The 224000-nt window shown below is 64.3% G+C and carries 207 protein-coding genes, 5 tRNA genes, 3 rRNA genes, 2 pseudogenes and 1 riboswitch (2 of these 218 only partly in view); of the genes and pseudogenes, 111 read left to right on the top strand and 106 right to left on the bottom strand.

From position 1 onward, the window contains the following. The 4 genes in view from nirB to cobA are tightly spaced (at most 10 nt apart) and all read left to right on the top strand, a layout consistent with a single transcriptional unit that may run on beyond the window. On the top strand, nt 1-688 hold the end of the coding sequence (gene nirB / locus ACXAD2_RS11865) for a nitrite reductase large subunit NirB (RefSeq protein WP_475170119.1). It extends 1748 nt beyond the left edge of the window; 688 of the gene's 2436 nt are visible here — the last part of the coding sequence; its start codon lies beyond the left edge, outside the window; the stop codon is at nt 686-688. Then, entirely contained in the window at nt 685-1017 is a 333-nt protein-coding gene (gene nirD / locus ACXAD2_RS11860) for a nitrite reductase small subunit NirD (RefSeq protein WP_066103660.1), read from the top strand. The genes nirB and nirD overlap by 4 nt, the downstream gene beginning before the upstream one ends. Further along, nucleotides 1017-3668, top strand: coding sequence for a molybdopterin-dependent oxidoreductase (locus ACXAD2_RS11855; RefSeq protein ID WP_475174851.1), 2652 nt, complete (start codon nt 1017-1019; stop codon nt 3666-3668). The genes nirD and ACXAD2_RS11855 overlap by 1 nt, the downstream gene beginning before the upstream one ends. A 10-nt stretch (nt 3669-3678) precedes the next feature. Then, nucleotides 3679-4482 (top strand): uroporphyrinogen-III C-methyltransferase, encoded by an 804-nt coding sequence (cobA, locus tag ACXAD2_RS11850; protein WP_475170116.1) that lies wholly within the window; start codon nt 3679-3681, stop codon nt 4480-4482. A gap of 33 nt (nt 4483-4515) precedes the next feature. Here cobA and ACXAD2_RS11845 read toward each other — a convergent pair whose 3' ends face one another. From ACXAD2_RS11845 to ACXAD2_RS11825, 5 genes are all read right to left on the bottom strand, one after another. After that, on the bottom strand, nt 4516-5154 hold the full coding sequence (locus ACXAD2_RS11845) for an aspartate/glutamate racemase family protein (protein WP_475170113.1): 639 nt from the start codon (nt 5152-5154) through the stop codon (nt 4516-4518). Beyond that, nucleotides 5154-5993, bottom strand: coding sequence for an ABC transporter permease (locus ACXAD2_RS11840; protein WP_066103652.1), 840 nt, complete (start codon nt 5991-5993; stop codon nt 5154-5156). The genes ACXAD2_RS11845 and ACXAD2_RS11840 overlap by 1 nt, the downstream gene beginning before the upstream one ends. A 3-nt stretch (nt 5994-5996) precedes the next feature. Then, entirely contained in the window at nt 5997-6860 is an 864-nt protein-coding gene (locus ACXAD2_RS11835) for an ABC transporter permease (protein ID WP_224905900.1), read from the bottom strand. A gap of 116 nt (nt 6861-6976) precedes the next feature. Then, complete coding sequence (locus ACXAD2_RS11830; RefSeq protein WP_475170111.1) at nt 6977-8242, bottom strand: ABC transporter substrate-binding protein; 1266 nt, start codon at nt 8240-8242, stop codon at nt 6977-6979. Nucleotides 8243-8308: 66 nt separating this feature from the next. After that, on the bottom strand, nt 8309-9292 hold the full coding sequence (locus ACXAD2_RS11825; RefSeq protein ID WP_066103646.1) for an ABC transporter ATP-binding protein: 984 nt from the start codon (nt 9290-9292) through the stop codon (nt 8309-8311). 263 nt (nt 9293-9555) lie between these two features. Between ACXAD2_RS11825 and ACXAD2_RS11820 the strand changes: the two genes are divergently transcribed. From ACXAD2_RS11820 to ACXAD2_RS11805, 4 genes are read left to right on the top strand one after another with little or no spacing between them, the layout of a single operon-like run. Next, nucleotides 9556-10269, top strand: a complete 714-nt coding sequence (locus ACXAD2_RS11820; RefSeq protein ID WP_475170109.1) for a GntR family transcriptional regulator — start codon at nt 9556-9558, stop codon at nt 10267-10269. Continuing rightward, nucleotides 10266-11093, top strand: a complete 828-nt coding sequence (locus ACXAD2_RS11815) for a GNAT family N-acetyltransferase (RefSeq protein ID WP_475170107.1) — start codon at nt 10266-10268, stop codon at nt 11091-11093. The genes ACXAD2_RS11820 and ACXAD2_RS11815 overlap by 4 nt, the downstream gene beginning before the upstream one ends. A 40-nt stretch (nt 11094-11133) precedes the next feature. Continuing rightward, nucleotides 11134-11811, top strand: a complete 678-nt coding sequence (locus tag ACXAD2_RS11810; protein ID WP_475170105.1) for an SDR family NAD(P)-dependent oxidoreductase — start codon at nt 11134-11136, stop codon at nt 11809-11811. Next, on the top strand, nt 11808-13334 hold the full coding sequence (locus tag ACXAD2_RS11805; protein WP_475170103.1) for a cryptochrome/photolyase family protein: 1527 nt from the start codon (nt 11808-11810) through the stop codon (nt 13332-13334). The genes ACXAD2_RS11810 and ACXAD2_RS11805 overlap by 4 nt, the downstream gene beginning before the upstream one ends. A gap of 127 nt (nt 13335-13461) precedes the next feature. Here the strand turns inward: ACXAD2_RS11805 and ACXAD2_RS11800 are convergent, their stop codons facing one another. Beyond that, nucleotides 13462-13677: a hypervirulence associated TUDOR domain-containing protein gene (locus ACXAD2_RS11800; RefSeq protein ID WP_164179956.1), complete on the bottom strand. Its 216-nt coding sequence runs from the start codon at nt 13675-13677 to the stop codon at nt 13462-13464. Between the two features lie 59 nt (nt 13678-13736). Beyond that, on the bottom strand, nt 13737-15263 hold the full coding sequence (locus ACXAD2_RS11795) for an MORN repeat-containing protein (protein ID WP_475170101.1): 1527 nt from the start codon (nt 15261-15263) through the stop codon (nt 13737-13739). A 180-nt stretch (nt 15264-15443) separates the two neighbouring features. On the opposite strand from ACXAD2_RS11795, the gene ACXAD2_RS11790 reads away from it, so the two are divergent. Beyond that, nucleotides 15444-17102 (top strand): NAD+ synthase, encoded by a 1659-nt coding sequence (locus tag ACXAD2_RS11790; protein WP_475170098.1) that lies wholly within the window; start codon nt 15444-15446, stop codon nt 17100-17102. A gap of 28 nt (nt 17103-17130) precedes the next feature. Here ACXAD2_RS11790 and ACXAD2_RS11785 read toward each other — a convergent pair whose 3' ends face one another. Beyond that, entirely contained in the window at nt 17131-17532 is a 402-nt protein-coding gene (locus ACXAD2_RS11785; protein WP_475170096.1) for a metallopeptidase family protein, read from the bottom strand. Nucleotides 17533-17728: 196 nt separating this feature from the next. On the opposite strand from ACXAD2_RS11785, the gene ACXAD2_RS11780 reads away from it, so the two are divergent. Then, complete coding sequence (locus tag ACXAD2_RS11780) at nt 17729-18280, top strand: 2OG-Fe(II) oxygenase (RefSeq protein WP_224905914.1); 552 nt, start codon at nt 17729-17731, stop codon at nt 18278-18280. Nucleotides 18281-18307: 27 nt separating this feature from the next. Here the strand turns inward: ACXAD2_RS11780 and ACXAD2_RS11775 are convergent, their stop codons facing one another. Then, complete coding sequence (locus ACXAD2_RS11775) at nt 18308-19243, bottom strand: MBL fold metallo-hydrolase (RefSeq protein ID WP_475170094.1); 936 nt, start codon at nt 19241-19243, stop codon at nt 18308-18310. A gap of 190 nt (nt 19244-19433) precedes the next feature. Here ACXAD2_RS11775 and ACXAD2_RS11770 point away from each other — a divergent pair, with 190 nt between their 5' ends. Then, nucleotides 19434-19643, top strand: a complete 210-nt coding sequence (locus tag ACXAD2_RS11770; protein ID WP_066106880.1) for a hypothetical protein — start codon at nt 19434-19436, stop codon at nt 19641-19643. A gap of 11 nt (nt 19644-19654) precedes the next feature. After that, entirely contained in the window at nt 19655-20650 is a 996-nt protein-coding gene (locus ACXAD2_RS11765) for a DUF6976 family protein (RefSeq protein ID WP_475170091.1), read from the top strand. A gap of 78 nt (nt 20651-20728) precedes the next feature. On the opposite strand, the gene ACXAD2_RS11760 is transcribed toward ACXAD2_RS11765, so the two are convergent. Then, complete coding sequence (locus tag ACXAD2_RS11760; RefSeq protein WP_475170089.1) at nt 20729-21676, bottom strand: 1-phosphofructokinase family hexose kinase; 948 nt, start codon at nt 21674-21676, stop codon at nt 20729-20731. A 100-nt stretch (nt 21677-21776) separates the two neighbouring features. Between ACXAD2_RS11760 and gltX the strand changes: the two genes are divergently transcribed. Further along, nucleotides 21777-23111 carry a glutamate--tRNA ligase gene (gene gltX, locus ACXAD2_RS11755; RefSeq protein WP_475170086.1) on the top strand — a complete coding sequence of 445 codons (1335 nt, stop codon included), beginning with the start codon at nt 21777-21779 and terminating at the stop codon, nt 23109-23111. Between the two features lie 296 nt (nt 23112-23407). Here gltX and ACXAD2_RS11750 read toward each other — a convergent pair whose 3' ends face one another. Both ACXAD2_RS11750 and ACXAD2_RS11745 read right to left on the bottom strand, forming a co-directional pair. Continuing rightward, nucleotides 23408-24637: a DUF2254 domain-containing protein gene (locus tag ACXAD2_RS11750; RefSeq protein WP_475170083.1), complete on the bottom strand. Its 1230-nt coding sequence runs from the start codon at nt 24635-24637 to the stop codon at nt 23408-23410. After that, nucleotides 24634-25200, bottom strand: coding sequence for a gamma-glutamylcyclotransferase family protein (locus tag ACXAD2_RS11745; protein WP_475170081.1), 567 nt, complete (start codon nt 25198-25200; stop codon nt 24634-24636). Before ACXAD2_RS11745 ends, ACXAD2_RS11750 begins: the two co-directional genes overlap by 4 nt. 98 nt (nt 25201-25298) lie before the next feature. Between ACXAD2_RS11745 and ACXAD2_RS11740 the strand changes: the two genes are divergently transcribed. From ACXAD2_RS11740 to gcvP, 4 genes are all read left to right on the top strand, one after another. Continuing rightward, the gene (locus tag ACXAD2_RS11740) at nt 25299-25781 is read left to right on the top strand and encodes an RrF2 family transcriptional regulator (protein ID WP_475170079.1); all 483 of its coding nucleotides are present in this window, start codon (nt 25299-25301) and stop codon (nt 25779-25781) included. 15 nt (nt 25782-25796) lie between these two features. Further along, nucleotides 25797-25883, top strand: a riboswitch (glycine riboswitch). Between the two features lie 148 nt (nt 25884-26031). Beyond that, nucleotides 26032-27159 (top strand): glycine cleavage system aminomethyltransferase GcvT, encoded by a 1128-nt coding sequence (gcvT, locus tag ACXAD2_RS11735; protein ID WP_475170076.1) that lies wholly within the window; start codon nt 26032-26034, stop codon nt 27157-27159. A 19-nt stretch (nt 27160-27178) separates the two neighbouring features. Further along, nucleotides 27179-27538, top strand: coding sequence for a glycine cleavage system protein GcvH (gene gcvH / locus ACXAD2_RS11730; RefSeq protein ID WP_066103621.1), 360 nt, complete (start codon nt 27179-27181; stop codon nt 27536-27538). A gap of 126 nt (nt 27539-27664) precedes the next feature. Then, a complete protein-coding gene (gcvP, locus tag ACXAD2_RS11725) occupies nt 27665-30514 on the top strand; it encodes an aminomethyl-transferring glycine dehydrogenase (protein WP_475170073.1) in 2850 nt (949 codons plus the stop codon). A gap of 196 nt (nt 30515-30710) precedes the next feature. On the opposite strand, the gene ACXAD2_RS11720 is transcribed toward gcvP, so the two are convergent. The 3 genes from ACXAD2_RS11720 to ACXAD2_RS11710 all read right to left on the bottom strand — a co-directional run bounded on the left by ACXAD2_RS11720 (nt 30711) and on the right by ACXAD2_RS11710 (nt 34920). Beyond that, a complete protein-coding gene (locus ACXAD2_RS11720; RefSeq protein WP_475170071.1) occupies nt 30711-31592 on the bottom strand; it encodes an inositol monophosphatase family protein in 882 nt (293 codons plus the stop codon). A gap of 98 nt (nt 31593-31690) precedes the next feature. Next, nucleotides 31691-34219 (bottom strand): ABC transporter permease, encoded by a 2529-nt coding sequence (locus tag ACXAD2_RS11715; RefSeq protein WP_475170069.1) that lies wholly within the window; start codon nt 34217-34219, stop codon nt 31691-31693. Further along, on the bottom strand, nt 34216-34920 hold the full coding sequence (locus ACXAD2_RS11710; RefSeq protein ID WP_066103614.1) for an ABC transporter ATP-binding protein: 705 nt from the start codon (nt 34918-34920) through the stop codon (nt 34216-34218). Before ACXAD2_RS11710 ends, ACXAD2_RS11715 begins: the two co-directional genes overlap by 4 nt. 20 nt (nt 34921-34940) lie before the next feature. Here ACXAD2_RS11710 and ACXAD2_RS11705 point away from each other — a divergent pair, with 20 nt between their 5' ends. Continuing rightward, nucleotides 34941-35612 (top strand): arylesterase, encoded by a 672-nt coding sequence (locus tag ACXAD2_RS11705; RefSeq protein WP_475170066.1) that lies wholly within the window; start codon nt 34941-34943, stop codon nt 35610-35612. Between the two features lie 143 nt (nt 35613-35755). On the opposite strand, the gene ACXAD2_RS11700 is transcribed toward ACXAD2_RS11705, so the two are convergent. Both ACXAD2_RS11700 and ACXAD2_RS11695 read right to left on the bottom strand, forming a co-directional pair. Continuing rightward, on the bottom strand, nt 35756-35959 hold the full coding sequence (locus tag ACXAD2_RS11700) for a hypothetical protein (protein ID WP_475170064.1): 204 nt from the start codon (nt 35957-35959) through the stop codon (nt 35756-35758). Nucleotides 35960-36211: 252 nt separating this feature from the next. After that, complete coding sequence (locus tag ACXAD2_RS11695) at nt 36212-36772, bottom strand: L,D-transpeptidase (protein WP_475170062.1); 561 nt, start codon at nt 36770-36772, stop codon at nt 36212-36214. 140 nt (nt 36773-36912) lie between these two features. Between ACXAD2_RS11695 and trxC the strand changes: the two genes are divergently transcribed. After that, nucleotides 36913-37350 (top strand): thioredoxin TrxC, encoded by a 438-nt coding sequence (gene trxC / locus ACXAD2_RS11690; RefSeq protein ID WP_475170060.1) that lies wholly within the window; start codon nt 36913-36915, stop codon nt 37348-37350. Between the two features lie 143 nt (nt 37351-37493). Here the strand turns inward: trxC and ACXAD2_RS11685 are convergent, their stop codons facing one another. Genes ACXAD2_RS11685 through ACXAD2_RS11675 form a run of 3 tightly spaced genes read right to left on the bottom strand, consistent with a single transcriptional unit; the run spans nt 37494 to nt 39108 of the window. Continuing rightward, on the bottom strand, nt 37494-38168 hold the full coding sequence (locus tag ACXAD2_RS11685) for a MotE family protein (protein WP_475170058.1): 675 nt from the start codon (nt 38166-38168) through the stop codon (nt 37494-37496). After that, nucleotides 38168-38539, bottom strand: a complete 372-nt coding sequence (locus tag ACXAD2_RS11680) for a hypothetical protein (protein WP_475170057.1) — start codon at nt 38537-38539, stop codon at nt 38168-38170. Before ACXAD2_RS11680 ends, ACXAD2_RS11685 begins: the two co-directional genes overlap by 1 nt. Nucleotides 38540-38550: 11 nt before the next feature. Continuing rightward, nucleotides 38551-39108: a flagellar basal body-associated FliL family protein gene (locus ACXAD2_RS11675; RefSeq protein WP_475170055.1), complete on the bottom strand. Its 558-nt coding sequence runs from the start codon at nt 39106-39108 to the stop codon at nt 38551-38553. A 151-nt stretch (nt 39109-39259) separates the two neighbouring features. Here ACXAD2_RS11675 and fliF point away from each other — a divergent pair, with 151 nt between their 5' ends. Genes fliF through fliP form a run of 4 tightly spaced genes read left to right on the top strand, consistent with a single transcriptional unit; the run spans nt 39260 to nt 42553 of the window. After that, the gene (gene fliF / locus ACXAD2_RS11670; RefSeq protein WP_475170053.1) at nt 39260-40876 is read left to right on the top strand and encodes a flagellar basal-body MS-ring/collar protein FliF; all 1617 of its coding nucleotides are present in this window, start codon (nt 39260-39262) and stop codon (nt 40874-40876) included. After that, the gene (locus ACXAD2_RS11665; protein WP_475170050.1) at nt 40873-41475 is read left to right on the top strand and encodes a FliH/SctL family protein; all 603 of its coding nucleotides are present in this window, start codon (nt 40873-40875) and stop codon (nt 41473-41475) included. The genes fliF and ACXAD2_RS11665 overlap by 4 nt, the downstream gene beginning before the upstream one ends. Continuing rightward, on the top strand, nt 41468-41785 hold the full coding sequence (locus ACXAD2_RS11660) for a FliM/FliN family flagellar motor switch protein (protein ID WP_475170047.1): 318 nt from the start codon (nt 41468-41470) through the stop codon (nt 41783-41785). The genes ACXAD2_RS11665 and ACXAD2_RS11660 overlap by 8 nt, the downstream gene beginning before the upstream one ends. A 30-nt stretch (nt 41786-41815) precedes the next feature. Next, the gene (gene fliP / locus ACXAD2_RS11655) at nt 41816-42553 is read left to right on the top strand and encodes a flagellar type III secretion system pore protein FliP (protein ID WP_475174847.1); all 738 of its coding nucleotides are present in this window, start codon (nt 41816-41818) and stop codon (nt 42551-42553) included. A gap of 104 nt (nt 42554-42657) precedes the next feature. Here fliP and trhO read toward each other — a convergent pair whose 3' ends face one another. Further along, nucleotides 42658-43581 (bottom strand): oxygen-dependent tRNA uridine(34) hydroxylase TrhO, encoded by a 924-nt coding sequence (gene trhO / locus ACXAD2_RS11650; protein WP_475170045.1) that lies wholly within the window; start codon nt 43579-43581, stop codon nt 42658-42660. A 123-nt stretch (nt 43582-43704) separates the two neighbouring features. Between trhO and pncA the strand changes: the two genes are divergently transcribed. The 6 genes from pncA to ACXAD2_RS11620 all read left to right on the top strand — a co-directional run bounded on the left by pncA (nt 43705) and on the right by ACXAD2_RS11620 (nt 49427). After that, complete coding sequence (gene pncA / locus ACXAD2_RS11645; protein ID WP_475170043.1) at nt 43705-44307, top strand: bifunctional nicotinamidase/pyrazinamidase; 603 nt, start codon at nt 43705-43707, stop codon at nt 44305-44307. A gap of 131 nt (nt 44308-44438) precedes the next feature. Next, nucleotides 44439-45728 (top strand): nicotinate phosphoribosyltransferase, encoded by a 1290-nt coding sequence (gene pncB, locus ACXAD2_RS11640; RefSeq protein ID WP_224905951.1) that lies wholly within the window; start codon nt 44439-44441, stop codon nt 45726-45728. A gap of 85 nt (nt 45729-45813) precedes the next feature. Beyond that, nucleotides 45814-46899, top strand: coding sequence for a histidinol-phosphate transaminase (gene hisC / locus ACXAD2_RS11635; protein ID WP_475170041.1), 1086 nt, complete (start codon nt 45814-45816; stop codon nt 46897-46899). After that, nucleotides 46896-47819 (top strand): prephenate/arogenate dehydrogenase family protein, encoded by a 924-nt coding sequence (locus tag ACXAD2_RS11630; protein WP_475170039.1) that lies wholly within the window; start codon nt 46896-46898, stop codon nt 47817-47819. The genes hisC and ACXAD2_RS11630 overlap by 4 nt, the downstream gene beginning before the upstream one ends. An 11-nt stretch (nt 47820-47830) precedes the next feature. Then, nucleotides 47831-48664, top strand: a complete 834-nt coding sequence (locus tag ACXAD2_RS11625; RefSeq protein ID WP_475170037.1) for an extensin-like domain-containing protein — start codon at nt 47831-47833, stop codon at nt 48662-48664. Between the two features lie 220 nt (nt 48665-48884). Beyond that, nucleotides 48885-49427 carry a hypothetical protein gene (locus tag ACXAD2_RS11620; protein ID WP_164179899.1) on the top strand — a complete coding sequence of 181 codons (543 nt, stop codon included), beginning with the start codon at nt 48885-48887 and terminating at the stop codon, nt 49425-49427. A gap of 229 nt (nt 49428-49656) precedes the next feature. Here ACXAD2_RS11620 and ACXAD2_RS11615 read toward each other — a convergent pair whose 3' ends face one another. Next, nucleotides 49657-50217 (bottom strand): TlpA family protein disulfide reductase, encoded by a 561-nt coding sequence (locus ACXAD2_RS11615; RefSeq protein ID WP_475170032.1) that lies wholly within the window; start codon nt 50215-50217, stop codon nt 49657-49659. Nucleotides 50218-50239: 22 nt separating this feature from the next. On the opposite strand from ACXAD2_RS11615, the gene argH reads away from it, so the two are divergent. The 6 genes from argH to ACXAD2_RS11585 all read left to right on the top strand — a co-directional run bounded on the left by argH (nt 50240) and on the right by ACXAD2_RS11585 (nt 56493). Continuing rightward, the gene (argH, locus tag ACXAD2_RS11610; protein ID WP_475170029.1) at nt 50240-51631 is read left to right on the top strand and encodes an argininosuccinate lyase; all 1392 of its coding nucleotides are present in this window, start codon (nt 50240-50242) and stop codon (nt 51629-51631) included. Then, nucleotides 51628-51807 (top strand): hypothetical protein, encoded by a 180-nt coding sequence (locus ACXAD2_RS11605; RefSeq protein WP_066103575.1) that lies wholly within the window; start codon nt 51628-51630, stop codon nt 51805-51807. Before argH ends, ACXAD2_RS11605 begins: the two co-directional genes overlap by 4 nt. A gap of 110 nt (nt 51808-51917) precedes the next feature. Beyond that, the gene (locus tag ACXAD2_RS11600; RefSeq protein ID WP_224905961.1) at nt 51918-52088 is read left to right on the top strand and encodes an argininosuccinate lyase; all 171 of its coding nucleotides are present in this window, start codon (nt 51918-51920) and stop codon (nt 52086-52088) included. Continuing rightward, nucleotides 52085-52396 carry a DUF2834 domain-containing protein gene (locus tag ACXAD2_RS11595; protein WP_475170025.1) on the top strand — a complete coding sequence of 104 codons (312 nt, stop codon included), beginning with the start codon at nt 52085-52087 and terminating at the stop codon, nt 52394-52396. Before ACXAD2_RS11600 ends, ACXAD2_RS11595 begins: the two co-directional genes overlap by 4 nt. A gap of 121 nt (nt 52397-52517) precedes the next feature. Further along, nucleotides 52518-53783 (top strand): diaminopimelate decarboxylase, encoded by a 1266-nt coding sequence (gene lysA / locus ACXAD2_RS11590; protein WP_475170022.1) that lies wholly within the window; start codon nt 52518-52520, stop codon nt 53781-53783. 73 nt (nt 53784-53856) lie between these two features. Continuing rightward, nucleotides 53857-56493, top strand: coding sequence for a TIGR02302 family protein (locus ACXAD2_RS11585; RefSeq protein WP_475170019.1), 2637 nt, complete (start codon nt 53857-53859; stop codon nt 56491-56493). A gap of 240 nt (nt 56494-56733) precedes the next feature. On the opposite strand, the gene ACXAD2_RS11580 is transcribed toward ACXAD2_RS11585, so the two are convergent. Then, nucleotides 56734-57027: a YggT family protein gene (locus tag ACXAD2_RS11580; RefSeq protein ID WP_164179893.1), complete on the bottom strand. Its 294-nt coding sequence runs from the start codon at nt 57025-57027 to the stop codon at nt 56734-56736. Between the two features lie 133 nt (nt 57028-57160). Here ACXAD2_RS11580 and ACXAD2_RS11575 point away from each other — a divergent pair, with 133 nt between their 5' ends. From ACXAD2_RS11575 to yaaA, 8 genes are all read left to right on the top strand, one after another. Further along, a complete protein-coding gene (locus tag ACXAD2_RS11575) occupies nt 57161-57739 on the top strand; it encodes an acyl-CoA thioesterase (protein WP_475170017.1) in 579 nt (192 codons plus the stop codon). A 160-nt stretch (nt 57740-57899) separates the two neighbouring features. After that, nucleotides 57900-59240 carry an MFS transporter gene (locus ACXAD2_RS11570; RefSeq protein WP_475170015.1) on the top strand — a complete coding sequence of 447 codons (1341 nt, stop codon included), beginning with the start codon at nt 57900-57902 and terminating at the stop codon, nt 59238-59240. Beyond that, nucleotides 59237-60163 (top strand): penicillin-insensitive murein endopeptidase, encoded by a 927-nt coding sequence (gene mepA, locus ACXAD2_RS11565; protein ID WP_475170012.1) that lies wholly within the window; start codon nt 59237-59239, stop codon nt 60161-60163. Before ACXAD2_RS11570 ends, mepA begins: the two co-directional genes overlap by 4 nt. Then, a complete protein-coding gene (locus tag ACXAD2_RS11560) occupies nt 60136-61149 on the top strand; it encodes an esterase-like activity of phytase family protein (protein WP_475170010.1) in 1014 nt (337 codons plus the stop codon). Before mepA ends, ACXAD2_RS11560 begins: the two co-directional genes overlap by 28 nt. Before the next feature lie 65 nt (nt 61150-61214). Then, nucleotides 61215-61856 carry a queuosine precursor transporter gene (locus tag ACXAD2_RS11555; RefSeq protein ID WP_475170007.1) on the top strand — a complete coding sequence of 214 codons (642 nt, stop codon included), beginning with the start codon at nt 61215-61217 and terminating at the stop codon, nt 61854-61856. A gap of 415 nt (nt 61857-62271) precedes the next feature. Further along, nucleotides 62272-62691: an alternative ribosome rescue aminoacyl-tRNA hydrolase ArfB gene (gene arfB / locus ACXAD2_RS11550; RefSeq protein ID WP_066103555.1), complete on the top strand. Its 420-nt coding sequence runs from the start codon at nt 62272-62274 to the stop codon at nt 62689-62691. Between the two features lie 228 nt (nt 62692-62919). Continuing rightward, the gene (gene recQ / locus ACXAD2_RS11545) at nt 62920-64977 is read left to right on the top strand and encodes a DNA helicase RecQ (RefSeq protein ID WP_475170005.1); all 2058 of its coding nucleotides are present in this window, start codon (nt 62920-62922) and stop codon (nt 64975-64977) included. 42 nt (nt 64978-65019) lie between these two features. After that, entirely contained in the window at nt 65020-65793 is a 774-nt protein-coding gene (gene yaaA / locus ACXAD2_RS11540) for a peroxide stress protein YaaA (protein ID WP_475170002.1), read from the top strand. On the opposite strand, the gene ACXAD2_RS11535 is transcribed toward yaaA, so the two are convergent. Beyond that, the gene (locus tag ACXAD2_RS11535; protein ID WP_475170000.1) at nt 65778-68291 is read right to left on the bottom strand and encodes a hybrid sensor histidine kinase/response regulator; all 2514 of its coding nucleotides are present in this window, start codon (nt 68289-68291) and stop codon (nt 65778-65780) included. The genes yaaA and ACXAD2_RS11535 overlap by 16 nt on opposite strands. Nucleotides 68292-68593: 302 nt before the next feature. Here ACXAD2_RS11535 and ACXAD2_RS11530 point away from each other — a divergent pair, with 302 nt between their 5' ends. Continuing rightward, nucleotides 68594-69148 (top strand): putative glycolipid-binding domain-containing protein, encoded by a 555-nt coding sequence (locus ACXAD2_RS11530; protein ID WP_475169997.1) that lies wholly within the window; start codon nt 68594-68596, stop codon nt 69146-69148. Nucleotides 69149-69321: 173 nt separating this feature from the next. On the opposite strand, the gene ACXAD2_RS11525 is transcribed toward ACXAD2_RS11530, so the two are convergent. Both ACXAD2_RS11525 and ACXAD2_RS11520 read right to left on the bottom strand, forming a co-directional pair. Next, nucleotides 69322-70512: an acetyl-CoA C-acyltransferase family protein gene (locus tag ACXAD2_RS11525; RefSeq protein WP_475169994.1), complete on the bottom strand. Its 1191-nt coding sequence runs from the start codon at nt 70510-70512 to the stop codon at nt 69322-69324. Nucleotides 70513-70569: 57 nt separating this feature from the next. Further along, a complete protein-coding gene (locus tag ACXAD2_RS11520; protein WP_475169991.1) occupies nt 70570-71958 on the bottom strand; it encodes a mechanosensitive ion channel family protein in 1389 nt (462 codons plus the stop codon). A 500-nt stretch (nt 71959-72458) separates the two neighbouring features. On the opposite strand from ACXAD2_RS11520, the gene leuC reads away from it, so the two are divergent. Together leuC and leuD are read left to right on the top strand one after the other, a co-directional pair. Then, complete coding sequence (gene leuC, locus ACXAD2_RS11515) at nt 72459-73880, top strand: 3-isopropylmalate dehydratase large subunit (protein ID WP_224905984.1); 1422 nt, start codon at nt 72459-72461, stop codon at nt 73878-73880. A 137-nt stretch (nt 73881-74017) separates the two neighbouring features. Next, nucleotides 74018-74623: a 3-isopropylmalate dehydratase small subunit gene (leuD, locus tag ACXAD2_RS11510; RefSeq protein WP_475169986.1), complete on the top strand. Its 606-nt coding sequence runs from the start codon at nt 74018-74020 to the stop codon at nt 74621-74623. 331 nt (nt 74624-74954) lie between these two features. Here leuD and ACXAD2_RS11505 read toward each other — a convergent pair whose 3' ends face one another. Beyond that, entirely contained in the window at nt 74955-75620 is a 666-nt protein-coding gene (locus ACXAD2_RS11505; protein ID WP_475174844.1) for a 3-oxoacid CoA-transferase subunit B, read from the bottom strand. Between the two features lie 17 nt (nt 75621-75637). Beyond that, on the bottom strand, nt 75638-76288 hold the full coding sequence (locus tag ACXAD2_RS11500; RefSeq protein WP_475169982.1) for a CoA transferase subunit A: 651 nt from the start codon (nt 76286-76288) through the stop codon (nt 75638-75640). A gap of 460 nt (nt 76289-76748) precedes the next feature. Here ACXAD2_RS11500 and ACXAD2_RS11495 point away from each other — a divergent pair, with 460 nt between their 5' ends. From ACXAD2_RS11495 to ACXAD2_RS11470, 6 genes are all read left to right on the top strand, one after another. Continuing rightward, complete coding sequence (locus tag ACXAD2_RS11495; RefSeq protein WP_224905986.1) at nt 76749-77585, top strand: hypothetical protein; 837 nt, start codon at nt 76749-76751, stop codon at nt 77583-77585. Nucleotides 77586-77602: 17 nt separating this feature from the next. Next, entirely contained in the window at nt 77603-78565 is a 963-nt protein-coding gene (locus tag ACXAD2_RS11490) for an endonuclease/exonuclease/phosphatase family protein (RefSeq protein ID WP_475169976.1), read from the top strand. An 84-nt stretch (nt 78566-78649) separates the two neighbouring features. Further along, a complete protein-coding gene (gene leuB / locus ACXAD2_RS11485; RefSeq protein ID WP_475169973.1) occupies nt 78650-79753 on the top strand; it encodes a 3-isopropylmalate dehydrogenase in 1104 nt (367 codons plus the stop codon). 135 nt (nt 79754-79888) lie between these two features. Continuing rightward, the gene (locus ACXAD2_RS11480) at nt 79889-80878 is read left to right on the top strand and encodes a DMT family transporter (protein WP_475169969.1); all 990 of its coding nucleotides are present in this window, start codon (nt 79889-79891) and stop codon (nt 80876-80878) included. 20 nt (nt 80879-80898) lie between these two features. Next, nucleotides 80899-80975 (top strand) — tRNA-Pro (locus tag ACXAD2_RS11475). A 426-nt stretch (nt 80976-81401) separates the two neighbouring features. Next, a complete protein-coding gene (locus ACXAD2_RS11470; protein WP_475169967.1) occupies nt 81402-81875 on the top strand; it encodes a hypothetical protein in 474 nt (157 codons plus the stop codon). A 636-nt stretch (nt 81876-82511) separates the two neighbouring features. Here the strand turns inward: ACXAD2_RS11470 and ACXAD2_RS11465 are convergent. The 25 genes and pseudogenes from ACXAD2_RS11465 to ACXAD2_RS11345 all read right to left on the bottom strand — a co-directional run bounded on the left by ACXAD2_RS11465 (nt 82512) and on the right by ACXAD2_RS11345 (nt 107523). After that, on the bottom strand, nt 82512-82832 hold the full coding sequence (locus ACXAD2_RS11465; protein WP_475169964.1) for an HK97 gp10 family phage protein: 321 nt from the start codon (nt 82830-82832) through the stop codon (nt 82512-82514). 95 nt (nt 82833-82927) lie between these two features. Continuing rightward, a pseudogene (locus ACXAD2_RS11460) lies at nt 82928-83119 on the bottom strand (head-tail connector protein); the annotation flags it as partial. A gap of 279 nt (nt 83120-83398) precedes the next feature. Beyond that, nucleotides 83399-84355, bottom strand: a complete 957-nt coding sequence (locus ACXAD2_RS11455; protein WP_475169963.1) for a hypothetical protein — start codon at nt 84353-84355, stop codon at nt 83399-83401. A gap of 1027 nt (nt 84356-85382) precedes the next feature. After that, nucleotides 85383-85837, bottom strand: a pseudogene (locus ACXAD2_RS11450) (phage major capsid protein). Nucleotides 85838-86498: 661 nt separating this feature from the next. Then, nucleotides 86499-86846 carry a hypothetical protein gene (locus ACXAD2_RS11445; protein ID WP_475169962.1) on the bottom strand — a complete coding sequence of 116 codons (348 nt, stop codon included), beginning with the start codon at nt 86844-86846 and terminating at the stop codon, nt 86499-86501. A 213-nt stretch (nt 86847-87059) separates the two neighbouring features. Continuing rightward, nucleotides 87060-87476, bottom strand: a complete 417-nt coding sequence (locus tag ACXAD2_RS11440; protein ID WP_475169960.1) for a helix-turn-helix domain-containing protein — start codon at nt 87474-87476, stop codon at nt 87060-87062. 576 nt (nt 87477-88052) lie between these two features. Beyond that, entirely contained in the window at nt 88053-88772 is a 720-nt protein-coding gene (locus ACXAD2_RS11435) for a hypothetical protein (protein ID WP_475169958.1), read from the bottom strand. Then, nucleotides 88702-89313, bottom strand: a complete 612-nt coding sequence (locus tag ACXAD2_RS11430; protein WP_475169956.1) for a hypothetical protein — start codon at nt 89311-89313, stop codon at nt 88702-88704. Before ACXAD2_RS11430 ends, ACXAD2_RS11435 begins: the two co-directional genes overlap by 71 nt. Next, a complete protein-coding gene (locus ACXAD2_RS11425) occupies nt 89313-90119 on the bottom strand; it encodes a TIGR04255 family protein (protein WP_475169953.1) in 807 nt (268 codons plus the stop codon). The genes ACXAD2_RS11430 and ACXAD2_RS11425 overlap by 1 nt, the downstream gene beginning before the upstream one ends. 386 nt (nt 90120-90505) lie before the next feature. Further along, a complete protein-coding gene (locus ACXAD2_RS11420; RefSeq protein WP_475169951.1) occupies nt 90506-91267 on the bottom strand; it encodes a tyrosine-type recombinase/integrase in 762 nt (253 codons plus the stop codon). Between the two features lie 95 nt (nt 91268-91362). Next, nucleotides 91363-91989 carry a DUF927 domain-containing protein gene (locus tag ACXAD2_RS11415; RefSeq protein WP_475169949.1) on the bottom strand — a complete coding sequence of 209 codons (627 nt, stop codon included), beginning with the start codon at nt 91987-91989 and terminating at the stop codon, nt 91363-91365. A gap of 136 nt (nt 91990-92125) precedes the next feature. Next, the gene (locus tag ACXAD2_RS11410) at nt 92126-92650 is read right to left on the bottom strand and encodes a hypothetical protein (RefSeq protein WP_475169947.1); all 525 of its coding nucleotides are present in this window, start codon (nt 92648-92650) and stop codon (nt 92126-92128) included. Nucleotides 92651-93027: 377 nt separating this feature from the next. Then, nucleotides 93028-94020 carry an acrylyl-CoA reductase (NADPH) gene (gene acuI / locus ACXAD2_RS11405; protein ID WP_475169945.1) on the bottom strand — a complete coding sequence of 331 codons (993 nt, stop codon included), beginning with the start codon at nt 94018-94020 and terminating at the stop codon, nt 93028-93030. A 12-nt stretch (nt 94021-94032) separates the two neighbouring features. Beyond that, complete coding sequence (acuR, locus tag ACXAD2_RS11400) at nt 94033-94680, bottom strand: acrylate utilization transcriptional regulator AcuR (RefSeq protein ID WP_475169943.1); 648 nt, start codon at nt 94678-94680, stop codon at nt 94033-94035. A gap of 196 nt (nt 94681-94876) precedes the next feature. Further along, nucleotides 94877-96682, bottom strand: a complete 1806-nt coding sequence (locus ACXAD2_RS11395; protein ID WP_475169940.1) for an ABC transporter ATP-binding protein — start codon at nt 96680-96682, stop codon at nt 94877-94879. Between the two features lies 1 nt (nt 96683). Beyond that, entirely contained in the window at nt 96684-97613 is a 930-nt protein-coding gene (locus ACXAD2_RS11390; RefSeq protein ID WP_066103522.1) for an ABC transporter permease subunit, read from the bottom strand. 13 nt (nt 97614-97626) lie between these two features. Further along, nucleotides 97627-98550, bottom strand: a complete 924-nt coding sequence (gene oppB, locus ACXAD2_RS11385; protein WP_066103521.1) for an oligopeptide ABC transporter permease OppB — start codon at nt 98548-98550, stop codon at nt 97627-97629. Between the two features lie 67 nt (nt 98551-98617). After that, nucleotides 98618-100204: a peptide ABC transporter substrate-binding protein gene (locus ACXAD2_RS11380; RefSeq protein ID WP_475174841.1), complete on the bottom strand. Its 1587-nt coding sequence runs from the start codon at nt 100202-100204 to the stop codon at nt 98618-98620. A gap of 672 nt (nt 100205-100876) precedes the next feature. Beyond that, nucleotides 100877-100953, bottom strand: a tRNA-Met gene (locus ACXAD2_RS11375). Between the two features lie 63 nt (nt 100954-101016). After that, nucleotides 101017-101131: ribosomal RNA gene (gene rrf / locus ACXAD2_RS11370) — 5S ribosomal RNA — on the bottom strand. A 171-nt stretch (nt 101132-101302) separates the two neighbouring features. Then, nucleotides 101303-104172 (bottom strand): 23S ribosomal RNA (locus tag ACXAD2_RS11365). Between the two features lie 443 nt (nt 104173-104615). After that, a tRNA-Ala gene (locus tag ACXAD2_RS11360) sits at nt 104616-104691 on the bottom strand. Between the two features lie 30 nt (nt 104692-104721). Next, nucleotides 104722-104798, bottom strand: a tRNA-Ile gene (locus ACXAD2_RS11355). Between the two features lie 254 nt (nt 104799-105052). Continuing rightward, nucleotides 105053-106516, bottom strand: a 16S ribosomal RNA gene (locus ACXAD2_RS11350). Together the 16S, 23S and 5S rRNA genes with 3 tRNA genes alongside form the textbook arrangement of a ribosomal RNA operon. A gap of 920 nt (nt 106517-107436) precedes the next feature. After that, nucleotides 107437-107523: transfer RNA gene (locus ACXAD2_RS11345), tRNA-Leu, on the bottom strand. 147 nt (nt 107524-107670) lie between these two features. Here ACXAD2_RS11345 and ACXAD2_RS11340 point away from each other — a divergent pair. Further along, complete coding sequence (locus tag ACXAD2_RS11340; protein WP_475169937.1) at nt 107671-108654, top strand: complex I NDUFA9 subunit family protein; 984 nt, start codon at nt 107671-107673, stop codon at nt 108652-108654. A gap of 79 nt (nt 108655-108733) precedes the next feature. Then, nucleotides 108734-109186, top strand: coding sequence for a GFA family protein (locus ACXAD2_RS11335; protein ID WP_475169935.1), 453 nt, complete (start codon nt 108734-108736; stop codon nt 109184-109186). A 105-nt stretch (nt 109187-109291) separates the two neighbouring features. Here the strand turns inward: ACXAD2_RS11335 and gyrB are convergent, their stop codons facing one another. The 5 genes from gyrB to rpsT all read right to left on the bottom strand — a co-directional run bounded on the left by gyrB (nt 109292) and on the right by rpsT (nt 116576). After that, nucleotides 109292-111709 carry a DNA topoisomerase (ATP-hydrolyzing) subunit B gene (gene gyrB, locus ACXAD2_RS11330; protein ID WP_066103516.1) on the bottom strand — a complete coding sequence of 806 codons (2418 nt, stop codon included), beginning with the start codon at nt 111707-111709 and terminating at the stop codon, nt 109292-109294. Nucleotides 111710-111788: 79 nt separating this feature from the next. After that, on the bottom strand, nt 111789-112895 hold the full coding sequence (gene recF, locus ACXAD2_RS11325; RefSeq protein WP_475169933.1) for a DNA replication/repair protein RecF: 1107 nt from the start codon (nt 112893-112895) through the stop codon (nt 111789-111791). A gap of 135 nt (nt 112896-113030) precedes the next feature. Further along, a complete protein-coding gene (gene dnaN, locus ACXAD2_RS11320; protein ID WP_066103513.1) occupies nt 113031-114149 on the bottom strand; it encodes a DNA polymerase III subunit beta in 1119 nt (372 codons plus the stop codon). Between the two features lie 179 nt (nt 114150-114328). Next, on the bottom strand, nt 114329-115771 hold the full coding sequence (gene dnaA / locus ACXAD2_RS11315; RefSeq protein ID WP_066103511.1) for a chromosomal replication initiator protein DnaA: 1443 nt from the start codon (nt 115769-115771) through the stop codon (nt 114329-114331). A gap of 541 nt (nt 115772-116312) precedes the next feature. Next, a complete protein-coding gene (gene rpsT, locus ACXAD2_RS11310) occupies nt 116313-116576 on the bottom strand; it encodes a 30S ribosomal protein S20 (protein ID WP_164178428.1) in 264 nt (87 codons plus the stop codon). A gap of 275 nt (nt 116577-116851) precedes the next feature. On the opposite strand from rpsT, the gene ACXAD2_RS11305 reads away from it, so the two are divergent. After that, a complete protein-coding gene (locus ACXAD2_RS11305; protein ID WP_066103507.1) occupies nt 116852-117034 on the top strand; it encodes a hypothetical protein in 183 nt (60 codons plus the stop codon). 56 nt (nt 117035-117090) lie between these two features. Here the strand turns inward: ACXAD2_RS11305 and ACXAD2_RS11300 are convergent, their stop codons facing one another. Beyond that, nucleotides 117091-117867 (bottom strand): enoyl-CoA hydratase, encoded by a 777-nt coding sequence (locus ACXAD2_RS11300; protein ID WP_066103506.1) that lies wholly within the window; start codon nt 117865-117867, stop codon nt 117091-117093. A gap of 64 nt (nt 117868-117931) precedes the next feature. Then, complete coding sequence (mutM, locus tag ACXAD2_RS11295; protein WP_475169922.1) at nt 117932-118783, bottom strand: bifunctional DNA-formamidopyrimidine glycosylase/DNA-(apurinic or apyrimidinic site) lyase; 852 nt, start codon at nt 118781-118783, stop codon at nt 117932-117934. An 81-nt stretch (nt 118784-118864) separates the two neighbouring features. On the opposite strand from mutM, the gene ubiE reads away from it, so the two are divergent. Together ubiE and ubiB are read left to right on the top strand one after the other, a co-directional pair. Next, complete coding sequence (gene ubiE, locus ACXAD2_RS11290; RefSeq protein ID WP_066103502.1) at nt 118865-119617, top strand: bifunctional demethylmenaquinone methyltransferase/2-methoxy-6-polyprenyl-1,4-benzoquinol methylase UbiE; 753 nt, start codon at nt 118865-118867, stop codon at nt 119615-119617. Between the two features lies 1 nt (nt 119618). Continuing rightward, nucleotides 119619-121151, top strand: a complete 1533-nt coding sequence (gene ubiB / locus ACXAD2_RS11285; RefSeq protein ID WP_475169918.1) for a 2-polyprenylphenol 6-hydroxylase — start codon at nt 119619-119621, stop codon at nt 121149-121151. Between the two features lie 134 nt (nt 121152-121285). Here ubiB and ACXAD2_RS11280 read toward each other — a convergent pair whose 3' ends face one another. Then, nucleotides 121286-121954, bottom strand: a complete 669-nt coding sequence (locus ACXAD2_RS11280) for a flagellar hook capping FlgD N-terminal domain-containing protein (protein WP_475169916.1) — start codon at nt 121952-121954, stop codon at nt 121286-121288. Between the two features lie 28 nt (nt 121955-121982). Then, nucleotides 121983-124958: a flagellar hook-length control protein FliK gene (locus ACXAD2_RS11275; protein WP_475169914.1), complete on the bottom strand. Its 2976-nt coding sequence runs from the start codon at nt 124956-124958 to the stop codon at nt 121983-121985. A 113-nt stretch (nt 124959-125071) separates the two neighbouring features. Between ACXAD2_RS11275 and ACXAD2_RS11270 the strand changes: the two genes are divergently transcribed. Next, a complete protein-coding gene (locus ACXAD2_RS11270; protein ID WP_475169912.1) occupies nt 125072-125290 on the top strand; it encodes a hypothetical protein in 219 nt (72 codons plus the stop codon). Beyond that, nucleotides 125287-125667, top strand: a complete 381-nt coding sequence (locus ACXAD2_RS11265; protein ID WP_475169908.1) for a hypothetical protein — start codon at nt 125287-125289, stop codon at nt 125665-125667. The genes ACXAD2_RS11270 and ACXAD2_RS11265 overlap by 4 nt, the downstream gene beginning before the upstream one ends. Nucleotides 125668-125823: 156 nt before the next feature. Here the strand turns inward: ACXAD2_RS11265 and ACXAD2_RS11260 are convergent, their stop codons facing one another. Continuing rightward, nucleotides 125824-126996, bottom strand: a complete 1173-nt coding sequence (locus tag ACXAD2_RS11260) for an IS5 family transposase (RefSeq protein ID WP_475166089.1) — start codon at nt 126994-126996, stop codon at nt 125824-125826. Nucleotides 126997-127239: 243 nt separating this feature from the next. Between ACXAD2_RS11260 and ACXAD2_RS11255 the strand changes: the two genes are divergently transcribed. The 4 genes from ACXAD2_RS11255 (at nt 127240) to ACXAD2_RS11240 (ending at nt 130284) form a co-directional block, all read left to right on the top strand. After that, nucleotides 127240-128550: a flagellin N-terminal helical domain-containing protein gene (locus ACXAD2_RS11255; protein ID WP_475169906.1), complete on the top strand. Its 1311-nt coding sequence runs from the start codon at nt 127240-127242 to the stop codon at nt 128548-128550. 83 nt (nt 128551-128633) lie between these two features. Continuing rightward, nucleotides 128634-129077, top strand: a complete 444-nt coding sequence (flaF, locus tag ACXAD2_RS11250; RefSeq protein ID WP_475169904.1) for a flagellar biosynthesis regulator FlaF — start codon at nt 128634-128636, stop codon at nt 129075-129077. After that, nucleotides 129074-129478 (top strand): flagellar biosynthesis repressor FlbT, encoded by a 405-nt coding sequence (gene flbT, locus ACXAD2_RS11245; protein WP_475169903.1) that lies wholly within the window; start codon nt 129074-129076, stop codon nt 129476-129478. Before flaF ends, flbT begins: the two co-directional genes overlap by 4 nt. Further along, the gene (locus ACXAD2_RS11240) at nt 129475-130284 is read left to right on the top strand and encodes a DUF1217 domain-containing protein (protein ID WP_475169900.1); all 810 of its coding nucleotides are present in this window, start codon (nt 129475-129477) and stop codon (nt 130282-130284) included. The genes flbT and ACXAD2_RS11240 overlap by 4 nt, the downstream gene beginning before the upstream one ends. Nucleotides 130285-130335: 51 nt before the next feature. Here the strand turns inward: ACXAD2_RS11240 and ACXAD2_RS11235 are convergent, their stop codons facing one another. Then, complete coding sequence (locus tag ACXAD2_RS11235; protein ID WP_475169898.1) at nt 130336-131751, bottom strand: FliI/YscN family ATPase; 1416 nt, start codon at nt 131749-131751, stop codon at nt 130336-130338. Nucleotides 131752-131836: 85 nt separating this feature from the next. Here ACXAD2_RS11235 and ACXAD2_RS11230 point away from each other — a divergent pair, with 85 nt between their 5' ends. The 9 genes from ACXAD2_RS11230 to ACXAD2_RS11190 all read left to right on the top strand — a co-directional run bounded on the left by ACXAD2_RS11230 (nt 131837) and on the right by ACXAD2_RS11190 (nt 136638). Further along, nucleotides 131837-132253 (top strand): FlgB family protein, encoded by a 417-nt coding sequence (locus ACXAD2_RS11230; protein ID WP_475169896.1) that lies wholly within the window; start codon nt 131837-131839, stop codon nt 132251-132253. Between the two features lie 77 nt (nt 132254-132330). Continuing rightward, nucleotides 132331-132723: a flagellar basal body rod protein FlgC gene (gene flgC, locus ACXAD2_RS11225; protein ID WP_475169894.1), complete on the top strand. Its 393-nt coding sequence runs from the start codon at nt 132331-132333 to the stop codon at nt 132721-132723. 82 nt (nt 132724-132805) lie between these two features. Further along, nucleotides 132806-133096: a flagellar hook-basal body complex protein FliE gene (gene fliE, locus ACXAD2_RS11220; protein ID WP_475169892.1), complete on the top strand. Its 291-nt coding sequence runs from the start codon at nt 132806-132808 to the stop codon at nt 133094-133096. Nucleotides 133097-133099: 3 nt separating this feature from the next. Continuing rightward, nucleotides 133100-133369 carry a flagellar biosynthetic protein FliQ gene (locus ACXAD2_RS11215; protein WP_224902254.1) on the top strand — a complete coding sequence of 90 codons (270 nt, stop codon included), beginning with the start codon at nt 133100-133102 and terminating at the stop codon, nt 133367-133369. A 1-nt stretch (nt 133370) separates the two neighbouring features. After that, nucleotides 133371-134081 (top strand): flagellar hook-basal body complex protein, encoded by a 711-nt coding sequence (locus tag ACXAD2_RS11210; RefSeq protein WP_475169888.1) that lies wholly within the window; start codon nt 133371-133373, stop codon nt 134079-134081. 13 nt (nt 134082-134094) lie between these two features. After that, complete coding sequence (gene flgG / locus ACXAD2_RS11205; RefSeq protein WP_475169886.1) at nt 134095-134880, top strand: flagellar basal-body rod protein FlgG; 786 nt, start codon at nt 134095-134097, stop codon at nt 134878-134880. Between the two features lie 2 nt (nt 134881-134882). Then, nucleotides 134883-135323 carry a flagellar basal body P-ring formation chaperone FlgA gene (flgA, locus tag ACXAD2_RS11200; RefSeq protein WP_475169884.1) on the top strand — a complete coding sequence of 147 codons (441 nt, stop codon included), beginning with the start codon at nt 134883-134885 and terminating at the stop codon, nt 135321-135323. A 3-nt stretch (nt 135324-135326) separates the two neighbouring features. Further along, complete coding sequence (gene flgH, locus ACXAD2_RS11195; protein WP_475169882.1) at nt 135327-136061, top strand: flagellar basal body L-ring protein FlgH; 735 nt, start codon at nt 135327-135329, stop codon at nt 136059-136061. A gap of 10 nt (nt 136062-136071) precedes the next feature. Then, nucleotides 136072-136638 (top strand): flagellar basal body-associated FliL family protein, encoded by a 567-nt coding sequence (locus ACXAD2_RS11190; RefSeq protein ID WP_475169880.1) that lies wholly within the window; start codon nt 136072-136074, stop codon nt 136636-136638. A gap of 13 nt (nt 136639-136651) precedes the next feature. On the opposite strand, the gene ACXAD2_RS11185 is transcribed toward ACXAD2_RS11190, so the two are convergent. The 12 genes from ACXAD2_RS11185 to ACXAD2_RS11130 form a co-directional block, all read right to left on the bottom strand. Continuing rightward, a complete protein-coding gene (locus ACXAD2_RS11185; RefSeq protein ID WP_475169878.1) occupies nt 136652-137074 on the bottom strand; it encodes a hypothetical protein in 423 nt (140 codons plus the stop codon). Continuing rightward, a complete protein-coding gene (locus ACXAD2_RS11180) occupies nt 137071-138165 on the bottom strand; it encodes an EscU/YscU/HrcU family type III secretion system export apparatus switch protein (protein WP_475169876.1) in 1095 nt (364 codons plus the stop codon). The genes ACXAD2_RS11185 and ACXAD2_RS11180 overlap by 4 nt, the downstream gene beginning before the upstream one ends. Nucleotides 138166-138171: 6 nt before the next feature. Continuing rightward, a complete protein-coding gene (locus ACXAD2_RS11175) occupies nt 138172-138939 on the bottom strand; it encodes a flagellar biosynthetic protein FliR (protein WP_475169874.1) in 768 nt (255 codons plus the stop codon). Beyond that, complete coding sequence (gene flhA, locus ACXAD2_RS11170) at nt 138936-141050, bottom strand: flagellar biosynthesis protein FlhA (protein WP_475169873.1); 2115 nt, start codon at nt 141048-141050, stop codon at nt 138936-138938. The genes ACXAD2_RS11175 and flhA overlap by 4 nt, the downstream gene beginning before the upstream one ends. A gap of 2 nt (nt 141051-141052) precedes the next feature. Then, nucleotides 141053-141643, bottom strand: coding sequence for a transglycosylase SLT domain-containing protein (locus ACXAD2_RS11165; protein WP_475169871.1), 591 nt, complete (start codon nt 141641-141643; stop codon nt 141053-141055). Nucleotides 141644-141920: 277 nt separating this feature from the next. Continuing rightward, nucleotides 141921-144065, bottom strand: coding sequence for a hypothetical protein (locus tag ACXAD2_RS11160; protein ID WP_475169869.1), 2145 nt, complete (start codon nt 144063-144065; stop codon nt 141921-141923). 248 nt (nt 144066-144313) lie between these two features. Next, nucleotides 144314-145183: a flagellar motor stator protein MotA gene (motA, locus tag ACXAD2_RS11155; protein ID WP_475169867.1), complete on the bottom strand. Its 870-nt coding sequence runs from the start codon at nt 145181-145183 to the stop codon at nt 144314-144316. Between the two features lie 60 nt (nt 145184-145243). Then, nucleotides 145244-146311 (bottom strand): flagellar basal body P-ring protein FlgI, encoded by a 1068-nt coding sequence (locus ACXAD2_RS11150; protein ID WP_475169866.1) that lies wholly within the window; start codon nt 146309-146311, stop codon nt 145244-145246. Between the two features lie 65 nt (nt 146312-146376). Continuing rightward, on the bottom strand, nt 146377-147378 hold the full coding sequence (locus ACXAD2_RS11145; RefSeq protein ID WP_475169864.1) for a flagellin: 1002 nt from the start codon (nt 147376-147378) through the stop codon (nt 146377-146379). A gap of 11 nt (nt 147379-147389) precedes the next feature. Then, entirely contained in the window at nt 147390-148850 is a 1461-nt protein-coding gene (gene flgK / locus ACXAD2_RS11140; RefSeq protein ID WP_475169861.1) for a flagellar hook-associated protein FlgK, read from the bottom strand. A gap of 79 nt (nt 148851-148929) precedes the next feature. Then, complete coding sequence (locus tag ACXAD2_RS11135) at nt 148930-150228, bottom strand: flagellar hook protein FlgE (protein ID WP_475169859.1); 1299 nt, start codon at nt 150226-150228, stop codon at nt 148930-148932. A 140-nt stretch (nt 150229-150368) separates the two neighbouring features. Next, nucleotides 150369-151205 carry a flagellar motor protein MotB gene (locus tag ACXAD2_RS11130; RefSeq protein WP_475169857.1) on the bottom strand — a complete coding sequence of 279 codons (837 nt, stop codon included), beginning with the start codon at nt 151203-151205 and terminating at the stop codon, nt 150369-150371. A gap of 248 nt (nt 151206-151453) precedes the next feature. Here ACXAD2_RS11130 and ACXAD2_RS11125 point away from each other — a divergent pair, with 248 nt between their 5' ends. Further along, the gene (locus ACXAD2_RS11125; protein ID WP_475169855.1) at nt 151454-153595 is read left to right on the top strand and encodes a YjbH domain-containing protein; all 2142 of its coding nucleotides are present in this window, start codon (nt 151454-151456) and stop codon (nt 153593-153595) included. Then, nucleotides 153592-154269 (top strand): YjbF family lipoprotein, encoded by a 678-nt coding sequence (locus tag ACXAD2_RS11120; protein ID WP_475169854.1) that lies wholly within the window; start codon nt 153592-153594, stop codon nt 154267-154269. Before ACXAD2_RS11125 ends, ACXAD2_RS11120 begins: the two co-directional genes overlap by 4 nt. Before the next feature lie 3 nt (nt 154270-154272). Here the strand turns inward: ACXAD2_RS11120 and ACXAD2_RS11115 are convergent, their stop codons facing one another. Next, complete coding sequence (locus tag ACXAD2_RS11115) at nt 154273-154884, bottom strand: sugar transferase (protein WP_475169852.1); 612 nt, start codon at nt 154882-154884, stop codon at nt 154273-154275. Nucleotides 154885-155038: 154 nt separating this feature from the next. Here ACXAD2_RS11115 and ACXAD2_RS11110 point away from each other — a divergent pair, with 154 nt between their 5' ends. Further along, nucleotides 155039-156166, top strand: a complete 1128-nt coding sequence (locus tag ACXAD2_RS11110) for a polysaccharide biosynthesis/export family protein (RefSeq protein ID WP_475169850.1) — start codon at nt 155039-155041, stop codon at nt 156164-156166. Nucleotides 156167-156267: 101 nt separating this feature from the next. Here ACXAD2_RS11110 and ACXAD2_RS11105 read toward each other — a convergent pair whose 3' ends face one another. After that, nucleotides 156268-156684 carry a c-type cytochrome gene (locus tag ACXAD2_RS11105; RefSeq protein WP_475169848.1) on the bottom strand — a complete coding sequence of 139 codons (417 nt, stop codon included), beginning with the start codon at nt 156682-156684 and terminating at the stop codon, nt 156268-156270. Nucleotides 156685-156834: 150 nt separating this feature from the next. Here ACXAD2_RS11105 and idi point away from each other — a divergent pair, with 150 nt between their 5' ends. Then, nucleotides 156835-157350, top strand: a complete 516-nt coding sequence (gene idi / locus ACXAD2_RS11100; RefSeq protein ID WP_475169845.1) for an isopentenyl-diphosphate Delta-isomerase — start codon at nt 156835-156837, stop codon at nt 157348-157350. A 17-nt stretch (nt 157351-157367) separates the two neighbouring features. On the opposite strand, the gene ACXAD2_RS11095 is transcribed toward idi, so the two are convergent. From ACXAD2_RS11095 to ACXAD2_RS11085, 3 genes are read right to left on the bottom strand one after another with little or no spacing between them, the layout of a single operon-like run. Next, nucleotides 157368-157976 carry a Smr/MutS family protein gene (locus tag ACXAD2_RS11095; RefSeq protein WP_066103475.1) on the bottom strand — a complete coding sequence of 203 codons (609 nt, stop codon included), beginning with the start codon at nt 157974-157976 and terminating at the stop codon, nt 157368-157370. Further along, entirely contained in the window at nt 157973-159043 is a 1071-nt protein-coding gene (gene mltA, locus ACXAD2_RS11090) for a murein transglycosylase A (protein ID WP_066103473.1), read from the bottom strand. Before mltA ends, ACXAD2_RS11095 begins: the two co-directional genes overlap by 4 nt. Further along, complete coding sequence (locus ACXAD2_RS11085; RefSeq protein WP_475174838.1) at nt 159040-159699, bottom strand: Tim44/TimA family putative adaptor protein; 660 nt, start codon at nt 159697-159699, stop codon at nt 159040-159042. Before ACXAD2_RS11085 ends, mltA begins: the two co-directional genes overlap by 4 nt. A gap of 105 nt (nt 159700-159804) precedes the next feature. On the opposite strand from ACXAD2_RS11085, the gene ACXAD2_RS11080 reads away from it, so the two are divergent. Both ACXAD2_RS11080 and secB read left to right on the top strand, forming a co-directional pair. Continuing rightward, nucleotides 159805-160335 carry an FxsA family protein gene (locus ACXAD2_RS11080; protein WP_475169839.1) on the top strand — a complete coding sequence of 177 codons (531 nt, stop codon included), beginning with the start codon at nt 159805-159807 and terminating at the stop codon, nt 160333-160335. A gap of 53 nt (nt 160336-160388) precedes the next feature. After that, nucleotides 160389-160910: a protein-export chaperone SecB gene (gene secB / locus ACXAD2_RS11075; protein WP_066103470.1), complete on the top strand. Its 522-nt coding sequence runs from the start codon at nt 160389-160391 to the stop codon at nt 160908-160910. Nucleotides 160911-160926: 16 nt separating this feature from the next. Here secB and dnaQ read toward each other — a convergent pair whose 3' ends face one another. Genes dnaQ through ACXAD2_RS11055 form a run of 4 tightly spaced genes read right to left on the bottom strand, consistent with a single transcriptional unit; the run spans nt 160927 to nt 163628 of the window. Beyond that, complete coding sequence (gene dnaQ / locus ACXAD2_RS11070) at nt 160927-161619, bottom strand: DNA polymerase III subunit epsilon (RefSeq protein ID WP_475169835.1); 693 nt, start codon at nt 161617-161619, stop codon at nt 160927-160929. Continuing rightward, on the bottom strand, nt 161612-162202 hold the full coding sequence (coaE, locus tag ACXAD2_RS11065) for a dephospho-CoA kinase (RefSeq protein WP_475169833.1): 591 nt from the start codon (nt 162200-162202) through the stop codon (nt 161612-161614). Before coaE ends, dnaQ begins: the two co-directional genes overlap by 8 nt. Beyond that, entirely contained in the window at nt 162202-163032 is an 831-nt protein-coding gene (locus ACXAD2_RS11060) for a shikimate dehydrogenase (RefSeq protein WP_066103465.1), read from the bottom strand. The genes coaE and ACXAD2_RS11060 overlap by 1 nt, the downstream gene beginning before the upstream one ends. Further along, nucleotides 163029-163628: a Maf family protein gene (locus tag ACXAD2_RS11055; RefSeq protein WP_475169829.1), complete on the bottom strand. Its 600-nt coding sequence runs from the start codon at nt 163626-163628 to the stop codon at nt 163029-163031. Before ACXAD2_RS11055 ends, ACXAD2_RS11060 begins: the two co-directional genes overlap by 4 nt. Before the next feature lie 527 nt (nt 163629-164155). Between ACXAD2_RS11055 and rho the strand changes: the two genes are divergently transcribed. The 6 genes from rho to ACXAD2_RS11025 are packed head-to-tail and all read left to right on the top strand — an operon-like array spanning nt 164156 to nt 170981. Next, nucleotides 164156-165439, top strand: coding sequence for a transcription termination factor Rho (gene rho / locus ACXAD2_RS11050; RefSeq protein WP_066103459.1), 1284 nt, complete (start codon nt 164156-164158; stop codon nt 165437-165439). A gap of 24 nt (nt 165440-165463) precedes the next feature. Then, nucleotides 165464-166747, top strand: coding sequence for a tRNA uridine-5-carboxymethylaminomethyl(34) synthesis GTPase MnmE (mnmE, locus tag ACXAD2_RS11045; protein ID WP_475169824.1), 1284 nt, complete (start codon nt 165464-165466; stop codon nt 166745-166747). A 3-nt stretch (nt 166748-166750) separates the two neighbouring features. Then, nucleotides 166751-168628 (top strand): tRNA uridine-5-carboxymethylaminomethyl(34) synthesis enzyme MnmG, encoded by a 1878-nt coding sequence (mnmG, locus tag ACXAD2_RS11040; protein WP_475169822.1) that lies wholly within the window; start codon nt 166751-166753, stop codon nt 168626-168628. Next, nucleotides 168625-169245, top strand: coding sequence for a 16S rRNA (guanine(527)-N(7))-methyltransferase RsmG (gene rsmG, locus ACXAD2_RS11035; RefSeq protein ID WP_475169819.1), 621 nt, complete (start codon nt 168625-168627; stop codon nt 169243-169245). Before mnmG ends, rsmG begins: the two co-directional genes overlap by 4 nt. Further along, a complete protein-coding gene (locus ACXAD2_RS11030; protein ID WP_475169817.1) occupies nt 169238-170047 on the top strand; it encodes a ParA family protein in 810 nt (269 codons plus the stop codon). The genes rsmG and ACXAD2_RS11030 overlap by 8 nt, the downstream gene beginning before the upstream one ends. Before the next feature lie 28 nt (nt 170048-170075). Continuing rightward, nucleotides 170076-170981, top strand: a complete 906-nt coding sequence (locus tag ACXAD2_RS11025; RefSeq protein WP_475169815.1) for a ParB/RepB/Spo0J family partition protein — start codon at nt 170076-170078, stop codon at nt 170979-170981. Between the two features lie 252 nt (nt 170982-171233). Here the strand turns inward: ACXAD2_RS11025 and hemW are convergent, their stop codons facing one another. Genes hemW through rph form a run of 3 tightly spaced genes read right to left on the bottom strand, consistent with a single transcriptional unit; the run spans nt 171234 to nt 173726 of the window. After that, on the bottom strand, nt 171234-172403 hold the full coding sequence (gene hemW / locus ACXAD2_RS11020) for a radical SAM family heme chaperone HemW (RefSeq protein WP_475174835.1): 1170 nt from the start codon (nt 172401-172403) through the stop codon (nt 171234-171236). Next, nucleotides 172396-173019 carry an RdgB/HAM1 family non-canonical purine NTP pyrophosphatase gene (rdgB, locus tag ACXAD2_RS11015; RefSeq protein WP_164178479.1) on the bottom strand — a complete coding sequence of 208 codons (624 nt, stop codon included), beginning with the start codon at nt 173017-173019 and terminating at the stop codon, nt 172396-172398. The genes hemW and rdgB overlap by 8 nt, the downstream gene beginning before the upstream one ends. Then, nucleotides 173016-173726 carry a ribonuclease PH gene (gene rph / locus ACXAD2_RS11010; protein WP_066103437.1) on the bottom strand — a complete coding sequence of 237 codons (711 nt, stop codon included), beginning with the start codon at nt 173724-173726 and terminating at the stop codon, nt 173016-173018. The genes rdgB and rph overlap by 4 nt, the downstream gene beginning before the upstream one ends. Before the next feature lie 114 nt (nt 173727-173840). Here rph and hrcA point away from each other — a divergent pair, with 114 nt between their 5' ends. Beyond that, on the top strand, nt 173841-174905 hold the full coding sequence (hrcA, locus tag ACXAD2_RS11005) for a heat-inducible transcriptional repressor HrcA (RefSeq protein WP_066103434.1): 1065 nt from the start codon (nt 173841-173843) through the stop codon (nt 174903-174905). 9 nt (nt 174906-174914) lie between these two features. Then, nucleotides 174915-175469 carry a nucleotide exchange factor GrpE gene (locus tag ACXAD2_RS11000; protein WP_224902149.1) on the top strand — a complete coding sequence of 185 codons (555 nt, stop codon included), beginning with the start codon at nt 174915-174917 and terminating at the stop codon, nt 175467-175469. 303 nt (nt 175470-175772) lie between these two features. On the opposite strand, the gene mutS is transcribed toward ACXAD2_RS11000, so the two are convergent. Next, nucleotides 175773-178412: a DNA mismatch repair protein MutS gene (gene mutS / locus ACXAD2_RS10995; RefSeq protein ID WP_475169811.1), complete on the bottom strand. Its 2640-nt coding sequence runs from the start codon at nt 178410-178412 to the stop codon at nt 175773-175775. 133 nt (nt 178413-178545) lie between these two features. Here mutS and ACXAD2_RS10990 point away from each other — a divergent pair, with 133 nt between their 5' ends. Next, nucleotides 178546-180801 (top strand): NADP-dependent malic enzyme, encoded by a 2256-nt coding sequence (locus tag ACXAD2_RS10990; RefSeq protein ID WP_475169809.1) that lies wholly within the window; start codon nt 178546-178548, stop codon nt 180799-180801. 73 nt (nt 180802-180874) lie between these two features. After that, complete coding sequence (locus ACXAD2_RS10985; RefSeq protein ID WP_475169807.1) at nt 180875-181747, top strand: ribokinase; 873 nt, start codon at nt 180875-180877, stop codon at nt 181745-181747. A 67-nt stretch (nt 181748-181814) separates the two neighbouring features. Here the strand turns inward: ACXAD2_RS10985 and msrA are convergent, their stop codons facing one another. Beyond that, a complete protein-coding gene (msrA, locus tag ACXAD2_RS10980) occupies nt 181815-182462 on the bottom strand; it encodes a peptide-methionine (S)-S-oxide reductase MsrA (protein WP_475169805.1) in 648 nt (215 codons plus the stop codon). Nucleotides 182463-182639: 177 nt separating this feature from the next. Between msrA and ACXAD2_RS10975 the strand changes: the two genes are divergently transcribed. Continuing rightward, nucleotides 182640-183536: a D-amino acid aminotransferase gene (locus ACXAD2_RS10975; RefSeq protein WP_475169803.1), complete on the top strand. Its 897-nt coding sequence runs from the start codon at nt 182640-182642 to the stop codon at nt 183534-183536. Nucleotides 183537-183546: 10 nt separating this feature from the next. Then, complete coding sequence (locus tag ACXAD2_RS10970) at nt 183547-184260, top strand: sulfotransferase-like domain-containing protein (RefSeq protein WP_475169802.1); 714 nt, start codon at nt 183547-183549, stop codon at nt 184258-184260. Nucleotides 184261-184756: 496 nt separating this feature from the next. On the opposite strand, the gene ACXAD2_RS10965 is transcribed toward ACXAD2_RS10970, so the two are convergent. Both ACXAD2_RS10965 and ACXAD2_RS10960 read right to left on the bottom strand, forming a co-directional pair. Then, nucleotides 184757-185173 carry a DUF1810 domain-containing protein gene (locus ACXAD2_RS10965; RefSeq protein ID WP_475169800.1) on the bottom strand — a complete coding sequence of 139 codons (417 nt, stop codon included), beginning with the start codon at nt 185171-185173 and terminating at the stop codon, nt 184757-184759. Nucleotides 185174-185401: 228 nt separating this feature from the next. After that, complete coding sequence (locus ACXAD2_RS10960) at nt 185402-186622, bottom strand: argininosuccinate synthase (RefSeq protein WP_066103408.1); 1221 nt, start codon at nt 186620-186622, stop codon at nt 185402-185404. Between the two features lie 132 nt (nt 186623-186754). Between ACXAD2_RS10960 and ACXAD2_RS10955 the strand changes: the two genes are divergently transcribed. Further along, a complete protein-coding gene (locus ACXAD2_RS10955; RefSeq protein ID WP_475169797.1) occupies nt 186755-187492 on the top strand; it encodes a hypothetical protein in 738 nt (245 codons plus the stop codon). Between the two features lie 62 nt (nt 187493-187554). Further along, nucleotides 187555-188781: a threonine ammonia-lyase IlvA gene (gene ilvA / locus ACXAD2_RS10950; RefSeq protein ID WP_475174831.1), complete on the top strand. Its 1227-nt coding sequence runs from the start codon at nt 187555-187557 to the stop codon at nt 188779-188781. 52 nt (nt 188782-188833) lie between these two features. Here ilvA and ACXAD2_RS10945 read toward each other — a convergent pair whose 3' ends face one another. Continuing rightward, nucleotides 188834-189217, bottom strand: coding sequence for an Hpt domain-containing protein (locus ACXAD2_RS10945; protein WP_475169796.1), 384 nt, complete (start codon nt 189215-189217; stop codon nt 188834-188836). Between the two features lie 135 nt (nt 189218-189352). On the opposite strand from ACXAD2_RS10945, the gene ACXAD2_RS10940 reads away from it, so the two are divergent. After that, on the top strand, nt 189353-190594 hold the full coding sequence (locus ACXAD2_RS10940; protein WP_475169794.1) for a PP2C family protein-serine/threonine phosphatase: 1242 nt from the start codon (nt 189353-189355) through the stop codon (nt 190592-190594). Nucleotides 190595-190639: 45 nt separating this feature from the next. Here the strand turns inward: ACXAD2_RS10940 and ACXAD2_RS10935 are convergent, their stop codons facing one another. Beyond that, a complete protein-coding gene (locus tag ACXAD2_RS10935) occupies nt 190640-191077 on the bottom strand; it encodes an NUDIX hydrolase (RefSeq protein WP_475169792.1) in 438 nt (145 codons plus the stop codon). A gap of 76 nt (nt 191078-191153) precedes the next feature. On the opposite strand from ACXAD2_RS10935, the gene hslO reads away from it, so the two are divergent. Genes hslO through ACXAD2_RS10895 form a run of 8 tightly spaced genes read left to right on the top strand, consistent with a single transcriptional unit; the run spans nt 191154 to nt 200138 of the window. Then, nucleotides 191154-192149 (top strand): Hsp33 family molecular chaperone HslO, encoded by a 996-nt coding sequence (gene hslO / locus ACXAD2_RS10930; protein WP_066103395.1) that lies wholly within the window; start codon nt 191154-191156, stop codon nt 192147-192149. Then, nucleotides 192146-192748, top strand: coding sequence for a CoA pyrophosphatase (locus ACXAD2_RS10925; RefSeq protein WP_164178492.1), 603 nt, complete (start codon nt 192146-192148; stop codon nt 192746-192748). Before hslO ends, ACXAD2_RS10925 begins: the two co-directional genes overlap by 4 nt. After that, nucleotides 192745-193908, top strand: coding sequence for a CCA tRNA nucleotidyltransferase (locus ACXAD2_RS10920; protein ID WP_475169790.1), 1164 nt, complete (start codon nt 192745-192747; stop codon nt 193906-193908). The genes ACXAD2_RS10925 and ACXAD2_RS10920 overlap by 4 nt, the downstream gene beginning before the upstream one ends. 9 nt (nt 193909-193917) lie before the next feature. Further along, nucleotides 193918-194499, top strand: a complete 582-nt coding sequence (locus tag ACXAD2_RS10915; RefSeq protein ID WP_066103389.1) for a LysE family translocator — start codon at nt 193918-193920, stop codon at nt 194497-194499. Between the two features lie 41 nt (nt 194500-194540). Then, entirely contained in the window at nt 194541-196385 is a 1845-nt protein-coding gene (locus ACXAD2_RS10910; RefSeq protein ID WP_475169788.1) for an ABC transporter ATP-binding protein, read from the top strand. Nucleotides 196386-196419: 34 nt separating this feature from the next. Beyond that, on the top strand, nt 196420-198252 hold the full coding sequence (locus tag ACXAD2_RS10905; RefSeq protein ID WP_475169786.1) for an ABC transporter ATP-binding protein: 1833 nt from the start codon (nt 196420-196422) through the stop codon (nt 198250-198252). A gap of 41 nt (nt 198253-198293) precedes the next feature. Beyond that, on the top strand, nt 198294-199511 hold the full coding sequence (locus ACXAD2_RS10900; protein ID WP_475169785.1) for a class I SAM-dependent RNA methyltransferase: 1218 nt from the start codon (nt 198294-198296) through the stop codon (nt 199509-199511). A 57-nt stretch (nt 199512-199568) separates the two neighbouring features. Beyond that, nucleotides 199569-200138 carry a L,D-transpeptidase family protein gene (locus ACXAD2_RS10895; protein WP_475169782.1) on the top strand — a complete coding sequence of 190 codons (570 nt, stop codon included), beginning with the start codon at nt 199569-199571 and terminating at the stop codon, nt 200136-200138. Nucleotides 200139-200303: 165 nt separating this feature from the next. Here the strand turns inward: ACXAD2_RS10895 and dalA are convergent, their stop codons facing one another. Continuing rightward, a complete protein-coding gene (dalA, locus tag ACXAD2_RS10890; protein WP_475169780.1) occupies nt 200304-200861 on the bottom strand; it encodes a divisome-associated lipoprotein DalA in 558 nt (185 codons plus the stop codon). Nucleotides 200862-201091: 230 nt separating this feature from the next. Here dalA and ACXAD2_RS10885 point away from each other — a divergent pair, with 230 nt between their 5' ends. Together ACXAD2_RS10885 and ACXAD2_RS10880 are read left to right on the top strand one after the other, a co-directional pair. Beyond that, the gene (locus ACXAD2_RS10885; protein WP_164178504.1) at nt 201092-201691 is read left to right on the top strand and encodes a L,D-transpeptidase; all 600 of its coding nucleotides are present in this window, start codon (nt 201092-201094) and stop codon (nt 201689-201691) included. Between the two features lie 150 nt (nt 201692-201841). Then, nucleotides 201842-202036 carry a ferrochelatase gene (locus ACXAD2_RS10880; protein ID WP_066106836.1) on the top strand — a complete coding sequence of 65 codons (195 nt, stop codon included), beginning with the start codon at nt 201842-201844 and terminating at the stop codon, nt 202034-202036. A 117-nt stretch (nt 202037-202153) separates the two neighbouring features. Here the strand turns inward: ACXAD2_RS10880 and hemH are convergent, their stop codons facing one another. Together hemH and ACXAD2_RS10870 are read right to left on the bottom strand one after the other, a co-directional pair. After that, entirely contained in the window at nt 202154-203218 is a 1065-nt protein-coding gene (gene hemH, locus ACXAD2_RS10875) for a ferrochelatase (RefSeq protein ID WP_475169775.1), read from the bottom strand. A 51-nt stretch (nt 203219-203269) separates the two neighbouring features. Continuing rightward, complete coding sequence (locus ACXAD2_RS10870) at nt 203270-204130, bottom strand: methyltransferase domain-containing protein (protein WP_475169772.1); 861 nt, start codon at nt 204128-204130, stop codon at nt 203270-203272. Nucleotides 204131-204171: 41 nt separating this feature from the next. Between ACXAD2_RS10870 and ACXAD2_RS10865 the strand changes: the two genes are divergently transcribed. From ACXAD2_RS10865 to ACXAD2_RS10850, 4 genes are all read left to right on the top strand, one after another. Then, on the top strand, nt 204172-204885 hold the full coding sequence (locus ACXAD2_RS10865; RefSeq protein WP_475174825.1) for a ComF family protein: 714 nt from the start codon (nt 204172-204174) through the stop codon (nt 204883-204885). 45 nt (nt 204886-204930) lie between these two features. After that, nucleotides 204931-205188, top strand: a complete 258-nt coding sequence (grxC, locus tag ACXAD2_RS10860; RefSeq protein ID WP_164178510.1) for a glutaredoxin 3 — start codon at nt 204931-204933, stop codon at nt 205186-205188. Nucleotides 205189-205301: 113 nt separating this feature from the next. Continuing rightward, nucleotides 205302-205742, top strand: coding sequence for a MarR family winged helix-turn-helix transcriptional regulator (locus ACXAD2_RS10855; RefSeq protein ID WP_066103357.1), 441 nt, complete (start codon nt 205302-205304; stop codon nt 205740-205742). 169 nt (nt 205743-205911) lie between these two features. After that, on the top strand, nt 205912-207255 hold the full coding sequence (locus ACXAD2_RS10850) for a dicarboxylate/amino acid:cation symporter (protein WP_475169768.1): 1344 nt from the start codon (nt 205912-205914) through the stop codon (nt 207253-207255). Nucleotides 207256-207353: 98 nt separating this feature from the next. Here ACXAD2_RS10850 and ubiG read toward each other — a convergent pair whose 3' ends face one another. Continuing rightward, complete coding sequence (gene ubiG, locus ACXAD2_RS10845; protein WP_066103351.1) at nt 207354-208094, bottom strand: bifunctional 2-polyprenyl-6-hydroxyphenol methylase/3-demethylubiquinol 3-O-methyltransferase UbiG; 741 nt, start codon at nt 208092-208094, stop codon at nt 207354-207356. 51 nt (nt 208095-208145) lie between these two features. On the opposite strand from ubiG, the gene pip reads away from it, so the two are divergent. After that, nucleotides 208146-209144 carry a prolyl aminopeptidase gene (pip, locus tag ACXAD2_RS10840; RefSeq protein ID WP_475169766.1) on the top strand — a complete coding sequence of 333 codons (999 nt, stop codon included), beginning with the start codon at nt 208146-208148 and terminating at the stop codon, nt 209142-209144. A gap of 158 nt (nt 209145-209302) precedes the next feature. Next, nucleotides 209303-210841: an ABC transporter substrate-binding protein gene (locus tag ACXAD2_RS10835; RefSeq protein ID WP_475169763.1), complete on the top strand. Its 1539-nt coding sequence runs from the start codon at nt 209303-209305 to the stop codon at nt 210839-210841. Nucleotides 210842-210874: 33 nt separating this feature from the next. Here ACXAD2_RS10835 and ACXAD2_RS10830 read toward each other — a convergent pair whose 3' ends face one another. From ACXAD2_RS10830 to hslV, 3 genes are all read right to left on the bottom strand, one after another. After that, nucleotides 210875-211552: a D-lyxose/D-mannose family sugar isomerase gene (locus ACXAD2_RS10830; protein WP_475169760.1), complete on the bottom strand. Its 678-nt coding sequence runs from the start codon at nt 211550-211552 to the stop codon at nt 210875-210877. A 242-nt stretch (nt 211553-211794) separates the two neighbouring features. Then, nucleotides 211795-213102, bottom strand: coding sequence for an ATP-dependent protease ATPase subunit HslU (hslU, locus tag ACXAD2_RS10825; protein WP_224902055.1), 1308 nt, complete (start codon nt 213100-213102; stop codon nt 211795-211797). 46 nt (nt 213103-213148) lie between these two features. Further along, the gene (gene hslV / locus ACXAD2_RS10820) at nt 213149-213706 is read right to left on the bottom strand and encodes an ATP-dependent protease subunit HslV (protein WP_066103337.1); all 558 of its coding nucleotides are present in this window, start codon (nt 213704-213706) and stop codon (nt 213149-213151) included. A gap of 94 nt (nt 213707-213800) precedes the next feature. On the opposite strand from hslV, the gene ACXAD2_RS10815 reads away from it, so the two are divergent. Both ACXAD2_RS10815 and ACXAD2_RS10810 read left to right on the top strand, forming a co-directional pair. Beyond that, nucleotides 213801-214781 (top strand): aminoglycoside phosphotransferase family protein, encoded by a 981-nt coding sequence (locus tag ACXAD2_RS10815; RefSeq protein WP_475169758.1) that lies wholly within the window; start codon nt 213801-213803, stop codon nt 214779-214781. 227 nt (nt 214782-215008) lie between these two features. After that, entirely contained in the window at nt 215009-215950 is a 942-nt protein-coding gene (locus ACXAD2_RS10810) for a COG2958 family protein (RefSeq protein ID WP_475169755.1), read from the top strand. 84 nt (nt 215951-216034) lie between these two features. Here the strand turns inward: ACXAD2_RS10810 and trxA are convergent, their stop codons facing one another. The 5 genes from trxA to ACXAD2_RS10785 form a co-directional block, all read right to left on the bottom strand. After that, nucleotides 216035-216355: a thioredoxin gene (gene trxA, locus ACXAD2_RS10805; protein ID WP_475169752.1), complete on the bottom strand. Its 321-nt coding sequence runs from the start codon at nt 216353-216355 to the stop codon at nt 216035-216037. Nucleotides 216356-216424: 69 nt separating this feature from the next. Then, the gene (addA, locus tag ACXAD2_RS10800; RefSeq protein ID WP_475169750.1) at nt 216425-219796 is read right to left on the bottom strand and encodes a double-strand break repair helicase AddA; all 3372 of its coding nucleotides are present in this window, start codon (nt 219794-219796) and stop codon (nt 216425-216427) included. Then, nucleotides 219793-222738: a double-strand break repair protein AddB gene (gene addB / locus ACXAD2_RS10795; RefSeq protein ID WP_475169747.1), complete on the bottom strand. Its 2946-nt coding sequence runs from the start codon at nt 222736-222738 to the stop codon at nt 219793-219795. The genes addA and addB overlap by 4 nt, the downstream gene beginning before the upstream one ends. Further along, entirely contained in the window at nt 222731-223405 is a 675-nt protein-coding gene (locus ACXAD2_RS10790; RefSeq protein ID WP_475169745.1) for a nucleotidyltransferase family protein, read from the bottom strand. Before ACXAD2_RS10790 ends, addB begins: the two co-directional genes overlap by 8 nt. Further along, nucleotides 223405-224000: the 3' portion of an aminoglycoside phosphotransferase family protein gene (locus tag ACXAD2_RS10785; RefSeq protein WP_475169743.1), read on the bottom strand. The gene runs 361 nt beyond the window's last position; the window shows 596 of its 957 coding nt (coding positions 362-957); its start codon lies beyond the right edge, outside the window; it ends in the stop codon at nt 223405-223407. The genes ACXAD2_RS10790 and ACXAD2_RS10785 overlap by 1 nt, the downstream gene beginning before the upstream one ends.

The raw sequence follows: 224000 nt of genomic DNA, 5'->3' as shown, positions 1-224000 counted from the left end.
GGCCGAGAAATACGGCGCCACCGTGAAAGTCACCGGCGGTCAGCGCATCGACCTTCTGGGCGTGAAAAAGGAAGATCTGCCCGCCATCTGGCACGATCTGAACGAAGCTGGCATGGTCTCGGGCCACGCCTACACCAAGGGTCTGCGCACGGTGAAAACCTGCGTCGGTTCCGAATGGTGCCGCTTCGGCACGCAGGACAGCACCGGGCTCGGCATCGCGCTCGAGCGGCGGCTCTGGGGCTCTTGGACGCCGCATAAGGTCAAGCTTGGCGTCTCTGGCTGCCCGCGCAACTGCGCCGAAGCCACCTGCAAGGATGTGGGCATCGTCTGCGTCGACAGCGGCTTCCAGATCGGCGTTGCCGGGGCCGCGGGCATGGACGTGAAAGAGACCGAGCGTCTGGTCGACGTGCCCACCGAGGAAGAGGCGATCGAATGGACCGTCGCCTTCGTGCAGCTTTACCGCGAGCACGCCAAATATCTCGACCGGCCCTACAAATGGGTCGCCAAGGTCGGGCTCGACTGGGTGAAGGAGACCCTCGCCGACGCCGCCGAACGGCAGGCGCTGGTGGAGCGTTTCGACCTCTCCCAGTCCGTCTACCAAAAAGACCCATGGGCCGAGCGGGCCAAGCCGGAGGTGGCACGCCGCTTCCACCCGCTCGCCGATCTCACGCTGGAGGCTGCGGAATGAGCTGGATCGACATCGGACATATCGACGACGTTCCCCTGCGCGGGGCGCGGCTGGTGAAAACCCCGGTGGGCTGCGTGGCGATCTTCCGCACCGCCGAGGCCGAAGTCTTTGCCGCCTCCAACAGTTGCCCGCATAAGGCCGGGCCGCTGTCCGAGGGCATCGTGCACGGCCAGAAGGTCACCTGCCCGCTGCACAACTGGGTGTTCGATCTGAACACCGGCGAGGCGCAGGGCGCCGACGAGGGCCGCATCGCCACCTATCCGGTGCGCCTCGAAGGCGAGCGCATCCTGCTCGATGGCGTCGCCGTCGGAAAGAGGAGTGCCGCGTGATGGACGGAACGGGCCTGCCTGAGATTCGCTCGACCTGCGCCTACTGCGGCGTTGGCTGCGGCGTGTTGCTGCGCCCTGACGGGGCGGGCGGGCTCGATGTGCGCGGCGACCCCGCGCACCCTGCAAACAAGGGGCGCCTCTGCTCCAAGGGCTCGCAGCTGGGCGAGACGCTGGGCCTCGAGGGGAGATTGCTCTCGCCTCGTGTCAACGGGATCGAGACGGGTTGGGACGCCGCGCTCGATCTCGTTGCCCTGCGTTTTCGCGAAACCATCGCCGAGCACGGGCCGGACAGCGTGGCCTTCTACGTCTCGGGGCAGCTGCTGACCGAGGATTACTACGTCGCCAACAAGCTGATGAAAGGCTACATCGGCTCGGCCAATATCGACACCAATTCGCGGCTCTGCATGGCCTCGACCGTGGCGGGGCACAAGCGCGCCTTCGGCACCGACACCGTGCCCGGCACCTATGAGGATCTCGAAGAGGCCGATCTGGTGGTTCTGGTGGGCAGCAACCTCGCATGGTGCCACCCGGTCCTGTATCAGCGCGTCGTTGCCGCCAAAAAGGCCCGCCCGACCCTGAAGGTCGTGGTTGTCGATCCGCGCCGAACCGCCACCTGCGACATCGCCGATCTGCACCTGCCGCTGAAGGCCGGCACCGATGTGGCGCTGTTCAACGGGTTGCTGACCGAGATCGCGGCGCAAGGTGCGGCGGATGCGGCCTTCATGGCGCATGTCGAGGGCTTCGATGCCACGCTCGAGAGCGCCTCGGACGATGATCCCGCGCGCACCGGCCTCGACGCCGCGACGCTGCGCAAGTTCTACGATCTGTTTGTGCGGACCGAGAAGGTCGTCACCGTCTTTAGCCAAGGTGTGAACCAATCCTCCTCGGGCACCGATAAGGTGAACTCCATCCTCAACTGCCACCTCGCCACCGGGCGCATCGGGCAGCCGGGCATGGGGCCGCTTTCTGTCACCGGCCAGCCCAATGCCATGGGCGGGCGCGAGGTGGGCGGTCTGGCCAATATGCTGGCCTGCCATCTCGATATCGAGAATGTTTCCCATCGCTCGGCGGTGCGTGAGTTCTGGTCCTCGCCGACGATCCCCGAGACGCCCGGCCTCAAAGCTGTCGACCTGTTCCAAGCCGTGGGCGAGGGCAAGATCAAGGCGCTGTGGGTGATCCATACCAACCCCGCCGTGACCATGCCCGATGCCGACCGCGTGCGCGATGCCATCAAGGACTGCCCCTTCGTGGTGGTCAGCGACATCACCGCCGCAACCGACACCGCGCGGCTTGCGCATGTGCTGTTGCCCGCCGCCGCATGGGGCGAGAAAGAAGGCACCGTCACCAATTCCGACCGCACCATCTCGCGCCAGCGCGCCGCCCTGCCCGCGCCCGGTGAGGCGAAGCCTGACTGGGAAATCCTCTCGGAAGTGGGAAAGCGCATGGGCTGGCTGCAGGGGTTCGACTATGCCTCCCCCGCCGAGATCTTTCGCGAATACGCCGCGCTTTCGGGGATCGCGGGCGGCTTTGGCAAGGATTTCGACATCTCCGGCCACGCCGGTCTCACCGATGGCGAGTATCATGCGCTGGCGCCATTCCGCTGGCCCTTTGCCGGGGCGCGCAAGGGTGGGCGCTTCTTCGGAAGCGGCGCTTTTTACACCGAAAGTGGCCGCGCCCGCATGGTGCCGGTGAAGTGGAAGGACTTCGCCAATAAGACCGCGCCGCGCTTCCCCTTCCGCTTCAACACCGGGCGCATCCGCGACCAGTGGCACACGATGACCCGCACCGGCCGCTCGCCGCGCCTGTCTGCGCATCTGGCCGAGCCCTTCGTGGAAATCCACCCGTCCGACGCCGCCGCATTGGCCATCACCCCCGCAAGCCTCGTGCGCGTCACCTCGCCCAAGGGCACCGCCTTGCTGCGCGCCTTGGTCACCGACAAAGTGCACAAGGGCGAGGTCTTCGCCCCCATGCATTGGACCGGCGAGACCGCGCCCGCCGCACGGGTGGATGCGCTTGTGCCCCCCGTCACCGACCCGATCTCGGGCCAGCCCGAGAGCAAGGGCGCTGTGGTCGCGCTCGCGCCCTTCGAGGCGCGCTGGTACGGCTTTGCCGTCTCCTGCACCGAGATGGCGCCCAATAGCGACTACTGGGCGCTCGCACGCACCCACAGCGGCTGGCAGGTGGAAATGGCAGGCAGCACCGTCCCCGCCGATTGGGAAGCCGAGGCGCGCCGCCTGTTCGATCTGCCCCGCGCCGAGGCGCAGGTGGTTCACGATCCGCGCCGCGGCAGCGTCCGCATCGCCTTCCATTCCGAGGGCCGGCTTCTGGCCGCACTCTTCGTCTCGCCCGAGCCGGTAGTGGTGATGCGCAGCCATGTGGCGTCGCTGCCCGGAGAAGAGGCGCCGCATGTGCTCACCGGCCGCGCGCCCGCGGATCAGCCCGATCCGGGCCCGGTGGTCTGCGCCTGTTTCAACGTCGGGGTGAACACCATCCTCAGCGCCATCGAAACGCAGGGCCTGATGAACGTCGACGCCATTGGCGCGGCGCTGCAGGCCGGCACCAACTGTGGCTCCTGCCGCCCCGAATTGGCCGCGCTTCTGGCCCGCGCCAAATCCCCCGCGCCCGAAGTCTCTCCCGAAGCCGCAGAATGAGGATCCCGAGATGAGCGTTCTTCCCAGCTTTCCGATCGCCGCGCCGCACGAAATGCCGGCCAAGGGCTCCATCGCGCTGGTCGGTGCCGGGCCGGGTGCGGCGGACCTGCTGACCCTGCGCGCCGCCGCGCGGCTGCGCACGGCGGATGTGATCTTTTACGACCGGCTGGTCGATCCCGAGGTGCTGGCCATGGCGGGACCGACGACGGAACTGGTCTTTGTCGGCAAAGAGGTCGGCGCGCATTCCTGGCCGCAGGAGCAGATCAACGCGGTGATCGTTGCCGCCGCCCTGCGCGGGCAAAAGGTGGTGCGGCTGAAGTCCGGCGATCCGGGCATCTTTGGGCGCGCCGCTGAGGAGCTGGAAGCGGCGAGGATGCACGGCATCGAGGTCGAGATCGTGCCCGGCGTCACCGCCGCCATGGCCGCCGCCGCGCATGCGGGCATGCCGCTGACGACGCGCGGCGAGACCGACGCGCTGGTGCTGGCCACCGGCCATGCGCGCGAGGGCGACCCCATGCCCGACTGCGCACGTCACGCCAAGCCCGGTGTCACGCTGGCGCTCTACATGGCGGTCGGCCAGTCGGCGCGGATCACCACCTCGCTGCTCGAGACCGGGATGCCCGAGGATGCGCCGCTGACCATCGCGGTCGAAGTGTCCAAACCCGGCGAGCGGATGATCACTGGGCGGCTCGTGGACCTTCCGGCGCTGCTCGTGCAGCACAAGGTGAAGGGCTGCGCGGCGATCATCGCAAGCTGGCCGAAGATGGCGAAACCCGGGGTGGCGCTGGACGCGACGGCGAAAGCCCTGGCTTGAGCCACCCGTCTACCGCTGCACTCACGATCCCGCTCAGAGCGCCGTGATCAGCCGCGCTGCGCTTTCCACCCCGTCGAGGATCGGCTTGTCGAAGCGGCTCCGCAGATGCGCCGTCAGCTTGGCCATGCCCGCGCAACCAAGGATCACGCAATCCACGCCGTCGCCGGCCATCGCGCGGGCAGTCTCCACCGCCACCGCCTCGGTGGCCTTGTCCGGATCTTCTTCGAGCGCCAGCACCGGCACATCCGAGGCGCGGACCTTGCCCATGAGATGCTCGAACCCGTAGCCGATGATGTTGCCTTCGATGATCGGCACCGAGATCGGCAGCGTGGTGACCACCGAAAAGCTCCAGCCGCGCAGCGCGGCGATATGATAGGCCGCCTGACCGATGCCGATCACCGGCACCTTCGAGCGCGCCTGCGCGTCCTCCAGCGCGGTGTCGTCGAAACAGGCGATGATGATGCCCTCGAACCCGTCGGCATTGGCCTTGTCGATCAGCTCCAGCAGCGACGGCGCGGCTTTCAGACCATCCTCATGCCCCTGAATGGCAGGCGGGCCGCCCGTGTTGGTCCAGCCTTCCAGCGTCACCCCCGGCACAGCGGCGCGGGCGACCTCCAGCATGCCCTCGGTCATCGCGGCGGTGCTGTTGGGGTTGATGATCACATAGGCCATCAGACCATTCCCTTGCCGGCGTCGGACCCCTGCTTGGCGCGGCGCTTGTTCATCGACCAGACGGTCAGCAGAAACACCCCGATGATCACCAGCGAAAAGGCGGTGGTCAGCGTGCCCAAGGCAAAGATCACCGGCGTGGTGACATTGGTGGTCATGCCGTAAATCTCGAGCGGCAGCGTGTTGTAGCTGCCCGCGGTCAGCAGGGTGCGGGCGAACTCGTCGTAGCTGAGTGTAAAGCCAAAGAGCGCGACGCCGATCAGCGAGGGGGCGATGATCGGCAACACCACATGCTGCAGGGTCTGCCAGTTGGTCGCGCCCTGATCGCGGGCGGCCTCTTCGAAGGATTTGTCGAAGCGGTTGAACACGGCGAACATGATCAGCAGGCCAAAGGGCAGCGTCCATGTCAGCTGCGAGCCGAAGCCGGAGCTGGCCCAGTGGATCGGCAGGCCAAGCTGGCTGAAGATCAGCCCGACGCCCAGCGACACGAGGATCGACGGGATCACCAGCGAGGTGATCACCAGATAGAACAGCACCGCGTTGCCGGCAAAACGCTTGCGGAACGCCAGACCGCCCGCCACCGAGACCACCACCGTGGTGACCATCACCAGCAGGCCAAGCGCAAAGCTGCGCCGGAAGCTGCCCCAGATGTCGCCCACCGCCTGCTGCTCGAAGAGATCGAAGAACCAATGCAGCGAGACGCCGCGCATCGGGAAGGTGAGGCCGCCCTGCGGCCCCTGAAAGCTCAGGATCGCGATGGTGAAGGTCGGCCCGTAGAGGAACAGCAGGAACAGCACGAAGAAGGCGCCGAGCACGTAGAAGGAGCGGGGACGGGATTCCATGGATCAGAGCTCCTTGCGGATGTCGACGAAGCGCAGAAGGATGCCGATGACCATCAGCACGGTGATCAGCAGCACCACCGCCGTGGCCGAGGCCGAGGGATATTGCAGCAGCGCGATATCGTTCTGGATGAGGCGGCCGACGTTGGCCGATTGCGAGCCTGACATGAAGCGCACCGTAACGAAGTCGCCCATCACCAATGTGACAACGAAGATCGTGCCGATCATGATGCCCGGCTTGCACAGCGGGATGATCACGTTGGTCAGCGTCTGAAAGCCCGAGGCGCCGCCGTCATAGGCCGCTTCGATCAGCGATTTGTCGATGCGCATCATGGTGTTGAAGATCGGCACCACCATGAACAGCGTATAAAGATGCACGAAGGCGAGGATCACCGAGAAATCCGAATAGAGCAGCCATTCCAGCGGCTCGTCGGTGATGCCCGCCGAAATCAGCGCCGAGTTGGCCAGCCCGTTGCGCCCCAGAAAGGGGATCCACGAGATCATCCGAATGATGTTCGAGGTCCAGAACGGGATGGTGCAAAGCAGGAAGAGCGCGATCTGCCACGTCTGCGTGCGCACATGGAAGGCGAGGAAATAGGCCACCGTGAAGCCGATCAGCAAGGTGCAGGCCCAGACGATCAGCGCGTATTTGATCGTGTTGCCAAACACCCGGTAGGTCACCGGCGAGCCGAACAGGAAATCGTAGTTCTCCCAGCTGAACGCCGGGATGATCGAAAACTCCGTCGCCTGCCAAAAGCTCACCACGACGATCATCGCGATGGGCAGCACGAGGAAGAAGATCAGCACGAGGGTCAGGGGCGAGGCCAGCAGCCAGCCGGTCAGATGTCGGTTGTTTTCGCCAGCGCGCATGCGGCCTCCGGTCTTTGTGTGGTGCGGCGCACCGCATCAGGGTGCCGCGCCCCGGGCACATCCGGGGCGCGGCGATCTCGGTCAGGACCAAGGTGTCACGGTCAGACCCGAGAGGATCAGGCTGCGATGAACTCGTTCCACTTGCGGACCATGTACTGGTTCTCGTCCATGACGGCATTCCAGCAGGCCACCGAGCCCATGCGCTCTTCGAACGAGCCGCCGTCGCGCACTTCACCGGCCTGCGCCATGGCGTCGCCGAACGGGTTGGTGATGGTGTCGGTGGCTTCCTTGCCCTCGAACCAATAGCCCCACTCGTTTTCGGACATGAAGTTCTTGGAGGTTTCCGGAACCGCCGAGTAATAGCCCTGACGCATCAGGAAGCCGCCGACCCAGCCGTCGAGGTACCAGTTGATGTACTCATAGGCCGCATCCAGCTCGAGTCCCGAGAGGTTCTTCGACAGACCGATGCCGCCGCCCCACGAACGGTAGCCTTCTTTCAGCGGCTGGTAGACGCAATCGATGCCGCGCGATTTCACCGCGGTGATCGCGGGCGACCACATGGACTGGATCACCACCTCGCCCGAGGCCATCAGGTTGACGCTCTCGTCGAAGGTCTTCCAGAAGGCGCGGAACTGACCGGCGCGCTTGGCTTCGGTGAAGATCGCCATGGTCTTGTCGATCTCTTCACGGGTCATGTTGCCCTTGTCGCCATAGGCGATCTCGCCCATCGCTTCGCAGACCATGGCGGCGTCCATGATGCCGATCGACGAGATGTCGAGGATCGAGGCCTTGCCCTTGAACTCGGGGTTCAGCAGCTCGGCCCAGGTCTCGATCGGACGGCCGATCAGGTCGGGGCGGATGCCCAGCGTGTCGGCGTTGTAGATCGTCGGGATGAGGGTCATCCAGTTGGTCTGCTGGTCGGCAAAGGTGGTGCCATCGGGACCGTCGGTGAAGCCCACGGTGTGCGGCGCGGTGCCCTGCGCGATGGTCAACTCGGGGGTCAGCTTGCCGTCTTTGAAGATGCCGACGATCTTGTCGTAGTTCTTGATCTTGCTGACATCCATGGCTTGCAGGTTGCCGGTCGGCCAGACCTTCTTACAGATCCAGTATTCGATGTCGGCGATGTCGAAGCTGCCCGGCTGGGTGGCGGCGCGCTGGGTGACGGCGTCGGAGTCGAGCGCGGTCATCTCGAGCGTGAAGCCGAGGTCTTCCTTCACCTTCTGCGCCACCTCGTTGAGGTTCGACACGCCGGTGCCGAACTGGCGCAGGGTGACATCCTTGATGTTCTGGGCCCAGATCATCGGCGCCGGGAAGGCGGTTGCCGCACCGGCAGCAGCAGCGCCTTTCAGAAGGCCGCGGCGGCTGAGTTTCTTCGTCGTCATGTCCTAACTCCCTGTGTTGGACTTGTCTTGACCGGACCTTTTCGGCCCTTGTTCACCCCGGCCCCTTCAGGCCGAAAGCGGATGCAGCGCCTGGTCGTCCCAGACCAGGCCCACCCCGTCGCCGGGGGATTTCGGATCAGAGAAGAATTGCTCTTCGGGCACCCAGGCGGTGACGTCCTGATCGCCCGCGGCAAGCACGGTGACCGCTACATGCGCCCCCTGAAACTCTACCGAGGTGACGCGGCCATCCAGCTTGGCGCCCTGCTGCGGCGCGATGCGCGTCAGGTCGTTGCGGATTGCGAAATGGCCCTGCGGCAGCGCCAGCACATTGTGCCCGCCCATGAACCGCGCGACAAACTCGGTCTTGGGGCTGTTGAACACCTCGCGGGCCGGACCCGCCTGTTCGATCACCGCGTTGTTCATCACCACGATCTCATCAGCCAGCGCCAGCGCCTCGTCCTGCCCGTGGGTGACATGCACGAAGGTGATGCCAAGCTCGCGCTGCAGGCGCTTGAGCTCGGCGCGCATGCGGATGCGCAGGAACGGATCGAGCGCCGAAAGCGGCTCGTCGAGCAGCAGGATCTGCGGCTCGGTGATCAGCGCGCGGGCCAGCGCCACGCGCTGCTGCTGACCGCCCGAAAGCTGCGACGGCAGGCGCTCGGCAAATTGGGTCATGTCGACCAGCGCGAGCATCTCCATCGCCTTCTTGCGGCGGGTGGCGGCGTCGGTGCCCTTCATCTTGAGGCTGAAGGCGACATTGTCCGCCACCGAAAGATGCGGGAACAGCGCGTAGCTCTGGAACATCATCGCCGTGCCGCGCTTGGCCGGGGGAAGATGCGAGATGTCGCTGCCGCCCAGCACGATCGCGCCGTCGCTGACCGTCTCATGCCCGGCGATCATCCGCAGGGTCGAGGATTTGCCGCAGCCCGAAGGCCCCAGAAGGCAGGCATAGACGCCGGACCCGAAGTGATGGTTGATCGCGTCGACCGCGACGGTATCGCCGTAGCGCTTGGTCAGGCCGACGAGTTCGAGATCGAGTCCTTGGCGCATATGTCCCCCGTAGATCCGCGTGTGTCCGCAGCTTGAGTGCTGACCGATCCTGTCCCCGGCGCTCGTAAAAAACGAAGCGCGGGCAACGTTGCGGCAGGGCAAATTCTTCGTGACGCTGAAATTTTCACCAAAAATCCCCCATCGTGTGCACTTTTTGATTTCAGATTGTGTACGATCTTACGAAGTTCTACATGCAATCCCCTGGCTGCTTGTGCCTCCGGCACGGCTCGGAAAGATTGGTGATCCAAAGGGGAGAGGCCGCGATGACAGCGAAAGAGGCCGCGCCAGCGGGGCGCGGGAAGGGCTCCAAAGGATCGAAGGCGCGGGCCGTGGCCGATGCGCTGACCCTTGCCGTGCACGAGCACCGGCTGGCACCGGGACTGAAGCTGAACGAGGATGAGGTCGGCGAGATCTTCGGCGTGGGCCGCACGATCGTGCGCTCGGCGCTGCAGATGCTGGCGCATGACCAGCTTGTCACCATCGAGCCCAACCGCGGCGCCTTTGTTGCGGCACCATCGATTCGCGAGGCGCGCGAGGTGTTCGAGGCCCGTGCCCTGCTCGAGCCGCGCACCGCCCGCTCTGCCGCCGAGCGCATGACCCCCGAGGATGCGGCAAGGCTGCGACGTCACAACGCCGAGGAACATGCGGCGCTCGATCGCGGTGAATATGGCACTGCAGTACGGCTCTCGGGTGAGTTTCATATCGAGATCGCGCGCATCGCCGACCAGTCGACCATCGCGGATTTCATCACCCAGCTGATTGCCCGTTCGTCGCTGGTGATCGCACTCTACTGGCGCAGACCCAACGCAATGTGCGAAACTCATGCACATGAGGCGCTGCTCACCGCTCTGGAGGAGGGCGATGGCGCCACGGCGGAGGAGCTGATGAAAGGGCACCTATTGGACCTGCTGTCCTCACTCGACCTGCGCGAGGCTCCGGCCACACCGCAAAGCCTGCGCGAGGCGCTACGGCCATGATGCTGCGCACGATGACCAAGGCCGATCTCGGCCACGCGCTCGACTGGGCGGCCAAGGAGGGCTGGAACCCGGGCCTCGAGGATCTCGATCCTTTTTACGCGGCGGACCCCGAAGGCTTTTTCTGCGCCGAGCTTGGCGGCAACATGGCCGCGGCGATCTCGGTGGTGAACCATACCGACAGCCTTGCCTTCCTCGGGCTCTATCTCTGCGCCCCGGCCTACCGCGGGCAGGGCATCGCCCATGCGCTCTGGCTGCACGCTATGAAACATGCCGGCACCCGCACCATCGGGCTCGACGGCGTGCCCGCGCAGCAAGAGAACTACCGCAAGTCCGGCTTCGTTCTGGCCGGGCAGACGAAACGCTTTGCCGGGCGGCTGAGCCGCGGCCCCGGCAAGGGTGTGCAGTGCGCCGCCGCCGACGAGCATGCCGCGCTGATCGCCATGGAGGCCAAGGCCTGTGGCTACGCCAAACCCCGGTTCACCGCCGCTTGGCTGGAACCGGCGCAGACCCGTTTCACGCTAGTGCATCGCGAGGCCGGGAAGCCGAACGGCTTTCTCACGCTGCGGGGCTGCCACGAGGGCTGGAAGATCGGGCCGCTCTGCGCGCCCGACCTGCCGGTGGCGCAGGCGCTGCTCGAGGCCGCCGCGGCGCATACCGGCGAAGATCAGGTGATGATCGACCTGCCCGCCGAATCCGCCGCGCTGGCGGCGCATTGCCTTGCCATGGGGATGCAGCCGGTGTTCCACACCGCCCGCATGTATCGCGGTCCGGCGCCGCTTGCCGGACGCGGCCAGAACGCGGTGGGCACGCTGGAACTGGGCTGACCCGCTTGCCGATGGCCGCGCCGCCGCTATTTCGGCGGACATGACCGGAACTCAGGAACGCGCAATCGTCATAGGATCGAGCGGCGGCATCGGCAGCGCCCTTGCCGCGGCTCTGGAGGTGCGCGGCACCGAGGTCACGCGGCTGTCGCGCCGCGAGCATGGGCTCGACGTCACCGACGAGGCCTCGGTCGAACGGCACCTCGGCGCGTTGGAGGGCAGCTTCGATCTGATCCTCGTCGCCACCGGCGCGCTGTGCTCCGAGGGGGCGGCCCCGGAGAAGACCCTGAAATCGCTCGACCCGGCGCAGATGATGCAGCAGATGGCGATCAATGCGCTCGGCCCGGCGCTGATGCTGAAACACGCCATGCGCCTGCTGCCAAGGGACCGCCGCGCGGTCTTTGCCGCGCTCTCGGCCCGCGTCGGCTCGATCGGCGACAACCGGCTGGGCGGCTGGTATTCCTACCGCGCCTCCAAGGCGGCGCTGAACCAGATGATCCGCACCGCCTCGGTGGAACTGGCGCGCACGCACAAGCAATTGGCCTGCGTCGCGCTGCATCCGGGCACCGTCGCCACGCCCTTTACCGCCGAATACCTTGGCCGCCACCCCGCCGTGCCGCCCGAAGAGGCTGCGCACAACCTGCTGTCGGTGCTGGACGGGCTCGGCCCCGAAGAGACCGGGCGCTTTTTCGACTGGGCAGGCAAGGAGGTCGCGTGGTGAGCCGTCTGGTGCTGGTGCTGGGCGACCAGCTTTCGGAGGATCTGATCGCCCTGCGCCGCGCCGACAAGGCGACCGACGTGGTGGTCATGGCCGAGGTCGCCGCCGAGACCGATTACACCGCCCACCACCCCAAGAAGATCGCGCTGATCTTCGCCGCCATGCGCAAATTCGCCGCCCATCTGCGCAAAGAAGGCTGGGAGGTCCGCTACACCCAGCTTGACGACACCGAGAACGCAGGCTCGATCCCCGGCGAGTTGCTGCGCCGCGCCGAAGAGACCGGCGCCACCGAGGTTCTGGCCACCGAGCCGGGCGAGTGGCGGCTGATCGAGGCTTTGCGCGACACGCCGCTGGACATCACCCTGCTGGAGGACGACCGCTTTCTCGCCTCCCACGCCGAGTTCGAGGATTGGGCCAAGGGGCGCAAGGCGCTGCGGATGGAGTATTTCTATCGCGAGATGCGCCGCAAGACCGGGCTGCTGATGGACGGCGACAAGCCCGAGGGCGGCGACTGGAATTACGACAGCGAGAACCGCAAGCCGCCGCCCGACGGCATCGGCCACGGCGGTCCGATGAGCTTTACCCCCGATGAGACCGTGGAAGAGGTGCTCGATCTCGTCGAGGCGCGGTTTCCCAAGAACTTCGGCACGCTACGCCCCTTTCATTTCGCCACCGACCGCGGGCAGGCCAAGCGCGCGCTGGCGCATTTCATCCGCCACGCGCTGCCCGAGTTCGGTGCCTATCAGGATGCCATGCTGGACGGGCATAAATACCTCAACCACGCGCTGGTCTCGCCCTACATCAACATCGGGCTGCTCTCTGCGCTGGAAGTCTGCGAGGCGGCGGCGGAGGCCTATCGCGCGGGCGACGCGCCGCTCAATTCGGTCGAGGGCTTCATCCGCCAGATCATCGGCTGGCGCGAATACGTGCGCGGCATCTATTTCCACGAGGGGCCTGAGTATCCGCACCGCAACCGCCTCAACCAGCAGCGCGCGCTGCCGCCGCTCTATTGGGGTGCCGAGACCAAGATGCGCTGTCTGTCGAAAGCCGTCGAGCAGACGCGCGACGAGGCCTATGCCCATCACATCCAGCGGCTGATGGTGACCGGGAATTTCGCACTGATTGCCGGGATCGACCCGGCGGAGGTGCATGAGTGGTATCTGTCGGTTTACGCCGATGCCTTCGAATGGGTCGAAGCGCCCAACACCGTGGGCATGAGCCAGTTCGCCGACGGCGGGGTGATCGCCTCGAAGCCCTATGTCTCGTCAGGCGCCTATATCGACCGCATGTCGGACTATTGCGGGCAGTGCGCCTACAAGGTGAAACAAAAGACCGGCGAAGGCGCCTGCCCGTTCAACCTGCTCTATTGGCACTTTCTGACCCGGCACCGCGAGAGGTTCGAGAACAACCCTCGCATGGGCAATATGTACCGCACATGGGACCGGATGGACGAAGCGAAGCGCGAGACGGTTCTGGCCGAGGCCGAAGCGTTTTTGAAGCGGCTGTCGGCTGGCGAGACGGTCTGACCCCGCCGGACATGTGAGCCCAGCGCCGCGCCGGGCGGTGAGGGCGGGATGTGCGTATTTGGAAAGAGAAGAAGATGGACGGGGGCGCGCTGGGAAGGTCCCCGCGCAGCCGCGAGCTTGCGCGGGGTCAGGTTTTTTCCAGCTCGCTTTCCAGCTTCAGAACGCGGCCGCCGTCGTCCTGCTCGATCAGGAAGGCCGGCGCATCCGACGAGCCGTTGCGGGTGATCTTCTCGCCCGAGATTTGCCGGGTCACCTTGCGCTCGAAGCGCTCGGCGATCTTGCCGGTGGCGCTGCCCGCGCCCCAGTTCCACTTCACGATCTCTCCGACCTGAAAGCTGCTCATCGTGTCGTCTCCCTTGCTTGACGCAGGGAAAACACCCGGGAGCCCGGGGATGTTCCGTCTCAGTCGGTCGCGGGCTCTTCGGTGGGCTCGGCGGCGGGCTCTTCGGCTGCCGCCTCCGGCGCCTCGTCGGCGGCACCTTCGTCCGGTGCCGCATCCGCTGGCGTCTCGCTGTCCTGCACCGGGGTGTCGGTGGTCAGCACGCCGTTGACCCATTCGCCGGTGCTCTGCTCGCCGGTGCCATAGCGCATGGTGCCCTCGCCCTGCCGTTTGCCGCCCGCGAAATGCCCCTCGTAGACATCGCCATTGGCATAGGTCGCGACGCCCTCACCCTCGATCTCGCCATCGACCCATGCGCCCTCGTAGCTGAAACCGTCGGGCATGGTGATCTTGCCCTGCCCGTGGCGCTGGCCGTCGCGGAAGGCACCGGTATAGACCGTGCCGTCGGGATAGGTGGCCGTGCCTTCGCCATGGCGCTGACCGTCCTGCCAGTCGCCCTCGTAGCGGTAACCGTCGGGGTAGGTCATCACGCCCGTCCCGTCGTTGCGGGCGTTCTTGAAGCTGCCCTCGTAGACCAGCCCGTTGGCGTAGCGCGCGATGCCCGCGCCTTCGATCACCCCGTCGACCCAGTCGCCTTCATAGGTCGAGCCGTCGGGATAGGTGATCTTGCCCCGGCCATTCGCGAGATCGCCGAGGAAGGCGCCCTCGTAGATCGAACCGTCGGGATAGGTGACCTTGCCCTGCCCCTCGATCTGGCCCGAAACCCAGTCGCCCTCGTAGCGGTAGCCATCCTCGCCGATAAAGGTGCCGGTGCCCTGCCGCTGGTCGTTGTCGAACTGGCCCTCGTAGATGTCGCCATTGGCATAGGTCACCTTGCCCTGCCCTTCGCGGCGGCCGTCCACAAGTTCGCCCTCGTAGATGTCGCCATTGGGCTGGGTGAGCTTGCCGACGCCGTCGATCTGCCCCTCGCGCCATGTGCCCTCGTAGATCAGCCCGTCGGGCATGGTCAGCTTGCCTTGACCGTCACGCAGCCCATTGGCCACGCGCCCCTCGTAGACCGAGCCGTCGGGATAGGCGATCTCGGCATTGCCCTGTTTGACGCCGTTCACCCAATCGCCCTCGTAGCGATAGCCATTGGGGCCGGTCATCACACCGCGCCCATGGTGCAGCGCATTGCGGAAAGACCCTTCGTAGCGCATGCCGTTGGCATATTGCATGACGCCCTTGCCGGTGATCTTGCCGTCGAGCCAAGACCCCTCGTAGGTGCCGCCATCGGCAAAGACGATGCGGCCAATGCCCTCGGGCTTGCCCTTGGCGAACTGTCCCTCATAGACCGACCCATTGGGGAAGCGCGCGACGCCCTCGCCGCGGATCTCGCCTTCGACCCAAGCGCCGGTGTACTCATAGCCGTTGGGCATGCGGTAAGTGCCCGTGCCGTGCTGCAGACCGCCCTGGAAGGTGCCCTCATAGACCCCGCCGTCGTCATATTGCTTGGTCTGCACCTCGCCATCCTCGACCTGCGCGAGCGCGGGATATGTCAGCGCGCCGATGGCCGCCGCCGTGAGGATGGTTCTGCCTGAAAGCTTCATGCGAAATCCCTGCCGGACCTTTGCCGGATGCCTGTTGTTTTCCGCCGAAAATCGGCCCCTCTGCCGCCGCGAAACTAAACAACACCCCCTTGGCTGACAATCTCTTTTGCCCTCAGCTTCTTCCCCTCGGGCGTGGTTCTGCTATGTGGGCACGCGGATGTGACCGAAAGGATGGGGCTCATGGCCGACCGTTTCCGCCTGACCATCGCGCAGCTGAACCCGACCGTGGGCGATCTTGCAGGCAATGCCGCCAAGGCAAAGGATGCCTGGGAGAAGGGCCGCGACGCCGGGGCCCAGCTTGTTGCCCTGCCCGAGATGTTCATCGCTGGCTACAACGCGCAGGATCTGCCGAAGAAACACGCCTTCACGCTGGACTGCATGGAGGTGGCGAAGACGCTGGCCGAGGCCTGCGCCGACGGGCCCGCGCTGGCGATCGGCTGCCCGTGGATCGAGGGCACCGAGCTTTACAACGCCTATCTCATCTGCCGCGGCGGACGGATCGTCACCCATGTGTTCAAGCACCACCTGCCGAACTATGGCGTCTTCGACGAGGTGCGGGTCTTCGACAGCGGTGCCATCGGCGGCCCCTACGCGGTGGGCAACGTGCGCATCGGCTCGCCGATCTGCGAGGACGCATGGTACGAGGATGTTGCCGAGACCCACGCCGAGACCGGGGCCGAGTTCCTGCTGGTGCCCAACGGTTCGCCCTACCGCCGCAACAAGCACGAGACCCGGCTCAACAAGATGGTCGCCCGCGTGGTCGAGACCGGCCTGCCGCTGATCTACCTCAATATGGTGGGCGGTCAGGACGACCAGATCTTCGACGGCGGCTCCTTTGTGCTGAATCCCGGCGGACAGGCGGCGCTGCAACTGCCGGTCTTCGAGGAAGAGATCGCACAGGTCGATTTGGTGCGCACCCCCGAGGGATGGCGCGCCGAGGATGGGCGCTTCGTGCAGCACCCGGACGACATGGAGCAGGACTACCACGCCATGGTGCTCAGCTTGCGCGACTATTGCCGCAAGACCGGCTTCGGCAAGGTGCTGCTGGGCATGTCCGGCGGCATCGACTCGGCGCTGGTGGCGACCATCGCCACCGATGCGCTCGGGGCCGAGAACGTGCGCTGCGTGATGCTGCCGTCGGAATACACCTCCGAGCATTCGCTGGAGGATGCCAAGGCCTGCGCCACCAACCTCGGCTGCCACTATGATTTCGTGCCGATCGCCGAAGGGCGCGAGGCGATCACCAACACGCTGGCCCCGCTCTTTGCCGGGCGCGATGCCGATCTCACCGAAGAGAACATCCAGTCGCGCCTGCGTGGGCTGCTGCTGATGGCGCTGAGCAACAAATTCGGTGAGATGCTGCTGACCACCGGCAACAAGTCCGAGGTCGCGGTGGGCTATGCCACGATCTACGGCGACATGGCGGGCGGCTACAATCCGATCAAGGATCTCTACAAGACTCGCGTCTTCGCCATCTGCCGCTGGCGCAACGAGAACCAGCGCCCGTGGATGAACGGCCCCGACGGCGAGGTGATCCCCGAGCGGATCATCACCAAGCCGCCTTCGGCCGAACTGCGCGAGGACCAGAAGGACAGCGACAGCCTGCCCGACTACCCGGTGCTGGACGGCATTCTAGAGATTCTCGTGGACCGCGATGGCTCGATCGCTGATTGCGTCGCAGCGGGCTATGACCGCGCCGATGCAAAGAAGGTCGAGCATCTGCTCTACATCTCGGAATACAAACGCTTCCAAGCCGCTCCGGGCGCGCGCCTGTCGCAAAAGGCTTTCTGGCTCGACCGGCGCTATCCCATCGCCAACCGCTGGCGCGACAACGGCTGATACGGCACGCGGGCCATCTGGCCCACCGCTACTCCCACCAACGGTCGATGCTGGCGATATCGTCGTCGGACCAGCCGAAATGGTGGGCGAACTCATGCACCGTCACATGGGCGATCAGCGCATCCAGCTCGACATCGCCCCGGTCGCGCCATTCCTGTAGGATCGGCTCGCGGAACAGCCAGACGGTATCGGGATAGGGCGAGGGCCAGCTGCTCGACTTTTCGGTCATCGGCACACCCTCGTAGAGCCCGGTGAGATCGAGCGGATCGTCGATCTGCATCTCTTGCAGAATGTCCTCGGGCGGCCAGTCCTCGACCTGCAGCACCACCTCGGCGGCGGCGGCGCGGAACGGCTCGGGTAGAGCGTCGACCGCGGCGCGGGCCATGGTCTCGAAAGCGGCAAGATCGGGCGCAGTATCGGCTGTTGTCATGCAGGGGATATGGCCCCGCGCCGGCGGCGGGAAAAGACCCAAACGGTTCGATCTGCGAGGCGCGCGCAAAACAGCGGGCCGTAGAGCGGGGCCGTGACGCAAAGACAGGTCGCTTTCCGCCCTCCGCGTCGCAATTGGCGCAGATCCCCTTCCCTATCCGCCCTAATGGCGCGCTTCCGCATTCAGGAGCGCGCGCATGATCACCGTCCACAGCATTCCGCAGGCTTTTTCCGAAGCCGACTGCAGCCGCCTCATCGAGATCTCGCGCAATGCCGAGGCCTCGGACGCGCGCCTTGTGGGCCAGCAGCGCGCGCATAACATGCGCCGCGCCGATCTGGTGTGGCTCGACGATGTGGAAGACACCGGCTGGGTCATGGATCGGATCATCGAACTGGTGCGTGACGCCAACCGATCCGCCTATGACTTCGCGCTGGATGCCTTCGACGAAAGCGCGCAGGTCGCGCGCTACGGCGCCGAGCGTGAGGGGCATTTCGACTGGCATTCGGACATCGGCGAAGGCCGTCTGGCCGCGCGTCGCAAGCTGACCATGGTGGTGCAGCTTTCCGACGAGGGCGCCTATGAGGGCGGCGCGCTGGAACTGATGCCCTCGAACCACGTGGTCGCGGCAAAAAAAGAGCGCGGCACCGCCACGCTCTTTCCGTCCTATATGCTGCACCGGGTCACGCCGGTGACCGGCGGCGAGCGCCATTCGCTGACCATCTGGGCGCATGGGCCAGCCTTCCGCTGACCCATCCCCACCCTAGGGCCAGCGGCCTCAGGTCATCAGCAACTGGTAACTGTGTGGCATGTACCGAAAACCGTCGCCCTCGGCCTCGACATAGCCCACTGCCGGGAACGGCATGTGGTAGCCGATGAAGGGGGTTTTCTCTTCGGCCAGCGTGCCGAAGATCTTGCGCCGCGAACTGGCGGCCAGCTCCTTGTCCATGTCAAAGCGCACTTCCCAATCGGGCTTGCCTACCGACCAGACGTAGTGGTTCGCCAGATCGGCGGTCAGCATCAGCTTCTGGCTGCCGCTTTCGAGCATGAAGCACATATGCCCCGGCGTATGCCCGGGCGCGAGAACCGAGGTGATGCCCGGCGCGATTTCCTCGCCATTGCCGAGGAAGCTGAACTGATCCTCCAGCGGGCGCACCTTGCTTTCAAAGGTGTCGTTGCCTGCTTCGGTCCAATGGGCCCACTCCTCCTGCCCGGTCAGCAGCGCGGCATTGGCGAAGGTCGGCGTGCCGCCGTCCGAAAGCCCGCCGATATGGTCGCCATGCATGTGGGTGATCACCACATGGGTCACATCCTCGGGCGCGTAGCCCGCCGCTTCGACCGCAGCGGTGATGCCCGCAGGATCGAGCCCGGTGTCGAACAGGATCACCGCGCTGCCGGTGTTGACCAGCGTCGGGGTGAAGAAGAACTGCGCCTTGTCGGTGGGAATATGCGCGGCTTTCGAGACCTCGGCGAATTCCTCGTCGCTGGCGTTGAGGCCGAAGGTGCCCTTCGGCTCGGGTACGGTGCGCGTGCCCGCCATCATCGCGGTCACCTCGAAATCGCCCAGCGGCACCCGGTAGGTGCGCGGCACCTGCGGCCCTTGCGCTTCTTGCGCGGCAGCGGGGCGGGCACCGGCTCCGGTCAGCCCGGCGGCAAGCGGCAGCGCCGCGGCGGCGGTCAGTGCACTGCGGCGTGTCATCTTGTTCTTTTCCATGATCGTCATCCTCTCCTGCTTTGGCCTTCGCCCAAGGGTATGCGAATGGCGGTTTCTCCCGCGCGAAAGAGTAGCGCGCGCGGCGCAAGAGGCCACATCCGGGCCCGCCACAGCTCATCACAACCGCGTTTTGCAAACCGTTAAGAGGAATCGCCGTAGCCCCGTTTTCGCAACGAAGATGGAGCCAAAGATGATCCCCGACGCATCCAATCCCTGCTGGCGCCGCGTGCTCAGTTCCGAAGCCGAGCTGTCGGGCGCGGTGCTGGCAACCAAGATCCTCGTCACCCGACTGCGCCGCGAGGTGAAGGCCAGCCCGGCGCAGATGTCCGGCAAGATCGCCGAACTGCGGGGTTATTTCGAAAAGAACGCCTTCGCGACGAAGGATATCGCCCTCTTCTGAAAGGACGCGCGATGAAGAACCAGATGATGACCCCCGAGCAGGCCGCCGCAAGGATCGACGCAGGCGCGACGCTGGTGATCGCGGGCGACGAGGAGGTGCTGACCAAGCTGCCCCGCGGGCGCTGGATCGGCGGCACCACGGTCTATTTCATGACCGAGACCGGCGGCCATGTGGACCGCGAGAATGTCTTTGTCACCGAGCTTGAGGCCGCAGAAGATGCCCGCGCCGTGCTCTATGAAGGCGAGGACCTGCCGAGCCTGACCATGGGCCGTTTCGACAACGGGCTGTCGGTGATCCTGATCCCCGCCTTCAGCAAGGCGCATGAGGCCTATGCCATCCACGGCGCGGAATATCCCGGCCTCTTCGATCAGCCGGTGATGGGCTGGATCACCGGGGTGCATCTTGATGAGCTTGCCAGCGCCACGCCGAAGGTGATCGACGGCACCACCGGCCGCGTGCACCAAGAGGGCGCGCTGGTGCTCCACGTGAAACTCTCTGCCAGCCGAAGTGCGAATGTCGAGATCCTCAATCTCTTCACCCAAGACGACAGCGGCCCCGAGATCACCTTCCCCGCCACCGGCTTTGCCGCCGAAACCGGGCGGATCGACGGCGCAGAGGTGGATTTTTCCAAATGGGTCGAGGCGCAGGGCATCGACACCCGGCTGCCGCTGGTGGCCAATTACGCGGGCGCCCTCGTCAATGTCTCGTTCCAGTCGGTCGGACCCGAAGGCGTGGCCTTCTACGCGCCGGTGATCGAAGGGGTCAGTTACCGGCTTGCCGCAAGCCCCGGCGACTATGCCACCGTCTTCGCCCGTCAGGCGCAGGGCGACGGCGCGCAGGAGCTGTCGTGCAATTGCATCCTCAATTTCCTCTTCGGTGAGCTTCAGGACAAGCGCACCGGCAGTTTCACCGGTCCCGTCACCTTTGGCGAGATCGCCTATATCCTGCTCAACCAGACCATGGTGCGGCTACAGCTGCACGGGCAGGACCAAGCCGCGGTCGCCTGACAGACCGCGCCTCTCCGGCACCCCCGGTCATCTCTCTCTGGCCGGGGGTTTTCTTATCTCACAGCCTGTATGGCGGGCTCAGAGCGCGCTGGCGCCGCATTGATCCAGCAGGTCGTGGATCATCGCGCGGGTCGACAGGCTCGTGCCCGGCGTGGTGACCGTAGCACTGGCCGCCGCCGCCCCAAGCGCCAGCGCCTCGGGCGCGCTCAGCCCAGAGGAAATACCGAAAGCGTAGGCACCGACGAAACTGTCGCCCGCCCCCACCGCCGAGAGCACCGAAACCTTGGCCGCGCTGACCTGCCAGAGTCCATCGGGCCCGGCCATCACCGAGCCATCGGCCCCGCGCGCAAGGATCACCCGCTCCGCCGCCCCGCGCGCCACCAGTTCAGCGGCAAACCCCGCGGAATTGGCGCGGGTCATCAGCGGCCGCCCAGCCAGTTCTTCGGCTTCCAGACTGTCCATCCGCAGCACCGCCGGTGCCGGATCAGTGCCCCGCGCCAGCGCTTCGAGCACCGGCCCGGAGGTGTCGACGATGACATAAGCGCCGCGGCCCTTCAGCGCCCGGCACAGCTCGGTGGGGAAATCATCGGGCACCCCCGGCGGCTGGCTGCCGCTCAGCACGACGATCCCGCCCTGCGGCACGGTGCTCGAGATGGCATCAAGCGCGTCCATCACGTCGCCCGCGCTCCAGACCGGGCCGGGCATGACGAAGCGGTATTGCGCGCCGGTCTGACGGTCGTGCACGGCAAAGCTTTCCCGCGTCTCACCCGGAGCTTTCATCCGCACCATCGGCAGGCCCAGCTCGGCCAGCGCCGCCTCCAGCCGCATTCCCGTCGGGCCGGAGAGGGCGACGAAGGCCCGCGCCGGGCCGCCCAGTTCGGCCGCGAGCCGCGCGACGTTGATGCCGCCGCCGCCGGGGTCGATCGCGGGCGCATCGCAGCGCAGCTTCGGACCTGCCTCGACACGGTCGGCAGTCGTCGAAAGATCGAGCGCAGGATTGAGCGTGACGGTCAGAATATCTCTCATAGGGCGGAGAATACACGGGATACCCGCTCCGCCAAGGGCCGGTGAACTGGACAAACGGCTGCGCTTGTGAAATTGCCACCCGCGTATGCAGGAGGCTAGCATGACCACCACCCGTTTCGCACCGTCGCCCACCGGTCACATCCATGTGGGCAACCTCCGCACCGCGCTGTTCAACTACCTGATCGCGCGCAAAGCCGGCGGCACCTTCATTCTGCGCATCGACGACACCGATGCCGAGCGCAGCAAGGAAGAGTACGTCGACGGCATCAAGCGCGATCTCGAATGGCTCGGTCTGCACTGGGACAAGACGGAGCGACAGAGCGCGCGGCTGGACCGCTACCACGCCGCCGCGGACGAGTTGCGCGAGATGGGCCGCTTTTACGAGGCCTTCGAAACCCCGACCGAGCTGGACCTCAAGCGCAAGAAGCTGCTCAACATGGGCAAGCCGCCGGTCTACGACCGCGCCGCGCTGGACCTGTCCGAGGCCGAGAAGGACGCGCTGCGTGCAGAGCGTGGCAACGGCGTTTGGCGCTTCAAGCTGATCCAAGAGCGGATCGACTGGAATGACGGCATCCTCGGCGACATCTCGATCGACGCCGCCTCGGTGTCGGACCCGGTGCTGATCCGCGGCGACGGGCAGATCCTCTATACCCTGGCCTCGGTGGTCGACGACATGGACATGGGCGTCACCAATATCGTGCGCGGCTCGGACCACGTCACCAACACCGCGACGCAAATCCAGATCATCGAGGCGCTCGGCGGCACCGCCCCCGGTTTCGCGCACCACTCGTTGCTCACCGGTCCGCAGGGCGAGTCGCTGTCCAAGCGTCTTGGCGTGCTGTCGATCCGCGATCTGCGCGAAGCGGGCGTCGAGCCCGAGGCGCTGCTGTCGCTGATGGCCCGTCTGGGATCGAGCCAGCCGGTGGAACTGCGCACCTCGCTGGACGAGATCGCCGAGGGCTTCGAGCTGAGCCAGTTTGGCTCGGCCCCGACGAAGTTCGACGAGCAGGACCTCTACCCGCTGACCGCGCGCAAGCTGCACCAGCTGCCGCTGCAGGATGTGGCCGAAGAGCTGACCGCGATCGGCGTCCCCGCCGAGAAGCAAGAGCTGTTCTGGTCGGTGGCTCGCGACAACATCACCACCCGCAAGGATATCCCCGGCTGGTGGGCGCTGTTCCGCGACGGTGCCGAGCCGCTGATCGCCGACGAGGACCGCGACTTCATCGCCGAGGCGATGGCGCTGCTGCCCGAGGGTCCCTACACACGCGACACGTGGGGCGAATGGACCAAGACGGTGAAAGAGGCGACGGGCCGCAAGGGCAAGGGGCTCTTCATGCCGCTGCGCAAGGCGCTCACCGGTCTCGAGCGCGGGCCGGAGATGGCCGACGTGCTGCCGCTGCTCGAGAAGATCCCAGCAAAAGATCTGGCGAAGTAAGCGCCGCGCCATCGAAATGCAAAAAGGCGGGCCTTCGGGTCCGCCTTTTTCGTTTCTCAATCGCGCTGCCCGCCCGGAATCAAGGCGAAGCCGCCGGGCGAGCGGTCGTGCATTGTGGCGCCATCGGTTCAAGCCCAATGGACGACGCCGTCCCGGCGGGCTGGCGCTTTGCCATCGCTGCCTGACGCTCGGACGACACACAGACTTGGCAGAGATAAAGTGCAGACCTCAGATGTTGCAGCGCCATCCCACGGGCATGCGCTCGCCCGGCTCCCGTTGTGCTCTTGCAGAACGCCTCAGCCGTCCTCCCGCTTTCCCGCCAGCCACGCCTTGTCGGCGTCTACGGTGAAGGCGGCCTCGGCATGGGCGAAGGCATAGGCGCGCGTGTCCTCGGCGGCGGCGGCCAGCGCGGGCCAGTCGGCGCGGCGCAGCACATTCATCGCGGTCAGCACGCAGCCGATCACCTCGGGCCGGGCCGCGCCATCGCGGATCAGCGGGTAGAACCCGTCTTCCACCAGATGCGCCGGGTTGAGCGGCGCCATCTGCACATGCGGAAACTCCGGCGGTCCCTCCTCCGGTGGTCCGAGCCCGAACAGCATCCGCTCGAGCCGCTGCACCACGTCGATCGCCGTGCCCGGATCATTGACCGCAGGCGACAGGGCGCGCAGCGCGATCTCGTTCATCACCATGACGCCATAGCGGGCGTCCTGCTCCATGGTGCGCGCTTCGCCGAGGGTGAAACACTCGCAGATCTCTTCGGCCTCCACATGCCCGCCGGAGATTTGGCCCAGCGGCATCCCCGGCACGAGATGTGCGCCCGGATGGGCGGTGACGCGAAAGATCGCCTCGCGCTCGGAGAGCTTTTCTTCCAGCGCCTCGAGGTTGATGTACTGCACATAGCCCGCCTTGGTCGCGGGCACTTCGCGGGCGTCCGACGGCAGCGCGTGATCGGGACGGGCCGCGCCCAGCGAGGGGCGGCTCATCGCGCGTTCAAGCGGCGGCAGGGCGCTGTTTTCGACCCGCTGCAGCGTGTGATCCATGCTGCCCATCACGCTCAGGTGGCCAATCCAGCGCAGCATCGCGACAATCACCGTGACGATGCTGCCGATGGTCAGGAAAAAGATCACCACCGCCGAGGCCTCGGAGTAGAAGCCCGCGTTGAACAGCACCAGCGAGGTTAGCGAAAAGAGGAAGGTGCCGGTGAAGGCCGCAAGCGCGGTCTGCGCCGTGCTGTCCTCGAGGTGCAGCCGGTAGGCGCGCGGCGTCGCCTGACTGGCCGCCGACTGGAAGGCCTGCACCATGACCGACAGCGAAAAGGTGGTCACCGTCAACATGGTGGTGGCGAGGATCTGCAGGATCGGCGTCACCGCATCGGCTCCGAAACGATCCTGCCAATCCTCGGGGATCAGCGGCTGCAACACTGGCGCCAGCGCCACCGCGACCAGCGCCAAAAGCGCGCCGAAGAGCACCCGAACCCCCAGCCGCTTCGACAGCCGGTAAAGCAGCAGCAGCCAGCGCGGGGTCATCGGCTGAACACCTGCGCCCCGACATCACGCAGCGCCGCATCGACAAAGCCGCGCTCGGCGTCGCTGAGGCTCTGCGCCCGCGGGTAAAGCGGTGCGGCGCGGTCGTTCAGGAACGGCACCCGCCAATCGCCGGTGCTGGCCAGAAAGCGCTCGGCGCCCTCTTTGCCGAACTCACCGAGATAGCCCTGCAGCACCACGTCGACATAGCTCAGCAGCACTGGGTGGTCGGTGTCGGGCGGCAGGCGGTCCGCCTCGGGCACCACATAGATTGCCAGTTCTTCGACGGTGGGAGCCGCATGCTGCACGTCGGCGCGGGCATCGGTGCGGTCATAATCGGCTTCGCGCTGGTCGAGGACGGCCCAGCCCTCGCCGGTGACCGGCGCGATCAGCCCTTCGATCTCGGATCCCGCATCGCGCGAGACGGTCAGCAGCGAGACCGGACGGCCCGGCACCCGCGCCCAGACCCGGCGCCATCCTTTAGCAACGGCCTTATGCGCGGGATCGAAAGCGTGGGTCCTGCGGTTGACCAGCGAGCCGTAGCCGAAAAAGAATGATGTGCTCATTTCTCGTCTTTTCTTTCTTCAAATTGATGTAAGTCAATCCGCGCTTTTCCCCGGCCCTGTATTTAACCCGGCAATCATTCAAAGCGAGGGCTTTTCCCGTGCGTGTGACCAAGAGAACGAATATTGCAATCCGTGTCCTGATGCACTGCGCGGCAAATTCTGGCCGCCTTGTGACCAAATCCGAGATTGCAAAGTGCTGCAATGCCTCGGAAAATCACCTCGCGCAGGTGATCAACCAGCTGGCGCAACTGGGGTATCTCAGCACCCATCGCGGGCGCAACGGCGGGCTGGAACTGGCCCGGCCTGCCTCGGAGATCCAAATCGGCGACGTGTTCCGCACGCTCGAATTGCCGGTGCCGCTGGCCGAATGCTTTGCCGATGCCGACAACACCTGCCCGCTGACCGAGGCCTGCCGCCTGCGCATCGCGCTCACCGAGGCCGCCAACGCCTTCTATGCCACGCTCGATCCGATCACGCTGGATGCGCTGGTGTGCGACAATGCTCCGCTGATCGACATTCTGGTGCCGGGCAAGGCCTGTTCGGTGCCGCGCACCGCGGGCGCGCTTGCGGCCACTGCGTAACTGTCGTAATCTCTCGCCACCGTGATGGGAGAACCGGCCTTGCCGGTGCCGAAGGAGCAACCGCCCCCGGAAACTCTCAGGCCAAAGGACCTTCACGGCAGAAAGACTCTGGAGAGAGGCGCCCCGGCGCCCGCCGAAGGGATAACGATCTCAGGCGAAAGGACAGAGGGGGCATTTCGAGCGCGGAGAAGATCCGTGCGGGAAATGCCCGGGGCCTTGCGCCTGTCCGGGCCGAAGGGATCGGGAGCGCATGGACGAGCTGAAACGCACGCCACTACATGATTTGCACGTCGAACTGGGCGCCAAGATGGTGCCCTTCGCCGGTTACGAGATGCCGGTGCAATACAAGCTCGGCGTTCTCAAGGAACATCTCCACACGCGCGACAAGGCCGGGCTGTTCGACGTCAGCCATATGGGTCAGGTGATCCTGTCGGGCACCGATGTGGAGAGCATCGCTCTCGGCCTCGAGACGCTGGTGCCGGTGAATATCGCCGGGCTGAAGGAAGGCCGCCAGCGCTATGGCTTCTTCACCAACGAAGACGGCGGGATCGAAGACGATCTGATGATCGCCAATCGCGGCGAGCACCTCTTCGTCGTGGTCAACGCCGCCTGCAAGACCGAGGATATGGCGCGGATGCGCGCCGGCCTCGAGCCCAAGGGCGTCACCGCCAAGCTGCTCGGCGACCGCGCGCTGCTGGCGCTGCAGGGCCCGGCTGCCGAGGCGGCGCTGGCCGCGCTGAACCCGGCGGTGCGCGAGATGCGCTTCATGGATGTGGCGACGGTCGAGCTTTGCGGCGCCGAGTGCTGGATTTCGCGCTCGGGCTACACCGGCGAGGACGGCTACGAAATCTCCGTGCCCGAAGACAAGGCCGAGGAGCTTGCCCGCGCGCTGCTGGCGCATGAGGATGTGGAGCCCATCGGCCTTGGCGCGCGCGACTCGCTGCGTCTCGAAGCCGGGCTGTGCCTCTACGGCCACGACATCGACAGCACCACCACCCCCGCCGAGGCGGCCCTGCCCTGGGCGATCCAGAAGATCCGCCGCACTGGCGGCGATCGCGCGGGCGGCTTCCCCGGTGCCGAAAAAATCCTCTCCGAGCTGGAAAACGGCGCGCCCCGCGCCCGCGTGGGCCTGCGCCCCGAGGGCCGCGCGCCGATGCGCGAAGGGGTGGAGATTTATGCAGATGAGACCGGCGGCACCCCGATCGGCCACGTCACCTCGGGCGGTTTCGGCCCCAGCGTCGGCGCACCGGTCGCCATGGGCTACGTGGGGATTGACCACGCCGCCCCCGGCACCAAGCTATTCGGCGAGGTGCGCGGCAAGCGCCTCGCCGTCGAAGTGGCCGAGATGCCCTTCGTGACCCAGACCTACAAACGCTGAGACAGACAGGGACAGCACGATGAAATTTACCGAAGAGCACGAATGGCTCCGCGTCGAGGGCGATGTTGTCGTCGTCGGCATCACCGCGCATGCAGCCGAACAGCTGGGCGACGTGGTGTTCGTGGAACTGCCCGATGAGGGCACCACGGTGAGCAAGGATGACGAAGTGGTGGTGATCGAGTCGGTCAAGGCCGCCTCCGACATCCTCGCCCCGCTCGATGGCGAGATCGTCGAGGTGAACGCACCGCTGGCCGATGAGCCGTCGAAGGTCAACGACGATCCCGAGGGCGAAGCCTGGTTCTTCAAGATGAAGATCGAGGACCTCTCGGCGCTCGACGACTTCATGGATGAAGCCGCCTACAAGAACTTCATCGGCTGATCTCCTGCCCGGCGCCGCGCCTGCGGCACTGCCGGGCGGATGCGTATTTGAAGAACAATGAAAGGGGCAGGGCCGCGCCTTGCCCCCTCTTCCCTGCTGAACCTTGCTGTTTCTGGACGGATCGACATGGCCTTCACGCCCACAGACTACCTGCCGTATGACTTTGCCAACCGCCGCCACATCGGGCCCTCGCCCAAGGAGATGGCGGATATGTTCGAGGTGCTGGGGGTCAAGGACCTCGACGCGCTGATCAAGCAGACCGTGCCCGCCGGCATCCGGCAGGCGGATGAGCTCGAGCTTGGCAAGCCCATGTCCGAGCGCGAGATGCTCTGGCACATGCGCGAGGTCGCATCGAAGAACAAGGTTCTGACCTCGCTGATCGGTCAGGGCTACCACGGCACGGTGACCCCGCCCGCGATCCAGCGCAACATCTTCGAGAACCCCGCGTGGTACACCGCCTACACGCCCTATCAGCCCGAGATCTCGCAGGGCCGTCTTGAGGCGCTGCTGAACTACCAGACCATGGTGTCGGATCTGACCGGCCTCGAGATCGCCAACGCCTCGCTGCTTGACGAGGCCACCGCCTGCGCCGAGGCGATGACCATGGCGCAGCGTGTGGCAAAGTCGAAGGCCAAGGCCTTCTTCATCGACGAGAACTGCCACCCGCAGAACATCGCCGTGATGCAGACCCGCGCCGCGCCGCTCGGGATCGAGATCATCATCGGAAGCCCCGATGCGCTGGACGCCGAACAGGTCTTTGGCGCGATCTTCCAGTATCCGGGCACCCATGGCCATGTGCGCGAACTCACCGCCGAGATGGAGGCGCTGCATGCCGCCAAGGCGATCGGTATCGTCGCCGCCGATCCGATGGCGCTCTGCCTGCTGAAAGAGCCGGGCGCGATGGGCGCCGATATCGCCGTGGGCTCGACCCAGCGCTTCGGCGTGCCGCTCGGTTATGGCGGCCCACACGCCGCCTATATGGCCACCAAGGACGCCTACAAACGCTCGATGCCCGGCCGCATCGTCGGCGTGTCGATCGACAGCCACGGCAATCGCGCCTACCGCCTCGCCCTGCAGACCCGCGAGCAGCACATCCGCCGCGAGAAGGCCACGTCGAACGTCTGCACCGCGCAGGCGCTGCTGGCGGTGATGGCGGGCTTCTACGCGGTGTTCCACGGCCCCGAGGGGCTGAAGGCCATCGCGCAGCGCATCCACCGCAAGACCGCCCGCCTCGCGCGCGGGCTCGAAGAGGCCGGCTTCAAGGTCGAGCCCGAGACCTTCTTTGACACGATCACCGTGGACGTCGGCCTGCTGCAGCAGGGCGTGCTGCGCGCCGCCGTGAAAGAAGGCATCAACCTGCGCAAGGTGGGCGAGACCCGCGTCGGCATCACGCTTGACGAGACCACGCGCCCGGCCACCATCGAGGCGGTCTGGCGCGCCTTCGGCCTGCTGCGCAAGGACGAGGATTTCGCCCCGCACTACCGCCTGCCCGAGGCCTCGCTGCGCAGCAGCAGCTACCTCACCCACGAAGTGTTTCACATGAATCGTGCCGAGACCGAGATGATGCGCTACATGCGCCGTCTCGCCGACCGCGATCTGGCGCTCGACCGGGCGATGATCCCGCTCGGGTCCTGCACCATGAAGCTCAACGCCGCCGCCGAGATGATGCCGGTGAGCTGGCCCGAGTTCGGCTCGCTGCACCCCTATGTGCCCGAGGATCAGGCGCTTGGGTATAAGCAGATGGTCGACGATCTGTCGGACAAACTTTGCAAGATCACCGGCTATGACGCCTTTACGATGCAGCCGAACTCCGGCGCGCAGGGCGAATACGCGGGCCTGCTGACCATCGCCTCGTGGCAGCGCGAGCGCGGCGAGGGCCAGCGCAACGTCTGCCTGATCCCGGTCAACGCCCATGGCACCAACCCCGCCTCGGCGCAGATGGTCGGCTGGAAGGTCGTGCCGGTGAAATGCGACGAGAAGGGCTCGATCGACCTCGTGGACTTCCGCGCCAAGGCCGAGCAGTACAGCGAGACGCTGGCGGCCTGCATGATCACCTACCCCTCGACCCACGGCGTGTTCGAGGAAACCGTGCGCGACGTCTGTGCGATCACCCATGAGCACGGCGGGCAGGTCTATATCGACGGCGCAAATATGAACGCCATGGTGGGCCTCTCGCGCCCCGGCGATCTGGGCGGCGACGTGAGCCACCTCAACCTGCACAAGACCTTCTGCATCCCGCATGGCGGCGGCGGCCCCGGCATGGGTCCGATCGGCGTGAAGGAGCACCTCGTACCGCATCTTCCGGCGCATCCGCTGGAAGAGGGCATCGCGGGCCCGGTCTCCGCCGCGCCCTTCGGCTCGCCCTCGCTGCTGCCGATCTCCTGGGGCTACATCCAGATGATGGGTGGCGCGGGGCTGACACAGGCAACCCGCGTGGCGATCCTCAACGCCAACTACATCGCAACCCGCCTCGCCGGATCCTTTGAGGTGCTCTACACCGGCCACGAGGGCCGCGTGGCGCATGAGTGCATCATCGACATCCGCCCCTTCGGCGACAGCGCCGGGGTGACTGTGGACGATGTGGCCAAGCGGCTGATCGACTGCGGCTTCCACGCGCCGACCATGAGTTTCCCGGTCGCGGGCACGCTGATGATCGAGCCGACGGAGTCGGAGACCAAGGCCGAGCTTGACCGGTTCTGCGATGCCATGCTGGCAATCCGCGAGGAGATCCGCGCCATCGAAGAAGGCAAGGCCGACGCCGAGAACAACCCGCTCAAGCACGCGCCGCACACGATGGAAGACCTCGTGCGCGACTGGGACCGGCCCTACAGCCGCGAACAGGGCTGCTTCCCGCCGGGTGCCTTCCGGGTCGACAAATACTGGCCGCCGGTCAACCGCGTCGACAACGTCTGGGGCGACCGCAACCTGACCTGCACCTGCCCGCCGATGAGCGATTACGCCGAGGCGGCGGAATAAGGCGGAGAGGGCAGGAGCGAGGGGCGCTGCCCCTCGCGCTCCCCGGGATATTTGGGTCTAGACGAAGCACAGGCGCGCGCCCTCTTCGACTAGATAAAATATCCCCGCCGGAGGCACGCCGCAGGCGTCCAAAACGCGTCCAAAGCAAAAGGGCGGGACCTTAGGTCCCGCCCTTTTCGCGTCGCATGGTGCTGGGTCAGCCCTCCGCAGGCGTCTCGAGCAGGAAGGAGAAAGCATCGCGGATGCGGTCCCATGTTTCCTTGTTCGACGCGCAGAGCAGCACGCCCTCGCGCGTGGCGGCGTTGTATTCCGAGCCATCGAGCATCGCCACATGGCCCCCGGCGCAGCGCGAGATCAGCGCCCCCGCCGCATGGTCCCAGGGCGTCAGCCGCGCCGAGAAGAGGAAATCCACCGAGCCTTGCGCGAAGAGCCGGAACTCATGCGCCGAGCAGCGCAGCGTGTGGCTGCGCTCGAACAGCGGCAGCGCCGCGCCGACCTGCGCGCGCTTGTCCTCGGGCATCAGATAGAAGGGGATGAACCCCTGCAACTCGTCGAGCTTGCCGCCCGCCGAGACCGACACGTGTCGGGTGAGGCGGCGCTTGGGGAGAAGCATCTTTGCCTCGCCGCCAATCTCGGCCACCATCACGTCGTCCATGATCGGATCGTAGATCATCCCGAAGACCGGCACGCCAAAGCGCGTGGCCGACAGGATGATGCCGAAGGTCGAGAGGCCATGCGCGTAGTTCCATGTGCCGTCCACCGGGTCGATGGTGAAGGCCAGTTCCGCATCGCCGATCTTGTCGCGGATCTCGGGATGTTCCGCCACCGCCTCTTCGCCGACGATCAGCGCGTGCGGATACATGCGCTGCAGGCCGCGCGCGATCATCGCCTCGGCACCCTTGTCGGCGGCAGTCACCAGATCCTGACGGCCTGTCTTTTCCGAGACCTCGCTGGGATCGAGCGACCGGAAGCGCGGCAGGATCTCGGTTTTCGCCGCGCGCCGCAGCAGGTTGAGAATGCTGGTGCGCTGTGCCTGCGAGATCGGGGCCGAGATCGGCATAGGCAGGGAATCGGTCATGGGAGGGAGGTCCGTCCTTTGCAGCCATAGGTCGCTATTGAAGTGCCAGCCCCTGCCCCGAGGTTCAAGCCAGCTGTTTGCACACCAGCGAAATGCCCCTATTCGCGGGCACGCAGCACCCGTGCCGGTCGTGCCGACAGCGGACGCCATGCGAAGGCGAGGCCCGCCAGCAGCGTCGCCAGCGCGCCGCCAAGGATGATCCCGAGCGCCGAGCCCCACATCACGTCGAACCGCGTTTCCATCAGGAAGTGACTCACCGCCCAGCCGCCAAGGAGGCCGGCGGCCAGTGCCACCACGCCCGCCGCCGCGCCCAGCAGCGCCGAGCGCAGCGCGAAGCTGCGCAGGATGCGCCCGCGCGAGGCACCGAGGGTCTTGAGCACGGCCGCCTCGTAGCTGCGCGCCGCCTCGCCCGCCGAAGCCGCGCCGATCAGCACCAGAAACCCGGTGAGCAGCGTCGCGCCCGCGCCCCAGCGGATCGCACCGGCGACGCCTTCGAGCAGTTCCGACACGCGGTCGATGGCGTCGCGCACCCGGATCGCGGTGATATTGGGATAGGCATCGCCCAGATCGCGCAGGATCTGCGCCTCGGCCTGCGGCTCGGCATAGACCGTGGAAATCCACGTATGCGGCGCCCCGGCCAGCGCGGCGGGGTTCAGCGTCATGACAAAGCCGATCCCGGCAGTGGAGAAATCCACCTCGCGGAAGCTGGTGATCTCGGCAGTGATGTCGCGGCCAAGGATGTTGACGGTGATCTCATCGCCAAGGCTCAGGCCCAGTTCCTCGGCCTCCTCGGCGGCAAAGCTGACCTGCGCCGGACCGCTGTAATCCTCGGGCCACCATGCGCCTTCGGTGATCGTGGTGCGCGCGTCCGGCGCGGCGGCATAGGTGATGCCCCGGTCGCCGCGCACCACCCAGTGATCGCCCGCCACCTGCTGCGCATCCTGCTCGTTGATCCGTGTGACCACGCCGCGCAGCATCGGCGCGGTGTCGACCCGGCTGACCGCCGGATCATCGGCGAGTCGCGCGCGGAATCCCTCGATCTGATCCGGCTGGATGTCGACAAAGAAATACGACGGTGCCACCTCGGGCAGATCGCGCGAGATCGAGGCCCGCAGGTTGCCGTCGATCTGGCCGATGGCGGCCAGCACCGACAGGCCAAGCCCCAGCGACAGCACCACCGAGGCCGCGGTCTCGCGCGGGCCGCCAATGGCCGAAAGCGCCCATCGCAGCGCCGGGCGGCCGCGCGCCAGCGGCGCGGCGCGGTGCGCCAGCCAGCGGATCGCGGTGGCGGCAAGCGCGAGGATGACCAGCGCGGCGAGCAGCCCGGCGGCGGTCCAGAGCGTGACCTGCGGGTCGCCCGAGAACAGCGTCGCCGCCCCCACGAGCGCCGCCAGCAGCGCCAGCGTCGCGACCACATAGCGCGGCGCGGGCAAGCCCTTGGCGCTGTCGAGAGCATCGCGAAACAGCGTGGCGGCGCGCACTTCTTCGGTGCGCGCGAGCGGCCAGAGGGTGAAAAGCAGCGCGGTGAGCGCGCCGTAAAGCGCCGCCTCGGCCAGCGGACCGGGGTAAAGGGTGAAGACCACCGGCACCGGCAGCGCGCTGGCGATGATCGGCGCAAAGAGCAGCGGCACGCCCGCGCCGAGGATCAGCCCAAGCGCGATACCGACCAACGAAAGCGCGCCGATCTGCAGAAAGTAAGTCAGAAAGATCGTGCCGCGCGTCGCGCCCAGCGTGCGCAGCGTGGCGATGACCGAGGTCTTGCGCGCCAGATAGGCCCGCACCGCCGCCGACACGCCGATGCCCCCCACGGCAAGCCCCGAAAGCCCCACCAGCACGAGGAACCGCCCTAGCCTCTCGACAAAGCGGGCGATCCCCGGCGCACCATTGCGCGCATCGCGCCAGCGAATGCCGGTGTCGCGGTAACGGGCCTCGGCTTCGGCCTTCAGCGCATCCAGATCGCTGCCCGGTGGCAGCAGCAGGCGATACTCGGATTCGTAAAGCGAGCCGGGCGCGAGCAATCCGCTGCCCTGCAGATCGGAGGTCCGCACCAGCGTGCGCGGGCCAAGGCCAAAGCCGTCGCCCGCGTCATCCGGCTCGCGGGTGATCACCGCCGAGAGGGTGAACTCCTGCGTGCCGAGCCGGAAGCTGTCGCCCGGTTGCAGCCCCAGACGGTCGGCCAGCACCGGGGCCATCACCGCGCCGGGCAGCCCCGCCGCACCATCCAGCGCCTGCGGCAACGGCGTCGGCGGGTCCAATTCCATTTGCCCGAGAAGCGGATAGGCGTCATCGACCGATTTCACCTGCGTCAGGCCGCGCTCGGTCTCGCCATCGCGGGTCACCGTGGCCATCGACCGGAAATCGGTGATCTCCGAGATCTTGGTGGAGATGCTGCCGAGCCACTCCAACTCGTCTTCGGTGGCGAAACGGTAGGTGAACTCGGCCTGCGCATCGCCGCCAAGCAGCACCGCGCCCTGATCCGAAAGCCCGGCCTCGATCGCCGTGCGCACCGAGCCGACGCCCGCGATGGCGGCGACCCCGAGCGCGAGGCAGGCGATGAAAATGCGAAATCCATGCACACCGCCGCGCAGCTCGCGGCGGGCAAAGCGGGCGGCAGTGGCCAGGCTCATTCAGCCGCCCTTTCCGCGCCGCGCGCGTGGGCGGTGTCGACCCGCCCATCGGTCAGCCGCACCACACGGTCGCAGCGCTCGGCCAGCCGGTTGGAGTGGGTCACCAGCACCAGCGTCGCGCCATGTTCGTCGCGTAGGCCAAAGAGCAGGTCCATGATCGCCTGCCCGGTTGAGCCGTCGAGATTGCCCGTCGGCTCGTCCGCAAGCAGGATCTGCGGACGCGGCGCCGACGCACGGGCCAGCGCCACGCGCTGCTGTTCGCCGCCCGACATCTGCGAAGGGTAATGACCAGCGCGGTGCCCGAGGTTGACCCGCTCCAGCTCGGCCTCGGCGCGGGCAAAGGCATCCTTATGCCCCGCAAGCTCCAGCGGCGTCGCGACATTTTCGAGCGCGGTCATCGTGGGAATGAGATTGAACGACTGAAACACCACGCCCATGTGATCGCGGCGGAAGCGGGCCATGCGATCCTCGTCCATGCCGGTCAGATCCTGTCCCAGCACGTCGACGCGGCCCGAAGTCGCGCTTTCCAGACCGCCCATCACCATCAGAAGCGAGCTTTTCCCGGAACCCGACGGCCCGATCAGCCCCAGCGTCTCGCCGCGCCGGACATCCATCGAGATTCCGTGAAGGATTTCGACCGGACCGGCATTGCCCCTGAGACTGAGAGTGACATCATTGAGGGCAATCATAGGATCGGTCATGGAAAGGGCCTTTGCGGAAAATGGCACGTTCAAGGACATATGGGGGTTTTGCCCTGCTCAGCAAGGCTGCGGTCTGCCTCACTTTTCTGACAAATCCAATTCCGGCCCTCGCAACCGAAGTGCTCGCGCTCGGCGACAGTCTCACGCAGGGCTACGGTCTGCCCGCGCCCGACGGGCTGGTGCCGCAACTGCAGGCGTGGCTGAGCGCGCAGGGCCATGAGGTCACCATCGTCAACGGCGGCGTCTCCGGCGACACCACCGCGGGCGGGCTGTCGCGGGTGGCGTGGTCGCTGACGCCCGAGATCGACGCGATGATCGTCACGCTGGGCGGCAACGACATGCTGCGCGGGCTCGACCCTGCGGAAGCGCGCAAGAACCTCGCGGGGATTCTGCAGGAGGCGCAATCGCGGGATCTGCCGGTGCTGCTGGTGGGGATGAGCGCGCCGGGCAACTACGGGGCCGACTACAAGTCCGAGTTCGACGCGATCTATCCCGCGCTGGCCGAGGAATACGGGACGTTGCTGTTCGAAGATTTCTTCGCCGGGCTGCGCGAGGACGGTCAGATGCCCGCGGATGTGACGGCGATGATGCAGGGGGATGGCATTCACCCCAATGCCGAAGGGGTCAGCAAAGTGGTCGAGGCATTGGACCCGAAGGTCGAAGAGCTTATCGCGCAGGCTGGCGACGACTGAGCCCTTCATGCGACCGAGCACGCTTTTGCTGTGAGCGCCAACGGTCAAACTCTTGCCTTAGCCGGACCCGCTGCACGCTGGCGGCGCGCCGGTCTGAGCAAAGACTTGCCTGCGCTCTTGCCTGGGCTCGGCAGACGTCAGTTTCAGGAGCGGACGGTCTCGACCGAGGCCGGGCGCAGCACGGTGCCACAGAGCCCCGCGTAGATGATCGGAAGAACACCGGCCACGAGGCTGACCGAAAAATAAAGGCCGATCGCGTTCAGCAGCGAGGTATCGAGGAAAATCCAGGAGAAGAGGCCGCAGAGAAATCCGAAGATGCTGCCAGCCATGATCGCTACAATCGCCATACTCTTACCCTTCGTTACAAGCGGCCACATGGGTCGGGCCCCGGTGGTATGAGCGAATTTTTGCCAGCGGATTCGGGCTCGAATGTGGCGGGCTTCATGTCGAAATGCGGCAATTTTCAGGTGTTTATTCCTATCGGCGTCCCCGCGGTGTTTTGCAGAATGCACGAGGGCGGCCCCATCGGGACCGCCCTTCGACGCGCGGCGCACCGGCAATCACCAGCATCGCTGGCGCCCGCTAGGCTCGGACCGCGCTCAGAGAACGGTGACCTTCGTGCCGATCGGCACGCGCTGGTAGAGGTCGATGACATGCTCGTTCAGCATGCGGATACAGCCGTTGGAGACCGAGCGCCCGATCGACTCCGGCGCGGTGGTGCCGTGGATCCGGAAGAAGGTGTCGCGACCGTTCTGGAACAGATAGAGCGCACGCGCCCCAAGCGGGTTCTGCGGGCCGCCGGGCTGAACATAGTCATTGTCCTTGAAGCGCGAATAGGTCTGCGGCTCGCGTTCGATCATCTCATCGGTCGGGCGCCACGTGGGCCATTCCTTCTTGACCTGAATCACCGCGTTTCCGGTGAACTCGAGCCCGGCCTTGCCAACGCCGACGCCATAGCGCAGCGCTTGGCCCGGCGCGGTCACGAAATACAGGAAATGCGCCCGAGGCATGATCAGGATCTGCCCCGGTTCGAGGTCCTGCCGGATGCCGACGGATTGCGGCTCGAATTTCTGTTCGAGGGCGAAAGCGGCTCCCGGCGCTGTGGTGGCCAGTGCCGCGCCCGCGGTGGCCGTGGTGACGAAAGTACGGCGGGTGATCATGGGCACCTCTCTTGGGTTGTTCTTCGAGCATGGGAATTGTGGTCTCGCGACGCGCGAATTCAATGGGTTTGACTCAAGGGGATTGTCACGATTGCGCAGAGAACACATATCAGATGAAACGAATGTATGGAGATCACGAAATGGTCAAGCTTGTCTGCCTCGATTGTGGCCAGACCAACCGCGTCCCGCAAGACCGACTTGGCTCCGGCCCGAAATGCGGCACCTGCGGCGCAGGGCTGATGGATGGGAAGGCCCATGAAATCGACGATGCGACGCTCGAAAAGGCGATCCGCACCGACGAAGTGCCGCTGGTCGTGGATTTCTGGGCGCCGTGGTGTGGCCCCTGCCGGATGATGGCGCCGGAATACTCCAAGGCCGCCGCCGCGCTCAAAGGCCGCTCGCGGCTGGTGAAGCTGAACACCGAGCAGCACCAGCGCGCCTCGGCGAGGTTCGGCATTCGCGGCATTCCGACGCTGATCGCCTTCGGCAAGGGGCGCGAGGCAGCGCGGCAGTCCGGCGCGCTCCCCGCCGCGCAGATCGAGGCCTTTGCCAACCAAGTGCCCGCCGCCAAGGGCTGACTGGGTGGCGCGGTCGCGGGCCTTTTTTGGTGCGGATCCCGCGGCCTGAAGGCGCGCGAGTTGCGCCAGTTCCCAAAGTCCCCACCGCCCCAGAGAGCCCAAAGGCGTGCCGCCCCGTGGCACGCCCGCTGTGACGACCGCACCTAATTTTTCGGCGCGTTGGCGTTCCGCCCGGCCAGCATCACGCTGATCGTGTAAGCGGCCTGCGGGTCCATGCCCGATAGGATCGCCGCCGCCGCGTCGGGGCGCATCCGTCCAAGAAAGCCCGCCGCGAAATCCGGCTCCATCTGCGCAAAGAGCGCCGCGGCCTCTCGCGGCTTCATATTGGCATAGACCTGCGTCAGCTGCGCAATGTCCTGTTCCGCCGCGGTTTCAGCCACGGCGAGCGTGGCGCGCAGGCGTTGCTCTGTTTCCTGCATGGCCGCAAGCTTCTCCTCGATCGTCGCCTCGGCGACGCGCAGCGCCTGCATCCGGCTGCGCAGGTCCTCTTCGCGCTGCATCACCTCCGCTTCGCGCGCGCGCAGCGCCTCGAGCGCAGGCGCCAAATCCTCTTCGCCGACACAGACCCCGGGCGCAGTGGCATCGGCATGAGCGCCCGCGTTGGGGTCAGCCTGCGCCATGTCGAGGGCCTGTTCATGCTCGCCAGCCTCGGCCACATTGTTGAGGGCCAAAGCCGCCCCGACGCCCAGCCTCACGAGCGCCGACGCGATAAGCAGCGCGCCGATCACCGCCAGCACACCGCGTCCGGCACGCCGATGCCCCGCCCGGCCACTCGCGGCGCGCGTGCCTCTTCGCAGTTTCCGCAGCAGCGCCTTCATCACCGCGCGCCGCTGCGCGAATGCCGCAGGAACACCGGCTCCGCACCCGGCTCCGCCGACGCACCACGACTTGCGGCCACGTCCGCCTCCGGCAGGTCGTGCATCGAGGCGATCAGCAATTCCAGCCGCTGCGCCACCTGCTCGCCGCGCTCTGTCAGATCGCTCAATTCCGCGCCCGATGTGCCCGCAGCCTTCTGCGCGGCGTCGAGCGAGCGCGTCAGATCATCGACCTGCGCCGAAAGCACCGCCACGGCGCCGCCGACGCCATTCTCGAGATCGGTGAACCGGGTCAGCCGCCGCGACAGGACAAAGCAGTAAAACCCCGCGCCAAGTGCCCCGGCCACAAGCAGAATATCGGCGATCAAGTCCATGTCGTCCCCCTTCAGTTCAGCACGAATTCGGTGACGAGAAGGTCGCGCACGCTGTCCTCCCCGGCGACCATCTGGATACGCCGCAGCATCTGCGCACGAAGTCGGATCAACGCGCCCTGCGCCTCGATATCGCCGGGTTCCAGCGCACGCAGATAGGTGTTCAGCACATCCAAGATGCGCGGCATCACCTGCTCGATCTGCGCGCGCCTTTCCGGGGCGACCTCAAGCTGCGCAGAGAACCGCAGATGATGCAGCGCCGAAACCGGCCCCAGCGACGCAATGAGCTGCGGCAATTCGATGAAATCCACAGTCGCGCCGCCACCGCCGTGGCTCCCAGCATCCCCGTCTCCATGCGCACCATCGCCCTGCGCCGCGGCATCATGCCCGGCAGCAGCATGTGCATCGCCGCCCGCAGCGCCACCAAAGGGCAGTATCCCTGAAAACGCCGCATAGAACCCTCCGCCACCGCCCAGAAGGGCCAGCAGCAGGCCGATCAGAAGCGGCAGTTTCGAGCCTTTCTTTCGCGGCGCTTCCTCTTCGCCGGCCGCGTCGGCGGTGGCGTCGGTCATGGCGCACCTCACGTCTGGCTTGCCCGTTTATAGGCGCAGAGAGGCTAACCAATTCTTAAGCCTGATCGTCCAAACAGGGCTCACCGGGGCACCCTGCGCAGGATGTCTCTCTGGGGGCCCGCACTCGGGAAAAAACCAAACGACGGAGGCTATGTTGGAGCAGTTCGCCACAGTCTGGAACGCGCTGACGCCGCGCCGACGGGTGCTGGCGATCGGGGCCGCGCTGGCGATGATGCTGGCGATTCTGGGCATGGCGCGACTCGCCGGGTCACCGTCCATGTCGCTGCTTTACGCTGGGCTCGAGAATGGCGCTGCGGGCGAGGTCGTCGAGGCGCTGGAGGCGCGCGGCGTGCCGTTCGAAGTGCGCGGCGGCGCCATTTTCGTGCCCGACACGCAACGCGACGCGCTGCGCATGACCCTCGCGAGCGAGGGGCTGCCCGCCAACAGCACTCAGGGCTACGAACTACTCGACACGCTGTCGGGGTTCGGCACCACCTCACAGATGTTCGACGCCGCCTATTGGCGCGCCAAGGAGGGTGAACTGGCGCGCACCATCGTTGCCAGCCCCTATATTGCCACCGCGCGCGTGCATATCGCCAATTCCAGCGCCAATCCGTTCCAGCGCGACGTCACGCCGACGGCCTCGATCTCGGTCACCGCCGGCGGCGCCGCGATGACCCCGGCGCAGGCGCGGGCGCTGCGCTATCTCGTTGCCTCCGCCGTGCCCGGCCTTGTGCCCGAGGATGTGGCGGTGATCGACGGCGCGGGTGGGCTCATCGGGGCCGAGGATGACCCCGGTGCCGGTCCCAGCGCCGAAGATCGCGCGCTGCAGCTGCGTGATCGCGTGCAGCGCCTCGTGGAGGCCCGGGTCGGCGTTGGCAACGCCGTGGTCGAGGTCAGCGTCGATACGGTGACCGAGAGCGAATTGATCCGCGAGCGGCGCTTCGATCCCGAGGGCCGCGTGGTGATCTCGACCGACACGGAAGAAGAGACCAGCACCAATCAAAACAGCGGCAGCCCCGATGTCACCGTCGCCTCGAACCTGCCTGACGGAGAAGCCGGGGGGGGCCAAAGCTCCTCGAGCCAGAGCAGCGATTCGCGTGAACGGGTGAACTACGAAGTGTCCGAGACCATGCGCGAGGTCACCCGCGTGCCCGGAGAGATACGCCGGCTCACCGTGGCGGTGCTGGTCAACGGACGTTTCGAAACCGCGGCGGACGGCAGCACGAGTTTTGTGCCGCTGCCCGAAACCGAACTGGCCGCCCTGCGCGATCTCGTGTCCTCCGCCGTCGGCTACGACGAGGCGCGCGGCGACGAGATTACCCTGCGCTCGCTGCCGTTCGAACGGCCCGAGGGGCTGGGCACCGGCCCCATCGAGCCCGGCTGGTTCACCCTTCCGCTGGACCCGATGAGCCTTATCCAAATGGGAATTCTCGCTGCCGTGGCGCTGATCCTCGGATTGTTTGTCGTGCGCCCCATCCTTGCAGGTACGCCCGGGACAGCCCAAGCGCCGCTCTCGCTGCCTGGCGGGGCGATGTCCGGCAGCGAGCCAGAGGCGCTTTCCGGCGAAATCGAAGAAGACAACGATTTCGCCGGTTTCCCCGCGCTCGGCGGCGGCGGCGATTTCAGCGGTATGGGCATGGTCGATTTCGACAGCCCCGCCGAGGAAGATCCGGTCGACCGCCTGCGCAACCTGATCGAGGAGCGCAAGAGCGAGACCGTCGAGATCCTGCGCAGCTGGCTCGATGAGAAAGAAGAGGCAAAATGACCGATCTGCGCTTTTATCTGGACGATTTCTCAGCATCCCCGCCGCAGCAGGGCACACCCGCCGCCGCAGACGAAGCGCAGGTGGAATTGGCCAAACTGGAGTCGTTTGATACCGGCTACCGCGCCGGCTGGGACGACGCGATCAAGGCACAGTCAGAAGATCAGGGCCGAATTGCCAGCGATTTTGCGCAAAACCTGCAGGACCTGTCCTTCACTTACACAGAGGCGTACCGCCAGTTGCTCGAGGGCGTCACGCCGCTGCTCGAAGAGATGCTGCGGGCGCTGCTTCCGGCCATGCTGCGCGACACACTGGGCCTGCACCTTCATGCGCAACTCAGCGCGATGGCGCAGCAGATCGCCAAACGCGAGGTGGTGATCACGGTCGCCCCCGGCGCCACCGAACAGGTGGCCCCGCTGCTTGAGCAGGACTTCGGATTTCCGCTTCGCCTGCAGGAGGATCCCGCGCTCGCGGAAGGGCAGGCCGACCTACGCTTTGGCGAGACCGAGCAGCAGATCGATCTCAGCGGCATGCTGCAGGAGGTGACCCAGGCGGTCGAAGGCTTTGCTCATGACACCCGCAGGGAGGCAGCCCATGGATGAGATCGCTGAACAGCCGGCAGACGGACAGCCCGCGGCAGAGCGGCCGTCGGCGAGCCACAACGCGACCTTCACCTCCGTGCCGATCGAGATCACCGTCTCGGTCGGGCGGGCGCGGCCGCTGGTGCGCGATCTACTCAAGCTCGGCGAGGGATCGGTGCTTACGCTCGACCGCCGGCTTGAGGATCCGGTCGAGCTTTACGTTGGCGACCGGCTCATCGGAACCGGCGCGCTCGAGGTCACCGGCGAGGGGGAAAATGCCCAACTTGCCGTACGGCTGATCGAGGTCATGGACCTGCAGAGCCCGGGCTGATCCGTGCCCAGCGCCGCCCTCTCCCGGTTCATGCGCCGCAGCCTGTGGCATCTGGCGGGCCTTGTGCTGATGCTCAGCCTCGCGCCCGGCACCGCGCTTGCGCAGCAGATCTCGCTGGACTTCGGCGGCAGTGGCTCGGTCTCTGCGGTCAGCCTGCAGCTCATTGCGCTGATCACCCTGCTCAGCCTCGCGCCCGGCATCGCCATCATGGTGACCTGCTTTCCGTTCATCGTCACCGTTCTGGCGATCCTGCGGCAAGCGCTCGGGCTACAGCAATCGCCGCCCAACATGCTGATCGTCAGCCTCGCGCTGTTTTTGACCTATTTCGTGATGGAGCCGACCTTCACCGCGGCGTGGCAGGGCGGGGTGCAGCCGCTTCTCGACGAGCGGATCGAACTGACCGAGGCCACAAGGCGCGCGCTTATCCCCTTTCGCGGCTTCATGGCCGCGCGCTGCGATCCTGCGACCTTCGAGGCGATGGCGGCTCTGCGTCCCGACACGCAGGGCGAGGGGCTCGCGCCAGAGGCACCGCTTTCGCTGCTGGTGCCCAGCTTCATGCTTTCCGAGATCGCGCGGGCCTTTCAGGTGGGATTTCTGGTGTTTCTGCCGTTCCTGATAATCGACCTCGTGGTCGCGGCGGTGCTGATGTCCATGGGGATGATGATGGTGCCGCCCGCCATCGTGTCGCTGCCCTTCAAGCTGGCGTTCTTCGTCATCGCCGACGGCTGGTCGCTGCTCTCTGCCGCCTTGGTGCGAAGTTACTTCTGATGGAGATGCAACCGTGCGGCATCAGACCGTCCAGACGCCCAGCGCAAGCGCGGCCCAAGACCGACCAGAAAACGCGCGCCGACAATCGAAGGCGCGCGCCCTGCTCAGAGCCCCTCGCCCGGCGTATCCGCGTGCAGGTGGCGCTCGCCGCGGGCTTTGGCCAATGCGATCTGCTTCTGCCGCTCGCGGAAGCGCGCCTTATCCTCGTCGGAGGTCTCGCCGATGCACTGATGACAGGACACACCTTCCTCATACTCGGGACGGGCGCGATCCTCGGGCAGGATCGGGCGGCGGCAGGCATGGCAGAGCTCATGCGGCCCTTCGCGCAGCCCGTGCTCGACCGACACCCGGCCATCGAAGACAAAGCAGCTGCCCTGCCACGTACTGTCGGTCTCGGGCACCTCTTCGAGGTATTTCAGGATGCCGCCCTTGAGGTGATAAACGTCTTCGACCCCTTGGCTCAGCAGGTAGTTGGTCGACTTCTCACAGCGGATGCCGCCGGTGCAGAACATGGCGATGCGCTTGTTGTGAAAGCGCTCTTTGTTTTGCTCCCACCATTCGGGGAACTCGCGGAACGAGGTGGTCTGCGGGTCCACCGCCCCCTCGAAAGTGCCGATGGCGATCTCGTAGTCGTTGCGCGTGTCGATCACCGCCACATCGGGCGAGCGGATCAGTTCGTTCCATTCGGCGGGCGCCACATAGTGACCGACCTTGGCGCGCGGATCGACGCCGGGCTGGCCCATGGTGACGATCTCTTTCTTCAGGCGCACCTTCATGCGCGCGAAGGGCCGTTCCGACGCCTCCGAGACTTTCCATTCCAGATCGGCGCAGCCGGGCAGCGCGCGGATATGGGCAAGCACCGCATCGATCCCGGCGCGCGGGCCGGCGATGGTGCCATTGATCCCCTCGCCAGCGAGCAGCAGCGTGCCGGTGACAGCCTGCGCAAGGCACAGGTCCAGCAGCGGCCCACGCAGGGCGGCGGGATCGTCGAAACGGGTGAAATGGTAGAGGGCGCAGACGGTGAACATGCGCGCGGATTTACGCCCTTGGCTCGAGTTGGGCAAGCGGCAGCATTGCCGCAGCATTGACGGGCGGGCGCCGTCCCCCTTAAGCCTGTGGAAAGCCACGCAGACTGCCCCGGAGATCCACCCATGCACGCGCTCATCGTCATCGACGTCCAGAACGATTTCTGCCCCGGCGGCGCGCTGGCGGTGCCCGGCGGCGACGAGATCGTGGAGCCGATCAACGCGCTGATGGCCGAGGCCGAGGCGGTGGTACTGACGCAGGACTGGCATCCCGCGGGCCATTCCTCTTTCGCGTCGAGCCACCCCGGCAAGGCGCCGATGGAGCTGACCGAGATGCCCTATGGCCCGCAGGCGCTCTGGCCGGACCACTGCGTGATCGGCAGCGCGGGCGCGGCCTTTCACCCCGCGCTCGACACCGACCGGGCCGATCTGATCATCCGCAAGGGCTATAACCCGGCGATCGACAGCTACTCGGCCTTCTTCGAGAACGACCGCCGCACCCCCACGGGGCTCGAGGGTTACCTGCGCAGCCGCGGCATCGAGGCGCTGACCATGGTGGGACTGGCGACGGATTTTTGCGTGAATTACTCGGCGCTGGACGCGGCGCGACTGGGCTTCGACGTCTCGGTGCGCATGGACCTGTGCCGCGCCATCGACTTCGACGGCTCGCTGGACGCGGCGCGCGCCGCCATGATCGGCGCTGGCGTTCGTCTGGCCAGTTTGGGCTGATCGGCGCCCGCGCTGCGCCGCGGCGCCGCTCGCCCCCCGCGCAAGCCGTTGCATGAACGGCAGAAAGCCCTTGGCCCTTCGTGTCACAATCGCGTAACAGGGGGACCGATTGCCCGTGAGGAGTGTGCGCCGTGGAAATCGCGACCCGAGTTTGGAACCACCGCTGGAAGATCGACCCGATCGTCCGGTCGCTGATCGACACCGATTTCTACAAGCTGCTCATGTGCCAGTCGGTGTTCCACAACCGCCCCGACACGCAGGTGACCTTCAGCCTGATCAACCGCTCCAGCGACGTGCCGCTGGCCAAGCTGATCGACGAGGGCGAACTGCGCGAGCAGCTGGACCACATCCGCTCGCTCAGCCTGACCCGCGGCGAGAGCACTTGGCTGCGCGGCAATACCTTTTACGGCAAGCGCCAGATGTTCCGGCCCGACTTCATGGAATGGTTCGAGAACCTGCGCCTGCCGCCTTACTTCCTCGAACGTGTCGGCGATCAGTATGAGCTGACCTTCGAGGGCAGCTGGCCCGAGGTCATGCTGTGGGAGATCCCCGCCCTCGCCGTGCTGATGGAACTGCGCGGGCGCGCGGTGCTCAACCACATGGGCAAGTTCGAGCTTCAGGTGCTTTACGCCCGCGCCGCCACCAAGCTGTGGGAGAAGATCGAGCGTCTGCGCGGCCAGCCCGGCCTGAAGATCGCCGATTTCGGCACCCGCCGCCGCCACAGCTTTCTGTGGCAGGATTGGTGCGTTCAGGCGATGGTCGAGGGTCTGGGCGACGGGTTCACCGGCACCTCGAACTGTCTGATCGCCAAGAACCGCGACCTCGAGGCGATCGGCACCAACGCCCATGAACTGCCGATGGTCTACGCCGCGCTGGCCGAGGACGACGCGGCGCTGGCGCGCGCGCCCTATGACGTGCTGGCCGACTGGCACCGCGAGCATGAGGGCAACCTGCGGATGATCCTGCCGGACACCTATGGCACCGAGGGTTTCCTGCGCAACGCGCCCGACTGGCTGGCAGGCTGGACCGGCATCCGCATCGACAGCGGCGATCCCGCGACCGGTGCCGAGATCGCCATCCGCTGGTGGCAGGAGCGCGGCGAGGATCCGCGCGACAAACTGGTGATCTTCTCGGACGGGCTCGACGAGGAGAAGATCCTCGAGCTTTACCACCAGTTCTCGGGCCGGGTGCGCGTCTCCTTCGGCTGGGGCACGCTGCTGACCAATGACTTCCGCGGCCTCACCCCCGACGACCGGCTGGCGCCCTTCAGCCTCGTCTGCAAGGCGGTGAGCGCCAATGGCCGCCCCACGGTGAAGCTCTCGGACAACCCCAACAAGGCGATGGGCCCCAAGGACGAGATCGCCCGCTATAAGCGCGTTTTCGAGGTTGGCGAGCAGCAGCGGATGGACGTGGTCGTCTGACCTGCGCACCGCCGCCCACCGACTCTGGCATGTGCCAAGGCACCGCGCTATGACGACACGGCATCTTAGCTGAGGAAAGACCGCAATGGCTGGCATCGAACCGCAACCCGGCATCATGGACATCGAGCTCTACGTGGGCGGCAAGTCCCATCTTGCGGGCGTGTCGAACGTGATCAAGCTCAGCTCGAACGAGAACCCCTTCGGCCCGTCGCATGCGACTCAGGAGGCGGTGCGCCGCGTTGTGCATGAGATGCACCGCTACCCCTCGTCGGATCACATCGAACTGCGCGAGGCCATCGGCGAGGTCTGGGGCCTTGATCCCCAGCGCGTCATCTGCGGCAATGGCTCGGACGAGATCATCGCGTTCCTTTGCCAAGCCTATGCCGGTCCGGGCACCGAGGTGATCCACACCGAGCACGGCTTTGCCATGCACAAGATCTCGGCCATGGCCGCCGGTGCGACCCCCATCGAGGTCGCCGAGCAGGACCGCGTGGTCAGCATCGACAATATCCTCGCCGCCTGCACCGAGCGCACCAAGCTGGTCTTCGTCGCCAACCCCGCCAATCCCACCGGCACGATGATCGGTCTGGCGGAACTGGAGCGGCTGGCGAACGGCATCCCCGAAACCGCCATTCTGGTGATCGACAGCGCCTATGCGGAATATGTCGAGGGCTATGACGGCGGCGCCAAGCTGGCCACCGACCGGCCCAATGTCTTCATGACCCGCACCTTCTCGAAGCTCTACGGTCTGGGCGGCATGCGCATCGGCTGGGGTTACGGCCCGCAAGAGATCATCGACGTGCTCAACCGCGTGCGCGGCCCGTTCAACGTGACCGCGCTGACGCTGGCCGCCGCCGAGGCCGCGATCCGCGACACCGCCTATGTCGAGAAGTGCCGCACCGAGAACGCCCGCATGCGCGCATGGCTGGGCGAGGCGCTGGCCGAGCATGGCGTGTCTTCGGACGCCTCCACCGCGAACTTCATCCTCGCCCGCTTCGGCTCGCAGGACGAAGCCGAGGCCTGTGACAGCTACCTGCAATCGCAGGGCGTGATCGTGCGCCGCACCACCGGCTACAAGCTTCCGCACGCGCTGCGCATCACCGTCGGCGACGAGGCATCGTGCCGCCGGGTGGCGCATCTGGTGGGGCAGTTCAAGGCAGGCGCGCGATGAGCGAGACGCAGAGCTACCAGCGCGTCGCCCTGATCGGTCTTGGCCTCATCGCCTCGTCGATCTTCTGGGCGATGAAGCGCGCTGGCATGGACTCCCATGTCACCGGCTACGCGCGCTCGGCCGAAACGCGCGAGACCGCGCGTCGGCTCGGCCTCTGCCACGAGATTGTCGATGATCTGACGGCGGCGGTGAAGGATGCCGATCTGGTGATCCTCGCCGTGCCGGTCGGCGCCATGGGTCCGATCGCCGAGACCATCGCGCCGCATCTGAAGCCCGGCTGCACCGTCACCGACGTTGGCTCGGTGAAAAAAGAGGTCATCGAGGCGGTGCGCCCGCATCTGCCCGAGGGCGTGGATTTTGTCCCCACCCACCCGATGGCGGGCACCGAGCATTCCGGCCCCGACGCCGGCTTTGCCTCGCTTTACGACAACCGCTGGTGCCTGATCGTGCCGGATGGCGCGTCTGAGGATGCCACCGCCCGGCTCGAGACCTTCTGGCAGGCGCTTGGTGCCAAGACCGAGCGCATGGATGTCGAGCATCACGATCTGGTCTGCGCCGTGGTCAGCCATGTGCCGCACCTCATCGCCTATACGATGGTGGGCGTGGCCGACGATCTGCGCCGCGTGTCGGATCAGGAGGTGATCAAGTTCTCCGCCGCCGGTTTCCGCGATTTCACCCGTATCGCGGCCTCGGACCCCACCATGTGGCGTGATGTCTTCATGACAAACAAGCAGGCAACGCTGGAGATCCTCGGTCGCTTCACCGAAGAGCTTTTTGCGCTGCAACGTGCCATCCGCACCGGCGATGGCGATTTGCTCTTTGACTACTTCACCCGGACGCGGGAAATTCGTCGGGGCATTCTGCAGGCCGGTCAGGACACGGATGCACCGGATTTCGGACGGGTGAAGGTGGAAAAATGATTCCTCGGGCGATGGCACTGGCGGCACTGATGCTTCTGGCATCGCCGCTTGGTGCCGCGCCCGAAACCTCACTTCGTCCGGTGGAGCGGACGGTGCGGCAAGCGCCAGAGCCTGTGGCACCCCCCGTGGTTGCCGGGAATGGCACGGTCCAGCGGAAAGCTCCGAATGCAGGCGTAAATTCGGACACCCAACTCCCCCCTGCCCTGCCAGCCCTCGCCTTCGCAGCGCGGTCACCGCAGGCCATCGGCAATTCGCTGCGCCCGCTGCGGCGCAGTCAGGCGGTGATCGAAAAGGCGCTGGCGCTGCGCAAGCAAAGACAGCGCGGCGCGGTCTGCGGCGATCCTGACCTTCAAGGCACGCCGGTCGGCACGGTGCCCGGCCGCATCAGTGGCTGCGGCATCACCGATGCGGTGAAGCTGCGCAGCGTTTCCGGCCTGTCGCTGAGCACCCGCGCGACGATCGACTGCACCACCGCCCGCGCGCTGAAGACGTGGGTCGACACGGCGGTGAAGCCCACTGTCGGCAGCACCGGCGGCGGTGTGAAAGGATTGCGCGTGGCCGCGAGCTACGCCTGCCGCGCGCGCAACAACCAGCCCGGCGCCAAAATCAGCGAGCATGGCAAGGGCCGCGCCATCGACATTTCCGCCATCCAACTGCGCGACGGCAGCGAGATCTCTGTGCTGCGCGACTGGGGTGGCGGCAGCCGCGGACGCATCCTGCGCAGCCTGCACAGCGATGCCTGCGGTCCTTTTGGCACGGTTCTGGGCCCGGAGTTGGATCGTTTCCACAAAGATCACTTTCATTTCGACACGGCCCGCTACCGCGCCGGCACATATTGCCGCTGAGAACGTCAATATTGACTTAAAGAAGGCAGGCGCTCACGGCGTCCTTCCGCGATTCGCGCCAGATAGGCGTATATTTTAGAAACAGTCCAAACCCGCAAACCAGAACTGTCCGCGAAATTTCTAAATTTGCGGCGAATTTTTGTCTGATATTTGATTTCCCGCCGCAATTCACCGAGATTTAATTATCGGGTGGGGGCCCATCGAAAAGGAGCGCACTGCCATGCGCGTATTTTTCACAGCACTGCTGGCGGCGATCTGCGCGTCGCCTTTGCACGCCGACGTCGAGATGGAAACCGCGCGCTTTGCGCCGGGCTCGCTGCTGGTGATGGAAGATCAGGAAGGCCGGGTGGTCAGCCATCTGGCGCGCGGCGAAGTTCAGGGCCTGTTCCGCTTTGACATCTTCGACGGCGCAAGCGGCGATGCCCCCTATGCCGGGCGCTATTACACGGACCGGCGCGGCGAGGTGCTGCTCAGCGTTGCGGCCAACGGCGCGGTCACGCGGTTCGAGCCTGACAGCTGCGCCCGCACGCTGGGCGAATGCGAATATGAGATCGTGCATGCCGACGGCCGCCGCGAGATGCGCATTCGAGAAACGCGTCGCACCTCGACCGGGCTTGCCTGGGCCGAATGGGGCAACGATGGGCTGATCGCCACGGGCGGCACCGATCTCGACGACATCGGCGCGCCGCGCGAAAGTTGGCAGCAGAACGCGCTGAACGGCGACAGCTCGCGGGTGCACCGCGTCTCACTGGCGCTTCGGTAATTACTATTCGACCTTACGGAGCCGAATAACCCAGCTCCAATTTTCAAATGATTTTCTAATGAAATTTTAACTTGGATTGAATTAGTAACAAGTGCCCCGGTAACCAGTGACGGTAATAGGGTAACCAGTGCAGCAGGGCGGGCTTGTCTCGCCCTGCTTTTTTAGTCCCGGCAGTTTTGGTCCCGCCAGTTTTAGTCCCGGCAGTCTATTAGGTCCGCCGGTTTGAATGTCAGCTCTCGCCGCCGATCAGCGCCGCGAGCACCGCCCGCGCGTTTCCGGACGCCCAGTCCACATCGCCGGTCAGCCGCGCCACCTCCTCGCCCTCGGGGTTGAGGATCACCGAGACCGGCAGCCCAAGCACCGCCATCTGCCGCGCCAGTTTCGACTTCGGGTCGCGGTTCAGCGGCAGATTGTCGACGCCGATCTCGTCAAAGAAGCTCTGCATCGCCGGCGGCGGATTGCGCCCCGTGGCGATGGTCACCACCTCAAAGCTGTCGCCGCCCATGTCCTTTTGCAGCGCCGAGAGCGCGGGCATCTCTTCGCGGCAGGGCGCGCACCATGTGGCCCAGAAGTTCACCAGCGCCCATTTGCCTTCGAGGTCGGACAGCGCCTTGGGGTTGCCTTCGAAGTCGATGAATCCCTCGGTGCCCGCCGGTTTCGGCGCCGGGTGGAACACCAGCTTCTTCATCTCGCCCTCGCGCAACGCGCTGGCGCTCTGCACATCGGCGAGCGCCGGATTTGCAAGCGCAACACCGGCGGTATAGAGGATCGCCAAGGCCAGTTTTTTCATCTTCCCTCCGGAAAGGCAGCACATGTCGGACAAGACCTCGAACCAGATGTGGGGCGGCCGTTTCGCCGCAGGACCCGATGCGATCATGGAGGCGATCAACGCCTCGATCGGCTTCGACAAGCGGCTGGCGGCGCAGGATATTGCCGGCTCGAGGGCCCATGCGGCCATGCTCGCCGCCACAGGCATCGTCGAGACTAGCGACGCCGAAGCGATCCGGGAAGGTCTGCTCACGGTCTTGTCAGAGATCGAAGGCGGTGACTTCGCGTTTTCCACCGCGCTGGAAGACATCCACATGAACGTTGAGGCGCGCCTGAAGGAAATCATCGGCGAACCGGCTGGCCGCCTGCACACCGCGCGCTCGCGCAATGATCAGGTGGCGACCGACTTCCGCCTCTGGGTGCGCGACCAATGCGACGCCGCAGAGGGCGGCATTCTGGCGCTGATGAAGGCGCTGCTGGGTCAGGCCGAGGCTGGCGCCGATTGGGTGATGCCGGGCTTCACGCACCTGCAGACCGCGCAGCCGGTCACCTGGGGCCACCATATGATGGCCTATGTCGAGATGTTCGCCCGGGATCTGTCGCGCATGCGGGACGCGCGCAAGCGGATGAACGAATTGCCGCTCGGCGCCGCCGCGCTTGCGGGCACCGGCTTCCCGATCGACCGCCAGATGACCGCCGAGGCGCTTGGCTTCGACCGGCCCATGGCCAACTCGCTCGACGCCGTGTCGGACCGCGATTTCGCGCTGGAGTTCCTCGCCGCCGCCTCGATCTGCGCCATGCATCTGTCGCGCTTTGCCGAAGAGCTGGTGATCTGGTCCTCGGCCCAGTTCCGTTTCGTGACCCTGTCCGACCGTTTCTCCACCGGCTCGTCGATCATGCCGCAGAAAAAGAACCCCGACGCCGCCGAGCTGATCCGCGCCAAGATCGGCCGCATCTTCGGTGCCAATGTCGCGCTGCTGATGGTAATGAAGGGTCTGCCGCTGGCCTATTCGAAGGACATGCAGGAAGACAAGGAACAGGTGTTCGACGCCGCCGACAACCTGATGCTGGCGCTCGCCGCGATGGAAGGCATGGTCAAGGACATGACCGGCAATGTCGAAAACCTCGAGGCCGCCGCCGCCTCGGGCTTCTCCACCGCCACCGATCTTGCCGACTGGCTGGTGCGTGAAACCGGCCTGCCGTTCCGCGACGCCCACCATGTCACCGGGGCGCTTGTGGCCATGGCCGAGAAAAAAGGCTGCGATTTGAGCGATCTTTCGCTTGAGGAGATGAAATCGGTCAATGACGCAATCTCCGAGGGTATCTTCGATGTGCTGGGCGTGCATAATTCGGTGGCAAGCCGAATGAGCTATGGTGGAACCGCCCCGGCCCGCGTGCGCGAGCAGGTGGCCCGATGGAAGGAAATCCTCGGATGACAAGACTCGCCGGACTGACCCTGATCGCCGTGACCATGTTTCTCGCCGCCTGCGAGGATCCCAACACGCGCGGCCCAAGGGTCAACACCGGCGTTTCGATCGGCCCCGGCGGCGTGAAACCCCATGTGGGTGTCTCCGCCGGACGCGGCCCGGTCCGGGTTGGCGTCGGCACCTGAGGACAGGTACCCGGCGCGGCAGCCGACTTGCCGCGCCCCGCGTCCTGAGCGAAACTGGTTCCTGAGCGAGACTGCCCCTGGCCTATCCGGGCGCGCAAAGATCGCAAGGAATGCGAGGACTACCGATGATCATCCGCAGCGCACAGGCCCTTGGCCTTGCCCTTCTGCTTGCCGCCTGCGGCGCCGATGGCGCCCCGACCCGGCCCGAGCCCAAGGACAGCACGCCCGAGCCCGGCGTCAGCATCCACGGCACCGTGAAGATGGGCATTTCCAGCAAATGAGGCTGCGCCACCTGTGGCTGGCACTGGCGCTCTGGGGCGCGGTGCATCCGATGGTGCACATGCTTGGCTGGCTGGCTGGCAACGGCTGGTCGCTGCCCGGCATGATCGCCGCGTGGCAGGCCAATGGCGCGGTCACCGGCCTAAGCTGGGATCTGGTCATCACCGCCGTCACTCTGACGCTCTGGATCCTCGCTGAGGTCGCGGTGCGCCGCAACTGGGTGGCGCTTTTGGCGATTCCCGCCACATTCCTCATCGGCGTCAGCTGCGGCCTGCCGCTCTACCTGTGGTTCCGCTCAAGGCCGATCTGAGACGCCCGCCCAAAGGCTTGGCGCCGTTTTCGGGCGATGAATCGCCCTGTTCCCTTCCCACGGGTTATCCTTTATCCCCGCGCTGAAGCCCTTACGCGGCAGCAGTTATCCGGGGACCGACATGGACCATTTCCTCTATCGCAACGGCATTCTCCACGCCGAGGACGTGCCTCTGCCCGAGATCATCTCGCAGGTGGGCAGCCCGGTCTATGTCTACTCCACCGCCACGCTGCTGCGGCATTTCCTGCTGTTCGACGAGGCGCTGAGCTGGGGTCCGCATCTTGTCTGCTACGCGATGAAGGCCGCCTCCAATCAGGCGATCCTCAAGACGCTGGCCAAGGCGGGCGCGGGCATGGATGTGGTCTCGGGCGGCGAATACGCCCGCGCCAAGGCCGCTGGCGTGCCCGGCGAGCGCATCGTCTTTTCCGGCGTCGGCAAGACCCGCTCCGAGATCCGCACCGCGCTGACCGGCGGCATCCGCCAGTTCAACATCGAGAGCGAGCCCGAGATGGAAGTGATCTCGGAGGTCGCCAGCGCGCTTGGCGTCACCGCCCCGGTCACCATCCGCGTCAACCCGGACGTCGACGCCAAGACCCACGCCAAGATCGCCACCGGCAAATCCGAGAATAAATTCGGCATTCCCATCGCCCGCGCCCGCGAGGTCTATGCCCGCGCCGCCGCGCTGCCGGGGCTGAAGGTGGTCGGCATCGACGTGCACATCGGCTCGCAGCTGACCGATCTCGAACCCTTCCGCCTTGCCTATCGCAAGGTCGCCGACCTCACCCATGCGCTGCGCGAGGACGGCCACAGCATCGAACGGCTCGACCTCGGCGGCGGGCTCGGCATTCCCTACACCCGCAGCAACGAAGCGCCGCCGCTGCCCACCGATTACGGCCAGATGATCCGCGAGGAACTGGGCGATCTGGGCTGCGAGATCGAGATCGAGCCGGGCCGCCTGATCGCGGGCAACGCCGGTATCCTCGTGTCGCAGGTGATCTACCTCAAGCACGGCGAGGGCCGCGATTTCCTGATCCTCGACGCGGCGATGAACGATCTCATTCGTCCCGCCATGTATGACGCGCATCACGACATCGTCCCGGTGATCGAACCCGCCCCCGGCGGAGAGCAAAGCACCTACGACATCGTCGGCCCGGTCTGCGAGAGCGGCGACACGTTCGCCAAGGCGCGCACCATGCCGCAGGTCAATCCGGGCGAGCTGGTGGCCTTCCGCTCGGCAGGCGCTTACGGCGCGGTCATGTCTTCGGAGTATAATACGCGGGCACTTGTCCCCGAAGTTCTGGTGAATGGAGATCAATTCGCTGTCATTCGCCAGAGACCGAGCTTTGAGGAAATCATAAACCGCGATACGCTTCCGGAGTGGCTGTAAGACCCCGTCCCTGACGGGTCCCCTGCGGTCCAGCACCGCAGGAAAGACCCGCAGCAAGGACCGGGAGACGAGCATGCCCTCAAGGGACCGCGCGCCCGCCGACATCCTCAAGCCGGTAAGATGGCCGCTCCGCCTGACCCTCTGGGGCATGGCGGCGGAACGGCTCGTGCGGGCGTTCTGGCCGCTCTGGTCGGTGATCTTCGTCGTGATCGCGGCGCTGATGCTCGGCCTGCAGGATCTCGTTGTCGTGGAATGGGTCTGGGCCGCTGGCGCTCTGGCGCTCTGCGCCGGGGGCTGGGCGATCTGGCGCGGGCTACGCCGCATGCGCTGGCCCCGCCGCGAGGAGGCGCTGCTGCGCCTCGACGGCACACTGCGCGGAAATCCCATTCAGGCGACGCTCGACACCCCCGCCATTGGCGGCAACGACCCCGGCTCGCAGGCGCTGTGGCAGGCGCATCAGGCCCGGATGCGCGCCCGCCTTGACGAGGCCCGCGCCGTGCAGCCCGACCTGCGGGTGTCGAAATCCGATCCGTTCGCCCTGCGCTATGTGGCGCTGCTGGCGCTCTTGGTGGCGCTGATCTTCGGCTCGGTGCTGCAGATGCGCTCGGTCACCGGCATGGGCCCTTCTGGCGCGGCGCTGGCCTCCGGCCCCACGTGGGAAGGCTGGATGGAGCCGCCCGCCTACACCCGGCTGCCCTCGGTCTACCTCAATGACATCACCGCCGCATCGCTCGACGTGCCCGAGGGCGCGCGCATCACCCTGCGGCTTTATGGCGAGATCGGCGCGCTCGGCGTTGCCGAGACCGTGTCCGGCCGCACCCCCGATCCGGCCGCCAACTCTGCTACGGGCGCCGAGGCTCCGGCGGACACGGCGCAGGAATTCACCGTCGCGCAATCGGGCCGGCTGGTGATCGACGGCCCCGGCGGGCGCGGCTGGGATCTCAATGTGATCCCCGACGCGCGGCCCGCCGTCGCCCAGCAGGGCGAGATCAAATCCTCCTACGAGGGCGACGCGCAAATCCCCTTTCAGGCCTCCGACGATTACGGCGTGGTCTCCGGCACCGCCCGGATCGAGCTTGCGCTGAGCGAGGTCGATCGCCGCTACGGGCTTGCCCGCGAGCCCGAGGAACGCGCCGCGATCGAATTGCCGCTGCCCATGCCCATCGCTGGCAGCCGCACCGAGTTCACCGAAACGCTGATCGAGAATTTCTCCGAGCATCCGTGGGCCAACCTGCCGGTGCGCATCTCCTTCGAGGTTGCCGACGAGGCGGGCCAGACCGGTGCCGATACCGGCTCGGTGATCACCCTGCCCGGCCGCCGCTTCTTTGACCCGCTGGCCGCCGCGCTAATCGAACAGCGCCGCGCCCTGCTGTGGTCGCGCGCGAACGCCCGCGACGTGGTGCAGATCCTGCGCGCCGTCAGCTATCAGCCCGACGATATCTTCCGCTCGGCGGTGCCCTATCTGCGCCTGCGCACGATCCAGCGGCGGCTCGAGGGGTTCACCGCAGATGGCATGACCGCCGAGCAGCAGGACGAGATCGCCGGCGCGCTGTGGGATCTGGCGATGTTGCTCGAAGAGGGCGATCTGTCGGATGCGCTGGAGCGGCTGCAACGCGCGCAGGACCGGCTCACCGAGGCGATGAAGAACGGTGCCTCCGATCAGGAGATCGCCGAGCTGATGCAGGAGCTGCGCGAGGCCACCGACGACTACCTGCGGCAGCTGTCGCGGCAGGCGCAGCAGAACCCCGACCAGAACCAGCAGCAGATGGCTCAGGATCAGAACATGATCGAGATGAGCCAGAACGATCTGCAGCGGATGATGGACCGCATTCAGGAACTGATGGAACAGGGCCGCATGGCCGAGGCGCAAGAAGCGCTGCGGCAGCTTCAGCAGATGATGGAGAACATGCAGGTCACCCAAGGCCAGCCCGGTCAGGGCCAGAGCCCCGGCGAGCAGGCGATGGAGGGCCTCGGCGAGACGCTGCGCAACCAGCAGGGCCTGTCGGACGAGGCGTTCCGCCAGTTGCAGGATCAGTTCAACCCCGGCCAGCAGGGGCAACCGGGCCAGCAGCAGGGGCAACAGCAAGGTCAGCAGCAAGGCCAGCCCGGCCAGGGTCAGCAGGGTCAGCAGCAAGGCCCCGGCCAACAGCAGAGCCAGGGTCAGGGCGAAGGTCAGGGTCAGGGCAACTCTCAGCAGGGCGACGGCGGCACGCTCGAGGAAAACCTCGCCGACCGCCAGCAGGCGCTGCGCGAAGAGCTGAACCGCCAGCGCGGCAATCTGCCCGGTGCCGGCACCGAGGCCGGCGAGGCCGCGCGCGACGCGCTGCGCCGCGCCGATGATGCCATGGACGGTGCCGAGGAAGCGCTGCGGCAGGATGATTTCGCCGAGGCGCTGGACCAGCAGTCGCAGGCCATGGAAGCGCTGCGCGAGGGCATGCGCAACCTCGGCGAGGCGCTGGCGCAGCAACAGCAGCAGGGACAGGGCCAGCAGGGCATGGCGCAGGGCGGCGAGCCCGGCCAGCAGCGTGACCCGCTGGGCCGCAACTCTGGCAGCAACGGCCAGTTCGGGACCGATGAGACCATGCTGCAGGGCGAAGACGTCTACCGCCGCGCCCGCGAGTTGCTCGACGAGATCCGCCGCCGCTCGGGCGAGGGCGAACGTCCGCAGGAAGAACTGGAATATCTCGAAAGACTGCTCGACCGGTTCTGACGGTCGCTGTCAAAGCGCCCGTAGAGGCAGCCCTGCCGCCCTAACCCGGCGCGACGCCCGGCCGCGACCGCGGATCCGCCTCCGGCGGGCGTACTTGTAAAGAGAAGAAGTATGGGGCGCGCGCGGCCGGTCCCTTCTTCTCTTTGAAAATACGCATTCTTTTTAGAGAATCGCCGGGGGTGAGGCGCAAAGCGCCAAGGGGGCAGCGCGCCCCCCATCTCACCCAAACATCTTCCCGGCTCAGAAGCCGTAGAAGAACCCGGCGTTGTTGGTGAGGATAATGCGGATCGCATATATGCCGATCAGCGCCACTAGCGGCGCCAGATCGAGCCCGCCCATCGGCGGCAGCACCCGGCGGATGGTGGAATAGACCGGCTCGAGAATGCGGTTCAGACCGTCCCAGATCTGCGCAACCAGCGGCTGCCGCAGGTTCAGAACCTGAAAATTGATCAGCCAGCTCATGATCACATGGGCGATGATGATGAACCAGATCACGTCGAGGATCAGCATCAGGATCTGGAACAGCGATTGCATGCGGGTGCGCCCTTTGTTTGTGTCAGCGCCCCAAGACCTAGGCAGTGTCGCGGCAAACCTCAAGAGTGCCGCGAGGTCGTGGTTGACGCTCGCGTCACCCTGTCGCCCATTTGCGCCCCGAAAGGAGCGCCCAATGTACCCGTTCTTCCGCCTCGCCAAAGAAATGTTCCTCGTGCGCAACGCCGCGCCGCTGCCCACCGGGGAGGTCAGCGTCACCCGGCACATCTGCTGGCCGTGGGATCTCGACATGTTCGCCGAGCTCAACAATGGCCGGGTGCTGACGCTTTACGATCTGGGCCGCATGCCGATGGCGCGGCGCAGCGGGCTGCTGGCGCTGATGAAACGCGAAGGCTGGGGCTTTGCCGTCGCCGGGACGATGGTGCGCTACCGCAAGCGGGTGAAGCTTTTCGACCGGATCGAGATGCGCAGCAGGGTGATCGGCTGGGACCACCGCTTCATGTATCTCGAGCAGAGCATGTGGAAGAGCGACGGCGACTGCGCCAGCCATGCGGTCTTTCGCACCGCGGTCACCTCGGCCGCTGGCATGATCGCGCCCGCGCGGGTGATGGATCTGCTCGGGCAGCCCAGCGTCTCGCCGGAATTGCCGGACTGGGTGGCAAAATGGGTCGAGGCCGAGGACGCGCGCCCTTGGCCGCCGATGCAGGAGCCGGTGCCCGCGCCGCTGGAGCCGGCCGAGGAAAACGCCGCCTGATCGCTGCCCAGTTCTTTGGCCAGTTCTTCGGCCAGAGTTCCGCCGGGCCTTGCCTTGCCTCGCACCGCCCTGTTCTATCGCGGCACAGGTCTATAGCAGAACTGGCAGCGCCAGCGACCAGTGCAAGCGACCAGGGCCAGCGACGAGGGGTGAGACGGGCATGACGACAGCGGGCGCGCGGCGCAGGCGGATCTGGGGCTGGTTCTTCTTCGACTGGGCCAGCCAGCCTTACAATACGCTGCTGATCACCTTCATCTTTGCGCCCTATGTCAAAGAGCTGATGGCCGACGGCAGTGCCGCGCAGGCGGCCTGGGGCTTCGGCATTGGCGCGGCGGGGCTCGTCATCGCCCTGCTCGCCCCGGTGCTGGGCGCCATGGCCGACAGCGGCGGCCACCGGCTGCGCTGGATCTGGGCCTTCTCGGCCCTCTACGTGATCGGAGCCGCGATGCTCTGGTTCGCCGCGCCGGGGGATTTCAACCTCATCCTCACGCTCTTTTTCTTTGCGCTGGGGCTGGTGGGGATGGAATTCGCCACGATCTTCACCAACGCCATGCTGCCGGACCTCGGCCCGAAAGAGCAGATCGGTCGCATCTCGGGCAACGGCTGGGCCTTTGGCTACCTCGGCGGGCTGATCTCTCTGGCGCTGATGCTGGCGTTCTTCGCCGAGAGCGCGGCCACCGGCAAAACCTTCCTCGGGCTGGATCCGGCGCTTGGCCTCGACGCGGCGCAGCGCGAGGGCACCCGCGCCGTCGGCCCGCTGACCGCGCTTTGGTATGCGGTCTTTATGATCCCCTTCTTCGTCTGGGTGAAAGAGCCGAAAGCCGCCGCCTCGCCGCAGGGCGCGGTCCGGCGCGGCCTGATGCAACTGAAGGACACGCTGCGGCACCTGCCCAAACGGCCCTCGCTCTTTGCCTATCTCGCCTCGTCAATGTTCTACCGCGACGCGCTCAACGGGATGTATGCCTTTGGCGGCATCTATGCCGCGGGGGTGCTCGGCTGGTCGGTGGTCGACACCGGGGTGTTCGGCATCATCGCGATCATCTCCGGCGCGCTCTTTGCGTGGCTCGGCGGCCATGCCGACACGCGCTTTGGCCCCAAGCCGGTGATCGCGGCGATGATCCTGCTGCTGACGCTGGTCGCCATCGCCATCGTGCTGGTCGACCGAAGCTCCGTCTTCGGCCTGCCGGTCGCCGCAGGATCAAAGCTGCCCGACATGGCCTTCTACCTCTTCGGCGCCCTCATCGGCGCCTGCGGCGGGGTGCTGCAATCGGCCTCGCGCAGCATGATGGTGCGGCAGGCCGACCCCGCGCGGATGACCGAAGCCTTTGGTCTTTATGCGCTCTCGGGCAAGGCGACGTCCTTTCTCGCGCCGCTGCTGATCGGCGCTGCCACCGCGCTGAGCGGATCGCAACGGATCGGCGTCACGCCGCTCATCTTCCTTTTCGTAATCGGCCTCGGTCTGCTACTCTGGGTGAAACCAGACGGAGATCGAGCAGAATGATCCGCACCCTGATTTGCCTCACGCTCGCCTTGGCGGTTGCCGCCTGCGGCGAGGACAAACCCGCGCCCAAAGTCACCAGCACGGACCAGCTTCCAAAGGTCACCGGGGTGATATCCTCGAAAAGCGCCAAGCAGATGTTCGGCGCCCAGCAGGTGTCCGCCCAGCTGCAGCCCGCCGCCTTTGGCTCCTACTCCAAGGGCTGCGTCGCGGGCGCACAGCAACTGCCGGAAACCGGTGCCACATGGCAGGCCATGCGCCTGTCGCGCAACCGCAACTGGGGTCATCCGCAGCTGATTGATTTCGTCGAGGACCTGTCGCGCAAGGCCGCGCGGCTGCCCGGCTGGAACGGGATCTACGTCGGCGACATGAGCCAGCCGCGCGGCGGCCCGATGACCTCGGGCCACGCCAGCCACCAGATGGGGCTCGACGCCGATATCTGGATGCGCCCGGCGGACAATCTCAACCTGACCCGCCAGCAGCGCGAGAACATCTCGTCGATCTCCCTGCGCCGCGCCGCCGGGGCCTATGTGAACAGCAGTTGGACGCCGCAGCACCACGCGCTGCTGAAGGCCGCCGCGCAGGACCCGCGCGTGGCGCGCATCTTCGTCTTCCCTGGCGCCAAGGTGCAGATGTGCAACGACGAGACCGGCGACCGCGCTTGGCTGCGCAAGATCCGCCCGTGGTACGGCCACCACTATCATTTCCACGTCCGGCTCTCCTGCCCGCGCGGCGATGCCTCCTGCGTCGATCAGACCCCGCCGCCGCCGGGGGATGGCTGCGCCGATGCGCAGGCTTGGGTGAACAACATCATCAACCCGCCGAAGCCCGACCCCAACGCGCCCAAGGTGACCCCAAAGCCCAAGCGTGACCTCGTGATGGGAGACCTCCCGGCCCAATGCGCCTCCGTCATCGCCGCGCGCTGAGCGCCGCCCATTCCGGCCTGCCCATGGCCACGGCACAGTCCCTGAAAACCGGACTGCGCCGGGGCCTTCTCCCTGCCTGTCTCGCCGCGCTCTGCGCGCTCCCGGCCTGCGCCGGGACATTGCAAGAAGGCGGCGCAGAACAGGCGGGCGCGGGTCATCTGGTCGGCAGCTACGTTTGGCAAAACAACCACGACCGGTTTGGCGGCTTCTCGGGGCTCGAGGTCAGCGAGGACGGCCAGAGCTTCACCGCGATCAGCGACCGTGGCAGCATCGTCATGGGGCAGTTCCAGCGCGAAAACGGCGTGATCACCGGGCTCGAGGCTTCGCGGGTGGAAAAGCTGCTGGATGAGACCGGCACGCGCATGCCGCCCGAGATCGACGATGCCGAGGGGCTGGCCATCGGTCCCGGCGGGCGCATCTATGTCTCCTTCGAAGGGCCGCCGCGCATCCACGCCTCCGAGCGGTTTGATCTGCCCGCAACGGTACTTCCGCAGGGCGATTTCTACCCCGGCCTGCAGAACAACTCCGGGCTCGAGGCACTGGCGATCGACGCCGAGGGCCGCCTGCTCACCCTGCCCGAACGCTCGGGCCAGTTGACCAAACCCTTCCCGGTCTGGCGCTTCGACGGAACGCGCTGGAGCCAACCCTTCTCGCTGCCCCGCAGCGGCACTTTCCTTGCGGTGGGCGCCGACATCGGACCCGACGGCAAGTTCTACCTGCTCGAACGCGAGTTCACCGGCTACGCCTTCCGCAGCCGGGTGCGCCGCTTCGACATCACCGGCGACAAGCTGCGCCACGAGGAAGTGCTGTTCGAGAGCGGCGCCTTCGAGTTCGACAATCTCGAAGGCCTCGCCGTCTGGCGCTCGGCCCCGGGGCGGATTCGGCTGACGATGATCTCGGACGACAACTTCAAGTTCTTCCAGAAGACGGAGTTCGTCGAAGTGGACGTGCCGGAATTGCTTGATCCGCAGGCGATGAACCAGTAAGCCCCCGTCCGTCCGCCCGTCAGGTGGGCCGAGTTCCCCGCCACCTTGTAAAACGGGTCACCATCATGACACGCTCCTATCTTCCCGGCATTCTTGCCATGGCCGCCACCGTGCTGGCCTCGAACATCCTCGTGCAGTTCCTCTTCGGCCAATGGCTGACGTGGGGGGCCTTCACCTATCCCATCGCCTTTCTGGTCACCGACCTGATGAACCGGCTCTACGGCGCGCAGGCCGCGCGCAAGGTCGTGCTGGCGGGTTTCGTCACCGGCGTCATCTGCTCGCTGATCGGAACGCAGGTGATCCTGCAGGGCGACGGCTACAGCTACCCCGCCGTGACGCTGCGCGTGGCCATCGCCTCCGGTGCCGCCTTCCTCGCCGCACAGCTGATGGATGTGGCGATCTTCGACAGACTGCGCGGCGGCGCATGGTGGCGCGCGCCGCTGGCCTCGACGCTGGTGGGCAGCTCGCTCGACACGGCGATCTTCTTCTCGGTGGCCTTTTCCGGCGCCTTCACCTTCCTCGAGCCGGGCAATGATGTGTCCTGGGCCAACGAGGTGCTGCCGCTTCTGGGCATCGGGCCGACCGTGCCGCTCTGGGTCTCGCTGGGGCTGGCGGACTGGCTGGTGAAACTCTCGCTCGCCCTCCTCGCGCTGGTGCCGTTCCGAATGATCGTTTCGAAGGCAGTTGCGGCGCGTTCCCTCGCGTGAGCTGTTAAAAATGCTTTGCGGAGTCCACATTCCGTGGCACGCTGAACTTGCGTTTTTCAAACAGCTGAAAGGAGGTGATCCAGTGTCTAGAGAAACATTGGAGAAAGGTGTCGGAACAGTTCGGAGGGCAGTGCGCTAGGGCAACCCCTGGCGTGAAGGAACCCGAATTGGCGCGACCTAACCGGCCCCGCCTCCTTGACGTCTCGAATGGGTCACCCCACAGGCAGGGTGACCCATTTCCCTTTAAGAAGCTCCGGCTTTCGAGAGCTCTGGCTTAGAGGGGAAAACTTCGAGAAACCCGTCTCTTTCAGTCACGGCCCGTGCCCCTCCGGCGCGGGCCGTCTGCTTTTGCCGCGCCCGTCTGTACGACACCCCCCCGCTTGCAAGCCGCGCCGCGCACGCTAATGTCCCGGCCATGCTGCGCATCAACGACAACATCGCCATCGAGGACTGGGAGATCACCGAACAGTTCATCCGGTCCTCCGGGCCCGGCGGGCAGAATGTGAACAAGGTCTCGACCGCCGTCGAACTGCGCTTCGAAGCCGACCGCTCGCCCAATCTGCCCGGCCCGGTGAAGGCGCGGCTCAAGCGCATCGCCGGTCGCCGCTGGACCAAGGAAGGCGCGCTGATCCTGCAGGTCGAAGAGACCCGCAGTCAGGCCCGCAACCGCGAGATCGCCCGCGAGCGCCTTGCCGAGCTGATCCGCAAGGCGCTGGAAAAGCCGCGCCGCCGCATCCCCACCAAACCCACGCTCGGCTCGAAAAACCGCCGGATCAAGGCCAAGAAAGAGCGTGGCGAGGTCAAGGCGATGCGCGGCAAGGTCGATCCGGACTGAGCACCGGTCCTGAGGGTCTTTGGGGGGCTCTGCCCCCGGCGCTGCGCGCCTCCCCCGGGATATTTTCGTCTAGACGAAGCGCCCCCTGCTTCTTCTCTTTGATAAATACGCATATCCGGCACCCAACGCCCGGAACACCGCGTCGGACAGGGCGCGAGGCCTTGTTAACCGAATCTTAGTGTGTGATTCTGCTTCCCGAGCAGTCATCAAAAAATCAGGCCCCAGCCCATGCCACGCGACATCGCGCCCGCCGAGGCGCTGCTGAAGGACATTTTCGGCTACGATGCCTTTCGTCCCGGTCAGGGAGAGATCGTCGCGGCGGTGGCCGAGGGGCAGAACGTGCTGGCGATCATGCCCACCGGCGGCGGCAAGTCGCTGTGCTACCAGCTGCCCGCGCTGCTGCGCGGCGGGCTGACCGTGGTGATCTCGCCGCTCATCGCGCTGATGCGCGATCAGGTGCGCGGGCTGCGCGAGGCCGGGGTGAACGCCGGCGCGCTGACCTCCGGCAACACGCAAGAAGAGACCGACGCGGTCTGGCAGGGGCTCGAAGATGGCTCGCTGCGGCTGCTGTACCTCGCGCCGGAACGGTTGGCCTCGGGCGGCGCGCAGCGCATGCTGGCGCAGGCGGGTGTCGGGCTCATCGCCGTGGACGAGGCGCATTGCGTCAGCCAATGGGGCCATGATTTCCGCCCCGATTACCTGCGCATTGGCGAGCTTCGGCGCGCGCTGAACGTGCCGATCGCCGCCTTCACCGCCACCGCCGATCAGGAGACGCAGGCCGAGATCGTCACCCGCCTGTTCGATGGCGAGCAGCCGAAGACCTTCCTGCGCGGCTTCGACCGGCCCAACATCCACCTCGCCTTCGCCCCCAAGGACAGCCCGCGCCAACAGATCCTGCGCTTTGCCGCCGCGCGGCGCGGCCGCTCGGGCATCGTCTACTGCGGCACCCGCGCCAAGACCGAGGGGCTGGCCCGGGCGCTCGCCGACGAAGGTCATCCCACCTGCTTTTATCACGGCGGCATGGAGGCCGAGGCCCGCCGCGCCGTCGAAGAGCGTTTCGCCACCGAGGACGGTCTGATCGTCTGCGCCACGGTCGCCTTCGGCATGGGCGTCGACAAGCCCGACATCCGCTGGGTCGCCCACGCCGACCTGCCGAAAAGCATCGAGGCCTATTATCAGGAGATCGGCCGCGCCGGGCGCGACGGCGCCCCGGCAGAGACGCTCACCCTCTATGGCGCCGACGACATCCGCCTGCGCCGCGCGCAGATCGACGAAGGCATGGCCCCGCCCGAGCGCCGGGTCGCCGACCATGGACGGCTCAACGCGCTGCTGGGGCTGGCCGAGGCGCTGGGATGCCGCCGCCAGACCCTGCTGCGCTACTTCGGCGAGGCGTCCGAGCCCTGCGGCAACTGCGATCTCTGCGACAGCCCGCCCGAGGTCTTCGACGGCACCGAGGCGGTGCGCAAGGCGCTCTCTGCCGCGCTGCGCACCGGTGAAAACTTTGGCGCCGGGCATCTGATCGACATCCTTCTGGGCAATGAAACCGACAAGGTGCGCCAGCGCGGCCACGACGGTTTGCCCACCTTCGGCGTCGGGCGTGATCTGAAGAAGGGTCAATGGCAGGCGGTGTTCCGGCAGATGATGGGGCGCGATCTGGTCCGCCCCGACCCCGAGCGGCACGGCGCGCTGGTGATGACCGAGGCCGCGCGCCCGATCCTGCGCGGCGAGGAAAGCATCGAGCTGCGCCGCGACGTGATCGACAAGGCCGCGCAGCGCCGCCCGCAGGTCAAGACGCTGGTCAGCGAAGAGGACGCGCCGCTGATGTCCGCGCTCAAGGCCAAGCGCCGCGCGCTGGCCGAGGCGGCGTCTCTGCCCGCCTATATGATCTTCCCCGACCGCACGCTGATCGAGATGGCCGAGCGCCGCCCCGAGAGCCTCGACCAGATGGGCGCGATCAGCGGCGTCGGCGCCAAGAAACTGGAACGCTATGGCGCCGAGTTCCTCTCGGTGATCACCGGCGGCGCTCCCGAAGAGACCCACCCACAGCGCATGCGCGCCGCCGCGCGCGGCTCGGGCGAGCTCTTTGATCGGCTGATGAGCGCACAGGCCGATCTGATCCGCGGCGAGGATGGCACCGCAAAGCCGCTGTCCTGCTCTGCCTCGTTGCTGGCCAAGATCGCCGGGCTGCGCGATCCCGCGCCGGAAGATCTCGAACGGATCCTCGGGGAGCGACGTTTTGACCGCTTTGGTCCGGCCTTTATGGACCTTCTCGCCGAAGCTGATTAGAACGATTCCAAACTGATGGATATGTTCAAGGAGTAACCGCGCATGCTCGTGGTGATTTCGCCTGCGAAGAAACTGGACTGGACGCCGCGCGACACGCAGATGACGGCGATGGATTTCCCCGATGAGGCGATGCGGCTGGTGAAAACCGCGCGCAAGTTGGGGGTGCCCGAGCTGAAAAAGCTCATGCATCTGTCGGACAAGCTGGCCGAGCTCAACCGTGACCGGTTCCGCGATTATGCCGAAGAGCCTGAGGTCGAGGCCACCCGCCCCGCCGCGCTGGCCTTTGCCGGAGACACCTATCAGGGGCTCGACGCCGCCTCGCTTGACCCCGAGGAAATGGACTATGCGCAGGATCACCTGCGGATCCTCTCGGGCCTCTACGGCGTGCTGCGCCCGCTCGATGCGATCCAGCCCTACCGGCTGGAAATGGGCTCGCGCCTGAAGACCGAGCGCGGCAAATCGCTCTATGACTTCTGGGGCGACCGGCTGTCGAAAGCGCTGAACGCGCAGGGCGAGGCGCTTGGCACCGATGTGCTGGTGAACTGCGCCAGTCAGGAATATTTCGGCGCGGTCGACCGCAAGGCGCTGAACCTGCGGGTGATCACACCGCAGTTCCTCGAGGATAAAGGCGGCGAGCCCAAGGTCATCAGCTTCTACGCCAAGCGCGCCCGCGGCGCGATGGCGCGCTTCATGATCACCCGCCGGATCACCGATCCCGAGGGGCTGCGCGACTTCGATCTGGGCGGCTACGCCTATGACGCGGCGCGTTCGACCGAGGATCAGCCCGCCTTCGTCCGGACTCACCCCGAAACCTGAGCCGCAGCGGGGCCCGACCATTTCTCGATCAGCCGCGCGAGGTCCGGCTTGCGCAGCGGCTTGGTCAGATAGTCGTCGAGCCCCGCCGCGATCAGCGCCTCGCGGTCGCCGGTCATCGCATGGGCGGTGACCGCGATGATCGGCACGCGCGGCCCGTCGCCCTCGATCTCGCGGATGCGCCGCGTCGCCTCCTTGCCGTCCATGCCGGGCATCGAGATGTCCATGAAGATGAGATCGGGACGCCGCGCCTCGAATTCGCCCACCGCCTCGGCGCCGTCGCAGGCAAAGCGCAGCTGCAACGGCAGATCCAGCGCCTCGGCCATCTTGCGAAACACCAGCTGGTTGGTGCGGTTGTCCTCGGCCAGCAGCAGATCGAGCGCGCCCGTCCCTGTGGCGGGCGCGGCGCGCGGCGCGGGCGGCGGCGGAGACAGGCGCCTCTCATGCCCGTCCCAACCCGCCAGCGCCGCGCAGAGGCTCCGGCGCGACGCGGGCATCTGGACCACCGCAAACGCGCCCGAGCCCTGCGGCACCGAGGCGGGCTGCGGCGACAGCAGCAGCACCGGCGGGCCGCCCCCTGCCAGCGCCTGCGCCAACTCCGCGCCCTCGAGCCCCGGCAGCGCCTGTTCGGCGATCACCAGATCCACCTCGCCCGCCCGCGCATGATCCAGCGCCGCATCGCCCGAGGCGCACCAGACCGCCTCCAGCCCCAGCGCGCCCAGCTGCCGCAGCAGGATCGCCCGGCTCTCGGGCATCGCGGCGACCACCAGCGCGCGGCGCAGCCCCGGGGGAAGCGCCAGCGGATCGCCCCGCCACGCCTCGGCCAAAGGCAGATCCAGCCGCAGCCCGAAACAGGCCCCCTCGCCCAGCTCGCTGTCCACCCAAAGCTCACCACCCATCATCTCGCCCAGCCGCCGGGTGATCGCCAGCCCCAGCCCGGTGCCCTCGAAACTGCGGTTGCGCGCGTCCTCCACCTGATTGAACTCGCCAAAGATATGGTCGAGCTTGTCGCGCGCGATGCCGATGCCGGTGTCCTCCACCGTCAGGCTCAGCGCCGCGCGCCCCGCCTCTGCGCTGCCGCTCACACGGATCAACACATGGCCCTCGGCGGTGAATTTCACCGCGTTGCCCACAAGGTTGGTGAGGATCTGCCGGATCCGCCCCGCGTCCCCCACCAGCCCGGCGGGCAGGCTCGGGTCATAATCCACCAGCAGCGCCACGCCCTTCTCGCGCGCCGCCGGCTGCAGCAGCAGCGCCACCTCGTGGATCGCCCGCTCCAGATCGAACGCTTCGGCACAAAGCGCCATACGGTCCGCCTCGATCTTCGAATAGTCGAGAATGTCGTTGATGATCAGCAGCAGCGCCTCGCCCGAGCTGCGGATCGTCTCGGCATAGAGCCGCTGTTCCTCGCTCAGCGCGCTGTCCATCAGCAGCGCCGCCATCCCCACGACGCCATTCATCGGCGTGCGGATCTCATGGCTCATATTGGCAAGGAAGGTGGATTTGGCGTGGCTTGCGGTCTCGGCCCGCTGCCGCGCCTCTTCCAGCTCCTGCTGGATGCGCTTGGCCTCGGTGATGTCGATGCGCAGCCCGACCCGCCCGCCATCGGTCAGCGGCCGCTCGTAAACCCGCAGCCAGCGCCCGTCCCCCAACTGCTGCTCAAGCTCGCGCTCGGCGCCGCGATGCGCGCTCAGCCGCTCTTCGAGCCAGTGCTCCTCGCGGCCCATCGCCTCGCGGTACTGGCCGCGCGCCAGCCCGTGGCGCAGGATGTCCTCAAAGCTGACGCCGGGGCGGATCGCCTCGGCGCTGGCGTGATAGATCTCGCGGTAGGTCTCGTTGCACATCAGCAGCCGGTCCTCGGCATCGAAGATGACGAAGCCGTCGGGCAGCTCTTCCAGCGCTGACCACATGCGCATCAGATCGGTGATGTCAAAGCTCAGCGTCACCACGCCGCCGTCGGGCAGATGCCGGTCCTGCAACTGCAGAAACTGCCCGGTGTAGATGCGGATGGTCTCGGTCGGGATCGGATCGGCCTCCCAGCGGGCGGCCATGCGGGCGCGCCAGTCGTCGCCATGCTCGCCCTGCAGATCGACGATCCCCTCCTCGACCATCATGTCGAGCACATGCGCATAGCCCGCCCCCGGCCCGATGGTGTCGAGCCCATCGAACAGCGCCAGCCAGGCCGGGTTGGCCAGCTCCATCCGCCGCTCGGCGTTGAAAGTGGCGAACCCGTCGCGCATGCAGGCCAGCGCGGTCCAGAGCTGCCCTTCAACCAGTTCGATCTTCTGATGCGCGGCGCCAAGCTGAGTCTTCACCCGCTGGTTCTCGTCGCGCACCGTGGCAACCTCGGCGCGGGTCTCGGTGATCTCATGGCTCAGCTGCCGCGCGTGCAGGTTGAGCTTGCGATTGGCGGCAAAAAGCTCCGCCTGCTTGAGCTCAAGCAAACGCTCCGCCGCCAGTCGCGCGCGCCGTTCCTCGGCCAGCCGTGCCGCGATCTCCATGCCCAATGCCCTCTGCGACAGAGCCACACTGCGCGCGCCACGGTGAACATCTTCTTAAGAAAACCGATGCAAAACGCCCGCTTGCCTTTACGAAGGGGCAGGGGCACCATGGTACAGCCTTGCCGCAAGCGATGCGGCAGGGCCGCATCCGACGGGGAGGAGACGCGCATGCAGCAGGTTTTCCCGACACGCGCCCACCGGGTCCGCAAAGACCAGGTTCGCAACGACCGGGTCCACAGTGACAGGGTTCGCGACCATAGGGTCCACTACGACCAGACCCGACATAACGGCGGTGCGCGCCGATGACCGAAACTCTGGGCACGATGCACTGGCGCGCGCTGGACCGCGACGGCGAGGACAAATGCCGCCTCGCGCGGCACGAGGATGGCTACATGCTGGTCGGTCACGCGCGGTTCCGCGACGGCTCGGGCTGGGCGGCGCTGGATTACGTGGTGCGCTGCGGCCCCGACTGGCTGACCCGCAGCGCCGATGTCACCGGCACGCTCGGCGGCGAAGAGATGCGCTGCCGCATCACCTGCGAGGGCGGGCATTGGGCGCTCAACGGTGCGCCGCTGCCCGAGCTTTCCGGCTGCAGCGACATCGACTTCTCCTTCACCCCGGCGACCAACCTGATGCCGCTGCGCCGCCTGCCCGAGGTCGGGCGCCTGCCGGTGCGCGCCGCATGGATGCGGCTGCCGGGGCCCCGGCTCGACCCGCTCGACCAAAGCTACACGCGCGAGCGCGGCGGTCTGGTCAGCTATCAAGCCGCGCAGACCGGCTATGAGACACAGATCAGCGTCGACCCCTGCGGCTTCCCCACCCGCTATCCGGGCCTGTGGCAACAGGTCGAGGTCTGACGCACCACCCGCCCCACTAAGGCCAGCGGTCCGCCCTTCTTCTCTTTAAAAATACGCCGGGGAGCGCGAGGGGCAGCGCCCCTCGCATTTTCTTTTGCCGCGCCTCCGGCGCAGTTTGGTGCCGCGCCTCCGGCGCGAGGGGCAGCGCCCCTCGCATCTTCCTCAACCCCAGCTCACACCCGCTCGATGGCCAACGCGATGCCCTGACCGCCGCCGATGCACATGGTGATCAGCGCCTTACGGCCGCCGGTACGCTCCAGCTCGTAGAGCGCTTTCACCATCAGGATCGCGCCGGTGGCGCCGATGGGGTGGCCAAGCGCGATGGCGCCGCCATTGGGGTTCACCTTCGCCGGGTCGAGCCCCAGCCCCTTGTTCACCGCCAGCGCCTGCGCGGCAAAGGCTTCGTTGCTTTCGATCACGTCGAACTCCGCCAGCGACAGGCCGGTGCGCACCAGCAGGTTCTCCACCGCCGGAACCGGGCCGATGCCCATGACCTCGGGGCGCACCCCGGCGTGGGCGTAGCCCAGCACGCGGGCGCGCGGCGTCAGCCCCGCCGCCGCCGCGGCCTCGCCGCGTGCCAGCACCAGCGCCGCCGCCCCGTCGTTGAGGCCCGAAGCATTGCCCGCCGTGACCGAGCCGTCGCGGTCGAAGGCCGGGCGCAGCCCTGCCAGTTTCTCCAGCGTCGTCGCCTTGGGGTGCTCGTCGGTGTCAAAGACGACGGTCTCACGGCGCGAGGCGATCTCCACCGGCACGATCTGCTCGGCAAAGACACCCGCCTCAATGGCCTTGGCGGCGCGCTTCTGGCTCTCCAGCGCGAAAGCGTCCTGCGCCGCGCGCGAGATGTCGTTCTCTTTCGCGACATTCTCGGCGGTGATGCCCATGTGGCCGGTGCCGAAGGGGCAGTTCAGCGCGCCCAGCATCATGTCGATGGTGCGAATATCGCCCATCTTCTGGCCCCAACGCTGGTCGGGGATGATATAGGGCGCGCGGCTCATGCTCTCGGCGCCGCCCACCAGCGCGAAATTGGCATCGCCCAGCATCAGCGCCTGCACGCCCGAGACCACCGCCTGCGCGCCGGAGCCGCAGAGCCGGTTCACGTTCATCGCCGGGGTGGTGTCGGGAATGCCCGCCTGCATGGCCGCGACGCGCGACAGATACATGTCGCGCGGCTCGGTGTTCAGCACATGGCCAAAGACCACCTGCCCGATCTGCCCGCCTTCGACACCGGCGCGCTCCAGCGCCGCCTTGGCCGCCACCGTGCCCAGCTCAATCGGCGGGACGGATTTCAGCGATCCGCCAAAGGTGCCGATGGCGGTGCGCGCGCCACTCAGGATGACGATCTCTTCGGGATTGGCTGCGGACATGACGGCTCTCCTCTCAACTGACAGTCGCGCGGACCATGCCGCAGCGCAGCACCGCTGTCAGCCCGGACGTTCCGTCACCGGAGCTTCCGCCGAACCTTCCGCGTCCCTCTCCTCTTCCGGCGCCCCGCCCAGCATCCGCACCTCGCGCTGCGGGAAGGGGATCGAGATGCCGTGCTCTTTGAAGGCGTCCCAAAGCGCGAGGAAGACATTGCCCCGGATGTTGGTCAGCCCCTGCGACGGGTCGATGATCCAGAACCGCAGGATGTAATCCACCGACGAGTCCCCAAATCCGGTGATATGGCAGACCGGCGGCTTGTGGCTCAGCACCCGCTTCACGCTTTGCGCCGCCTCGATCGCCACTTTGCGCACCAGATGCGGATCGTCGCCGTAGGCGGTGCCGAAATGGATGTCGACCCGCACCAGCTCGTTGGAATGCGACCAGTTGACCACCTGCCCGGTGATCATGTCCTCGTTGGGGATGAGGTATTCCTTGCCGTCGCGCGTGGTGATCGACACATAGCGCGCGCCCAGCGCGTTGATCCATCCGAAGGTCTCGCCAATGGAGATCACGTCGCCCGGCTTGATCGACTTGTCGAGCAGGATGATCACCCCCGACACGAGGTTCGAGACCACCTTCTGCAGGCCAAAGCCAAGCCCCACGCCAATGGCGCCCGACAGCACCGCGAGGCCGGTCAGGTCCACCCCGGCCAGTTTCAGCGCCATGAAGAAGGCCGCACCATAGAGCGCCACCTGCAGGAATTTCACCGCCAGAACCTGCATCGAGGGGCTGATCCCCTCGTTGCGCCGGATGCTCGCCGCCCCCGCCGTGGTCAGGAATTGCGCCACCGCCACCAGCGCGATGAGGATCACCACCGCCTGCAGGATCAGCCAGAGCGACAGTTTCGAGTTGCCGAAACTCACCGCCGCGCTTTCCAGCAGCGCCTGCGCCTCATCGGTCAGCCCGAGGATCCAGATGGTGACGTAGCCCCACGCCCCATAGCGCACCAGCGAGCGCAGCGCCGGGTTGCCGATAAGCCGCGTGATCAGCGCGATCACCAGCCAAGCGCTCGACAGCTGCGCAATGATTTCAAGAAGATAGGTGCGCGACGGCCATGTGACCTGATGCATGATCCCGATCACATGCCAGATCAGGATCACAAAGATGATCATCCGCAGCCGCCGGTGCAGCACAATGAGGATGCGCATCTGCCACTTCGGCCAGCCCTCGCGGGCGCGCATCCAGTTGTGCAGCTTCGGCCCCAGCCAAGCGCGCAGCAGATGCGCCAGCGCAAAAAGGCCAAGGGCGATGCCAAGCTGGTAGAACATCCAAGGCCGCAGCACGATCGCAAGGAACGTATCGACCTGCCCCAGCAGGGTCAGCCCGGTCTGTTGCAGCGCCTCGAAGGGCGTCGGGTCGGCATTGGGCAGATCGGTTTCGGGATTCATCGTCTGGCGTGGCTCCTCACGCGGGCAGCGTGGCACCACAATCGTTTTCGCTCAAGGCTTTGAGCACAAGCGGGGGCACTCAGTGCTTGGGCAGCGTCACGCTGATCTCCTGCGCTTCGACGTTGGGCAGGCTCAGCACCAGCGCCCAAAGCAGCGTGGCGATCAGGACAAGGTGCATGGCATTCATCAAGGTCATCTTGGCTCCTCCACGACGGTAAGAAAACTACGCCCGAGCCCGCCAAAAGTTCCGATCCTTCCGCGCCGGCGTCTGCCGAATGTCTGCGATGGGTTGATCGGCACGCGGCAAAGGAGTATCCCCGCGGCATGACTCGGCTTCTTGACCTCGGCGACCGCGTGCGTCTGCGCGAACGGTTCCACGGCGCGAACTTCACGGTTCTGGCGCGCCTATAAGGCTGTCTTGCAGCCCGCCCCGGCGCGGGGGCTTTCGACCTGCGCCAAGCCCAGCCAACTTCCAAGACATATACCCCGAGAGGACCCCCATGTCCGGCAAGACGCTCTACGACAAGATCTGGGATGCCCATGTCGTCCAGCAGGACGAAGACGGCACCTGCCTTCTCTACATCGACCGCCACCTTGTGCACGAGGTGACCTCGCCGCAGGCCTTCGAAGGCCTGCGCATGACCGGCCGCAAGGTCCGCGCCCCGCAGCGCACCATCGCCGTGCCCGACCACAACGTGCCGACCACGCTCGACCGTGAAAGCGGCATCGAAAACGAGGAATCGCGCATTCAGGTCGAGGCGCTCGACAAGAACGCCCGCGACTTCGGCGTGAACTACTATCCGGTTAGCGACGTCCGTCAGGGCATCGTGCACATCGTCGGCCCCGAGCAGGGCTGGACCCTTCCGGGCATGACCGTGGTCTGCGGCGACAGCCACACCGCCACCCATGGCGCCTTTGGCGCGCTGGCGCATGGCATCGGCACCTCGGAGGTCGAGCATGTGCTCGCCACCCAGACGCTGATCCAGTCCAAGTCGAAGAACATGAAGGTCGAGATCACCGGCCAGTTGCGCCCGGGCGTCACCGCCAAGGACATCACGCTCTCGGTCATCGGTCACACCGGCACCGGCGGCGGCACCGGCTATGTCATCGAATATTGCGGCGAAGCGATCCGCTCGCTGTCGATGGAAGGCCGGATGACCGTCTGCAACATGGCCATCGAAGGCGGCGCCCGCGCTGGCCTGATCGCCCCCGACGAGACCACCTTCGAATATGTGAAGGGCCGCCCGCATGCGCCGAAGGGCGCACAGTTCGAGGCCGCGCTCGACTGGTGGAAGACGCTCTACTCCGATGACGACGCGCATTGGGACAAGGTCGTCACCATCAAGGGCGAGGACATCGCCCCCGTCGTCACCTGGGGCACCTCGCCCGAGGACGTGCTGCCGATCACCGATGTGGTACCCGCCCCCGACAGCTTTGCCGGCGGCAAGGTCGAAGCGGCCAAGCGCGCGCTCACCTATATGGGTCTCGAGGCCGGTCAGAAGCTGACCGACATCAAGATCGACACGGTGTTCATCGGCTCCTGCACCAACGGCCGGATCGAAGACCTGCGCGCCGCAGCCGAGATCCTCAAGGGCAAGAAGATCAAGGACGGCATGCGCGCCATGGTCGTTCCGGGCTCGGGCCTCGTCCGCGCTCAGGCCGAGGAAGAAGGCCTTGCGCAGATCTTCATCGACGCGGGCTTCGAATGGCGGCTCGCGGGCTGCTCCATGTGCCTTGCGATGAACCCCGACCAGCTGGCACCGGGCGAGCGCTGCGCGGCCACCTCGAACCGCAACTTCGAAGGCCGTCAGGGCAAGGGCGGACGCACCCACCTGATGTCGCCGGCGATGGCGGCGGCAGCGGCGGTCACCGGTCATCTGACCGACGTGCGCGAGCTCATGGACGCGCCGGCTCCGGCGTAAGCGATCCCGGGGCCCCGCGTGGGGCCCCTCCCCCAGTTCCGGCACTCCGGACGGGCGCAGCCGCATATGCATGCTTTGTGCATCGCTTGTGCATGGATTGTGCCCCAAGGATTTGCCCCATCCCCAAGGAGGGACAGATGGAAAAATTCGAGAAGCTGACCGGGATCGCGGCGCCCATGCCGCTGGTCAATATCGACACCGATATGATCATCCCCAAGCAGTTCCTGAAGACGATCAAACGCTCGGGTCTCGGCGTGCATGCCTTCGACGAGATGCGCTATCTCGACGACGGATCCGAGAACCCCGAGTTCGTGCTGAACCAGCCCGCCTACCGCGAGGCTTCGGTCATCGTCGCCGGTGACAACTTCGGCTGCGGCTCGTCGCGCGAACACGCCCCTTGGGCGCTCGCCGACTTCGGCATCAAGGTGGTGATCTCCACCTCCTTCGCCGACATCTTCTACAACAACTGCTTCAAGAACGGCATGCTGCCCATCGTCATGCCGCAAGAGGCGGTCGATGTGCTGATGAAGGACGCCGAAAAAGGCTCTAACGCGCGGATGACGGTCGATCTGGAGAACCAGGTCGTCACCACCTCCGACGGCGAGGAATTCGCTTTCGAAGTCGACCCCTTCCGCAAGCACTGCCTGCTCGAGGGCCTCGACGACATCGGCCTGACCATGGAAAAATCCGGCGCCATCGACACGTTCGAAACCGCCGCCGCCCAGTCCCGTCCTTGGGTCTGAGGTGGTTCTGAGCCGGGTCTGACCAGCATTCAGGCATGAACATCGAAGGGCTGTCCCCGCGGGGACAGCCCTTTTTTCTGCGCGCACCCATTTCTGAAACGCTCCGCCAGCCCGGCGTCCGGCCTGCCTCCGGCGGGGATATTTTCATCTAGACGAAGGAGCCTGCCGCCCTGCTTCGTCTAGATACAAATATCCCGGGGGAGACGCGCGCAGCGCGGCGGGGGCGGAGCCCCCTTCATCCTCGATTGCCGCAGGTCGTGCGGCAGGGGCAGAGCCCCCTTCATCCTCGCTTGCCGCAAGTCGTGCGGCGGAGGCAGCGCCCCCACCCGGCTCAGCACGAGCGCGAGAGGTCCATCTCCGGCACATCCCCGGTTACGATCAAGGTTGCCGCCGTCGCCGCGCGGACCTCGGCCACGGTCACCCCGGGGCCGGTTTCCAGAAGGTGCAGCCCGTCGTCCTCGGGACGGATCACCGCCATTTCGGTGACGATGAGATCCACCCGCCGCTCGGCGGTCAGCGGCAGCGCGCATTCCGGCACGATCTTCGGCGCGCCGCCTTTGGCGCTGTGGATCATCGCCACGATCACCCGTTTCGCCCCGGTGACCAGATCCATCGCCCCACCCATGCCCGGCACATAGTGACCGGGGATCATCCAGTTCGCCAAATACCCGCGCGCGTCCACCTGCAGCCCGCCCAGCACCGTCAGGTCGAGATGCCCGCCGCGGATCAGCCCGAAGGAGAAGGCACTGTCGATGGTCGAGGCCCCCGGCACCGCCGAGACGAAGCTGCCGCCAGCGTCGGTGAGATGGCGGTCGGTCATCCCCTCGGGCGGGCGGTGGCCCATGCCGACAACGCCGTTTTCGGCCTGAAAGAACACCCCGAGCCCCTCGTCCAGGTGGTCCGAGACCAGCGTCGGAATACCGATGCCGAGGTTCACCAGAGTGTGCGGCTTGATCTCGGCGGCGACGCGGCGGGCGATGATCTCTTTGGGGTCCATGCTGGCGATCTCCATCCTCAGTGCCTCCCGATCACATGGTCGACGAGCGCGCCCGGCGTCTTCACCGCGTCGGGCGGGATCACCCCCACCGGCACGATCTCTTCGGGCTCGGCGATCACCACATCGCCCGCCAGCGCCATGATCGGATTGAAGTTCGTCGCGGTGAGCATATAGGTCAGATTGCCCACGTAATCGCAGCTGCGCGCCGCGATCAGCGCGAAATCGGCGCGCAGCGGCGGCTCCAGCAGATAGGGTTTGCCCTCGACCTCGATCACCTGCTTGCCCTCGGCCACTTTGGTGCCCAGCCCGGTGGGCGTAAGCACCCCGCCGAGCCCGACCCCGGCGGCGCGGATGCGTTCGACCAGAGTGCCCTGCGGCACCAATTCCACCTCAAGCGCGCCCGACCGCATCTGCTCCTGCACATCGGGGTTGAGGCCGATATGGCTGCCGATGAATTTGCGCAGGCAGCGCGCCGCCACCAGCGGGCCGACCCCCAGATGCGGACGGGCGGCATCGTTGACGATCACCGTCAGGTCCCGCTTTCCGGCAGCCGCCAGCGCCCGCACCAGCCCGTCAGGCGTGCCGACCCCCATGAAGCCCGAGAGCATGACCCGCGCACCGTCGGGAATCAGATCCACCGCTTCGTCCATCGTCACTGCCTGATGCATGCTGCCCTCCCGGCGCGTTGCCCTCACGTCTGCACGAAGTCAGACCCGGAAATCCTGCGGCTCGCGTTGCGTCAGGTCAAATTCATTGGAAATCCGGCGAATAATCGGTAAAAGCGCGGAGGCTCTTCGTACAAGTTTTCGGCGAGTCTACGGGTTTTTGTTCATGGTTTAAGTTGTTTATCCCCGCGGGGACATGACGCTTTGACGGGTACGGAAACGGGGCAACCATGTGCTCTGATGCCGCCAGCCCGCCAAGGAAACCGGGAATTGATGCAAATTCGCACCTTTTCCACCATGAAACCGCCAGATTTCCGCCGTCCCCTCAGGGCATGCTTGCCGCGCGTTCAAGAAGAAGGCAAAATTTGGGCAATATTGAGGCAATCCGCCGGCGCGGCGGGGTCAGAGGGCGACACAGGCGCAGCAAAGCGTCGGGGGTCCCACGACCGAAAGGGCAGAAGCCGTGATCACTCGTTTCGTCAAAGCCGGCATCCGTGCCGTCGCCGTGGCCTTGCTGATCGCAATGCCGGCCGTGCTGTTGCCCGGCTATGCGGCGGACGCGGCGCAGATCACCGCGCTGCTGGCCTTGGTCGCGGCGCTGCTGACCTTTGTGGAATATGTCGGCGACTATCCTTCGATCCTCGAGTTCCGCGACGCCCCGCCGTTCAACCGCCTGAGGTTCCTCGCGCTCTTCGCGACGGTCTTGGTGCTGACGCTGATCTGCCGCGGCGAGAGCTATCCCACCGCGGTCTCGCAGATGCTCACCGCTTTCGGCGGCAAGGTCGGCGGCTGGCTCGATTTCCCCTTCTCGCCGGTGCGGCTGATGGTGCTGCTGGCCACCGACGACATGAGTGCGCAGGACGTCGAGCGAATCCGCACCCATGCCGGGCTGGCCTATGTGATCTCGCTGCTGAGCATGCTGGCCTTCGTTCTGGTGGTGCGGCTGCTGAGCTGGCCGGTGCGCAACGGGGCCTTCAACTTCTGGGTCAACCTGCCGCTTTTCGATCCGACCATCGGCAAGGATGTGCTCTACCGGCTCAATCGCGATGGCAACGTTAACGTCGCCTTAGGGTTTCTTCTGCCATTCCTGATCCCGGCAATCATGAAACTCGCGGCGCAGACCATCAACCTCGTGTCGCTGACCGAACCGCAGACCCTGATCTGGACGATGAGCGCATGGGCTTTCCTTCCGGCAAGCCTCGTGATGCGGGGCGTCGCGCTGATGCGCATCGCCGCGCTGATCGAGCAAAAGCGCAAACGCGCCTACGCCGAGGCGGAAGCCGAGGTGCAGACCATCTGACACGCCTGATCCGGGCGGTGCTTCTTTGCGCCATTTTGGCCCTGCCCGCCTCGGCAGGGGCGGTCGAAGTCACCCTTGCCACCTGGCACGCGCATCTCAGCCGCAAAGGGCCGGGCCTGCTGCTGCGCGATATCCTTGAGGCGCGCGCGCCGCTGCCAGCCATACTCGACCAGATCGCCGAGGCGCGGCCTGACGTGTTGCTGCTCACCGATATGGATTTCGATCTTGGGCAGGCGGCGTTGGATGCGCTTGCCGATGCGCTGGCAACGCGCGGCGCGGACTATCCCCATCGCTTTGCCCTGCGCCCCAATTCCGGCATGGAGAGCGGCGCCGATCTGGACGGCGACGGGCGGCTTGGCGGCCCCCGCGACGCTCAGGGCTATGGCGTCTTTTCCGGCCAGCATGGCATGGCGGTGCTGGCCCGGCACCCGCTGCGATTGGAGCGGGATTTCTCGGCGCTGCTCTGGCGCGATCTGCCGGGCACGCGGATGCAAGCCGCCGATCCCGCGCCCGAGGTGCAGCGGCTGTCGTCCACGGCGCATTGGGTGCTGCGGCTCGACGCCCCCGGCCTTCCGCTGCAGCTGCTGTGCTATGCCGCGACCCCGCCGGTGTTCGACGGGCCGGAGGACCGCAACGGGCGGCGCAATGCCGACGAGCTTGCGCTTTGGCGGCACTACCTCGACGGCGCGCTCGGGCCAGCGCCGGAGGGGGCTTTCGTCCTGATCGGAAACGCAAATCTCGACCCCGAAGGCGGCGAGGGGCTGCGCGGCGAGATGCGGGCGCTGCTGGACGATGCCCGCCTGCAGGACCCGCTGCCGCGGCAGGCCACCGCCGAATGGCACAGCACCGGACCGCTGCGCGTGAGCTATGTGCTGCCCTCCGCTGGCCTCACCGTCGGCGACGCCCGCGTTTTCCCCGCCATCGAGGGCCAGCGGCACCGTCTGGTCACCGTCACGCTAAGCACCCAGAAGGACGGTTAATGAAGTTGCCCGCACCCCTGTTTTCTTGACCATTCCTCGCCCCTCGGCTAGGCGATTGCGCAACATTCCGAGGAGAGACTTTCCATGAGCACCCCTTCGCTTCTCATCCTGCCGGGCGACGGCATCGGCCCCGAGGTCATGGCAGAGGTTCGCCGCGTCATCGGCTGGTTCGGCGACAAGCGCGACCTGAAATTCGATGTCAGCGAAGACCTCGTGGGCGGCAGCGCCTATGACGCGCATGGCACGCCGCTGACCGACGAGACTATGGCCAAGGCCCAAGAGGTGGACGCCGTTCTGCTCGGCGCCGTGGGCGGCCCGAAATACGACGTGCTGGACTTCTCGGTGAAGCCCGAGCGCGGGCTGCTGCGTCTGCGCAAGGAGATGGACCTTTACGCCAACCTGCGCCCGGCGCAGTGCTTTGACGCGCTGGCCGACTTCTCGTCGCTGAAGAAAGACGTGGTGGCGGGCCTCGACATCGTCATCGTGCGCGAGCTGACCTCGGGCATCTACTTCGGCGAGCCGCGCGGCATCATCGAAGAAGGCAACGAGCGCGTGGGCATCAACACCCAGCGCTACACCGAGTCGGAGATCGACCGCGTGGCCCGCAGCGCGTTCGAGCTGGCCATGCGCCGCGGCAAGAAGCTGTGCTCGATGGAAAAGGCGAACGTGATGGAGTTGGGCATCCTGTGGCGCGAAGTCGTCACCGAGGTGGGCAAGGACTACCCCGAGGTCGAACTGTCGCACATGTACGCCGACGCGGGCGCCATGCAGCTTTGCCGCTGGCCCAAGCAGTTCGACGTGATCGTCACCGACAACCTCTTTGGCGACCTGCTGTCGGATGCCGCCGCGATGCTGACCGGCTCGCTCGGCATGCTGCCCTCGGCCTCGCTGGGCGCCCCGATGGCCAATGGCCGCCCCAAGGCGCTCTACGAGCCGGTGCACGGCTCTGCGCCCGACATCGCCGGTCAGGGCAAAGCCAACCCGATCGCCTGTATCCTCAGCTTCGCCATGGCGCTGCGTTACAGCTTCGACAAGGGCGACGAGGCCACCCGCCTCGAACAGGCGATCGAAGCGGTTCTGGCCAAGGGCTACCGCACCGCGGACCTGCTGGGCGAAGAAGGCAAGCAGCCGGTCTCGACCTCCGAGATGGGCACCGCGATCCTCGAGGCGCTCGACGAGAGCCTCTGATCCCGAGGGATGGTCAATGATTGGGCGGGGCGGCCACAGGTCGCCCCGTTTTCACGTTCTGCCGCATGACACGTTGAATTCCCCTGCCTCAAAGCTAAGCCTTGAGCGCAAGGCAGAAGCAACGGAACGGCACCCATGGGATCGAACGCGAAAGGCGCGCTGCTGGCGCTCCTCACCTTCGGCATCTACTCGACACACGACGTCATCGTGAAGGTTCTGGGCGCCGCCTACAGCCCCTTCCAGATCGTGTTTTTCTCGGTGCTGCTGAGCTTTCCGCTGGTCAGCCTCATGCTGATCCGCGACACCACGGCGGGCAACCTGCGCCCGCTGCATCCGTGGTGGACCGCCCTGCGCACCATCTCGACGGTGATCACCGGGGTCTGTGCCTTCTACGCTTTCTCGGTGCTGCCGCTGGCGCAGACCTACGCGATCATCTTTGCGCAGCCGCTGCTGATCACCGTGCTGGCGATTCCCATCCTTGGCGAGCAGGTGCGTCTGCGCCGCTGGATGGCGGTTCTGGTCGGCCTTGCCGGGGTCATCGTGGTGCTGCGTCCGGGCAGCACGGAACTGACGCTGGGCCATCTCGCGGCGCTGACGGCGGCGATCTTCGGCAGTCTTTCGGCGATCATCGTGCGCAAGATCGGCCATGAGGAACGCTCGGTGGTGCTGCTGCTCTATCCGATGATGACGAACTTCGTGGTGATGGGCTGCGCCCTGCCCTTCGTCTACCGCCCGATGCCGATCGAACATGTGGGCGGGTTCGGACTGATGGCGATTCTCGCCTTCACCGGCTCGGCGCTGCTGATCGCCTCCTATCGCACCGGCGAGGCGGTGATCGTCGCGCCGATGCAATATTCGCAGCTGCTGTGGGCCACGCTCTATGGCGCGATCTTCTTTGCCGAATATCCCGATAGCTTCACCCTGATGGGGGCCGTGCTGATCATCGGCAGCGGCGTCTATATCGTGCTGCGCGAGGGCCGGTCGAGCGCGTCGGAGAATCGCCCGGTGCTGCGCACCCGCAACCGCATCGAGTTCGGGACCTCGCTGCGCATCGGTCCGCTGCTGCGCGCGATGAAAAGACGCGAAAAGGGTGTGAATCGGCCCTTGCCAAAGACCGGAGGCTAGGGTACTCCGCGCTCCACGGTCGGAGTGTAGCTCAGCCTGGTAGAGCACTGTCTTCGGGAGGCAGGGGCCGGAGGTTCGAATCCTCTCACTCCGACCAATGAAACAAGGCGTCCTTCGGGACTCCTTTTTCGTCTGGGACAGGGCGCGCAGGTTCATTGAACCTAACAGCGATGAGTTCTCGATCTCTGCGGTATCGCCTCAGTCACGCCTGTCCGGGCCTCTGAGTGCTTAAGCAGCGTCCCAAGACCAACACCCGACAGCGCTTAGGCCCCTGAACATGCTATTAGCCGCACCTCGAAACGATAGGCGAAGAACTTAGGGCTTTCTCCTCCTTATTCACCGTCATCCCTCACGACAAATCCCTACCCGATAAGGCTTCCGAAAGCGCCAACACGCAGTAGCGTTGCGTAGCGGCAACATTGCCAAACGCAACTTATAGATGTTGCGAAGCTTTCCGACTCACCACTATTGACGCGCATTGGCGTCTCCCCTCTTATCCGAGCACGTATGACTGGGGAAGTTTATGAAGTTTAAAGGTTTTTTAACTGCTGCCCTTTTGGCGGCAACGACCGCGATTTCCGGATGCGCCGAACAGGCCCGAAGAGTCCCGGCGACCTATATTCCGAGCCTCATCTACCGTGGCGCGACCTGTCAGGAACTTGCTCACGAGCGCCAGGTTCTTGCGGGCTACGTGATGAACGTCACGGCTGAACAGCGCAACTCAGCGCAGTGGGACACAGCTCTTGTAACCACCTCGCTAATCATCTTCTGGCCAGCGATCTTTGCTCTCCCTCTGACCGTTGATCAGTCGGCGCAACTTGCCTCGGCACGCGGGCACTATGACGCTCTGGTCAAGGCTCAGGCGGAACAAGGCTGCAACGGCACTTACCGCGCAGCAAGTGGCTACGGCGGCGTGCAGCCTGTCCAGTATGGCTACGGGGTGCCGGTGACTGTGAACAACTGGAAACGCTATCCAGGTCAGTTTCCGCCGATGTGAAGATGTCGAACATGGCGGCAGACCTAACAGGGCCGCAGTGACGGCGCCTGGTCAAAAAGGTCTACGCGCCAGTTCACAACCTGCACGTCGATGCAAGGCGCCCCAAAAGGCGCCTTGTTCGCTCGCACGTAAATCTTGGTGCCCGACGAATATGCGGGACCTCTCAACTTAGCCATAGAGGCAGAATTGCAACCTCGCAAAGCGTGGCATCCCGAGGCATCCCCGTCTGAACCCGCCATCCTTCTAGGACTTCAAGGTGCCGGTCGATTTTTAGGCTGAACCTCCGACGTTCGACAACGCCCCGGGACCAAATGTCGAGCAGGTCACGCTCCCCGTGCTAACAGCCGCGCTTCTACTATAGCGATGAACGCCTCAGGCTGCACAAAGGACCAACAAGGCTTCATCGTAACCCTTTTTCCAAGCCCATGCCTACCACTACTGAATGCAGCCAGATGCGCGGCCATAGGTGCCAATGCCCTCTATACAGACAACACTCCTTGGCTGCGTTGCGCTTGGTGGGGCTGATGGCGCGACCGATACAGCGCTTCGTGCGGTCCTGTATCAGGCGGGACGCTGGCAGTAGGACTGCTGTGCCTCGGGGCCGGGGTGCTGTGTGCCGTCAAAGAGCCCCTCGTTCTAGTGTAGCTCGGTGCCGAACTCGACAAAGTGCCCGTGCCGTTGTTCCGGGTGGACCACGGTCACGAGTGCTTGGTTCTCGCCAGCGGAGCGCTTGTCACCATCTTCGGCATAGGCCGGGGTCATCTGGCCGGGGCCGGTGACGACAATCGACGCCCTCAGATCGCCTTCGACTTCCGGTCCGAGGGCGCGGGCGGTCTGTGAGAAACCTTCGGCGCTTTGCATAAAGGCGCGTCGCGCCTCGGCGAGGATCGCAAAGGAGATCGCTTCGAGTCGTTTGGTAAGGTGCGCTGCCTGCGCGGAAAGGTCGGTCTTTGGCATCTCACACCACCCTGGCCCGGTGCGGCTGCAAAAAGATTGTGTGCGCCATAGGGCACCGCGTAAGGGTTGCCGCCGACAAGCGCTGCCTCGTGCACTTCATACGAATACGAGGCGAGCATCAGCACGACTTGCTTAATGGCGGCGGCACAGGGGTCCGGGATGGGTGTGCCGGTGAAGCCCGCTGCGTAGGCTTCGGCGGCGTCGATCTTTGACGACAGAAGCGCGTCGTCCAGGTCGTGATCAAGGTTGAGCTGGACCTTCAGCTCTTCAACAGAAACGGCACTCACTACGGGAACTCAGGCATAGGAGGTATCTATACACCTCAATGCCGTAGTGAAAACGTAAGAGAACATGGAAAAGTTTTTAGCTCGTGTCCTGCGCCCCCCCGCCGGTCCGCTTTTCCGGTGGGAGATCGAACTACCCCCCACCACCAGATTTGGACGAAACTTGAAAGTGTGCTCGAACCGCTTGAGCAGAGGGATCGATCAGAGATCGACGCCTATTTGGACGAGGTTTTTGATCTTGTTTCGCGTTAGATGGCTTTGGCCAGCACCTGCGTGCCGGACTTATTCGGTCGCCTTGGTTGCAGAAGCCATCGCCTTTGGGTTCATACCTTCTAGGGTCAGGCTACGGGGAGATGAATCCCACTCAGCGTTTCCGCTGCTGTTCCAATTTGCGAAAGCGCCTTGGACTTCTTCCCAGCTAGCACTGGCTCCATAGGTAGTTACGAAGAACTGACCGAACTTGATCGCGTGAACCCGGTCGTAAGTGCGTAGCGCTTCCTTCATGTAATTTGAAGAGAATATGAATGCATATCTCGCCAGTATCAGCGCGGCACCAATAAACACGGTGCCTTTCATCAGGTAAAAGACCAATGCTCTCCAAGTGATGTCGTTTGTAATTTCTAATGCCGCTGAGATGGTAAGCAAAGCGAGGATGCCTCCGCCGAGTAGCAGCGATGTTCCTCCGCAAATAGACCACCAGAACGAAGTTCTAGATAATTTGTCACCGCGCGTTTCCAAAGACGAGACAGTATCTTCTACGAAAGTCTTAGAAGTATTTTGAATGTTCTTTTGGCTTTCTTCTCTCAGAAGCTCTCTCTCGGTTTCATGTTCATGGATTCTTTCTTGGAGCTCTGCCTCTCGGTTTTGGAGGTCCCTCGATCTTTTGAGGAATTCTTCTTCGAGCTCCTTCTGTCTGTCGAAAGAAGATTTTTCCAGGACATGGTATCTGGCTTGAACTTCTTGATACGCGTTTTGGAGTGACTGCTCTCGCCTATTGTATTCTTCAAGAGATTTTGCGAACTTTTTCTCTGTAAGTTCTTCCCTTTCAATGATTTCTAGGTGAGCTTTATGTAGCTCTTGTTCTAATTCGTTTGCTTGGCGAGATATTCTCTGAAATTGCCTATCTAACCTTTCCTGTAGCTCGTTGATGTCGCTGCTGAGAGCTTTCTTGAATTGGTCCGAAACCGGGAGGCCATGTATTCTGTCTTGGATAGCTGCAAAGTCGTCTTCATCAAGCATTGAATTGATTCTTCTTGTGGTGTCTCGTCTTCGTCTTAAGGGTGGATTTAAAGCCTGCAAGCTGCTTGGCAGTTTTCTTTGAGATTGTTGTGGTTCATGTCCATATTGCTACAATAGATCTTCGGGCGGTAAGAGCGCACTTCGCGCTGACCTTTGCTTCTCTTGGTTATGGTAAGAATGGCACATGGGTTGCCAATTCGACCGGCCCCTAAAGAGCGCCCTATCACCTCTATGTGCCTTGAGGTGACCCACAACGGTCGCCGGTGCGTGCCACATCGCGCAGGTTGGATGAGCCGCTAAGAACTCGGTGCGTGCCTTGCGCCAATCGTGGTCATAGCCGCGGTTGGCGGCGCTGGACCGCTGTGCATCATGACGACGGTTCTAGGCGCGGGTGCTGGCGAGCTGGCACCCGCAGCGCTCGCCGTGCGGGACGACGCGTCCACATGAGCAGGCGCGAGGCGGCCTAGGTATTGTGCCGGGCCTTCAGTGAGCGAAGAGCGTCCCGGTCAAAGGCCTGATCGTGGCCGAGTTCCTTGATCTCGCGGAGCCTGTCAGGTGTGTGGGTGCCAACCGGGTCACTACGGCTGGGTGTGGTGTCAGTCTCTTCGGACACGCCGTGGAGCGCTTTGAGCTGAGCGACCTTGCCTTCGAAGGCTTGGGTGATTTCATCCGGTGTCGTGGCCCAGGTATCCGCGGGGGCCAGCCGAGCCACCCGGTGCCGAAGCGGTAGAGCGGAGCATAAGCCTAGGGCCAAGAGATCAACTCGGCGCTGCGACGGCTGCTTCGATCTTGGAGAGGGGAAGGTCTGCCAGAGAGCCTCAGCGGCCTTCTAGCTAACCGCTCAAGCTCGGATGAGCGCCCACATGGTTGTCATGTGGAATTGGGAAAGCCTTAGGAGAAAACCTTCCCATCCCCCATGCAGGCGCTCAATGGTCACCGCTGCCCGCAGCGAAGGGCGTAGGACCACGACATGCAGGCCGTGGCGCACTGTCACCTCTTCGACGCGGGTGAGCGGCTGCACAAGGGCTTATGCCGCCATGTTTAGTTTGCGCAGGGCATCGGGGCGGACAACACCAGCGCCCACACGACGGCGGGTTTGATAACGCATCAGGCCGTTGGCACGCTGCCTGTAGGTGTCAGCCAGCACCGCGAGCGGGATGCGGTTGTAGACGCGGTAGCCGCGCATAAAGTCGACGAAGATGATCGGCTCTGCGCCTTCGCCGATGTCGGGCATATCCACGGTCTCATGACCGGGCGCCTAAGGATCGTTTCGGGCAGGCCTGCCTGATAGGACGGCTGCCAGAGATAGTTGTCGTGACCGTCTTTCAGCGCGGACATGTCTTCAAGAGTTGAGCCATACGTCGTCCAGGTGCCAGCGTTCCGATAGTTGCCGGGGTGGCCCTCTACACCATCAATGAGCTCGGCACGGTAGCATCCCTTAGCGCAAAGCAGAGCCAGAAGTTTCTCGAGCGCACCGGACAACTCTCGCTTCCCTACACACTGGCTCGCATCGCAGCTGGCAAGGCTGCTGACCTAGACGAGGTCGAGATGACGCGCGAACGCATTCTCCCCATAGCGAAGCAGCTACGGACAACTCTGTCCTAGCTGTTGACTCGCAAGCGGAACTGGCGCGCGATCTCCTTCTACGGGGCGTTTCTGGCCCCGAATACCTCGAAAGGGTCTCGTCGGAGCAAGAAGAGCCTCTTCTATTCATCGCAGCCAGCAATGGTGAAGTGTCTGTCGGATAGTGAGAAGTCAGTGGAGCGTGCGGCGAGTTTACGCCCGTTGAAGAGAAGAGCGGCAGCTTCACCGCGGCCCTATCGTGATGAATTATCTTCCCGAGCCCGGCAAAAACCGCCCATCCGCCAGAAAAGGTAAGGGTTCAAGAATAAGGTGATTCTTATCAACACCTTACCCTGAGAGCGTTGTCTTCGTCAGCGCCGATCAGCCTTGCCTAGCCTTCAAGACCTTTACCAAAGGTCGCCCAACCTTTCCCTCGACCTTTACCTACGCAAGGTTTTTTGGGCATCGCGTCAAGGTTAGGCAAGGCGGTGGCAACGTCGCTGCCTTGAATTTTGTAACTTCGCCGTGCCAGGCAAGGATGAGGCAAGGTCGACGCAAGCGCAGCACAAACAACGCCAACTCATGGATCTATGGCTGAGCTCGTTGCTGCGGTCACCGCTGCAAGGTCGACGCCTCCAGAGCTTTCGCCAGGGCCCGAACGGGACCCTCCGGCGTCAGTTCCTGCCTCATAACCCCGCTTCAGCGAGAGACTTGAAGCTGTGGCGATCCCCATCGCGAAGGCAGCGATCATGGCACGCTCGGCGTCATCCTTAGAGACAGCCTCGGTTTCTTGGACCGAACGAAGCTCGCGCTCGAGCTGTGAGATGCGAAGGTCTCGATCGAGGAGCAGCGAAGTGACCTTGAGCCAAGTCGCCCCTACGACCATGATCCCCAGAACCACCATTACTGCCACAAATTCACCGGTCATCCTGGCAGCACCCCGGCAGAGTTGTGGTGAGCAGGAGATTCTGCAGAAGGCGCCGGTCCGACCACGGTCCGCAGAGCCTGCACTGCGCGTAGCGTCGGGCTAGAGACCCTTCCGCCAGTGATCATCCGGAGGAAGGTAAGCCACTCGAGCTCTTCGTCAGACAAGTCGGTGCGCTTGTCAGGTCGTATAAAGCCATTCATCTCTGCACTCCGATCACTTGCCGAAGATCGCCCAAAGCGCAGTGCGCTCACGCTTTCCAAGCCGGGGGTCGGAATTGTCCGAGGCTTCACGGAGGACCTTGAGCCAGAGGGCTTCGTTCTGAGAGACGATGGTGCCGAAAACCTTCTCAACTGTTTCGAGCATGCTCTCATTACCCATCTGCATGAACGCGAACCGGAACAGCAACGCGGCATCAACGTCTAAGGCCTTCGCCATGGCCGGCACCCGGTCAAGTGCCAACTTGTTCTCGCCCTTTTTAAGCATCGAGAGATAGTTGGCGTTGGAGAATCCTGCTTCGGTCGCGATGTCACGTTGTGTCTTCACGGGCGACAAGGCATCGATCCTTTTGCTGATAAGTGCCGCGAGAAGGCTGTCCTGATATGGGTATCTTTTGCCGGTCATCTCTATCATCTCCGATCATCGCAGCTCACTGCTGCTGCTCTCGCTATAGCGAGGGCAAGAACGGCGATGTCATGGGTCTCTAAAGGTCTTCAATCTTCGAGCACATCACCAGTAGCGCGACAATGCATCCGCCGGCTCAGACCGTAAATATAATATATATTTCAATTATATAGCTGCATAGCTAGCCTAGTGTTCACCACCTAGCAGACTGTTCCCGACGAAAGCTGGGTGCCGGACACCTTCTCGGCGTCCGCGCTGTGACCGGCGCCGTCACCCCCTCCCTGCCTGCCAAGTTGGGCACGCTGGACGTATCTGACGGGATGCTCAGTCGCCTCCGGAGGGGCGGCACGCCGGTGCAGCGTTCGACTCCGCCACCGCTTCGCGGTTGATACCCGCGATGGCCACCGTTTTTGACCGCGGTGTCCCAGCCCAGAGCAGTCGTCGGTGCAACCGAAACGACACTTCGTCCGCATTGTGGCGCTCGAAGGTTTTCTCAAACAACAGAGACGCGCCGGAGCCTAGCTCAGAATCTCCTGTCAGGTGGCGAAAACCAGCGAATCTCACCGAATAGTCAATCGATTTCGCTCACAGTGCCGACTTCGGAATAAAGCTCGACATGTCGAAATCCTCGACGTCCGCAATATTCTTAACTGCACCTTTCTGAATGATCTGATTGTAGATCACTTCCCTGCTCGCCTTTTGCTCTTCGTCGCTCATGCCAGACATCGAGTTTACGACGTCAGCGTGTGAGGGACGCAGATAGCTGGCATCGTCAGTCGGATCCAATGGCGTTTCGTGGGCGCACATCGGCACATTCGGCGCAATACAGGAGCGGACAGCCTCAACTGGAAAGTCTACAGCGCCCACCAGCCCCCCCTTATCGCCATTGTGGTTCACCTGAATCTCTTGAAGTTTCTGGGCAGTGTAGATCATTTCTTCAGGAGAAGCATGGTTCAATCGGACTACGGATAAACCAACACTGTATGCCCTCTTGAGGTCTGCTGCCCTGAATTTCCGCTTGGGCAGATCCGTTGGTTTTGACACCTTGAGGTGAGATGGAGAGGTCAGAAAGAGCCGCAACACCTCTTCAGGCACAACTTTACCTGGGCTGCCGACAGGCGAATCGGCGTGTTCACAAGCGCAAGACGGATACTCAGCGGCCAACTCTTCTACGCTAAATTCCTGAGCACAAAACTTATCTAGACCCTCACGCATTGCTAAACCGTCGACACCTTTATTCTTCGGAAAAAAGCGCGCGCCGAATGCTGCGAATGCTCTTAATAACCTCGCTAAGCAAGCCAGCATTAAAGGTTCCAGACGTGACCACCTCAGTTTCCGAAATCACAGTGTATACCGCTCTGTGCCCGCCTTTGAATTCCACCCCTCCTCGCGTGAAGCCCTCTGCATCATAAAGCTCGAGCGAGATAGTGCCATCGAAAGACATCACAGGCTCGGGGACGCCTATTTCCCCTGACCAGTTCTGTAGCACTTCCAAAGCATCGTCGATCACACCAGGGAGAACCGAACGACTATCAGGTCCATCCCAACCTGCAGTGAGTTCCGCGAAACTTCTCACGGCGCCACGGACGTCGTCGATCTCAGTTGGAGCACTGATCGCAGCCAAGTAGTCAGCTTCTCTTTCTGTCCCCTCGGCAGTCGGAGCACTCAATGCGGCAACCGTCCTCGACAAACGGAATGTCCGTGTCGACTTAATCGGGAGATGAGCTACTTTTCGTTCGTTAGAATAAGATTCACGACCTCGGGAGGCGGTCCTATTTCTAGGAAAAAAGCCAATGAACTGCTCTCCGAAATAATCTTCTGCAGGGGCATAGGTTCCAGTATGCATCACTTATAGGCCTCCAGATCGATACCAATCTTTTCACGATATTCTTCAGAAAGGGACGCGCCAAACAGAAGTAGCGATCGGTTGTGCATGACGTTAATCAAGTCTCGAACGTCCTCGAAGTCAATTGGAGTTGACTTGGAACGCCGCTCCACGAGTGTATAAACGCCAAGACTGCGGAGTTCTTCTCCCCCATCAGTCAATGCGTCTACGACGTCGATATTTCTATTAATAAGCGTGGGAGATTGATCTTCACCCTCAAACCATCCAATATGAGAGTGCCAAGATGAGGCACCCGAATATACATCAGCAGGTATACCTGTATCAGCGACGCTAAGCAGCTTAGAAACATCTGCCTCTAAAGGATTGCCATCAAAAACGAAGCTGTCCCAATACTCGAGCTTAATAGCTTCGATTTCAGCAACATCGCTTATTTTATCAAGAGCAGGAAGGAGTGCTTCTTCTAAACGCGCAGCCAGCGCGTCCCAACGTCCGTAGGTCTTAGTCATATAGCCGTAGACCATATCTCTAAAGCCTACCTCTTCCACAAGCGCCCCATCTTTATACCGACGCATGACAAACCCGTTCTGCGCCGCGGGTTCAGCTTGTGGTGCGTTTTGTGCTTGCAGCCTAATCGTAGCGATCGAACTTTCAGCAGGACCAACGGCGTCAAACCCGAGGTCAACCGCTTGTTGTCGGATGTCGAAGGACGACTTGGTGACTATTTTAGATGGGACCGGTTCACGAAATGTGAACAGAAGCCTTACGCGTTCGATTGCGTGTGCTTCGTGCTTTGGTTTCCACGTCATGTGCTACTCACCTGATTCGCATTAGTTATGATTGTTCTGACTATGCTTTTCAACACTCATCGGAGTGTGCCGTGTTCAACGAACTGCCAGTAAGTAGAACGACCTGCCCGACGTCGTGTTGCATAGTTGCTAGAACTCTTCGACATGTTCGAGCGTCAACTCGCGTAAGACCTATCTCGATACGAAGTCTAGATGCAATGTGCGATCCAAAAGCGCGCATGGGCTCTCCCAGAACTTGTGCACCACCCGCCTAGATGTCAGGAGACGTGGAACGGTGGGTCCCTGGACAAGAAGCCATTCCTAATTTCGGCTCGGTTCATCCGTAGCCATGATGCGGCACAATCCGGACACGCCTAATGTCCGGAGATCAGCCGCACTGCCGATGCTTATCGCTTGCCGAACTCCAGTGCCTTTGCCGCCTGCATCAGGTGGCTCGGCGAGAACCGCGCGTAGACAGCGGCAGTGATCCGGGTCTCAGAGTGACCCAGATACTGCGCGATCTCGTCCATCGGCACGCCCGCCTCCGCCATATGCACGGCGGCGGTGTGCCGGAGAACGTGCGGTGACACGTCCTCGAGCCCAGCGCTCTCCACGGCGCGTGCAAAGCCCCGCTTGATGGACTTCACCGGCTTAGCGGCCCATTCGATCACGTGGTCTGAGAGAGCTGCCCGCCGCGCTTCAAGCAGCGCAGCGTGTATGGTCTCATTCATAGGCACGATCGCCCTCCCCTTCCTTGAGCCCTCTCCGGTGCGGAGGTTGATCTGGCGCCGCTTGAAATCGACCCGATCCCAGGTCAGCTCCAGCACCGCCGTCACGCGAGCGGCCGTTGTCAGCATGAGAAGGATCGCGAGCCGGATGTGGGGTGCAGCTTCGGCGTCGAGCAGCCTCTCGACCTCAGGACGTGTGAGATAGCGTTCCTTGGGTGCTGGTGCGCCTGGGAGCTCGATGAAGGGCGCCGTTTCGAGGAGCCCCGACTTCACGGCCCAGTTGATGGCTGTCCGGAGATGGTTCAGTTGCGTCCTAATCGTGCCCGGAGCCCGGCCGGCTGCCTTCCGATCTTTGACGTAGGCACGGCAGTCGGCAACGGTGATCTGCTCAGGGCGAAGGGCTCCGAAGTAGGGCAGGATCGAGCGACCGGTGAAGTCCATGCTCTCAGCGATGGAGCGCCCAGCGCGGTCGGCACGAAACGCCTCCCATACCTCTGCAACGGTGGGACCGTGGGTCCGGTGGGACCGGGACAGGATCACATCGCGTGCGGCTGCTTCCGCTTCCTTTCGCGTGCGTGCGTCAAGACTATAGCGTCGCCGCTTGCCAGTCTCATCGGTGTAAGGATCGTATTGCCTACACACTTAGACGCCACGTTACTCTGCCATTCTGCGAGAGAACCTTCGACCCGCCGACCGGCGCGATCCGCTGTGTTCCCGAGCACATGCACTTTCTGGGAGCCGATTACGTGATCAGGGGAAAGAACGTAGGTCTTGCAAGACGTGTCGACCCAACCCATTCGATCGACCAGGATAAAGGTCTCGCTGGTCTCCCATTCTGAGAGCAATGCAGCGAGCAAGCGTTCCGCGCCTTTCAGCGACCGATTGAAACCGAGGCCACGATTTTTCAACTCTTTCACGACCAGAGACGGCGACAGCGCATCAGGAACGTAGGCGGTATGCATGACCCCTTCTGGATCACGAAACTCGGTCAAACGACCCCAACCGGTGCCATCAACGCGGTGGCAACGACCGACCACCTTGATCTCGGAACAAAGCCACTCAGCCACGTCTTCTTCGTCCCCGATCACGCCGATGCCCCGGTTGGTGATCATGTAGCCGGCAGGGAGACCGGCTTGCAGCGTCGGCTCGGTCAAATCCTTCATGTCCTACATCCTTCAAAGGGGCCGATAGCCCACAACTCTTGGTCACGTGACCGTCACAGCGGCACGCAATGAAACTGCGTCGCGACCGTCTGACCGCGGCGACTTCTAGGTTTTGGGACTTCTTGGAAAGGAGGCGCTAGACGCCCTTCACCTTCCACTGAGGCAGCGTGCGCCGAACGTTCTTCGCCAGCTCGGCCTCGATCTTGCTGATGTGCTCGACGGTCTCGAAAGCAGCCTTCCGTTCCTCAGCCGTCGTGAGTTCAGAGCCCTCTATTTCAGCACGCCGCGCGGACAGCTCTTCAACCTTGTAGCGGTTGATCATCTGCGCGAGCTCAGATGCAGCATCGAGGAGAAGGTCAACCATCACCTCTGCACGGCCGACCGATCCCTTGAAACCGGGGAAGGTTTCAGCTGGGTCTTCGTCCGGGGGCAATGCGTCCTCGATTGCGAACTTTTCCGGACCCTCGTCCGTCTCGAACACCGGCCCTTCAAAGCCAGCGAGTTCCAGAGGGAGTGCCACGTTGGTCCAGTTCGGGTGTTCGGACGTCCAACGGTGAAAAGGGTTGGCTAGATAGGGGTAGGTTGAGTCATCGAGGTATCTGAGCTGCTCGCGCTCTCGTTCGAGCTGCTTCTGCTTCCGTTCCTTTGCCGACATTGCCATCGGGTTTCTCCAAACGCACCGTGACCCTCACGGCTTATAACGTGAATATAGATTTCACGATCACGATTGTCAATACGATTTGGAGGCACATCTGCACACAAAGATTGATAGCGGACCAAGCAGCACGTCTATGCCGCTAGGAGAGACAGTTCCCTCCGGTTCAATGAACCTTGCAAGCTGCTGCTCGTCTGGCAGAGCAAGACGCCGCCGCCCATAAAACAGGGCGCATGTGACCAAAGATCAATAGTTTGGCGGCCGGACACGATCTTCGGGAGGCAGGGGCCGGAGGTTCGAATCCTCTCACTCCGACCAAATATGCAAAGGCGCCCCTCGGGGCGCCTTTTGCGTTTTCGCCGTTCGCGCGTGGCTCAGCTGGCTCAGCCAAGCTCCGGCGCGACCGGCACAACGATACGGCCGCGCACCGCGCCGTCGAGGAATTTCGGCGCGATCTGCGGCACCTCCTCGAAGGGCACTTCGACGGTGATCTTCTCGAGCTTGGCCATGTCGAGATCGCTGGCCAGACGCTGCCACGCCGCCAGCCGGTCGGGCTTGGGGCACATCACGCTGTCGACGCCCGCAAGCGTGACGCCGCGCAGGATGAAGGGCGCAACGCTGGCGGGCAGGTCCATACCCGCGGCCAGCCCGCAGGCCGCCACCACACCGCGGTATTTCATCATCGACAGCATATTGGCCAGCACCGTGCTGCCCGCCACGTCGATGCCTGCGGCCCAGCGTTCCTTGTTCAAGGGCCGCGGCTTGCCGGTCAGTTCCGACCGGTCGAGCACGCTGCTTGCGCCCAGATCGCGCAGATATGCCGCCTCGGCCTCGCGCCCGGTGACGGCGGCCACGTCAAAGCCGCGCGCGGCCAGCAGCGCCACCGCCACGCTGCCAACCCCGCCAGCGGCGCCGCTGACCACGATCTCGCCAGCCTCGGGTGTCACCCCGTGCCGCTCCAGCGCCAGAACGCAAAGCATCGCCGTGTAGCCCGCCGTGCCGATCGCCATGGCCTGCTTGGCGCTGATCCCCTCGGGCAGCGGCACCAGCCAGTCACCCTTGACCCGTGCGCGCCCGGCAAGGCCGCCCCAATGAGTCTCCCCCACGCCCCAGCCGTTCAGCACGACGCGGTCGCCGGGCTTGAAATCGGGATGGTTGCTTTCGGCGACGACGCCCGAGAAATCGATCCCCGGCACCATCGGAAAGCGCCGCACCACGGGGGCCGCGCCGGTCAGCGCCAGCGCGTCCTTGTAGTTGAGCGTCGAATAGGCCACGTCGACCAGAACGTCGCCCTCGGGCAGTTGATCGTCAGACAGCTCGGTGATGGAGACGCTCTGCGTTTCCTCGGGTTTCTCGATCAGGATTGCCTTGAACATCTGTCGCTCCTCTCAGCGTTCCAGCAGGTGGAAATAGGTGGTGGAAAAGCTGCGCAGTGGCTCGGCGCTCAGCTCGAGTTTCGCGCGCAGCACCGCGCCCTCCCAGCCGATCCAGAAGAAGGCGGCGAGCGCCTCCGGGTCCTGCCCGGCATCAAGCGCGCCGTCCTGCTGCGCCTGCCGCAGCACCTCGTCGGTGCGGGCTTGCCAGCCCTCGAGCACCTCGGTCAGCGCCGCGCGGAACGCATCCGGCAGCGCGCCCATCTCTTGCCCGAGGTTGCCGACCAGACAGCCGCGCCGAAACCCGTGCCGGGCCATGCCCGCCTCGGCCTCATTGGTGAAGTCGCGCAGTCGCTCCAGCGGCGGGCGGGCCTCGTTGCGGAAAGCGCGGTCGAGCAGTTCGAGGAAATAGGCGTCGTAGGCGTGGATGAGCGCGAGGCCGAACTCTGCCTTGCCCTTGAAGTGGTGATAAAAACTGCCCTTGGGCACGCCTGCCGCCTTGAGGATCTCATCCACCCCAACCGCGGAATAGCCCTTCTCGGTCAGATGCTCGAGGCCGGTGCGAATGAGCTTTCGCCGCGCCTCGGAGGCATCCGGAGCGGTGCGCGGACGCCCGCGGCGGGGTTTGTCGGAGGGAGGGAAAGGCGAGTCGGCTTGGGTCATGAAAATTTAATAGACCGATTCGTCTAATAAATCCATGCAAGGTTTTAGCAGAGCGTTCACCCGCCCGGAATCAAGGCGAAGCCGCCGGGCGAGCGCCTGCCCGTCCCGGCGGCTTCGCCTTGATTCCGGGCATATCAGCGCAACAAAAAAGGGCGGGCCCGCAGGCCCGCCCCAGTCAGTTCCGATTACGGCTCTTTCAGGCCGCGCCCGCGGTCATGATCCGCTCGAGATCATCATGCTCGGCCACGTAATGACCCGGCGCGATCTGGTCGAGCTGCGGCACGTAGTCCACATCGCCCGCCGCCAGCCGCGAGGGCAGGAAGCGCAGCGCCGCCTTGGCGTCGAGCGGCGAGGGCAGCTCGCCGGGGAGGCGGATGCGGGTGCGCGCGCGCTCGGCCACCGGATCGGGGATCGGCACCGCCGAGATCAGCGACTGCGTGTAGGGATGCGCCGGGTTCGAGCAGATGGTCTCGGCGTCGCCCATCTCGACCACGCGGCCAAGGTAGAGCACCATGATCCGGTTCGAGATCTCGCGCACCACCGACAGATCGTGCGAGATGAACAGCATCGACATGCCGAATTCGGCCTGCAGCTCCTTGAGCAGCTTCACGATCTGCGCCTGAATCGACACGTCGAGCGCCGAAACCGCCTCGTCGCAGATGATCAGCTTGGGCCGGTTGATCATCGCGCGGGCGATGCCCACGCGCTGGTTCTGGCCGCCCGACAGCTCGTGCGGGTAGCGGTTGTATTTCTCCGGCTCCAGACCCACGCGGGTCATCATCCGCAGCACCTCGTCCCGCCGCTCGCTCTTGGTCAGCTTGGGGCGGTAGGTCTTTAGCGGCTCGGCGATCGAGTCGGCGATGGTCATCCGCGGATCGAGGCTGGCGAGCGGATCCTGAAAGACGATCTGAAGGTCCTTGCGCTCCTTCTTCAGCGCCTGCTTGTCCATGGTGTTCAGCGGCTTGCCCAGCCAGCTGACATTGCCATCAGTGGGCTCGACCAGCCGCAGCACGGCGCGCGCCAGCGTGGACTTGCCGCAACCGGACTCGCCCACGATGCCCAGCGTCTCACCGGCACGCAGACCGAAGCTGACGCCGTTCACCGCCTTCAGCGGCACGGTTTTGCCGAAGATGCCGCCGTCGAGTTTGATCGGGAAATGCACCTTCATGTCGTCGACGCGCAGGATCTCCTTGCCCTCGACGCGGCCACCGGCATCGCCCTTGTCGATGCGCGGCATCGAGTCGAGCAGACGGCGGGTGTAGTCGTGGCGCGGCTGCGAGAAGATCTCGTTCACCTCGCCTTCCTCGACGAACTCCCCAAGGCGCATGACCTTGATGCGGTCGCACATCCGCGCCACCACGCCCATGTCGTGGGTGATGAGGGCGATGGCGGTGCCGAGCTCGCGCTTCAGCTGGTCCATCAGGTCGAGCACCTCGGCCTGCACGGTCACGTCAAGCGCGGTGGTCGGCTCGTCAGCGATCAGCAGCTTGGGCTCGCAGAGCATGGCCTGCGCGATCATCACGCGCTGGCGCATGCCACCCGACAGCTCGTGCGGGTACTGCTTGAGACGGCGCTTCGCTTCGGGGATGCGCACGCGCTCGAGCCAGTCGAGGCAGTGCTTTTCCGCCTCGCGGCCCGACATGCCACGGTGCACTTTCAGCACCTCAGCCATCTGCTCGCCCACCTTGAGATGCGGGGTCAGCGCCGTCAGCGGATCCTGAAAGATCATCCCGACCTTGTCGCCGCGCACCTTGTTGAGCTTGGAAACCGGCAGGTTGAGGATCTCCGAGCCCTGCAGCGTCACCGAGCCGCTCGCCGTGCCATTGGGCGGCAGCAGGCCCATGGCGGCCATGAAGCTCTGCGATTTGCCCGAGCCCGACTCGCCGACGATGCCAAGGCATTCGCCCGCGCGGATGTCGAAGGACACGCCCTTCACCGCCTGAACGCGGCCGTCCTGCGTTTCGAAACCGACCTTGAGGTCTTTCACGGAAAGAATGGTCATGTCAGCGATCCTTCGGGTCCAGAGCGTCACGCAGACCATCGCCGATGAAGAACATCGTGATGATGATGGTGACATAGAAGAACAGCGGGAACAGAAGCTGCCACAGCGTGCCATAGCCCATGGTGCCCGCGCCTTCGGCGATCAGGCGACCGAGCGAGGTCATCGGTTCCGAGATGCCAAGGCCGAGGAACGAGATGAAGCTTTCCGCAAGGATCATCTCGGGCACCAGCAGCGAGGCGTAGACGATGACCACGCCGATAAGGTTGGGCAGGATGTGACGGAAGATGATCGCGCTTTCGCTCACACCGCCAGCGCGTGCCGCCTCGATGAACTCGCGGGTCTTGAGGGTCAGCGTCTGGCCGCGCACGATCCGCGCCATGGTCAGCCAGGACACCGCGCCGAGCGCGATGAACAGCGTGATGAAGTTCCGGCCCGCCACCACGAGGATGAGGATCAGGATCAGCGTCAGCGGGATCGCCAGCAGCACGTCGACGATGCGCATCATCACGCTGTCGAGCCGGCCACCATAGAAGCCCGCGATCACGCCCCATGCGGTGCCCACGAGCAGCGCCATGGCAGCGCCGATGAGGCCCACCAGCAGCGAGGTCTGCGTCGCCTGAATGGTGCGCGAGTAGAGATCGCGTCCCAGCTCGTCGAGGCCGAAGAAGTGGCCGGTCTCGATCGAGGGGGCGCCTTGGGCAAGGATGTCGCCCATGCGCGCCCAGTCGATCTCTTCGTTGTCCCAGACCGCGAAGAACGGCCCGATGATGACGAAGGCGACGATCAGCGCCAAAACGATCACGCTGGCCATGGCGGCCTTGTTGCGCACGAAGCGGCCCATGGCGTCGCGGAACAGCGAGCGGCCACGGACGGCGTTGAAATCGGTGATGTCGGCGGCCAGTTCCGCCGCCTTTTCGGATTTTCCGAACACGGGGTCAGCCTCCTCAGTAACGGATCTTGGGATCGAACCACGCATAGGCGAGGTCGGTCAGAAGGTTCACCACGACGGTCAGCGCGCCGTAGAGGATGGTCACCCCCAGCAGCACCGCATAGTCGCGGGTCAGCGCCGAGCTGACGTAGGATTGGCCAAGGCCGCCCGTCGAGAAGTAGAGATCGACAAAGACCGAGCCGGTCAGCACGTAGACGAACACCGGGCCAAGGTAAGAGATCACCGGCAGCAGCGTCGGCTTCAGCGCGTGACGCCAGACGATGGCCTTGTTCGACAGGCCCTTGGCGCGGGCAGTGCGGATGAAGTTCGAGTTCAGCACTTCGAGCATGGACGAGCGCGTGATCCGCGCGATCGAGCCCATGTAGGAAGTAGAGAGCGCGATCACCGGCATGATCAGATACTGCCACTGCCCGCCGTTCCAGCCGCCGCCCGGCAGCAGGCCGAGCCAGAGCGTGAAGGTCAGGATGAGGATCGGGCCCATGATGAAGTTCGGCAGCGCCTGCGCGGCGATGCCGAGGCTCACGGCCAGATAGTCGATCCACGTGTTGTGGCGGATCGCGGCGGCGATCCCGAGGCTGATGCCGACCAGCGAGGCGGCCAGGAAGGCCAGCGCGCCGTAGGTCAGCGAGATCGGGAAGCCCTGCGCGATCACGTCGTTCACGCTGCGGTCCTTCTGCACGAAGGAGGGGCCGAAGTCGAAATGCACGACGATGTTGTAGAAATAGTCCCAGAGCTGTTTCCACAGCGGCTGGTCGAGACCGTATTGCGCGTTGATGTTTGCCAGCACCTCGGGCGGCAGCGGCCGCTCAGAGGTGAAGGGCCCGCCCGGGGCGACATGCATCATAAGGAAGGACGCGACGACCAGAAAAAGGATCGTCGGTATCGCGACCAGCAGGCGGCGAATGACATAGCTCAGCATTCTGGAGGATCCGGATAGGGTGCCGCCCCCGCAGCACGGGGGCGCAGGGGCGGCAGGTTACAGGTGGTTATTCGGCGATCTTGTAGAGATTCTTCGAATACCAGTTCTGTTCCACGTTCTCGGTCGGCCAGTTCCCGACGTCGCTGTCCATCATGTAGACGCCAGCATAGTGGTAGATCGGGATCACCGGCACGTCGGTGGCGATGATCTCTTCGGCTTTGGTGTAGAGCGGCGTGGTGTCCTCGGCGGTCTTCGCGTCGGCCAGCAGTGCGTCATACTCTTCGTTGGCGTATTTGCCGTCGTTGTAGCCCGAGTCGCTCTGGATCAGGTCGAGGAAGGTCGAGGCTTCGTTGTAGTCGCCGCACCATGCGCCGCGCGCCAGATCAAAGTTCTGCTGGCCACGGGTGTCGAGGAAGACCTTCCACTCCATGTTGGCGAGGTTCGCCTGAACACCCAGCTTCTGCTTCCACATCTGGGTCATCACCACGGCGATCTTCTCGTGCGCCTCGGAGGTGTTGTAGATGACGTCAAAGCTGAGCGGGTTCTCGGGGCCATAGCCTGCCTCGGCGAGCAGCTCCTTGGCCTTCTCGTCACGCTCCTTCTGGGTCATCTCGGCCATCTCGCTCTTCGGCGGGGTGAAACCGGCAACCGCCTCGGGCGTGAAGCTATAGGCGGGCGGCTCGCCACCGGCCTTGATGTTGTTGGCGATGATGTCGCGGTCGACCGCCAGCGAGAGCGCCTCGCGCACCTTCGGATCCTTGAACGCCTCCGGGCCCGAGTCGGAGAGGTTGAAGGTGTAGTAGTAGTTGCACAGACGCGGGAAGCTGATCGCCTCCTCGGGGTGCTCTTTCTTCAGGCGCGGGAACTGGCCTGCGGGCACGTCGGTGCGGTCAAGCTCACCGGCGAGGTAGCGGGTCAGCGCGACGTTCTCGTCGTTGATCACCAGCGCGACGGTCTTGTCGAGGATGGTGTTCTCGTTGTCCCAATACTGCGCGTTGCGCTCACGCACGATACGCTCGCCCGGACGGTACTCGGTCAGCACATAGGCGCCGTTCGAGACAATGTTCTCGGGCTTGGTCCACTCGCCGCCGAACTCCTCGATCACCTTTTGCGGTGCGGGGAAGGTGGTGCCATGGGTGGTCATCTGCGCGAAATAGGGCAGCGGCTGGCTCAGCGTCACTTCGAAGGTGTGCTCGTTGATGGCCTTCACGCCCAGCTCAGACGGGTCCATGTCGCCGGCAACGATCGCCTTGGCGTTCGCGATCGACATCAGCTCCATATACCACTGGTAGGGCGAAGCGGTGGCCGGATCGACGGCACGGCGCCACGCATAGGCGAAATCACCGGCGGTCACCGGATCGCCGTTCGACCACTTGGCGTCGTCGCGCAGGTGGAACGTATAGGTCAGCTTGTCGTCGCTGACGTCATAGCCGGTGGCGACGCCGGGGACGAGGTTGCCTTCCTCATCCTGGTTCATCAGGCCTTCGAACAGGTCGCGCACCACATCGGCGCCGTCGACATCCTCGACGATCTGCGGGTCGAGCGAGCTTACGTCGTCGAGCAGACGATAGGTGAAGGTCTGGTCCGCCGCCAGTTCCTCGCCAGTTTCCGGGTGGGTCGCTGCGGTGGCGGGGGTCATGGCGCCTGCGAGCATGGTGCTCGAAAGAAGTGCCGTCAAAGTCAGTCGCGAAATGCGGGTCAATGTCCTCTCCCTGTGACGATGAAACCTGCGGTCCCGATGGCGCGATTGGCACCCGGGACCCGAACGCCCCGAGGCCTCGAGGCATGCGAATTGCGGCAAAATAACCGTGCCGATCTCGCCCGCAATGCACCAAAGAGTGATGACGTTACGTTGCGAAAATCAGCGGAGAAAAGCTGCGTAAATCAGGGCTCAAAGGGCATCTAATTGCCGATTTTACCGGGTTGCTGCAATTCCATAACTGCGGAGATTGCCCTTAAAAAGCACCGCTTGGAAAATAGGCATGGGTCGCCGGAGCCGGGTCCGAGCACGGTCGGATCTGGCAAGAAAACAAGGGTGATTCGGTGCGTTTGGCTTGGGCCTAGGGCTGCGTAACGCAGACATGCATTGCCTTGGCTTCGGAGGCGATCGCCCCTTAAAGACGGCCCCCATGCCCCCGCGCTATGCGCGCGATCAGCGCCAAGCGTGAGAGCCCCGGAAGGCTATTCAGGAAGACCACGTAGGGCCGAACGTCTGCCTTGAGGCAGGTCGCAGCACCCGTGCCTTCTTTGAACTTGAGAAGGCGCCAGAAACGCAAAAAGCAGCCTGCTAGGCTGCTTGTGGTGTGTTTGGATTTATGGGGTCGACTGGTTGCGGGAGTAGGATTTGAACCTACGACCTTCAGGTTATGAGCCTGACGAGCTACCGGGCTGCTCCATCCCGCGACAGTGTCGATTTGGATCGTCTTGAGAGATACGTTATGTTTGATTTATTGTGGGTTTTACTAGGTTTGGCGGTGACCTACTCTCCCACGTCTTGAGACGCAGTACCATTGGCGCGGCAGCACTTAACGGCCGGGTTCGGAATGGAGCCGGGTGTTTTGCTTGCGCTATGACCACCAAACCGAGAAAAACCCACAACGTCGCGCGCAGCGCGGCGGGTCGGCGGAAGCGACCTGCGGAGCAGGTTGCGGGCCGACACCCCCGAATGCTGGGAGCGACAGATACCAAGTCAAGTATTGTGTAGGGGTTGTATGCTTCGATTGATCATGGAACAGCCTTGCTGTTCCTGGATCGGATCAAGCCTATCGGGCCATTAGTACCGGTCAGCTGAATGCATTGCTGCACTTACACCTCCGGCCTATCGACGTGGTGGTCTTCCACGGCCCTCAGGGATACCTTGTTTTGAGGGGGGCTTCCCGCTTAGATGCCTTCAGCGGTTATCCTGTCCGATCATAGCTACCCAGCACTGCCGTTGGCACGACAACTGGTCCACCAGTGGATCGTTCACCCCGGTCCTCTCGTACTAGGGGCAACTCCTCTCAAGTATCCTACACCCACGGCAGATAGGGACCGAACTGTCTCACGACGTTCTAAACCCAGCTCACGTACCTCTTTAAATGGCGAACAGCCATACCCTTGGGACCTGCTCCAGCCCCAGGATGAGATGAGCCGACATCGAGGTGCCAAACACTGCCGTCGATATGGACTCTTGGGCAGTATCAGCCTGTTATCCCCGGCGTACCTTTTATCCGTTGAGCGATGGCCCTCCCACTTGGGACCACCGGATCACTATGGCCGTCTTTCGACTCTGCTCGACTTGTCAGTCTTGCAGTCAGGCTGGCTTCTGCCATTGCACTCAACGAGCGATTTCCGACCGCTCTGAGCCAACCTTCGCGCGCCTCCGTTACGCTTTAGGAGGCGACCGCCCCAGTCAAACTACCCGCCACACAGGGTCCCGGAACCCGATAAGGGATCGCGGTTAGACATCAAGCAATGCAAGGGTGGTATCTCAAGGGAGGCTCCACGGACACTGGCGTGTCCGCTTCGAAGCCTACCACCTATCCTGCACATGCATGGCCTGATGCCAGTGTGAAGCTGTAGTAAAGGTGCACGGGGTCTTTCCGTCTAACCGCGGGAAGCCTGCATCTTGACAGGCAATTCAATTTCGCTGAGTTGATGTTGGAGACAGCGGGGAAGTCGTTACGCCATTCGTGCAGGTCGGAACTTACCCGACAAGGAATTTCGCTACCTTAGGACCGTTATAGTTACGGCCGCCGTTTACCTGGGCTTCAATTCAGAGCTCTCACCCCTCCTTTTAACCTTCAGGCACCGGGCAGGCGTCAGACCCTATACGTCGTCTTGCGACTTCGCAGAGCCCTGTGTTTTTAGTAAACAGTCGCCACCCCCTGGTTTGTGCCCCCAGCCAAAACTTGCGTTGAAACTGGGCCTCCTTCTCGCGAACTTACGGAGGTATTTTGCCGAGTTCCTTCAACATCGTTCTCTCAAGCGCCTTGGTATTCTCTACCAGTCCACCTGTGTCGGTTTAGGGTACGGTCTCAAAGTGGGGCTATTTCCAGGAACTGCTGAGCGGCCCCTCCAATCCGATAAGGAGGAACAACCTTCGCAATCCGTCACCACCACATGGCCCAGGAATATTGACCTGGTTCCCATCGACTACGCCTTTCGGCCTCGCCTTAGGGGCCGGCTTACCCTGCTCAGATTAGCTTTAAGCAGGAACCCTTGGACTTTCGGCGAGAGTGTCTCTCACACTCTTTGTCGCTACTCATGTCATCATTCTCGCTAGTGATCTCTCCACCGGATGCCTTACAGCCCGGCTTCACAGAAAGGACTTGCTCCTCCATTACATCCCGAAGGATGCAGAAGAGGAGTAGTCCTATGTCACACTACGCTCCGCTACCATGCGCTATGCGCATCCTCGGCTTCGGCTCATGGCTTGAGCCCCGTTACATCTTCGCCGCAGGACAACTTAATTAGACCAGTGAGCTGTTACGCTATCTTTAAAGGATGGCTGCTTCTAAGCCAACCTCCTGGTTGTTTTGGTCGTCCCACCTGCTTTCCCACTTAGCCATGAATTGGGGGCCTTAGCCGGAGGTCAGGGTTGTTTCCCTCTCCACTACGGGCGTTAGCACCCGCAGTGTGTCTGCCATCTAGTACTCCCTGGTATTCGGAGTTTGGTTAGGATCAGTAAGCCTGTGGGGCCCCATTACCCATCCAGTGCTCTACCCCCAGGGGTATTCGGATGACGCTCTACCTAAATAGATTTCGCGGAGAACCAGCTATCTCCGAGTTTGATTGGCCTTTCACCCCTAGGCACAACTCATCCCGACCTTTTTCAACAGGTGTGGGTTCGGACCTCCAGTTAGTGTTACCTAACCTTCATCCTGGTCATGCCTAGATCACTCGGTTTCGGGTCTGATCCATCTAACTCGACGCCCTATTAAGACTTGCTTTCGCTGCGCCTACACCTAACGGCTTAAGCTTGCTAGATAGACCAAGTCGATGACCCATTATACAAAAGGTACGCCGTCAGCTCTCGAGGAGCCTCCGACTGATTGTAGGCGTTCGGTTTCAGGTACTGTTTCACTCCCCTCGTCGGGGTGCTTTTCACCTTTCCCTCACGGTACTGGTTCGCTATCGGTCAGTAAGGAGTACTTAGCCTTCGGGGGTGGTCCCCCGATCTTCAGACAGGATTTCACGTGTCCCGCCCTACTTAATACGTTCCATCGAGCTTCACATACGGGACTGTCACCCGCTGTGGTTGGCCTTTCCAGACCATTCTGTTCACTCTCAGGACTCGGCTGGTCCCCGTTCGCTCGCCGCTACTAGGGGAGTCTCTATTGATGTCCTTTCCTCCGGGTACTTAGATGTTTCAGTTCCCCGGGTTTGCTCTTAAAACCCTATGTGTTCAGGTTAAAAGTACCTGTTTAAGACGATTGATATGCGCTACCGCTTCGCTACTTGAGCGCGAGGCTCTCGTAACTGACGGTATTGCTAACAATCATCTTTCAGGTGGGTTGCCCCATTCGGAAATTCCTGGATCAAAGCTTATTCTCAGCTCCCCAGGACTTATCGCAGAGTATCACGTCCTTCATCGCCTCTTACTGCCAAGGCATCCACCAAACGCCCTTCTCGCGCTTGATCCGATCCAGAAAGAGCAAGGCTGGATATGTGCGCTACCGCCTTTCGGCCACTTGAGCGCAGAGCCTTACGTTGCATTACGCTGGTTCGTGCAATGCATTTAATTCCGGATCAGAAGCATACTTTCCCGCCCTCGCCATGCGGCGAAGACAATCTCATTCACCCTATGCAAAGTGAATGAGGGGTTAGTGTACTTGACTTGGACAACTCTGTTCTTTTTCTGATCGGGATATTCCGCACTTGGTCGAGGAAACAACCGCTGTGCAAAACCTTCCCCTTGCGGGGAACCAACCAGAGATCACCGCACACTCGCGGCAACCAAACAGTGTTGATTTTGTATCTCTCTAAACGATGTCAATGCGTCCGATTGGACGGATAAACACTCGAAAGTGCTTATCGATCTAATCGTGCGTCTCTTTGAAGATGTGCCCCTTCCCGCGGGGAAGTGGTGGAGCCTAGGAGGATCGAACTCCTGACCTCCTGAATGCAAATCAGGCGCTCTCCCAGCTGAGCTAAGGCCCCGGATAACCCCGGGAATGATCCCGAAGGAAATGGTGGGTCGAGGAGGACTTGAACCTCCGACCTCACGCTTATCAGGCGTGCGCTCTAACCACCTGAGCTACCGACCCAGTTGATTTTGCAAAGCAAAATCGACGTTGCCCGACAGGCGATTTGGGCCAAGCGAAGGTTGGGCAAATCTGCCGAGAGGACCGTCCCGCTCGGGGATCAGGCAACTGCATACGAGCCGGCGGCTCGTGTGTTCTACGTTCTGAAGAGATATGAGGACGGCCTGGCTCGTCTGATGTGCATCAGTGACTAACTGATGCTTGCTAAGTGTTTCACGACCGTCGATCTAGATCGACGATACTAGAAACATCCTTAGAAAGGAGGTGATCCAGCCGCAGGTTCCCCTACGGCTACCTTGTTACGACTTCACCCCAGTCGCTGATCCTACCGTGGCCGCCTGCCTCCTCGAGAGGTTAGCGCAGCGTCGTCGGGTAGAACCAACTCCCATGGTGTGACGGGCGGTGTGTACAAGGCCCGGGAACGTATTCACCGCGTCATGCTGTTACGCGATTACTAGCGATTCCGACTTCATGGGGTCGAGTTGCAGACCCCAATCCGAACTGAGACAGTTTTTTGGGATTAACCCATTGTCACTGCCATTGTAGCACGTGTGTAGCCCAACCCGTAAGGGCCATGAGGACTTGACGTCATCCACACCTTCCTCCCGCTTATCACGGGCAGTTTCTCCAGAGTGCCCAGCCGAACTGCTGGCAACTGAAGATGTGGGTTGCGCTCGTTGCCGGACTTAACCGAACATCTCACGACACGAGCTGACGACAGCCATGCAGCACCTGTCACTAGGTCACCGAAGTGAAAGCCCGATCTCTCGGGTGGTCCTAGGATGTCAAGGGTTGGTAAGGTTCTGCGCGTTGCTTCGAATTAAACCACATGCTCCACCGCTTGTGCGGGCCCCCGTCAATTCCTTTGAGTTTTAATCTTGCGACCGTACTCCCCAGGCGGAATGCTTAATCCGTTAGGTGTGTCACCGAATAGCATGCTACCCGACGACTGGCATTCATCGTTTACGGTGTGGACTACCAGGGTATCTAATCCTGTTTGCTCCCCACACTTTCGCACCTCAGCGTCAGTATCGAGCCAGTGAGCCGCCTTCGCCACTGGTGTTCTTCCGAATATCTACGAATTTCACCTCTACACTCGGAGTTCCACTCACCTCTCTCGAACTCAAGACCAGGAGTTTTGGAGGCAGTTCCGAGGTTGAGCCCCGGGATTTCACCCCCAACTTTCTGATCCGCCTACGCGCGCTTTACGCCCAGTAATTCCGAACAACGCTAACCCCCTCCGTATTACCGCGGCTGCTGGCACGGAGTTAGCCGGGGTTTCTTTACTGGGTACAGTCATTATCTTCCCCAGCGAAAGAGCTTTACGACCCTAAGGCCTTCATCACTCACGCGGCATGGCTAGATCAGGGTTGCCCCCATTGTCTAAGATTCCCCACTGCTGCCTCCCGTAGGAGTTTGGGCCGTGTCTCAGTCCCAGTGTGGCTGATCATCCTCTCAAACCAGCTATAGATCGTAGGCTTGGTAGGCCATTACCCCACCAACTACCTAATCTAACGCGGGCCGATCCTTCTCCGATAAATCTTTCCCCCGAAGGGCGTATACGGTATTAAACCCAGTTTCCCGGGACTGTTCCGTAGAGAAGGGCACGTTCCCACGCGTTACTCACCCGTCCGCCGCTAGACCCGAAGGTCTCGCTCGACTTGCATGTGTTAGGCCTGCCGCCAGCGTTCGTTCTGAGCCAGGATCAAACTCTCAAGTTGAAAACCGATTGCTCGGTTATCCTTGACGTTCGAACCTCAGCACATCTTGATTGCGTCACCAAACCCGAAGGTCCGGCTGCCCCACCCGGCTAAGGAAAGGGGCACAATCAAACTTTCTGTTTCTCGTGCTTCAGTACCAAAGGCACCGAAGACCGACAAACAGTGAAGCTGACACTTCATCATCGGACCGAAGCCCTAGAAGCGCGATATACTGACGTTTGATCCATCGAAATGAACCAGAGCCGCCCGCATATCTCTTCAGATATCTGCGATGTCAAAGAGCGTGAGAGACAAAAACCAGACCGTTGCGCCCTAACTTGCGGCGCGCCCGCCCGTCTGCCTCTCGAAATTTCTCCGCCTCGTCTGCGCTGGCTCAGCTTGCCGCCTCGCCGCCGCCCCGTCTGGCGTCCCGTCTAGCGCCTCAGCGCCGCCGGTGAGGGGCTATTTACGTATTCCCTCGGAGGGTCGCAACCCCTTTTTTCATTTTTCGTCATAAAAAATGCACGAAGGCCGGAAACCGCGTAAAAACAGGGCCGCGAAGGAACGCCCCTGGAGGACCGAAGCGCCCGCCCCCTCAGCTATGGGCGCAGACAAGCGGACTCCCGCGGCGCTTTGAGCCTGATCGGCGCTTAGCGGGACCTCGTAGTCCAGCAAACGGCACCCTCCCGTCGGGCGCAGGACACTAGAGAGATGTTCCTGACGCCACTCCTCGAGTTGGCCGCATCCCGGCTCAGACCATGAGCGACGAGGACAAAGGCTACCAAAGGAGCACGCGCGCGACGGAGCCAGAGCATGGAGAGTGAGGGAGAGGATCAAGGCCAGACCTTCTGGCCAACCTCAGGATCAACGGCGCACAGGAAGAGCCCCAAATCCCGAAAGCAAAAAACGCCGCTTAATCCGAAGATTAAGCGGCGTTTCTATGGTGCCCAGGAGAGGACTCGAACCTCCACGGCCGTTAAGCCACTGGTACCTGAAACCAGCGCGTCTACCAATTCCGCCACCTGGGCACAGGTGGTGAGGGGGCGTTTAAATATGTCCGCAGGGAGTGTCAACGCAGTTTTTGAAGTTTCTTCAACTTCCCTTCCGTGCGCCGCTTGCCCGGTCCTCGGTGGGCCGGTATTCAAGGTCAGATAGCTCACAGCGGGAGAAGGCAGATGAGCAAGCTCGTCACAATTTACGGCGGTTCCGGCTTTGTCGGACGCTACATCGCACGACGCATGGCGAAACTCGGCTGGCGCGTGCGTGTCGCGGTGCGCCGGCCCAATGAAGCGCTCTTTGTGAAACCCTATGGCTCGGTCGGTCAGGTGGAGCCGGTGTTCTGCAACATCCGAGACGACGAGTTGGTGCGCAGCGTGATGCATGGCGCGGATGCGGTGGTGAACTGCGTCGGCACCTTTGATGCGCGCGGCAAGAACAACTTCGACGCTGTGCAGTCCGAAGGCGCGGGCCGCATCGCCCGGATCGCCGCCGAAGAAGGTGTCGAGAGCTTTGTGCATCTGTCGGCGATCGGCGCCGATAAAGAGAGCGCCAGCAGCTACGCCCGCACCAAGGGGCTTGGCGAAGAGGCGGTGCTGGCCAGCTTCCCCAGCGCGATGATCCTGCGCCCGTCGGTGATCTTCGGTATGGAAGACAACTTCTTCAACCGGTTCGCCGGGATGGCGCGCATGGGTCCGGTGCTGCCGCTGGTCGGTGCGGATATGAAGTTCCAGCCGGTCTACGTGGATAATGTCGCCGAGGCTGCCGAGAAGGGGCTGACCGGGGTGGCCGCGCCGGGCATCTATGAGCTTGGCGGGCCGGAAGTGAAAAGCTTCCGCGCCTTCATCGAAGAGATGCTGAGTGTGATCCGCCGCCGCAAGATGTTGCTGAACCTGCCTTTTGGGCTGGCTTCGGTGATGGGCCGCGTGTCGGAGTTTGTCCAGCGCATCACCGGCGGTCTGTTCACCGCGCCGATCACCCGCGATCAGGTGATCATGCTGCGCAAGGACAATGTGGTGTCGGACGGGGCCAAGGGGCTCAAGGATCTGGGGATCACCCCGGTCGCGCCCGAAGCGGTGCTGCCCGACTACCTGTGGCGCTTCCGCCCCGGCGGGCAATATGACGCCATCAAGGAATTGGCCGCCAGCCTGCGGACCGAGTGAGCGCAAAGCCGGCCCCGGGGCCGGCTTTTTCTTTGGCCGCCCGAGGCTCACCCCCAGATTCGGAGAAGAGGAAACCCAGATGACCGACCTTCCCCAAACCGGCAGCTGCCGCTGCGGCGCACTGCAGGTCGAAGTGAGCAAACCGCCCATGATGACCGCCGCCTGCCATTGCCGCGGCTGCCAAAAGATGAGCGCCAGCGCCTTTTCCCTGACGATGATGGTGCCCGGTGACGGATTTCGCGTGGTCTCCGGCACGCCAGTGAAGGGCGGGATCAAAGGGCCTGACCTCGATCACTATATGTGCGGCGACTGTCAGGGCTGGGTGTTCACCCGGATCGTCGGGGTCGAGAATTTCGTGAATGTGCGCCCCTCGATGTTCGAGGTACCGGACTGGTGCAGGCCTTATATCGAGACGATGACCGTGGATCGCCTCGACTGGGCGACCACACCGGCCGAGCATCACTACAAGGGATTCCCTCCCGAGGCGGATTTCCCGATGCTTCTGGAAGGCTACGGCAAGGCGCGCGGCTGAGACCCCCTATGAGCCGGATATGAAAAGCGGCGCGTGGAGGCCCCCACGCGCCGCTTTCTTTTTGCCAATCACTCTGTCGCATGCGGGCCGCCAAGGCCCACCGGATCAGAAGTCGAGGTTCTCCACGCTCAGCGCGTTCTGCTGGATGAAGTCGCGGCGCGGCTCCACCACGTCGCCCATCAGCTTGGTGAAGAGATCGTCGGCCTCGGCCATATCGTCCACCTTCACCTGCAGCAGGGTGCGAGCATCGGGATCGAGCGTCGTCTCCCACAGCTGGCCCGGGTTCATCTCGCCCAGACCCTTATAGCGCTGCAGCGACAGGCCCTTCTCACCCTCCTCGAGAACTGCCTCGAGCAGGCCGAGCGGACCAAAGATCGCCTGACGGCGGTCCTTGCGCTCCAGCGTTGCCGGGGTCTGATAGACCGCCTGCAGCGCATCGGTGAAGCTGCCGGTGCGGCGCGACTCGCCCGAGCGCAGCATCGGGCCGTCGAGCGTGCGGACCTCTTCAACGCCGCGCAGGATACGCGCGAGACGGATGCCGCGATCCTGCGTGATCCGGCCCTGCCAGCCCTTCTCATACTCCAGCGCGATAAGATCGAGCCGCTGCGCCACTTTGTCGGCCACGCCCTGCAGGTCGCTCTCGACCGCGCCGGGCACGAAAGCCCCCGCGATCGCCGCCTGCTCGAGGATGTGGCGCGGGTAATGCGTCGGGAAGGCGTCGAGAACACGCTTGAGCTGCCGCGCCTCTTCGATCACGCGAACGAGGTCTTGCCCGGCGATCACCTCGCCGTTGCCGGTGGTCAGATGCGCGCCGTCGACACCCTGATTGATCAGGTATTCATCAAGCGCGTTCTGGTCCTTCACATAGACCTCGGACTTGCCGCGGGTCACCTTATAGAGCGGCGGCTGCGCGATATAGAGATAGCCACCCTCGATCAGCTCCGGCATCTGCCGGTAGAAGAAGGTCAGCAGCAGCGTCCGGATGTGCGCGCCATCGACGTCGGCGTCGGTCATCAGGATGATCTTGTGATAGCGCAGCTTCTCGATGTTGAACTCGTCGCGGCCAATGCCGGTGCCGAGCGCCATCACCAGGTTGCCGATCTCCTGGCTGCCGAGCATCCGGTCGAAACGCGCGCGCTCGACGTTGAGGATTTTACCCTTCAGCGGCAGGATCGCCTGCGTGCCCCGGTCGCGCCCGGTCTGCGCCGAGCCGCCTGCCGAGTCACCCTCGACGATGAAAAGCTCGGTCTTCGACGGGTCCTTCTCGGAGCAGTCCTTGAGCTTGCCAGCCAGATAGTTCACGTCCATCGCGGTCTTGCGGCGGGTCAGTTCGCGGGCCTTGCGCGCGGCCTCGCGGGCCAGCGCCGCCTCGACGATCTTGCCGACGATCTGCTTGGCTTCATTGGGGTTCTCTTCGAACCACTCGGCCAGACGTTCGTTCATCATCCCCTCGACCGCCGGGCGCACCTCGGAAGAGACCAGCTTGTCCTTGGTCTGCGAGCTGAACTTCGGGTCGGGCACTTTCACCGACAACACGCAGGTCAGACCCTCACGGGCGTCATCGCCGGTGAAAGAGACCTTCTCTTTCTTGGCGATGCCCGAGGACTGCGCGTAGTTGTTGATGGTGCGGGTCAGCGCGCCGCGGAAGCCCGCCACATGGGTGCCGCCGTCGCGCTGCGGGATGTTGTTGGTGAAGGGCAGCACGTTTTCGTGGTAGCTGTCGTTCCACCACATGGCGATCTCGACGCCGATGCCGTCCTTTTCGCCGGTCATATAGATCGGCTCGGGCATCACCGGCTGCTTGGAGCGATCGAGATATTTCACGAACTCCTTCACGCCGCCTTCGTAGTGCAGCTCGGTCTTGAGCGGCTCGGCGGGGCGCTCGTCCTCGAGGATGATGCGCACACCCGAGTTCAGGAAGGCCAGCTCGCGCAGGCGCTTCTCCAGCGTCTCAAAGCTGTACTCGAGGTTGCTGAAGGTGTCGGTCGAGGCAAGGAAGCGCACCTCGGTGCCCTGCTCGCCCTCGGCGTCGCCCACCACGCGCAGATGCTCCACGGTCTCGCCATGGCTGAACTTCGCGTAATGCTCTTTGCCGTTGCGCCAGATCCGCAGCTCGAGCCAGACCGAAAGCGCGTTCACCACGGAAACGCCCACGCCGTGCAGACCGCCCGACACCTTGTAGGAGTTCTGGTCGAACTTACCGCCGGCGTGCAGCTGGGTCATGATGACCTCGGCCGCCGAGACGCCCTCTTCCTGGTGCAGATCGACCGGAATACCGCGGCCGTTGTCGCGCACCGAAACCGAGTTGTCGGCGTGAATCTTCACCCGAACAAAGTCCGCGTGGCCCGCCAGAGCCTCGTCGATGCCGTTGTCCACGACCTCGTAAACCATGTGGTGCAGGCCCGAGCCGTCATCCGTGTCCCCGATGTACATGCCGGGACGCTTACGGACAGCCTCCAAACCCTTGAGAACTTTGATGGAATCCGCGCCGTATTCCTGCGGTGCGCTTGCCGGTTCGGCCATGCCGCGATCCTTCGTGATTTTTGTTGATTTTATACGGTGTTCTGCCGCGATTGTCACGCCGATGACACAAGATTTGGTGTTAAACCGTGCGGTTTTCAACCACCGATTGCCCTTCCCGCTCGGTCACCTCGAGATGCTGCGCCCGCTCTCCCAGTTCCGCGAAAAGCTCCGGCCCCGTGCCCGTCATCCACGCCTGCGCCCCGAGCGCGCAAATCTCGTCATAAAGCGCCGCGCGGCGGCCCGCGTCGAGATGCGCCGCCACCTCGTCGAGCAGCAGGATGGGCGCCGCACCGGTCTCGGCGGCCAGCGCGCGGGCGTTGCTGAGGATGAGCGAGATCAGCAGCGCCTTCTGCTCGCCGGTCGAGCAATCCTCGGCGGGAACCCCCTTGGCGGCAAAGACCCCGCGCAGATCGGCGCGATGCGACCCCACCAGCGTCCGCCCCGCCATCAGATCCCGCGGACGGCTCGCCTCCAGCGCGGCCCGTAGGTCGCTGGCGCTGTCCGGGCAGGGCTGCTCACCGTCGATGAGTTCAAGCTCGGCGGCCGGGAATTGCGTCTCGGCCTCGGCTTGCGCGCCGGCCAGCCGCGCCAGCGCCGCGCGGCGGTTGGCCTGCAGCGCGGCCCCCGCCTCGGCCATCTGCCCCTCGAGCGCGCCGTACCAGAAACCGTCGCGCACCTGATCGCGCAGCAGCCGGTTGCGCTCGCGCATGGCCTTTTCATAGGCGAGGCTCTGCTCGGCGTGGTCAGGGAAAAAGCTCAGCGTCATCCGGTCGAGAAACCGCCGCCGCCCCTCGGGGCCCTCGATCCACAGCCGGTCCATCGACGGGATCAACCACAGCACCCGCGCCATCCGCCCCAGTTGCACCTGCGGCGCGGCTTTGCCGTCGATATGCACCTGCCGCGCCGCGCCCGCCTCCGAGCGGAAGGTGATCTCATGCAGGCTGCCGCCGGTCTGCAGCAGCCCCTCGATCTTCCACCCCAGCGCCTCGGGGCGGCGCACCATCTCCTGCGCCGAGGCCCGGCGCATCCCCCGCCCCGGCGAGAACAGCGAGACCGCCTCGATCAGATTGGTCTTGCCCGCGCCATTGGGGCCATGGATCGCCACGGGCCGCGCGTCGACCTCGACCGACGCATGGTGGTGCGAGCGGAAATGCGAGAGCGTGAGGCGGGTGAGATGGAGGGACATTGGATCGACAGCTTTCGCAGGAAGGCAGGCGCTGCTGAACGTATTTTTGGGACAATGAAGGGCAGAAGCCGCGCCCCTGCCCTTCATTGTTCTTCAAATACGCATAGCGCGACCGAAGGCGGCGCGCGGCGCGGGTCAGACCCGCATCGGCATGACGACATAGACCGCCGACGTGTCGGTGCCTTCGCGCATCAGGGTCGGATCGCCCGAGGAGTTGAACATGAAAACGGCGTTCTCGCGGTCGACCTGGCTGGCGATCTCCAGCAGGTATTTCGCGTTGAAGCCGATCTCCAGCGGCTCGTCACCATAGGCCACGGCCAGCTCTTCCTCAGCAGCACCGCTGTCGGGGGCGTTGACCGAAAGCACGAGGCGGTCTTCATCCAGCTGCAGCTTCACCGCGCGCGAGCGTTCCGACGAGACGGTCGCCACGCGGTCCACCGCCTTGGCGAACTCGCCCGCGTCGACCTCGAGGCGGCGGGTGTTGTTCATCGGGATGACGCGCGAATAATCCGGGAAGGTGCCGTCGATGACCTTGGAGGTCAGCGTGATGTCGGGCGTGGCGAAGCGCACCTTGGTTTCCGAGACCGAGACCGCGATGTCCATATCGTCTTCGTCGAGCAGCTTGCGCAGCTCGCCCACGGTCTTGCGCGGCACGATCACGCCGGGCATCTCTTCGGCGCCCGACGGCAGCGGCGCGTCGATGCGCGCGAGGCGGTGACCGTCGGTGGCGACGCAGCGCAGCACCCGGCCGTCTTCGCTGTCGGTGACATGCATGTAGACGCCGTTGAGGTAATAGCGCGTCTCTTCGGTCGAGATGGCAAACTTCGACTTGTCGAACAGCCGGCGCAGCACTTCGGCCTTGGCGCTGAAGTTCGACGAATATTCCGACGACGCCATCACCGGGAAGTCTTCTTTCGGCAGCGTCGCGAGGCTGAAGTTCGAGCGGCCCGCGGTCACCGTCAGCCGGCCCGCGGCATTGTCCGCAGCGAGTTGCACCAGCGCGCCATCGGGCAGCTTGCGCACGATTTCATGCAGGGTCACCGCCGAGACGGTGGTGGCGCCCGCCTGCTCGACAACCGCGGGGGCGCGGTCGAGCACTTCGATATCGAGATCGGTTGCGCGGAAGCTGGCCGTGTTCCCCTCGGCCTCGATCAGCACGTTCGCAAGGATCGGAATGGTGTTCCGGCGTTCGACCACCGATTGTGCCTGGCTGACTGCCTTGAGCAGCGTCGCCCGTTCTATGCTGACTTTCATCGCCCTGTTCCTCGGTTGGCCGGAGGGGCAGCTTGGCGCAAAACCAGAGCTACTCCAACCTGTTTTGGTGATTGATCAGATAGATTGCCTGCAGCGTCAAGGCCGCGGGGCCGCCCGAAGGCAGCCCCGTTCCCATTTGTGGTCGTGCGGTCTCAGGCTTGGCGCCTCAGGCTGAGGTGTCACGCCTCGAGCGCGCGGCGCAACAGCTCGATGTCATCGGCGATCTGGCTGTCCTGCATGCGCAGTTCCTCAATCCGCTTCACACCATGCATGACCGTGGTGTGGTCGCGCCCGCCGAAACGGCGACCGATCTCGGGCAGCGAGCGCGCGGTCAGCTGCTTGCACAGATACATCGCCACCTGACGCGGGCGGGCGAAGTTGCGCACGCGCTTGGGGCCGATCAGATCGCTGAGGCGGATGTTGTAGTGATCCGCCACCTTGCGCTGGATCTCTTCGATCGAGATCTTGCGGTCCGAGGCGCGCAGCACATCGGCAAGGCAATCCTGCGTCAGCTCCATGGTGATCGGCTGGCCGACCAGCGAGGCGAAGGCGAAGAGCCGGGTCAGCGCGCCTTCGAGCACGCGCACGTTGGTCGAGATGCGATGCGCGAGGAACTCGAGGATACCATCGTCAAGCTGCAGCGAGGGATATTGCTTGCGGTAGGTGTCGACCTTCGACTGCAGAATGCCGAGACGCAGTTCGTAATCCGTCGGGTGCAGGTCGACCACGAGGCCGGACTGCAGGCGCGAGCGGATGCGGTTCTCGAGATCCTTGATCTCATCCGGCGCGCGGTCTGCCGAGATGACGATCTGCTTGTTCTGGTCCACCAGCGCGTTGAACGTGTGGAAGAACTCTTCCTGCGTCGAATCCTTGCCCGCGATGAACTGCACATCATCGACCATCAGCACGTCGACCGAACGGAACAGCTCTTTGAAGTCCATCATGCGGCGCTCGCGCAGAGCCTGCACGAAACGGTACATGAACTGCTCTGCCGACAGATAGAGCACGTTCAGATCCGGGCGGCGGTTGCGCAGTTCCCAGGTGATCGCGTGCATCAGGTGCGTTTTACCAAGACCCACGCCGCCATAGAGGAACAGCGGGTTGAAGGTCACGGTCTCGGCCTCGGCCACGCGGCGCGCGGCGGCATGGGCCAGTTCGTTCGGTTTGCCGACGATGAAATTGTCGAAGGTGAACCGCGCATCCAGCGGCGCGCTCGGCAGCAGATCACTGCCGCCCTGCGCCGCGGCACCTGCGGTGCCCGCCTGCGTGCCTGCATAGCCGCTCGCCTGAGCTTCGGCCTGCACGCTTTGCAGCGCCGGTTCGGGCTTGTTCGCCGCTGCCGGGCGCGGGCTCGGTCGGCCCATGGCCGGACGCGGCGCATTGCTTACCCGGAATTGCAGGCGGCGAACCTGCGAATCCAATGTCGAGATCTGCGACAGCAGCAGGTCTCCGAAATTTTGCGAAACATAGGTGCCGATAAAATTCGTCGGCGCCAGGAAGACCGCCACCCCATCGGCCTCCAGTCCCTTGTATTCTAGGGGTTTGATCCAGGTTCGATAATTGTTTTCCCCGATCGTGCTGCTCAGCCTGTCTTGCAGCGCGCCCCATTGTTCCTGCGTCATGTATCCCCGCTCCGTCTCTTCACCGGTTCTTCTCTGTCCCTCGGGCCACACACACAACTGCCCGACCGAGCCAACCGCAGGGATGCAAGAACTGGCCCCATGCCAAAGGTGGCATGGACCGGGATGAGATACCTCTGTCCCAGTGATTTAGGAACGCAGGAAGACTCCCCGGGATTCCCAGTACCCCGAAGCGACCCCATGACGGTGCCTCAATCACCCATATTACAAATGGACTGGCAGGATGAATTCACCCCGGTTTCGGCGTCTGTGCAGCAGACTGCCGAAGCGACGGAGACGTTCCACGATTCCCGCGGTAGTGTCCCCGATTGCCTGTCCCCCCAGCGACGTGACTCGCCTGATGAAATTACCCCTGTTCCGCGAAGAGCGGCAACCGAACTTCAAACTTAACTCACTGGAATCCGAAAAAAGAATCTAGGGCTCCAAAATCTTGTGTGAGTCACGAAAAAAGGCACCACCAATGGCGATGCCTTTTCGGTCACACACTTTTGAGGTGTGTCATTTCAGTCGGACAGAAATGCCCTTAGCCGAGCGCTTTCACGCGCGACGAAAGACGCGACATTTTGCGTGCAGCGGTGTTCTTGTGGAAGACGCCTTTGGTGACGCCGCGCATCAGCTCGGGCTGTGCGGCGCTCAGTGCGGCGAAGGCTGCGTCCTTGTCGCCCGAAGCGATCGCTTCCTCGACTTTGCGCAGGTAGGTGCGGATGCGCGAACGGCGTGCCTTGTTGACGGCGTAACGCTTTTCGTTCTGACGTGCGCGTTTTTTGGACTGGGGCGTGTTTGCCATGATGAAACGGTCCTTTTCTGTGGCCGATGGGCCTGGTTGTGGCCGACGGCCTGGTCTGAATTTCGGACGCGCAATATCCACCAGACCCGGATCTGTCGTGCCGGACCGATTCTTGCCTTAGCGGGCATCACGCGCATGTAGCCGCGGCGCATACCCCATTTTCCGCCGGTTGCAAAGGGCATTGCCGGAAAACTTGGGGATTGGGCGTGGAATCGGCTAGGATCGGGCTCCCGCGGGGGACCGCGGAGGGTTCTGACTGAAAGGAGGAGTCAGCCATGAACACCATCCAGATCACTCAGGCGGCGCAGGCGCTGTACCGGGCCCACGGCGGCAGGGCCGAAGCCGAGGCTGCCGCGAAGGTGCGTGAAAACGAAGAGAAAGGGGATACGGCGGAGGCCGAGACCTGGCGCGCCATTCAGGCGGCGATCCGGCAGGGGCGCGGCCCGCTTCAGGCCTGATTCCCTCTGACGCCAAAAGTTGCAGCCCGTCCCCGCGGGGACGGGCCACGGAAAGCTTAGCGGTCGCGGAACTGCGGGGTCCGCTTTTCAAGGAAGGCCGACATGCCTTCCTTCTGGTCTTCGGTGGCAAAGAGCGAGTGGAACAGGCGGCGCTCGAACAGCAGCCCCTCGTCCAATGTCGTCTCGAAGGCGCGGTTGACCGCCTGTTTCGCGGCAATCGAGGCCAGCATCGACTTCTCGGCGATCTTGGCTGCGGCGCTTTGGGTCTCTTCCATCAGCTGCTTGACCGGCACGACGCGGCTCACCAGCCCCGAGCGCTCGGCCTCTTCGGCATCCATGAAGCGGCCCGTCAGATGCATGTCCATCGCCTTGGCCTTGCCGACGTAGCGCGGCAGGCGCTGCGTGCCGCCGATCCCGGCGATGACGCCGAGGTTGATCTCGGGCTGGCCGAATTTCGCGGTTTCCGACGCGATGATGAAGTCGCACATCATCGCCAGTTCGCATCCCCCGCCAAGCGCGTAGCCGCTGACCGCGGCAATCACCGGCTTGCGAACCTTCGAGACCGCTTCGGTGGCCGGTTCGAAGAAATCGCCGAGATACATCTCGACGAAGGTTTTTTCCGACATTTCCTTGATGTCGGCCCCGGCGGCGAACGCCTTGGCCGAGCCCGTCAGGATGATGCAGCGCACCTTGTCATTGGCATCCGCCTCGGTCAGCGCCTGCGCAAGCTCGCCAAGAAGCTGGCTGTTGAGCGCATTGAGGGCGTCCGGGCGGTTCAGGGTAATAGTGGCAACGTCGTCGTCTACTTCGACGATAATCGTCTCATAGGCCATGACTTCGGGCTCCCGTCCGTTGGCATTGTCGCGCAGCCTTACCAACTTGACCCCTGCAATCAAGCTATCTTTGGCAGCTCGGACAGTAGAAGGAAGACCGGCCAGACTGCACGATCCTGTGAACGGTGTTTGCGCAACCGGCTGCGCGGCAGGGCTGGCCCTCGCGTCCGTAGACATCGAAGCTGTGCTGAAAATATCCAAGTTCGCCATCGGCTTGGCGATAATCTTTCAGCGAAGAGCCGCCCGCCGCGATGGCCTCGCTCAGCACTTGCCGGATGATCGGCACCAGCGCAGAGATGCGTTTTTCCGAGATTTTATTGACGCGGCGTGAAGGATGGATGCCGGCGCGGAACAAGGCTTCGCAAACATAAATATTGCCCAAACCCGCGACGATCTTTTGATCCAGCAGTGCCGTCTTGATCGGCATGCTGCGGCCCTTCAACGCCGTCACAAGGTGGGATTCGCTGAATTCATTGCCCAGCGGCTCCGGCCCGATCACCGCGAGCAACGGATGCGCCTCGGCGGTCGCGGTTTCCATCAAATCCATTGCGCCGAAACGTCGCGGGTCGTTGAAGGTGATGCGCGCGCCGCTCGCCATCTCAAAGACCACGTGGTCATGCTTTTCCGGTGCCGGGTGCTCATGCACGAATTTGCCCAGCGGATCACCAGAGATCAGCATCCGTCCCGACATGCCAAGGTGGATCAGCAGCGTCTCACCCGTGTCGAGATCGCCCAGGATGTATTTCGACCGCCGCCGCAGCCGCAGCACCCGCGCCCCGGTCAGCCGTTCGGCCATCCGCTCGGGAAAGGGCCAGCGCAGATCGGGGCGGTTCACTTTCGCCTCGGCGATAAGCTCTCCTTCCATCACCGGAGCAAGTCCGGCACGGACGGTTTCCACCTCGGGAAGTTCGGGCATCACGGATCCTTTCGACTGGGCCGCATTGCAGCGCGGCGCGCGGGCTCTATAAGGAGTCTCGGACACAGGACGGCAAGGCCCATGACCAAAGAGACCGGAAAAACCACCCATTTTGGGTTCACCGACATCCCCGAGGAAGAGAAGGCTGGCCGCGTGCGCGGGGTCTTCGGGTCGGTCGCGTCGAAATACGACGTGATGAACGACGCCATGTCTTTCGGCATTCACCGCATCTGGAAGGACGCGATGATGGACTGGCTGGCGCCGCGCCCCGGGCAAAAACTGCTCGATGTGGCGGGCGGCACAGGCGACATCTCGTTCCGCTTCCTCAAGCGCGCGGGCCACGGCCACGCCACGGTCTGCGACCTGACCGAGCCCATGCTGGTCGAGGGCCGCAAGCGCGCCGAGGCGGCCTCTATGGCCGATGAACTCGATTGGGTGGTCGGCGACGCCATGGCGCTGCCCTTCCCCGACAACAGCTTTGACGTCTATACGATCTCCTTCGGCATCCGGAACGTCACCCGCCCGCAAGAGGCGCTGAACGAAGCCTACCGCGTGCTGAAACCCGGTGGCCGCCTGATGGTGCTGGAATTCAGCCAGATCCCCAATGATTTGATGCAGAAGGTCTATGACCTCTATTCGTTCAACATCATTCCGCGCATGGGGCAGGCCATCGCCAACGACCGCGACAGCTATCAGTACCTCGTGGAATCGATCCGCAAGTTCCCCGATCAGGAAACCTTCCTCGGGATGCTGCGCGCGGCGGGCTTCGAGAACGCCAAGTACCGCAACCTGAGCATGGGGATCGCCTGCCTGCATTCGGGCTGGAAGATCTGATATGAAAGGTCCCCACAACATCTGGCGGCTGGTGCGCACCGGCGCCACCTTCGAGCGGACCGGCGCCATGAGCGTGGTGCTCGACGCATTGGACGCGCCGCCGATGCTGCGCGCCGCGTCGAGAATCATCGCCAAGCCGTTCAAATGGCTCGGCTACGAGGGCGACCCCGCGATGCCGCCGGTGACCCGCGCGCTTTCGGCATTGGGACCCGCCTACATCAAATTCGGTCAGGTGCTGTCGACCCGCCCCGACGTGGTGGGCGAGGATTTGGCCAACCAGCTTCGGGTGCTGCAGGACAAGCTGCCGCCCTTCCCCACCGAGGCCGCGAAAACCCAGATTGAAGCCGAGCTTGGCGTCTCGGTCTCCGAGGTTTTCTCGGAGTTCAGTCCGCCCGTCGCAGCCGCCTCCATCGCGCAGGTGCATAAGGCCCGCCTCGCCGAGACCGGCGAAACCGTTGCGGTCAAAGTGCTGCGTCCGGGAATCGAACGCGCCTTCCGCAAGGATATCGACGCTTTCTGGTTGGCCGCCGATGCCATCAACATCCTCTCTCCCGCCTCGCGCCGACTGCGTCCGCGCGATGTAATCGCCCATTTCGAGGGCGTGGTGAACGGCGAGCTGGATCTGCGGCTTGAAAGCGCCTCTGCCAGCGAGTTTGCCGCAAACACCGTGGATGACGAAGGCTTTCAGCTGCCCGAGGTGATCTGGGGCCTGTCGGGCCGCCGGGTGATGACCATGAGCTGGGCCGAGGGCGTGCCGCTTGGCGACAATGCCGCGATCGACGCCGCCGGTCATGACCGCGTCGCGCTGAGTGAGCGCGTGCTGCAGCTGTTCCTCAATCACGCGCTGCGAGACGGGTTTTTCCACGCCGATATGCATCAGGGCAACCTGAAGGTGGCGCCCAATGGCGACATCATCGCCTATGATTTCGGCATCATGGGGCATATCGACGAATACACCCGCCGGGTTTACGCCGAGATCCTTTATGGATTCATTCGCCGCGATTACCGCCGCGTGGCCGAAGTGCATTTCGAGGCGGGCTATGTGCCCGCCGACCGCGACGTCGATGAGTTTGCCCGCGCCCTGCGCGCGGTGGGCGAGCCGATCTTCGGCATGGATTCGACGCGCATTTCCATGGGCCGACTGCTCAACTACCTCTTCGAGGTCACCGAGCGTTTTGGCATGGAAACCCGCACCGAGCTGATCCTGCTGCAGCGCACCATGGTGGTGGTCGAGGGCGTCGCCCGCTCGCTGAACCCGCATATGAACATCTGGAGCGTCGCCCGCCCGGTTGTCGAGCAATACATCAAGACCTCGATCGGCCCGCGCGCCGCGCTGCGCGATTTTGCCAAGACCGCGCGCGTCATGGCCCGTTTCGGTCCCCGTCTGCCCGGCCTGGTGGAAGATGCGCTGGTCCGCCAGACTCAGGGGCTTGCCGACGAGCTTGAATTGAAATGGACCCGGCGCCTCGGATGGGGGATCGCCGGGCTGCTGACCGGTGCCGGCGGCACGTTGATCCTGATGTCCATTCTCTGATCTTGTCTCCGGCCACTGTTCCTCGGTAGCCGGAGACGCCGCGCGGCGCACATGCTCTAACGCTTGGACCTCTACCGCTTGGACTGCTGACGGACCCAGTCCGTAGCCGCCCGAAAGGCCGGTACCGCGCAGGCTCACTCCACTGCGCGCCGCAAGGCTGTCACCTCTGCAACCTCGCGCATCACACCACCGCGCAGCGTCAGAATGTTCACATCATCCTGCCGGGCCACCTCATCGACCCGAATATACGCGCCAACCTCGCGCGTTTCATCAAGGGTATCCTCGCGGTACACCTCCAGTTCGACCTCATAGACCCCCTCCAAAACCGTGTCGCCGGTAAGATCGGTCCCGTCCCAGAGATACGTGTCGGTTCCCGCCTCCAGCGCAATTCGGTTATGGAGCGTACCATCGACACCGCGGATGACCAGTACGCCGCTTTGCGCATCTTCCGGCACGTTTGTGAACAATTCGACAGATGCTCCGTCGAAATAGGCCGCGCCGACCGTTTGCGCCTCCATCCCGATCCAGCCAGCCAGACGCTCGAGACCGCTGCCGGTCGCGATCTGCGTGAGGTTGGACAGAAGTTCGTTTGTCAGAACCTGTTGTTCCACAGTGGAAAAGCTGGCCAATTGCGAAGCATATTCGGTGGCGTCCACCGGATTGAATGGGTCTTGGTTCTGCGCCTGAGTGGTCAGCATCTTGAGGAAGGTCTCAAAATCGCCGCTGAGTGTCGCCGCTTCGGTCGCCTCAACGCCCGCCGCGCCACCGCTGATCTGCGAGAGGTCCGCCGCTGTGATGTCCATCTCTACTCCTTTCCCGCTCCCCAATGGCTCAAAGCCTGAGATCCAACCCATCCGATGCGCGCCGTTGCGATCCCCCGGCCAAGGTGACCGACGGATTCGCCTCTACCGACGCAAGGCGCGGCCCCGCATCGCGCAACTTTTGGGGCGCTGACTGCCGACCCGAACGCCCCCCTGCGAAAGAAAAGCTGCTGCTCTGATAGCCATGCTCCTGAAGGTACCGCGCGAGTTGCTCCGCGTGACGCCGCAGAAGCTCCAGCGTCTCGGGCCGATCAGCGGTGATATGCAAGGTGACCCCTTGGTCGGAATGCTTCACGTTGAAGTTGACCCTGCCAAGCTCTTCCGGCTCGAGTTGCAGTTCGACCTGCCCATCCTCCGCGCCGATGATCGCCTCAGCAAGCTGGCGAATCTGCGGTTGGGTTTTCGGCGCAGGAAGCCCCTCTTTGAAGACCATCTCCCGCGGCTCGGCCTGAACCGGCGCTGATGCAATCCCCCCCGAAACTTCCGAACGCTCCACGGCGCCTTCAACGGTGGAACTGGCAAATAACTCACCTGCAAGAGGCTCCGACGGCATCACCCTTGCCTGAGCCTGCCGATCTGAGTTGGGCGGGATCGCCGCTGCCGAGCGCACGCGGATCGCACCCTCCGGCTTTTCCGCCTCTTTGTGAGGTGTTGGCCGCAAAACGGGGCTCGGTTGCGCGGGCACATGATGTGCCTGTGTCGGAAGAGCTTCCGGACCTCGCGAATTTTCTTTAAATGACAGAGCTTTAACCAGCTTCTCGTCATCTTCAGCGTTTCCCGCAATTGACACTCGGGTCTGTCCCCGCGCACCCAGTTGATCCTTTTGAGGCTTCGAGGGCGCCGGTTTCGACACATAGATGGCTTCGGTTTGTGCACTGCGCACACGGCCTCCTTCGAGCTCGCTTCTTCGGTTCGGTTCCGGGCCAAGGCGTCGTCGCGCCGTAGCGCGCCATAGAGCCGTGTCGTCATCACTTGCATCGGCACTCTGGTGCTGTCCGTCGGCAGGTGCGAACGGGAGGGGTTTGTAGGAGGTCGCGAGCGTTCCATCACTTCGCTGCAGATTCGACAAGGTGTCCGCCGAGCTGAGATTCTCCCGATCCATGGTCGCCCAACTCAAGTCTTGCGAATTGCCCTGCGCATGCGGACGGACGCTCTTTTGTTCCGGTCCAGATGCCGGCACTAGATTTTGCGGAAATCGAAATTGATCTGTCTTCTCCGCCTGTGGGCTGGGTCTGCTTGGCAATGGCTCCGAAACTCCTCGGTGAGTTCCCTCGGTGCCAATCTCAATCCGACCCGCGCTGTCATTTTGCTCTTCATTCCCAACTGGCGCTTGGCGAAGGGCGAGCCGATCAGTGATGGCAGTTCGCCGCAACCGTAGATCCCCGGTCTCGCCATCGACCGAATGCGGCAATACCACTGCGTGGCTCTCGCCATGCGTACCACCCGGTCTGCCGCTTGGTTGTTGAACCTCTGTGCTGGTCCGCGGCACCACTAGCCCCCTCTCCAAAGGTTGGCGAATGGGTCCGATAGACGTTGCAACAACCGAGGTCGCTGCGGACGCAGCGGGGAGAATGACTTCCCCGTCGATCGCAGAGCGCTGATCACCAACGCCCCTATCGGTAATCATGGGGAATCCGGCATCGGAGTTCGGGCCAGTCCAGACGTCTCTTTTCGCCTGTGGCGGCGCAACATCGCCGCTTGCCAATATAGGGCGCGCTTCGTGCCCCTTGACCGTAGGTTCGGTCCAACCGCCGGGCCGCAGTGTGTAATTTTTTTCCGTGCCAAGCGGTTGTGCCGTTTTACCACCAACATCGCTCGCATCACTTTTCGCGGGGAGCGCTATGCCCTTCTCCCAAAAATCTCTTGCCGATGACGCAGTCGAACCATTGTCCGGCTCCGACGCGAGCGACCTTGTCGCTTCCGCACCCTCACCGCTACCGTCGCCGACGCTAAGACCTACGTCCCCCCCCACGTCCGACCTCAACGCCCATGGATAAACCGCTCGCCCTTTTGGGAAACGAACATCTGCCGACCTCACGCTCCTACGGCCGTTCTCCTTCGCCTGACCGTCTTCACGCAGGAGACTCGTCACTTTTTCAGCTTCAGACATCGGTCGCACTGAGAAGCCATCCTCTGCTGCGTCCTGCAAACCTTCCATGGCACCGAAGTCTCGTCTCGCTGGAGGGGGTTCAATCTCCTGTTCATCGTAGGTTTCACTGATAAACACACCTTCAGGCACAGCTTTGCTGTCGCAAGAAGGGTCTCGCCACTCGTTGGAATCAGGAAGAAGAATTTCTGGGGTCTCTTCTTTCGAAATTTGAGTCTCGCTCTCTGTAAGATCCCTATTTCGGGGTTGCCCTTCAGCTGATCGCGGGTCGCCCGACTCGTCAAATTTGAGCAGGACGTTTGCTTCCACCGCCGCTCGGTGAAGTTTCGAGTCCAATTTTCTCCCGCGGAATAATACCGGAAGGTCGCCCGCGCCCTCCCAATTATCGATGGGCAGGCTCATCGACAGCCCTAGCCCGCTTTCTTGAATGAGTAAGTCAAATGGTGACTTGAAATCCGATAAATAAATATCCGCGAGATCGAAGTCACTATTATTCGCCATCGAAAATCTAAATATAATTTCTTCTTTATTTCCACATCCGGAGACACCTCTTGCAAAAATACCTTTCGTAACACCCTCACCATCTCTGAAACTTCTAAATTCAGAGATATTAATATCATCCTCACTCATTGTATCATCACTAGACTGATTCACTTCAATGCTTTGTATTCCCAAGACTTCTCTCAAACCCATCTCAGAAGTGGTCTCGAAAAATGTATCGCCACGCTCAATTTCCGTGAGCACGTCAAAGAACCATTTTCCAACTGAACGATTGCCAAACCTACTCTCCACTTCACTCATCGTATTTGCAGCAGGCAAATTAAGGCCTGAGAGTTGGGAGTGCGAATGAAATTTCGAAAGCCCTGGAAGTATCTTCATACATGAACACTCCAACATTCAGGGTGAAAATATCGCAGGCAACCTAACAATTGATTTACCAAAACCATTTTAAACATCTGCTGCGACATGGCGTTCGATCAAAGGAGAAAAATTTGACCGACATTCCTATGGCTGGCGCAAGCAGCGCCAACGCACTTCTAAACCGCCTCTATGTATCCCAGATGCTTCAATTTTCCGGCGCATTTTCGCCTCGCGGGAACCTTGGAGGTGGCGCTGGCGAGGCCCAATTTTCATCTTATCTTCGCGAGGAATTTGCGGCGCAGATCGCCGATAAGCTACAGATTTTGCCGCCAAATGTGATACGCGAATGACCCAATCCACTTCGCAGCTGGCGCGGCGCAGGGGAACCGCAGCGGGGTTAGAGGCGCTGCTCGGCCTTCTGGACGCCGAACGAGAGGCGATTCTTAAGGGGCGCCTCGACGATCTCGATCAGATTGCGCGCCGCAAAGAGGCGTTGATTTCGCGTCTGGCCCGAAATCCCGAAGCATTGCGTGAGAACCCAAATCTGGCGCCACTTCTGAAGCGCAATCATCGCCTGCTGGAGGCGGCGCTTCAGGGACTTGCCGAAGTGAAAACGCGCATCGGTCGCCCCGCGGCATTGCTCAGCAATATGGAGATCTATGGCCCGTCTGGGCAGAAGACCCGGATCTGTTCCCGCGATGAGCAAACGATTTATCGCAAGTTCTAAAGCTACAAACACGCAAAAGAGCCGGAATCCTCACGGCGTTTAGCGATGCCTTAACAGGCCGCTGAAAAACTCCGCTGGGAGGAACGGTTTCCCTCTACGCGGATGCAGGGGGTGGGCCGGGTCTTGGACAGGTAGGCCCGACGGCGTTTTCGCTTGTCAGGCAGCAAGCAGTTTCGGCAGCCTTGCCAAGTTGCAGGCCGCCATCGTCAGCGTGAAGCGGGCACGCACGCGCTCGATGCCGCGATACATGGTCTGTGCCATGCCTCCGACGGTCTTGGCCCAGCCGAAAGGCTCTTCGATCTTCTTTCTGCGCCGCTGGGATTTGGCATAACCCGGGTGTCGGGTGGTCCGACCGTCGATGGCGGAATGCCGCGACTTCTGCGCGACATGAGGCGTCACCACCATCTGGCGCAACTCGGCGACGAAGTCGGCGCTGTCGTAGCCGCGATCCGCAGCCAAGGTCAGGCGCCGCGTTGATCCAGACGAATGACGGTGGAGCATGTCGATTGCCGCACGGCGTTCGGCGTGACCGTCAGCTTGCGTCAGATCTGCCTGCACGATCAGCCCGGAGCGGTTTTCCATCAGGCTATGTCCCATAAAGCATAATACCGCGCCTGTGCCGGGCGACTTCTTGAACAGCCGGGTCTCGGGATCAGTCATCGACGCGTGGGTTGCGTTCGAGCGTCGTTCACCACGGAAGTCGACTTCGGCGTTGCGGCTGCGGCGTGTGGGGCGGGGCATTGGTTCAGGCTCGGTCGTGGAGTGGTCAGAGGAGGATGGTGGCGATACATGGCCATCTGGCGGATCGCCTGGACCCTCGTCCCCGCCGGACGCAGCCCTTTCCTTCGGCTGGAAGCTCTTCATCGAAGCCCAAGCTTTCACCAATGTGCCGTCCACCGAGAAGTGGTCATCGGACAGCAGCGGTGCCACCTCGCGATGGGCCAGAATGGCGGCCATGATCTTGCGCGACATATCCGTGGTCAGCAGCCGGTCACGGTTCTTCGTGAACACGGTCGGGACCCAGATGGTATCATCGATCCCGAGGCCCACGAACCAGCGGAACAGCAGATTATAGTCCATCTGTTCCATGAGCTGCCGCTCGGACCGGATCGAGTAGAGGATCTGCAGCAGGCTGGCCCGGATCAGCCGTTCCGGTGCGATCGAGGGACGGCCCTCACCGGCGTAGAGCCGATCAAAGTCGGCATCCAGGGAGCGCAGCGCATCGTTGACGACGGCCCGGATCTTGCGCAGCGGGTGTCGTGCCGGAATGCGCTCCTCAAGATCGACATAGCTGAACAGCGATCCCGTCACCTCGTCCGATCCGCGCATCGCCACCTCCGTCATACCGTGCTGGCGATGAATCATGTTCTACGATGCGCGTCGAGACCGGAGTTTTTCAGCAGCCTGTTAAGGACCGCAGGACTAGCGTGTCACAGCATCCCATGTGGATGGCGCAGGGGGACAGGCTCTCCGGCTGCTTCGTCAGAACGACGTCCGAAGGGGCCGCGGCGGCATGGCTGCGGCGGCCGATGGCAAAATGGCGCAAAGCGTCGAATCCAAGGACGAAAACCTATGTCTAGCATCCTGACGAACAATGGCGCGATGGTCGCGCTGCAGACCCTCAAGTCTATAAATATGAACCTGGCCACGACCCAGGGAGAGATTTCCACAGGCAAAAGCGTCGCCAACGCCAAGGATAACGCCGCGGTTTGGGCTATTTCCAAGGTTATGGAAGCCGATGTGAAAGGCTTCAAGGGCATTTCCGACAGCCTTAACCTTGGTCAATCCACCGTGGCGGTCGCCCGGCAGGCGGCGGAAACGGTCACCGAGTTGCTGACCGACGTGAAAGGCAAGATCGTCGCCGCTCAGGAAGAAAACGTCGACCGCGCCAAGATTCAGGCGGATATCGATGCGCTGCGCGGCCAGATTGGCGCAGTGGTGAGCGCCGCCCAGTTCAACGGTCTCAACCTGCTGTCGAACATTGAGGAAACCGTCGGCTCCGGCAGCATCAACGTGCTGGCCTCGCTCGACCGCTCGGGCACCGGCGTCGCGGCATCGGACATCAACGTATCGAAGCAGGACCTTGGCACAGGCGCTGCAGAGATCGCCGGTACCGTGGCCGCCACCGCGCTCACGGCCTCAGTAGACAGCGTTACTTTGGCCGCCGCGCAGAGTGACACCATCGATATCGGCACGACCAACAGCGGCTTCACCGCCGGCACCGCCTATACGCTGACGGTCTTCGGCACGGATGCGGACAATTCGAAGTTCACGCAGACTGACTACCGCGAGACCACGGCTGCTGGCCCGACCGCCGCCGAAGTATCTGGCCTGTCCATCGTCTATGTCGCGCGCGAAGGTGACACCGCGGCCGATGTGGCTAAGGGTCTGCATGCCTCGTTCAAAAGCTTTATGGCCGAAAATGAGCTGGATACCGACGTGGTGGATGCCACCGTCTCGGGCGACACGCTGACCTTCACCTCCACTCTAACCGATGCCACCGACACGATCGCGGTGACCATGTCCAGCGTGGACGCATCCGAAGGCAACACCATCGGCGGCAAGCTCGAACAGCTCAGCAACCTCGATGTGACCACGCAATCGGGCGTCGATTCCGCGCTCGACCAGATCGAGGGTCTGATCCAGACCGCAATCGATTCCGCAGCCGCCTTCGGTTCGACGCAGGGCCGTATCGAAACCCAGACCGAGTTCATCTCGGGCCTGACCGACGCGCTGAAATCCGGCATCGGCACGCTGGTCGACGCGGACATGGAGGAAGCATCCGCGCGGCTGCAGGCCTTGCAGGTGCAACAACAGCTGGGCGTTCAGGCCTTGTCGATCGCCAACCAGGCACCGCAATCGCTGCTGTCGCTCTTCCGCTGACGTGACCCACCCGGGGCCGGCCCAACCGGCCCCGGCTTTCCGCGAGGATGGACAGAACAGCACCCACAAAGAAGGGCCTCGTCATGAATGCACACCTCATGGCACGGCGTGCCTATGCGCTTTCGAATTCAAGCACGCGCACAGAGCGCGCCATCGAATACGACCTCATCGCCCGCGTCACCCACCGCATCAAAGCCGCTGCAGAAGCGGGCCCCACAAGCTATCCCATTCTTGTCGCCGCGCTGCATGACAATCGCCAGCTCTGGACGGCGCTGGCCATTGATGTGGCCGACGGCGACAACAAACTGCCTCAGGACCTACGCGCGCGGATCTTTTATCTCTCTGAATTTGTGCAGCAGCACACTGGCAAGGTTTTGGCACGGAAGGCGCGGCTCGCACCGCTTATTGAGGTCAATCGCGCTGTGCTCGCTGGCCTCAATCCGCAACCGTCCCGCCCGCAAACGAAAGCCGTTCACCCACCACAAAGACAGACTGCGCATCCGAGCAATGGGGCTCAGGTTCAATGAGCGGGCTTGTCCTCAAACTCGGGCCGCATGAACGGCTGCTGATCAACGGCGCTGTCATTGAAAACGGCGACCGGCGCAGCAAACTGTCGATCATGACACCAGGCGCAAATATCCTACGCCTCAAGGATGCGATTCATCCCGAAGAAGCCTGCACGCCCGTCCGTCGCCTCTGCTATGCGGCGCAACTCCTGCTGACCGGCGATGCGGCTCCGGACGACGCTCGCAACCAGCTTCTGCGCAATATCGAAGAACTGAGCCGTATTCTCACCGACCCGGACAGCCGCGCGCTGCTCACCCGCGCCACCGAGGCACTCCTCGACGAGCAGTTCTATCAATGCCTGAAGTCCCTGCGCGCCCTCATTCCAAGAGAGGACCGGCTTCTCGCCGCGGGCCGCGCATGAGCTTCCAACCGATCATCACGGGGAGCGGCCTCGTGGCCTGGCAATTCTTGCAGAGCACCGCTGAGCTTCAGCGCGCCAGCTTTGACAAAACACCCAGCCTCACCCGCGACACTGAGTATTTCGAACAGACCATCGGCAGCATCACCACCGCCGAAGAGCTTGTCTCCGACCGAAGGCTTCTGCGCGTCGCCCTCGGTGCGTTTGGGCTTCAAGATGACATCGACAGCAAATTCTTCGTCCGGAAACTTCTGGAAGAAGGCACCATTGCGTCGGACTCACTTGCAAACAAACTGGCCGATGAGCGTTACAAGTCCCTCGCCCGCAGCTTCGGCTTTGATCGTGCGGACGGCCCGCTGACACAGAGCGAAGGGTTTGCCGACACCATCGTCACGAAATACCGCGCGCAACAATTCGAGGTCGCGGTCGGCGAACAGGATAACTCGCTTCGTCTCGCGCTATCCCTCAAGCGCAGCCTTCCTGAAATCGGGGCCACCGAGCTTGCCAATGATACGAAGTGGTTTCGCATCATGGGCGACCAGCCTCTGCGAACTGTTTTCGAAGGGGCGCTCGGCCTACCCAGCGCGCTAGGTCAGTTGGACATCGATCAGCAACTTGAAATTTTCAAGGATAAGGCATCGGCCCGCTTTGGAACCAGCGATGTGGGGGAACTGTCGTCTGAAGAAATGCTCGAAAGGGTCGTGCAAACCTACCTGCTTCAGGAGCAGGTGAAAGAAATAAATGTCGCCGGTCGCGGACAGATCGCGCTCACCATGCTGCAGAACATTCCACGCTGGGACGAACTCTGAGGAGTTGGACCAGCCCGAAAGCATGCTCTACGGGCGCATAGGCCTTCTCTTCTACCCCGCTCCTCCCTGCTCCTGCTTGCGCGCGGTCGGACGCACCGGCGTGGGAACCGCCGCATTCCTCGCCTGCCCCGCTCGCCCGGTGCCGCCAGCTTCGGCACGGCGAAGAAGCACCTCGAGCCGGGCAAATGCCGCCTCTGGACCATTCGGCGACGCCTCGGCCATGAAGCCATCCAGCCCGGACCAAGCCCGAATTGCACGGTCGAGCAACGGATCCTCACCCTCGCGATAGAGCCCGGCGCGGATCATCGCTTCGGACCTTGAGTAGGCGCCCAGCAACTGGCGGACCGTCAGGATCAACGCATTTTCCGCATCGCTCGCCGCTTCCGGCAGGCTCCGCGACACCGACCGAAGAAGATCAATCGCAGGATAGCGCCCGCGCTCGGCGATCTCACGGCTCAGCACCACATGCCCATCCAGCGCGCCGCGCAAAATATCGGCGATCGGCTCTTCCATATCCGAGCCCGCGACCAACACCGAAAAGACCGCTGTGATATCGCCTGCCTCCCCGACGCCCGGCCCCGCGCGTTCCGCGAGCCGCATGATCTGATGCGCTGTCGAGGGAGGGAAGCCGCGCAGGGCGGGCAGCTCTCCGGCGGCGATCGCCACCTCGCGATGCGCCTCGGCAAATCGGGTGATCGAGTCGGCAAGGAACAGCACCTGTCGCCCCTGATCACGGAAATGCTCGGCCACCGTCATCGCCGCCATGGCGCAGCGGCGGCGCTCCAACGGAGAGCGATCAGAGGTCGCCGCAACAACCACCGCACGCCGCATCCCCTCGGCACCTAGCACATCGTAAACGAAATCATGCAGTTCGCGGCCGCGCTCCCCGACCAGCGCAAGCACCACCACATCTGCCGCCATGCCACGGGCAAGCGTAGCAAGCAGCCGGGATTTGCCCACGCCAGAGCCTGCGAACAAGCCGATGCGCTGCCCGCGCACGATCGGTAGAAGCGTGTCGAACACCGCGAGACCTGTCGCCATACGCGGCCCCATACCGCGCCGCGCCGCGGCGGGCGGCGGGCTGCCACGCACCGGCCTTTGCCGTGATCCGGGGCTGATCGGCACCCCGTCCAACGGCTGGCCATAGGGGTCGATCACCCGACCGATCCAGCCATCCGACGGCGCCAGCCCCGGGCTGCCCAGAACCGCGACGCGATCCCCCTGCGACACACCTTCCGCGCCCTCGTCAGGCAGCATCGCGACCAGGTCTTCGCGAATGCGCAAGACCTCTCCCTCCAGAAACCCACCCGCCCGGTAGAGCCGCAGCCGGTCACCGATCCGCGCGAGATGCGCCAAGCCGCGAATCCAGATCACCGTGCCTTCGACAGACCGGACCCGACCCACGGCGCGCACCGGCTCCAACTGGGTAATGCGCGCCCGCAGGGCGGCGATCCGGCTCTCGTCCATCGGGCAATCCCTTCGTCCACTCCAAACCATTTCTAAAGGAATCACCGTTAAGCCTTGATTGAAGCCAATCGAGGGAGAAGCCCCGATGTTCCAGAACCTGGATGTGTTTCGCACCGCCATCGCCATGGCCCGCCACGCGGGCGCGCGGCAGGCCGCAAGCGCGCAGAACATCGCAAATGCCGACACGCCCGGCTATCGCGGCGTCGATCCTCCGGATTTTGTCGAAAGCCTCGGCCATGCGCCGACCGCGATGCGCGCCACGCGGAGCACGCATCTTTCCGGTGTCAATTTCGGCCACCAAGACACTGCGGAAGCCGACCTGTTCGGCGCGGGTGAAGAGATTGCTCTGTCCCAAAGGCGGGGCACCGAGGATCCGAACGGCAACACCGTCTCTCTGGAAACCGAGATGCTCACCGCTGTCGATGCCCAGCGCGCGCATGACAGGGCGCTGGCAATCTACCGCTCCAACCTCACGCTGCTGCGCGCAAGCCTCGGAACCTGAAGCTTGGCCCGCTCAGGACTGGTCCAATGGATTGGGCACCGCGCCCCTCAAAGCCAAGACGCAGAAAGGATCAAGAGATGAGCGCATTTGCAGACGCTCTTTCTGCCACGTCGAGCGGCCTCAAGGCACAATCGCTGCGGCTGCGCACGCTGGCCGAGAACATCGCCAATGTCGACACGCCCGGCTATCGCCGCAAATCAGTGCCCTTCGAAGCAAGAGATGCGGCGCAGTCCGACCTGACCTTGGTCAGCCCCGGGAAAGTCACATTAGATCAAAGCGAACGGGCGCAGATCTATGACCCCGCACACCCGCTCGCAGATGCCACCGGGCATTATCAAGGCTCCAACGTGGATCTGCTGATCGAGGTTGCCGACGCGCGCGAAGCGCAGCGCAGCTACGAAGCCAACCTGCGGATGTTCGAACAAACCCGCCAGATGTCCGCCAGCCTGCTTGATCTTCTGCGCCGATAGCGCGGGCGCAGCATCGCAAGAAACCCTTCGACAGGGACGCGCCTAGGCCCCGGTCGCAAACCAGCCGTGAAAGGAATTCAGAATGGATGTCCGATCGCTTTTTGCCGCACAACAATACGCGGCGTCCCGCCCCGCTACCAATCCCGAGCCAGACGGGGCCGGCGCTGGCGCGCATCTTGCCGCAGCGGCGGAGGATTTCACCGAAACGCTGCGTGCCGCAGAGGCCAATGCCCAATCGGCGATGACTGGCGACGCAGACCCACACGCGCTGGTACAGGCGCTGGCGCAATCTGAATTGGCGGTCGAAACCGTGGTGACCCTGCGCAACAAGGTGGTCGAAGCCTATCAGGAACTGCTGCGGATGCCGGTCTGAGCCATGCTGACCGAAACGCTCTTTTTCGACACGCTGCGTCAGGGCCTCTGGGTCGCCACGGTCACCTCCCTGCCGATCCTCAGCGCCGCGCTCGTGGCGGGTGTTGGCGTCGGCCTGTTTCAGGCGCTCACCTCGATACAGGAGATGACGCTGACCTTTGTGCCCAAACTGCTCGCCATCATTCTCACATTCTGGGTCTCGATGAGTTTCATGACGCAGACCCTGGTCTCGTTCTTTCAGGCGCGGATCATCCCGCTCGTCACCGGGGGCTGACATGGAAACCACCGGCTACACCATCCTCTCCCGCCAGCGCGGCTTGATGCGCGAAATGCAGTTGATCGCCAACAATGTCGCCAACGCCGGCACCACCGGCTACCGCCAGCAGGGGCTGATCTTTTCCGAGTATATCCGGCAGACCGATCTTGGCGGCTCGGTCTCGATGAGCGCCGCGCATGTGCGCAACAGCTCTTTCGCGCAGGGCACGATCACACGGACCGGCGCGGCGCTCGACCTCGCGATCGAGGGAGAGGGCTTTTTCCTCGTCCAGACCCCGGCGGGCGAACGGCTGACCCGCAATGGCGCTTTCACCACGAACGCGCAGGGCGATCTCGTCACCCACGACGGTCACCCGGTGATGAGCGCGGGCGGCGGCCCGGTCTTTGTGCCGCCCGGCGCGGATCTGGCCATTGCGCAGGACGGCACGATCAGCAGCGGCGGGCAGCCAATCGGACAGATCGGCGTCGTCGTGCCCGCAGACACCGGCGATCTCGAACGCGATGGCGCAACCATGTTCCGCGCCCCGCAGGGCAGCCAGCAGGTCGAGACACCAAAGATCACACAGGGCGCGCTGGAGTCCTCGAACGTCGATCCCATCCTGCAGTTTGCCCGGATGATCGAGGTGCAGCGCGCCTATGAGCTCGGCCAGAGCTTCCTCGACCGCGAGGATCAACGCCAGCTCGCCGCCATTAAGACCCTGTTCAGTTGATGGAGAACCGCCCATGCGCGCCCTGAAAATCGCCGCCACCGGCATGAGTGCCCAGCAGATGCGGGTCGAGGTGATCTCGCACAATCTGTCGAACATGAGCACCACCGGCTACAACGCCCGCCGGGCTGAGTTTGCCGATCTGCACTACCAGCAATTGCATCGCGCCGGCACCATCAGCGCCTCCGATGGCACCATGCTGCCGACCGGCGTGCAGCTTGGCCTCGGTGTGCGGCCAGCGGCTGTCTCGGTCAATCTCGCGCAGGGATCTTCCTCGGCCACCGGCGGCGATCTGGATGTGGCGATCGAGGGCAAGGGCTATCTGGAGGTGACGCTGCCCACGGGCATTCCCGGCTACACCCGCGACGGCGCGCTGAAACGCAGCGCCGAAGGGCTGATCGTCACTTCCGATGGGCTGCCGGTCGCGCCCGAGATCACCATTCCCGACGACGCAAAAAGCATCTCGATCAACCAAGAGGGTGAGGTCTACGCCTATTTCGACAATCAGGTCGATGCGCAGCTCCTTGGGCAGTTCACCCTCGTCGGCTTCACCAATCCACGCGGGCTCGAAGCGATCGGCAGCAATCTCTTTGCCGAGACAGAAGCCTCGGGGCCACCGCTGCAGGGCACGCCTGCGCTCGACGGTCTGGGCATGCTGCGGCAGGGCTATCTGGAGGAAAGCAGCGTCGATCCGATCTATGAGATCACCGAGTTGATCGAGGCACAGCGCGGCTATGAGCTGAATTCCAAGGTCATCACCGCCGCCGATCAGATGCTTGGCGCCACGGTTCAGGTGCGCTGATCATGCGGCGCGCGTTGCACCTCATCCTGTCACTCACGCTCGCCGTGCCCTGCGGCATTGGTCTCGCGCGCGCCGAAAGCGTCCTCGCCGCCCGGCCGATCCGCGCGCAAGAGATCATCGGCGCGGACGCGCTGCGGCTTGATCCCAAATCGATCGACGGCGCCGTCACCGCGCTCGAGGACGCCATCGGGCGAGAAAGCCGCACCGCGATCTACGCCGGCCAGCCCCTGATGCGGGCGCAACTGGCCGAGCCCGCGCTGATCGAGCGCAATCAGCTTGTGGAATTGATCTACACGCACGGCGGGCTGCGGATCAGCGCCGAGGGCCGCGCCATGGCGCGGGGCCGGGTCGGCGACCGCATCCGGGTGATGAATATCTCCTCTCGCAACATGCTTGTCGGCACCGTCGGTCCCGGCGGCAAGATCGACGTGTCTCCGGAGTGATCCATGCCCCATGTTATTCGCGCCATGATCCTGACTCTTGTGACCGTCTGCGCCGCCTGCGACAGGATTGATCACCTCGGCAAAGCGCCAAGTTTCACGCCCAAAGATCAGGGAGAGGAACATGCCGCCATGGCCTATTCTTCCGTCCCCGATCAAAGCCTGCCGCTGCGGGTCTCCGATCATGCCTCGCTCTGGGATGGCGGTCGCAGTTCCTTGCTCGGCGACAGGCGGGCCATGCAGGCGGGTGATATCCTCACCGTGGTGATCGAGATCGACGAACAGGCCGAAATTTCAAACGCCACCGATCGCTCGCGCTCGGCATCGGAAAGCCTCGGGGTGCCCCAGCTTTTCGGCATCCCGCAGCGCCATGACCCGAAATTGCCCGATGGCGCGTCTTTGGGGAATGCGGTTGATATCGGCAGTTCGAGCAATGCCAGCGGCGATGGCTCGGTGCGGCGGCAGGAAAAACTCACCCTGCGCGTCGCCGCGACGATCACCCGTGTGCTGCCCAATGGCGTTCTGGAAATCACCGGCTCGCAGGAGGTGCGGGTGAATTTTGAACTGCGCGACCTTCAGGTCTCGGGCTTCGTCCGGCCCGAAGACATCACCCGCCAGAATGAGATCACCTACGACAAGATCGCCTCGGCGCGCATTGCCTATGGTGGCCGCGGCCAGATCAGCGACATGCAACAGCCCCGCTACGGCCAGCAGGTGCTCGACATCATCCTGCCATTCTGAGGGGCTCTCTATGAAGAAACTGCTGCCAATCCTGCTCGCGCTGATCGGCACTGCCGCGGGGATCGGTGCCGGCATCTTCCTTGCTCCGACGTCGGGCGGGCCATCGGAACAGGCCAGCGACAGCCATGGCGCGGCGGAAGATGCGGGGCATGACACCAGCGCGACCGGAGGGGCCGGCGCGCATGATGATGGCCACAAAGACAGCCAAGGAGACAGCCATGGCACAGACCCAGGCCATGGCGAGGAAGGCAGCGAGACGGAATACGCAAAGCTGAACAATCAGTTCGTCGTTCCGGTGGTCGAGGACTCGCGGGTCGCTGCCCTAGTGGTTCTGTCGATCTCCCTCGAGGTGCCGACGGGCAGCGCCGCAATGATTTTCGAGCAAGAGCCGAAACTGCGCGACGCCTTTCTGCGCACCCTGTTTGACCATGCCAATATCGGCGGCTTCGACGGCAATTTCACGCAGACCGCGCGCATGGACACCCTGCGCCGCGTGCTCTTCGAAACCGGGCGCAATCTGCTTGGATCGCAGCTGCGCGACGTGCTGATCACCGATATCGCCCGACAGGACAACTGACCGAAAGCGGAGATCAAAGGCCTTGCCAGAGGCGCAGTCGCACCAGCTCCTCCAGCGCCTGCTCCTCGGCAAAGATCCGGCGGGCGCGACGCGCGTTGCGATCGTGCTCGGCCAGCGCCCGCGCCGCCTCATCGCGCGCAAACTCCGCGCGCGCCGCAGCACCGCTATAGCCCTGACGGGCCCGCGCCTGTGCCATCGCAACCTGCACCTCGGTCCGGCGCCGCGCCAGCCAGCCCTGCCAAAGCTCGCTCTGACCAATCGCCTGCCGCGCGCCGGGCTGCAAATCCCCCTGACGCGCCACATCGCACAGCGCATCGATCTGCGCGCGTTCGTCGCGCAATGCAGCCTCGGCATCGAGGTCGCCGCGATAGCGCGCGAGCGCCCGGTCGCGAAGTAGAGCCGCGATCCGCAGCAGCTCGTCGTCCGGCCCGCTCATGATCCGCGCCTCCACCCCTGACGCGCGCGGGCGCGCATTTCCTCGGAAAAGCGGATGGCGGCGGCGACGGGACGGTAAAGGTCCGGCACGACCTGCGCGCCGATCTCTGTCGTGGCGTAGAGCGCCCGCGCGGTCGGCGGATCGGAATGGATCGGGACAGCATGTTCGGCGGCAATCTCACGTATGCGCTGCGCCATCGCATCCTGTCCCTTGGCAATGCAAACCGGCGCCGAGCCCGGCGTGCGATCCCAGCGCAGCGCCACCGCCACATGGGTCGGATTGGTGATCACCACATCCGCCTTGGGCAGCTCTGCGATCATCCGGCTGAGCGCGATCTCCTGCGCGCGCGCCCTGCGCTGCTGTTTGAACATCGGGTCGCCCTCGGCCTCTTTCTGTTCGTCGCGAAGCTCTTTCTGAGACATCCGGTTGCGGCGCAGATGATCGCTGCGCTGCCACAGGTGGTCGAGTATGCCGAGCGCGAGCGCCACGAGCACCGCGAGCCCGAGAAGATCGCGCATGACCCGCAGCAGAAGCAGCGCCGCTTCGCCCGCGGCGAGCGAGGCGCTCGCAGCGATCTGCTCCAGTCGCGAGGACAGGAACACCCCCAGCACCGCCCAATAGAGGCAAAGTTTTGCGAAACTTTTGAAGAACTCGAACAGCCCGCGCCGCCCGTATTTGTTGCGCGCATTTTCCAGCGGAGAGAGTTGGGCCGCCTTGAAGCCCAGTTTCGAAGGGGTGAAGACAAGGCCCCTTGTGGCGAACAGCACCATCAGCACCGCCACGCCCGGCACCAGCACCCACGGCAGCGACGCGCTTATCACCGCGGCCATGAGTCCGCCCGTCGCGGCCCGCGCGGCCCCGTCAAAGAACGCCGGAGCCAGACGCTCGGGCCGATCGATGGGCGCGCTCATCAGCTGGCCAAGATCGCTCAGGGTCGCTGGCCCCATGACCAGCGCCACCAGCATCAGCCCAAGATAGCCCGCGCCGGTGAGCAGATCGGGCGCGCGAGGGATCTCGCCCTTGCGGCGGGCCTCCGCCAGCTTGCGCTGTGATGGCTCGTGGCTTTTCTCGGCGCTGTCGTCCTGAGCCATGGTCGCCTACCGCAGCGGATTGCTGAGAAACCCGTCGAGCTGCGCCAGCCAAGCGGACAGCAGTGCCGGGGCAACGAGGCCGAGCAAGGCCACCGCGCCGAGCGTGATCACCGGCGCGCCGACGAAGGCGACCATGAGCTGCGGCATCGCCTTGTTGATGAAGCCGAGCGTGAGGTTGTAGAGCGCCGAGAGGATGACGAAGGGCGCTGCCAGCGAGAATGCCAGCGCAAAGGCGCGGCCAACCTCGGCCCGACCGGCCCCGGCCAGCGCGGCGGGATCGGGAAAGCGCAGCGGCGGCAGAAACGTGTAGGACAGGATCAGGTAACCGGCGGCCTTCACATGAAATCCGGTGACCATGAGCAAAGCCAGCGCCGCTACGCTGAGCACATGGCCGAGCGCCGGCATCGGCTCGGCTGCGGCACTGCCCAGCAGCTGTGACAGCGAGGTCGCCTGCGCGGCGATCGTGCCCGCGATTTGCAATGCGAAGACGAAGAGCCGCAGGACCAACCCCAGAAACAGGCCCGCCACGGTTTCTGTCGCCAGCGCGCGCAGCAACAGCGGCAGGCCCGGCGGCTCAGCAGGCAGAACAGGGCTCACCGCTGGCAGGATCGCGGCGGTGAGCAGCAACGCCAGCACCAGCCGCACCCGCGCCGGGATCCAGGTTTCACCAAGACCCGGCAGCGCGAAAAGCGCCGCGCCCACGCGCAGCAGGACCAGCGCGCCGAGCCACAGCCCCTGCCCGCCCGTTTGAACCAGAGCTTCGAGCGGGCTCATGCCGCCACCGGTCCGGACGGGCCTGCGGCGGCGACCAAACCGACGAGCGCGGGTCGCGCCTCAAGCCCGATCTCTTCGAAGGAGAGCACCGGGGTGGTGAGCCCTTTGGCCGCCATGATCGTGCGCAAAAAGCGCCTGCGCCGCGAGGAGGTCACCAGCGCCGGATAGATGCCGTGGCCGCTGGCCGTTCCGACCTCTTCGGCGATACCACGGGTCAATGTCTCGAACGTGTCGGGCGGCAGCGCGACGTCGAGCACGCCGCGACCGCCATCCACCTGATAGCCCGAGAAAATATCCTCCCACTCTGCCGCAAGCTGGATCAGTGGAATGGTCCCGTCCTCGCGCCGCATGGCAGCCACCAACTGGAAGCCGAGCCGTTGGCGCACATGTTCGCAGATCGCCTCGGGGGCGCTTTGCTGGCCGCGGGTTTCGGCCACCGCTTCGAGGATCAGCGGCAGGTTTCGAATGCTCACCTGCTCTTCCAGCAAGAGCCGCAGAACCGCGTGCAACGTGTCGATCTGCACCTTGTCCGGGATCAACTCATCGAGCAGCCGCCGATTGGCCTCGGCCCGCGTCGGGTCAGACAAAGAGACCATCTCGTCGAGCAGGCGGCGCAGCGCCTTGAGCGTCAGGAGGCGACCGAAGTTGCGTTTGATCACCTCGAGCAGATGGGTGGCCAGAACCTCGGCGGGGGTGACGATGGTTACCCCGGTGAGCGCCGCGCGGTCCTGTGCCTCCGAGGCGATCCAGCGCGCCGGCGCGCCATAGACCGGCTCGCTAACGTCACGCCCCTCCGGCAGCGACTGCGCGTCGTCCGGGACCAGCGCGAGCACCCGGTCCGGGTTCAGCACGCCGCGCGCCACCTCGACGCCATGCACCAGGATGACATAGACACCGGACCCCAGCGCCGCGGCGTCGGTGAGCCGGATCTCGGGCAGGATGAGCCCGTAGCTGGCCGCCACATGGCGACGCATGTTGGCGATGCGAATGTCGAGCCCGGTGCCCGCGTCGAGCACCATATTCACGAGGTCCGGCGCGAATTCGACGTGGATCTCATCTACATCCAGCACATCCCCGATGGGATTTGCGCGCGGTCTGTCCGCCTCGATCTCCGGCGGCGGCGCGGCGGCTTTGGCTGCGGCGGCGCGGCGCAGGCGCAGCGCGATGGCCCCGAGGATAGCACCGCCCAGCATGAACGGCAGGAAGGGCAGCCCCGGCACCAGAGCGAAGAGCGCCATGAGCACCGCGACCGTGCCAAGCGCCGCCGGATGTCGGGCAAGCTGGCCCACAACGGCCACATCGGTGGCACCGGTGGCACCGCCCCGCGCCAAGAGCAGCCCCGAGGCGATCGAGATGATCACCGCCGGAATCTGCGACACCAGCCCATCGCCGACGGTAAGGATCGCATAGGTTTCAAAGGCGTTTGCCACCGCCATCCCATGCACGAAAATCCCCATCACCATGCCCATGACAAGATTGAGCAGGGTGATCAGAAGGCCCGCCACCGCGTCGCCTTTGACAAATTTCGACGCGCCGTCGAGCGAGCCGAAGAAGGTCGTCTCCTGTTGTTCGCGTTCGCGCCGCAGCTTCGCCTCTGCATGGTCAATGGCCCCGGCCGACATATCGCTGTCGATCGCCAACTGCTTGCCCGGCATGGCATCCAGCGCGAAACGTGCCCCGACCTCGGCCATCCGCGCCGCGCCCTTGGTGATCACCGCGAAGTTCACGATCATCAGCACGCCGAAGACCACCAGACCGAGGAAGACGCTGCCGCCCATGACGAAATTGGCGAAGCCCTCGATCACATCGCCCGCCGCGCCGGTGCCCGTATGGCCCGCGCCGATGATCAGCTTGGTGGAACTGACATTGAGTGAAAGCCGCAGCATCAGCGAGCCCAGAAGGATCGTCGGGAAGGACGAGAAATCCAGCGGTCTCTCGATGAACAGCGTGACGGTGAAGATCAGGATCGCCAACCCGAAGGAGGCGGCAAGCCCGAGGTCGAGCACCACCGAGGGCATTGGCAGGATCATCATGACGATGATCGCCATGAGCGCCACCGCCAGCAGCACTGTCGGGCGGAACGCCGTCGGGGGCCGGGTCGCCGCGCCCATCGTCAGCCGCCGGCCAGATCGAGAAAGGCCCCTCCGGCGCTGCCGAGCGGTGTCAGCGACCCGAGGCTGCGGGCCGACGGGCCGCCCGGTTGAAGCAGCGGATAGCGGTTTTGCGTGTCTTGCAGCGGCGGCAGTGGCGCGCCCTCGACAGCCGCCAACACCGAGCGATACCGCGCCATGTAGCGGCGGGCGTATTGGGGCGTGCGGCTATGATAGGCGGCGACCGCAGCATCCCAGCCGCCGGTTTCCGCATAGAGGCGCTTCAGAAAACGCGCGGCGTAAAGCGCGTTTGCCTCGGGATCGAACATCTGGTCGATCGAGGCGAAGGCGCGACCGTGCCAGCGGTAGTTGACCTGAAAACACCCGATGTCGATATTTTGCCGGCCGCGCGCGACATGGGCCGAAGTAAAGGCCCGCGCTTCGGCGGCGCTGTTGAACCAATGGCCGTCGCCGCCAAGGTTCACCGTCCAGGGCCAGGGCCGCAGCTGTCCGTTTTGGCGGCGTCCGGTTTCGACGCGGGTGATCGCGCGCATCATAGGGACGGGCACGCCCAGCGCCTGCGCCGCCTCAAGTGTCGCGCTGTCGCAGCGCAAGGAAGCCTCCGTGGCTGCCGCCAAAGGCGCAACCCAATGACCGCTGAGGCAAAACGCCGCGCAGATTGCGCTGAGGGCGCGCAGAGCCTTCCGGCGTTGGGCCCTTTGACGCTGCCAAGCGGGGTTCCTTTTGGACACCCTCGCCGTCCGTCGATTCCAACTGGGTTTCGTCATTCCGCATCCTGCAGTCTGGCTGACCAACTCCGTTTCTACTGGCGCGGCCTTTCGAAATCGTTGCCAATTCCGCGGGCCGCCCACATCAGGCCCCTATCTCGCCTCAAAGCTCGGGCAGCGCGGTCTGCGCGAGAAGCGCCCGGATGGTTTCGGCGGTCGCGTCACCGCTGTCTGCCAGCGCCTGGCCACGCGACAGGCTCGGCACCGCTCCGGCGTCACCCGTTCCCGGCGCTGCGTTCGGGCCCGTCAATTCCGCCAGCGCGGCCAGCACCGGGTCATCGCCCGCCGCCATCGCGCTCATGTCCCCGGCGAGCCAGGCGAGCCGCTCCGCGTTCTCGGCGTCCCCCAAGGCTTGGTAGGCGTCTTTCGCAAAATCGAAATCCCCCATCATTTCGCGGGCTTCGGCGCGCAGGCGCAGCACGTCGTCCCCCTGCAGTCCGACAAGCGCGATTTCAGCCTCCTCGGGGTCGTGTTCGGCCAGGGCCTTGCGGGCGGCCAGCAGGCGCCAGTCGCGTTCCAGTCCCGGCGGCGGTGGCGCTTCGAGCCAGCGCCCCGCCTCCGCCGGCAGCCCGAGGTTCAGAAGACGGCCCGCGATTTGCGCCGCCGTCCGCGGAAAGGCCGGGGCCAGCGCAAGATTTTCCGGCTCTAAAGCGCGGCGCAGGAACTTGCCGTCCCCCGCGCTTTCGTTGAGGGCGCGTAGAGCCTCGTCGCGGGCGCGCAGCAGCGTTTCGCCGGCGATATCTTCTGCTTGGTCGATCTCAGCAAAGGCACGGTCGTATTCGCCATTGGCCCAGGCCGCGCGCACATGCGCCAGCCAGACCGCCTCGCGCTGATCGGTGGCGCGCCGCTCCGTGGAATAGGCCGCCGTGAGATCTACCAGCCCGGCGTCGACCGGATGTCCCTCCTCCGTGGCGAGATCAATACTTTCCACGGCGGCCGCCACCCCAAGCTCTCCCGGCGCGGACAGCAGCGCGGCGAACAGATCCTCGGCCTCTTCGGGCTCGCCCGACAGCCGCGCGATGCGCGCCGCTGCCAGTTGCATCTCCTCGGTCGCCCGGCCGATGGCGCGCGCGAGCCGAGACAGCACGTTTCGCGCCGCATCGAGATGGCCTTCTTCGGCGAAGCGTTCGGCCAGTTTCGGGCCGAGGGCCCGCCGCAGGCTCTGCGGCAGTTCCTCAAAACTGCGCAGCACCGCCGCCTCGGAAAGCTCAGCGTTCTCCGGCAACGCACGCGCGCCCAACAAAGCCCAAAGCGCGGCACGGCCACGGCATTCGCTTTGCCCCGCAAAGACACCGGCGGGATCGCTGCCGCCTTCGCTGAGCGTCGCCAAAGTCATCAGAACGGGATCGGGCAAGGTGTCGTCCAACTGGAGCAGCGCCCGCGCCTCGGCCCCGAAGCCGAGCGAGATATAGACCTGCGCCAGATCGGTCTGCGCCCGTCGGTCGATCCGGTCAAATTCGCCCATCAGCCGTGCGCGCAACTGTCCCATGCGCTGCAGCGCGTCTGCCTCGCCCCCGCTGCCGAACCAGCCGGGCAGGTCAAGTCGGGCGTCGGGTATGCAGGCGCTCTGCCCGCCGATCCGCAAGACCGACGACGCGCCGAAGCCCTGCGCGGCCGTGCCAGATATCATCTCTGCGCTGAAACCCGGAGCGGGCGGCGGAGCGCCGTGCGCCGAGGCTTCTTTGCTCTCCTCTCTTCCCAAACCATCATGCGCCGAAGCTTGGGGCCGAACACTCGGACCACTGGGGACGAGCAGACCCTGCGTGGCGCCTTGCGACAATTGCTCGAGTAAGGCCTGCCCGAACGCTTCCGCGATCTTGAGCTCTTCTGGGTCGGGCGGACCAGCCCCTGCCGGACCGCCCCTGTTCTCGGGATCGAAGCGAGGCAGGAGAGACGGAACGCGGCTGTCGCGAAGAATGCCGGGTAAGAGACCAAGATCGATGGACGCGCGCCGGGAGCCAACTGCAGGAGGCAGTTCAGGCGGCGCCTGCACGACCTGCGGATCGTCGGTGCCGCCCGGGGCGCGCGCCGTGCGCGGGAAGATATCGAGAACGATCATGCGCCCGTCGTGCTCGGACGTTTCCACGACGCAATCGCAGGCCAAAGAGAGCTCGACCCCTGCGCCGCCCGGAAGCGCACCGACCGCAGCCACCCGTGCCCGATCGATGCGGTCGAACACGCGAGAGAAATCGATGTCATAGCCGGGCCGGTCGAAATCTACGCGGAAGACGTTTTCCTGCGGCGCCAACCCTCCCTGCCATACGAAATTTTCGGGAACATCCAGCACGAGCCGGGTGAACCCATCATGGGTGCCGCTCCGCAAGGTCACCTGCTGCGCCTCTGCGGTCTGCGTCACCAGAAGCCACAGCAATGCCGCTACGCAGAAACGCGCCGAACCGCCTGCGATGCCGCCCGTTTCACGCTGCACAGCAGGCATCTTCCCGGCATGCCAAAGGCTCTTTCCGGTGCCGCAGAAGAGGTGCAGGATCCCTCGGATCATGCTGCCTCCTGCTTGACCGATTTCAGCGCCTCCTCGAGGTCCACGAAACTGGGCCTGAAATGCGCGGGCGTGTTCTGGCGCCCGACCTCGATGCAGATGTTGGTGGCGTGATTGTGCAGGTTCGCCACCAGAACTTCGCGGATCAGCTTGTAGAAATGCAAGTCCTCTTCCACCACGGCTTTCACCTTGTTGGCGAAGGGCCCCATGAAGCCATAAGCCAGAAACACGCCGAGGAAGGTGCCCACCAGTGCGCCGCCGATCAGCTTGCCCAGCACTTCGGGCGGCTGGTCGATCGAGGCCATGGTCTTGATCACCCCAAGCACCGCGGCGACAATCCCAAGCGCGGGCAGAGAGTCCGCCATACTTTGCAGCGCATGGCTGGAGTGCATCCGATGCTCCTCCAGCGCCTCGATCCTTTTGTCGAGCACCTCTTCTACCTGATGCGGGTCATCGTAATTCATCGACATCGAGCGCATCGTGTCGCAGATCAGCTCGATGGCGATCTTGTCCGACTGAATCTTAGGGTATTTCGAAAAAATGGCGGACTCGCCGGGGGATTCCACATGCTCTTCGATGGCGACCGGACTCTGACGCGCCAGCTTGATCAGTTCGAACAGCAGGCAAAGCAATTCCTTGTAGTCGCCCGGCTTCCACTTCGCGCCCTTGAACACCTTGCCGATGTCCTTGAGCGTGTGTTTGACCACGCCGCCGTCGTTGCCCAGAAGAAAAGCGCCCGCCGCCGCGCCGCCGATCATCATCATCTCGAACGGCAAAGACTTGAGAATAATGCCCATCTTCCCGCCTGCGGCGAGGTAGCCGCCGAAGACCATGCCGAAAATAACCACGATGCCGATGATACCGAGCATTTGGTGACTCCTTCACCTCAGATCCTGCCACATGGGCGCGAAACACCCATGAGCGGCCCTTCACATGACGACGAATTCTGCATGCAGCGCTCCTGCGGCCTTTATGCTCTTGAGGATGTCGATCATGTCGCGCGGCGAGACGCCCAGCGCGTTGAGTCCCGCAATCACCTCCGACAGCGAGGTGCCGCCCGGCACCTCTGCAAGACCGATGCCCGGCTCCTCGATGATATCTGCATTGGTGCGGGGCACGACGATGGTCTCTCCCTCGGCAAAGGGATTGGGCTGCACCACCAATGGCGCCTCGTCGATCCGCAAGGTGAGATTGCCCTGCGAGACCGCGACCCGCGAGATGCGCACGTCCTCTCCCATGACGATGGTGCCAGAGCGCTGGTCGACGACCACACGCGCGCGCCGCTGGGGCTCGACCGGCAGGTTTTCGATCGCCACCACCGCCCGCGCCGGAGAGCCTGCGCCGGTGCTTCGCAGGTCCACCGACACTGTGCCGGCGTCGATCATTCGCGCGGCGCTTCTGCCGACGGCGCCATTGATCGCCCGCTCGATCCGCGCGGCGGTGGTGAAATCCGGCTCCCGCAGCGCCAGACGAAGATTTGCAAGCTGGCTGAAATCGAATGCGACTTCGCGTTCGATCCGGGCCCCTGCAGGGATCACGCCCGAGGTCGGCACCCCCTGCACGACCCGCCCGGCGTCCCCTTCGGCACCGACGCCGCCTGCGATCACCGTGCCCTGCGCCACCGCATAGATTTGCCCATCGGCCGCGTTAAGCGGGGTCATGATCAGCGTCCCACCAAGCAGGCTGCTGGCATCTCCGATGGCCGAAACGGTCACGTCGATCTGGCTGCCCGCGCGACCAAAGGGCGGCAGTCGCCCCGTGACGAACACCGCCGCCACGTTGCGCGGGCGAAACTGCTCTCCGGTGACATTCACGCCCAGCCGCTCGAGAATGTTTTGCATGATTTCCTCGGTGAAGGGCGCGTTGCGCAGCCCGTCGCCGGTTCCGTTCAGGCCAACCACCAGCCCGTAGCCGACCAGATCGTTCGAGCGCACACCATCGAGTTCCACGAGGTCCTTGATCCGCACCGCCTGCGCGGCGAGAGGCGGGGCCGCCATAAGACACGCTGCAAGCGCGATAAGAAGGGTCTGCAATCCCCTTGTGGTGAGCCGCTCGATGAGGGTCACAGGAAATCCACCAAGGATAGCTGGGACGAGCGCGCGGTGATCGCATAGAGGCTTTCGAGCTGTCCGCGGACGTTTTCGTATTTTGCCGCCACTTCGAACTCATCGGCACCGACAAGCTCGAGCTTGGTGAGATTGAGCGCCGTACGCTCGGCGGCATTGCGGGCGATGACCTGCTCGATCCGCGCCTCCTTTGCGCCGAGGCCCGCGCGCAATTCGACCAAAGTCTCTTGATGGCCAAGCAATTCGCGCCCGGCTTCGGAGAGCAACTCTGTTTGCACGGGTGCGGCGAGGCCCAGCGTCCCGTCGGTGGCCAAGGCCGCTTTTGCGACGGATTTCAGAAGGTCGCGAAAGACCTGATCATCACCGCGGATGTCCAGCGCAACCGTGTCACCGCCGCTTATGCGGATCGGGCTGGCATCCTCGGTGGCGCCCAGATAGCCGGAGGTTTCAAATCCCCCGCCCGGCGTATCGAACCAAGCATCCAGCGCGGTCTCGATATCCGCCGCCGTCGTTTGCCCGGCCAGCGCCGTGCGCAGGTCGGTCAGCATGATATCAAGCCCGGCGACGGCTGGCGTGTCATTCGCGGTGCCGGAGAAAAGGAAGCGCCCGCCGATGGTGCGGTTGAGCCCATTGAGCATCTGCCCAATGGCGTTTCGGGCCTCTTCCGAAAAGGTCTCGCGCATTTCCTGCGTCGGCGTCAGCTCTGCCGACAAAAGAAACTGAGACAGCAGTTCGCTGCGGCTTTGAATTTCTTCCAGCGTGGTCTGCATTGTGGAGGAACGCGCCGCCGCCTCGGTGGTGCTGATACGAAAGGCCTCAAGCCGGGACAGGTCGCGGTCTAGAGCCACCAGCCCGGTGACATCGCCCTGCAGGTGTCGGGCCGGGTCGCGCACCAGTCCGGTGGCAATCTCGACGCCCAGTTTGTCCATTTCCCGGCTCAGCCGGGCATGATGCGTGCGCAGGACCAATGTCCGCGCCAGATCGCCAACCGTCTCCATGATTCACCTCCTCAGATGGCCATCAGCCGCTGCATCAGTTCGTCGATCACGCTGATCACCCGCGCGTTGGCGGCATAGCTCTGCTCGATCCGCATAAGCGCCTGCAGTTCCGCGTCGGTATCGACGCCTTGCGACAGTTCCAGTTCGCGCAGCGCGGTGTTGCGGGCCTGTGCGAAACTCAGTTCGTCTTCGGCGCGCACACGGGTGAGGGCGAGCGCCGAATGCAGCTCGGCCACATGCTGCGCAAAGCCCTTGCTGCCGGTTCCAAGAGCCGGGGAGGCCGGAACGCTGAGCGTTTCCAGCGCGCTCGTGTAGCCGGCGAGCAGCGTGGCATCTCCGACCGGTCCCTGCGCCGTAGCCCCGAGCCCGTCACGCAGGCGCCATGTGCCTGTGCCCTCTGGGTCGACCAACGCGTTGAGCGTGACCCGCCCGGCCAGCCCGGCCTCGTCGAGAGGATCAAAGACAGCCCCGGCATCGGTAAAGAGGCCGGGATCGGTGGCGGCAAGCGTGGTATCCGGGCCGCCCGGGCCGAAACGGGCGATCAGATCGCGGGCGAGCCCGTCGAGCCCGGCCTGCAGGTCGGGCGCAAGACTGTCGCGGATCTGCAGCTGCGCGCCGAGGGCTCCGCCGCCCAGCGGGCCTGCATTGCTGCTGGTGATTGCCACCTCGTCGATGGTGAGCCCGGACAGCACACCGCCCGCGAGCGTCATATCGGCGCTGATCGCACCGGTGGCGGCAAAGCCGATCTTTGCCGGAACGCTGTTGACCGAAGGATCGAGAAGCACCCTGCCCGATGCCGCATAGATCGCCTGCGCACCGAATTTCCGCTCGACCACCCGCAGCGGCACGATGGCGGACATCTCGTCGATGACCCTCTGCCGCTCGTCCATCAGGCTTGAGGCGTCGCCGCTGCGGATCACCGTATCGGCGATGGCCTCATTCAGCGCGCGCACCCTTTCGAGCCCGGTGTTCAGCGCGTCCACATGCGATGCGATCGCCTTGTCGGCACTGACCCGTTCCTGCTGCAACTCCGTGCTCAGCGTGTTGAGCTTATCGGTGAAATCCAGCGCAGATTGCGCCAGCGTCTGCAGTCGTTGGGTCGAGGCCGGATCGGCGGTGGCGGAAACCAGGGCGGTCTCGAACGCCGAATAGAGACCGGTGAGCGAGCCCAGCGCGCCGCTCTCGCCGACGAGCGCCTCAAAACGGGTGACAAACGCCTCCATCCCCTCGGCATATCCGCTGCCTGCATCCGAGAGCCGCCGGTCCGAGAGCACCGCCGCATCCACCAGCCGCAGCACCCCGTCGACCGTCACCCCGCCAAGGCCGCCACTGCCGCGCGATGAGGTTTCCAGCACGCGTCGGCCATAGCTTTCTGTGGTGGCGTTGGCGATGTTCGACGCCACGAGGCTGGCGGCACGGCTGCTGGCCGTAAGGCCGCTCATCGCGCCGGAAAGTGCTCCGCTCAGAGACATGCGCTTTGCTCCTCAGAAGGTGGGTTTCGGTGATCCGGGGCGCGCGGCCCCTGCCCCGCGTCAAGTCATCGCGAAAGGGTCACCGTTTGATGTTTGTGGTTTCCTGCAGCATCTCGTCGACCGTCTGAATCACCTTGGCGTTCGAGGAATAGGCCCGCTGGGTCTGGATCATGTCGGTCAGTTCCTGTGCCACATCGGTGGTCGATTCCTCGCGGGCGAAGGATTTGATGTCGCCCGTCGGTCCATCCCCCGCGTCCCATAGGAAATAGGAGCCGCTTTCCGGTGAGGGTTTGAAAGTCTGGTTGTCCATCGGGATCATGCCATTGGGGTTGGGCAGATCGGCGAGCGGGATTTGGTAGAGCGTCTTGCTGACCCCGCTGTCGTAGAGCGCGTTTACATAGCCATTCTCGTCGACCTCGACCGAGACCATATTGCCCACTGGCGAGCCGTCCTTGGTGATGGCGATGGGGGCGAAGCTGTTGGAGAGCTGCGAGAGCCCGTTGCTGTCGCCGATGGCGCCGATGTCGAACACGATCGGCCCGCCGGCGACGTCGACCGTCAACAGACCTGTCGCGCCGCTATAGGCGCCGCCGGTCACCGTGGTGACCGCGTTGATCGTGCCGCCGCTGCCTCGGGTGTCGTCGAATGTGACCACATATTCGCCGATCACCGCCCCGGCAGAGGCGCTGTCGGTCATCACGATGGTCCATTCGTTGGACATGCCGGTCGCCGGAACCGTCGGCGTGAAGGTCATCGAGATATTCTGCGACACGCCGAGATTGTCGAAATACTCGACCGACAGGGTTTCCGAGGCCCCGTCGGAATCATCCATCGTCGCGGTGGCTGGCAGATTGAGGCTCATCTCCACAGCGGTGGTCGGATCGCCCTGCAAGTTCAGGCTGAATTGCACCGGCTCCAGCCCATCCACCGTATCGCGCGGGAAGTTGGGAATGGTGCCATCGATGTCCGCAGGCCAGCCCAGCAGGAAATACCCAGCCTCATTCGCCAGATAGCCATCCTCATTTATGCGGAAAGAGCCCGTCGAGGTGAGCAATAGCTCCGGCTCATCCGGGCTTGCCTCATATTGCGGACCAGCCACCACCGGCAGCATCCCCCTGCCCCGCACCGCAAGGTCGGTGGCATTGCTGGTGGTGACGAGCGATCCCTTCTGGTCGACCAGCCGCATGTTCGAGGACATCACCCCGCCCGCGGTATAAGACCGACCGCCATCGGTCATCACCAGCGAGTTGAACTCGGTTTCGGCCCGCCGGTAGCCGTAGGTCGAGGAATTGGCGATATTGTCCGAGATCGCCGCCAGCCGACTGGCATTCGCCGTGAGCCCCGAAACACCTGCGTTGAGAGACGAAGAGATGGTCATAGACGCGCCTTTCTGCTGTCACCTGTTCCCGTCCCCTCCGAGACTAGGGACGCGGGTTTAACGACGCGCTAACAGGTAAAATCCCTACGACTTCGCCAGCGCCCTCCGTGTGAACCGCCCGAGAGCCGAAGCTGTCCCGCTCAGTTCTGGCGCAGGAAGATCACCTCGATCCGGCCATTGCGCGGGTCCATCGGGTTGGCGCGCGCAGGCTCGCGGTCCGCATGCGAGGTGACCCGCGCGATGCGCCCTTTCGGAACCCCCGCCTGACCCAGCAACGCACGCATCTGCCCGGCCCGGTCCGCCGATCTTTCCCACGAGGAATCCCGCGCCAGAACGATCGGCGCGGCGGGCACATGGCCTTCGATGGCCAGCGGGTTGCGCACCATCTCTGCCGCCCCGGCGATGATCTGCGACAGCCGCCGCAGCAGATACGTCGGGCTGCCGTCAGGCTCGAAGAGCGGCGCATCGGCGGTCTCGAACAGTTCGACCACCAGCCCCTCATCGGTGACCCGCGTCACCACATGGCGCATCAACCCGTCATCGACCATGCTTTCGCCATGGCGCCCGGTGAGCCGGTCCCGCAGTTCCTCGAGCGCGGCCTCTTCGGCGGCATCGGGCTCTGCGGTGCCGGAACTCACGCTGCCCCGCGCTGCATGCATCTCTGTCGCCTGAAGCGAGGTCGAGCCGGTGCCCATGCGCGGCAGCACGTTCTCGGAAAAGGTGCTCTCGCCCCCCATGAGCCCGTCTCCGCCGCCCGAAATCCGCGCCACCGCGATCGTCGGGTTGAAGTAATCCGCCAGCCCCTTGCGCTGTTTCTCGGTCGTCGCGTTGAGCAGCCACATCAGCATGAAGAAAGCCATCATCGCCGTCACGAAATCCGCATAGGCGACCTTCCAGGCGCCGCCATGATGCCCATGGCCGCCACCCTTTTTCTTCCGCTTGATGATGACTGGCGCGACATTGCTGTCGACGGCCATTTCCACCACCTTCCAAACACCCCACACCAGCAATAGGCGCGCGCGGTTAGCCCTGCCTTAAAACTTCCAAATGAGGACAATTTCCGGGGCCAGAGGCCGCGTAGAGAGCCCGCAGAGCGCTGAACCCGACGTGCCGAGGATCCCACAGTTGCTGCTTTGCGCCGCCGGGATGAATGGACAGAGGGCAGAGAAAGCTCTAGCTCTGGGCAAAAGACGTCAGGGCAAGTTCAAGGGCAGGTGAGGGCAGGATGGCAAGACGGGCGGGTATCGCGGCACTTCTGGCCGGGGCGACGGCGCTTTCGAGCATCGCCTGGGCGGACAGTGTTCCGAGCTTCAACCTTTACGGCCTGCCGGGCCTCATTGACATGCCGGACGCGAACATGGCGCCCGACGCGACACTGGCCCTGACCTATGGGCGTATGGGCACCGCCAACCGCGGCTCGCTCAGCTTCCAGATCATGCCGCGGATGATCGGCACCTTCCGCTACACCGGCATTGGCGATTTCGACCATCCGGCCTCGGTCGATGGCGTCTATTACGACCGCAGCTTCGATCTGCGCTTCCAGATCCTGACCGAGAGCAACTGGCGCCCCTCGGTGGTTGTCGGCCTGCAGGACTTCATCGGCACCGGCATCTACAGCGGCGAATATATCGTCGCGACCAAGACGCTTTACCCCGGTCTGCAAGTCACCGGTGGCCTCGGCTGGGGCCGACTGGCAAGCAATGGCGGCTTTGGCGGCTTTGGGGAGCGCTCGCAAGAGGTGCTCGGCACCGGCGGCCAGCCCACCACAGACCGCTGGTTCCGCGGCGATATCGCGCCCTTCGGCGGCATCAGCTGGTCGCCGAACAAGCGCCTGACCTACAAGATCGAATATTCCTCCGACGCTTATGACACCGAAAGCGAGCGGGCCGACTTCGAACAGAACAGCCCGATCAACCTTGGGCTCGACTATCACTTCGACGGCGGCACGCAGCTGTCACTCTATCTGGCCCATGGCACCACGCTGGGCGCGCAGGTGACGCTGCCGATGAACCCCAAGACGCTGGGAGTGCCCGGCGGCATCGAAAGCGCGCCGAGCCCGGTGAAGCCGCGCCAGCCCGCGGATGTGAACGATCTGGGCTGGGCCAGCGATCTTGCCAGTGCCGAAGCCTCGACCGAAGCCTCGACCGAAGCCCGGCTGGCGAAAAGCCTCGAGCGGGACAACCTCGAACTGCAAGGCTTCCGGCTGGAGCCGCGCCGCGCGACGCTGCGGCTGCGCAACGACAAATACGGCGCACCGGCGCAGGCGATTGGCCGTGCCGCGCGCAGCATGAGCCGCGTACTGCCCGCCTCGGTCGAAGAATTCGTCATCATCCCTTCGCAGAACGGCATGCCGGCCTCGACCGTGACCATGCGCCGCTCGGATATCGAGGCGCTGGAGAATGAGGCCGCCACAGACATGCTGGCGCGCACCCGCTTTGGCGAGGCCACCTCTGCCAATACGCCGCCGATGACGCTCAACTCCTATCCGCGCTTCCGCTGGTCGCTGGCGCCCTATTACGCCTACAGCACCTTCGACCCCGAAGGCCCGCTGCGGCTCGATCTTGGCGCGTCGCTGCGCGGCACCTATGAGATCACGCCGAACATCGTGCTCAGCGGCTCGGTCAACAAGAAGATCTTTGGCAACCTCGACGACATCAGCCGCGAGGACGAGTCCAAGCTGCCGCGCGTGCGCACCGATTACGGCGAGTTTGCCCGCGAGAGCGATCCGTCGATCCCGCGCCTGACGCTTGGGTTCTACGGCAAGCTGGCGCCCGAGCTTTATGGCCGCCTGACGCTTGGCTATCTCGAGCCGATGTATGCCGGTGCCTCGACCGAAGTGCTGTGGAAACCCGCCGACAGCCGCTTCGCGCTTGGCGCCGAAGTGAACTATGTGGAGCGGCGCGACTTTGACATGCTGTTTGGCGTGCAGGGCAATGAGACCACCGATCCGGTCAGCGGCATCACCCGCAGCTTCCCGCATGTGAACGGCCACATCTCGGCCTATTACGACTTCGGTCAGGGCTACAACGCGCAGCTTGATGTCGGGCGCTACATCGCGGGCGACTCCGGTGCGACGCTGACGGTCACCCGCGAATTCGTCAACGGCTGGCGCATCGGGGCCTTCGCGACGAAGACCGATGTCTCGTCCGAGGACTTTGGCGAGGGGTCGTTCGACAAGGGTCTGTTCATCACCATCCCGGTTGCCATCGGCACCGGCGAGCCGTCGCGCGCCGACAGCACGATCACCCTGCGGTCGGTGCAGCGTGACGGCGGTGCGAAGCTCAATATCGATGATCGGCTCTACGAGCGCATCCGCGAAAACCACGAGCCCGATGTGGCCGCATCCTGGGGGAGATTCTGGCGATGAGCTTCAAGACCCTGCGCCGCGCCGGTCTTTTTGCCGGGCTGCTGGCCACGCTGGCCGCCTGTGGCAACGACCAGACCCGCGATCCGATCTTTGAAGCCGCTTATACCGGCTTCTTCCAGAAATCCGACGCGGCAAGCCCCCAAGGGCTCACCGACGAGGTGATCGCGCAGACCCTTGCCGCGACCGACCTGCCGGTGATCCTGCTGCGCATCAACGCGCGCAATTCCGAAGCCATCGCCGCGCAGATCGAGCGCAATGGCGAGCATCGCACCTATGGGACCGCCGAGCGTCAGGCCATCGTCCTGCGGCACGGCATGATCACCGGCACGCGCGGGCTTGGCGGCGATCTGATGTCGGTCGAGGAAGATGCGCTGCTGCGGCTCGTGCGGGGCCGCGGTACCGGCAATGTCGCCTATGTGCAGCGGTTTCTCACTGCCGAGGATGTGACCCGCGAGATCAGCTATCGCTGCAACGTCGAGCCCGACGAGCGCGTCGATCTTGCGCAGGGACGTATCCGCGCCGGCGTGACGGAAATGCTCGCCGCCTGCACCAGCGAGGACGGCAAGCCGTTCGTCGATTATTACATGGTGGACGGATCCGGAGAGATCCTCAGCTCACGGCAATGGCTGGGCGAAACCACCGGCTATGTAACGATGACGCAGTTGCAGAAGTGACGTCTAATGCAGCGAGATGCGCCTGATCACCGTCGCTGCCATGAGCTTGAGATCATAGCACAGGCTGCGGCGGCGGGCGTAGATCAGGTCGAGCTGGGCCTTGCGCGGCACGCAGCGGCGGCAATAGACGGCCTCGGTCTCATCCGCATCGCGGCAGGGCGCCAGCAGCCGCTCTTCGGTCCGGTGAAAGGCGAGGGTAGCCAGCCCCGTTACGCCGGGCCGCGCGCGCAGCACCTTGCCGTAAAGCTCGGGGAACATCTCGGTGTAGCGGCGCAATGGCGGGCGCGGGCCGACAAAGCTGATGTCACCGCGCAGAATGTTCCAAAGCTGCGGCAGTTCATCGAGCCGGTAGCGTCTGAGAAATTTTCCCGTATGCGTGATGCGGGCGGTTTTATCACCGCCAGAAACGCCACGGTCCGCCCTATCGGGACGCATGGTGCGGAACTTCCAGAGGCGAAACCCCTCGTCCGGCGTTTTCATCCGCTCCGACAGATAAAGCACCGGGCGGCCATCGCGCAGCAGGATCGCAAGGCAGATCAGCAGGATCGGAATACACAGCAAGACCAGCAGGAAGGCCGCCAGAATTATGTCGAGCAGCCGCTTCGAAAGCGTCATTTCCGTCCGTTCTCCGCAAGCAACTGCGCAACGCCGCGCAAAGAAATGCCAAGCCTCGGGAGCGCTGCCCAGCAAGCGACTTTTCCCAAGCGTCGAAACTGTCTATCACCTTGGCAGGAAGTTTAGAAACCCTCGGAAGTGCCCGGAGCTCATTGTGTCGAAACTCTCGCGTAACCTGATTGCCCTAGTTGCTGGCGTTGCCATTCTCGGAGGCTGTTCGCTGCCTCGCGGCGCCGCCGTGCAATCCGAGGTTCTGTCCGAGGCCGACGCCGAATATCCCAGCTTTCAGGTGATCGATGTGACGCGGGCCAATATGCCGCTGATCGCCTCTTGGCCGCGCACCGGCCCCGAGATGGATCGCAACTGGCTTGGCACTTCGACCGGCGCCAACCAAAGCGTCATCCAGACCGGCGACCTTGTGAACATCCGCATTTGGGACAGTCAGGAGAACTCGCTGCTGACCAACCCGTCCGAGAAATCGACCGAGATGCCCAATGTCGAGGTTGGCGCGAACGGCGCGATCTTCCTGCCGTATGTGGATGAGGTGTTCATCCGCGGCCTGACCCCGAACTCGGCCCGGCAGCGCATCCAGAGCAAGCTCGAAGCGATCGTGCCGACCGCGCAGGTGCAGCTCAGCCTGACGCAGGGCCGCAGCAATTCGGTCGAGATGGTCGGCGGGGTTTCCTCGCCCGGCAGCTACGCGATGCCCTCGCGCAACTACAAGATCCTCGGCCTCATCGCAGATGCAGGCGGGATCAGCAGTTCGATGAAGAACCCGCTGGTGCGCCTGATGCGGCAGGGTGCCACCTATGAGATTTCCGCCAACACCTTGCTGGGAAGCGGCTCTTACAACACGCTGCTGCTGCCCGGCGACACGGTGGTGGTCGAAGAGGATCACCGCACCTTCACCGGCATGGGCGCCTCGTCGCGGCAGACGTTGGTGAACTTCCCGAAGGAAGAGGTGAACGCGCTCGAGGCGCTGTCGCTGATGGGCGGCCTCTATGATGTGCGCGCCGATCCCAAGGGCGTCATGGTGCTGCGCGAATATTCCCCGCGCCAACTGCGCTCGGACGGCAGCGCGCCGAATATGCAGCAGGTGGTGTTCACCTTCGATCTGACCAGCGCCGACGGATTGTTCGCCGCGCGCAAATTCCAGATTTACCCCGATGACGTGGTTCTGGCGACCGAAAGCCCGCTTGCAGGCCTGCAGACGCTGCTCAGCATCGTCAACAGCGGCGTGACCACAACGCAGCGCAGTGTTGCCGCGGCAAATGCCTTCTGATCGCGTGATCTAAAGGTCTGAACAGAAGAAGGGGCGCTCCAACCGGAGCGCCCCTTTTGATTTGCGGTGTGACCGCGGACGCAATGCCGCTTTGGTGCCGCTTAGTTTGAGAAGGTCGCGAGGTAGGCGTAGACGTCTGCCATGCCTTCGCGCAGCTTGAAGGTCATGCCGGAGCGCGCGCTCTTATCGTCGAGGAACTCTTGCAGAAACCCACTGGGGTCCTGCACATAGGCCTCGAGCGACGCTTCGTCCCAGACCAGACCCTTTTCGCCGGCTTCGACGATGGAGTCGCGATAGCGAAAGCCGTCCGCGGCGCCGGCGGTACGGCCAACGACCCCGTAAAGGTTCGGACCGGTACGCCCGCCACGCTGGATCGCCTCACCGGCGTCATCCTGGATCATGTGACAGGCCCGGCAGCGGCGTTCGAAGGTTTTCTTGCCTTCCTCGACATCGCCTTCGGCCTGCGCGGTGCCCGCCATTGCGAGCAGGGCAAAGCTCAAAATCATCTTGGTTTTCATGACCATCTCCCGTTGCGCGTCTCCGTGAGACCTTCCTAGACCACATTGTTGCACCATGCGCTGCGACCTAATGACAGCGCGAGAGGAAATCGTGCTTCTTGACCTTGAGGCTGCGGCAGAGGAAACAGACGCCTCGAAAGGAGGCGCGGCATGGCGCAGGACATTCCCGCTTGGATCGACGGCCAACTGGCTCCGGCGGACAAGCTCGACGTGCATCTCAAGGGGCTGCGGCACAAGGCTGTGTCGGTCTTTGTCATGCGCGATGGGCAGACGCTGCTGCAGCGCCGCGCCCTTGGGAAGTACCACACGCCGGGTCTTTGGGCGAACACCTGCTGCACCCATCCGCATTGGGGCGAAGAGCCACGCGACTGCGCCATTCGGCGGCTCGACGAAGAGCTTGGGCTGAAGGCGCTGGAGCCGCAGCACCGCGGGCAGGTCGAATACCGCGCCGAAGTGGGCGGCGGCATGATCGAGCACGAGGTGGTCGAGATCTATGTCGCCGAGGTTGGGGCAGGGGTCGAGCCCGCGCCGAACCCCGAGGAAGTGATGCAGACCGAGTGGCTGTCGCTTGATGCGTTGCGCGCCCGCATCGCCGCAGAGCCAGAGGCGTTTACCCCGTGGCTGCGCATCTACCTTGCCGACCACGCCGAGATGATCCTTGGCTGAGGGGCGGGCGGCCTGCGCTACCGCCGCCGCTTGAGATAGACGTAATAGGCCCCGCCACCGCCGTGCTTGATATGGGCCTCGGAGATTTGCAGCACGCATTGGCCCACGGGCGGCATCCGCAGCCATTGCGGCACCTGCGTCTTGAGTACACCGCGGCGGCGCGGCATCGGATCATGCGGGTCCTCGCGCATGCCCTTGCCGGTGATCACCAGCACCAGACGAAAGCCGCGCAGTTGCGCGCCAAGGATGAACCGCGCCAATTCGCCATGCGCCTGATCCAGCGTCATGCCATGCAGGTCGAGCCGCGCCTCGGGCTGCAGCTTGCCGCGCTTCAGGCGGCCAAAGGCCTTGGCGTCCATGCGCACCGGATCCTTGGCCAGCCGGTCCGAAGTGGAGGCGTAGAAATCATGCCGTTCCGCCGGGCTTGGCGCGCGTGCACCCAAGGCGAAATCGCCCATCGGATCACGCGGCGGCGGCAAAGGTTTGCGCAGCTTGGAGGTCTTGGGTTTCGCGGACTTCGGGGCAGGGGTCTCGGGCGTCACTTTGCGACCGGGCAGCTTTTCGGCGCTGCGGGCCACCATCTCCCACAGTTCCACCTCGTCGGGACGCAGCTTTCGGCGGCTCAAAGCACCGACTCCGGCAAGAGCGCATAGGCGCGCTGGATCGGCAGCAGCACCACCAGCCGCCCCGGATCCTTCATCGTGCCAGCACGGCGTCCGGCCTCGTCGCCGGTGCCCATGAAGATATCTGCCCGCTGCGGTCCCTTGATCGCCGAGCCGGTGTCCTGCGCGATCATCAGCCGGTGCATGGGCTCGGCGCCTTCTTTCTCGATCCACACCGGTGCGCCCAGCGGCACATAGGCTGGATCGACCGCAATCGAGCGCAGCGGCGTGATCGAGCGGTTCATCGCGCCAAGCGGACCAAGCTCGGCCGGAACTTCGCTGACTTCGCGGAAAAAGACGTAAGAGGGATTGTGATAGAGCAGCTCCAGCCCGGCCTCGGGGTTCTCACGCACCCAAGTCTTGATCACCTGCGCCGACACCTGATGCAGATCGAAGGTGCCGCGGGTGACCAGTTCTTTGCCGATGGACCGGTAGGGGTGGCCATTGGCACCGCCATAGCCGACGCGCAGATGATGGCCATTGGGCAGGCGAATGCGCCCCGAGCCCTGAACCTGCAGAAAGAAAAGCTCGACCGGATCATCGACCCAAGCGATCTCGAGCCCGCGATCCTTCATCACGTCGCCGCTGAGAATGTCGCGGCGCGACAGCCACGGCCCCTCGGTCTCGCCAATCTCGGGGGGCAGGCTGTAGATCGGATAGGCATAGCGCTCGTCCGGCTGCAGCGCACCGTTGAGCTCGGGCTCGAAATAGCCGGTGAACAGCCCGTCATGGCCTTCTTCCTCGGCATCCTCGGGCGCGCCCGAGATCAGCACCGGGCGGAACAGCAGCTCGAAGAAGCCGCGCGCATCGTCAGTGTCTCGGGCCAGAGCGCAGAGCGATCCCCAATCGGGATCGTTCATATCGCCACATGTGTTCAGAAAAACCGAAAGGGCGGCGGAATGATCATCCGTCGCCCATCCGTCGAGATCGCCGAAGCTCAGGATCTCGTAGCTGGTTTCGCTCTCCGCAGCGGCCATGGCACCTGTCAGCATTGCTCCTGTCAGCACGGCCGCCCGGATCGCGCGCCTCATTCGTCGGTCGCGACCAGCTGCCAGTTCGGATCGTCGCTACCCATGTTACGGGCATAGGTCCAGACGTCCTTCTGACGTTTCACCGAAGTTGGGCTGCCTTCGATGACCGCTCCGGTCGCATCTTTCACCACAGAGGTCAGCTCGCCGGTGTAGCGCACGGTGATCTCGGCCAGTTTCGTGGCCTCGTCAAAACTCGCTTCGGCGAGGGTCATCTCGCGCACGCCGACAAACTCGGCCTCGATGGTCAGACCCTGCTGACGGCGGCTTTCGACCACCTCGGCAAAGCTGTCATAGACCTCGGGCGCAAGGAAAGGCTTCAGTTCCTCGACCTCGCCGCGCTCGAACCCCATGAGGATCATCTCATAGGCGCCACGGGCACCGCCAAGGAATTCGCCGACGTTGAAGCTCGGCTCAGCCGCCTTCATCTTGGCCAGCGCCTCTGCCGAGGGGCTGCCCTCGGGCACATGGTCGATGATGTCGTGGTCGGGTCCGCCTTCGATCACCTCGAAGTCACGGCGGGCGGTATCGCGCGAGGCCGGTGCCTGCACAGGAGGCTTCTCGAAACCGTCGCGTGTGCCCAGCACGCTGCGCAGGCGCAGGATCAAAAAGATCGCGATCGCGGCAAGAACCAGCAGCTGGACGATCGGCATATTCATCGGCACCTCATGGGCAAACATGGAAAATTCATCGGTGCCTTCCTATGTAGGCACTGGGCGGCGCCAAGTCTACCGGTGCACGCTCAGCGAAAAAGGAGTGAGGCCATGTGGCTTTTTCTGGCATTCGTCGCAGTGCCGCTGATCGAGATTGCATTGTTCATTCAGGTCGGGGGGCTTATCGGGCTCTGGCCAACGCTGATGATCGTGCTGCTGACCGCCATCTTGGGCACCGCGCTGGTCCGGCGCGAAGGGCTGCGGGCGCTGTCTGACCTGCAAAACTCGTTCTCGCAGCTGCAGGACCCGACGCGGCCGCTGGCGCATGGCGCGATGATCCTGTTTTCCGGCGCGCTGCTGCTGACCCCCGGTTTCTTTACCGATGCCTGCGGGTTCGCGCTGCTGATCCCGGCGGTGCGCGACGCGGTGATGCGGTTCATCTCGAGCCGGATCAAGGTGCAGCGCTTTGAAATGGGCGGGCAGGGGCCGCGCACGCAGGCCGGTCCCGGCGCGCATCAGGGGCCGCACGCGGAACGCTATCGTCCCGGCCCGCGCGAAGATGATGTGATCGAGGGCGACTATACCGAGGTCCCCCCGTCGAAACGTGCCAATCACCCGGGGTCAGGCTGGACTAAGCATTGAGCCGCCTATCCCGGGCTGCTATTCGGTATACAAAATTCCAACAGGAGCTTTCCATGGCTGAAGAAGCAACCGAGAACGGCGCTGCCGCCGCAGAACAGACCCCGGCACCGGTGAAGATGAACGTGCTCGCGCAGTTCGTGCGTGACATGAGCTTCGAGAACATCCTCGCGCAGAAGGGTGTCAGCGGCGACGTGCAGCCCGACGTTCAGGTTCAGGTCAACCTCGACGCCAAAAAGCGCTCGGCCGAGAACCAGTACGAAGTGGTGCTGAAGCTGAAGGTCGAGTCCAAGTCGAAGTCGAACGGCGACATGCTGTTCCTTCTCGAACTGGATTACGCCGGTGTCTTCAACATCGAAGGCGTGCCGCAAGAGCAACTGCACCCGTTCCTGCTGATCGAGTGCCCGCGGATGCTCTTCCCGTTCGTGCGCCGCATCGTGTCGGATGTGACCCGCGACGGTGGCTTCCCGCCGCTGAACCTCGAGACCATCGATTTCGTCGCGCTTTACCGCAACGAGATCGCGCGCCGTCAGCAGGCTGCTGCGGCGGCTGGCGAAGAGCGCAAGCTCGACGCCTAAGCTTGGATGCGGGGCGTCAGCCCCGCGACCACAGCGCGTTTTCTCCGAGTTTCTCGACAAAGGCGGCGTGAGCCGCCTTTTCTTCTTCGGTCAGCCGCGAGGGCAGGGGCTGCGCCCGGCGCTGCGGACGCCATTCTTCGTCCCCGCCGGATGCGTTGCGGCCCGAAGACACCGGTGCGAGCACCAGATCCGGCTGCTTGCCGCCGATCAGTTCCAGATAGACTTCCGCCAGAATCTCACTGTCGAGCAGCGCGCCGTGCAGCGTCCGGCTGGAGTTGTCGATGCCGAAACGGCGGCAGAGCGCATCAAGTGACGCCGGAGAGCCGGGAAATTTCTTGCGCGCGATCATCAGCGTGTCGATGGCGCAATCTTTCGGAAGCTGCGGGCGGTTCGCCCACTTCAACTCTGCGTTGAGAAATTTCACGTCGAACGTGGCGTTGTGAATGACCAGCTTGGCGCCCGTGCCGACAAAGGCGATGAACTCATCGACGATCTTGGCAAACACCGGCTTATCGCGCAGGAAATCATCGCCCAGCCCGTGCACCTCGAACGCTTCCTGCGGCATCGAGCGTTCGGGGTTGATGTACTGGTGATAGACCTTGCCCGTCGGGACATGATTATAAAGCTCGACCGCGCCGATCTCGACGATCCGGTCACCCTGTTCCGGCTCGAAGCCGGTGGTTTCAGTGTCGAGAACGATCTCACGCATCGATCCGCCTTTCGATTTCTCTCAGCACATCCTGAACCTGCGCACGCGCGTGGTCCAGCGTGTCGGTTGTGATCACAAAATCCGCGCGGGCGCATTTCTCGTCGTTTGGCATCTGCCGCGCAAGAATGCGATCCAAATCCTCGGCGCTCATGGTCCCACGGGCCAGAACCCGCGCGCGTTGCACATCCGCCGGGATGGTCACGCAGGCCACCGCGTCAAACTCGGCCTCGGAACCGGTCTCATACAGCAGGGGAATGTCGAAGACACCGATTTTTCCCGCGTTCCCTTTGGCAAACTCCGCACGGTCGCGCCGGACGAGCGGATGCACGATCTCTTCGATCCGCTTCAACGCCGCCGGGTCCCCGGCGATCACCTCGCGCAGGGATTCACGTGAAACCATGCCGTCCTTGATCGCCTGCGGAAAGATCTCTTGGATCGGCGCCACCGCCGCGCCGCCCACACCATAGAGCCGATGCACCGCCGCATCCGCATCCCAGACCGCGCAACCCGCCTCGGCGAAGAAGGCCGCGGTTTGCGATTTTCCCATGCCGATAGAGCCGGTGAGGCCGAGGCGAAAGCGCATCACAGCACCGCGGCGCGGGCGTCGGCGTCGACCACCGGGCGCTTGCCGAACCAGCGCTCAAAACCGGGCACCGCCTGATGCAGCAACATGCCCAGACCGTCGACGCAGGTGCAGCCGAGCTCGCGCCCGATGCGCAAAAGCCGGGTCTCGAGCGGGGTATAGACAATGTCGGTGACCAGCGTTCCGGGACGCAGACCATCCAGCGGCACCCGCAGTTCCGGCTTGCCAACCATGCCAAGCGAGCTTGTGTTGACCACCGTTGCCGCGTCTTCGAGCACATTGCCCGCGCGGACCCAGTCCACCACATGCACGCGCTGGCCAAAATCCTCGCGCAGAGCTTCGGCGCGGGTCCGGGTCCGGTTGCTGAGATAGAGCTTGGGCACCCCCGCATCGAGCAGCGAGGCAATCACCGCCCGCGAAGCCCCGCCCGCGCCCAGCACCACGGCCGGGCCGCTGGCCGCCTGCCAGTCGGGCGCGCTCTGACGCAGGTTCTCGATAAAGCCGTAGCCATCGGTGTTGTCCGCATAGATGCTGCCGTCGTCGCGGAAGGTCAGCGTGTTGGCCGCACCGATCAGCGTCGCCCGGTCCGAGACCACATCGGCGATCTCCATCACCCGCTCTTTATGCGGAATGGTGATGTTCACACCAACGAACCCGATCTGCGGCAGCAGGCGAAGCGTCTCGGCCAGTTTGGCGGCGGGCACATCCATCGGGATGTAATGCCCCGGCAGCCCGTAGCGCTTCAGCCAATGGCCATGCAGCAGCGGCGAGCGGGAATGCGCAATGGGCGAGCCAATGACGCCCGCGAGCGGAATCTTGTGGTCGGTCATCCGGCAATGATCCCCCGTACCTGCAAAAAGGCCAGAAGCTCGAGCAGAGGCAGGCCGAGAATGGTGAAATGACTGCCCTCGATGCTGGCAAACAGGCGCACGCCCTCTTCCTCCAGCTTGAAGCCGCCGACGGAGCTACGCAGGCTCTCCCAGTTTCGCTCTATATAGTCGTCGAGATACGCTTCGGAGAACTCGCGCATCCGCAGCCGCGCCACACCCACATGGCGCCAGACCGGCTCGGCGTTCTCATAGATCACCGCGGCCGAGAGCAGGCTGAGCCGCTGGCCCCGCAGTTCCATCAGCTGCGCGCGGGCCTCTTCGGGGCTGCGCGGCTTGGAATAGAGCGTGCCGTTGCAGCTCAGCACCTGATCGCAGCCCAGCACCAGCGCGCCGGGGTTTTTGTCGGAGACTTTGCGCGCCTTATACTCGGCGAGGGCGTCAGCCACATCGCGCGGCGGAGCACCCTCCGCGAGAAGTGAGTCGCGAATCGACTCTTCATCGACACGCGCGACCTCAATTCCAAAGGAAACGCCCGCCGCGCGGAGCAGTTCGGCGCGGATTTGCGAGCCGGAGGCGAGGATGAGCGGAAGACTCATGTGGATAAACCTGTTCGCAGCCTTGGGTCTTTGTCAGAGGAAGCTTCTGGGGAAAATCGTCCGCAGTTTCAAGGCTGGGGAGATCTCTCCGGTTTCACGATGTTCCACGGTGATTCCTGAGTCTGTGGGTTTGGAAAACTCCTCGCTGTGGAGAAGCTCGTGGACGACCACCTGTTTAAGATCTTTCCACAATGAAGCAAAACCCCGAGAGATCCCTTGCTGCGTTGATCCAAAGGCCAATTCCTCCAAAACTGCGCCAAGGGATCTCCGCAGATCTATCCACAGGATCTCTCCACGTGGACGAAAGCCCCTGAACCATTTGATCCACCGGTCTGGGGCTCCCCTAAAAACAAAATCATCTCTCTTTTTTCTTTCTTTAATTTGAGAGAGACCGGGCCCCGCCCAGACCCGCCGCCGGGAATTGACTTCGACGGGGGGAGGGGATAGGCATTCTCTCAACACCCGTCCGGGTGGGATCTTCCCGAAAGACATGACAATGAACGGCCGACCGCGGCCCGGAGGACTGCATGACAAGTGCCGAAAGCACTGAACGGCTGAACCTGTCCGATCTGAAGGCGCAAAGCCCGAAAGATCTCCTCGCCATGGCCGAAGAGCTCGACATCGAGAACGCCTCGACCATGCGCAAAGGCGAGATGATGTTCCAAATTCTCCGCGAGCGTGCGGATGAGGGTTGGACCATCTTCGGCGACGGCGTTCTTGAGGTGCTGCAGGACGGCTTTGGCTTCCTTCGCTCGCCCGAGGCGAACTATCTGCCGGGTCCCGATGACATCTATGTCTCGCCCGAGATGATCCGGAAGTATTCGCTGCGTACCGGCGACACCATCGAAGGTGAGATCCGAGCACCCGACAATGAAGAGCGCTACTTTGCGCTGGTCGACGTCTCTGCGATCAACTTCGAAGACCCGGAACGCGCGCGTCACAAGATCGCCTTCGACAACCTGACGCCGCTCTATCCTGACGAGCGTCTGAAGATGGAAATCGAGGACCCGACGATCAAGGACAAATCGGCCCGGATCATCGATCTGGTCGCGCCGATCGGGAAGGGCCAGCGTTCGCTCATCGTGGCGCCGCCGCGGACCGGTAAGACGGTTCTGCTGCAGAACATCGCCACCTCGATCGAGAAGAACCACCCCGAGTGCTATCTGATCGTCCTGCTGATCGACGAACGCCCGGAAGAAGTGACCGACATGCAGCGCTCGGTGAAGGGTGAGGTTGTCTCTTCGACCTTCGACGAGCCCGCCACGCGCCACGTTGCCGTCTCGGAAATGGTCATCGAAAAGGCCAAGCGCCTTGTAGAGCACAAACGAGATGTTGTGATCCTACTCGACTCGATCACAAGACTTGGTAGGGCGTTTAACACCGTTGTGCCGTCGTCGGGCAAAGTCCTGACCGGTGGTGTCGATGCCAACGCGCTGCAGCGTCCGAAGCGTTTCTTCGGTGCCGCGCGGAACATCGAAGAGGGTGGCTCGCTCACCATCATCGCCACCGCGCTGATCGACACCGGCTCGCGCATGGACGAGGTGATCTTCGAAGAATTCAAAGGCACCGGTAACTCCGAGATCGTGCTCGACCGCAAGGTGGCCGACAAGCGCGTCTTCCCGGCGATCGACATCCTCAAGTCGGGCACCCGGAAAGAGGACCTGCTCACCGACAAGGTCGACCTGCAAAAGACCTTCGTGCTGCGCCGTATCCTCAACCCGATGGGCACGACGGACGCGATCGAGTTCTTGCTCTCCAAGCTTAAGCAGACGAAGACGAACGGCGAATTCTTCGACTCCATGAACAGCTAAACATAAACCGCAAAGGAGGCGGGGATGGATACGATCTTCGCACTTGCCAGCGCGGTCGGCAAAGCAGGCGTTTCCGTGGTGAGGGTTTCCGGACCCTCCGCATGGGACGCCTGTTCTCGTCTTTGCGGCGACATTCCCGCGCCGCGCCGCACCGCGCTGCGCCGCCTGACCGATGGGGCAGGGCAAATCCTCGACGAAGCGCTGGTTCTGGTCTTCGAAGAGGGCAAAAGCTTTACCGGCGAACGCACTGTCGAATTTCACCTGCACGGCAGCATCGCGATCCTGCGCGCCGTTTTGCGCGAACTTGGCGCGATGGACGGGATCCGTCAGGCCGAGCCCGGAGAATTCACCCGGCGCGCGCTGGAGCATGACCGTCTCGACCTGACACAAGTCGAAGCGCTGGCAGATCTGATCGAAGCCGAGACCGAAAGCCAGCGCAATCAGGCGATGACCGTCTTTGCGGGCGCGCTTGGGCAAAAGGTCGAAGCCTGGCGCGAGGATTTGATCTTCGCGGCCTCTCTGCTTGAAGTCACCATTGATTTCGCTGACGAAGAAGTTCCCGTCGACGTCTCGGACGACGTTCGGGCGGCGCTTCTGAAAGTGAAATCCGAGGTCGACCGCGAACTGGCGGGCGTCGATGCGGCGGAACGGATCCGCAGCGGCTTTGAGGTCGCCATTGTTGGCCGTCCCAATGTGGGAAAATCCAGCTTACTGAACGTGCTCGCCGGTCGCGACGCCGCGATCACCTCGGAACACGCGGGGACGACCCGCGATGTGATCGAGGTGCGCATGGAAATCGCCGGGCTTCCAGTGACGCTGCTCGACACCGCTGGTTTGCGCGAAGCGGCGGATCCGGTCGAAAAGATCGGTATCCAACGCGCACGCGACCGTGCTGAACTGGCGGATCTGAGGGTTTTCCTGCTCGAAGCGGATGAAACTCTGGATGTGTCCCCGCGCGACGGCGACATCATCCGCCGCTCCAAGGGAGATCTCTCCGGCGACGCCGACGCGATCTCCGCAAGCACGGGGCAGGGCATTGATGCGCTCGTCTCGCAAATTGGCGATACATTGTCCGAGCGCGTTCAATCCAGCGGTCTCGCCACACGCGAACGTCACCGGCTGGCCTTTGCCGAAGGTAGCGCAGCCCTTGAAACCGCGCTGGAATTGCTTGATTTCGGACCCGAGCGGTATGATATCGCTGCAGAGGAAGTCCGGGTCTCGATTCGACGCCTTGAAGCCCTGATCGGCCGTGTCGACGTTGAAAATCTGCTGGACAAGATCTTCTCGAGCTTCTGCCTGGGTAAGTAAGGAGTGTTTCACGTGAAACAACTCGACTTTGACGTCGTTGTCGTCGGCGGTGGTCACGCCGGCACCGAAGCCGCTGCTGCAGCGGCCCGTTTTGGTGCGCGCACCGCTCTGGTCACGCTGACGCGGGGCGGAATTGGCGTGATGTCGTGCAATCCGGCGATTGGAGGCCTCGGCAAAGGCCACCTCGTGCGCGAAATTGACGCCATGGATGGCGTGATGGGCCGTGTCGCGGATCAGGCCGGCATTCAGTTCCGCCTTTTGAACCGCCGCAAGGGCCCCGCCGTCCAAGGCCCGCGCGCGCAGGCCGACCGCAAACTCTACCGCGAAGCCATGCTGCGCGAGATGGAAGCCGCACCAAACCTCTCGATCGTAGAAGGCGAGGTGACCGACCTTCTGAAGTCGGGAGAACTCGTGCAGGGCGTGGTTCTTGCCGACGGATCCGAGCTGAAAGCCGGTGCTGTCGTGCTGACCACGGGGACTTTCCTGCGTGGCGTCATCCATATCGGCGATCAAAAGCGCCCCGGCGGCCGGATGGGCGATAAGCCCGCGGTGAAGCTCGCCGAACGTCTGGATGAGTTGGCTTTGCCGCTTGGGCGGCTCAAAACCGGCACGCCGCCGCGCCTGGATGGCCGCACAATCAATTGGGACATTCTCGAAAGCCAGCCCGGTGACGACGATCCGGTGCTCTTCTCCTTTATGTCGAAGGCGCCCTACGCGCGGCAGATCTCTTGCGGGATCACCCACACCAATGCACGCACCCACGAGCTGATCCGCGAAAACCTGAGTAGATCTGCCATGTATGGGGGCCATATCGAAGGCATTGGACCCCGATACTGCCCTTCGATCGAAGATAAGATTGTGCGTTTCGCCGATAAAGAGTCGCATCAGATCTTCCTTGAGCCCGAGGGTCTCGACGATCACACGGTGTATCCGAACGGCATTTCGACCTCGCTGCCCGAGGATGTGCAGGACGCCTATGTTCGCTCGATCGTCGGTCTGGAGAACGCGCGCATTCTGCAGCCCGGATACGCGATCGAATACGACTACGTCGATCCGCGCGCGCTGGACCTGCGACTTTCGGTGAAGGCTGTCTCGGGCCTTTATCTCGCCGGTCAGATCAACGGCACCACGGGGTATGAGGAAGCCGCGGCACAAGGTCTTGTGGCTGGTCTCAACGCCGCCGCCCAAAGCTTGGGCCGCGAAGAGATCACGTTCAGCCGGACCGACAGCTACATCGGCGTCATGATCGACGATCTAACGTCGCGCGGCGTGACCGAGCCCTACCGGATGTTCACCTCGCGCGCCGAATTCCGGCTCTCGCTGCGCGCCGACAATGCGGACCAGCGCCTGACGCCGCAGGCGCTAGAGATCGGCTGCTTGTCCGAAGCGCGCAAAGCCGCATTCCTCGAGAAGTCCGAAAAGCTCGAGCAGGGCGGGGGTATCCTCTCTGATCTCACCATGACGCCGCGGGAATTGACCGAGCTTGGCCTGAAGATGAACGCTGATGGCGCGCGCCGCAGCCTGTTTCAACTGCTCTCCTTCCCCGATATTTCGATGGAGTTTCTCCGGACCCATGTCCCGGATCTCGAGAAAATCGAAGAAGAGATCGGCAGCCAGCTGGAAAAAGACGCGCTCTACGCCAATTACATCGATCGGCAGAAGCGGGACGTTGAAGCGCTGAAGCGGGACGAGACCTATCAGGTCCCGGCAGACTTCGATTTTGCGAGCATCGAAGGGCTTTCCAACGAGCTGAAGCAAAAGCTGGCGCATGCGCGCCCGTCGACGCTCGCTCAAGCGGCGAAAGTCGATGGTATGACGCCCGCGGCGCTGTCACTTCTGCTGATCCGCCTCCGCCGCGTCGAAAAGGCGCGCAGCGCATGAGCTTTCCAGACCTTGGCGGCGGCCTCAGTGTTTCACGTGAAACATGGGACCGCCTCGAGCACTACACCGACCTTCTGAAGAAGTGGAACCCGCGGATCAACCTCGTTTCGCCAAGCACGCTCGACGAGGCTTGGACGCGGCATATCGTGGATTCTGCTCAGATCTGGCAAATTCCGCAGGAAAAACCCGCGCATTGGGCGGATCTGGGCAGTGGTGGAGGGTTCCCCGGGCTGGTCGTGGCCATCCTGCGCGACGAGTTCGCACCGGATATGAAGGTCACGCTGGTAGAAAGCGACCAGAGGAAATGCGCGTTTCTGCGGACGGTTCTGCGGGAAACGGGCGCGACGGCGAACGTCGAAGCGCGCCGTATCGAAGAGATCCCGTCGCTGAAGGCCGATGTGCTCAGCGCGCGGGCTCTGGCGTCTTTGGATAAGCTGCTCGGTTTTGCTGATCACCACTTGAGCGAGACCGGCATGGCGCTCTTCCCAAAGGGCGCGCAAGCGGAAAAAGAAATCGCCGAAGCACGCAAGATGTGGCAGTTTGAACTGACACGGCATACAAGCCTTACTGATCCCAATGCGGTTGTCTTGCAAATCGGAGTGCCGACTCATGTCTGATACCTTCCGGCCCGGCGCGGCCAAGATCGTAGCCATTGCCAATCAGAAGGGCGGCGTGGGCAAGACCACGACGACGATCAACCTCGGCGCGGCGCTTGCAGAGCGCGGTTTGAAGGTTCTCGTCGTCGACCTCGACCCGCAGGGGAACTCGTCCACCGGCCTCGGAATCGAGCCTGAGGCGCGCGAATATACCGCTTACGAGCTGCTTCTCGAAGACGCTCCGCTGTCGGATATGATCCTTTCGACGGAAACGCCGAACCTGCAGCTGATCCCGGCAACGGTCGATCTGGCCTCGGCGGACATCGAACTCGTCGCCAACGAAAAGCGCAGCTTCCTTCTGCATGATGCGCTGCGGCAGGCGGATATGGCCCAGTTCGACTTTGATTTCGTGCTGATCGATTGCCCGCCTTCGCTGAACCTTCTGACAGTGAACGCGATGGTCGCCGCGCATTCCATTCTGGTGCCGCTGCAGAGCGAGTTCTTCGCGCTCGAGGGTCTGTCGCAGCTTATGCTGACAATCCGCGAAGTGCGGCAGAGCGCCAATCCCGACCTGCGTATCGAAGGTGTTGTGTTGACCATGTTCGACGCACGCAACAACCTGTCTCGCATGGTAGAAGAGGACGCGCGCGCCAACCTCGGTGATCTGGTGTTCAATACCGTGATTCCGCGGAATGTGCGGGTGAGCGAGGCGCCGTCTTATGCGTGCCCGGTCCTGACTTACGACACAAATTCGAAGGGTGCGCTGGCCTATCGCGCCCTCGCAGAAGAACTGCTGCGCAACAATGCGCAGATGGCGGCATAACCAAAAAATACGTCACGAGAGGGCAGAAATGGCAGAGAAACGCGAAATGCGGCGAGGGCTCGGACGCGGGCTTTCGGCGCTTATGTCCGACGTCGACGTCCGGCCTGCCGAGGCCGAGGCGGATACGACACCAAGGACACCTGATCGCATGATCCCGATCGAGAAACTCTTCCCCAACAAAGATCAGCCGCGCCGGACATTCACGCCGGACCAGCTTAACGAGCTGGCGGAATCGATCCGCGTGAAGGGCATTATCCAGCCGATCATCGTCCGGCCGCGTCCGGGGTCGGAAGGCGAGTTTGAGATCGTCGCGGGCGAGCGTCGCTGGCGCGCCGCGCAGATGGCGCAGCTGCACGAGGTGCCTGCGCTGGTGCGCGAATTCGACGACATCGAAGTGCTCGAAGTCGCGATCATCGAGAACATCCAGCGGGCGGATCTGAACTCGATCGAAGAGGCGGCCGGCTACAAGCAGCTGATGAACCGTTTCGGGCACACGCAGGAAAAGATTGCCGAGGCGCTTGGCAAAAGCCGCAGCCATATCGCGAACCTGCTGCGCCTGCTGAACCTGCCGGAGTCGGTTCAGACCATGGTGGTTGAGGGGCAGCTGACCGCGGGCCATGCGCGTACGCTGGTCACGGCAGAGAACCCCGAAGAGGTCGCCAAGGAAATCGTGCGCCGCAAGCTGTCGGTCCGTCAGGCCGAGCAACTGGCGAAGCCGCAGCCGCAGAAAGAGCAGAACCCGTCTCGAACCAGCCTTGCAGGGTCTGAAAAGGACGCTGACACCCGCGCGCTTGAGGGAGATCTCTCGGCGGCTGTTGGGATGAAAGTCGCGATCCAGAACCAGCCGGGGCAGGAGAATGGTAAGCTGACGATCAGCTACCGGACCTTTGAGGAACTCGACAAGCTGTGCGCCATCCTCAGCGCGGCACGCTGAAGAGATCTCCACAGGATCCTGTGGAGAGATCTCGCGGCCGCATCAGGCATATTCTGTACATAAACAAGGGGTAGCGGTTCGATGCTCAGATCCCTCTAGATCTGGCAGATCCGCCCGGAAAACACTCTGAAAACACGAAGGCCGAGCCATAGTAGCTCGGCCTTTTGCGTTTCACCTGTCTCGCACAATCAGATCTGTCCACAGGATCTCTGCCGGATCTGCACAGGATCCTGTGGGTATGTTCCACGTGGATCAGGAGGTGAGAAGCTCGGCAATCACGCCGTTGAGCACAAGCCGCCCCTCGGTGGTGGCGCCAAGGAGATCTCCCTTACGCCACAGAAGGCCCAAGTCCTGAAGGTCGGCGATCTTTTGCGCGGGCAGGGGCGTCAGGGAGATCTCGGCAAGTCGAGACAGTGAAATGCCTTCTGCGAGACGCAGACCCATCATCACGAACTCGGTCTTAATGTCTGACGTATCGAGCGGATCAAAGACGCTGTCGGCGCGACGGGCTTCGGCCTTTTCGATCCAAGCGCCGGGCATCTTCCATGCCTCGGTCGCATGTCGAACTCCGTTCACGGTGACGCGCCCATGCGCGCCGGGGCCGACGCCGACGTAATCGCCGCCGCGCCAGTAGACCAGATTGTGCCGCGACTGTGCGCCGGGCAGCGCGTGGTTCGACACTTCGTAGGGCGCAAAGCCCGCCTTGGCGGTGATCTCTTGTGTGGCAAGGAACATGTCGGCGGCGAGGTCTTCGCCCGGCAGATGCTTCATCTGGCCACGCTGCGCGCGCTCCCAGAACATCGTGCCTTCCTCGATGGTCAGCTGGTAGAGCGACAGGTGATCGCCCGCGAGATCGAGCGCCTCGCGCAGTTCGATCTCCCAGTCGGCAATGCTCTGGTTTTCGCGGGCATAGATCAGGTCGAAGTTCACGCGGTCAAAGACGGACTTCGCGGTGCCGAGCGCGGCAATCGCCTCATCCACGTCATGCAGCCGCCCGAGGCGGCGCAGATCATTGGGACGCAGGCTCTGAATGCCCATCGAGACCCTGTTTACACCCGCCTCGCGGAAGCCCTCGAACTTCGACACTTCGACAGAGCGAGGATTGGCCTCGAGCGTGATCTCGATGTCATTGGCCCATGTCCAATGCTCGCGCGCGGCACCGAGCACCGCCTGAACGGTGGCAGGCTCCATCAGCGAAGGGGTGCCGCCACCGAAATAGATCGAGTTGAGATGACGCCCCGAGGTCATCTTGCCATAGCGGCGGACCTCGGAGCTCAGCGCTTCGGCCCAGCGGGTCTGGTCGATCGACCGGACAACGTGGCTGTTGAAGTCGCAATAGGGGCATTTGGCCTCGCAGAAAGGCCAATGCACGTAGAGGCCGAAGCCTCCTTCACGCCAGGTTTCAGGCCCGGACTTAGGCATCGTCTTGGGCAAAGCAGCCCTTCACGAATTTGGCGAAGGCATCGGCGCGGTGGCTGATGCGGTTTTTCTCGTCGCTGCCCATCTCGGCGAAGGTGATCTCATAGCCCTCGGGCTGAAAGATCGGATCGTAGCCGTGACCGTTGTCGCCGCGCATCGGCCAGACCACGCGGCCTTCCATCACGCCGGGGAACACCGCGTCTGTGCCATCGGGCCAAGCCAGAACCAGCGTGCAGTTGAAACGCGCGGTCCAGGGCTGTTCGGCACCGGTCTGGCGCAGCGCGTCATGGGTCTTGCCCATGGCCATGATGAAATCGCGGCCTTGTCCGGTTTCGGCCCAATCGGCGGTATAGACACCGGGGGCACCGTCCAGAGCATCGACCGAGATGCCGCTATCGTCGGCGAGGGCGGGCAGGCCGGTGGCCTTTGCCGCCGCATGCGCCTTGATGCGGGCATTCTCGACGAAGGTGGTGCCGGTTTCCTCGGGTTCGGGAAGGTCAAGCTCCTTGGCGCCCACCACCTCGATGCCGAAGGGCTTCAGCAGATCGGTGATCTCTTCGAGCTTGCCGGCATTATGGGTGGCGACGAGCAGCTTCTTGTCGGTGAACTTGCGGGTCATGCGGTGGCCGCCAGTTGAGCCTCGACCAGTTTCGAAACGCCCGCTTCGGCAAGGTCCATCAGCTTGTTCATCTGATCGCGGCTGAAGGTGGCGCCCTCGGCGGACATCTGAACTTCGATCAGCTGGCCATCGCCGCGCAGGATGAAGTTGCCGTCGACACCGGCCTCGGAATCCTCGGCATAGTCAAGATCGAGCACCGGCTGACCGGCGTAGATGCCGCAGCTCACGGCAGCCACCGGGGTCAGCGGATCGCTTTTGATCATGCCGGCCTTCATCAGCTTGTTCACCGCAAGGCGCAGCGCGACCCAGCCGCCAGTGATCGCGGCGCAGCGGGTGCCGCCATCGGCTTGGATCACGTCGCAGTCGATGGTGATCTGACGCTCGCCAAGCGCGACCCGGTCGACACCGGCGCGGAGCGACCGGCCGATCAGACGCTGGATCTCGACGGTGCGGCCACCCTGTTTGCCGCTCGACGCTTCGCGGCGCATGCGCGAGCCGGTGGAGCGCGGCAGCATGCCGTATTCCGCCGTCACCCAGCCAAGGCCCGAGCCCTTGACGAAGGGCGGCACGCGCTCTTCGAGCGTGGCGGTGCAGATGAGGTGGGTATCGCCCATTTTGATCAGGCAAGACCCTTCGGCATGTTTCGTGACACCTGTCTCGATTGAAACGGCGCGCATATCACTTAGATCTCGTCCTGAAGGTCTCATTCGGTGCCTCTTATCCTAGTCGCGCTCGGGATACTGGTGCAGATGCTTTGCCGCAACCCCGATTGACGGGGCGCGAGAGGCACCTTTAATGACCCTGAACAGCCGGAGTTTAGGATGAAAGAGGGTAACCGTCTTCTTGATGAAATGAACGATCGCTCGCGCGAGGTGTTTCGCCGCGTGGTTGAGAGCTATCTCGAGACGGGCGAGCCGGTCGGTTCGCGCACCCTGACGCGCAGCCTGTCCGAGAAGGTCTCGGCGGCGACCATCCGCAACGTGATGCAAGACCTCGAATATCTCGGTCTGCTCGACAGCCCGCATGTTTCCGCCGGGCGCGTGCCGACGCAGGTGGGTCTGCGGATGTTCGTCGACGGGCTGCTGGAAGTGCGCGATCTGGATATGTCCGACCGTGAGGCACTGGACGCGACCACCTCCAACCGCAGCGACGATGTGGGCGGTCTGCTCGACCGGGTCGGCGCGGCGCTTTCAGGGGTGACCCATGGCGCTTCGCTGGTGCTGACGCCGAAACATGAGGCCCCGGTCAAGCATATCGAGTTCGTCTCGCTCGGCCATGACCGCGCGCTTGTGGTGCTGGTGTTTGCCGATGGTCACGTCGAGAACCGCCTCTTCACCCCGCCACCGGGACAGACGCCAAGTTCGATGCGCGAGGCGGCGAATTTCCTCAACGCGCTGATCGAGGGCAAGACGCTGTCGGAACTGCGCGGCGAGATCGGGCGGCAGATCAGCGCGCGGCGGCAAGAGATCGACGCGCTGGCCGCAGCTCTGATCGAAACCGGCATGGCCGCCTGGGAGAAGGATGCCGACAATTCCGCTCGCCTGATCGTGCGCGGCACGGCGAATCTTCTGGGCCAGGACAGCGAGGTCGAAGAGCTCGACCGCATCCGCTCGCTGTTTGACGACCTCGAGCGCAAGCGGGATATCGCCGAGTTCCTTCAGCTTGCCGAAGCAGGCGACGGGGTCCGCATTTTTATCGGCTCGGAGAACAAACTTTTCTCACTTTCGGGTTCCTCTCTGGTGGTCTCTCCATATATGAACGCGGATCGAAAGATAATCGGTGCGGTTGGGGTCATCGGACCCACGCGGCTCAACTACGGGCGGATCGTACCCATCGTGGACTACACGGCACAGCTGGTCGGCAGGCTGATTGCCGAGCGGAGCTAGAGGTTAGACATGGCAGACGCGAATAAAGACGAATTTCTCGACGATATCGAGGCGGCAGAGGCCGAAGCCCTCGCGAGCGAGATGGAAGAGATGGACGACGAGGCGATCGCGCTGGACGAGCTGCGCGCCGAGCGTGACGAATACAAAGACCGCTTCATGCGGGCGCTGGCGGATGCCGAGAACGCGCGCAAGCGCGCCGACAAGGATCGCCGCGAGGCGCAGCAATACGGCGGCTCGAAGCTGGCCCGTGACCTGCTGCCGGTCTACGACAACCTCAACCGCGCGCTGAACGCCGCGCGCGAGGCCGAGGCGGCAGAGGCGCTGATCGAAGGTGTGGAGCTGACCCTGCGCGAGCTGCTGAACGTGTTCAGCAAGCACGGCATGACGGCGATCAAGCCCGAGGTGGGCGACAAGTTCGACCCCAAGCACCACGAGGCGATGTTCGAAGCCCCGGTGCCCGGCACCAAAGCGGGCGAGATCATTCAGGTCTCGGCAGAGGGCTTCATGCTCTACGACCGCCTGCTGCGTCCGGCGCAGGTCGGCGTCAGCTCGATGCAGGGCTGATCTCGTCACAGTCAGAAACGGAAAACCCCCGGTCGAAAGGCCGGGGATTTTTCATTGGGGGTAAGACACGAGCCGGACGAGCGCCGGACCGTGGGTTGGCGCAGCCACGGGCGTGGTCGCCGCTTTATCCTAGCCAAATACCGGGCCCAGATAGATCGTCGCGCGAGGATGAAAAAGCGCCAGCCCGCGGGGACGGGCCGGCGCTCGTCCGGCGGCTTCGCCTTGATTCCGGACGGGCAGTCGCCCACCCGGCTTTCGTTTCACGTGAACCCACCTCTAGTGCATGTTTCACGTGAGTCCGGTTTACCCCTTCAACAGAGACTTCAGATCGTAAAGCGCCTGCAGCGCGTCGCGCGGGGTCATCTCGTCGGGCAGCAGCGTCGCCAGTCTCTCTTCCACCTCCGAGGGGCCTTTCGGCGCCGCAACAGGCTCTGGTTTCGCCGCCGCCGAGAACAGCGGCAGGTCGTCGATCAGCGCCTTGGGTGAGGTCCGGCCCCGTTCGCCTTCCTCCAGCGCGCTCAGCACGTCGCGGGCGCGGGCGATCACCGCGGGCGGCAGACCCGCCAGCTGCGCCACTTGCACGCCGTAAGAGCGATCGGCTGCCCCTTCGCGCACCTCGTGGAGGAAGATCACCTCGCCGTCCCATTCCTTCACCGCGACGGTGGCATTGCCGACTCCCTCGAGCTTGGCGGCAAGCTGGGTCAGCTCGTGGTAATGCGTGGCGAAAAGCCCGCGCACGCGGTTCACGCCGTGAAGGTGCTCCAGCGTCGCCCATGCGATGGACAGGCCATCATAGGTGGCGGTGCCGCGGCCGATCTCGTCGAGGATCACCAGCGCGCGGTCGTCAGCCTGATTGAGGATCGCGGCGGTCTCGACCATCTCGACCATGAAGGTCGAGCGCCCGCGCGCCAGATCGTCCGAGGCGCCAACGCGGCTGAAAATCTGACTGACCACACCCAGATGCGCGCGGTCCGCAGGCACATAGGAGCCCATCTGCGCCAGCAGGGCGATCAAAGCGTTCTGCCGCAGGTAGGTCGATTTACCGGCCATGTTCGGGCCGGTCAGCAAGGTCACCGACGCGCCCTCGCCATTGGCGTTCAAGGCGCAATCATTGGCGATGAAGGGCGCTCCGCCTTGTTGTTGCAGCGCGCGTTCGACCACCGGGTGACGGCCCGCGACAATCTCGAAGGCGCGGCTGTCGTCGACCTGCGGGCGGCACCAGTTCTGCGCCTTGGCCAGATCGGAAAGCCCAAGCGCCACATCGAACTCGGACAGTGCCAGCCCGGTCTCGGACACCTGCGGCGCGCGGGCCAGAATGGCGCCTTTCAGGCTTTCATAGAGCCGCTTTTCAATCTCCAGCGCCTCGTTGCCGGCGTTGAGGATGCGGGTTTCCAGCTCGGTCAGCTCGACCGTGGTGAAACGCACCTGATTGGCGGTGGTCTGGCGGTGGATGAAGGTCTCGTTCAGCGGCGCCGACATCATCTTTTCGGCGTGGGTCGCCGTGGTCTCGATGAAGTAGCCCAGCACATTGTTGTGCTTGATCTTCAGCGCATTCACCCCGGCCATTTCGGCGTATTTCGCTTGCATAGAGGCGATCACGCCGCGGCCTTCGTCGCGCAGGGTGCGCGCCTCGTCGAGCTGCGCGTCGTAGCCGGGCGCGACGAAGCCACCGTCACGCACCATCAGCGGCGGCTCTGCAACCAGCGCAGCCTCGAGCAGCGCGATCAGCTCGTCATGACCGGTGAGTGTTTCACGTGCATCGGCCAGCAAGGGGGGCAATTCGGCACTGTTTAGGGTCTCGGCGATCTCTTCGGCCTGCGCCAGAGCGTTACGCACGGCGGCCAGATCGCGCGGCCCGCCGCGGTCGAGCCCGAGACGCGAGAGCGCGCGGTCGAGGTCGGGCACCTTGCGCAGACCATCGCGCAGCTGCGCGGCCTCCGGCGCGCCCATCGCCCAGTCCAGAGCCTGAAGCCGCCCCTCGATCACGCCAAGATTGCGCGAAGGGGAGGAAACTCGCCTCTCCAAAAGGCGCGCGCCGCCCGGCGTCACCGTCCGGTCGATCACCGAGAGCAGCGACCCGGCGCGTCCGCCGTTCATCGAGTGGGTCAGTTCAAGATTGCGCCGGGTGGCGGCGTCGATCTGCAGCAGGTTCGACACGGCATCGCGCTGCGGCGGGCGCAGCAGCGGCAGGCGGCCCTTCTGGGTGATGTCGAGATAGTCGACCAGTGCGCCCATCGCCGAAAGCTCGGGCCGCTCGAACGCGCCGAAGCCCGAGAGGGTCTGCACGGAAAAGAGCCTCTTCAGGCGATCCTCGGCCCCGGCACTGTCAAAGGACGCAGCCCCAAGCGGCGTGGGGAAAATGCCGAGATCGCTCAGCACCGGGCGCAGATCTTCGTCGGTGCTTTCCGAGACCAGCACTTCCGAGGGTGCGAGCCGCGCAAGTTCGGCCCCGATGCGGGCGCGGGCGAGGGGCATCACGTGAAACGCGCCGGTCGAAATATCGCACCACGCCAGCGCCCAATCGTCCCGAACACGGCCCAATGCGGCAAGATAGTTGTGACGGCGCGCTTCCAGCAGCGACTCTTCGGTGAGCGTGCCGGGGGTCACCAGCCGCACCACGTCGCGTTTCACCACCGATTTATGGCCGCGCTTCTTGGCCTCGGCGGGGCTTTCCATCTGCTCGCCGACAGCGACGCGAAAACCCTTGCGGATCAGCGTCAGCAGATAGCCCTCGGCGGCATGCACCGGAACGCCGCACATGGGGATGTCATCGCCCGCATGCTTGCCGCGCTTGGTCAGCGCGATGTCGAGAGCTTCCGCCGCCGCCACCGCGTCGTCGAAGAACATCTCGTAGAAGTCGCCCATCCTGTAGAACAAGAGCGCGTCCGGATACTGCGCTTTGATCTCAAGATATTGCGCCATCATCGGCGTGACTGCCGTCATGTAGTCCCCCAGTGCTGCTTTGTGCTGGTTTAGCAAAGCCCCGTGGGGCGGCGAAAGGCGAAATGCAATCAGTTGAGCAGAGCCTTCCCCTGCGCTAAGAGGAACGCCGCTCATAGTCGAGGGAAGCACGCTCATGTCGAAATCCAAGTTCACCCGTGAAGAGGCGCTGGCCTTCCATCTCGAGCCGACGCCCGGCAAGTGGGAAGTGCAGGCCACAGTGCCGATGACCACGCAGCGCGACCTGAGCCTTGCCTATTCGCCCGGCGTCGCCGTGCCCTGCGAGGAAATCGCCGAAAACCCCGAACTGGCCTATGATTACACCAACAAGGGCAACCTCGTTGCGGTGATCTCGAACGGCACCGCGGTGCTGGGTCTCGGCAATCTTGGCGCGCTCGGCGGCAAGCCGGTGATGGAGGGCAAATCGGTGCTCTTCAAGCGCTTTGCCGATGTGAACTCGGTCGACATCGAGCTCGACACCGAGGACCCCGTGGAATTCATCAAGGCCTGCAAGCTGATGGGGCCGACCTTTGGCGGCATCAACCTCGAGGACATCAAGGCGCCCGAATGCTTCATTATCGAGCAGCGCCTGAAGGAAGAGATGGACATCCCGGTCTTCCACGACGACCAGCACGGCACGGCGGTGATCTGCGCCGCGGGCCTGATCAACGCGCTGCACCTCTCGGGCAAGAAGATCGAAGAGGTGAAGATCGTGCTCAACGGCGCGGGCGCGGCGGGCATCGCCTGCCTCGAGCTGCTGAAGTCCATGGGCGCGCAGCATGACAATTGCATCATGTGCGACACCAAGGGCGTGATCTATCAGGGCCGCACCGAGGGCATGAACCAGTGGAAGTCCGCCCACGCGGCCAACACTTCGCTGCGCACGCTCGAAGAGGCGATGGTTGGCGCCGATGTCTTCCTTGGCGTGTCTGCCAAGGGCGCGGTGACGCAGGACATGGTGAAAAGCATGGCCGACAACCCGGTGATCTTTGCCATGGCCAACCCCGATCCCGAGATCACCCCCGAAGAGGCGCATGAAGTCCGCGTCGACGCCATCGTCGCCACCGGCCGTTCGGACTACCCGAACCAGGTGAACAACGTTCTGGGCTTCCCCTATCTCTTCCGCGGCGCGCTCGACATTCACGCGCGTTCGATCAACGACGAGATGAAGATCGCCTGCGCCGAGGCGCTGGCCGAACTGGCGCGCGAGGATGTGCCGGACGAGGTGGCGCTGGCCTATGGCAAATCGCTGACCTTCGGGCGTGATTACATCATCCCCACGCCGTTTGATCCGCGCCTCATCCACCGCATCCCGCCCGCCGTCGCCAAGGCGGGCATGGACACCGGCGCGGCGCGCCGTCCGATCATCGACATGGATGCCTATCAGGCGGGCCTGATGGGCCGCATGGATCCCACCGCCTCGGTGCTGCGCAGCATCAACAGCCGGGCGCGGGCCGCGCAGGCGCGGATGATCTTTGCCGAGGGCGACGACCCGCGCGTGCTGCGCGCTGCGGTCATGTATCAGCGCAACGGTTTCGGCAAGGCGATCGTCGTGGGCCGCGAGGCGGACGTGAAAGAGAAGCTCGAGGCCAGCGGCCTTGCCGATGCGGTGCGCGAGATCAAGGTGGTCAACGCCGCCAACACCGAGCACCTCGAGACCTACAAGGAGTTTCTCTACAAGCGCCTGCAGCGCAAGGGCTACGACCGGCAGGATGTGCACCGTCTGGCGGCGCGCGATCGCCATGTGTTCGCTTCGCTGCTGCTGGCGCATGGCCATGGCGACGGTCTGATCACCGGCGCGACCCGCAAGTCGGCGCATGTGATGGAAGCGATCAATCAGGTGTTCGACGCCGATGCCGAAAGCGGCGTGGCGGGCGTCACCGCGCTGCTGCACAAGGGCCGCATCGTGCTGATCAGCGACACGCTGGTGCATGAATGGCCCGAAGCCGAGGATCTGGCGAATATCGCAGAGCGCGCCGCCGGGGTCGCGCGGCACCTCGGGCTCGAGCCGCGGGTGGCCTTCGTGTCCTTCTCGACCTTTGGCTATCCGGTGTCGGAACGCGCCTCGAAGATGCACCGCGCGCCGATGGTGCTTGATCAGCGCGGCGTCGACTTCGAATACGAAGGCGAGATGACCGTGGATGTGGCGCTCAACACCCGCGCGCAGGAGAACTACCCGTTCCAGCGCCTGAGCGGCCCGGCGAACATCCTCGTGGTGCCGGCGCGGCACTCGGCCTCGATCTCGGTCAAACTGATGCAGGAGATGGCGGGGGCGACGGTGATTGGCCCGATCCTCGCAGGCATCGACAGTTCGATCCAGATTTGCTCGACGACGATGACCGCCAATGACATCCTCAACATGGCGGTTCTGGCGGCCTGCAAGGTCGGCTGATCCACATTGATAACTCCTGCCGGATGCCTCCGGCGGGAGTATTTTTGGGAAAGATGAAAGGGCAGGGCGCAGCATGGCGATCTTCAACCTCGGGTCGATCAATGCCGACATGACCTATCGGCTGCCGCATCTGCTGGCGCCGGGCGAGACGCTGGCGACCAGCCGGCTGACGCGCGGGCTGGGCGGCAAGGGCGCCAATATGTCGGTGGCAGCGGCGCGCGCCGGGGCGCGGGTGGTGCATCTTGGGGCCGTCGGCCCCGATGGGCGCTGGGCGATCGAGCGGCTGACTGAATATGGCGTCGACACGCGGCAGATCGCGGTGATCGAGGAGGTCACCGGCCATGCCATCATCATGCTCGATGCCGAGGCGGAGAATTCGATCCTGATCCACCCCGGTGCCAACCGCGCACTGTCGGTGGAGCGGATCGAGGCCGGTCTCGAAGAGGCCGGACCCGAAGACATCTTCGTGTTCCAGAACGAGACCAACCTGCAGCGCGAGGCCGCCGAGATCGCCTCGCGGCGGGGAATGCGCGTCGCCTATGCGGCGGCGCCCTTCGATGCCGAGGCGGTGACCGCCGTGCTGCCGCTGCTCGATCTGCTGGTGCTCAACGAGGTCGAGGCGGCGCAGCTCGAAGAGGCGACGGGGCAGGGCATCGAGAGCATTCCGGTGCGCGACGTGGTGGTGACGCTGGGCGCCAAAGGCTGCCGCTGGATCAACACCGACAGCGGTGAGAGCCGCAATTTCGCCGCGCTGCCGGTCACCCCGGTGGACACCACCGGCGCAGGCGACACCTTCACCGGCTACCTGCTGGCGGGCCTCGACCGGGCGCTGCCGATGGCGACGGCGATCGAACTGGCGCAGCGCGCCGCCGCGCTGATGGTCATGCGCGAAGGCACTGCCGATGTGATCCCCGATCTCAAGGACGTCACCGAGCATCGCTTCTAAGCGATTTCGGCTTCGTCTAGATGCAAATATCCCGGGGAGTCCGCGTCAGCGGACGGGGCAGAGCCCCTCAGCCCCCGGCAAAGGGCGCGGCGCTGCCCCACAGCTGCCGCACCCGGGCATCCCGCCCGCAGGCCTCGCGATAGCGTTTATAGGCAGAGGCCTGCCGGAGCGGGCCGAAGCGGGTCAGCACGAGGCTGTCGCCCTTGTGGTAATCCTGATGATAGTCCTCGGCTGGCCAGAAGCGCCCCGCGGGCAGGATCGGCGTGACGATCTTTTTCCCCAAGGCGGCCTGCGCCTGAGCTTTTGCGGTTTCCGCCGCGGCACGCTGCGCCCCGCCGTTGACGAAGATCGCGGTGCGATAGCTCTCACCCCTGTCGCAGAACTGCCCGCCCGCGTCGGTCGGGTCGATCGAGCGGAAGAACAGCGCGTAAAGCTCCTCTGCAGAAACACGGGCGTCATCGAAGATGATGCGCACCGCCTCATAATGCCCGGTTCCGCCCGCGCTGACCTGTTTGTAGCTGGGGTTGGCGGTCCTCCCGCCGGTATAGCCCGAGATCGCCTCGCGCACGCCTTTCACCTTCTCGAAATCGGCTTCGACGCACCAGAAACAGCCTCCGGCGACCACGATCTCTCCGGCCCGAACTGCCGCGGGCAGGGCAAATACGGGCGCCGCCAGCGCAAGGCTCAGCAGGCATTTCATCAGCAGCCGTTTCATGATTTCTCCTCCGCTTTGCCTCAGGCTGCGGGCGTGGGCCGGTTCGATCAATCAAAATCCGCGCGGCTCACCGCTTGGTGACAGCCGCCGTTCCGCCGCACGGCCTGATCACGCGGCTTTATCACGGGGGTCATCATGGGGCTTTCCCTTCGCCAGCGGCGGCCCTAGCGTGCCTGCATGGATAAGATCACCACGCATCAGGCGGAGGAGGACCTCCGCAACGAGACGATCCAGATCTGGGTCAATGGCACGCTGAAACCCAAGGCCGAGGCGCTGGTCTCGGTCTATGATTTGGGGTTCATGCTGGGCGATGGCATATGGGAGGGGCTGCGGCTCTATGACGGGCGCTGGTGCTTTCTGGACGAGCATCTCGACCGGCTGTTCGAGGCGGCGCTGGCCATCGACCTCGACATCGGCATGAGCCGCGACGCGCTGATCGCCGCGCTTCATGAGACGCAGGCGGCCAACGGTATGACCACCGACGCGCATTGCCGGCTGATGATCACCCGCGGCCTCAAGACCCGCCCGTTCCAGCATCCGGCGCTGTCGCGGCAGGGGCCGACCGTGGTGATCCTGATGGAGCACTCAAAGCCCTCGATCCCGCGCCCGATCCGTCTTGCCACCGTGCCCCACCAGCGCGGCCTGCCGATGACGCAGGATCCCAAGCTCAACTCGCATTCCAAGCTCAACTGCATCCTCGCCTGTATCGCCGCCGAGAAGGCTGGCGCGGATGAGGCGCTGATGCTCGACGTGCATGGCTTCGTGAACACCACCAACGCCTGCAACTTCTTCATCGTCCGCAAGGGCGAGGTTTGGACCTCGACCGGCGATTATTGCATGAACGGCATCACCCGGCAGAAGGTGATCGACCTCTGCCGCGCCAATGGCATTCCCATCCATGAACGCAACTACTCGCTGGTCGACACCTATGGTGCCGACGAGGCCTTTCTCACCGGCACCTTCGGCGCGCAGACCCCGGTGTCCGAGATCGACGGGCGGCGCATCGGCAGCGGCGAGATGGGCCCGGTGACGCAGCGCATCCGCGATCTTTATATGGAACTTGTAAAACCATGAGGCTTTGCCAATGAGACTGGCCATGTGGTCCGGGCCGCGCAATCTGTCGACGGCGCTGATGTATTCCTTCGGCAATCGCGCCGATTTTCACGTGGTGGACGAGCCCTTCTACGGCCCCTACCTGCGGCTCACCGGCCTCGATCATCCGATGGGCGAGGCGATCAAGCAAAGCCGCCCGGAAAGTGCCGAAGCGGTGGCGCAGAGCCTGCTCGGGCCGATCCCGGGCGGCAAGCCGCATGTGTATCACAAGCACATGGTGCAGCACATGATCGACGGCATCCCGCGTGGCTTCATGGCGGACTGCGTCAACGTCTTCCTGATCCGCCACCCGGCGCGCGTGGTGGCCAGTTTCACCAAGGGCTGGGAGGCGGCGACCGCAGAGGACATGGGGTTTCGCCAGCAGGCCGAGCTTTACGACGAGATGCGCGCCGCCGGGCAAAGCCCGGTGGTGATCGACAGCGCCGACATCCGGCACGATCCCGAGGTCATGTTGCGCCGCCTGTGCGCCGCCATCGGCCTCAGCTTCGATCCGGCGATGCTGGCGTGGCCCGCGGGCGGCCATGCGCAGGACGGCGTCTGGGCACCGCATTGGTATGGCTCGGTGCATCGCTCGACCGGTTTTGCCGGTGCCGAAGGGCCGCTGCCCGAGCTCTCCGGAGAGGCGGTACGGGTCGCCGATGAGGCGCTGCCGCTCTACGAACGGCTCCGCGCCGAGGCGCTCTGAGCGCAGTGCGGCGGGGGTGTTTCTGGACACTTCCGCCGCCTTGCAGGCGCTGGCAAACACGCGCCCGAAAAAGATTCACAAAAAATGTAGAAAAAACTTCGCGCCGCTGAAACTCACCGTCTGAGCCCTGCGTGTATAGGAAAGCGTCGTGCGGAATAGCCCGCTTTGCTCCTGTGGGTTGCTGGACGGCGTAAGGGTAACGGTACGAGTTGAGCCGCCCGAGGTCTGCCGCGTCTTAGGTTTTATTAAGATGTGTGGTGCAAGTTGACGCAGTGGGCCGCGGAACAAGACGGTAGATAAAGATGGTTTGAAATTCAGGATCGGACACGGGCTTTGGCCGCATAATCGCGGCTTGTCCGGCGTCCCCTTGCAAGGGCGTGCTTGCGTATCCCCACCTTTGCACGTCCTTGGCCGCTTCCGGTGTCGTGACCGGAAGCGGCCATTTTTATTTGTTCTTCCGGACTTGTTAGTTCTTCAGAATGATGTGTGTGCCGCGTCAGCCTGCCAGTGCGGCGCTTGTCACCGGGCAGCGGCTGCCCTCATAGAGCGTGTCGAGCACCTCTGCGAAGACGCCGGGCGCGGATGGCAGCGCCTCAAACAGCGTCATGCAGGAGCGCACCTTCAAAGCATCGACCGGCCCGAGGATCGCTTCGGGTGTCTTGCCCTTATGGATCAGCAGCAGCCCCGCGCATTCCTCGAGCCGCGCCCCGAGCAGCGGATGCGCGAGATAGGCCTGTGCCTCGGTGGTGTCGCGCAGACCGAAATGGCGGGCGCGGGGAGAGCGGCCCAGCTCGGCCAATTGCGGAAACACCCACCAGATCCAATGGGTGACCTTCTGCCCCTGCCGCAGCTCGCGCGTCACCTGCGGCCAGACCTGCGCCTGTGCGTCGATGAATTCTTGAAGTTCTGCCATGCCGTGCCCTCCGGCGTCGCGGGCGAGCCTAGCGCAGTGTGCGGCGGAGCGGGAGGCGGGGGCGTACCTATGGAAGAAAGGGGCTCTGCCCCCGCCGCGCTGCGCGCGTCTCCCCCGGGATATTTGGGTCTAGACGAAGAGACGGAGGCTGCCGCTTCGTCTAGATAAAAATATCCCCGCCGGAGGCATGTCCGGCGGGGATCATTCGGGTCAGCGCTGGGAAAGGGCTCAGCCTTTCAGGCGGCGGTTCCGCGCGGCCAGCAGCTTCAGGCGCAGGGCGTTGAGCTGGATGAAGCCCGCCGCGTCCTGCTGGTCGTAGGCACCGGCGTCATCTTCGAAGGTCACGTGGGCCTCGGAGTACAGCGAGTGATCCGACCAGCGCGCCACGGTGCGCGCCGAGCCCTTGTAGAGCTTCAGGCGGACGGTGCCGCTGACGTGCTCTTGGCTCTTGTCGATCAGCGCCTGCAGCATCTCGCGCTCGGGCGAGAACCAGAAGCCGTTGTAGATCAGCTCGGCGTAGCGCGGCATGATCGAATCCTTGAGGTGACCGGCGCCGGAATCCAGCGTGATCTGCTCGATGCCGCGGTGCGCTTCCAGCAGAACGGTGCCGCCCGGGGTCTCGTAGATGCCGCGCGACTTCATGCCGACGAAACGGTTTTCCACCAGGTCCAGAACGCCGATGCCGTGCTTGCCGCCCAGTTCGTTGAGCTTGGTGAGGATCGTCGCGGGCGACATCGCCTCGCCATTGATCGCCACGGCATCACCCTTCTCGAAGGTCACTTCGATGTACTCGGGCTCGTTCGGCGCCTGCTCGACCGGCACCGTGCGCTGCAGTACGTAGTCGGGGGCCTGTTCGGCGGGGTTCTCCAGCACCTTGCCCTCGGAGGAGGTGTGCAGAAGGTTCGCATCGACCGAGAAGGGCGCTTCGCCGCGCTTGTCCTTGGCGATCGGGATCTGGTTCTTCTCGGCGAAGTCGATGAGCTTCGTGCGCGAGGTGAGATCCCACAGGCGCCACGGCGCGATCACCTTGATGTCGGGGTTCAGCGCGTAGCAGGCCAGCTCGAAGCGGACCTGATCGTTGCCCTTGCCGGTGGCGCCATGCGCGACGGCATCGGCACCGGTCGCGGCGGCGATCTCGACCAGACGCTTGGAGATCAGCGGGCGGGCGATCGAGGTGCCCAGCAGGTAGAGCCCCTCGTAGAGCGCATTGGCGCGGAACATCGGGAAGACGAAATCGCGCACGAACTCTTCGCGCAGGTCTTCGATGTAAATCTCACTCACGCCCAGCATCTCTGCCTTGGCGCGGGCGGGTTCCAGCTCTTCCCCCTGACCGAGATCGGCGGTGAAGGTGACAACCTCGCAGCCGTATTCGGCTTGCAGCCATTTCAGGATGATCGAGGTGTCGAGGCCCCCGGAATAGGCCAGGACGACTTTCTTGGGCGCGGACATGGACATTCCCTCACGTATGAACTGGCTTCGCGCATTACTGCCTTTTATCATCGGGGGCAAGGATCGCCCGTTGACCTGCGGGGTCCATATGCTAGCGATCGCCGGGTGAATTTCGAAAAGGTGGGGTTTTTGATGAAGGGCTGGCGGATTTTCCTGCATTCCCTGCGCATGGTGATCGACAATCTGGGCACCGCGCTGCGCGTCTCGCTGGTGCTCTATCTGGTGCAGGTGGCCAGCCAGATCGCCACCTATCTGCATCCCATGCAGACCGATGCTTCTGGCGGGCCGGTGACCGTGATCGGCGTTCCGGCGCTGGTGCTGGTGGTGCTGGCGGTGCTGGCGAGCCTTTGGATCGCCGTGGCATGGCATCGTTTCGTGCTGACCGGAGAGACGCCGCGCGGCTGGCTGCCGCGCTGGCATGGGGGCGAGATTCTCGGCTACTTCGGGCGGTCGATCATGATCGGGCTGGTGATCTTTCTCGGGCTCATGGTCGCGGCGATCCCGGTGGCGCTGATCAGCGCGGGACTGCCGGGGCTGGCGCCGATCCTCGTCTTCGGTCTGGTGGGCTTGGGCGGCTATCTGTTCTTCCGCCTCGGGCTGATCCTGCCCGCCTCCGCGGTGGGCGAGCGATTGAGCCTCAAGGACGCGTGGAAGGCCACCAAGGACGACGATGGCGCGGTGATCACGCTGGCGCTTGTGGTGATCGGCGGCTCGCTGCTGGTCGAACTGCCGGCGCTGATCGACGATACGGCGGGCTCGATCATCAATCTGGTCTACGGGCTGGTGATCAACTGGTTCGCCACGATGATCGGCATCTCGATCCTCACCTCGCTTTACGGCCATTTCATCGAGGGGCGGCCGATCGACTGACCGAAAGCTGCGGCGTCTGAGGAGGCTTGCGCAAACGCCTTCGATGCGCCAAGTCGGTGGGCATGGATGAGTTTCTCGATCACGCCCGCGCCGCCACAGAAGAAATGCGCTCGGTCTTTCCCGAGACGCCGCTTCTGCGCAACGATCACCTGTCGCAGCTTCACGGCGCCGACATCTGGCTGAAGCGCGAGGATCTGAGCCCGGTGCGCAGCTACAAGCTGCGCGGCGCGTTCAACGCCATGCGCAAGCGCCCCGAGGTCGAGACCTTTGTGGCTGCAAGCGCGGGTAACCACGCGCAGGGCGTCGCCTATATGTGCCGCCAGTTCGACAAGCGCGGCGTGATCTTCATGCCGGTGACCACGCCGCAGCAAAAGATCCAGAAGACCCGGATGTTCGGTGGCGAGAACGTCGAGATCCGCCTCATCGGGGACTATTTCGACGAATGCCTGAAGGCGGCGCAGGGCTATTGTGCCGAAATCGGCGGGCATTTCCTGTCGCCCTTCGACGATCAGGACGTGATCGAGGGGCAGGCCACCGTGGCGGTCGAGATCGAACGGCAGTTGGGCCGCGTGCCCGATCATCTGGTGATCCCGGTCGGCGGTGGCGGGCTTGGCTCCGGCCTGCTGAGCTATTTCGGCACCGACACGCACTATACCTTTGTCGAGCCGCAGGGCGGGGCCTGTCTGCGCGCAGCGCTTGAGGCGGGCAAGCCGGTGCCTCTGGCGGCGGTCGACAATTTCGCCGATGGCGCGGCGGTGGCGCAGATCGGCAGCAAGACCTTCGAGGTGCTAAAGGGGGTCGGCGTTGCCAACACGCTGACCATCAACGAAGACCGGCTCTGCACTTCCATGCTCGAGATGCTGAACGTCGAGGGTGTGGTGCTCGAGCCTGCGGGGGCGCTTTCGGTCGATGCGTTGAAGGATCTGGGGCAGGCGATCCGCGGCAAGACCGTGGTCTGCATCACCTCGGGCGGCAATTTCGACTTCGAGCGTCTGCCGGAGGTGAAGGAACGGGCGCTGCGCTACTCGGGGGTGAAGAAATACTTCATTCTGCGGCTGCCGCAGCGTCCCGGCGCGCTGAAGGATTTCCTGAACTTCCTTGGTCCCGAGGATGATATCGCCCGCTTTGAATACCTGAAGAAATCGGCGCGCAACTTCGGTTCGGTGCTGATCGGGATCGAGACCGCCGATCCGAAGAATTTCGATGCGCTCTTCGGCAAGCTGGACGCGCATGGCTATGCCTATCGCGACATCACCGACGATGAGGTTCTGGCGCAATTTGTCATCTGACGGGTTGCCACATGATGTGGGCGCGCTGGGCGTCTTGGGGTGGCCGTTCGTTTCACGCGACCAGCCGCACGGCAAGCTGATCCAGAAATTCCGCGCGTGAGCGGGCAAAGCAGTCGCGCAGCGCCGATAGGTCGACAGTATCGCCTTTGCCGGTGGTGGCGGCCTGCTCGCCGCTTTCGCACAGGGCCGACATCCGCGCGAAGCCGAGGTTCAGGCTGCTGCCTTTGAGAAAATGCAGCCTGTCCGCAAGATCGGGCACGTCCGAGGCTTGGGCAGGCAGAGCGTCCAGAACGCGCTGCACCTCGCGCAGGAAAAGCGCGACAATCTCATCAAAATCATCGCCCCCCACCTCGCTGCGCAACTCGGCAGCGCGGGTCCAGTCGATCAGGGGGGGCGCGGCCGCCTGTCGCGCGGCGCCCTCGGGTCTGTCGGTCATCCATGCACCTCCTCCCGCAGAGGCTCGCAGCAAAATCTGAACGAAGTGTTTCGATCTCGGCGGGTCAGGTGAAACAGGGCGTTAACACCGGGGCTTTAGGGTCTGCCGCGCAGGCGGGTCTACAAAGGAAATACGGTGTCTCCCTATCTGGCGGAAAACCTCGAGGATCGAAGTGGTGAGGCTCCGATCCGTCGGGTTCTTGTGGTGGATGACAGTCCGCTGCAGCTGAAGATCCTGTCCTCTATGCTCGAACGCTGGGGGCTTGAGGTTTGGCAGGCGCAGGATGGGGCCGAAGCGCTGCGTATCTGCGCCGAAAGCCGCCCCGATGCGGTGTTGTCGGATTGGATGATGCCGGGGATGGACGGGCTGGACCTCTGTCGCCACTTCCGAACGCAATGCGGGGATCGCTACGGCTATTTCATCCTGCTCACCTCGAAAAGCGACAAGGCAGAGATCGCGCGGGGCTTGGACGCCGGGGCGGATGATTTCCTGACCAAGCCGGTGAATGCCGCGGAATTGCGCGCCCGGATCAACGCCGGCGCGCGGATCCTGAAGATGCAGCGCCAATTGTCGGCGACCTTGGGCCATTTGCAGGCGGCCTATGACGCGGTGGATCGCGATCTGCAGCAGGCAAGGTTGATCCAAGAGGCGTTGGTGCCGCGCCGTGCACGGCGCATCGGGGCCTCGCAAGTCAGCCTGCTGCTGAAGCCCTGCGGGCATGTGGGCGGCGATCTGGTCGGCAGTTTCTCTCATTGCGAGCGCAGCGTCGGGCTCTACAGCATCGACGTGTCGGGCCATGGCATCACCTCGGCGCTGATGACCGCGCGGATTGCCGGGCTTCTGGGCGGTGACTTTCCCGAGCAGAACATCGCGCTGGAACGCATCGTGCATGGCACGCTCTTTCGCGCCCCGGAGGAGGTGGCGCGGCGCATGAATGAGCGTCTGGCGGCGGATCCCGGGATCGCCGAATATCTCACCATGGCCTATGCGGTGGCCGATCTCGACAAGGGCAGGGTCGATCTGGTGCAGGCGGGACACCCGCCTCCGCTGCTGCTGCGCGCCGATGGCCGCGCCGAGTTCGTCGGTCATGGCGGTCTGCCGGTGGGGCTGATCCCCGGCGCGAGCTACGAGCGGCTGCAGCTGCAACTATCGCCGGGTGATCGCCTGCTGCTCTATTCCGACGGGTTCACCGAGGCGCTGCTGCCGGGCGGCGGGATGCTCGATCAGGAGGGGCTGCTTGCGTTGGTGCGCTCGGGGGGTGGTCGCGGCACCGAGTTTCTCGACGATCTCTTCTGGCGGCTGACCCAGCGCATCGTCGCGGGCGCGCGGCTCGACGATGATGTCTCGGCCGCGCTGCTGGAGTTCGAAATGCCCTGAAACAGGCTCTGATACAGGCTCTGATCCGGGCCGAACCCTTGGATTTCAGACCAGAACGCGGCGCAGGAAATCGCGGTCGCCGGGGGTGCCGAGGATCTCGGCGGCAAGCTCGGGGTTCATCCAGACCGCCTCATGCCCCGGCTCGCTGGGCGGGCCGAGCGGGCGGACGGGATGCGCCGCATAGATGATGCAGAGCTTCTCGGCCCAGAGATCGTATTCGGGCATGAAGGTGAAGCGGCGGAACGCCCCGAGGCGGCGCGGACGGGCAATGCGCCAGCCGGTTTCTTCGAAAACCTCGCGGTGCAGCGCGGCGATGGGCGACTCACCGGCGTCGATGCCGCCGCCCGGAAGCTGGTACTCGGGCCATGGCTCTGCCTGATGGGTGACCAGAACCGCCCCGTTGCGCGGCAGGATCGCATAAGCGCCGGGGCGCAGCGTGTAACGCCGACCGGATTCGGGCGGCTCGCCGTATCGTGCAGTCATCGGTCCCCCTTGGTTCCCGTGTTTTTGCTGCTTATATGGGGCCGATATGCCAAGATCCGGCAGATAAGGAAACCCCATGACCATCGGCAGCAAACTTGCCTGGGACGATACCGTCCTGCCATTCCAATTGGATCACGCCGACATCCGGGGCCGCGTGGCGCGGCTTGACGGGGTGCTGAGCGGAATCCTGAGCCAACATGACTATCCCGAGGCCGTCGAAGGGCTCATCGCCGAGATGACCCTGCTGACCGCGCTGATCGGCCAGACGATGAAGCTGCGCTGGAAGCTGTCGCTTCAGGTGCAGACCCGCGGCGCGGTGCGGATGATCGCCACGGATTACTACGCCCCCGAGAAAGAGGGCGAACCGGCCCGGCTGCGCGCCTACGCCAGCTTCGACCGCGAGCAGGTCACCAGCGCCCCCGCCTTTGAGCAGCTCGAAGACGGCTATTTCGCCGTGCTCATCGATCAGGGTAAAGGCACCACGCCGTATCAGGGGATCACGCCGCTGGCGGGCGGTGCGCTGGCGCGCTGTGCCGAGAGCTATTTCGCCCAGTCCGAACAGATCCCGACCCGCTTTGAGCTGAACTTCGGCAATGTGCCGCAGGCCGATGGCACGTCGAACTGGCGCGCTGGCGGCGTAATGCTGCAGCACATGCCCAAGGCCTCGCCCTTCGCCAAGCCGCTCGTCGATGGTGAAGGCGGCAGCGGTGACAAAGGCGTGCTGCGCCCCGAGGACCTGCTTGGCGACGATGACGACGGTGAAAACTGGCGCCGCGTGAACTTCCACCTCGACACGGTGGACGAGCTGGAACTGATCGGACCCGACCTGCCGCCGACCGACCTGCTGGTGCGGCTCTATCACGAGGAAGGCCCGCGGGTGTTCGACGCGCAGACCGTGCGCTTCGGCTGCACCTGCTCGGAGGATCGCGTGCGTCAGTCGCTGTCGATCTACTCGGCGCGGGACATCGAGAAGATGACCACCGACGACGGCATCGTCACCGCCGATTGCCAGTTCTGCGGCGCGCATTACGAGCTCGACCCGGAAACGGTCGGCTTCGAGGCCAAGAAGTGAGCCGCGTCCGGGATCAGATCGATTTGCTGAAACGGGCGCTGGAGGAAACCTCCGGCGCGTCCTCCGATTTCGATCTGAACCCGGGCACGGTTTTGCCGGAGGGGCGCAAGCTGCGTCCCGCCGGTGTCCTCGCGGGGTTTGTCGCTTGCGAGCAGGGGCTGGAACTGGTGCTGACCAAGCGCAGCTCGCGGCTCAAGCATCATCCCGGCCAGATTGCCTTTCCCGGTGGCAAGGTCGACCCCGGTGACGAAGACGCCGTGGCCGCCGCCCTGCGCGAGGCGCGCGAGGAAGTCGGGCTCGCCGAAGGGCGGGTGGATGTGCTGGGCAGCCTGCCCGCGCATGAAACCGTGACCGGCTTTGAGGTGACGCCTGTCTTGGGTCTCATCATGCGCGATTTCGACCCTGTGCCAGAGCCCGGCGAGGTGGCCGAAGTGTTCCGCGTGCCGTTCGAACATATCGCCAAGCTGGACAATTACGCCATTCAGGGGCGGCGCTGGCGCGGCACCACCCGGCATTATTGGACGGTGCCTTACGGTCCCTATTACATCTGGGGCGCCACGGCGCGGATGCTGCGCGGGCTGGCGGAGCGCATGGCATGACGCCCGCCGACACCACAGTGACCGGGGAGTGGCTGACCTGCGCCTCGACGCAGGCGGTGCTGAAGATGCTCGAGGCGGGCGGCCATCAGGCCTATGTGGTGGGCGGCTGCGTGCGCAACGCGCTGATGGGCGTGCCGGTAAGCGATGTGGACATCGCCAGCGATGCCCGTCCCGAACGCGTGGTGGAGTTGGCCGAGCGCGCCGGGCTGAAGCCGGTGCCCACCGGCATCGAACATGGCACGGTCACCGTCGTGGCGGATGGCGTCGGCCATGAGATCACCACTTTTCGCGCCGACACGGAAACCGACGGCCGCCGCGCCGTGGTGCGGTTTTCGGATGATATCGCGGAAGACGCGGCGCGGCGCGACTTCACCATGAATGCGCTCTATGCCGATGCGCGGGGGCTGCTGATCGACCCTCTGCAAGGGCTTTGCGACCTGCGCGCCCGGCGTGTGAGGTTCATCGGCGAGGCCTCGGACCGCATCCGCGAAGACTATCTGCGCACGCTGCGCTACTTCCGCTTTTCCGCTTGGTACGGCGATCCCGACCAAGGGTTCGACCCCGAGGCGCTGGCCGGGATCGCGGCCAATCTCGATGGTCTCGACACGCTCTCGCGGGAGCGCGTCGGACAGGAAGTGCTGCGCCTTCTGTCCGCGGCCGATCCGGTGGCGGCCGTGTCGGTGATGGCGCAGGTGGGTGTTCTGGCCCATGTGCTGCCGGGCGCGAGCGTGACGGCTCTGGGCCCGCTGGTGGCCGAGGAACAAAGACTGCTTGTGGCCCCTGACGCGCTGCGGCGGCTGGCCTGTCTTGGTGCCGCAGAGCCTGATCTGCGCCTGTCGAAAGCGCAGCAAAAGCAGCTTCACACTCTACAAAGCCTGATCGGCGAGATGCAGGGCCCCGCAGAGCTTGCCTACAGACATGGGGCAGAGACCGGGCAGAATGTGCTGCTGCTGCGCGCGGCAAGTTTCGAAATGCCCGTGTCAGAGCCGGATCTCAGCGCGCTGGGCGTCGGCGCGGCGGCGAAATTCCCGCTCACCGCACGCGATCTGATGCCCGCGCTCAAGGGCCCGGAACTGGGCGAGGCGCTGCGCGCCGCCGAGAAACGCTGGATCGCGTCGGGTTTCACGCTTACCAAGGCGGAACTTCTGTCTGACGAGTAAGCGCCCTGCATGACCCTCGACCCGCTTTATGCCTTTGTCTTCTTCGGGCTGTTCTCGCCCGGGCCGAATGTCATCCTGCTGACCGCCTCGGGCGCACGCTTTGGCGTGAAACGCACTTTGCCGCATCTCTTTGGCGTGGTTCTGGGGGTCGGCATCACCGCCGGTCTCACCGGGCTCGGCATCGCCGCGCTGCTGCAACAGATGCCGCGGCTGGAGTTTGCGCTGCGCATCGCGGCCAGCGCATGGATGCTCTACATGGCGTGGGGCCTCTGGACCGCCGAGCGCCGCAAGAAGGCCGAGGCGGCGCGGCCGATGACGCTCATCGAGGGCGCGCTCTTTCAATGGGTGAACCCCAAGGTCTGGGCGGTGGCGCTCGCGGCGGCCTCGGCCTACCCATCGGCGCTGGGACCGGTGGGCGAGGCGCTGCGGCTGGGCTCGGCGTTTTCGGGTCTGAACCTCTTTTGTTGTCTCTTCTGGACCTCGGCGGGCGCGCTGCTGACCTATCTTCTGGCCACCCCGGCGGCTTGGCGCTGGTTCACAAGGGCGATGGCGCTCGCGCTGGCAAGTTTTTCCGTCATGGTGTTCCTGTAAGGCCTGACCTAGACCTTTGGTCAAAGTACAGGACCTGACCCATGTTTCGCCGTTTCGAGAGCATGGTCGATCCCTATGTGGACCATCCGCAGACGGACCGGCCCCCGACCAAGCTGCTGCCCTTCATGCTGGAGTATGCGCGGCCCTTCCGCCGTGTCTTCGTCTGGACGGCGCTGCTCTCGGTCGTGGTGGCGGCGGTCGAGATCGGGCTGATCTGGGCCATGGGCTGGGTCGTCGACATCCTTGGCGGCGAGCCTGCCGAGGTCTGGGACGCCCACGGCGGGCAGCTGATCGCGCTGGCGCTGTTCATCCTGTTCCTGCGCCCGCTCATTCAGGCACTGGACGTGCTGCTGTTGAACAATGCGATCATGCCGAACTTTGGCACCTTGGTGCGCTGGCGGGCGCATAAGCAGGTGCTGCGCCAGTCGATCGGCTGGTTCGAGAATGATTTCGCCGGGCGCATTGCCAATCGCATCATGCAGACCCCGCCCGCCGCCGGCGAAGCGGTGTTTCAGGTCTTCGACGCCATCACCTTCTCGGTTTCTTACGTCATCGGCGCGGTGATCTTGCTGGGCGATGCCGATTGGCGGCTGGTGATCCCGATGCTGATCTGGCTGGGGCTCTATGGCGTGCTGATGCGCTGGACGATCACCCGCGTCGGCCCCGCGTCCAAGGCCGCCTCGGATGCGCGCAGCTTCGTCACCGGGCGCGTGGTCGATGCCTATACCAACATCCACGCGGTGAAGATGTTTGCCCACGACCGGCAGGAACTGGACTACGCCAAGGAGGCGATCGAGGAGGCGCGGCAGACATTTCAGGCCGAGATGCGGCTCTATACCGTGATGGATTTGGGTTTGATGATCCTCAACGGGCTGCTGATCGTCGGGGTGGTCGGCTGGGCCGTGGCGCTGTGGATGCAGGGCGAGGCGAGCACCGGCGCGGTGGCGGCGGCAACGGCGCTGACCCTGCGGCTCAACGCGATGACCGGCTGGATCATGTGGGCGCTGACCACCTTCTTCCGCCAGCTTGGTGTGGTGGCCGAGGGGATGGAGACCATCGCCCAGCCGATCACGCTGGTGGATGATACGGACGCCAAGCCGCTGCGGCTGGAGCAGGGCGAGATCGCCGTTAGGGATTTGTCGCACCACTATGGCCGAGGGCAGGGCGGGCTCGACCGCATCAGCCTGACCATCCATCCGGGCGAGAAGATTGGTCTGGTGGGCCGGTCTGGCACCGGTAAATCGACCCTCGTGAAGCTGCTTCTGCGGTTCTACGACCCTGAATTGGGGAAAATCGAGATCGACGGGCAGGATGTCACACGTGTGACGCAAGACAGCCTGCGGCGGCAGATCGGCATGGTGCAGCAGGACAGCGCGCTGATGCACCGCTCGGTGCGCGAGAACCTTCTCTATGGCCGCCCCGAGGCCAGCGAGGCCGAGATGATCGCGGCGGCGCGGCAGGCGCAGGCGCACGAGTTCATCCTCGAGCTTGAAGACGGGCAGGGGCGGCGCGGCTATGACGCCCATGTGGGCGAGCGCGGCGTGAAGCTTTCGGGCGGGCAGCGGCAGCGCATCGCGCTGGCGCGGGTGATCCTCAAGGACGCGCCGATCCTGATCCTCGACGAGGCGACCTCGGCGCTGGATTCAGAGGTCGAGGCCGCCATTCAGGACACGCTTTACGGCATGATGGAGGGCAAGACGGTGATCGCCATCGCGCACCGGCTCTCGACCATTGCCGCGATGGATCGCATTCTGGTGATGGACGGCGGGAAGATCGTCGAAGACGGTGCACATGACGCGCTTTTGGCCCAAGGTGGCCTATATGCAGGATTCTGGGCGCGCCAGTCGGGCGGATTTCTTGATCCCGACAAGCAAGGCCCCGCCTGATCCACCAAAGACCCAAGCAAAGGAGAGGGCCCGCATGAGCCTTTCCGACATCATAGACCCGTTTTCCCGCGCCCATACGCCGCCGCCGCAGACGCTGGGGCGTTTCGTTATGTGGGCGCTGAAGGGCGCGTGGCCGGTGCTGATCCCGGCAGCGCTGCTCTCGGCGCTTGGCGGGGCCTTCGAGGTGATCACCGCCAAGCTTCTGGGCGATGTGATCGACCGCGCGCTTGGCGGCTCGGCGCAGACGGTGTTTGCCGAGCACTGGCCGTTCCTGCTGTTCTGCGCGGTGTTCTTCATCGCGGTGCGGCCCGGCATCGCGGGTCTGTCGGCCTATGTGCAGTCGGTGCTGATGCAGCCCAATGTGTTCAACCTGATCCTCAGCCGGGTGCACCGCTACACGCTGGGCCATTCGGTCACCTTCTTCGACAATGACTTCGCCGGGCGCATCTCGCAAAAAGAGATGCAGACCGCACGGGCGCTGAACGATGTGATCTCCGAGGTGGTGCAGGCGGTGCTCTTTGCGCTGGCCTCGGTGATCGGTTCGATCTGGCTGGTGGGCTCGATCGACTGGCGCATCGCCATCGGGCTGGTGGTCTGGGTGATCGCCTATGGGTTCCTGCTGCGCTTCTTCATGCCGCGCATCCGGGTCCGGTCGAAGGCGCGGGCCGCGGCGCGGGCGATGGTCACCGGGCAGCTTGTCGACACGGTGACCAACATCAAGACGGTCAAACTCTTTGCCCATGACGATTTCGAGGATCAGGCCGCGCTTGATGCCATGTCGACCTATCGCGAGCGCTTCATCTCTTTCGGCACCGTCGCCTCGGCCTTCCGTTTCTGGCTGATGGCGCTGGCGGGCACGCTGCCGGTGGTGCTGATCGGCGGCGCGCTGCTGTTCTGGGCACGCGGCTTCGTCACCGCGGGCGACATCGCGGCCACCGGTGCCGTGGCGATCCGGCTCAGCCAGATGACCGGTTGGGTCAGTTTCACGCTGATGGGCATCTACGCCAACATCGGCGAGATCGAGGACGGCATCCGCACCATCACCCCCGATCACACGCTGCTCGATGCACCGGACGCGCAGCCGCTGGCGGTACCGCAGGGGCGGATCGAGTTCCGCGACGCGGGCTTTGCCTATGGCCGCGAGGAGGGCGGCGTCGAACATATCGAGCTGAACATCGCGCCGGGCGAGAAGATCGGCATCGTCGGCGCCTCGGGGGCCGGGAAATCGACCCTCGTGGCGCTGCTTTTGCGGCTTTACGACACGGAAAAGGGTGGGATCTTCATCGACGGGCAGAACATCTCGCATGTCACGCAAGAGAGCCTGCGGCGGCAGATCGGCATGGTCACGCAAGAGACCGCCATGTTCAACCGCTCGGCGCTGGACAACATCCGCTATGGCCGTCCGGGCGCGACCATGGAGGAGGTGATCGCCGCCGCCGAGAAGGCCGAGGCGCATGGCTTTATCCAGAACCTGCGCGATCACATGGGCCGCACCGGCTATGATGCGCATCTGGGCGAGCGCGGCGTGAAGCTCTCGGGCGGGCAGCGGCAGCGCATCGCACTGGCCCGCGCGATCCTCAAGGACGCGCCGATCCTGGTGATGGATGAGGCGACTTCGGCGCTTGATTCCGAGGTCGAAGCCTCGATCCAACGCGCGCTGGAGCGGGTGATGGAGGGCAAGACCGTGCTTGCCATCGCGCACCGGCTGTCGACCATTGCCAGCATGGACCGGATCGTGGTGCTGGACGAGGGCCGCATCGCCGAGCAGGGCACGCATGACGCGCTGCTGGCGGCGGATGGTCTTTATGCGCGCTACTGGAACCGGCAGAGCGGCGGGCTGATCGACCCGCAGGAAGCGGCGGAATAGCGTGCTTGCGCGGCGGCCCCGTTTGAGGGCATGACGCCGCTATGGAACAGGTCACAATCGAACGGCTCGGGCATCAGGGCGACGGCATTGCCGCCGGTCCCATCTTTGTGCCCGGCACTCTGCCCGGCGAGACCGTCGAGGGCGAGATCACCGGCGGCGTCATGGATGCGCCGCGCATCGTCATGCCCTCGGAGATGCGGGTCAGCCCGCCGTGCCGCCACGCGAAAAGCTGCGGCGGCTGCCAGTTGCAGCACGCGCGGCCGGATTTCGTCGCCGACTGGAAGCAGGGCGTGGTACGCCACGCGCTGGCCGCGCATGGGATCGAGACCGAGTTCCGCGAGATCGCCACATCGCCCGAGGCTACCCGCCGCCGCGCGGGCTTTTCCGCCCGCCGCACCAAGAAGGGCGCGCAGGTCGGCTTTCACCGCAAGCGTTCGGACGTCATCGTCGAAGTGCCCGATTGCCGCGTGGTCGACCCGAAGCTCGCCGCGGCGCTGCCGATGGTCGAGGCGCTGGCGGTGCTCGGCGCCAGCCGCAAGGGGGAGCTTTCGGTGCTCGTCACCACCAGCCTCGGCGGGCTCGATGTGGTGGTGAAGGGCGGCAAGGAGGCCGACGCGCAGATGCAGCAGGCGCTCTCGGAGCTTGCCCGCGCCTATGATTGCGCCCGTATCGCATGGGGCGAGGACGTGGTGCTGACCCGCCGTCCGCCGAACCAGAAGATGGGGCGCGCCGAAGTGGCGCCGCCGCCGGGCGCCTTCCTGCAGGCCACGCCGCAGGGCGAGGCCGCGCTGCTCGAGGACGTGCGCGGCTATGTGCAGGGCGCGAGCCATGTGGTCGATCTCTTCGCCGGATGCGGCACCTTCGCGCTGCCGCTGGCCGAGGGGGCGCGGGTGCATGCGGTCGAGGGCGACAAGGCGATGACGCAGGCGCTGGACCACGGCTGGCGTCACGCGCAGGGCCTGCGGCATGTGACCACCGAAGCGCGCGATCTGTTCCGCAATCCGCTGCTGCCGCAGGAACTGGCGCAATTCGACGCGGCAGTCATCGACCCCCCGCGCGCCGGAGCCGAAGCGCAGGTGGCGCAGCTTTGCGAGGCGCGGATTCCGCGGATCGCGTTCGTCTCGTGCAATCCGGTGACTTTTGCCCGCGATGCGGCGGCGCTCTTGCGCGCGGGCTATGCGCTCGACGGGCTGCGGGTGGTGGATCAGTTCCGCTGGTCGACCCATGTGGAACTCGTCGCCGGGTTTAGCCTGCGCTAAGTAAGGCGGCTATTTGTCGGGAACTTCGATCAATTCTTGCTAACTCCACCTATCGCGATGCCGCTGCGTGAGCTATCATTGCGGCATAAAAAGAACGAGTGGACAGGCAAGATGTATATTGGCAGGCACTTAATGGTGCTGGCGGCAGTGTTGCTGCTTGCTGCCTGTGGCGGTGGGCAGCCAGAATTGCGGTTCAAGACATACCGTGGTCCGGCAGTGACTCATGTCGTCGTGCATAAGGGCGCGCGGAAGATGTATCTTCTGCATCACGATCAGATCATGAAGGTCTATAACGTCGGCCTCGGGTTCAACCCGGAAGGCGACAAGAAGGTCGAGGGCGACGGCAAGACGCCGGAGGGCCTTTATTTCATTGATCGGCGCAATCCCAATTCGCGCTTCCACCTCAGTCTCGGGATCGACTATCCCAACGCTGCCGACCGCGCCGAGGCCCGGTATCTCGGCAAGAGCCCGGGCGGAGACATCTTCATTCACGGACGTCCGGCCGCCTATCAGAACGGCATCTGGGATTGGACGTGGGGCTGCATCGCCGTGACCGACCGCGAGATGGAAGACATCTATTCGATGATCCGCACCGACAATCCGACACCGATTCTGATCATGCCCTGACACGGGCAGGCGAGGACATCCGACGGGCCGCCCAATGGGCGGCCTTTTTGCTTGCTGAAAAGCCCGGCGCCAAAGCGTCAGCCCTAAATGGCGCGCACCAATGCAAAAGGCCGCCCCAAGGGACGGCCTGTTACTCAATGTGTCGCGGCGCTCAGAGGCGGCTGATCAAAGACCGGCGGTCAGCGTGCCCGGCGTCGGCGCGAGATCCGGTGCGCCCATCACCATGGTCCACCAGATTTTGCCGCCCGGCTCCTGGAACCACGAAAAGCCCATCTCGCGGGCGCTCGGGTCGAGGATGACGTCGCGGGTCGGCGCGTCTTCCATCCATGCCGCGAGGGTCTCGAGCTCCGACTCGTAGGTCTCGGAGATGTTCTCGCCCAGCAGACGGCCCGCGTAGCCGACGCGCTGCACGCGGTCGATCGGCGAGGAGCCGTCCGAGCCGAAGTGCCACGGGCGGTTCTGCACCGACATGTCGCGCGAATGGGTGGCTGCGGCGGCGTTGAGCTTGGAGTTCAGCTGCACCGCGGGCACACCACGCGCCTGACGCAGCGCGTTGACCGAATTGAGCATGTTGTACTCGATCTTGCCGGAGTCCTTCTCGTCGATGCGGTAGACGCGCGGCAGCGGCTTGCCATCCGGGCCGAGTTGCGGCGGTGCCACCGACGACGCACAGGCCGCCGCTAGGAATCCGGAGGAAAGCAGGAGAAACGTGCGTCTGTTCATGTTGGCTGGCCTTCGCGTCCCACGTGTTTTGCTATTGCGTTCACCACATAGCCCGCCGGGGGCATCGGATCAAACCCACATGCATGTGATCGCCGATACACACTGCCGTTTGATTTGCGACTGCGGCCACGCCGCCATATCATGGGGAACCTGTAGCGGCTCTCGGACGTAGGTCTGGCGAGCTGTCAAAAGCATATTTCACTAACGTGGCTCGAGAGGACAATCACGCCATGGCAAAGACTCCATATTCGCGTCGCGCCTTCCTTGCCGGGTCGGCTGCGCTTGCGGGGGCGGCGGCGAGCCCGGCGCTCGCACAGAGCTACAACGGGTCCGGCACGGTTGAGATGGAAGGCGATATCTCGAAGATCATCCGCCACAACATCTCGAGCTTCCGCACGCTCGACTGGCAGCCCTACTTCAGCAACCTGAACAAGGGCGCGGTGCTGGTCGATATTTCGTCGCGGGCTCTGCACTTCTGGGAACAGAACGGCACCTATCACCTTTATCCGTCGTCGGTTCCGCTGACCGACGATCTGACCCGCAAGGGCCGGACGCAGGTGGTTCTGAAAGACCCGAGCCCCGATTGGCGCCCCACGCCGTCGATGAAAGAGCGCAACCCCGAGTGGCCCGATTACGTGCCGCCGGGCCCGGACAACCCGCTTGGCACCCGTGCGCTGCACCTGAGCTGGACCTACTACCGGATCCACGGCACGCATGACACGCGCAAGATCGGGCGTCGCTCGTCGAACGGCTGCATCGGCCTTTACAACGAGCACATCGAGGCACTTTACGAGATGGCTCAGGTCGGGACGCAGGTGTTGCTGATTTGACCACAGGGAAAGAAGCCGAAAAAACTGATCATTAACTTGGGTTTGCAATATCGGCGGATTACTGCTTAGACATTGTGCACGAGGTAAGTCTTGGAGCTTGCCGTGGACAATTTTCAGACGACCGCGGCAGGCGTTTATCTGGAGGATAATATGAAAAAACTCGCACTCGCCGCCGCGCTCGCAGCTTCCGCAACTTCGGCAATGGCCGGTTCCTACGCCAAGGATGACGTGGTCATGGAACCCGTCGTCGTGGTCGAAGAGACCCAGGCATCGTCCTCGTCGGCTGGCATCGTGATCCCGCTGATCCTGCTCGCCGTCGTGGCAGCTGCCGCGTCGACCGACTGACCCTAAGTTACGGCTGATAAAGGAAAAGGCGGCGCATCTGCGCCGCCTTTTTCTATGTCTTGCTATGGGTTGCGGCGCTGCGGCAGGCGGTGATCCCGCCGCGCCGCGCGCTCGCGCTTACTTCAGCCAGCCCTGCAGGTTCTCGTCGATCACCGTGCTCAGCGCTTCGATATGCGCGGCATCATCGTTGAGGCAGGGGATATAGGTGAACTCTTCACCGCCCGCATGTTCGAAGCTCTCGCGAATCTCTTCGTTGATCTCTTCGAGCGTTTCGATGCAATCGGCGGAAAACGCCGGGGCGATCACGGCGATGCGCTTCTTGCCCTCGTCCTTGGCGATCCGCGCGACCTCTTCCACCGTGTAGGGCTTGAGCCATTCTTCGGGGCCGAAAACCGACTGGAAGGTGGTGCGGATCTCGGTCTTGTCCCAGCCGAGCCGCTCGCGCAGCAGCCGCGTCGATTTCTGGCACTGGCAGTGATAGGGATCGCCCTGCATCAGATAGCGTTTGGGCATCCCGTGGTACGACACCACGAGCATCTCGGGCTTTTGCTCTTTCGCGGCATAGGCACGTTCGACCGATTGCGCCAGCGCCTCGATATAGGCCGGATGCTCGAAATAGGGATCGACGACTCGGGCGGTGGGCTGCCACGGCTCGTCCATCAGCGCCTTGAAGAAGGCGTCATTGGCGGTGGCTGAGGTCGCGCCAGCGTATTGCGGGTAGAGCGGGAAGAACAGGATCTTGCGGCAGCCCGCCTCGGTCATCGCCTTGACCTTGGATTTGGTCGAAGGGTTGCCGTAGCGCATGCAGAAATCGACCATGACCTGATCGCCGTAGCGTGCCTTCATCGTCTCGGCGATGGCGGCGGTCTGCGCCTTGGTGATCGTCATCAGCGGGCTCTCGCCCAGCTCTTCGTTCCAGATCGATTTGTAGTTTGCGCCCGAGGAGAAGGGCCGTTTGCTCAGGATGATCAGCTGCAGCAAAGGCTGCCATTTCCACTTCGGATAGTCGATGACGCGCTGATCCGAGAGGAACTCGGACAGGTAGCGGCGCATCGGCCAATAGCTGTAGTGATCGGGCGTGCCGAGGTTGGCGAGCAGGATTCCGACTTTTTCGCGTGGGAGCGCCGGGTGGTCGGCGGGGGCCTGGGCGGGACGGATCGGGCCTGGGGTCATGTCGTTCATGCGTTCTGTTCCCTCAAAGTCACGCGCTAGGTAACGCGAATTTAGAATGATTCAATCCTTAAGCGGGGTTTCCCTCGCACCGAGCGCGTCAGCGAGACGATGCGCCGCACTTCCCGGGCGCAGCGGCTTTTGTTGGCTCTCGTCGGGTGCCCAGCCGGTCAGCGTGACAAGTTCGAAGGTGGCGCGCAGCCGACCGTCCTCGCGGGCGTAGGTTTCGGCGTAGATCTCGGCGGCGCGCAGCAGCACCGCGCGGCGGGTGGGGCGGCGCAACCGGGCACCAAGCGCGTTGCTCTCTCCCATGCTGCGCAGATCGCGCATGAGGTGCAGCGCCGAAGAATAGCTGACGTCCAGCGGCAGGGAGTTGGCCACCGGCAGGGCAAGCCCCGCGCGCTGCAGCAGCGCGCCCAGATCGCGGATCTCGCCCATCGGCAGGACGCGGGGCGAAAGCCCGCCGCTGATCTCGATCTCGGCCTGACCAAGCGCGGCGCGCAGTTCCGCCAGCGTTTCGCCTCCGAAAGCCAGCGTGATGTTCAGCCCGTCGGCACTGAGCGCGCGGCGGCATTGGATCAGTTGGCCAACCGGGTCGTTGGCCCAATGCAGCGCCAGCGCGTGGATCACCAGATCATGCGCGCCGACCTCCAGATCAAGCACATCGTCATCGGGGATGATCTTGGCGCCGGGCAGCAGACCCTGCCAGACCTCGGGGTAGGGGGTGACGATGGCCGGAGATTTGAACTCTCTATTAACCATCATGAGCCGATCCTGCGCTTCGTCGCGCGCGGCCTCATGCAGGAACAGCGCCCTGCGCAGATCGTCCGAACGGCGCGCGCGGGCCCGGTGCTGCGCAAGCGCGGCGCGGTCGATGAGCTGCGGGGCCGGTCTGTCGGTCGGGCGATTGGGCTGGCTGGACATGAAAGGTTGATAGGATGCGGCGCGAGCACTTGCAAACCTTGATGCGCGGCGCGCTGGCGCTGGTTTATCCGCCGCGCTGCCTGCTCTGCGGCGGGCTGGTCGAAAGCGATCACGGGCTCTGCGGGCCGTGCTGGCGCGACACGCCCTTTCTGGGCGGGCTTTGCTGCGATCTCTGCGCCGCGCCGCTGCCGGGGCACTCGCAGCAGGCCGAGATCTGCGACAGCTGCCGTGCAGAAGGCAGGCCGTGGGCGCATGGCAGCGCGGCGCTGCTGTATCGGGACAATGGCCGCAAGCTGGTCCTGATGCTCAAACATGGCGACCGCCATGATATCGCGCGCCCCGCCGCCGTCTGGATGGCGCGCCGCCTGCAGGGGCGCGTGCCCAATGATGCGCTGGTGGTGCCCGTGCCGCTGCATCTGCGCCGCCATCTGCGCAGGCGCTACAATCAATCCGCGCTGCTTGGCGTGGCTCTGGGCCGGCTGCTGGGGCTGCAGCACGTGCCGGACGCGCTTTTGCGCCGCCGCGCTACCCCGTCGCTCGATGGCAAGGGGCGCGACGCGCGGTTCGCCACATTGGAAGGCGCGATTATCGCCGACCCGCGCAACCGCGTCCCGCTCAAGGGCCGCAACGTGCTGCTGGTCGATGATGTGATGACCTCCGGGGCGACGCTTTCCGCAGCGTCTCTGGCCTGCAAAGAGGCAGGGGCGGCACAGGTCGTGGTCTCGGTACTGGCGCGCGTTGCAAAGGATACCTAAATCCCTGAAAGATGGGCTGCCAGTCAGCCGGAAAGGGAAACGCGTATGAAACCGATCGAGATCTACACCACCCCCACTTGCGGCTTTTGCGTCGCCGCCAAGCGGCTGCTGAACCAGAAGGGTGCAGAGTTTACCGAAATCAACGTCGCCGCCGAACCCGAGCGCCGCGCCGAGATGACCCAGCGCGCCAATGGCGGGCGCACCGTGCCACAGATCTTCGTGGGCGAGACCCATGTGGGGGGCTGCGACGAACTTTACGCCATGGAACGTGCGGGCAAGCTCGATCCGCTGCTCGCTGGCTGATAGAGGCGGGAAATGACAAAGGCATCGCTGCATATCAGGCCGCCGGCCCTTCCGGCGCAGACCCCCGCAAGCGGGCGTGCGGTGCCGTGCAAGTTCGGCGTGGGGCGGGCGGTATGAGCTCGCCCGCCGACGCCCTCGCCATCTCGCTGTTCAGCGAGTTGCTGACCGCTGACCAGCTGCTGCGCAACCGGCTGACCCGCGTGCTGCCGAACCGCATGGAAATCTCGCATTTCTCGGTGCTCAACCACCTCGCAAGGGTGCAGGGGGAACGCAGCCCGGCGCAGTTGGCGCGCAGCTTCCACGTGACGCGCGGCGCGATGACCAACACGCTCACCAAGCTCGAGATCGCGGGCTATGTGCACATCAGGCCCGATTGGGACGATGCACGGCGCAAGATGGTCTCGATCAGCCCCGCCGGCAACCGCGCCCGCGAGGCGGCGCTGGCGGCCATGGCGCCGGTGATCTCGGAAATGGTGCGCGATCTGGGCGCCGACAAAGTGCGCGCGGCGCTGCCCGTGCTGCGCGAATTGCGCCTCAAGCTCGAGGCCGACTGACCCGCCTCGCTGACCTTGGGTCATGGTTTATGTGGAAATTCGCCGAAAAACTATGCAATCTGAAGGTGACCCGGCAGTGCCTGTTCACCTTTTCTTAACCTAGCGTCAGATTTCTCGCCTCCGGGTCCGCCTATTCGAAAGAATAGGGCAGCGACATATGGAGGCCGGAATGAGCACTGCCAGCAAGAAACTCTCTTTGACGACCAAGGTGATGATCGGCATGGGTGCCGGTTTCGCATTGGGGGTCATCCTCAACCTTCTGCAGATCGGCTGGATCAACGAGCATATCGTCGGCGGCTTCTTCGGCATGGTGGGGCGCATGTTCGTCAATGCCCTGCAGATGCTGGTGGTGCCGCTGGTGTTCTTCTCGCTGATCTGCGGCGTGGCTGGGATCGGCGACATCCGCATTCTTGGCCGCGTCGGCGGCAAGTCCTTCGGGCTCTATTTGCTGACCACCGGCACGGCCATCGCGGTGGCGATCATCATCGCGCTTCTGGTGGCACCGGGCAGCGGCTTTACCATCGAGGGCGTGGACACCTCGGGCGTGACCGGCAAGGAGGCCCCAACCGTCTGGGAGACCTTCGCCGCCATCGTGCCGCGCAACCCGGTCGCGGCCTTCGCCAGCGGCGAGATGCTGCAGATCATCTTTTACACCATCATTCTGGGCATGGCCGCGCTGATGCTGGGCGAGCGTTCGACAGGGTTCGTCGACGCCTGCGAATACATGAACGAGCTGATGATGAAGGTGGTCGAGGTTGTCATGGCCTTCGCGCCCTACGGCGTCTTCTGCCTGATCGCGAAAACCTTCACCGAACAGGGCATCGGGCTTTTCCTTCCGGTGATCACCTATGTGGCGGTTCTGGTGGGGGCGCTGCTGCTGCATCTGCTGGTGACGCTGATGCTGTATCTCAAGGTCTTCTCGGGCCTCGATCCCATCATGTTCATGAAGAAGATCCGCCCGGCGCAGATCTTCGCCTTTTCCACCGCCTCGTCCAACGCGACGATCCCCGTGACGCTGCGTGCGGTGACCGAGCGGATGGGGGTCAACAACTCCGTTGCCTCCTTCACCGTGCCCTTCGGCGCGACGATCAACATGGACGGCACGGCGATCATGCAAGGCGTGGCCACGGTGTTTCTGGCCAATGTCTACGGCATCGACCTTGGCGTCGGCGGCTATCTGACGGTGATCGGCATGGCGGTTCTGGCCTCCATCGGCACCGCGGGTGTTCCCGGCGTGGGCATGGTGATGCTGACCATGGTGCTGGGGCAGGTGGGTCTGCCGATCGAGGGCATCGCTCTGATCCTCGGCGTCGACCGTCTGATGGATATGATCCGCACCGCGGTGAACATCACCGGCGACGCGGTGGTCACCGCGATTGTCGCCAAGACCGAGGGGCAGGTGGATATGGATGTCTACCGCGATCCGACGGCGGGTGTGGTGATCGACGATCTGCACATCGACCCCGAGGCCGAGGCCGAGCTTGCGGCCCACGCACGGCGCCCGGCGGAGTAAGGACCCGGCGGAGTAAGGAAGCGTACAACACGAGCCACGCAGCGCCTGCCCGCCCTCCGGGCAGGCGCTTTTCGCTTTGTTAGGGTCGAAATCTGGCCTCAGCTCTCGGGCTTCAGCGCCGCCGTGACGTAGTTCACCGTCAGGTCCCGGTCCGAGATCGACCAGCGCCAGCTCACCGGGTTGAAGACATAGCCCTTGCGGTCCACCGGCGTCAGCCCGGCCTTGCGCATGAATTCGTAAAGCTCGTCCGGCGTGATGAACTTGTTCCACTCATGCGTGCCCTTGGGCAGCCAGCGCATCACCCATTCGGCACCGACGATGGCCATGGCAAAGCTCTTGGCGTTGCGGTTGATCGTCGAGCACAGGTGCAGCCCGCCGGGCTTCAGCAGCGCGCAGCAGGCATCGAGATAGGCCTGCGGATCGGCCACATGCTCGACCACCTCCATGTTCAGCACCACGTCGAACTGCTCGCCCGCTTCGGCCAGCGCCTCGGCAGTGGAGAAGCGGTAGTCGATCTCCAGCCCCGACTGTTCGGCATGGGTCTGCGCCACCGGAATGTTGCGCTCGGCGGCATCGACGCCGACGATCTCGGCCCCAAGACGGGCCATCGGCTCACAGAGCAGCCCGCCGCCGCAGCCGATGTCGAGGATGCGCAGCCCTTCGAAGGGACGCGGCGCGGAAAGGTCGCGATCATACTCGCCCGCGATCTGCGTCGTGATATAATCGAGACGCACCGGGTTCATCATGTGCAACGGCTTGAACTTTCCGTTCGGGTCCCACCATTCTGCCGCCATGGCTTCGAACTTGGCGACTTCGGACGGATCGACGGTCAGGGTCATATTTTCGGTATCCCGTTTCCTTTTGGGCTCAACAGCCAATATAGAGGTTCCATGGACAAATACCCGGGCCAAAAGAGCGCAGTGCAACATCTCTATCCCGCGATCGACCCGTTCGACCAGCGCATGCTCGACGTGGGCGACGGGCACAAGCTCTATGTAGAGCAATGTGGCAATCCGTCAGGGATCCCCGTGATCGTGCTGCACGGCGGCCCCGGTGGCGGCTGCAGCCCTGCCATGCGCCGCTATTTCGATCCCGACGTCTACCGCGTGGTGCTGTTCGATCAGCGCGGCTGCGGGCGCTCCACGCCGCATGCCAGCGTCGAGAACAACACCACCTGGCACCTCGTGGCCGACATCGAGCGCATTCGCCAGTTGCTCGAGATCGACAAGTTCGTCGTCTTCGGCGGCAGCTGGGGTGCGACGCTCTCGCTGGTCTATGCGATCAGCCACCCCGAACGGGTGCGCAACCTCGTGCTGCGCGGCGTCTTCATGATGACGCAGGCCGAGCTCGACTGGTTCTACGGCGGCGGCGCGGGGCATTTCTGGCCCGAGACATGGGCGCGTTTCGAGGGGCTGATCCCTGAAGCGGAACGCGGCGATCTCATCGGCGCCTATCACCGGCGGCTGTTTTCGGGCGACCTGCGCGAAGAGGTGCGCTTTGCCCGCGCGTGGTCGAGCTGGGAGAACGCGCTGGCTTCGGTCTATTCCAACGGCCATGGCGGCGAGGCTCCGGCGGAATACGCCCGCGCCTTCGCGCGGCTGGAAAACCATTACTTCGTCAACGCGGGCTTCCTTGAGGAAGACGGCTGGATCCTCAACAACGCCGATCGCCTGCGCGGCATCCCCGGCGTCATCGTGCAGGGCCGCTACGACATGATCTGCCCGCCGCGCCGCGCGTGGGAACTGTCGCAGGCCTGGGCCGGGGGCGAGCTGCGGATGATCCGCAACGCCGGTCACGCGCTTTCCGAACCCGGGATCAGCGCCGAGCTGGTGCGGGTGATGGACCAGATCGCCTCGCTCGACAGTCTCGCCAGCGGCTTTGGATCCTGAGCGGGGGCAGCGGCGGGGGCGGCGCGTCCGCTCTGCCTGAAATCCGCGCGCGCTGCGCTGCGCTGTCGCAGGTTTGACCGCACGGCTGTTGCACCAAGGCTGGCAGAGGTGCAGAGTGCTGAGCGCAAGTTTCACCCGCCTCAGGAGCGCCGCCGCCCATGACCGTCATCCGCCGCCGCCGCGTGCTGCAATCGGCCCTCGCCGCCGCCGTCCTCGGCGCGTCGGGTCTGGCTGGCGCAGGGGCCGTGGCGGGGGCGTCGCGCGGCGGCTATTTCCGCGCCGCGCTCGGCGGGGCGCGCGGCACCGACAGCTGGGACGCGCGCATCCACACCGGCAGCTTCATGGCCGCCGCGGCGCAGGGCGCGGTCTTTGACACGCTGACCGAAGTGGGCGCCGATGGTGCGCTGCGCGGCGAGTTGGCCACCGGCTGGCGCGCCTCCTCCGATGCCCGCGTATGGACCTTCGACCTGCGCCCCGGCGTGCGCTTCCACAATGGCAAGCCCTTTGGTGCCGAAGACGTGCTGGCCTCGCTGGCGCTGCACCGCGACGCCGCATCCCCGGCCCGGCCCATCGTGGCCGAGATCGACGAGATGCGCGCCACCGCACCGCATCAGGTCGAGTTCACGCTGGCCACCGGCAATGCCGATTTTCCCTATCTGATGGCCGACTATCACCTGCTGATCTACCCCGCCGGGCAGATCACCGAGGCGATGACGCGCGGCATCGGCACGGGCCTCTACCGGGTCGAGCGCTTCGAGCCCGGCCGCCGGTTCATCGGCCGCCGCGTGGCCGAGCACTATAAGGACGGTCGCGCGGGCTGGTTCGATGGCGTGGATTTCCTCGCGCTGAACGATCCGCAAGAGCGGCTGGAGGCGCTGCGCTCGGGCCGTGTCGATGCCATCGACCGGCTGCCCGCCGCCGAGGTAGCCGCTCTGCAGGCCGAGCCGCGCTTCACGGTCCAGAGCCTTGCGGGCAACCAGCACTATGGCTTTGCCCTGCGCACCGATCTTGCGCCCTTCGCCGATCCGCATCTGCGGCAGGCGTTGAAGGCGGCGGTGGACCGCGAGGCGATGGTGGCAGAGGTGCTGCACGGCCATGGCCGCATCGGGCAGGACAGCCCGATCGGTCCCGCCAACCCCTATTTCGCCGCGCTCGAGCCGCAGGCGTTCGACCCCGAGCGCGCGCGCTGGCATCTGGCGCAGGCGGGCCATGAGGGCGCCGTGCTGCCGATGCTGGTGTCGGAGGCTGCCTTCGACGGCGCGGGCCGTGCTGCCGAGCTTTACCGCGACAGCGCCGCGCAGGCGGGCATCACGCTCGATCTGCGGGTGCTGCCCTCGGACACGCAATGGCCGCGCGACAGCGCCGGGTTCCGCGCCGGTGGCTGGTCTGGCCGCGCCACCGAGGATTGGGCGTTTTCCACCGTGCTCACCGAAGGCGCGCCGTGGAACGCCACGCGCGGCGGCAGCGGGCGCTTCGGGCAATTGCTGCGCGAGGCGCGGGCCGAGTTCGACAGCGCCCGCCGCGCCGAACTTTACGCCGAGATGCAGCGGCTCAGCCGCGACGAAGGCGGGCTGATCCTGCCGATGTACGCCAATCACCTGCAGGCGCATTCGGCCCGCATCGCCACCCCTGCGCGCGTTGGCGCCATGCGCGCGATGGACGATTCGCGCATGGCTGAACGCTGGTGGATGGCCTGAATTAGAGCCTGTGGCGCGCGCCCTTAGCCCAGTTCAGAGCTTGTCGTCGTAATCCGACACCAGCAGGTGCAGCGGGGCCACGTCTTCCTCGATCTGCGAAAACCGCCCCAGCGGCTCGGCAAAGATATTGTCGGTCAGATCGTCGTTCACCGTCGAGACCTCGCCGATCAGCACGTCGCTGCCCTCGCCCCAGAAGGCGTGCCAGGTGGTCGGAAAGAGCGTCACCGACTCCCCCGGCGCCAGCTTTAGAAGGCCGCCCGCGGGCAGGCTGCGCTCCATCCCGTCACAGAGCACCGTGACCTGCGCATCGCGGTCGATCTCGCCCTCCGGCGTGGCCGCGAACAGCTCCAGCACCAGCGTGCCGCCGCCGCGGTTGATGATGTCCTCGACCTTGAGGTCGTGGCGGTGCATCGGGCTCAGCTGGTTCTGGCGCGAGATCATGATCTTCTCGGCGTAGAGCATGGCGCTGCGCTGGCCGAGATCGCTGCTGAGCCCGTTGCGGGTGGTGAAGAGAAAGAGCCCAAGCTCATCGAATTTCCCGCCGCCGTAGTCGGTGACGTCCCAGCCCATGCGCCGGCGCTTGATCTCACCGTGCTCCGAGGCCTTCAGCCCCTCCGGGGTGAGATAGGCGAAGGGCGGCAGCGCGTAGCCATGGCTACGGATGAACGCCTCGCTGGCGCGCAGGATCTCATTGACGTGGGAGCGTTTCATCGCGGGTCTCCTCCTTGCGGTGTTGGCGCGAAGATACCCGCCACCGGGGAGATGCGGTAGAGGCCGGACGCCTCCGGCGGGCGTATTTGAAAAAGAGAAGAAGGAAGGACCGCGCCCTGCTTCTTCTCTTTGAAAATACGCCGGGGGGTGTGGGGGGCTGGCCCCCCACTGATAGGCGCGGTGTGGGGGCTGGCCCCCCACGGATAGGCGCGACGCGGAGGGCTGGCCCCCGCGCGCCTGTCTTACAGCACGTAGCGGCTGAGGTCGGTGGAGCGGGTCAGCTCGCCGAGGTGTTTCTCGACGAAGGCCTCGTCCACGGTCACTTCCGTGTCCGGCTGGTCGGGGGCGGCGAAGCTCAGCTCCTCGAACACCCGTTCCATCACCGTGTAGAGCCGCCGCGCGCCGATGTTCTCGACGCTCTCGTTGACCTCTGCGGCGATTTTCGCCAGCGCGCTGATGCCGCCTTCGGTGAAGGTGACGGTGACCTTCTCGGTGGCCATGAGCGCGGTGTACTGGCGCGTCAGCGCGTTGTCGGTCTCGGTGAGGATGCGCACGAAGTCTTCCTCGGTGAGCGCCCGCAGGTTCACCCGGATCGGCAGGCGGCCCTGCAATTCGGGCAGCAGGTCCGACGGCTTGGCGATGTGGAAGGCACCCGAGGCGATGAAGAGGATGTGGTCGGTCTTCACCGGGCCGTGCTTAGTGCTGACGGTGGTGCCCTCGATCAGCGGCAGCAGGTCGCGCTGCACGCCCTCGCGGCTGACGTCGCCGCCGCGGGCTTCCTGCCGCGCGGTGACCTTGTCGATCTCGTCGAGGAAGACGATGCCGTTCTGCTCCACCGCCTCTAGCGCGGCCAGCTTCACCTGCTCGTCGTCGAGCAGCTTGTCGGCCTCTTCGCTGATCAGCACCTCGTAGCTTTCCGCCACGGTCATCTTCTTGCGCGTGGTGCGCCCGCCGAAGGCTTTGCCGAAGATGTCGCCGAGGTTCATCATCCCCATGTTCTGGCCGGGCTGGCCGGGGATCTCCATGCCGGAGAAGGGCGAGGCGGTCTCGGCCACGTCAAGCTCGATCACCGTGTCGTCAAGCTCGCCGGTCTTCAGCTTCTTGCGGAACATCTCGCGGGTGCCCTCGCGGGCGTCCTCACCGGCGATGGCCGACAGCACGCGCTCCTCGGCGTTCTTATGCGCCGCGGCCTTCACGTCCTCGCGCATCCATTCGCGGGTCTGGGCGATGGCGGCATCCATGAGATCGCGGATGATCTGCTCGACGTCGCGGCCCACGTAGCCCACTTCGGTGAATTTCGTGGCCTCGACCTTGATGAAGGGCGCGCGCGCGAGCTTGGCGAGGCGGCGCGAGATCTCGGTCTTGCCGACGCCGGTCGGCCCGATCATCAGGATGTTCTTGGGATAGACTTCGTCGCGCAGATCGGCCGAGAGCTGCTTGCGGCGCCAGCGGTTGCGCAGCGCCACGGCCACGGCGCGCTTGGCGTCCTTCTGGCCGATGATGAACCGGTCGAGTTCCGACACGATCTCGCGGGGGGTCAGGTCTGTCATGGTCGTCCTTTCAGGCTCTGTCTCAGGCTCTGTTTCAGGCTCAGTTTCAGGCCGAAATGGTTTCAACGGTCAGCTTGCCGTTGGTGTAGACGCAGATGTCGGAGGCGATGGCCATGGCGGTGCGGGCGATCGTCTCGGCGTCGTCTTCATAGGCGTAGAGCCCGCGCGCGGCGGCGAGCGCGAAATTGCCGCCCGAGCCGATGGCGGCGATGTCATGCTCGGGTTCGAGCACGTCGCCGGCGCCGGTGATCACATAGAGATCCTTGCCGTCGGTGACGATCAGCATCGCCTCGAGCTTCTGCAGGTATTTGTCGGTGCGCCAGTCCTTGGCCAGTTCGACGCAGGCGCGCTGCATCTGGCCGGGCGACTGTTCGAGCTTGCCTTCCAGCCGCTCGAGCAGGGTGAAGGCGTCGGCGGTGGAGCCTGCAAAGCCGCAGACCACCTCGTGACCGCCGGGGGCGATGCGGCGCACCTTGCGCGCGGTGCCCTTGATGACGGTCTGGCCGAGGCTCACCTGCCCGTCACCCGCGACGACCACCTTGCCGCCCTTGCGGACGCCGATGATCGTGGTGCCGTGCCAGCCCGGAAATTCCTGATCGGACATTGTCTTTCCTTTCATGCTGGGCGCCATATGGGGGCTGGAACTTCCCCTCGCAAGGCGCTGCCGTTGTGGGGGCAGATAGCGCAGGGGGCAGGCAATGGGAATGATCGCGGGGGATTTGACGGCTTCGGCGCTGGCGCAGTGGCCGTCTCTTGCGGGGCAGATCGGGCTGTCTGCCGCTGCGTGGCGCGCGGTGCCGCTGGCCCGGCGCGAGGATGCGCGGGTGGCACGGGTGCTGTTGCGGATGATCGGGCCGGACGGGCGGCAACTGGTGCTGAAACATCAGGCGCGCCCGGTCGATCCGGACAAGTTCGAGACGCAGATCGCCGCGCATCTGGCCGCGCAGGAAGGCTTTGCCGAGGGCGTGCCCGCGCTGCTGGCGGTCGATCTCGAGGCGCAGGCCAGCGTGATGGACTATGTCGCGGCAGAGCCGCTCTCGACGCTGCTGGGCGGCGCGCCGCTCGCGCAGCAGGCGGCGCTGTTGCGGCGGGCGGGGGCGTGGCTTGGCAGCTATCACCGTGCGCTGCCGGGCGAGGCGCGCGTGTTCCAGCCCAAGCACACGATCCGCTTTCTGGGTACGGTGATGGAGGAGGTCGCCACGGGCGCGCGGCAGGTGGGTAAGCCGGAGCGCTTCCTTGCCTGCGCCGAGGCTTTACGCGCAGAGCAGGCGCGCTTTGAGGGGCGGCAGACGCTGACCGCGCAGACCCATGGCGATCTGCACATGCGCAATCTCGTGCTGGACGAGGCGCGCTGCTGGGGGCTCGATTTCGCTGGCGGGCGCGTGGTGCCGGTGGGCCATGACATCGCGCGGCTGCTGACCGATTACGCCATTCTGCATGCGCCCAAGGAGGCTATTGCGGCGGGCGAGGTGCTGCCCGGCGCCGCGCTGGCGGGGTTTTTCGAGGGATACGGGCTGGTGGGCTCAGATGACCCTTCGGTACAGCTTTTGCTGCGCAACCGGGTGTTGGCGGAATGGTGGGGGCTGCCCGCGCGCGCCGAGGATCGCGGGCTGGCGCAGGCGCGGCGCTGGGCCGGGGTACAGGCGCTGGCCGAGCGGGTGTTCGGGCCACTGAGGTAGGCGCGTGCAAGGGCCTCCGGCGGGAGTATTTGTCGAAAGATGAAAGCTGGTGGCGAGCGGTGCAAAGAAAAATGCGCCCCCGCTTGGGAGGCGCAATTTACGTTGAGGAGAGTTGACAATCCCATTGAGGCGACGCGGGACGGGTAAAACTATTTTTGTAATGCTCGACGTCGAAAATTAACGAACATTAAAGATTTTCGGAGCATTTACATGCATGATCAAAATGCATGATGAAATTGAGTGCTGAAAACATGCCGACATTTGCGAGTTTCGTTGTTGATGCCCTTAAAGAAGAAAAGAAGCATCTTACCGCGCGCGAGATTGCCTTACGAATCTTCGAAGTCCAGAAGTCGTGGTGTCGAGCCAAGATGGCGTCGAGCTCGGTTATAGAATCGGAGGAACAACTTATTAGAAGTCTTGCTGCAGGTGTAGGTGCTCAACGCCCCGCAATACAACGTCGCCACCCTGAAGTAAAAACCACAACCGATCGGCCGAAGAAGTACTATTGGAGCGACCAGCCTTGTGAGGAAGAGGTCGAAAATCCAAATTCTTATGCGGAGGCTGCGCCGCTTCAAGAGGCGAACTTGTATCCCGCTCTTGTCTCATATTTATATTTTGAGTTGGGTGTGTTCAGTAAGCGGATCGATGAGCGGAAATCTAGTAACATACTTAAAAGAGGAGGTAATAAATGGCTTCACCCAGACCTGGTAGGGATGGGAAGCTTGTTTATCTCTTGGGGAGGAGATGTCCAAAGTCTCGTGAAGGAAACGTCTCACCAGTATGCAGACCTCTGGTCCTTTGAAGTCAAGTTGAAACTAGACCGCGGCAACCTTAGGGAGGCCTATTTTCAAGCAGTGTCCAATTCCTCGTGGGCAAACTTCGGCTATCTCGTGGCTGGTGAGATTGTAGGAGATGATACAATGTCTGAGCTTCGCATGTTGCATGGCCTTCATGGCATCGGAGCGATTCAGTTGAACTCGGAAAATCCATCTGAGAGCCAAATCATAATTCCATCTAAGGAACGCAAGGACATCGACTGGGCCACTTGCTCTCGGGTCTCTAAAGAAAATAGTGATTTCCGAAGTTATCTGGAAACGGTTCGCCAATTCTACCAGACGGGAGACCCTAGAGAGGAGCGATGGGATAGCCCTCCAGAGACGATCAATTGAACGAGCTTGAAGCCCACGGTTGTCAACACAAAATGCGCCCCCCGCTTGGGAGGCGCATTTTCTGTCTCGCGATGCAGGGAGGGCTCAGATCAACTCGTTGATCCAGCTCTGCAGCGAGGCCTTGGGGGCCGCGCCGGCGCGGTTCGAGATCACCTGACCGTCCTTGAAGATGAACAGCGCGGGGATGCCGCGCACGCCCATCATTGCGGCGGTGTTGGGGTTCTGGTCGACGTCGACCTTGGCAACCTTGATCTTGCCTTCATACTCGGCGGCCAGCTCTTCCAGAGCCGGGCCGATCTGCTTGCAGGGGCCGCACCACTCGGCCCAGAAATCCACCACAACGGGGATGTCGGAGTTCTTCACTTCTTCGTCGAAGGTCGCGTCGGTGACGGGGACGGTGGCCATTGGGGTCTCCTTGCGGGTTTGGCAGCTTTATCGCTCGGAGCGCGAAGGTAGGCACGCCCCGGGGAGTCGTCAAGTTGGCGTAGTTCTGGCAAGCGCGGCAGACACAAGATCGTGTGGCAGGACCATCAGCTCCTGCGTCGCGGTCCAGATCAGCCCGGTCTCGATGCTGCGCCCGGGAAAGACCTGCGTCAAGGCGGCGGCATAGGCCCCCATCTGGCGCAGCAGCCCATCGGGCACTTCCGCCGCGGCGCCGGGCACGGTGCGGTTCGATTTGAAGTCGAGCGCGATCACCTTCTCGGGCGTGACCAGCAGCCGGTCGATGACGCCATGGATGCGGCCCACAGGCTCTATTTCGGCAGATATCGGCACTTCGGCCAGCGCCTCGCCCTCGAAGATCGCGCGCAGCGCCGGGGCGGCGAGCACGGCGAGCGCTTCTGCGGCGACGCTCTCGGTGTCTTCGGGCAGATCTTCGGCGAGGGTCAACACATGCGGCAAGGCCTCGGCCCGGGCGGCCTCGGGCAGCGGCGCGAGATGTTCGAGCAGCAAGTGGAGCACGGTGCCGCGCAGCTTGGCCTCTTCCTCGTCGAGCCCATCCATGCCCGACAGCGCCTTGGCGCCGCCGAGGTCCGAGGGCGAGCGGCTTTCGGGCAGGGGGTCGGGCTTTTGCGCCGGGACGCTCAGATGCGGCGGCAGTTCCGGCAGCACCGGCACCTGCGCCTCGACGCGCTCGAAGGGCAGGTGGGACCAGTCGGCCTGACCGAGTTGCAGACCCTCGCCCGTGCCCCAGCGGCCAAAATCATAGCCGGTGCTCTCGGCCCCGGCGCGCTCCATGCCCTGTTGCACCTGATCGAACCACGCGCTGCCGTCCTTGCCGAGGTTGCCGGCGGCGGCGACCACCAGCCATTTCTCGGCGCGGGTGAGCGCGACGTAGAGCAGCCGATCCCGCTCGCGCTCGGCGGCGGCCTTGGCACGGTCGAGCGCCTCGGACTGCACCTGTGGCTGCGATGCGGCGCTGGATTGCCAGACCATGCCCGAAGCCTCACCCTCGCCCGAGGGCAGCAGGCGCTCGCGGATGGTCTTGGTGGGTTGGGCGCAGTCGGGCAGGATGACGATCGGCGCCTCAAGGCCCTTGGAGCCATGCACCGTCATCACCCGGATGCGGGCCCCGGCGCTGTCGGGCGCGCGTTTGATCTCGAGATCGTCGGACTGCATCCATTCGAGAAACCCGGTGAGCGAGGGCACGGTGCTCTGCTCGAAGGCCAGCGCCTGTTGCAAAAGCGCGTTGATCCCGTCCTCGGCCTCTTCGCCCAAACGCCCGAGCAGCTTCTGCCGCCCGCGATGCCGGGTGAGGATGCGCTCGATCAGATCATAGGGGCGCAGGAAGTCGGTCTTGCCGAGCAGGTCGTCCATCACCTGCAGCACGGCGGGAAACTCCTCGCGCCGCTCACGCAGGGCGACCCAGAGGTAGCTGCCCGGCTTGCGAGTGTGGGCGAGGTCGAAGAGCGCCTTCTCGGTCAGCCCAAAGAGCGGCGAGCGCAGCGCGGTGGCGAGCGAGAGGTCATCCTCGGGCGTGGCGAGGAAGGCGAGCAGCGCGCCGATGTCCTTCACCGCCAGTTCCGACATGACCTTCAGCCGGTCGGCCCCGGCGATGGGCAGGCCGCGCGCCTTGATGGCGCGGATGATCTCGGTGAAGAGCGTGCCGCGGCGGCGCACGAGGATCAGGAAATCGCCCGCATGGGCGGGGCGGGCCTTATACTCCCCGGAAAAGCCGATCTCGACGGGCAGCGGTGTGCCGATGGTGTCCGCGATGAACCCGGCGATGCGATTGGCCAGCACCACCGTGTGATGCTGCGCGCCGATGCGGTCCACCGGTTCGAACCACTCGGTGTCGTCCTCTTCGTCCTTCACCGGCGAGATATGCGGCCAAAGATCGACCCGGCCCGGCATCTCGGATTTGAACGCTTTGTGTCTCTGATCCGGGGAAAACCCCAACTCTTCGCGCCCCTCGAAGGTGGCATCCACCAGCTTCAGCACCGGCCCGGCGGAGCGGAAGGAATACTCCAGCATCATGCGCGAGAGCGGCGCGTCGGTGTCCTTCAACCGTTCGGCGAAATCGTCGCACATGCGGTCGAACTCGCGCGGGTCGGCGCCTTGGAACGAGTAGATCGACTGTTTCTTGTCGCCCACCACAAAGATGGTCCGCCGCACGTCGCCGCGCGCGCCCTCGCCGGCGGTGAACTCACGGGCGAGCCGTTCGATCACCTGCCATTGCACCGGGCTGGTGTCCTGCGCCTCGTCCACGAGGATATGGTCGATGCCGCCGTCGAGCCGGTAGAGCACCCAATCCGCGACCCGGTCGTCGGCCAGCAGGTCCCGGGCGCGGATCACCAGATCGTCGAAATCGAGCCAGCCGCGCAGCATCTTCTCCTGCTCGTACTCGGGCAGGAAGACCTGCGCGAAACGGTGCAGGGTGATCTCGCGCTTCACCGCATCAAAGGCGAGGCGGCTCTCACGTGCGGTTTCGACCCGCTCGGCGAGTTGTTCCAGCTTTGGCCAGTCGGGGCCCATCGCCTCCTTGCTGGCCTTGGTGGCCATGCGGCTGCTGACCGTGCCCTTTTGGGTCAGAAGCGCGTCTTCCAGCGCCAGCATCCCCGGCACGTCCGGTCCGGTGAAGCGCTCCAGCTTCTTTGCGGCGGTCTGGTCGGTGCTTTTCCCGGCCTTGAGGATCGGCAGCACGCGGGCGATCAGATCGCTTTCGCTGCCCAGAAAGACCTGCGACAGCACGTCATCCTCGTCCATCTCTTCGGGCAGGCCGTAGAGCGCGCGAATGTCCTGAGGCGCGCGCGGTGGCAGAAAGGCGGATTTGCGCGAGCAGAGCTCGGCCAGCAGCGATTCAGGCTCTTCGCCAAGGAAAGGCGCCATCGCCTCGACCAGCGGCGCGTGCCGCTCGGCCATGCGTTCCAGCACCTCGGCGCGCAGCATCTCGGCAGAACGGTCCTCCATCTCGGTGAACTGCGGCGAGACCCCGGCCTCAAGCGGAAAGCGCCGCAAGAGGCTCGCACAGAACGAGTGGATGGTCTGGATGCGCAAGCCGCCGGGGGTCTCGATGGCGCGGGCAAAGAGCGTGCGCGCCTGCCGCAGCCGTTCGGGCGGCAGCGCGCCCTCGAGCCCCAGCTGGCGAAGCTCGGCGATCAGCGCATCATCATCCAGCATCGCCCAAGCGCCGAGGCGGCGGAACAGGCGGTTCTGCATCTCGGTGGCGGCGGCCTTGGTGTAGGTCAGGCACAGGATGTGCTCGGGCAGCACCTCGTCGAGCAGGAGCCGCGCCACCCGGTCGGTGAGCACGCGGGTCTTGCCCGAGCCCGCGTTGGCGGCGAGCCATGTGGAGGCATCCGGGCGGGCCGCCTCAACCTGCTTTTCGCTGGCCTCGTTGCGGCTCATTCCAGCATCTCCCGTTCGGCGGCGTCGATCACATCCCATTCGCCGAAGCGCGAGAGGTGGTCATAGTTGGAAAAATCATTCTCGCTGAGCATGGCGGCGCGGGCGGTATAGCCACGATCGGGCTCGAACCAACGGCCCATCAGGGTCTCGAACTGCGCCCAGACCTTCTGCGGTGGCACTTCGTCCAGCGGCGCCTCCACCTCGTTCGGATTGGCCGAAACAGAGACGAACACGGCGCGTTCGGCATGGCGCGGGTGCAGATTCTCGAAGGCGCCGCGCTCGACCATGGCGGCCTCGAGCAGCAACTGCTTGTCGAAGTTCTTTTGCTGCGCTGCGGTCGGGGCGGCGCCGGTCTTATAGTCGTAAAGATGCGCGTTGCCGCGCTCGTCGATGTCGATCCGGTCGGCGGTGCCCTTGAGCGTGAAGCCAAGCGCCGGGATGTCGCTGCTGCCGCGGACCTCGAAATGCACCGGGCGGGCGAGCGCCTGCCGGGCCTTTTCTGTCCGCACGAACCACTCGGCGATGCGCCCGATGCGCGCCTGCCAGACGTGGCGGGTGACCGGGAAGGGCAGCACCTCGGGATCGCCGATCACCTCCGCCGCCTTTGTGCGCAGCGCCTCGGGGCTCAGAAGCCCCGGATCAGAGACGGTTTCGCGCACGTATTCCTCGAACACCTGGTGAATGAGGATGCCCCGCAGCAGCGCATCGGGCGCGCGTTGCAGCGGGTTGAGCGGGCGCAGCCGCAGCACGCGCTTGGCGTAGATCGAATAGGGGTCGCGGATCAGCGTCTTGATCTCGGTGACCGACAGCTGGCGCGGACGCGCCGCGACCGGCGGCACCGGCGAGGGGCGGGTGGCGGAGGGCGTTCTGATCGGCGCTTCGACCTGTCGCGCCAGCGCCAGCCAGTGGCGACCGCGCTTTTGCATGTCTTTCAGCGCCTCGGGGCCGTGGCGGGCGGGCAGGCCGTTCATCAGGTTCATCATGCGGTTGACCCAGCGTGCGGGCACCGTCTCGGCATCGTCGGATTTCAGCGCGCGGGTCAGCCAGACCTCTTGCGCCGCCACCGCCTGCTGGAAGTCATGCGCCGCCAGACCGATGCGCCGCTCGGGCAGCAAGAGACCCGCCTTGTGCCGCATCCGGCGGTTGAGCCAAGGGTCTGCGCCGGGGATTTCCGGCCAGCTGCCCTCATTCAGCCCGCCGAGGATCAGCAGGTCGGCGCCCATCACGCGCGCCTCCAGCGTGCCCCAGATCAGGATGCGCGGGTGCGGCGCGTCGCGGTCGCGCAGCTCGCCCTGTCCCAGCACCGCGCCGAACAGGTCGGCATAGTCGCGCGCCGACAGGTCGGTGCCATGGGCGGCCTCGCCCTCGAGCGTTTCGACCACCTGCCGCGCCTTGCGACCCGCGCCTTCTTTCCAAAGCTCCGACTCGCCCATCTCTGGACCCGCCGCGATCGCCTCGGCCCGCGCGCGGTGATGCGCCAGCCAGTCGGCCAGCGCGCGTTTGCCGCTCACCGGCGGATGGCAGAAGGTTTCGGCGACCCAGACGGCCCAGTCGGGAAAGCCTGCGGCCTCGCCCCATGCGGTGATCAGATGCGCCTGCGGGAAGGGCCAGCTTTGGTCGCGGATATGGAGTTCCAGCTCGCGCGTGGCGCGCAGGTGGTTGTTGCGCTCCGAGCCGCTGTGGGTCAGCGGGTGTTTGAGCAGCGACAGCAGGCTCTCGGCGGTCAGGTCGCGCTGGAACAGCGCCGCCACTTGCCGCAGGAAGCGCCCCGGCGGGGTCAGCTGCAGCGGGATGCCGGCGCTGTCGTCGGGCAGGATGTCCCAACGGTCGAGCGCGGCGGTCACCTGCCGCGTCAGCATCCGGTCGGGGGTGATCAGCGCGGCGGTCACACCGTCCTCGGCGGCTTGTCGCAGACGCAGGGCGATGGCCATCGCCTCTTCGCGCTTCGAATTGGCCTCGAGCAGGGTCACATCCTGCGTCGCCTCGGGCAGATCGGGCAGATGCACGCCTTCCGAGCGCCATTGATCGGTGACCGGCGCGGGGCGCAGGGCAAGCGAGACCAGCTTGTTGCGCGCGGGGCTGGGGGGCTTTGTGCCCTCCCAATGCGGCAGGGTGGTGGGATCGAGCGCCAGTTCGTGCAGCAGCCGGGCAAAGCGGAACTGCGGATGGTCCTCGCCCGAGAGCGCGTCGGTCAGCCCGCCCCAAACGGGGCCCGGCATGTCGAAATCATAGCCCGGCAGCACCAGCGCGCCCTGCGGCAGCTTCGAGACCGCGCACATCAGCCGGTGAGTGCCCCCGCGCGAGCCGGTGGACCCGGCAAGGATGATCGGATGCTCGGGCGGGCGCTCTTCCCAGCTTTTCAGTCTCTGTTCCAGCGCATATCGGCGGAACGCGATGGTGTCCGGCGCTTCCTCGCCCTGCTCGAAATAGCGCTGCACGATGTTCAGGAAGCTGAGCGCGCGCTGCCAGTGGCCGGACTCGTCGCTGACGTCCAGCGCGGCGATCTCGTCGGGCGAGACGCCCTCGTCCTGCATCTCGTCCATCAGCGTCGCAAGACTGTCGGCCAGATCGAAAAGCGCGGCGCGGGGGGCAAGATCGGGCTGGGCATCGAGCAGTTTCGACACCAGTCCCGTCAGCTCCAGCCTGCGCCGCAGCGGCGGCACAGGCGCGGGCAGATCGCGCAGGGCAGCGGGGTCGGCCATATCTGTCAGCAGCCGGATGCGCGGCAGCAAGGTCGCGGGGCCCTGATCGAAGATCGCCTTCACCCGCCGCGCCATGCGGCTGGTGTTGAGGATCAGTTCGACCTTGGCCATCTCCTCGGGCGGGCGGCCCTCCATGCGGGCCCGCAGCCCGGCGACCAGCGCGGCGGGGAAGTCGACGCCGCAGGCAAGGCCATAGACGCGGGGGCCCTCGATAGGCTCGAACAAGGCGGATTCAGACATATCGGGCCAGCATCTCTTCGGCGAGGGTGATGCCCTCGGGGTGGCCGACATCGGCCCAATGGCCGGGATAGCTCAGCCCGTGCAGGCGGCCCGCGTCGTTCATCCGGTTCCACAGCAGGTTCAGCGAAAAGACATCCTCGGGGATCTCGGCCAGCAGCTCGGTCTTGAGGATCTGCGCGCCAGTGTAGACGTGATCGCCCGTTCGGCTAAGCTGCCCGTCGCCGGAAATGGTGAAATCGCCGCCGCCCTTGCGGCCCACGGCCCGGCCCAGCGGCACGCAGAGCAGCAGCGCGTCCATGCGCGCCGGATCCCACGCCTCGGCCAGCAGGCGCAGCGGGTTCGGCCCGGCCCAGACCGCGTCGGTGTTGAGCGTGAAGACCGGATCCTGCCCCAGCAGCGGCAGCGCGTGGCGCAGCCCGCCGCCGGTGTCGAGGATGTCGGGCCGCTCGACAGAGACGTGCACCCCCGTCCCGGCGAGATGCGCCTCGACCTGTTCGGCGCGGTAATGGGCGTTGACCACGCGGGTCGGCAGATGCGCGCAGAGCGCCAGCGCGTGATCGAGCAGCGGCTTTCCGGCCACATCGATCAGCGGTTTCGGACGGTCCGCGGTCAGCGCACCCATGCGGGTGCCGAACCCCGCGGCAAAGAGCATGACGGCGTCAGGCATCAGGATTTCAGCCTTTCGAGGATCGCAGGGGTCGGCGCGGGCAGCGGCGCCAGCAGGGCGCGCAACTCGGCCAGCGCGGGATGCGCCAGATCGGTCTGCAGATGCGCCCAGACCCGGGGGATCAGGTCGATGTAATGGGGTTTGCGGCGGACCTGCGCCAGCCGCGCGAAGACGCCGAGGATGCGCAGATTGCGCTGCGCGCCAAGCAGCGCCAGCGCGGTGCGGAAGGGCGCCTCGGGCGTGCCGGTTTCCGCGATATAGTGACGAATGCAGGCTTGGGCGGTGTCTACCGATACATCGCGCCGCGCGTCCTCGATCAGCGAGATCAGATCATAGGCGCGGTGCCCCTGCAGCGCGTCCTGAAAGTCCAGCAGGCCGGCGCGGGCGGCACCGTCGCGGTCGGGCAGCCAGAGGATGTTTTCGGCGTGATAGTCGCGCAGGATCATCACGTCGGTCTCTGGCGCGTGGGTCTCGATCAGCGCGTGCAGGCAGGCGATGGCGGCGTCGCGGGCGGCGGCATCGACGGGCGCGCCAGCGCGGGCGGCATAGACGTCGAAGGCCAGATCGGTGATGCCCGACAGATGCGCCGCATCCG

The organism is Salipiger sp. ABN3_019 (assembly GCF_056158605.1).
This window is presented reverse-complemented; position numbering and strand designations above follow the sequence as displayed.

What these genes read in the sequence shown, in the direction of transcription:
- trxA (WP_475169752.1), bottom strand. Translation starts at nt 216,355, where the DNA reads ATGGCCACCGTCCCCGTCACCGACGCGACCTTCGACGAAGAAGTGAAG.
- ACXAD2_RS11280 (WP_475169916.1), bottom strand. Translation starts at nt 121,954, where the DNA reads ATGGACATCACAGCGGCGGACCTCTCGCAGATCAGCGGTGGCGCGGCG.
- pip (WP_475169766.1), top strand. Translation starts at nt 208,146, where the DNA reads ATGGACAAATACCCGGGCCAAAAGAGCGCAGTGCAACATCTCTATCCC.
- rpsT (WP_164178428.1), bottom strand. Translation starts at nt 116,576, where the DNA reads ATGGCAAACACGCCCCAGTCCAAAAAACGCGCACGTCAGAACGAAAAG.
- ACXAD2_RS11815 (WP_475170107.1), top strand. Translation starts at nt 10,266, where the DNA reads ATGATGCTGCGCACGATGACCAAGGCCGATCTCGGCCACGCGCTCGAC.
- acuI (WP_475169945.1), bottom strand. Translation starts at nt 94,020, where the DNA reads ATGTTCAAGGCAATCCTGATCGAGAAACCCGAGGAAACGCAGAGCGTC.
- flhA (WP_475169873.1), bottom strand. Translation starts at nt 141,050, where the DNA reads ATGGGCGCGGCGACCCGGCCCCCGACGGCGTTCCGCCCGACAGTGCTG.
- oppB (WP_066103521.1), bottom strand. Translation starts at nt 98,550, where the DNA reads ATGCTGAGCTATGTCATTCGCCGCCTGCTGGTCGCGATACCGACGATC.
- pncA (WP_475170043.1), top strand. Translation starts at nt 43,705, where the DNA reads ATGCACGCGCTCATCGTCATCGACGTCCAGAACGATTTCTGCCCCGGC.
- ACXAD2_RS11660 (WP_475170047.1), top strand. Translation starts at nt 41,468, where the DNA reads ATGGATGAGATCGCTGAACAGCCGGCAGACGGACAGCCCGCGGCAGAG.
- trhO (WP_475170045.1), bottom strand. Translation starts at nt 43,581, where the DNA reads ATGTTCACCGTCTGCGCCCTCTACCATTTCACCCGTTTCGACGATCCC.
- ACXAD2_RS10985 (WP_475169807.1), top strand. Translation starts at nt 180,875, where the DNA reads ATGGCGATCTTCAACCTCGGGTCGATCAATGCCGACATGACCTATCGG.
- ACXAD2_RS11340 (WP_475169937.1), top strand. Translation starts at nt 107,671, where the DNA reads ATGAGCAAGCTCGTCACAATTTACGGCGGTTCCGGCTTTGTCGGACGC.
- ACXAD2_RS11570 (WP_475170015.1), top strand. Translation starts at nt 57,900, where the DNA reads ATGACGACAGCGGGCGCGCGGCGCAGGCGGATCTGGGGCTGGTTCTTC.
- ACXAD2_RS11255 (WP_475169906.1), top strand. Translation starts at nt 127,240, where the DNA reads ATGTCTAGCATCCTGACGAACAATGGCGCGATGGTCGCGCTGCAGACC.
- ACXAD2_RS10960 (WP_066103408.1), bottom strand. Translation starts at nt 186,622, where the DNA reads ATGTCCGCGCCCAAGAAAGTCGTCCTGGCCTATTCCGGGGGCCTCGAC.
- ACXAD2_RS11030 (WP_475169817.1), top strand. Translation starts at nt 169,238, where the DNA reads ATGTCTGATACCTTCCGGCCCGGCGCGGCCAAGATCGTAGCCATTGCC.
- ACXAD2_RS11265 (WP_475169908.1), top strand. Translation starts at nt 125,287, where the DNA reads ATGACCCAATCCACTTCGCAGCTGGCGCGGCGCAGGGGAACCGCAGCG.
- msrA (WP_475169805.1), bottom strand. Translation starts at nt 182,462, where the DNA reads ATGAAACGGCTGCTGATGAAATGCCTGCTGAGCCTTGCGCTGGCGGCG.
- ACXAD2_RS11235 (WP_475169898.1), bottom strand. Translation starts at nt 131,751, where the DNA reads ATGGACGAGAGCCGGATCGCCGCCCTGCGGGCGCGCATTACCCAGTTG.
- flgG (WP_475169886.1), top strand. Translation starts at nt 134,095, where the DNA reads ATGCGCGCCCTGAAAATCGCCGCCACCGGCATGAGTGCCCAGCAGATG.
- ACXAD2_RS11185 (WP_475169878.1), bottom strand. Translation starts at nt 137,074, where the DNA reads ATGAGCGGGCCGGACGACGAGCTGCTGCGGATCGCGGCTCTACTTCGC.
- hemH (WP_475169775.1), bottom strand. Translation starts at nt 203,218, where the DNA reads ATGAACGACATGACCCCAGGCCCGATCCGTCCCGCCCAGGCCCCCGCC.
- ACXAD2_RS11750 (WP_475170083.1), bottom strand. Translation starts at nt 24,637, where the DNA reads ATGACCCCGCGCTGGCTGCTGCTGCTTTACCGGCTGTCGAAGCGGCTG.
- ACXAD2_RS11415 (WP_475169949.1), bottom strand. Translation starts at nt 91,989, where the DNA reads ATGAAGGATTTGACCGAGCCGACGCTGCAAGCCGGTCTCCCTGCCGGC.
- flgK (WP_475169861.1), bottom strand. Translation starts at nt 148,850, where the DNA reads ATGTCTCTGAGCGGAGCACTTTCCGGCGCGATGAGCGGCCTTACGGCC.
- ACXAD2_RS10990 (WP_475169809.1), top strand. Translation starts at nt 178,546, where the DNA reads ATGTCGAAATCCAAGTTCACCCGTGAAGAGGCGCTGGCCTTCCATCTC.
- ACXAD2_RS11300 (WP_066103506.1), bottom strand. Translation starts at nt 117,867, where the DNA reads ATGGCCTATGAGACGATTATCGTCGAAGTAGACGACGACGTTGCCACT.
- gltX (WP_475170086.1), top strand. Translation starts at nt 21,777, where the DNA reads ATGACCACCACCCGTTTCGCACCGTCGCCCACCGGTCACATCCATGTG.
- hisC (WP_475170041.1), top strand. Translation starts at nt 45,814, where the DNA reads ATGGCTGGCATCGAACCGCAACCCGGCATCATGGACATCGAGCTCTAC.
- ACXAD2_RS11505 (WP_475174844.1), bottom strand. Translation starts at nt 75,620, where the DNA reads ATGGACCCCAAAGAGATCATCGCCCGCCGCGTCGCCGCCGAGATCAAG.
- cobA (WP_475170116.1), top strand. Translation starts at nt 3,679, where the DNA reads ATGAGCGTTCTTCCCAGCTTTCCGATCGCCGCGCCGCACGAAATGCCG.
- ACXAD2_RS11190 (WP_475169880.1), top strand. Translation starts at nt 136,072, where the DNA reads ATGAAGAAACTGCTGCCAATCCTGCTCGCGCTGATCGGCACTGCCGCG.
- ACXAD2_RS10865 (WP_475174825.1), top strand. Translation starts at nt 204,172, where the DNA reads ATGCGCGGCGCGCTGGCGCTGGTTTATCCGCCGCGCTGCCTGCTCTGC.
- ilvA (WP_475174831.1), top strand. Translation starts at nt 187,555, where the DNA reads ATGGATGAGTTTCTCGATCACGCCCGCGCCGCCACAGAAGAAATGCGC.
- dalA (WP_475169780.1), bottom strand. Translation starts at nt 200,861, where the DNA reads ATGAACAGACGCACGTTTCTCCTGCTTTCCTCCGGATTCCTAGCGGCG.
- mutM (WP_475169922.1), bottom strand. Translation starts at nt 118,783, where the DNA reads ATGCCCGAACTTCCCGAGGTGGAAACCGTCCGTGCCGGACTTGCTCCG.
- ACXAD2_RS11180 (WP_475169876.1), bottom strand. Translation starts at nt 138,165, where the DNA reads ATGGCTCAGGACGACAGCGCCGAGAAAAGCCACGAGCCATCACAGCGC.
- leuC (WP_224905984.1), top strand. Translation starts at nt 72,459, where the DNA reads ATGTCCGGCAAGACGCTCTACGACAAGATCTGGGATGCCCATGTCGTC.
- recF (WP_475169933.1), bottom strand. Translation starts at nt 112,895, where the DNA reads ATGTCCCTCCATCTCACCCGCCTCACGCTCTCGCATTTCCGCTCGCAC.
- hemW (WP_475174835.1), bottom strand. Translation starts at nt 172,403, where the DNA reads ATGCCTAAGTCCGGGCCTGAAACCTGGCGTGAAGGAGGCTTCGGCCTC.
- dnaA (WP_066103511.1), bottom strand. Translation starts at nt 115,771, where the DNA reads ATGACGCAGGAACAATGGGGCGCGCTGCAAGACAGGCTGAGCAGCACG.
- ACXAD2_RS11800 (WP_164179956.1), bottom strand. Translation starts at nt 13,677, where the DNA reads ATGAGCAGCTTTCAGGTCGGAGAGATCGTGAAGTGGAACTGGGGCGCG.
- trxC (WP_475170060.1), top strand. Translation starts at nt 36,913, where the DNA reads ATGGTCAAGCTTGTCTGCCTCGATTGTGGCCAGACCAACCGCGTCCCG.
- ACXAD2_RS11855 (WP_475174851.1), top strand. Translation starts at nt 1,017, where the DNA reads ATGGACGGAACGGGCCTGCCTGAGATTCGCTCGACCTGCGCCTACTGC.
- ACXAD2_RS10835 (WP_475169763.1), top strand. Translation starts at nt 209,303, where the DNA reads ATGACCGTCATCCGCCGCCGCCGCGTGCTGCAATCGGCCCTCGCCGCC.
- ACXAD2_RS10905 (WP_475169786.1), top strand. Translation starts at nt 196,420, where the DNA reads ATGAGCCTTTCCGACATCATAGACCCGTTTTCCCGCGCCCATACGCCG.
- ACXAD2_RS10915 (WP_066103389.1), top strand. Translation starts at nt 193,918, where the DNA reads ATGACCCTCGACCCGCTTTATGCCTTTGTCTTCTTCGGGCTGTTCTCG.
- ACXAD2_RS11120 (WP_475169854.1), top strand. Translation starts at nt 153,592, where the DNA reads ATGAGCTTCAAGACCCTGCGCCGCGCCGGTCTTTTTGCCGGGCTGCTG.
- ACXAD2_RS11710 (WP_066103614.1), bottom strand. Translation starts at nt 34,920, where the DNA reads ATGACCGATCCTATGATTGCCCTCAATGATGTCACTCTCAGTCTCAGG.
- flaF (WP_475169904.1), top strand. Translation starts at nt 128,634, where the DNA reads ATGAATGCACACCTCATGGCACGGCGTGCCTATGCGCTTTCGAATTCA.
- flgC (WP_475169894.1), top strand. Translation starts at nt 132,331, where the DNA reads ATGAGCGCATTTGCAGACGCTCTTTCTGCCACGTCGAGCGGCCTCAAG.
- mltA (WP_066103473.1), bottom strand. Translation starts at nt 159,043, where the DNA reads ATGAGGCGCGCGATCCGGGCGGCCGTGCTGACAGGAGCAATGCTGACA.
- ACXAD2_RS11380 (WP_475174841.1), bottom strand. Translation starts at nt 100,204, where the DNA reads ATGCTCGCAGGCGCCATGACCCCCGCCACCGCAGCGACCCACCCGGAA.
- ACXAD2_RS11625 (WP_475170037.1), top strand. Translation starts at nt 47,831, where the DNA reads ATGGCACTGGCGGCACTGATGCTTCTGGCATCGCCGCTTGGTGCCGCG.
- ACXAD2_RS11825 (WP_066103646.1), bottom strand. Translation starts at nt 9,292, where the DNA reads ATGCGCCAAGGACTCGATCTCGAACTCGTCGGCCTGACCAAGCGCTAC.
- ACXAD2_RS10870 (WP_475169772.1), bottom strand. Translation starts at nt 204,130, where the DNA reads ATGTCCAGCCAGCCCAATCGCCCGACCGACAGACCGGCCCCGCAGCTC.
- ACXAD2_RS11685 (WP_475170058.1), bottom strand. Translation starts at nt 38,168, where the DNA reads ATGAAGGCGCTGCTGCGGAAACTGCGAAGAGGCACGCGCGCCGCGAGT.
- ACXAD2_RS11675 (WP_475170055.1), bottom strand. Translation starts at nt 39,108, where the DNA reads ATGACCGACGCCACCGCCGACGCGGCCGGCGAAGAGGAAGCGCCGCGA.
- ubiB (WP_475169918.1), top strand. Translation starts at nt 119,619, where the DNA reads ATGAAAGGTCCCCACAACATCTGGCGGCTGGTGCGCACCGGCGCCACC.
- ACXAD2_RS11770 (WP_066106880.1), top strand. Translation starts at nt 19,434, where the DNA reads ATGATCCCCGACGCATCCAATCCCTGCTGGCGCCGCGTGCTCAGTTCC.
- ACXAD2_RS11520 (WP_475169991.1), bottom strand. Translation starts at nt 71,958, where the DNA reads ATGAATCCCGAAACCGATCTGCCCAATGCCGACCCGACGCCCTTCGAG.
- ACXAD2_RS10900 (WP_475169785.1), top strand. Translation starts at nt 198,294, where the DNA reads ATGGAACAGGTCACAATCGAACGGCTCGGGCATCAGGGCGACGGCATT.
- hrcA (WP_066103434.1), top strand. Translation starts at nt 173,841, where the DNA reads ATGAAAGAGGGTAACCGTCTTCTTGATGAAATGAACGATCGCTCGCGC.
- ACXAD2_RS11440 (WP_475169960.1), bottom strand. Translation starts at nt 87,476, where the DNA reads ATGATAGAGATGACCGGCAAAAGATACCCATATCAGGACAGCCTTCTC.
- ACXAD2_RS11835 (WP_224905900.1), bottom strand. Translation starts at nt 6,860, where the DNA reads ATGCGCGCTGGCGAAAACAACCGACATCTGACCGGCTGGCTGCTGGCC.
- ACXAD2_RS11085 (WP_475174838.1), bottom strand. Translation starts at nt 159,699, where the DNA reads ATGAATATGCCGATCGTCCAGCTGCTGGTTCTTGCCGCGATCGCGATC.
- ACXAD2_RS11820 (WP_475170109.1), top strand. Translation starts at nt 9,556, where the DNA reads ATGACAGCGAAAGAGGCCGCGCCAGCGGGGCGCGGGAAGGGCTCCAAA.
- rph (WP_066103437.1), bottom strand. Translation starts at nt 173,726, where the DNA reads ATGAGACCTTCAGGACGAGATCTAAGTGATATGCGCGCCGTTTCAATC.
- coaE (WP_475169833.1), bottom strand. Translation starts at nt 162,202, where the DNA reads ATGCGCTTTCGCCTCGGCCTCACCGGCTCTATCGGCATGGGAAAATCG.
- ACXAD2_RS11630 (WP_475170039.1), top strand. Translation starts at nt 46,896, where the DNA reads ATGAGCGAGACGCAGAGCTACCAGCGCGTCGCCCTGATCGGTCTTGGC.
- ACXAD2_RS11055 (WP_475169829.1), bottom strand. Translation starts at nt 163,628, where the DNA reads ATGAGTCTTCCGCTCATCCTCGCCTCCGGCTCGCAAATCCGCGCCGAA.
- acuR (WP_475169943.1), bottom strand. Translation starts at nt 94,680, where the DNA reads ATGACCCAAGCCGACTCGCCTTTCCCTCCCTCCGACAAACCCCGCCGC.
- ubiG (WP_066103351.1), bottom strand. Translation starts at nt 208,094, where the DNA reads ATGACCCTGACCGTCGATCCGTCCGAAGTCGCCAAGTTCGAAGCCATG.
- ACXAD2_RS11560 (WP_475170010.1), top strand. Translation starts at nt 60,136, where the DNA reads ATGCGCCTCCGTCATCGCCGCGCGCTGAGCGCCGCCCATTCCGGCCTG.
- nirD (WP_066103660.1), top strand. Translation starts at nt 685, where the DNA reads ATGAGCTGGATCGACATCGGACATATCGACGACGTTCCCCTGCGCGGG.
- ACXAD2_RS11480 (WP_475169969.1), top strand. Translation starts at nt 79,889, where the DNA reads ATGGGATCGAACGCGAAAGGCGCGCTGCTGGCGCTCCTCACCTTCGGC.
- ACXAD2_RS10880 (WP_066106836.1), top strand. Translation starts at nt 201,842, where the DNA reads ATGAAAAAACTCGCACTCGCCGCCGCGCTCGCAGCTTCCGCAACTTCG.
- ACXAD2_RS11530 (WP_475169997.1), top strand. Translation starts at nt 68,594, where the DNA reads ATGACCGAAACTCTGGGCACGATGCACTGGCGCGCGCTGGACCGCGAC.
- ACXAD2_RS11275 (WP_475169914.1), bottom strand. Translation starts at nt 124,958, where the DNA reads ATGAAGATACTTCCAGGGCTTTCGAAATTTCATTCGCACTCCCAACTC.
- ACXAD2_RS10920 (WP_475169790.1), top strand. Translation starts at nt 192,745, where the DNA reads ATGACGCCCGCCGACACCACAGTGACCGGGGAGTGGCTGACCTGCGCC.
- ACXAD2_RS11595 (WP_475170025.1), top strand. Translation starts at nt 52,085, where the DNA reads ATGAGGCTGCGCCACCTGTGGCTGGCACTGGCGCTCTGGGGCGCGGTG.
- ACXAD2_RS11845 (WP_475170113.1), bottom strand. Translation starts at nt 5,154, where the DNA reads ATGGCCTATGTGATCATCAACCCCAACAGCACCGCCGCGATGACCGAG.
- mutS (WP_475169811.1), bottom strand. Translation starts at nt 178,412, where the DNA reads ATGACGGCAGTCACGCCGATGATGGCGCAATATCTTGAGATCAAAGCG.
- gcvP (WP_475170073.1), top strand. Translation starts at nt 27,665, where the DNA reads ATGGCCTTCACGCCCACAGACTACCTGCCGTATGACTTTGCCAACCGC.
- ACXAD2_RS11615 (WP_475170032.1), bottom strand. Translation starts at nt 50,217, where the DNA reads ATGAAAAAACTGGCCTTGGCGATCCTCTATACCGCCGGTGTTGCGCTT.
- ACXAD2_RS11210 (WP_475169888.1), top strand. Translation starts at nt 133,371, where the DNA reads ATGGAAACCACCGGCTACACCATCCTCTCCCGCCAGCGCGGCTTGATG.
- ACXAD2_RS11555 (WP_475170007.1), top strand. Translation starts at nt 61,215, where the DNA reads ATGACACGCTCCTATCTTCCCGGCATTCTTGCCATGGCCGCCACCGTG.
- leuD (WP_475169986.1), top strand. Translation starts at nt 74,018, where the DNA reads ATGGAAAAATTCGAGAAGCTGACCGGGATCGCGGCGCCCATGCCGCTG.
- ACXAD2_RS11760 (WP_475170089.1), bottom strand. Translation starts at nt 21,676, where the DNA reads ATGAGAGATATTCTGACCGTCACGCTCAATCCTGCGCTCGATCTTTCG.
- hslV (WP_066103337.1), bottom strand. Translation starts at nt 213,706, where the DNA reads ATGTCCGATCAGGAATTTCCGGGCTGGCACGGCACCACGATCATCGGC.
- ACXAD2_RS11785 (WP_475170096.1), bottom strand. Translation starts at nt 17,532, where the DNA reads ATGACAACAGCCGATACTGCGCCCGATCTTGCCGCTTTCGAGACCATG.
- dnaN (WP_066103513.1), bottom strand. Translation starts at nt 114,149, where the DNA reads ATGAAAGTCAGCATAGAACGGGCGACGCTGCTCAAGGCAGTCAGCCAG.
- ACXAD2_RS11535 (WP_475170000.1), bottom strand. Translation starts at nt 68,291, where the DNA reads ATGGAGATCGCGGCACGGCTGGCCGAGGAACGGCGCGCGCGACTGGCG.
- recQ (WP_475170005.1), top strand. Translation starts at nt 62,920, where the DNA reads ATGCCACGCGACATCGCGCCCGCCGAGGCGCTGCTGAAGGACATTTTC.
- ACXAD2_RS11620 (WP_164179899.1), top strand. Translation starts at nt 48,885, where the DNA reads ATGCGCGTATTTTTCACAGCACTGCTGGCGGCGATCTGCGCGTCGCCT.
- ACXAD2_RS11395 (WP_475169940.1), bottom strand. Translation starts at nt 96,682, where the DNA reads ATGACCATTCTTTCCGTGAAAGACCTCAAGGTCGGTTTCGAAACGCAG.
- gyrB (WP_066103516.1), bottom strand. Translation starts at nt 111,709, where the DNA reads ATGGCCGAACCGGCAAGCGCACCGCAGGAATACGGCGCGGATTCCATC.
- hslU (WP_224902055.1), bottom strand. Translation starts at nt 213,102, where the DNA reads ATGACAGACCTGACCCCCCGCGAGATCGTGTCGGAACTCGACCGGTTC.
- ACXAD2_RS11500 (WP_475169982.1), bottom strand. Translation starts at nt 76,288, where the DNA reads ATGCATCAGGCAGTGACGATGGACGAAGCGGTGGATCTGATTCCCGAC.
- flbT (WP_475169903.1), top strand. Translation starts at nt 129,074, where the DNA reads ATGAGCGGGCTTGTCCTCAAACTCGGGCCGCATGAACGGCTGCTGATC.
- ACXAD2_RS11425 (WP_475169953.1), bottom strand. Translation starts at nt 90,119, where the DNA reads ATGACGTGGAAACCAAAGCACGAAGCACACGCAATCGAACGCGTAAGG.
- ACXAD2_RS11600 (WP_224905961.1), top strand. Translation starts at nt 51,918, where the DNA reads ATGCGAGGACTACCGATGATCATCCGCAGCGCACAGGCCCTTGGCCTT.
- rdgB (WP_164178479.1), bottom strand. Translation starts at nt 173,019, where the DNA reads ATGACCCGCAAGTTCACCGACAAGAAGCTGCTCGTCGCCACCCATAAT.
- ACXAD2_RS10910 (WP_475169788.1), top strand. Translation starts at nt 194,541, where the DNA reads ATGTTTCGCCGTTTCGAGAGCATGGTCGATCCCTATGTGGACCATCCG.
- ACXAD2_RS11715 (WP_475170069.1), bottom strand. Translation starts at nt 34,219, where the DNA reads ATGAGCCTGGCCACTGCCGCCCGCTTTGCCCGCCGCGAGCTGCGCGGC.
- ACXAD2_RS11150 (WP_475169866.1), bottom strand. Translation starts at nt 146,311, where the DNA reads ATGGCGGCCCCGCCTCTCGCCGCGCAGGCGGTGCGGATCAAGGACCTC.
- ACXAD2_RS10830 (WP_475169760.1), bottom strand. Translation starts at nt 211,552, where the DNA reads ATGAAACGCTCCCACGTCAATGAGATCCTGCGCGCCAGCGAGGCGTTC.
- ACXAD2_RS11435 (WP_475169958.1), bottom strand. Translation starts at nt 88,772, where the DNA reads ATGCTGGCTTGCTTAGCGAGGTTATTAAGAGCATTCGCAGCATTCGGC.
- ACXAD2_RS10855 (WP_066103357.1), top strand. Translation starts at nt 205,302, where the DNA reads ATGAGCTCGCCCGCCGACGCCCTCGCCATCTCGCTGTTCAGCGAGTTG.
- ACXAD2_RS11605 (WP_066103575.1), top strand. Translation starts at nt 51,628, where the DNA reads ATGACAAGACTCGCCGGACTGACCCTGATCGCCGTGACCATGTTTCTC.
- ACXAD2_RS11780 (WP_224905914.1), top strand. Translation starts at nt 17,729, where the DNA reads ATGATCACCGTCCACAGCATTCCGCAGGCTTTTTCCGAAGCCGACTGC.
- ACXAD2_RS11720 (WP_475170071.1), bottom strand. Translation starts at nt 31,592, where the DNA reads ATGACCGATTCCCTGCCTATGCCGATCTCGGCCCCGATCTCGCAGGCA.
- ACXAD2_RS11580 (WP_164179893.1), bottom strand. Translation starts at nt 57,027, where the DNA reads ATGCAATCGCTGTTCCAGATCCTGATGCTGATCCTCGACGTGATCTGG.
- ACXAD2_RS11175 (WP_475169874.1), bottom strand. Translation starts at nt 138,939, where the DNA reads ATGAGCCCGCTCGAAGCTCTGGTTCAAACGGGCGGGCAGGGGCTGTGG.
- ACXAD2_RS10955 (WP_475169797.1), top strand. Translation starts at nt 186,755, where the DNA reads ATGAAGGGCTGGCGGATTTTCCTGCATTCCCTGCGCATGGTGATCGAC.
- addB (WP_475169747.1), bottom strand. Translation starts at nt 222,738, where the DNA reads ATGTCTGAATCCGCCTTGTTCGAGCCTATCGAGGGCCCCCGCGTCTAT.
- flgH (WP_475169882.1), top strand. Translation starts at nt 135,327, where the DNA reads ATGCCCCATGTTATTCGCGCCATGATCCTGACTCTTGTGACCGTCTGC.
- ACXAD2_RS11240 (WP_475169900.1), top strand. Translation starts at nt 129,475, where the DNA reads ATGAGCTTCCAACCGATCATCACGGGGAGCGGCCTCGTGGCCTGGCAA.
- rho (WP_066103459.1), top strand. Translation starts at nt 164,156, where the DNA reads ATGACAAGTGCCGAAAGCACTGAACGGCTGAACCTGTCCGATCTGAAG.
- ACXAD2_RS11465 (WP_475169964.1), bottom strand. Translation starts at nt 82,832, where the DNA reads ATGCCAAAGACCGACCTTTCCGCGCAGGCAGCGCACCTTACCAAACGA.
- ACXAD2_RS10810 (WP_475169755.1), top strand. Translation starts at nt 215,009, where the DNA reads ATGATGAAATTGAGTGCTGAAAACATGCCGACATTTGCGAGTTTCGTT.
- secB (WP_066103470.1), top strand. Translation starts at nt 160,389, where the DNA reads ATGGCTGAAGAAGCAACCGAGAACGGCGCTGCCGCCGCAGAACAGACC.
- ACXAD2_RS11230 (WP_475169896.1), top strand. Translation starts at nt 131,837, where the DNA reads ATGTTCCAGAACCTGGATGTGTTTCGCACCGCCATCGCCATGGCCCGC.
- ACXAD2_RS11585 (WP_475170019.1), top strand. Translation starts at nt 53,857, where the DNA reads ATGCCCTCAAGGGACCGCGCGCCCGCCGACATCCTCAAGCCGGTAAGA.
- ACXAD2_RS10935 (WP_475169792.1), bottom strand. Translation starts at nt 191,077, where the DNA reads ATGACTGCACGATACGGCGAGCCGCCCGAATCCGGTCGGCGTTACACG.
- idi (WP_475169845.1), top strand. Translation starts at nt 156,835, where the DNA reads ATGGCGCAGGACATTCCCGCTTGGATCGACGGCCAACTGGCTCCGGCG.
- ACXAD2_RS11665 (WP_475170050.1), top strand. Translation starts at nt 40,873, where the DNA reads ATGACCGATCTGCGCTTTTATCTGGACGATTTCTCAGCATCCCCGCCG.
- rsmG (WP_475169819.1), top strand. Translation starts at nt 168,625, where the DNA reads ATGAGCTTTCCAGACCTTGGCGGCGGCCTCAGTGTTTCACGTGAAACA.
- ACXAD2_RS11775 (WP_475170094.1), bottom strand. Translation starts at nt 19,243, where the DNA reads ATGGAAAAGAACAAGATGACACGCCGCAGTGCACTGACCGCCGCCGCG.
- ACXAD2_RS11680 (WP_475170057.1), bottom strand. Translation starts at nt 38,539, where the DNA reads ATGGACTTGATCGCCGATATTCTGCTTGTGGCCGGGGCACTTGGCGCG.
- ACXAD2_RS11795 (WP_475170101.1), bottom strand. Translation starts at nt 15,263, where the DNA reads ATGAAGCTTTCAGGCAGAACCATCCTCACGGCGGCGGCCATCGGCGCG.
- ACXAD2_RS11695 (WP_475170062.1), bottom strand. Translation starts at nt 36,772, where the DNA reads ATGATCACCCGCCGTACTTTCGTCACCACGGCCACCGCGGGCGCGGCA.
- ACXAD2_RS10970 (WP_475169802.1), top strand. Translation starts at nt 183,547, where the DNA reads ATGAGACTGGCCATGTGGTCCGGGCCGCGCAATCTGTCGACGGCGCTG.
- yaaA (WP_475170002.1), top strand. Translation starts at nt 65,020, where the DNA reads ATGCTCGTGGTGATTTCGCCTGCGAAGAAACTGGACTGGACGCCGCGC.
- fliE (WP_475169892.1), top strand. Translation starts at nt 132,806, where the DNA reads ATGGATGTCCGATCGCTTTTTGCCGCACAACAATACGCGGCGTCCCGC.
- hslO (WP_066103395.1), top strand. Translation starts at nt 191,154, where the DNA reads ATGACCATCGGCAGCAAACTTGCCTGGGACGATACCGTCCTGCCATTC.
- ACXAD2_RS11575 (WP_475170017.1), top strand. Translation starts at nt 57,161, where the DNA reads ATGTACCCGTTCTTCCGCCTCGCCAAAGAAATGTTCCTCGTGCGCAAC.
- ACXAD2_RS11420 (WP_475169951.1), bottom strand. Translation starts at nt 91,267, where the DNA reads ATGGACTTCACCGGTCGCTCGATCCTGCCCTACTTCGGAGCCCTTCGC.
- ACXAD2_RS11025 (WP_475169815.1), top strand. Translation starts at nt 170,076, where the DNA reads ATGGCAGAGAAACGCGAAATGCGGCGAGGGCTCGGACGCGGGCTTTCG.
- ACXAD2_RS11260 (WP_475166089.1), bottom strand. Translation starts at nt 126,996, where the DNA reads ATGCGCGGATCGGACGAGGTGACGGGATCGCTGTTCAGCTATGTCGAT.
- mnmE (WP_475169824.1), top strand. Translation starts at nt 165,464, where the DNA reads ATGGATACGATCTTCGCACTTGCCAGCGCGGTCGGCAAAGCAGGCGTT.
- ACXAD2_RS10895 (WP_475169782.1), top strand. Translation starts at nt 199,569, where the DNA reads ATGCCGCTGCGTGAGCTATCATTGCGGCATAAAAAGAACGAGTGGACA.
- ACXAD2_RS10945 (WP_475169796.1), bottom strand. Translation starts at nt 189,217, where the DNA reads ATGACCGACAGACCCGAGGGCGCCGCGCGACAGGCGGCCGCGCCCCCC.
- ACXAD2_RS11705 (WP_475170066.1), top strand. Translation starts at nt 34,941, where the DNA reads ATGGCACGTTCAAGGACATATGGGGGTTTTGCCCTGCTCAGCAAGGCT.
- ACXAD2_RS11000 (WP_224902149.1), top strand. Translation starts at nt 174,915, where the DNA reads ATGGCAGACGCGAATAAAGACGAATTTCTCGACGATATCGAGGCGGCA.
- ubiE (WP_066103502.1), top strand. Translation starts at nt 118,865, where the DNA reads ATGACCAAAGAGACCGGAAAAACCACCCATTTTGGGTTCACCGACATC.
- ACXAD2_RS10850 (WP_475169768.1), top strand. Translation starts at nt 205,912, where the DNA reads ATGAGCACTGCCAGCAAGAAACTCTCTTTGACGACCAAGGTGATGATC.
- ACXAD2_RS11765 (WP_475170091.1), top strand. Translation starts at nt 19,655, where the DNA reads ATGAAGAACCAGATGATGACCCCCGAGCAGGCCGCCGCAAGGATCGAC.
- fliP (WP_475174847.1), top strand. Translation starts at nt 41,816, where the DNA reads ATGCGCCGCAGCCTGTGGCATCTGGCGGGCCTTGTGCTGATGCTCAGC.
- lysA (WP_475170022.1), top strand. Translation starts at nt 52,518, where the DNA reads ATGGACCATTTCCTCTATCGCAACGGCATTCTCCACGCCGAGGACGTG.
- ACXAD2_RS11810 (WP_475170105.1), top strand. Translation starts at nt 11,134, where the DNA reads ATGACCGGAACTCAGGAACGCGCAATCGTCATAGGATCGAGCGGCGGC.
- ACXAD2_RS11745 (WP_475170081.1), bottom strand. Translation starts at nt 25,200, where the DNA reads ATGAGCACATCATTCTTTTTCGGCTACGGCTCGCTGGTCAACCGCAGG.
- ACXAD2_RS11470 (WP_475169967.1), top strand. Translation starts at nt 81,402, where the DNA reads ATGAAGTTTAAAGGTTTTTTAACTGCTGCCCTTTTGGCGGCAACGACC.
- ACXAD2_RS11135 (WP_475169859.1), bottom strand. Translation starts at nt 150,228, where the DNA reads ATGACCATCTCTTCGTCTCTCAACGCAGGTGTTTCGGGGCTCACGGCG.
- grxC (WP_164178510.1), top strand. Translation starts at nt 204,931, where the DNA reads ATGAAACCGATCGAGATCTACACCACCCCCACTTGCGGCTTTTGCGTC.
- ACXAD2_RS10815 (WP_475169758.1), top strand. Translation starts at nt 213,801, where the DNA reads ATGGGAATGATCGCGGGGGATTTGACGGCTTCGGCGCTGGCGCAGTGG.
- ACXAD2_RS11130 (WP_475169857.1), bottom strand. Translation starts at nt 151,205, where the DNA reads ATGGCCGTCGACAGCAATGTCGCGCCAGTCATCATCAAGCGGAAGAAA.
- argH (WP_475170029.1), top strand. Translation starts at nt 50,240, where the DNA reads ATGTCGGACAAGACCTCGAACCAGATGTGGGGCGGCCGTTTCGCCGCA.
- ACXAD2_RS11700 (WP_475170064.1), bottom strand. Translation starts at nt 35,959, where the DNA reads ATGGCGATTGTAGCGATCATGGCTGGCAGCATCTTCGGATTTCTCTGC.
- gcvH (WP_066103621.1), top strand. Translation starts at nt 27,179, where the DNA reads ATGAAATTTACCGAAGAGCACGAATGGCTCCGCGTCGAGGGCGATGTT.
- flgA (WP_475169884.1), top strand. Translation starts at nt 134,883, where the DNA reads ATGCGGCGCGCGTTGCACCTCATCCTGTCACTCACGCTCGCCGTGCCC.
- ACXAD2_RS11525 (WP_475169994.1), bottom strand. Translation starts at nt 70,512, where the DNA reads ATGTCCGCAGCCAATCCCGAAGAGATCGTCATCCTGAGTGGCGCGCGC.
- ACXAD2_RS11430 (WP_475169956.1), bottom strand. Translation starts at nt 89,313, where the DNA reads ATGCATACTGGAACCTATGCCCCTGCAGAAGATTATTTCGGAGAGCAG.
- ACXAD2_RS11455 (WP_475169963.1), bottom strand. Translation starts at nt 84,355, where the DNA reads ATGCTTGATGAAGACGACTTTGCAGCTATCCAAGACAGAATACATGGC.
- ACXAD2_RS11305 (WP_066103507.1), top strand. Translation starts at nt 116,852, where the DNA reads ATGAACACCATCCAGATCACTCAGGCGGCGCAGGCGCTGTACCGGGCC.
- motA (WP_475169867.1), bottom strand. Translation starts at nt 145,183, where the DNA reads ATGCTCGGTATCATCGGCATCGTGGTTATTTTCGGCATGGTCTTCGGC.
- ACXAD2_RS11410 (WP_475169947.1), bottom strand. Translation starts at nt 92,650, where the DNA reads ATGGCAATGTCGGCAAAGGAACGGAAGCAGAAGCAGCTCGAACGAGAG.
- ACXAD2_RS10965 (WP_475169800.1), bottom strand. Translation starts at nt 185,173, where the DNA reads ATGGCAGAACTTCAAGAATTCATCGACGCACAGGCGCAGGTCTGGCCG.
- ACXAD2_RS11080 (WP_475169839.1), top strand. Translation starts at nt 159,805, where the DNA reads ATGTGGCTTTTTCTGGCATTCGTCGCAGTGCCGCTGATCGAGATTGCA.
- ACXAD2_RS11830 (WP_475170111.1), bottom strand. Translation starts at nt 8,242, where the DNA reads ATGACGACGAAGAAACTCAGCCGCCGCGGCCTTCTGAAAGGCGCTGCT.
- gcvT (WP_475170076.1), top strand. Translation starts at nt 26,032, where the DNA reads ATGGACGAGCTGAAACGCACGCCACTACATGATTTGCACGTCGAACTG.
- ACXAD2_RS11145 (WP_475169864.1), bottom strand. Translation starts at nt 147,378, where the DNA reads ATGGAGACGGTTGGCGATCTGGCGCGGACATTGGTCCTGCGCACGCAT.
- ACXAD2_RS11215 (WP_224902254.1), top strand. Translation starts at nt 133,100, where the DNA reads ATGCTGACCGAAACGCTCTTTTTCGACACGCTGCGTCAGGGCCTCTGG.
- arfB (WP_066103555.1), top strand. Translation starts at nt 62,272, where the DNA reads ATGCTGCGCATCAACGACAACATCGCCATCGAGGACTGGGAGATCACC.
- mepA (WP_475170012.1), top strand. Translation starts at nt 59,237, where the DNA reads ATGATCCGCACCCTGATTTGCCTCACGCTCGCCTTGGCGGTTGCCGCC.
- ACXAD2_RS11060 (WP_066103465.1), bottom strand. Translation starts at nt 163,032, where the DNA reads ATGACCGACCACAAGATTCCGCTCGCGGGCGTCATTGGCTCGCCCATT.
- leuB (WP_475169973.1), top strand. Translation starts at nt 78,650, where the DNA reads ATGAGCACCCCTTCGCTTCTCATCCTGCCGGGCGACGGCATCGGCCCC.
- ACXAD2_RS11335 (WP_475169935.1), top strand. Translation starts at nt 108,734, where the DNA reads ATGACCGACCTTCCCCAAACCGGCAGCTGCCGCTGCGGCGCACTGCAG.
- dnaQ (WP_475169835.1), bottom strand. Translation starts at nt 161,619, where the DNA reads ATGCGTGAGATCGTTCTCGACACTGAAACCACCGGCTTCGAGCCGGAA.
- ACXAD2_RS11445 (WP_475169962.1), bottom strand. Translation starts at nt 86,846, where the DNA reads ATGACCGGTGAATTTGTGGCAGTAATGGTGGTTCTGGGGATCATGGTC.
- ACXAD2_RS11125 (WP_475169855.1), top strand. Translation starts at nt 151,454, where the DNA reads ATGGCAAGACGGGCGGGTATCGCGGCACTTCTGGCCGGGGCGACGGCG.
- fliF (WP_475170053.1), top strand. Translation starts at nt 39,260, where the DNA reads ATGTTGGAGCAGTTCGCCACAGTCTGGAACGCGCTGACGCCGCGCCGA.
- ACXAD2_RS11790 (WP_475170098.1), top strand. Translation starts at nt 15,444, where the DNA reads ATGGCCGACCGTTTCCGCCTGACCATCGCGCAGCTGAACCCGACCGTG.
- ACXAD2_RS10885 (WP_164178504.1), top strand. Translation starts at nt 201,092, where the DNA reads ATGGCAAAGACTCCATATTCGCGTCGCGCCTTCCTTGCCGGGTCGGCT.
- ACXAD2_RS11840 (WP_066103652.1), bottom strand. Translation starts at nt 5,993, where the DNA reads ATGGAATCCCGTCCCCGCTCCTTCTACGTGCTCGGCGCCTTCTTCGTG.
- ACXAD2_RS10975 (WP_475169803.1), top strand. Translation starts at nt 182,640, where the DNA reads ATGGATAAGATCACCACGCATCAGGCGGAGGAGGACCTCCGCAACGAG.
- ACXAD2_RS11105 (WP_475169848.1), bottom strand. Translation starts at nt 156,684, where the DNA reads ATGAAAACCAAGATGATTTTGAGCTTTGCCCTGCTCGCAATGGCGGGC.
- ACXAD2_RS11115 (WP_475169852.1), bottom strand. Translation starts at nt 154,884, where the DNA reads ATGACGCTTTCGAAGCGGCTGCTCGACATAATTCTGGCGGCCTTCCTG.
- addA (WP_475169750.1), bottom strand. Translation starts at nt 219,796, where the DNA reads ATGAGCCGCAACGAGGCCAGCGAAAAGCAGGTTGAGGCGGCCCGCCCG.
- ACXAD2_RS10790 (WP_475169745.1), bottom strand. Translation starts at nt 223,405, where the DNA reads ATGCCTGACGCCGTCATGCTCTTTGCCGCGGGGTTCGGCACCCGCATG.